Source organism: Methylophaga sp. UBA2513 (assembly GCF_002341285.1).
Taxonomy (GTDB): domain Bacteria; phylum Pseudomonadota; class Gammaproteobacteria; order Nitrosococcales; family Methylophagaceae; genus Methylophaga; species Methylophaga marina.
On the sequence record NZ_DDNT01000010.1, the window covers coordinates 89,332 to 254,344 of the forward strand.

The window sequence follows — 165,013 nt, forward strand, 5'->3', positions numbered from 1 at the left end:
TTCGAACCCCCTAGGGGACGCCATCTTTAATCTGTCAGTTCATGACAGATTCTTCTGGCATTAATTCATTCGTTTTATCAACAGCCTATTTCACTCGCTTGTTCATCCACCATGCTAAACCGGCAAATAATAATGTTGGAAACGATGCGGCCAGCCAAGGCAATAACCCAAAAACCAAACCGATATGCTGAAAACTTTGATTAAACAGGTAAAAACCTAAGCCAATCAAAACGCCAGCCAGAATTCTGCCGCCAATGGGTGATGAGCGTAATGGTCCAAAGATAAATGGCACAGCCAACAAGACCATAACTGCCGTACTGAGCGGCATCATTACTTTACTCCAGAAAGCCAATTCGTACTGAGCGACTGACTGATGGTTTGTCTCAAGGAAAGAGATATAATCCAATAAATTCCATACCGCCAAAAACTCAGGCGGCACCACCACCACATTTAACATGCCTGGGTTCAATTGTGACTTCCAGCGAGCATGTGTTGTCGAACTGACTTTTACACCATTCTCATCAATAGTACTTTGCACGACATCGTTTAATATCCACCCATCATCTTCGTACTTGGCACTACTGGCTTTAGTCAGTGCCCGTAATCTATTGGCCCCGTCAAACTCATAAATGGCAATATTGGTAAATGTTCCATCACTATTAATACGTTCTATATGATTAAAATGATTACCATCTCTTGTCCAGAAGCCATGCTCAGAACGCGTACCGACGGTGCCAGTCTGTGCCACAGACTGTAATTCTCTGGCATGTTCTTCTGTTACTGGTCTGATGACCTCACCAACGACAATCGCTATTAATACGAGAATAGCCGCTACGATCATCACAGACTTATTGATATCTTTGATTGATATACCCGCAGCTCGCATAGCCACCAGTTCACTCTGACTTGCCAAATTCCCTAAGCCAATCACACTACCCAATAACGCAACCACAGGTAGTAATTCATAGATACGTTTTGGCATGGTTAAGGCTAGATAGCTAAGAATATCGAGAAGTTGATATTGTCCTTTGCCAAGATCGTCTAGCTCAGTCACAAAATCCATAAAGGTATAAAGCCCAAGAAGCACCAATAACACAACAAAAGTGCTGGAGAGAATATGAGATGCGATATATCTGGAAAGAATTTTCATTATTGCTGACGTCTTCGTTTTTGTTGTGTGAGCAGTCGTTGGATTTTTTGTCTATACATCAAAAACAGCATGATCATCGCCATTAGTAGGTGAACCCAAACCATTCCGACACCGACACTAATACTGCCTTTTTCAATCCATGCCTGATTCACACCAAGCAAATTGCTATAGATAATGTAAAGCAATACGGCGGGGACAAAACCCGCATAGCGACCTTGTCTGGGGCCGGCATTAGATAATGGAATAGCTGATATACACAACACAAGCGTCATGATGGCAGCAGAAATTCGCCATTGAATTTCAGCAATATCTTCCAAACCGCCGCGTTGCCATAACACACTGGTCGGGAGCGCTTTATGGCGTTCTCTGACTTGTCCATCATCGCCTTTTTCTACCAACAAACTGTGTGACTCAAATTCTGCAATTGTGAAATCTTGTTGGCCTGCTTTTCCTTCGTAGCGATAACCCTCATTCAGTACCAGAAATTTATCGCCGGTATCGACATCTACTTCAAAATGGCCTGTATCAGAACGAAAAATCAGCGGCTTGTTCTTGCGGTGAATTTCGATAAATACGTTTTCCATTAACTGTTTATCGCTACTAAGTTTTTCAGAATAAAATGTCCAATCGCCATTTCGACTTTCTTTAAAACTCCCCGCAACCAAACCGGTCGTATTCGCTGACATCTTAGCTTTTTGCTCAAGTTCGTAGCGTTCAGCCAAGACACTAGGCACAATAGTTAGCGACAGATACGCAACTATGCCTGCCACAACACCGGAAAATATCAACACATTTCTAATGATTCGTTTACGCGAAATGCCACAGGCGGCCATCACTGTCAGCTCATTATCGGAACTCATTCTCCCGAGTGTGAGCATCACTCCCAGAAAGGCTGCTATGGGTAGCAAGATAGATAGAGCGCCAAGCGAACTGAAACCGAGCAGACTAAAAATAACATCGGCAGGCATATTGCCGACGGCTGCCTCAGCCAGGTAGCGCGCAAATCGTGTAGAGATATAAATTAACCAAAGAACTCCTGTAATTGCCGTCAGGTTAATCACAAATTCCTTGAGCATGTAGCGGTCTATGACCCATAGCCAGGAAAAAATCTGTTGTGGAACGTTGCGCATGAATTAAGAGTCTTGGTTAGAATAGATTGGTATTATCTGACACACTAAAATAACGAAGTCTAAACCAAATTGTCCTTACAGGAGAAATCCATGCAGTATTTTGTCACTAGTGATGCCCTTGCATCTCAGAAAACCGATTGTATTGCCGTTGGTATATACAACGAGGGTGAACTCAGCCCTTCCGCCCAGCAACTTGATAAAGCTTCACAAGGCCAAATCAAGCGTATCGTTGATAATGGTGACTTTAGCGGAAAACCAGGACAAACCTTATTCCTTCACAATCTAGCTGAGATAAACAGCCCTCGAGTATTACTAGTCGGCTTCGGCAAAAAAACAAAAACAACAGAAAATGATTTTAACACCGCCACATCTGCAGCGATTGTAGCGCTGAATGAAAGTGGCGCTGAGAAAGCCGTGTGTAGTTTTACTGATATCGAAGTGAATAATCGCAATACTGCGTGGAAAGCACGTCAAATTGCTTGCAATGCAGAAACAGCATTATATAAATATTCACAAACGAAATCTGAAACGAAATCGGTCGAAAAACCGCTGCTAGCATGCACTATTTCTGTTGAACAAGACGCTGCTGACATCCAAAAAGCAGCTGAACAAGGTGCAGCCATCGGCGCAGGGATGAATCTGGCTCGTGAACTTGGGAATCTTCCAGGCAACGTATGTACCCCAACTTACCTGGCAGAACAAGCAGTTGCCTTGGGTGAAAAATATGCTTCGATCAATACCACTGTATTAGAAGAAGCGGATATGGAAGCCCTAGGTATGGGTTCTCTGCTCTCCGTATCTCGCGGCAGCCGCCAGCCTGCCAAATTAATCACCATGGAATACAAAGGCGCGGGTGACAGCAAACCAGTCGTATTAGTGGGTAAAGGGCTCACCTTTGATGCCGGTGGTATTTCACTTAAACCATCTCAAGGCATGGATGAGATGAAATACGATATGTGTGGCTCAGCGAGCGTGCTTGGCACTCTGCAAGCAGTGGCAGAATTAAATCTGCCGATCAATGTAGTGGGCGTGGTGCCAAGTTCTGAAAACATGCCTGATGGTGATGCCAACAAACCTGGTGATATCGTCACTAGCATGGCTGGTAAAACCATCGAAATTCTCAATACTGATGCTGAAGGCCGCTTAATTTTGTGTGATGCACTCACCTACAGCGAGCGCTTCGATCCTGAAATCGTCATTGATATTGCCACACTGACTGGCGCTATCATTGTGGCTTTGGGCAGCACAACGACAGGTTTAATGGCGAATAATCAACAACTGGCTGATGACTTGTTAAAAGCCGGTAATGATAGTTTTGATCGTGCATGGCAATTGCCTTTGTGGGATGACTATCAACCCTTGCTGGACAGCAATTTTGCCGACATCGCCAATGTCGGTGGTAAAGAGGCTGGTAGTGTTACTGCCGCTTGTTTCTTATCAAGGTTCACTGAAAAATATACTTGGGCGCATCTTGATATTGCAGGTACCGCATGGAATAGCGGTAAAAACAAAGGCGCTACTGGTCGTCCCGTGCCGATGTTAGTTCAATATCTGCTGAATCGCATCGAGTCTAATCAGTAACCATGACTCGAATCAGCTTCTATATTCTCAAATCGAGTGAGTTAGACAAGCGGCAGGCATTTGCCTGCCGTCTTGCTGAAAAGGCGTATCATCAAGGTCATCAAATCTATATCCACACTGCATCTGAACAGGAAAGTCAGTCAATGGACACGGCCCTCTGGGCAATTCGACCAGACAGTTTTGTCCCTCACGAAGTGACTGATCAAACAGATAATCAAAGCCCTGTACTCATCGGCTATCAGGATAAACAGCCTCCAAGACTGATGGATGTGATGATTAACCTGACAGAAGAACAACCTCTATTTTTTAGTCAGTTTGAGCGTGTGGCAGAAATTATTGATGATAATGAATCCAGCAAACAGGCTGGTCGTCAACGGTTTCAGTTTTACAAACAACGTGGCTATGAAATCGAAACTTTCCACGTATAGACCACGCCACTACCGCTAGAAAAACTCAAAACAAACATTGCCCTGAACAGATGTTCTCACAGCAGGTATAATGCGTCGTTTATTTTGTATCGTATACAGACTACGTTCGTATATCCCGTACACCGACCAGACAGACAAGACATCACATGGAAAAAACATACAACCCTGACGCAATTGAGCAACGCTGGTACCAGAAATGGGAACAGGCTGGCGAGTTTAAGCCGACAGGTGAAGGTTCACCCTACGCCATTATGCTACCTCCACCCAATGTGACCGGTAGCCTGCATATGGGCCATGGCTTTAATAACACCATCATGGATACCTTGACTCGTTATCACCGAATGAAAGGTGACAATACCTTATGGCAACCCGGAACCGATCATGCCGGTATCGCCACGCAGATGGTGGTAGAGCGCCAACTTAACGCCGAAGGAAAAACACGTCACGATCTTGGTCGTGATGACTTCACCAAACGTATCTGGGAATGGAAAGAAGAATCCGGCGGTAACATCACGCGTCAATTACGTCGTCTTGGTTCCTCACTGGATTGGTCCCGTAATCGTTTCACCATGGATGACGATTTGTCTGAAGCGGTTAAACACGTCTTCGTGAATTTATACAAAGAAGGCCTCATCTATCGTGGAAAACGATTGGTTAACTGGGATCCCAAACTCCACACCGCCATCTCTGATCTGGAAGTAGAAAACCGCGAACAAAAAGGTCATATGTGGCATCTGCGCTACCCGCTTGCTGATGGATTGACCACCAGTGAAGGTAAGGATTACATCGTTGTCGCCACTACCCGTCCAGAAACCATGCTGGGTGATACAGGTGTCGCTGTGAATCCTGAAGATCCACGTTACAAGGATCTGATTGGCAAAGAGATTCTATTGCCGTTAGTTAATCGACGCATTCCGATTGTGGGTGATGAACATGCCGATATGGAAAAAGGCACGGGCGCGGTAAAAGTAACACCAGCCCATGACTTCAATGACTATGAAGTTGGCAAGCGTTGTGGTCTGCCCATGATCAATATCTTCACACTCAACGCTGATGTACGTGATGTTCCACAAATATTCCATACAGATGGCAGTGCCAATACTGACATTGAAGCCAGTATTCCGGAAGCCTATCGTGGATTAGAGCGCTTTGCCGCACGTAAAGCGATTGTCGCCGACTTCGATGCAGCAGGTCTGCTAGAAGAAATCAAAGATCATGACCTGACGGTACCTTATGGAGATCGTGGTGGCGTCGTCATTGAACCGATGCTGACAGATCAATGGTATGTCGATGCAAAAACACTGGCCAAACCAGCTATTGAAGCAGTCGAAACAGGCAAAGTGAAGTTTGTACCTAAGTCTTATGAAAACATGTATTTCAGCTGGATGCGTGATATCCAGGACTGGTGTATCTCGCGCCAACTCTGGTGGGGTCACCGCATTCCTGCCTGGTACGATAAGCAAGGCAATGTTTATGTAGGTCATGATGAAGAGGCTGTTCGAGCTGAGAATAACCTCGCTGCAGACATTCAATTAACTCAGGATGAAGACGTACTTGATACCTGGTTCTCCTCAGCACTTTGGCCCTTCTCAACTCTAGGTTGGCCTAAGGAGGATGACGCAGTAAAAACCTGGTATCCGGGTAATGTGTTGGTTACCGGTTTTGACATTATTTTCTTCTGGGTAGCCAGAATGATGATGATGGGCATTCATTTCATGGATGATGTGCCGTTCAAAGAAGTATACATTCACGGTCTGGTTCGTGATTCGCACGGCCATAAAATGTCAAAATCCAAAGGTAATGTGCTAGATCCAATCGATATCATCGACGGTATTGATTTAGAAACACTGGTACAAAAACGTACGTCGGGCATGATGCAGCCACAACTGGCTGAGAAAATTGAAAAAGCGACACGCAAAGAATTCCCGGAGGGCATCGAGCCCCATGGTACAGACGCACTGCGCTTTACCTTTGCTTCGCTGGCTTCTACCGGCCGTGATATCAACTTTGATATGAATCGTATCGCTGGCTACCGTAATTTCTGTAATAAATTATGGAATGCAGCGCGTTATGTTTTGATGAACACCGAAGGACAAGACACCGGTGTTGACAATGATGAAGTGGAACTCAGTCTGGCGGATCGCTGGATTATTTCGCAATTGCAAATCGCTGAAAAAGAAGTCAGTGCAGCGATTGAAGCTTATCGATTTGATCACGCTGCTCAAGGTATTTATGAATTTATCTGGAACAGCTACTGTGACTGGTACTTAGAACTATCCAAACCAGTATTAAATAGCGAATCCGCTTCTGATGCAGCCAAACGAGGTACACGTCGTACACTGGTGCGTGTGCTGGAAGCCACATTAAGAATGGCACATCCGTTTATGCCGTTTATTACAGAAGAAATCTGGCAGACCATTGCCCCGCTCGCTGGAGTAAACGGTAAGACGATTATGCGTCAGCCTTATCCTATAGCCGATGAGAATAAGGTTGATCATGCGGCAGTCACCGAGATGGAATGGGTCATGCAGTTCATTACGGGTATCCGTTCTATACGCTCGCAAATGAATATTGCACCGAAGAAAACATTGCCGGTCTTGCTCAAAGATGCTTCTGAATCAGATAGAGCCATTCTGAGCAGTAATCAGCAGTTCCTGAGCCGTCTGGCGAACCTTGAATCAATTGAAATTCTGGAAGGTGCTGCACCCGCAGCTGCAACAGCATTAGTGGGTAAAATGGAAATTCTGATTCCGCTGGAAGGTTTGATCGATAAAGAGGCTGAAATCAATCGCCTGAATAAAGAAATGGCGAAGCTGGATAAAGTCATCAAACAATCTTCAGGCAAGCTGTCGAATGAAAATTACGTCGCCAAAGCACCTGCTGAGGTCGTGGCAAAAGAAAAAGAGAAATTAGCAGAGCTCAAACAATCCTATGCCTTACTTGAACAACAACTTAAGGCTCTGAGCTAACCCACTCTCTGATTGTGAGCAAAAAAAAGCCGCTGATGAACAGCGGCTTTTTTTATTTCAGAATAAACTAACTTATTCTTTTTCCATACCAATTTCATACAGTTCGATATTGGCTTCTTCAATTTCACCAGTGGTTGCATCCACATCGACTTTGACTTCATAGCCATGAATGCTTTGAATATCAAATTCATACGTCGCATCTCCGTCAAAGCCCACTTCGTATTCAGAAGCAACGACTTCACCCGGGTGAACAGAAAGAGCGAACTCTTTCGCTTCCGCTTGTGAGATTTTAGCTAATTTTTTGAAAACAGGATCATTAGCATCCACTTCACGCTCAATCTCTGTAATGAAACCTTCTTCAGCGTTACATTCCACATTGTAAGTGTTGCCATCAGCTTTCGCTTCAATGTCGAATTCGTAGATAGGATCATCACCTTCCATTTTCATTTCGACTTTACGAGCATGACCAGGAATAGTGTCTAATGCCGCATCTAAACATGTTTCAATTTTGACGATATCCCAGCTACGGATATCATCTAAGTCGTAGTTGTCCGTATCAGCGAATGCTGTTGAACTGAGTGTTAAAGCGATGGCAGCGGGGATGGTCTTCAAGAACATTGAAGTCATAGTGTTGAGCTCCTTATTAGATTAGATCAAAAAGATCAGTCTCTACCCACAAGAGCAATGATCAAACTTGTAGGTAAATTATAACATCCATTGAACAGAACAGGAAAAATTCCTATTTCGTGAAATTTTATCAAATGGTAGGCAGGAAGTTTTTCCTAAATACTCACTCGCTTATATTCGCGGTAATCGGGACACCAAAAGATTTTCTCAATTTTTTGCTCTAGTTCTTGATCAGAAATAAAGGGAGCTAATTCTTGTTGTTGAGCCACTTTCACAATTTGTGATGCCATTTTCTTACTCAACTCAGCAATATTGTCTAATGCTGGCAATAAATCACTGCCCTTGCCATTCACAAACGGTGACGCTGAAGCAAGCACCTCACTGGCCACCATCATCATTTCGGGCGTAATGTGTTTTATCTGCCCAGCAATAACAGCTAAACCAATGCCTGGGAAAATATAACTGTTATTACATTGTGCTACAGGGTAAGTTTTATCCCGGTAGTGAACCGGCTCAAATGGACTCCCTGTCGCTATAATCGCTTGACCATCGGTCCAGCGAATCAATGATTCAGGTATGGCTTCAATTTGTTTAGAGGGATTACTCAAAGGAAAGATAATCGGTCTTTCACAGTGTGATAACAGATTTTTTATCAAACGCTCATTAAACAATCCAGCCTGTCCAGAAACACCAATCAACACGGTAGGTTGTACATGCTGAATGACATCATCCAATGCTAATGTGCTGTTATCAACACCCCACTGCTCTCGAATACGAGATTTCTGGCTTAGCCTACGTTGAAAATCAAACAGCCCAGCCATATCGTCAACAAGCAAACCAGCTTTATCAATCATAAACACGCGCTCACGTGCCTGTGCTTCATCCAATCCTTCCGCCATCATTTGACGAATGATTAGTTCAGCAATGCCGCAGCCGGCAGATCCAGCGCCAGCAAATACGATTTTTTGTTGTGACAATGTTTGATTTTTTACCTGACACGCCGCTAATAAGGTGCCAACCGTGACAGCAGCCGTACCCTGAATATCATCATTAAAACAACATAGTTGATGCTGATAATGCTCAAGAATTGGTAAAGCCTTGCTTTGCTCAAAATCTTCAAATTGCAGCAACACATCAGGCCAGCGTTTCTTTACAGCTTTGATAAATAACTCAATGAACTCATCATATTCTATGTCATTAATACGCTTGTGTTTCCAACCGATATAAAGCGGATTATTCAGCAAGGTCTGATTATTTGTGCCGATATCCAACATGATGGGTAGCGTATATGCCGGACTAATGCCAGCGCAGGCCGTATAGAGCGATAACTTACCTATGGGAATACCCATTCCCCCTACGCCCTGATCGCCTAAACCCAGAATTCGACTGCCATCGGTGACCACAATGACCTTAATTTTATCCTTGGTCACGTTATGCAAAATTTCATCAATACGATCTTTATCTGGATAAGAAATAAACACACCACGTGCTCGTCGATATATCTCAGAAAAGCGTTCACATGCTTCACCGACTGTTGGGGTATAAATAATCGGCATCATCTCTACCAGATGCGCCTTTAATAAATAGTAAAACAAGGTTTCATTGTTATCTTGAAGATAACGCAAGTAGATATGTTGGTTGATAGGCGTCTTGAATGTTTTGTATTGAAGATAAGCTCTCTCTGCCTGCTCTTCGATCGTTTCAAACCGATTTGGAATAAGTCCAGTCAGGTTAAAGTCATGACGCTCCTGCTCACTAAATGCTGTGCCTTTATTCAACAGCGGGGTGGCAAGTAAAGCAGGTCCTGCATGGGGAATATAGATCGGATCCTTCGGCTTGGTCACGGTCATCAACATACCTCATTTATGTTTTTCTAGAGCCAGTTAAACAGCAAAGCAACAACAGGTTCAAGTCATTGCTTTATCTCAACTGCTTCAAATTCGATATGTTTGTATCTGGCCTTCTGTCATCAAGGTTTGATAATGCCTAACACAACCGCAATATTAGCCAGGTCGGCTGCCGTGTTTACCCGTAACTTACTTTTAATCTGTGTGTTGTAGTTCGCTATGGTTTTATAGCCCAGATGCATATCAGCGGCGACTTCGTGGGCATTCATGCCTTTTGCTAAGCGACAAAACACATCAAACTCTCTTGGTGAAAGTAAATCCAGTACTTGTCGATAATGCTCAATATCGTTATGACGCACATCATCAATTTCAGGCATGAGTTGTTCTTCAATATAACGCTTGCCATCCGCCACGGTTTTGACCGCTTCAGCCAGCACTTCTGCCGCACTATTTTTACTCACATACCCCATGGCTCCTGCGTCGAGCGCGCGCTCTACATAGATCGCTTCATCATGAATGCTATAAACCAGCACGACTGCCTTGGGATCTTGCTTATGCAGACGACGAATCGCTTCCAGCCCCCCTATCCCTGGCATAGATAGATCCATCACCACCACATCAGGTTGAAGCCGCTCATATTCCTGAGAGACAAGCTCACCTTGATTCAAATCGGTGATATCGCCGATAAAGGGCTGAGAAGCCAGTAACATGCGAAACCCTGCCCGGACTACCGCATGGTCATCAACGAGTAGAACGCTGATTTTATGTTCATTTGTCATGTTTTTTCTCTAAAAAGGGCATCCACACACGAATTCTGACGCCGCGTCCTCTTGTCGATTCAAAAATAAATTCGCCACCCATGCTCTGCACTCTTTCACGCATGGCTAATAATCCAAAACCATCGCCTGTTGAGCCACCTCCCACGCCATTATCTTCAACCAGAATAGTAATGCGATGTTCATCTTTAATGCTGGTCGGCCTAACAATCACATTCACCCTGTCGGCTTTGGCATGGCGAACCACATTGGTCAGACATTCTTGTACGATTCGATACACATGAATGGATACTTCTTCGTCCAATTCGTCTACAGAAGGTTCACAGTTAAGGTCGATTTTTAAGATTGGCTGTCGACGTTTCCATTCATTCACTAAATCAGTCAATGTCGCGTATAGACCCAAGTCACTTAAACTTAAAGGGTGCAGTGTGCGCATCATGGATCTGACCACACCGGATAAGTGATTACATATTTCGATAATGGAATCCGCAACTTTATTCACCTCAGCATCAGGCTGTTTTGTAGCCACAGCCATCGCTTTGACCGCGGTTAATGATTGCCCCATTTCATCGTGTAATTCACGTGATAAATGACGACGTTCCGTTTCCTGAATTTGCATGGTGTGGCGAGCCAATGCCTGATTATTCCGACGAGCAACACTGAGCGCATCAGTTAAGTTATTCACCTCAGTTGCTATCGCATCAAACTCACTGATTCTGAAGCTCGGCAGATGCTCTTCGTAATTACCACTTTCTACATTTTTTAAGCCAGACAAAATAGTCTGAACGGCCTTCAGCATGGAATGAAACACCACATTTATGGCTAGGAAAATAATGCCAAGCATGAGGACAATCGACCAGAAATAGACAAGCGATTCTCCCCAGGCTTCATTGATTTCATCCAGTGGATCTGCGGTAATGACAATGCGCTGTATCGCATCATTAGGCAGTTTAATCTCATAGGTTGAGCTAATGGTATCTGTCATCACAGCCGAAACGAACCATTCTGGTGGACGCGCTCTCTGCACACCATCACCACGGCGAGAAAGAGTTGTTTCACGACCATTTTCGTCATAAACACTGATTTGCAAGTGGCGTGTCTCACGCAAGCGACTGATATGTTCTATCCACTCCCCCTCCGTATGCATGTTGCGAGTAAATTGGTTAAGTCCAAACTCCACCATTTGCAATGCCAAATTGTAAGAAGAACTGACCTCTTCCCTGACGGATTCGCGTGCTTGCCAGATAGTCATGCTTGCGCCGAGCAAGATGATGACAAAAACGGACATCACAATGCGCAGATTAATTAGTCCCCTCAAACTCATTGGCCAAAACTCCGCTCTAAATAATTTTTCATACTGAATCACACAGTTATTCCTTCCATCATCCTTGATATCGACTAAAGCTATAACATGAACTACATCACAAAAGCATTTCACAGCGACAAATATAGACCATGGCAAACGCCATTTTTAACAAAAGGAATTTTTCCTATCACGCAAGGATAAATTGCCTGTTTATTATTCGTTCCCGTCCCGACCAACAGAAATTGAATATCGCATGACTGAAAAAACAGACACCAACATTGACACAGTAAAAACCAAGCTACTGGAATTATTTGACGACATGCTTGGGCATGATGGTTTTGGTGATATCAAGGTCGAGATGAAAATTCTAAAACGCCAGCAGAAGGAAGTCATCCTTCACTGCGGGAAGCAGTATCGATTCGTTATCGACAATCCAAACCTGTCAGCGTAATTGAATCGAGAGCGAAGTGGGTTCGCCTCTAAAAATTAAATAAAAAAAGTCATACCAACAGACTGCTTGGGGCAGCTGCGGAGACTCACCCTGAAGAGAGCAATATATGAACATCAAACAAATGAAAAGCATGATCAGCAAATTCCGTTCTGCTGATGTGTCAATGATCAAAGATGCTGATATGCGTGCAAAAGCACAGAAACTGCAAAACAAACAAGGCGGTTTCACCCTGCTGGAATTATTAGTCGTTGTTGCCATTCTGGCTATCATCGCCGGTGCCGTTATTTCTTCTCTGGATGGTCAGGAAGAGTTAGCAGCACAGAAAACAACTGTTCACACTATGGCAGCTATGGAAGAAGCATTCCAAGTTTACCGTGTATCTGAAAAACGTCTAATTCCTGGTGATTTAGAATCTTTGATGTGTGTTGAAGGTATTGATGCAACTGATGGCGAATTCACATTAGTTGCTGCAGATATTGTTAACCCACAGCTCTTAGGTGATGCAGGTTCATTTTCTAACATCCCTAGAGTGAATGGTGGCTTAACTGCTGACCTTGCTGAATCATTAATTATCGCTGATATCACTGCTTCAGGAGCTATTAGCGCAATGGAAGATGCAGGATTTAATTCTATTCGCTACGCACATAATGGCGTTTGCGATAGTGCTGCTATGTTTGATACTACAGGTGGTTTCGATGCAAACGTTGACGCAGTTGCGACCGTGGAAATCGTCAAACCTTCATTGGTTTTCCGTAGCCCAGTTGTTGAAGACGACGAATGGGAATTTGGTGCAGGTGCCTCTGTCAACGTAACAGATCCTGGAGTAACAATTCCCGTAGCATTTTATTCTGAACCAGCTGAATTAGGCCTTGAAGAGGATGCGGTGGTGGCTGTGTTCGGCATTGGACCTGACTCAGGCATCATCGGTGATTACATTGCACGTGCACCATCTGACGGTAATACTGGTCCTGATAAATATGCTCATTTTTCAGTTGCTTATCAAATCGGCGAGTGTTCAACAGCTGATGATGAATTCGGCTCAACAACTTGTGACGAAGAGTCAGAGTGGGAAATTGAAGACATTAAAGTTGTAGCTATTCTTGATGCAGGCGGCGACGCTTATGATGATGAAATCGCCGAAGCACGTGGTAACCAAGAAGAGTAATTCATCCTTACTCCAATGACCTGATTAGCAGGTCTCCTGAGTTGCTGTGGGTGGGAGGTTGCCCACCCACAGCCTTTTTAAGTTGTAGTTCATGTGGATTGAATACTCAAATGTCGTTAACCATTTTTCTTATCGAAAAGTCTTTTTTACAAAACTGTTTTTTGCTGTTTAAAAACGTTTTTGTAAAACAGTAAAGTCTGTTGTGATGTCTGACTCAAGCCTGTCTCCATATACCACTCTATCCAAGCAATCAGGTTTCACTATGCTGGAACTGGTAATTGTGGTCGCGATTATGGCGATTGTGGCCGGTAGTGCCATTATGAGTTTTGGTAATACCGCCAGTGATGCCCAACTACAAACAACCCGCTATAGCATGAAACAAATAGCGCAAGCGGTTGAAGCCTTTTACTCGGATAATAAAAATATTTCTGTTGTGTTCCCCCCTAACCGTGTAACACCGGCTGATCTTGATTTTCTATTTAATAAAGTCGATGTAAGTGAAGCCGAATGGTCAGTAGATTACCGACAAGGCTGGCGCGGTCCCTATTTAAAACAAGCCCAGTATATGTATGTGGATATTGGTGATGACCTGAAGACAAACGGTTCAGGATACCCTCAAATTATCGATTCAAACCCACACGAAGCGATACTCGCGATTCCTGACAGTTATGAGCACTACCCTGTTGTTGATGGTGTTTCTAAAAGTTTCAATGACTGTCCTGTCATCAACACATCAGATTGTCTGTTTGAGTGGTATTCACAAGCAAGCAATGCCGATACAAGAATAAACAAAATGGGACGACCATTTTTGTTGTTTGACCTTGATTTTATGAACTCACGCATTCCTGGTGATGGCATTCCTCGCATAGTCAGCCTGGGCCCAAATGGTATCTATGAACCTATGAGCTGCGACCGTTCAATCGACGGTGATTGCACACGTGATAAATTGTGTGGCTCAAGCGGAGATGATCTAGTCTTATGTCTTCGCTAACCTCGCACCAAACGCATTCATCATTAAAGGCTAAACAAAGCGGCTTTACGTTGCTTGAGCTAGTGTTGGTTATGTTTATTATTGCCTTGGTTGCCAGCACGCCATTGCTATTTATTGATGAACAAGATCAACAGTTACGTTACGAAGAAACAAAAGAAAAGATACGCTTAATCAAAAATGCTTTATTGCATCAAAAAACTTATCGCGATATGCCTCTTTATTCAGGTTTTATTATTGATAATGGTGTGTTGCCGTCGGCGAGTACAGCTGATTTACTCTCGGATAGCGATAATTGGTCAAAAAATTGGCTAACTAATAACGTTATTCACCCATACTTTGAAATAACTAGTAAAAGTGGCCAGTTGAGCCTTTTTAGTATTAGAAAAGGTCACTTTGGCCCTTATATAAATAACTACATTGATTCAGATGGTGTCATAAAAGACAGTTGGGGTAATGAATTTAACCTTGTCGTTGGTAATTCAGAAGGCGGCTCCACTGCCAGCTTAGCCATAATGGCTTCCCCCCCTTCTACTTCAGCTTATCCTGAAATCACAACAAGCATTGATGCTAGAGAATGGCAAATCACCTTAGCTGATCTCAACATTAACATTCTGAGTGCAAATACCTCAGAAGCGAGTTCTCATGTCGTTGCTTTACTCGTATTTAGAAATCAAACTGCCTCAGCAGAATCTGATAACTGGAGTACCTATCACTTCACTGCTGACATACCCGCTGCCGTGACAGATGTATCAGGTGGCTTACTATCATTAGGTCGCTTCAGCTCAAAGTCTGCCGTGTGGTATAGAGATGGCGAAGAAAGTACTCCATTAACAGCCTCAACCACATATATTCCTGCTGGTGAGCACCTATTGATCGTGGATCCAGATGCCTCGCTCGCACCATCATCGGCAAGCTATGACTATATCAAAGTCATTCCAGGCGCCTCCCAACCCACCATTACACTGAAGGTAAATTGATGTTTGAATCATTACTCAAAAAACCCAGTGGTAAAGGATTACTCGTTCTTAAAACGGATTGTTTAGGTCTTCACGCCAGCATTGTAACAGGCAATAAACAGGAATTAAGCGTGACACATAGCGCTACGTCACGCGAGGTTGAGCCGTTGGCAGCCATGATGGATGTGATCACCCAGTTAAAAAATGCCTCTGGCAAAAATTTACCGCGAGATGCTGTTTTATTACATATCAATACCATTCCCAGCCGTGTGGAGATGACACAAAGTGCAGATGTGTCAGGTGATATGAATCTGGCTGAAATGATGCGATGGGAAATGGACAGTGTTGTCGCGGATCAATCCCCTTTATGGGATCTGGGCTGGATTTTATATCAGCGTCACTACATTAATCTCGCTCAGTACGAGCAGCTTCTATCTTTAGTCATCACCGAAAAAAGACTCTCTGTTAAACATGGCGGTCGGAGTGCCATGCGCGTTGGCGAGATAGCGGTAAGAGAGCATTTTGCTACACAAGATCAGATTGCTGAATGTTTGGCTATTCAGGAAAAACTGCAATTACCTGATCAGCGTTTATTGACACAATGGCGTCCCTTACCCGATGGCGGATTAGATAACGAGATGTTAGGGGAACCAGCCTCACAGGCTGCGTACCTGTGCTCTGCTATGCCTATCACTCAGCATTTACAGTGGGTCAATGCGTTTAAGAAACTCAGTCATCAGAAAGGGTTTGCCAAACTCGAACTGAAACATGTCTACAGCATGGCAGGTAGTACTTTACCTTTAATTGATGCAGATGATGAACGTGTATTAATCACTGAGTTTCACCCCGCTTATGCATTTTGTGCGGTGGTTGAGCATGGAGTTTTGCAAGATATCATGATGTTTAAGGCCTCCAGCCAACCACTGGATGCTGAAGTTATTATCGAGTCACTCAATGAGCATCAATTTACTCAAGTCGATAATTGGATTGTCGCCAATATTGATGGGGTGGATGTCGAGTTTATTGAAGTAGTGGAATCAGGTATCAACTTGCGTCCACAATTTTTACCCAAAGCCAGCCCAATCAAATTGTCGGCCCAACAAAACAGCAAATTCAGTCACCTTGCTGAACTAGGTTGTGCCGCACATATGCTTGGCTTAGCGCCATTGATGGTATCGCCTCTTCCAGGCATGCCACCACCGGAACCGATTTATAAACGTAAAGCGTTTCGTATCTCGATGGCTGCTGCCATGGTGCCTGTCATTGTTCTGGGTTACGAAGGTGTGCGTCAGTGGCAGATACAACAGTTGCAATCCACGCTTGCCGCCAAAGAGAAACAACTCGACGCCTATGGGGATGATCGGGGCGTTCAAGCGAGTGATGTCAAAAAAGCAGAAAAAAATATCGCACAGTACAAATCACTCGAACAAGAACTCAACAGCCTGAATTACAAAAAAGAGCTGGTGCAGTCAGTGATGATAAAACGTCAGAATGTGATTGAGAAGCTACTGCCAACTCTGGCCCACAGCGTGAATGATGGCGTGATCATCGATTCATTGAATGAAACGAATTGGTATCAGTTCACTTTAACCGGTCGTGCCGTTGATCAAAACAGTGTGGATGAATTCAATCGCGTTTTATCAATCAATCTTCAACCTCTGAATTTATACATTCTTAATAGCCCAAGCCGACTCGATGGTCAGGATAGCTATAACTACAGTGGTGTTTATATCTTTGAGTTCACCATTCAACAGCGAGCATCGTTATGAGTGAATCCTTAAAAAATACCAGTCAGCGTGAAAAAGTATTGATTGCGGTACTCAGTGCCGTGCTGATTGTGTTTGCCTATTTTTTCTTCCGTGGCGCGTCTCTGGATAGACAAGTGCTGATTATTGAAGACCAGCTTAGTTCCATTGATAAAAAGTTAGACCGGCAAATTAAACGGGCTCAAAAGCCGATCAAACTCCCCGAGTACAACGGCAAAAAAATTGAGACTTCTGATATTAAAAAGCTTGAAAAGACCATTGAAGCTGAGCAAACCAGCCTGGAGGGTTCGGGGCATGTATTTGTGGATCTGACCAATGCCAGCGCTCTCCCTCAATTGCAGTCGGATATTACTCGCACGGCTGAACGTAACGGGCTATTGGTGATATCCAAACGACCACATCAAGGTGATTTGATTCAGATGGTGACAGGCAAAATGGCTAAACAAAATACCTTGAGCCAAGCCCCCAGCGGAGAGTTAAAACGTCCTTTGTACGACCTATATGTGTCGGGCAATTTTTATGCCTTGCAAAGTTTTTTACAAGAAATCGGACAACTGAATTATTCCGTCGTTTTAACTCGTCTTCGTATTAACACGACTGATCGCACTGCCCTATCAGGCAACCGTATGCTCGATATTGAAATGACCTTGGCCTTGTAATGAAACATCTTTCTCATCTTGCCCAATTCGAAAGCTATCTGGCCTACATGATTCAACATCATGCTTCAGATATGCATTTATCAATGAATACTTCGCCCGTGATGCGTATACATGGTTTGACTGAAGAGCAGACCCAGTTTGAACGTCTGGAACAGTTTGATTTACAAGCTATCTCTGAAGCCATCATGTCATCAGAACAGTTGAATACGCTGCATAATAAACGTAGTTGTGATTTTGGTTACAGTAGCGAGCAACATGAGCGTTTCCGTATCAATGCTTATTTTGAGCGCGGTAACTTAGCCTTTGCTGTGCGTTGGTTGGATGGTCAGTTTCACTCTCTGGAAAAGCTGCATCTGCCACCACAAATTGCAGAATTGGTGAAATTGAAAGATGGTTTAGTGTTGGTCACCGGTGCAACGGGTAGTGGTAAGTCTACAACACTGGCCAGTTTGATTAATGAAATCAATAAAGATCGCCCCTGCCATATTCTTACCATCGAAGATCCCATTGAGTTTATTCATCACAACCAAAAAGCCGTCATTCACCAACGTGAAGTCGGTGTGGATGTGCCCTCTTTTGCCGAGGCGATTCGTAACGCCATGCGTGAAGATCCGGATGTCATCTTGCTGGGGGAAATGCGCGATCTTGATACCATGCATGCGGCTATCACCGCTGCGGAAACAGGCCATTTGGTCTTTGCCACATTACATACTAACGATGCAGTTGGGGTCATCGATCGCTTAATTGGTATGTTCCCAGGCGATGAACAAAACACCATTCGTCAACAGCTATCAATGTGTTTACGTGCCGTAGTGACACAGACATTAGCAAGACGATCCGACCAACAAGGCCGTATTCCTATCAATGAAATTTTGATGGTTAATGGCGCGGTATCGCATCTTATCCGCGAGCATAATCCTTCACAGATCCGCTCCATTATGGAAACAGGTCGTTCTCTCGGGAATCAGACCTTTGAATATGCTCTAGCAAAACGGGTGCATGAACGTGCTATCTCGCATGATTTTGCCAGCAGACTGACATCACGCAAAGATCAGTTTGAAGCAGCCTTAAGAACATTAAAGGCACGTTAATATGGCGATTAGAGATAAAGCATTGATCAGTGCCGCTTTAGAACAAGGCCTTATCACCAGTGAGCAATATGAAACGGCACGCAAGGAAGCACGTCGCTTGCAGCGTGAAGAACTCTCGACCTTGTGTTATCAGCTGCGTATTCCTCTAAACCGTTTTATCCATGCCTTTGCAGCATTAAATGACTACCCGTTTATCCGTCCCGCACAATGCCTGCTCGATGAAAAACGTTTACAACGCCTGTCACCAACACTATGCAGACAACTGCGTATTCTACCTATTCATCCCACTAACGATGACAAATCAGTACTCTCTGTTGTCACCGATAGCCCAGATAATCCGGTTTTAAAAAATCAGTTAGGCAGGATAGTAAAAGCGGACTATCAGCTGTGCGTCACAGATAAAGCCACCATGGATTATCAACTGCAGCAGTTATCCCACTCGCAAAACCTGCTGAGTTTTGATGCGGTATCAGAAGTATCTGAGCTACTGAATGAAGCCTATCTCAATCGTGCCTCAGATATTCATATCGAAGCGCTGGAAAACTACTACTTGGTCAGGCTTCGTATTGATGGCAGTTTACAAGAATATGGCCGCCGCTATTTACCTGAAGAAGGTGTGTCCCTGATTAGCCGTATCAAGGTCATGTCCAACCTCGATATCGCTGAAAATAGAATGCCACAAGATGGCGGCGCTAATCACCGAACACCTATGGGCAGTGACTTTGATCTCCGTATCGCTACTGCCCCGACTAAGTTTGGCGAACGCGTCACGATTCGATTACTTGGTACCGATAATCAATTATTTACCTTGCAACAGCTTGGTATGTCTGACAGTGCCTTGGAACAATTCAGTGAGATTATCCAACAACCACACGGCATTATTTTAATTACCGGTCCAACCGGTAGCGGTAAGTCCACCACTTTGTATGCCGCCCTGTCCCAACTTCAACGTGAGGAAATTAATATTCTCACCGCTGAAGATCCCGTAGAGATGGTGATTGATGGTATTTCACAAGTACAGATGAATGCCAAGGTGAATTTTGCCTCTGCCCTGCGTAGTTTTCTGCGTCATGATCCGGATGTGATTATGGTGGGTGAAATTCGTGATACCGAAACCGGTGAAGTCGCTCTTAAAGCCGCAACGACAGGCCATCTGGTGTTATCCACCTTGCACACCAACTCCGCGATATCGAGTGTGACTCGACTAAAAGATATTGGGCTGGAACCCTTTCTGATTGGTTCAAGCTTACTCGGCGTTATCGCTCAACGTCTGGCGCGTCGCTTGTGTCAGCATTGTAAAAAACCGGCCCTGGCTGATGCGGATCAATTAAAAGCGCTCAGCCTGCCTGAAGACAGTGAGGTCGAACTATGGTCTCCAGTGGGCTGCCCGATATGTGGTGGTAGTGGTTACCAAGGACGTATTGCCCTGTTTGAGACATTCTGGGTCGATGATGAAGTCGAAGCGTTAATTACAGAAAATGTAGACGAACTCACTTTACGTAAACGGGCTAAGCACTTCACCAGTCTTGCTGAAGATGGCAAAGAAAAAGTATTGGCAGGCCTAACCACATTTGATGAAATGCGTCGTCTGGGCTTGCTTACCCTCTTTTCTGAAGAGGATGCCGCATGAGAATAGGAGTCAAACCTCATGCGTTATGAATATCATGGCTTGACCAGTTCGGGTGATAGCAAGCATGGCTTTATTCAGGCGGCAGACCAAAACGCTGTCGTCAGTAAGCTCCAGAAGAAAGGCATTTTTGCCACGCAAATTCGGGTGGCTGCCGATGATAGTCAGGCTGTTTCTATTCAAGGCCTTAATCAAGTCTGGGATCAGGTACTTACCTATATTCCGGTAAAAACCTCTCAGAAGGTATTTTTCTTCAGGCAAATGGCATTAATGTTTCGCTCAGGACTCTCTGTGACGGAAGCATTAACTATTCTCAGCCATATCCAACGTGGCAAATTACGTCAGATTGTGAATGCGCTTAATGACGATATCAGTTCGGGTAAATCATTTTCACAGGCACTGGAACAATTTGAATCTATTTTTGGGCCAATGGCTTTGCATATGATTCGTAGTGCTGAAAATAGTGGTGAGCTGGAACCCGCCCTACTGCGTATTGCAGATTTTATGGAGCGCAAACACGAAATTAAAACACAGTTAATTTCTACCATGACCTACCCGATTGTGGTCTTGTTGATGACTATCGGTGTGTTCATTTTTATGATGATGACGGTTATTCCTAAGTTTGCTGGTTTTTTTGAACGCAGTGGCAGAACCCCGCCGCCGGAAATGCTTCAGTTGATGGGCATTGCCAACTTTCTTACCACACAATGGTATGTGTTACTGGTTGTTTTTATTGTGGTTATTGGTGGCATTATTTATACCTACTCCACTCGTGAAGGTCGCCTTTACATTGATATCTTTTTATTAAAAATCCCCTTGATTGGCTCAATGATATCGGCGAGTGCCATGTCTCAGATTACGTGGGGCTTATCCACCTTATTACAAAGTGGTGTTTCAGTGGTGAAGTCGTTGGAAATCATTGGTGACCTCATCCGTAACACAGCCATTTCTGGGAATATCATCGCGGCATCTGAAAGTATTTTGCGTGGAGATGATATGGGGAAAAGCTTTCATAAACCCTATATCGAAGAACTCATCCAACAAATGGTCTTAGTGGGTGAGCGTAGTGGCAGCATGATTCCCATCATGCGTGATGCTGGTCAGTTTTACGAAGAAAAGATTCGCAACATCACTAAAGCGATTGCTGCAGCAACAGAACCTGCCGCGATTCTGTTAATAGGTGGCATCGTGGGTTACGTCTATTACGCCTTTTTCAAATCTATGTTCTCCATGTCTGGATAAACGAATGAAAAGTTACTGTTTTATTTTTAGCTTGTTTTTGCTCAGCCACAGTGCTTCGGCGAACCCCAATTCGAGACCTGCGATGTCGGACTGGCAAAGTTTGACGGCGGTCGACACACAAGCAGCAATCTCTCGCCCATTGTTGAGAGACCCATTTAGCGATCCACAGACAAGTTATAGCGAACATGGCTCAGCCTTTCAGAAAAACAATGGCGCGTTTGGTTCTGGTTTTCAGCGTGGTCGAGGTGAGTTCACCGTCCCTGAATTAATCTTCAAAGGTTATATCGAGAGTGATGAAGGTGATAAACCCATGGCCTTGATTCAGATTGGTAAAGACAAAGTGCATATGGTGAAAGAAGGCGATGAAATCAATGTTGATCCGTCGCAACCACGCAATGCAATTCGTATTACAAATATTAACCGACTCAGCATCACTGTTGAGACAGGTATATTAGGCACAGTAAGAGTACTTAGATAATGATTAGGCTTAGATTTTGGGCAAGATTAACAACAGCCATTTTATTTTATTTTCTGTACATGAGTTTTGGACATGCAGCAGCCAAAATCAGTGAGATCGAATACAGTGATACGCAGTTAATTGATGTCATTCGTACCCTGTCTGAGCTGAGTGATAGCAATATCATTGCGACACCTGATGCGACTGAAAAACGGATTACGATTCATCTTAAAAATACAACCGTTCTCGATGCGGTCAAGTCCATATGCCGTATCAGTGATCTGTGGTATCGCTATGATGACGATACCAATACGTATCGGATTATGACGCGAGAAGAATACAGTCAGGATCTGATAGTCAGGGAAAGCGATCATATTGAAGTTTTTACCTTGCTTAATGCCAACGTACAAATCGTTGCAGAAGCCATTGAAGACTTATATGGTCAACGGGTTCTGCTCTCCTTGGGACGTGAGCCTGGTGAACGCACGATAAGTGGTGGTGGCAGTCGAAGCGGTCGCAGTGGCAGTAATAGCGTTCGAAATAGCCGAAGCCTGAGTGGTGGCGGCGGTCGCAATAACAACCTGATTGCTGCTGGTAGTCAGATTGGTCAGTCAGACCTAACGGTCGATCAACTCGCTCAATTGACGCAGCCGAATGCACAAGGCGTGATGTCAAATGTTCTGGATAACGAAACACTTCAACAAGTGACCGTTCAAGCTCAGCCTATCTATGTGACGGTCAATAACGAACACAATATGATCATCGTCAGAACCGATGATAAAAGAGTGATTCAGTCCATCACCAGTCTTGTTAAACGTATGGATATCCCCGTACCACAGGTCATGTTGGAAATGAAAATCCTCAATGTCCTGCTGGGTGAAGACTTTAACTCTATTTTCAATTTTGAATTACAACCTTCTGGCAGTAATCAATCTCAACAACCGGTGTTAATTGGTAATAATGCACTGCCAAACACAGGCACCTTTGTTTACGAGTTTTTAAACAGTCGTTTGCGTGCCAATATCGAATTTCTGGAACGTAATAACCGTCTTAAAGTGCTATCTAATCCCATGGTGGTGGCCTCTAACCATCGTGAGGCAGAACTCTTTATTGGCCAGGAAGCCGTATTAACGCGCGGATTTACCTTTCAGTCAGCCACCATTGCCAATGGCATTGTGGTTTCTCCAGCTTATGTCGAAACAGAGACGGAGCTCGAAGAGATTGGTATTACTCTCAGAATTACCCCTCGTATTAATTCTGATAAAACCGTTGAGTTGGAGATTGAGCAAGAAAGTTCATCTATTGTGAATGGAGGTGGGTCGATTCCTATTGTTGATGATAGCGGTAATGCCCTTGAACTACCCATCGATACCATTGACACATCACGCCTGACAGGCACGGTCATGGCCAAAGATAACTTAACCGTAGCCATCGGAGGGCTTATTCGCACTTCAAAAAATAACCAACAACGGCAAGTGCCTGTGCTGGGTGAAATTCCAGTTCTCGGTCGATTGTTCCGAAGCACAACTGAAAGTGAGGAAGAAAGTGAAACCGTTCTACTCATCACGCCTCGCATTATCAATACACCAGAACAAAGTGAAAATATTCGTCAGACCGATAATGCGTTTTATAAAGGTTACAACCGAGATTTTCCCGATCCACCGCCATTGCCTAACCAATTTATAGACAAAGATCCAAACTCGGAAATCACAGCGACTTCAGCTAGTCAGCAACGACAACAGCTCTACATGCAGATGAGTGAATATGCTGCTGAAAATATTCGTCGACCAGAGATTGAACGCGTAAGAAGTGATATTTACTCTCCGGTTGATGTGATTTCAGTCGCTGCAGGCATCTTTAAAGATCACAGAATCAAAACCGTGCCACTCGCTAGCTGGCAACGAGGTGGCATGTATGTAACGGCTATTGCTTTATATAACCGCTCTAACAATGTGCTCAACATCAATTATGACGATATTAACGGCAAGTGGCTTGCCTCTACTGTTGAAACCGAAGCGCTTGACCCAGCTGGCACAGCTGGTTCAACCACCTATATGTATTTAGTTTCAGCATTGCCGTTTAATGATGTTGTGACTGGTTTGATGAAATAAAGGGACTTTTAAAGTGATTCGAATCCAAAAAGCAGTCGTCATTTTGTACAGCATACCGATATGGATCAGCCTGCCTGCTCAGGCAGGCCCTAAACTTCATATGCATGTTTTTGAGGAAAAAACAGTATCAGACGTGTCGGCCCCTTCTCCACAGGAACGAAAACTGACTTTACATGTTTTTGATCCAACAACATCCACATCCTCAAAAGTTAATTCAAATGGTAATAAGATTATCAGCCAGAACACGTCTTTTAATGCTCCAAGTCCAGCACACTACAAAAGCGTGAATATGTATATTAAGACAGGCTATCAGCGAGATGATTTTGCTTGGAACATAGCTGGGCCAACTGGTGTACCCAATATTTTGTCTGAACTGACATGGAAAGATATCGAAATAGCTACCATTTCCATCGGTGGTGATGTTTTTTTAAAAGACCAGTGGTTAACCCAAGCTGAATTTAGTTATGGCAAAATTTGGGATGGTGAAAGTCAGGCATCAGTTTATTCAGCCAACAATCGCACTATGGAGACATTTAGGTCAAAAAATAGAGCTGATGAAGGATATATCTACGATATGTCGGCTAATCTTGCCTATAAATATCCCGCATATATACAACAGCAACATTCTCTATTTTTAGTCCCTAAACTGGGCTTCAGTTATCACAAACAACATCTAAAAATAGTGGATGGTAAACAAACCATTCCGTTTGAGGCGGGTATCGCCAATCTGGATAGTTCCTACGAAACAACCTGGTACGGCCCATGGTTTGGGCTTAGCAGTGAATATAGTCACAGTGATAAATATCAGTTTCAATTAGGTGTTGAATACCATTATGCCTTTTACGATGCAGAAGCTTCATGGGAAAGCTCTGGCCTACAAGGGAAATTTGAACACGAAGCACGAGGATCTGGCTGGATTTATAACGCCTCTGCTGATTATAAGCTTCAGTCCAACCTATCACTAGGCATAGAACTGATATACGAAGACTGGCTGGCTGATAAGAATGGTAAAGATAGCATCTATTCTGTTGATGGAAATGACATTGCGTTGGAATTTAATGAAGCCGAAAGAACCAGTTTTACCGCTAACCTAAAGCTCAATTATGAATTCTGATATAACTTCTAACTACAGGACATTTTTTGTTCTGTTCGCACTAACACTACTAGGCTCAATGTACTTTCATGCCAATATTGGTGGCAGTGGTATGCGAATCCCAAACAATATTCTGGTTTGGCTTTTTGGTAGTGTGATTGGCTTTTATGGTTTATATCGGTTTAGTCAGTCAGACAAAATCATTTTGCCGCGCTTTACATGGTTATTATTGGCTTTCCCAGTAATGGCGCTATTATCTGGTGTGGCCGCAGGCGTTGTTAACTCGACAGAGTGGTTTCTGAGGTTATTTTATACTTGGGGTGGTGTGTTATTTTTCTTTGCACTATTCCAGTTTAATTTCACACCTAAAAAAATCGATCAGATACTTTTGTGGATCATTCTTGCCAGCGTATTGCATGCCATTATTGGCATTGCTCAGATATTGTATGTGAATGACTTACCAGGCTGGCTTCCGGTGAATCAACAGGGTGAACCCACCGGTACGTTTCAGCAGATAAATAACCACGCCAGTTTTCAGGTCACCACTCTGATGCTGGTATTTTGGCTATTGACTCGACCTATTATGAAATATGCGCGCTGGCCAGTCATGACCTTATTATTCATCGCCATTTTCAGCTCAACCTTCATTGTTAGCTTTAGTGGCTCGAGAGTCGCTATTCTAGGTTTTTTACTGGCATTCCCTCTGTTTGTGCTAAGCCGTTGGAAATATATCCAGACCAATAAAAAACGTTGGGGATTAGTGATTTTAGTTATGAGTCTGGCTATCATTGCATCTCATCAAATTGACACAGATAAAGGGCTAAGCTCAATAGTCGAAAAAACCGCTGCAATGAACTCTGGTTATTCAGGTGATGCAAGGTTAGGTATTTATACAATCAGTTTTGACCTCGTCAAAGAGAGTCCAATTTATGGTCATGGTATCGGCAGTTTCGCTCGTGTATGGCAATTAGCAAAACCTGATTTTTATGAGCATCATCCTGATGCCACGTTGCCTAAACAACGTGTTTCACATCCACATAATGAAATCATCTACTGGCTGGTAGAAGGCGGCCTGTTAGCTGGTATCGGTTTGATACTTTTTGGTGTGGCATTATTAAAAATGCTGTGGCATTTACCCGTGAGACGACGTTACGCATATGCTGCTTTGTTATTGCCCATCATACTTCACACACAGGTTGAATTACCTTTTTATATTTCTTCCCTGCATTGGTTCATCATGCTTGTATTATTGTTTGTGGTGTTTTATCCATCACGTGTGAAATATGAAAAACAGTTATCAATAGCTGCGAATACCAGTCTCAAAGGCTTGTCAGTCATTAGTGGGGTTGTAGCAGTCGTATTCTTTACTCACAGTATGCTGGCGAACCTGGAATTTCGTGATTATTTATTAAAGCGTTCTGATCCAGAACAAGTGTTCGATATGGCTATGGAGAATCCGTATTTCCGAGACTTAGCGACACAAGTGACGATGTCGTTACTTTATGAACAAAGCCGACAGATCGGTATTCGCGACAATATTGAGATTTTCGCTGACTGGGTAGAAAATGAACTAAATCGAAACCCACACATTAACCTGTTTAGGTTAGCCATTCGATCGCGTCTTGATTTGAAAGATGAAAAAAAAGCTTGTGCTCTTAATGAGAGAGCACAAGCCATTTATCCTAGAGATAAGGGATTTAATACCATCAAAGATGAGTGTAGCGCGTTAGAACATGCCTAACTGTAACTGTGCCGCTTCCGTCATCATATCTTTCGTCCATTGTGGTTCCCAGACTAGTTCGACATGCGCTTTTTTGACACCCGGAACAGACATGACGCGAGATTCAACATCCCCTGGAAATGTTTGAGCAACTGGACAACCTGGTGCTGTTAACGTCATATCGATACTCACATTACCTGAGGTACTTATCTGAATATCGTAAATTAGGCCCAATTCGTAAATATTGATGGGGATTTCCGGATCATAGATAGTTTTTAATACCTCTATGACGTCTTCTTTTAACTGTTCCGGGCTGATTTGATATTGATCGTTCATAAACCTGCCCTTTTATTCTGTTGAAACTGAAATATCATGATCATTGTCTACGGCAGCGTGAACGGTATGCCATGACAATGTTGCACATTTAACGCGTGCAGGAAACTCTTTAACGCCAGCCAGTACTTGGAGTTTGCCGCTCAGTTCAGCCGCATCATCTTCTCCTGTTAATGCTTTATGCACGTTGTCATACAATACTTCTGCTTCAGCTAACGTTTTACCTTTCAGGCTCTCCGTCATCAGTGAAGCAGAGGCAACAGAGATAGCACAACCATTGCCCTGAAAGCTGACATCTTCAATCACGTCGCCATTCATTTTCACGTAAACAACCAAGGCATCACCACATAATGGGTTATTACCATGTGCCATGTGATTCGCGTCTGCAATTTCTCTGAAATTACGAGGCTTTTTTTTGTGATCCATGATCACTTGTTGATAAAGATCGCGTAAATCACTCATCAGGCAAATAACTCCTGTGTGGTATGGATAGCTTTAACCAGTGCATCAACTTCTTGCTCTGTATTGTAAAAAGCAAATGAAGCACGAGCAGTTGCTGCAATACCGTAATACTGCATAACAGGCTGAGCACAGTGATGACCTGCACGGATCGCCACCCCTTCCTGATCAAAGATAGTACCGACATCATGAGGATGAACATCTTCAATCATAAAGGACAAAACACTGGCTTTGTGTTCTGCGGTACCGATTATGCGGATACCTTCTATTGCAGATAATTTATCGGTCGCTAATTCAAGCAGAGCATGCTCATAAGCGGCGAGTTTATCCACCCCTATTGACTGCATATAATCAATTGCTGCACCTAACCCCACAGCACCAGCAATGTGAGGTGTACCCGCTTCGAATTTATAAGGCAATGAATTATATTCTGTATGCTCAAAACTGACCGACAGAATCATATCGCCACCACCCTGCCATGGTGGCATAGCTTCTAATAGAGCCTGTTTTCCATAGAGTGCACCAATACCTGTCGGTGCATACATTTTATGGCCTGAGAACACATAAAAATCACAATCCAGTTCCTGCACGTCCACCTGCATATGTGGCACGGCTTGGGCGCCGTCAATTAATACAGGAATACCTTTGGCTTTCGCTTTTTGTGTCATTTGCTTAACGGGATTCACCGTACCCAGCGCATTAGACACCTGACCTACCGCCATGATTTTTGTTTTATTCGTCAACAAAGCATCAAACTCTGATAAATCCAACTCACCAGACTCTGTCATGGGGATGACTTTTAGCTTAGCACCGGTTTGTTCACACACCATTTGCCAGGGCACGATATTAGCGTGATGCTCCAAATAGCTGATGAGAATTTCATCACCTGCTTGCAATTGTGGTCTGACAAAACTTTGAGCCACTAAATTGATCGCTTCTGTAGCACCTCTGACAAAGATAATTTCTTTATCTGATGACGCGTTCAAAAAGCCCCTAACTTTACTTCTAGCGCCTTCATAGGCATCTGTCGCACGTTGGCTCAATCGATGAACGCCACGATGGACATTGGCATTATCAAGACGGTAATACTGATCAACGGCTTCAATAACCTGTACGGGTTTTTGACTACTGGCCGCATTATCTAAATAAACAAGAGAATGACCATTGACCTGTTGATTTAGAATAGGAAAATCACGGCGAATAGCTGCAATATCGAAATCAGTCAGCATCGACTCAGCCAGATTGTATGTTGATTGTGTCATGAACTACACACCTCGCGGTAATCGGGTTTCAATGACATTGGATAAAGCTTGGCGAATGGGCAAATCAGCAATTCGCTGGAGCACTTCTACGGCAAACGCATAAGTGAGTAGACTTCTCGCACTCGTTTCATCAAGCCCACGTGAACGTAGGAAAAAGATTTGCTGTTCATCTAACTGTCCCACCGTACTACCATGGCCACACTTCACATCATCAGCGTATATTTCCATTTCTGGCTTGGTATCGATTTCACAGGTACGTGACAGTAATAAGTTACGGTTGCTTTGATTGGCATCTGTTTTTTGTGCATCTTTATGCACAATAACCTTACCGTTAAATACCGCATGGCTGTCGCCATCCAGCACACCTTTATAAATTTCTTCACTGGTGGTGTTCGGTACCGCGTGATCGATACGCGTGTGGTTATCGACATGTTGTTTACCGGTAACCAGATACATGCCATCCATAGTCACATGTGCCTGTTCTCCTAAGAGCTGACTATGAATGTCATTTCTCGCCAGTTTGGCACCGAGTGAAATGTTGTTGGTATGCCAGGTGCTCGTGCTCGCTTGCTTACCCGCCAAGGTGGCAATGTGATAATGAGATAAAGATTCATGCTGCAATTTGAAATGATTCAAACGCGCATTGTCTGCCAGATTCACTTCTGAGATGACATCTGTCAGTCCGACAGACTCATCATTCAGACTGGCATAATGCTCAACGATCGTTAAGTCTGCATCTTTAGCCAAATCAATAACATGACGAAGGTGTGTGGCCAACTTTTCAGTTTCACCTGTGTTAATCACTAACAGTTCAATGGGTTTAGTGATGTTACTGCCAGCTTTAACTTGAATATAAGCGCCTTCATTCATCAGCATCGTATTCAGTGCATTCAAACCTGGCTTTTCAATATCAATCTGCTGGTTCAGTACGGCTTCTGACATTGATAGGGCTTGTGATAGAGGAAGTAGCGTTAAACCTGGCTCAAGGTCATCAATACGAGATAACTCGGCATTGAATTGACCATCAACAATGACCAATCTATATGCTGATTCTAGCAAGGCAACTTCTGAGCATCGCGTTTCGTTTAACTGAGAGGCTTGAGCTTCGTGAGTAAACGTCTCTTGTGACAGCGCCCATAAAGAAGTGTACTTCCAGTCTTCAACCTTTTTAGAAGGTAAACCATGGCGTTGAAACTGAGCACGCGCCTGTTCACGCAGCGTCTTTAACCAATCGAGTTCTTGACCCGGTATTGTGTTATTGACTGCGATATCGCTAAATGGCGTGGTGATATCAGTTAACTGTTTCATGCAGTCTCACCTTCCGGTGCGTCGTGAATCCAGCTATAACCTGATTTCTCCAGTTCTTTTGCCAATTCTTTATCGCCTGATTTGACGATACGGCCTTCAGATAAGACATGTACAAAATCTGGAACGATATGATCCAATAAACGCTGATAGTGAGTAATCATCACGATAGAGCGATCTTCAGCACGGAGTGCATTCACGCCTTCTGACACAATGCGTAAGGCATCGATATCCAGTCCTGAGTCCGTTTCATCAAGAATCGCTAAAGCAGGTTCAAGTATGGCCATCTGGAGAATTTCATTACGCTTTTTCTCACCGCCAGAAAAACCTTCGTTGACATTACGATGAAGAAATTCTTCATTCATTTTGACCAGTTTCATTTTCTCGCGTACCAGTGTCAGAAAATCCATCGCATCGACTTCTTCCAGACCTTGATACTTGCGTACTGCGTTCAATGCAGATTTAAGTAAATACACATTGCTGACGCCAGGAATTTCAACCGGATATTGGAACGCCAAAAATACGCCTCGTTGAGCTCGCTCTTCAGGTTCAAGTTCTAATAGGTTTTCGCCTTTGTAAATGACTTCACCTTGAGTAATTTCATAGCCATCACGTCCGGCCAAAACATTGGACAGCGTACTTTTACCAGCACCATTAGGCCCCATGATGGCATGGACCTCACCTGGGTTCACTGTCATGTCTATACCGCGAAGAATTTCTTTGCCATCAACGCTGGCGTGTAAATTTTTAATTGTTAACATCTTCACTCTCTAAAATTTCTGAATATTGTTTCGCAGTTCTCTTATGGGTCTTAGCCCACGGAACCTTCTAATGACAAACCAAGTAAGTTTTGTGCTTCTACAGCGAATTCCATCGGTAATTCACGAATCACTTGTTTGCAAAAGCCATTCACAATCATTGACACCGCGTCCTCAGCGTCCAGACCACGCTGTTTACAATAAAACAACTGGTCTTCACTGATTTTTGAGGTAGACGCTTCATGCTCTACTTTTGCTGTCGGATTTTTCACTTCGATGTAAGGGAAAGTGTGGGCACCACAAGTGTCACTCATCAATAAAGAGTCACACTCGGTGTAGTTACGCGCATTTTCCGCATTAGGCCCGACTCTTACCAATCCACGATAGGCGTTCTGCGAACGACCGGCAGAAATACCTTTTGAAATAATCGTTGAGCTGGTGTTCTTACCCAGGTGGATCATTTTGGTACCGGTATCGGCTTGCTGCATGTTGTTCGTCACAGCTACAGAATAAAATTCACCGACCGAATTATCCCCTTGTAAAACTACACTTGGATATTTCCAGGTAATAGCGGAACCCGTTTCTACTTGTGTCCAGGAAACTTTCGACGATTCACCACGACAGGCAGCACGCTTAGTGACAAAGTTGTAAATGCCGCCTTTGCCATTTTCATCGCCCGGATACCAGTTTTGAACCGTAGAATATTTGATCTCAGCCCGGTCCATCGCCACCAATTCAACCACCGCGGCATGAAGCTGATTTTCATCACGCATTGGCGCGGTACAGCCTTCCAGATAACTGACATAAGCGTCATCATCGGCAATGATTAATGTACGTTCAAACTGACCCGTATTGGCGGCATTGATACGGAAATAAGTAGATAGCTCCATTGGGCAACGTACGCCTTTAGGAATATAGACAAACGAGCCATCGGTAAAAACGGCTGAGTTCAGTGCCGCATAAAAATTGTCTTTGTGTGGAACCACACTGCCAATATATTTTTTTACCAATTCAGGATGCTCTTGGATAGCTTCTGAAATTGGCATAAATAGAATGCCTTGCTCAGCTAATTTGTCTTTAAACGTGTTTGAAACAGAGACACTGTCAAATACTGCGTCGACAGCGACACCTGCCAGACGTCCTCGCTCATCCAGAGGCACACCCAGTTTTTCATAAGTTTTTAATAACTCGGGATCGACTTCATCCAGACTTTTTGGACCGTCTGTTTTTTTCTTGGGCGCTGAGTAATAACTGATGTCTTGATAGTCAATCTCAGGATAATGAACGTGTGCCCATTCCGGCGTATCCATGGTTAGCCAATGACCATAGGCTTTCAATCGCCACTCCAGCATCCATTCAGGTTCATTCTTGATAAAAGAGATTTGTCTGATTACATCTTCATTTAAGCCTGGTGGCAGACTATCTACTTCGATATCAGTAACAAATCCTGCTTTGTATTCTTTCTGCGTAATCGCTTCAAGTTGTTGACTTTGTTCAGTCATGGAACTCACCATCCTGTAAAGTTGTTTTATTCATCCCGTTATAAGATGAATAGAATCTAATCGGGCTGCCCGCGAGAGAAGACTGCGGGGCCAGCATGTCCGATAGTTTTACTTCGTCTAACGCATGGAAAACAGCGTCGTTAATTTTGGTCCAATTGGTTTGCACGGCACAGTGTGTTTCCTGATCACAGTGACTGTCTGTGCTTACGCATTCCGTCAACGCAATTGGCCCTTCTATCGCTGTGATGATTTCTGCAACGGTGATGTCATCGGGGTGACGACTTAGACTGTAGCCCCCCATAACGCCTCTTTCTGACTTTAATAAGCCTGAGTGAGACAATAACTTTAAAACTTTTCTAACCGTTGGCAGTGGTACTTTCACTGCTTCAGCAATAGCATGTGCACTATGTTGAACTTGCAGATTAGACGCAAAGTGACTCATCAGCACGATGCCATAATCTGTTAATTTTCCCATTCGCAACATTGGTGCACCTCCTAATTGGTACTATTATAGTATCAATTAGATTAATAACCAAGTGTTTTTCTCAGTTATTAGCTCATTGGGGTCGTGAAAATATTGTGGATTTAGCGTATGGTTATGAACTTTCGTTCACAAACATTGTACTAAAATCGGCACGCACCTTATAAATACATTGAGAGCATTATATGAAATTAAAAACACTCGCTATTTTACCTTTACTATTTGGAGCAAACGTAATGGCTGCTGACAACGCCACAACATTAGACACAGATAAACAAAAAATTAGTTACATCTTTGGTATTCAAGTTGGTCAAAATATGATGCAAGAAGGTGTGGAACTGGATATTGAAGCTTTCAAAGCAGGTGTTGCCGATATGATGGCTGGCCAGCAACCCCAACTTGACCAAGCCACTGCAGAACAAGTTGTTCAAGCTTACCAAGCCCAAAAAGCGCAAGAGCTAGCTAAAGTCATGAACGAGAAACAAGCTCAAGCTAAAGCATTTATGGAAGAGAACGCTAAGAAAGATGGCGTTGTCACAACAGATAGCGGTCTACAATACGAAGTCCTGAAAGAAGGTGATGGCGCGACGCCAACAGAAAATGACAAAGTCATTGCTAACTATAAAGGTACATTAATCGACGGTACCGTTTTCGATAGCTCATATGACCGTGGCGAGCCAGCTACATTCCCAGTCAATGGTGTTATTCAAGGCTGGCAAGAAGCATTGAAAATGATGAAAGAAGGGTCTAAATGGCGCATCGTTGTTCCAGCTAATCTGGCTTACGGTCCACGTGGTGCAGGAAACTTAATCGGTCCTAACGAAACCTTGATTTTTGAAATTGAGTTGATTGCTATCACAAAATAATTGATGATTAATTATAAAAAGAGCCGCCTAAAGGCGGCTTTTTTTATGTCTGTCATTCCAACATTTTTGTAAGCTTTTGCCAGTCAAAATAAGGACCTGGATCAGTTTTCCGCCCTGGGGCAATATGCTCATGTCCCGTTATTTTTTCATGAGTAAGCGTAGGGTAGGTCTTGCATAATGTCATTATGACTTCAGCAAGCACCTCATATTGCACGTGTTCAAATGGCATATCGTCACACCCCTCCAGTTCAATCCCTATTGTAAAGTCATTGCACCTCTCTCTGCCTTGCCAGTGAGAGACTCCCGCATGCCAAGCTCGCGCATGAAAAGGCACAAACTGGACAATATCCCCTGTCCTTCTAATCAGGAGATGGGATGAGACTTTTAAACCTTCTAGCTGCTGAAAATATGGGTGAGCCGAGCAATCAAGCTTGTTAAGAAAAAGATCATCAATAAATGTGTCGCCAAACTCACCAGGCGGCAGGCTGATGTTATGTATGACGATACCTGAAATATCGTTCTTATCCGGTCGCTCGTCATAATTTGGCGATGATGTCATTATTGCGCTATCAAGCAGCCCTGATTCTCTATTTATTTTCACTGATGTCACTCATGGCATGGATACGATAATTGGATTAATCAGGCAACACACGTTACCCTATCCTATTTAGCCTTTACCATATCGATATGACAATAGAAAATCCATTGCCCGCTGCATTTATCGCCTCTCAAGTTAAACTATCTTTACTTGAAGATATCGGACAAGAGGATTTAACGGCAAATCTTATTCCTGCTGACGCAGTCGCTTCTGCGACATTAATCACTCGGGAAGATGCCACACTTTGCGGAATGCAATGGTTCAACAGTGTGTTTGAACAGCTGGATGCGTCAATTTCAGTAAATTGGAAGGCACAGGATGGCGACAGAGTGAAAGCAAACTCAATCTTGTGTGAACTTCATGGACCAGCCAGAAGCCTACTAACTGGTGAACGCACTGCAATGAATTTTCTACAGACTTTATCAGCTACAGCAACGCTATCATCTGTCTATGCAGATGCTGTTTCCGGGTTGCCCGTAAAAATATTGGATACGCGTAAAACCATTCCGGGCTGGCGTGTCGCTCAAAAATATGCCGTCAAATGTGGCGGCTGCTTTAATCATAGAGTGGGCCTCTATGATGGTATTCTCATCAAAGAAAATCATATTATGGCCGCAGGCTCAATAGAGCGTGCCGTTCATCAGGCAAAAGCTTTATCTGCTAATGTACCTATTGAAGTCGAAGTAGAAAGTCTAGCAGAACTAAAGCAAGCGCTAGTGGCTGGCGCAGATATCATCTTATTAGATAACTTCACAATCGATGATTTAAAACAAGCTGTTACACTGAATAAAGGCCAATCAGAACTCGAGGCTTCTGGTGGTATCACATTGGGTAATATCAGAAGCATCGCTGAAACAGGCGTAGATAGGATATCAGTAGGTGCGTTAACTAAAGATATAAAGGCCGTTGATCTTTCTATGCGTTTTTCTTGAATAAAAAAACCGCAGTACCATTAAAGTGAATGGTGACTGCGGTTGAGAGTAAACCTTTATTCTAAGCCGACTTGCCAAAGCTCCAGATTTTGTTCAATAACTTTCCCTGAAGTAGCGTCAATCTCAATTTTCATTTCTTTACCATCACGAGTGGCAATATCGAATTCGTAGGTGGCTTTTCCGTCTTCTTCTATTTCATATTCCACTTCGACGATTTCACCCGGATACATATCTAAAGCAATGTCTCGTGCTTCCGCCTCACTCATTTTAGCGTGGGCTTTAAACTTAGGGTGGTTAGGATGATCAACCTCTTGCTCTACCTCTATCACCTCACCTGTTCTTACTGAGCATTCCACATCCCAGTCAGCACCATCAATGCCACGAATATCAAACTCGTATACATCTCTTTCATTTTCGACTTTTCTTTCCACTTTAATGACATGACCTGGCTTGAGGTCAGTCACGACAGTTAGACACCGTTCAAAGAATTGAGGTGAATCTTCAGCCAGGAGCGCACCAGAAAACAAAGACAAAATGAAGAACCCTAAAAATTTCATTCAATAATCCTAGATAAAAAAAGGGGCTGATTCTCAGCCCCTTTTACGTTACTACTACATGGTTAACTTAAAGCCAATCCATCCAGCTCTTGGAGAACTTGTTCCAACGAAACGTTCGTCACCTTCATAAGCATCCATTCCTGGAGCTTCATCAGGTTCACCATACAAACCAAAGGTGTTGTACTCACTGTCGAACAAGTTATCGACTTTAGCAAAGAACTGTAGATGCTCGTTCACTTTATAACGGCTATGCAGATTCACTATGCGATATCCAGCGATTTTCTTGTCCACGTTCGCTTCATCACCACGATAACGTTGGCTAGAATGATATGATGCAGTTAGACCTGCAGAAAACTGTTGGGTAAAGGCATAGTCAAGCCCTACTTTCAAGTTATGGGCAGGTATACTAGGTAGACGATCACCTTTAGAGACGTTATACAAATCCCCATCTCTCGAGTAGGTGAAGTTATCTTCAAACGTTGCACGAACATAACCATAGTTTGCTGACCAGCTTAACTTCTCGTATTGACCTGCCATACCCAGCTCAAGACCTGCTCGCGCTGTTTTATCAATATTTCTGAAGTTGCCTAAACCTAAACGTCCACTTACATCTTCTGACTGACTTTCATCTTCTGAAAAGAACAACAAGTCGTCTTTCAACTCTGTGTAATAGACGTTGGCATACCAATCAAACAGCTCTTGTTGACCACGCAGGCCTGTTTCGATCGTTCTTGCGACAACATCATCTAACGGAGGATCTGCTAGGAACGCATTAGGATAAGCACATGGTGACTCAGGTTCAGCACAAGTCAATTCGGTAGCTGTAGGCGCACGATTAGACTCGTTATAGCTGACATATGATGTCATGTTATCAGTCAGTTTATAGGTTAATCCCAATGAAGGATTTAAGCGCTTGAATGTATGAGAGTTACCTGATTCATTCAAATCTTGTTCACCACCTTCGCTGTAACCAGAAATATCAACTTCAATCCAGTTATAACGAGCACCTACAGTCATTGCTAAGCGATCTGTAAATGAATGTGTATTGGTGAAAAAGATGCTGTAAGTATCAGTTTTAATCTTACCATCAACTAACGTATCTTCGATCACGTAGCCAGTGCCTGAAGTACCTCGTGTGTTAGTGAACTGTGCAATTTCAGACTGCGAACTGTAATCCACATCAGAGCGATCGTAACCAACGCCCACGATTAACTGATTGTCACGACCAAAAAGATCTTGCAAAAACGTAGACTGGAATGCAAAGCCATAACTGTCTTGCTCTGTCTTACTTGTGTTGTTTAAAGCAACAAAATCACCATCAGCAAAGCCTAATGCAGCAGCACTTACTGGTAATACTTCATCATCACCGTCAAAAACTCCTTCTACACCATCTTCGTCTTCACCTATCTGACCACCAATCACTGAAAACTCAGAACCATCTCCATTAAATGATGTACGGTCACTCTTGCGATAGTATGTGTTTGCAGCAAGCATGGTGTTGTCATTTATCCAGTGGGTACCGTTCAATGTGAACATACGCAGTTTATTTTGCGTATTATCTGGATGTGTGAACACTGCTTCACGGTCAGCATCGACTAATAGTGTTGGTGAAGCACCATTACCATTCAAATCACTATCAACGGCGGTGATACCGAAGTCTAATGTGGAGTCTTCATCTGCATAGCTCAGGTTGGTAAAGAACTGCTCTACACGTGAAGGTGAAAAGTCACGCCAACCATCTTCTTTGGTAATTGAGCCAGTCACAAAGTAAGCAAAATTACCATCACTGCCACCACTTTCAATAGTGCCTGAATCACGGCCAAATGAGCCTGTGTAGGCTTCTAGACTATGTCCAGGATTGGTGAAACCGGTTTTTGTTTTGAGGGATAATGCACCACCCAGCGTATTCAAACCAAACAGTGGGTTCGAACCTGGAATTAAATTAGTGCTCGCAATCGCAGACTGAGGAATTAAGTCAAAATTCACTGCATCACCAAATGGTTCATTTACACGAATACCATCTATGTAGACAGATAAACCTTGTGAGTTACCGACTAATGGTGAAGCCGTAAAACCACGAAACTGTAGATCAGGTTGGAAAGGGTTATTTTGAGCTTGGTTTAAGCTAACACTACCCAGCGTTTTGTTCATGAAATCAGAAATATCTAATGACTGAACACGTTCGATATCTTCTTCAGTCGCTGTCTGAACATTAGCAGCTACTTGATCTTTTGGTAAGCCTACGCCATGTAGAGGGGTTGTCCCTACGACTTCTATGTCGCTTAATTTCACATCATCGTCAGCGGCAAAACTCGCACTGGAAAACAGTGCAGAGGTTAGCATGACGCAAATCAGCTTTCTCTTTTGCGGAAATTGCATTACCTATACTCTCCTGAGTTATTTTTATGGTTGTAAAAACTCAATAACAAGAGCATATATAGTGCCAAGTTTATAAATGTTTTTTTAACAAACACTTACAAATCTTAATAGCAGTGAAATCACCTATAAACGGCTACAATGAACCAACCAGGGTGGCTGATATCAACCAGATTTAAACCAAGACAATTTGTCGTGCAGTTTCGTTACTTCACCTATGATAAGTAAGGTGGGTGCAATGGGTTTTTCACGTTCAGCAAGCATAGGTAGCTCAGCAATGTTGCTTAACCAGACTTTTTGGTTTTCAGTTGTACCTTGTTGGACCAGTGCTGCAGGCATATCGGCCGGCATGCCATGCTGTTGCAATTGTTGACTCAATTGAGGTAAGCCAGCAAGTCCCATGTAGACCACCACTGTTTGTCTTGGTTTCACTAAGACAGGCCAATTTAAATTTAATTCCCCTTCTTTCAATTGACCAGTCACAAAAATACAACTTTGGGCATAATCGCGATGAGTCAATGGTATACCAGCATAGGATGCGCAGCCTGATGCGGCTGTGATTCCAGGCACCACCTGAAAAGGAATATTATGTTCAGCCAAGGTATCGATTTCTTCTCCACCCCGACCAAATATAAATGGGTCGCCGCCTTTTAAACGTAAAACACGTTTGCCTTGTTGGGCATGTTTAAGTAATAAATTATTGATTTCTTCCTGTCTAACGGCATGCCATGATCGTTGCTTACCGACATAGACGAGTTCAGCCTCCTTACGAACCAAAGCCAAAATTTCTTTACTGACCAAGCGGTCATAAAAAACAATATCGGCCTGTTGCATGAGTCTTAGTGCTTTAAATGTCAGTAATTCAGGATCGCCAGGACCAGCACCCACCAAGAACACTTCGCCGGTGTCAATCGTTTCCGCCTCATCAGCCAGCTGTTGTTGAAGAACCTGCTCAGCCAGAGCTTCTCGACCCGCTAAAACATGGTCAGCAACAGAACCAGATAAAACGTTATCCCAAAACTGTCTGCGTTGACGAAGTTCTCCAAACTTCTGTTTCACCGCATAACGATATTTTCCCATCAATTCGCCTAGCTTACTGTAGCCTGGTGGAATTAAGGTTTCTAAACGTGCACGCAAATTCCTAGCTAAAACCGGCGATTCACCACCACTGGATACCGCCACAATAATAGGAGAGCGATCTAATACCGAAGCAAAAATAAAGTCGCTGTCATCAGGGTTATCAGTGAGGTTGGTTAAGATATTTTTCTTTTGAGCAACCTCATGTACAGACTGATTAACCTTTTCGTCATCTGTTGCTGCAATTATCAAGCGTTGGTTGCTGATATGAGCTGGAGTGAACAATGATTGAGTCCAACTTACCTCGCCTTGCTGAACAAGCACATTTAATGCATCAGTCAGCTCAGGTGAGACAATAGTTACTTTGGCCTGAGCTTTTAAGAGTAGCTTCGTTTTTCGAGTGGCAACACTGCCTCCGCCCACAACCAGGCAAGTTTGTTGTTTTAAATCTAAAAATATCGGTAAATAATCCATGAATTAATCTTTTAAAGGTAAGGCCAGCCCTTGTAAGACATAACCATTTTCCATATTTTGAACAATAGCCACCAATGACATATCAACTAATTTCCAGTCTTTGTCGATAGGAATCTGTGTTTTTAGCTCAGTTGTACCATCTGTTTTTAACGGGTATGGTCCAAGCCAGGCTCTGACAAGATATTGATGATTAAACGTTGCACCAGCATTGTCGCCACCACGGATCTCACTGAGGACATTATTTTCAGTCAGCGCCAGATACACTTGGCTGTGCTCTCTGTTTTCCTGATCTTGCACTGTCACTGTTGTATCCACTGATAAGGTAGTACCAGCAAGCTGTGCGTGTAATGCGATATCGGCTTCAGGCTCAAAGTCACTCACAAAATCAATGGCTTCAAGGCCATGTGCTCGCCAATCATGTAACACCTCTCCACTGATGAAGAATTCAGGTGTATAGACAGTTTGAAATAGATTTAATCTGGCAAGCTGTTTTTGTCTTTCTGTAAAAATCGGACTAGCAAAACGATCTACCCAGCCTTTTTTTTCATCCAGATAATCGACGTGGAAATTTAATACCACGATATCTTCGTTTGTCACACCTTTATCAGGCAGCTGTTTCACCCATTTTTCCGCAGGTGGACATAAACCGCAGCCTTCAGCTGTGAACAATTCCATCACAACCAGGTGCTTATTGCTTGTTTCAGCTTGCCAGTCTGAGGCAAGCAAAACAGGAGATGTAAATAAGCTAAACAAGGTCAGGAGTCGGCAGGCTTGTTTAAACATAAAGACCTCCATTTTATTTCTGTTGTGACGGGCTAAGTGGCTGGCTAAATCTTTCACTGCCATCTTCAATAATAGCGAGCTCTCTCAACACAGACGTCGCAAAACAACCTGCTGGTAGAAAAAATGATACTTGCAGATGTGTATCAAACCATTGCCAGTTAAAGTCTGAAGGCAGTAGGCGTATAGCTCGACGTTCTTGCTTGAGCCCTTGTCGAGATAATGCCTGAAGCCAATCCTGCCAATCTGCCAAAATAACCGTTTCTAATTGCTGGCAGTCATCCTGACTCAACAGATCGCCTTGCCCGACAAGTGGCCCAGTTGGGTGAATATCAAAATGAGCAAGGCGATCATGCAGTTGCATGTCGTCGTTATCGGATTGAAAACAACTGTGACTGCCATTTAACTGCATCACATCACCTTTTAACCATTGATTCCAGTTACTATTTTTGACACGTTCACTCACTATTAAGTTGAACAACCATGAACGCGCAGCAGAGAGGTATAGACCTTTTTTGGTACGACTTTTAGGTTTTTTTCCTTGCTGGAACCATTGTTCAACAGCCTGTAAATTATTCATCTGGTGACCAAATCGCTGTTCACCAAAGTAATTGGGTACCCCGTCTTTTTGTACCTGACTAAGCGCCGATTCCCAACTTTGTTTATCACCATCAACAACGGTCAAGTTCAGGGTGAACCGATTACCAGATAACACACCACGTTTTAGTTTCTTATTATGGCGTTTGATTTGATTGATGGTTATCAAGTCAGACTCAAAGGCTGACCAATCTGGTTCAGTGACACCTTCAGTATTAACACTAAACCATTGCGTCGTGACAGCGTGTCGGTCTTTTAAACCAGCATAGCCAATCGCCACCTCTTCAACACCAGCAAACTGAGCCAGCTGTTTGGCTAACCAATCAGTATTCGTATCGGTTTTGGTAATTTGTAACATCACATGAGGCCCTTGACCAGCGGGTTCAAAAGGCAATTGCTCTTCGACTCGAAAATCTTCAGGCGTCTGACGAATAAGGCAACGATGGTTTAACGCTGCTGTATTGACTCTGGCTAAGGCGGCAAGATCAAATGATGACAAGGTTAGTCGTCCATCGGCTTAATCAAGGCGACAGCATGAGTGGCTATCCCCTCTTTGCGACCCGCAAAACCTAACTTTTCAGTGGTAGTCGCTTTGATATTAATGGCAGTGATATCGGTTTGCATGTCGGCGGCTAACAATTCGCGCATTTGAGGGATAAAAGGCGCCATTTTGGGTGCTTGTGCAATAATCGTGGCATCAACATTACTCACAGACCATCCCCGTTTTGCAAGATCGTCGATAACACGCCGCAATAAAATACGACTATCAATGCCTTTGAATGCCTCATCATTATCAGGAAAGTGATGGCCGATATCCCATAAACCGGCAGCACCCAATAAAGCATCACAGATAGCATGAATCAATACATCACCATCTGAATGCGCTTCAAGTCCATGCGTGTGTGGAATGGTCATACCGCCAATGATTAATGGGGTGTCCTCAATAAACCGATGAACATCATAGCCATGTCCGATACGCATTAATTTTCTCCTGCCTGCTGGCGTAAATAAAGTGCTGCAAGTGCCAAGTCTTGTGGAAGTGTGATCTTTAGATTATCACTATGCCCTTCCACCATACGTGGCTGATAGCCAGCAAGTTCCATTGCGCTGGCTTCATCAGTAACGGCGAAAGATTGGGCTGATGCTGACTGTAGTGCACGTGAAAGCATTGCTAAACGAAACATCTGTGGCGTCGCAGCACGCCAAAGACCTTGACGGCAAACAGTCTCTTTAATGACGTTATCGGCATCGACTCGTTTGACCGTATCTGACACGGGAATACCTAGAATGCCACCAACCGGATCTTGCGATAAGGTGGCTAGCATACGATCAATATCTTCATGTCGTAGACAAGGTCTGGCCGCATCGTGAACCAATACCCAAGGATCGTCAGCTAGCCGTTGCTGTAAAACCTTTAACGCATTTGTTACCGAATCAGAACGATCTTTACCACCTGTCACTGTCAGCAACTCACAAGGTAAGGTGAGTGATAAATCAGACCACCACGTATCATTTTCAGCTAAAGCAATCACAATGCCATCAATAGCCGGATGTGAAGCCAGACGCTCCAGTGTTAATTGCAATACTGGTTTATTATTAATCTCTAAATACTGCTTAGGAATATCAGCCTGCATACGACTGCCAATACCTGCAGCGGGCACAACAGCCCAAACAGCCTGTTTACTGCTCATCTGGTTTATCAATAATCTGGAAAAAGGTTTCGCCTGGTTTTACCATGCCCAGCTCACTACGAGCTCTTTCTTCGAGGGCATCAAGACCACTTTTTAAGTCTTGTACCTCAGCAGCAAGCACTTGATTTCGCTCTTTTAACTCAGCGTTATCAATGCGTTGCTTTTCTACAGATTGGTGGAGACGTAATAAGGAAGGAAGCCCGTCATGACTTAGCCATAATCGGTATTGAAGCAATACCAATATGATGGCTAACAAAATCATGACGGGTTTAGACATATCACCTAGGCTTGTTGGACGTTAAACGCCTTCATACCTGGGTAGCTGGCAGCATCACCTAATTCAGCTTCGATGCGAATCAATTGATTGTATTTCGCAACGCGGTCAGAGCGTGATAATGAGCCAGTTTTGATTTGGCCAGCATTGGTCGCTACCGCTAAGTCAGCAATTGTCGTATCTTCTGTTTCACCACTACGATGAGAAACAACAGCGGTATAACCGTTGGCTTTCGCTAAGTTAATCGCATCCAATGTTTCAGACAAAGTACCAATTTGATTCACTTTGATAAGAATCGAGTTGGCGACGCCTTTATCGATACCTTCTTGCAGAATTTTCGGGTTAGTGACAAACAGGTCATCACCGACCAACTGTACTTTATCGCCAATTTTATCGGTCAACAATTTCCAGCCTTCCCAGTCATTTTCATCCATACCGTCTTCAATACTGATGATCGGATATTTATTCGACCAGTCTGCCAATAAATCGGCAAATTCTGCTGACGTTAATGAGCGATTTTCAGAAGCCAGCACATACATGCCATCTTTATAAAATTCTGAGCTGGCTGCATCTAAAGCCAACATAATATCTTTACCCGCTTCATAACCGGCGTTTTTAATGGCTTCCAGTATCACTTCAATCGCTGACTCATTAGATGGCAGATCCGGTGCAAAACCACCTTCATCACCGACAGCTGTATTCAAGCCACGGCTGTTCAGCACTTTTTTCAATTCATGGAAGACTTCAGCACCATAACGCACAGCTTCTGTCAGGCTGGATGCGCCGACAGGCATGATCATAAATTCTTGTAAATCGACGCTGTTATCAGCGTGTGAACCACCGTTGATGATGTTCATCATCGGTACTGGCATCACGGCTTTTTCTTCGGTTGACAGGTATTTGTATAAGGTTTTCTTCGCATCGGCGGCAGCAGCGCGGGCAGATGCCATCGAGATAGCTAATAAGGCATTAGCACCTAAACGGCTTTTGTTTTCGGTGCCATCTGTGGCAATCAATTTATTGTCTAAAGCACGTTGGTCGTTAGCGTCCATTCCCAGTACCGCTTCACGTAACTCACCGTTGACGGCTTCAACTGCTTTTAAAACACCTTTACCTAAGTAACGGCCTTTATCGCCGTCACGTAATTCAACGGCTTCACGTTCACCTGTTGAGGCACCAGATGGCACTGCTGCACGTCCAAATGCACCACTTTCCAGAATAACGTCAGCTTCAACCGTCGGATTACCACGTGAATCGATGATTTCTCTTGCTTTTACATCAATGATTTTGCTCAATGCTCTGCTCCCGTAATGTTTTTTTTGATACCGACTTATCGACCAGCTAACAGCTCGTCTTCGATAAAGTCTTGTTGTTTTACTGTTGCATCTATTGCTTGCAGCATTTCTAACAATGCTGTCATTTTATGTAATGGCCAGGAATTAGGTCCATCACTTAAGGCTTTTTCAGGTTCGGGGTGTGTTTCCATAAACACACCGGCAATGCCGGTTGCGACCGCTGCACGTGCCAGTACAGGCACAAATTCACGTTGACCACCAGAGGCACCGCCTTGTCCACCGGGCTGCTGTACGGAGTGTGTTGCGTCATAAACTACAGGACAGTCCATATTTCGCATGGTAGGTAAACCACGCATATCGGAGATCAGGGTGTTGTAACCAAATGAGGTGCCACGTTCACACAACATAATCTGTTGGTTACCGGTTGATTTGGCTTTGTCTGCGACGTGTTGCATATCCCAAGGTGCGAGAAACTGACCTTTTTTGATATTAACTGGCAGCCCCTGACTAGCCACATTGACAATAAAATTCGTTTGGCGACATAAGAACGCTGGTGTCTGCAACACATCTACCACGCTGGCAACTTCGGCTAGTGGCGTATCTTCATGCACATCCGTCAGTACGGGCAAATTAAATTCTTTTTTAACTTTTTCCAGAATCGCTAAACCGGCTTCTAAACCTGGTCCACGATAACTCTTTGTCGAGGTACGATTGGCTTTATCAAAAGAAGACTTGTAGATAAATGGAATACCCAACTTGTCAGTGATTTCTTTCAACTGACCGGCTACATCCATGGTCATTTGCTCACTTTCAATAACGCAGGTACCGGCAATTAAAAATAAAGGCTGTCTACCACCCACTTCGTGACCACATAATTGCATGATATTACCCTCTATTCTTTTTGTTAGCTTTGGCAGCACTGATAAATCCTTCAAATAAAGGATGGCCATGACGCGGTGTCGATGTGAATTCTGGATGGAACTGACAAGCTACAAACCATTGATGTTCTGGAATTTCAATCATTTCAGCCAAGGTTTCATCTTTTGACATACCAGAGAACACTAAACCCGCTTGTTCCAGTTTCTCTTTATAGTTGCTATTGAACTCGTAACGGTGACGATGACGTTCAACAATTTCTTGCTCACCATAAATTTTTTGAGCCAGACTGCCAGGTTTCAGTACACATGGATAACCACCAAGGCGCATGGTACCGCCAAGGTCAGAATCATGATCGCGTTGCTCAACGCTGCCGTCTTCTTTTTGCCATTCAGTAATCAGACCAATCACAGGATCAACCGTGTTTAAGTCAAACTCAGTACTGTAAGCTTCGGGCATACCGGCTTTATGACGTGCATACTCAATGACGGCAACCTGCATACCTAAACAAATACCCAGGTATGGAACATTATTTTCGCGGGCAAACTGCGCGGTTTGGATCATGCCTTCAACACCGCGCTCACCGAAGCCGCCCGGTACCAGAATCGCATCCATATCCTTGATGCAATCCGGCCCTTGCTGTTCAACCAGTTCCGAATCGACATAGTGCACATGCACTTTGGTTCTGGTATGGATACCAGCATGAATTAATGATTCAGACAACGATTTATAAGCTTCGGTCAGTTCCATGTACTTACCGACCATAGCAATATTCACTTCGCCTTCCGGTTTAGTCAGGTTGTTATAAACCTGTTGCCATTGGCTTAAATCAGCCGGTTTAGCATCTAAACCTAATTGTTTCACGACAATGTCATCTAAGCCCTGACGATGTAATTCCATCGGAATTTTATAGATGCTGTCCACATCCACACAAGACACCACATTATTCACTGCCACATTGGTGAATAACGCAATTTTCTTACGTTCAGATTCTGGCAGAGGCCGATCCATCCGACATACCAACACATCCGGTTGAATACCTATGGTTCTGAGTTCTTTAACTGAATGTTGTGTGGGTTTGGTTTTGATTTCGCCTGCCGATGCAATATATGGCACCAGAGTTAAATGCAGGAATAATGCACGCTCATGGCCCAATTCGGAGCCCATCTGACGAATGGTTTCAAGGAAAGGTAAGGATTCAATATCCCCGACTGTGCCACCAATCTCTATCAACGCCACATCGGCATCACCAGCACCTTCGAAAATACAGCGCTTGATTTCATCAGTAATGTGCGGAATAACCTGTACGGTATTGCCTAAATACTCGCCACGACGTTCTTTACGAATCACGTTCTCATAAATCTGTCCGGTCGTGTAGTTATTGCTGCGGGTCATATCCGCATCAATGAAACGCTCATAGTGACCGAGGTCAAGGTCAGTTTCTGCACCGTCTTCTGTGACAAAAACCTCACCGTGTTGAAGCGGGCTCATCGTACCGGGATCAACGTTGATGTAAGGGTCAAGTTTTACCAACGTGACTTTCAGTCCACGTGCTTCAAGAATAGCAGCCAGTGACGCCGCGGCAATCCCCTTACCCAGGGAAGACACAACACCACCAGTGACGAAAATAAATTTAGTCATAATATGGAGAGTTCAATAAAAAACGACGCGGCCAGAATGGCTGCGCTCAAAATAGCGTATAAATTATCAGAATTGCCCTTCCCGCTCAATCTAAATCTGGTTGAAGATCACCAGCCAGATAAGGCAGCCAGCCTTTTTCACCAGTATCAGCCGCATAATGTTCAGCATAACCATATCCCACAACGGCGACTAACTCTGCTCCAACAAAAATCAGCGGAATAGTTGCGCGCTTCCAAGGTGGTACTGACCACTCCTGGAAAAGCTGTTTTAATGATTTGTGTTGCGGATGTCCCCTAAGCCGGATTTTTTCCCCGCCCTGACGATAACGCATCATGAGATCACCATTGAGCACAGATGTTTTCAAACCATCACCGGAAGTCAGCTGCCATTTGAGTGTGCAGTCGTCGGACAACTCAAGTTCTGCAGGGCCAGTGAAATTAATCTCTATTGGAGGGAGTTCTGAATCTGTAGAAGTCTGAACATATAAATCATCTCGATAACGCCTGACTTCAGCATCTGCCCATCTCACCAGCGGGGCTTTATCATCAGCGGCATTGATCACGTCTTCGATAATACGCTGTAAAATCGCTGTAGACGGTAATACATACCCTGCTGTTTCAATCATAAACCGCAACAGGTTTCGTTGCCGCTCCAAGGGTAGTTGTTTCACCGCTGCGATAGATAAATGTCCATCGTGTTTCAACTGACACTGTTCTCGATCCTGTTCCGCCAATTGAGCTAATAGCAGACTAGTCTCTTGGCAATGCTTCGCACTTCGACTAATAGCTTTTTCAATAGTGGGCCAACGCTGTTGCAAAAGCGGCCAAATTTCTTGGCGTAGATAATTGCGATTGATATCGATGTTTTGATTACTGGGATCATCAACCCACTGAAGCTGATGAAGTTCAGCGTAATCAAGAATATCCTGCTTGGGCACATCTAACAGTGGTCGGATAATGCTCATACCATGTGACTGACTTTCAGGCCACATAGCAGAAAGTCCTAATGGCCCTGCACCACGAAATAGCTGCAGTAAAAGCGTTTCAGCCTGATCATGCTGATGTTGGGCAGTGACCAGCACTTCATCTGGCAGTAATTCATCACTCAGAGCCTCATAGCGGGCTTTCCTGGCTGCGGCTTCCAAACCTAATTCATCGATATCCTGAACAGTGACATTAATATGACTAAATTCAATATCAAGTTTGCTGGCAACATCGGCACAATGCTTAGCCCACTGCTCCGCTGTTTTATGTAAACCGTGGTTAATATGTACAGCACGAACTTGAGCAAGCTGTGGGTGTTGTGTGGTTGCTAATAGATGCAATAAGACATGAGAATCGACACCACCACTGTAGGCAAGACAAACAGGTCGTCCTGCCGCCAGTGAAGTAATGTCAGTGATGATTTTTTGGGGATTTAATGACACCCCGTTTTTTATCCCTCAAAAGCGCCGTAATTCAGCAGTTTTTCCTGACGGCGTTTGATTAATTTATCAGCAGGGAGTTTTTCTAACTCTTTCAGTTTATTTTCAATGGCTTGTTTGACGCGTTTTGCCATTTCAGGCACGTTACGATGCGCACCGCCTAAAGGCTCAGCGACAACTTCATCGATCAGTTTCAATTCTTTCAGTCGTGAAGAAGTCACACCTAATGTGGCTGCGGCATCTGAGGCTTTTTCGGCACTCTTCCATAAAATAGATGCACAACCTTCAGGGGAAATCACCGAGTAAATACCGTATTCAAGCATCATCAGATGATCAGCAACACCTACAGCTAATGCGCCACCAGAACCACCTTCACCAATGACTGTACTGATAATGGGCGTTTTTAATTGTGCCATTTCAAACAGATTACGGGCAATCGCTTCACTTTGACCACGTTCTTCAGCACCGATGCCAGGATAAGCGCCAGGCGTGTCAATGAAGGTAATCACAGGCATGCCAAAGCGTTCTGCCATTTTCATCACACGCAATGCTTTACGATAACCTTCTGGTCTTGGCATACCAAAGTTTCTGGCGACTTTTTCTTTGGTGTCACGCCCTTTTTGATGGCCAATCGCCACAACAGGACGACCATTTAAACGACCAATCCCGGCGACCAAAGCCGCATCATCAGCATAGGTGCGATCACCATGCAGTTCTTCGAAGTCTGTCAGAAGTAATTTAATGTAATCAAGGGTGTATGGGCGTTGTGGATGACGCGCCATTTGTGTGATTTGCCAGGGCGTTAATGAGGCGAAAATCGATTTTGTCAGACTTTCACTTTTTTCCTTTAACTTTTGAATCTCTTCAGTGATATTTAAATCACTGTCATTACTCATGTAGCGCAACTCATCAATTTTCGCTTCCAGCTCAGCGATGGGTTGTTCGTAGTCAAGGAAATTTAACTGCATCAGGATTACCTTAGATATTCAAAAATGGGTGAATTATACACATTAAGCCAGTGAGACACTTAGCTGAGAATTAATTCATCTGGTGTGTCTGACCCGGCACTGTCGTCACCAAGACGAATAGCCAGACTCAAATCATTACGCGAATCGGCATTCATTAATGCGTCTTCTTCTGTGATCTTACCACTGCGATACAGACCGAGCAGCGCCTGATCAAATGTAATGGTACCTTTTTCATTACTGTCACGCATGGCATCTTTGATACTGCCAATTTCTCCTTTATTGATCAAATCTGAGATATATGGAGAATTCAGCATGACCTCAACGGCAGGTACACGCCCTGCATCCTTGGTTGGCAATAATCGTTGAGAAATAATGGCTCGCAAATTAAGCGATAAATCCATTAATAGCTGTCGGTGCAAAATTTCAGGGAAAAAGTTAATAATTCTATCGAGTGCCTGATTGGCGTTATTAGCGTGCAATGTCGCCAGACAGAGATGACCCGTTTCAGCATAGTTAATCGCGTGTTTCATTGTTTCCATATCACGGATTTCACCAATAAGAATGACGTCGGGCGCTTCACGCAAGGCATTTTTTAAGGCGTTTTCATAAGATAAAGTATCAATACCCACTTCACGCTGTTGCACGATTGAGCGTTCATGTTTGTGTACAAACTCCAGCGGGTCTTCAATTGTCAGAATATGTGAACTGGAATTACGGTTGCGATGACCTATCATCGATGCCAGCGTGGTTGACTTGCCTGAACCTGTTGCCCCCACCACCAGAATCAGTCCACGTTTTTCCATCACCACATCACCGAGCACATCAGGTAAGCCAATTTGCTCAAAGGTTGGAATGGAGGTTCTGATATAACGAATCACGATAGAACACTCGCCACGCTGACGGAAAATATTGACCCGGAAACGCCCCACGCCTTTCAGAGGAACAGCAAAGTTCATCTCAAGCGTGCTTTCAAATTCCTTTGCCTGCTCATCCGTCATCATCGAATAAGCCATTTCTTTCACATCACCGGGCGCTAATTTCTGGGTGCCAACCGGTCTGATGACGCCCTGAATTTTGATATGGGGTTCAGTACCAGTGCAGAAAAACATATCTGAGGCATCCTTGTCTGCCATCAGTCTGAAATAAGGTGTCATATCCACTTTGCGGGTCCTCTTGCAACAATGCTCAGATAGTGCGTTTATCCTACAACAATGCGAATGTGCATACTATTATGCGTTTCACGCTTTTCGAGTGCTCAATTTGTCATCGTAGCACGGTATCGAACGGTGACGTTTTGACTTTCCGGCAACATAGCTAACTGACTCATCAAAGTATCGCTGGGGATAACCTGCCAGTCATCACCTAACATAATTACCGTGCTTGCTTGTTCGTTCTGATATAACAACTCCAGTGATAAAGCACCACCCTTGAAAGGCGTCAGCGTATTTTTCATTTGTTCTATCCACTGACTGACCTTGTCTTTATTATCAATATTAATCTGGAGAGAATGACCAAACGCTTCGCGCGCTCCAGTGATATCAAACACTTTTTCTGCTGTCGCGGCTAGGCCCCCAGTGAAGTTGTCCTGTCCGATTTTGCCTTGAATCACTACAAGCTTGTCAGGCTGAATAAAGCTCTGATATTGGTCATAAACATCGGCAAACACTCGCACTTCCAGACGACCACTCTGATCATCCAATGTGATAAAAGCCATACGGCCGCCATTTTTTGACTTCATGGTGCGAATCGCCACCACCAAGCCAGCGGTTAACACTGGCTTTTCATTACGCTGATACCCTTTAGATTCAGGCGCATCCAGTTCATTTATGCGTTTGGGGATGAATTCAGCCAATTCTTGTTGATAACGATCAATCGGATGACCACTCAAGTATAAACCCAGGGTGTCTTTTTCAGCCTGTAATAAATGTTCTTCTGCCCACTCCGCGGCCTGTTCCAGAGGTTCATCCTGACCGCTATCAACTTCCGGACTGAGTCCAAACAGATCATTCTGACCACTGTCTTTATTACGCCGGTGTTGATCGGCGATCTGCATCGCTTTTGTCAGGCTGGCCTCAATACTGGCGCGGTGTCCACCGAGAGAGTCCATGGCACCCGCTTTCACAAGCGACTCCATCACCCGACGGTTAATCTTACGCATATCAACCCGGCGACAAAAATCATACAAAGAACTGAAGGTTTCGCCCTGTTCACGCTCAGACACAATACCGGCCAAGGCAGACTCACCCACGCCTTTAATTGCGCCTAAGCCATAACGAATCGTTCTTTCATCTTCCACGGTGAATTTGATTTTGCTGTGATTCACATCAGGTGGTAGCACCTTCAGTTTCATATCACGACACTCATCAATCAAGCCAACGACTTTATCCGTATTATCCATATCCGCAGATAAGACGGCTGCCATAAACGCGGCTGGATAATGGGCTTTTAACCAGGCGGTTTGATAAGCGACTAAGGCATAAGCCGCCGAGTGAGATTTGTTAAAACCATACTCAGCGAATTTTTCCATCAAGTCGAAAATCGGTCCGGCTTCTTTTTCCTCAATGCCCCGTTTAGCTGCCCCTTCGAGGAACAATAAACGTTGTTTGGCCATTTCTTCCGGTTTTTTCTTCCCCATCGCCCGGCGCAACATATCGGCGCCACCCAGGCTATAGTTCGCCAGGATCTGGGCGATTTGCATTACCTGTTCCTGATAGACAATGACTCCATAGGTTGGCTTCAATACAGGCTCAAGATCAGGATGAGGGTAATCAACTTTTGCTCGACCATGTTTACGGTTAACAAAGTCATCTACCATGCCCGATTGCAATGGACCAGGACGGAATAACGCCACCAAGGCCACGATATCCTCAAAATTATCAGGTTGTAAGCGTTTAACCAGCTCTTTCATCCCACGCGATTCAAGCTGGAATACGGCGGTTGTTTCACAACGCTTCAATAAAGCGTAGGTTGGTTTATCGTCCAATGGTAGATTGGCAATATCGATTTTATCGGCGTCTTCTTTCGGTAGCAGCGTGCGGACGTTTTTCATTGCCCAGTCAATCACTGTCAGCGTCTTCAGACCCAGAAAGTCAAACTTCACCAGACCGACACTTTCCACATCATCTTTATCAAACTGAGAGACAAGACCAGCACCATTGTGCTCACTGTAAATTGGCGTGTACTCGGTCAATACTTTTGGCGCGATAACCACACCACCGGCATGTTTACCGACGTTTCTGGTTAAGCCCTCCAGCTGTAAAGCGAGGTCAATCAGGGTTTTGACTTCTTCCTCATTGTCATAACGCTCTTTCAGCAATGGCTCTTGCTCCATCGCTTTGCTGAGTGTCATCTTTAATTCAAACGGGACTAATTTTGCGAGCTGATCAACAAAGCCATAGGGATGACCTAATACACGGCCGACATCACGCAATACCGCTTTGGCTGCCATGGTCCCGAAGGTAATAATCTGTGATACGTGATCCCGACCATAATGTTGTGACACATATTCAATAACCCGGTCACGACCATCCATACAAAAGTCGACGTCAAAGTCGGGCAAAGAAACACGCTCAGGGTTAAGAAAACGTTCAAACAGCAAGTCATATTGCAAGGGATCAAGGTCGGTGATTTTTAAGGCATAAGCCACCAGAGAACCTGCACCCGACCCCCGTCCTGGCCCAACCGGCACATCATTATTCTTCGCCCACTGGATGAAGTCAGCAACGATCAAGAAGTAGCCTGGGAAGCCCATTTGGTTGATAACATCCAGCTCAATCTGCAAACGCTCTTCATAGCGTGCTTTATTCGCTTCTCTGTCGGCTTCGTCGGGGAACAATACTTCTAAGCGTTCAGCAAGGCCTTTGAAAGATTCTTCACTGAAAAACTGCTCAATGGTCATGCCGTCTGGTACTGGGAAGTCAGGCAGATAATGCTCACCCAGTGTCAGTTGCAGATTACACCGTTTGGCAATTTCAACCGTATTTTCTATTGCTTCAGGAATGTCATCAAATAAGGCGGTCATCTCTTCAGCACTTCGAAGATATTGATGCTCCGAGTAATTCCGTGGACGACGTGGGTCATCCAGCTGACGACCTTCATGAATACAGACTTTGGCTTCATGCGCTTCAAATTGATCAGGGGTTAAGAAACGCACATCGTTGGTCGCGACCACCGGTAAGTCTTTTTCTGCTGCTAAAGCTGTAGCTGCCCGGATAAACCGCTCTTCATCTTCTCGTCCGGTACGAATCAACTCCATGTATAAACGGTCAGGAAACAATGTCTGCCAGAAGTTAAGCTGCTGCTCAATTTCATCTTTCTGATGATTGAGTAAGGCTTTACCCAAAATACCTTCACGACCGCCAGATAAACAAATCAGTCCATCAGTTTGGCCTTGCAACCACTCAGCTTCCAGCATCGGTACACCGAGGTGCTGGCCTTCCATATAGGCTTTTGATAACAGGCGTGACAGATTGTGAAACCCATCCAGGTTCATACACAGCAACACAAACCGCGTGCTTTGCTTGGCGTCATTCGGATCACGCAAACGCAGATCGGCACCTAATATCGGTTTCACACCAGCCTGCATCGCCGCATTAAATAATTTCACCGCCGCGAATAAATTATGATGATCGGTGATCGCAATAGCAGGCATGCCTGCATCGGCCACTTGCTTGACCAAGGGTTTGACTCTGACTAAACCATCAACCAGTGAATAATCAGTATGCAAATGAAGATGGACAAACGATTTTGGCATTAATGTATTAAACCTATTTTCTGTGATTAATTTAGCGAGGGAACTCAACAGGGCCTGGAATTCTATCGCCCAGTGTCTGCCCTACAATCGACTCAGCTTCTGCATGGCCTTTGGCAAAGGCTTCTTCCTGACTCATCGCAGGGGAATAAGGTGACGCTTTTGGTACCCCATTCTGACCTCGTTTTATATAAAGCGTTTGGGTTGGAAACGCAAACTCGATTTCCATTTGATGTGCCAATCTCAGAACATCCAGTAAAAAACGATGGCGTTCTCGAAGCTCGGTGTTCCAGTCCGGTGTCGCCCAAAACACATACAAGAGAATATCTAATGAAGCGGCACCATAATCGTTAAAGTAGACTTGGTAGAGGTCTTTACGCATATAGGGATGCAACTGAATAATGCGTCGAATACCCTCACAAAAACCTTCAATTTTTTCTGGTGGCGTATCGTAGGTGACTGCTAATTTTGTCAGCATACGACGATAACGACGCGCGCCCATATTATCAATTTTGGTGGTGGTTAATATGGAATTAGGCATGGTGACTAATGAGTTATAAAAGGTACGGATTCGTGTACTACGAAAACCAACTTCCTCCACCATTCCTTCGATATCACCAATGACAACCCAGTCACCGATATGAAAGGGACGATCCATCAGCACAGTTAAGGAACCAAAGAAATTACCCAATAAATCTTTAGCGGCCAATGCAAATGCTAAACCACCGAGACCGAGACCCGCTAATAAACTAGTGACATCAATATTCAGATTATCGGCGGCAAATACGATTCCCATCACGACCACAAATACTTTCATACTCTTCGTGATCATGGGTACTAATAAGTCATCGTACTTGGTCTGCGTTTTGCTCACGCGAGCCGTCCAATAGGCATTAAAAATATCGACCAGTCTGAACGCACTCCATATGCCCGAGATCGACACTAACAGTTTCACCGCCACCAACAAAATCAACAGTGCCGTATCAGGTAAACCCAGTAAATTCAGACCTGACCACCACATCAGAGCCATGGCCATTAAACCTAGGGGACGTAATACATCGTCATCTAATTCTGTGTATAAGGCATGTTTCTGTTTACGGCGTTTGATATGCAGTTTTAATAAAAATGCCAGAGATTTGTCTGCAATAGATCCGATAACAATAATCAGAAATAAGCCAATCCATTGCCAATATTCTAATAAGAAACCAGTCCTCAGAAATTCCGGTATATCTGATCGTAATCTGACACTGACGGGTAATGACACTTTTGCTGAAGACTTTTCAACCAGCTCTTTGTTGTGACTGAGTTCATTGAAAATATCAGGAATGGCTTCAATAGATTCTGGACTGAATAACCAATCACCTTGCTCATCAAGCTTAAGCACAATATTGCCATTATCTGTTCTTAGATAGGTATATTGCTTGCCTTTCGGATTTTCAGGAATCTCACTGACTTTTGGCGTCTTGGCGATCTGAATAATATTGTATAGCAGGCGTGCCGTTTCGCGACCACGCTCCGTTCGTATAAGCGGACTGACATTGGATAAATCAAAGGTCGAAACAGCGTGTTCGATCGCACTATTATCCCCTTCAGCCACTTTATCCATCGCTTTGATAAAGTGTTTTACCGTGATTCGGGGCTGAGTCAGATTAAGCTTCTCAACCGTGACATCAACAGGTTTTTCCTGGCTCGATGAACTCTGCATGCCGACAATAGCGGCAGGATTAATTCCGCCGCCAGCGTGGACTGACAAGCTCCATATCATCAAAAAGAAAAACAACGACCTCGTTATCATGTGAGATTTAACTCCATCTCAGGATCAGGTGCGTAATCCATCACGGTTTGCACAGCCTGTTTCCATTCGGCACTTTGTTGTAATTCATGACGAGGCGTCGAATGCCGACCATGCAGGCGCATCAAACGTGCGTTTCTCAACGGATCAGTCGCGTCTTTCAGGCCATCAATTACCTGCTCAACACTACCGGGATTATTGCATACCAGCACCATATCACAGCCGGCAGATAACGCTGCTTCGGCTCTTTCCAGAGGGCCTCCCATAATAGCAGCCCCTTCCATGCTCAGGTCATCGCTCAAAATGGCACCCTGAAACTGTAGTTTACCGCGTAGCATGTCCTGCAACCAAAACGGTGAAAAACAGGCCGGTAGTTTGTCATTATTTTCGTAAACAATATGTGCAGGCATAATGCCTGCCAGCTCAGTTTGACATAAACGGGTAAATGGCAACATATCGGCCTGCAGCATATCTTCCAGATGACGGCTATCAACAGGCAAGCCAAGATGTGAGTCGACTTCTACTGCGCCATGACCTGGAAAATGTTTTCCTACCGCCGACATCCAGGCGCGTTTCATACCCTGAATATAAGCACGAGCGATGTCCGTTACCGCTAACGGATCACGATGAAAGGCACGATCGCCAATCACCTGACTAACGCCATAATCTAAGTCCAGTACAGGTGCAAAACTGAAATCAACACCAACCGATCTTAATTCTGCAGCCATTAACCAGCCGGTTTGCTCTGCTCTTTCCAGCGTCAATTTTGGATGCTGATGATATGCCTTACCTATGGCAGCCACAGGTGGTAAACGACTAAAGCCCTTTCTGAAACGCTGGACACGACCGCCTTCGTGGTCGACAGAAATCAGCAGATGCGGTTGTCTCAGCTGATGGATGTCGTCACATAAACGGGTAATTTGCTCGACTGACTCAAAATTACGACTAAATAAAATTACCCCGCCGACCAGGGGATGTTTAAGCATTTCTTTTTCTGTTTCGCTCAGTTCAGTGCCGAGCAAATCGACCATCAAGGGGCCTAATGCCATAGTGATTTAACCTTATTCGTGGATCCAGACTTTAAGACCAGGGTGAACCTGATCAAACAACGTCACTACGTCCTGATTACGCATACGCACACACCCATGAGAGAGTGCCTCCCCCATCGGTAACTCATCAGGACAACCATGGATATAAATATAACGGCGCATTGTATCAACATTTCCCAGTCGGTTTTTACCGACTTCCATGCCGCTGAGCCAAAGAATTCGAGTCAGGATCCAGTCACGATTAGGAAATTGCGCTTTTAAGGCTGCATTGAAAATTTCAGCCGTAGGACGACGCCCGACAAAAACACTATTGATGGGCTGATTATGGCCAATTTTTGCACGGATCAGATGCCAGCCACGCGGTGTACAACCACTGCCATTCTGCTCACCGGGACCATTTAGCGCTGTAGAAACAGGCGCTTCAAACAAGACTTTATCAGCCTGACGCAGCCAGCAATGTTGCTGTGTCAGTGATATATCCAGCCAGGCTTCATTATCTTTAATCACATCCGAGTTCATCATTCTTTGGCAGAGACTGACTGTTCATTATGCGATAACAACTGGGGATCATCTTCTTCCTCTATGGCTTCAACAATCATGGTCAACGGTTCAGTTTCGTAATCACGTTCAATCGTTTCCAATTGTGGCAATGATTTGCTGACTTTCGTTGATAACTGACCAAAGCGATCCACTTTGCCGTATAAGCCCTGCTTCCCTGCCACACCTTTGATGACCTGATTATATTGATTACTAACTGTGCCCAAAGTATTGCCCAATTTTTGTAATCGTTCAGCGACAATCGCCACCTGATTGTAAATATCCCCTGCTTTTTCGCTGATTTCCCGAGCTTCAGCATTACTACGTTCCATCATCCACAAATTAGAGACCGTTCTCAGAATCGGTATTAACGTGGTGTGAGACACCAGTACAATGCTTTTTTTATAGCCATACTCAAACAAATCCTTGTTATTTTTTAATGCCTCAATATACGCAGGCTCAATTGGCATAAACATCAACACAAAGCTGGGACTTCGCATGCCGACCACATTGGTGTAATCCTTTGAAGCCAAATCATCAATATGTTTACGCACCGCTCTGACATGATCCGCCATCGCCAAGCTGTATGATTCTGGTGTGTCTGCTGACACCGCACGGTCATAAGCGTTAAGGGAGACCTTACTATCAATAATGATGTGTTTATTATCTGGCAGTTTAATCAAATAATCCGTTTGTTTCTGTTTGCCTTCAGCATCTTTAAATGCTGTCTGTACTTCAAAATGTGCATCTTCAATTAAGCCACTCATTTCCAGAGTCCGTCTTAGTTGCGCTTCACCCCAGGCACCACGTTGCTGAGAGTCGCCTTTTAAAGCGGAAGTCAGGTTGTGGGCGTCTTCACTCATTTTCAGGCCAATATCCAATACTTTTTTAATCTCAGCATTCAGATTAGTATTGCCCTTGATTGACGCATCATGCACTTCGTTAATCCGTTTCTGGAACCCTTCAATCTGCTCACGAAAAGGTTTCAAGAGCACATCAATGCTCGACTTACTGGTATCGGTGAATGTTTTGCCTTTTTCTTCAAAAATCTTGTTTGCCAGATTCTCAAACTCTTTAGTCATTGATTGTTTGGTATCTGCCAGCTGCGCCATTTGCTCTTTGAAATGTTCTTCCCTTCTCTCTAAAGTCGTTTTTAACTCGGTATGTTGATTGGATAGTGACTGATAAGCTTGCTGTAAGTCCTGAAACGCCTCTACTTGCTGTTGCAGCTCAGCTTTTTTATCCGTGAATTGCTGTTGTAAAGACAGGTAATTAGCCTGTGCTGTTTCCGATTGTTTTTCAGCCTGATGTAACTGCTGTTTTGTCTGTTCCAATGTTTGATTGAGTTGATGAATCTGTTGTTTCTGTTCATCCAAAGCAGTCGTTAATCGTGACTCAGTAGCCAATGCGGCTTGCAGTTGTTGTTCTTGTCCACTCTGACTCAGCTCTAAGGCGTGTATGTGGTTTTGTAGTTCGGCTGTTTTGCGGCTATGACGTAAAGCAAATACTAAATAAGCCAATGCAGCAGAAACCACAACAACAATTGCCAGTAAACCAATAAGTTGATCAGGCGACAGACTTTCTAACATAGTGATTCCTGCAATATAGAGATGGTGCTATCAGCCTGATACGTGCAGGCTGAACAAGCTCTACAAGATAACAAAGCCAGATAATAATTGCGATATTCGCTAGGGTTTATGTGTCGCTTGATACACGCCCAGCACAGTTAACCATCGGCTTAGTACCAATGGTAAAAAAGCGAGTAACGCTATCGACAAAAAAAGATCATGCTGAGATTGCTTCGGTACCCGCTCTTCCACAATTAGAGGCTGTGATTGCTGTTTGTGGATTTCATCAATGGCTTTAGAAAACTCATCCAGTGAGCCTGCTTCAAAAGCCTGGTAAGGTACGCCCAGTTTTTTAAAGGCTTTGTGTAATTTTCGTTCTGGCATATCAATCCAGAGCAGACTGTCATTATCGCTGGCGTCCAACGTCATGCCTTTCATTGATCGTAGGTAAATCCAATATAAATTCAGACGCATCTTTTTAAAAACATGGTGCAGGTATGCTGTCTGCTCGGCAGAAAAAACTTGGCCACCATCGGAAATGAGTAAAATATTTCGTGATCCACGGTAAGGCTCATCTTTGTACATATTCACAGCCAAACTCAGCGCTTTGAAAATATCCGTTTGAGATAAACCTTTACCGAGTCCACCGGCATTGATCGTCGCCAGAACGGCTTCTTTGTTGTAGGTAAGCTTCAATATTTCAGTTGATTTGGTGCTAAAAAAAACATAACCAAAACGGTCATCTGGACGGCGCCTCACAAACTCAGCAAGATAATCCCTTGAAACTTCGCGTTTGCTTCTACTAATCACAGTGTCCCTTCGAAGAGTATTCCATGGCGGCCTAGCAAATTGGTCATCCATACTGCGGCTACGGTCTAACAGAATGACAAACTCCGCTCCTTGGCGAGTGCGTTCAACCACTTGTTCAGGAATGTAAGGGTTCGCCAGAGCCAGAAGTAGAAAAATAATAGCAACGGATGCTGACAATTTGCTAAGCCATGACAGTATTAAAGACAATGAGTCTCTAGGAATAAACCCTTGCCAAACAACCGTTTTAGTCGTGTTCAGAAACAGCCAGGGTAACAAGGCCAGGGGGAGAAAGTAGAAAAAAACAGGATGAGCCCAATTGAACTCAGTCATAACATCCTGCCAGGCGCAGCCATACAAAAGATCTGAAAATCGTCAGACTAAAATGACAATCCCTGTCAAACATAACTCACTCCATGTATTAGTCGTCTGTTCGTACAAACCACCTATAGGGTAGAAACACCAACAAAATTAAAAACAAGGCTGCACCAGCAAACCAGGCATATAAATCATAATCGATGGTTTGCTCACGGGTGTTAGACTCATCTCGGATAGTATCGACTAGATCCACCGGGTCATTTGGTGATGAGACAAAGGCAAATCCTACCCGATTCGCTAAGGTAGCCAAGTGAGATTTTTTCTGTGAGGACAGGTGTTCACTTCTGGGTTTATTCACATTGACATCCCTATCAGCTCGCATTGAGGCAAACACATCTTCATGCATCACCTCATTGATTCCCCATACGCCTTCAATCACACCTTTGTCATTTGTTTTAGGAATAGGAAGAAGCTCCTCACCACCAATCCCGACTAAGATTCCGTGAATCTCACCTGGCTTACCAGCAAACTTAGGAAATAAGGTGGGATTAATCGGGGGAGATTCATGCCCGTCTGTCAACATCACAATGGTCGGTCTGGGATCAATCTCTTTAGCCTGACGAATAGCGGTATAGACCGCTTTTGAGACTTCACTGGAACGGGCCCAGGCCATATAAGGATTGACCTGCTCAAGCATCTGTATCAAATCATGATAAGACCCACAGACTTCAACTGGGTTCATCAAAATTAAACTTCTGGATTCGCTGAAAATAGCCAATCCCGCATGAGCACCACATGGCATTTCTAATAACGTTCTTCGCGTAAACTCTTTGGCCCACGCTAAGCGACTGACGTTCTCCCCGTCTAGTTCAGCATCTTTCACATTCATGCTGTCGGTGATATCGATGACAAAGATGGCATCCATGATTTTGACATCTCGCTTGACCAGCGGGAACCATAAAGCAGCCACAACAAATATAAACGCCGTCAGCATCACAATGGCTGTTAGCAATATACGTTTTTGGTAACTCACTCTCATGGAAGATCTACCTTGAACGCTTTACTCTCAATTGAACGCTGGCTGCTGATCACATTCTTTTCATAGTTAGGGTTAACAGCCGGATCTTCAGGTACCGCTCTCAATGCCACTTCCAGGTTATAGCGTGCATCCCAAAGGTTGGGATCTAACGCTAAAGCGCGTCTAAAATCCTGTTTGGCGAACTCGATTAAGGGTAACTGACGGGCATCAGCTTCCGTCATTTCCAGCGCTGCGCGTAAATTAATATTGCCGCGATTGTAAAAAACCAAAGGCATCAATTCACCCGAAGCCTTACCCAAAGCAATAGTGAGCTGATCCAAGGCCAATTCATGCTGTTCCTGCTTCTCAAAATCAGCCGCTTTAGCAAAATGTGCACGAGCATCGTCTGGTACATCATCACTCGCCGAGGGTGAAGTAATGTATTGCTCAACCTGTATTTCTTGCCACAATTGCATGGCTAAATAGATAACCGAAGCGGTGCTGGCCAAAATCAATACAATCAACGAAAAACGTAGTGTTTGTAATTTCTTATTCATGGGCTTTTTTTACTCCCCACCATGTATATAAATGTGAACTTGCCAATAACAACATGGCTAACATCGCCAACCAGAGAAAGACATCTTCTTTAGGTTCGTGTGGCAGTGTTTCTTCCACAATCAGTGTTTGATAATGCTGGCGGTCAATTTCAGATAAGGCATCTGCAAAGCTTTCTAATGAGCCAGCTTCAAATGCACGATAAGGCACACCTATCGATTTAAAGAACGTATGTAATTTCCGTTCAGGAATGTCGACCCACAACAAATTGTCATTGTCGCTGGCTTCGAGTGTCATTTCCTGCCTGGATTTAAGATATATCCAGTAAATCGTGAGATTCATCTCACGATAAGTGCTGGCAATCTCTTCTTTAGCTTCATCTGTTAATAATTGCCCACCATCAGACACCAACAAGACAATCCGGGAACCGCGATAAGGCTGGTCTTCAAACATTTTGGCACTGCTGATTAATGCCTCAGCCATATTGGTGTCTGATAAGCCTTTACCCAGAGCATTAGCATTAATCGTTGCTAAAACAGCTTCTTTGTCATAGGTCAACGGTAAAAGATTGATAGCTTTAGTACTGAAAAAGACGAAGCCAAATCGGTCATCAGGACGATTTTTGACAAACTCCGTTAAATACTCCCGAGCCACATTACGTTTTGAATTATCGCCCCCTACACTGACTGTTGCAGCTTGTGCTTTAACAGCAAAAGGATCATCCATACTTCGGCTGCGATCTAATAACAACACGATCTCCGCACCTTCACCAATTCGCTCTCTTTTCTGCTCAGGTAAACTGGGTGAGGCTAATGCCAGGATAAGGCAAGCTATGACGAGAGAAGCCAAGCTTTTCAGGGTGAGATTAATCACACGTGATAAAGGATCGACGGGAACCAGATTCACCCAGGCGACGGTTTTATCCAGATTGTGGTTAAACCAGGGTAATAATGCCAGCGGCAATAAAAATAAAAGCCAGGCATGATCCCATTCCAAACCGGCTAGCATCATGCCATTTTCTCCTTAGCACGACATTTTTTTGCCAGTTCAAAAGAGGCGGAGAATGGTGCTTGTTCCACTGGCTCACGGCTAAAGAAGTGGCTGGCTGACTGCTGGTAAAAGTGTTCAATCTCGTCGGCCAGCGGTTCCAACCAAGGGCATTTCTGCCACAGTACTGACAGATCATTTTTAACAAGCACACGACCTGCGCTGCGATTAAATGCATGGTGCAATTGACGACTGGCTTCATCGGCATTTTTGCGCCCCAGAAAACGCATTTTATTTAACTCAAATACGGCTGTCGCAAATGGCAAACGATGACGTGGCCGTAAACCAAAGTGCCAAGCCAACCAAATTAAGATAGCGACAAATAAAACAGCTATGGCAATCCACAACTCAGTCAGAAGCTGTTGATGGCTTTGTGGCAGTAACACAGCATCGGCACGTGGCTGATATTGACTACCATCCGCATTCGATAAAAATGAACCCAGCTCCAGTGTAGTCGCAGGCACCGTTAAGAACTCTCCTGCTTCTGTGCGAAGTTCTATTTCTGGTGTTTGCACTTCCCGAGTCTGTGCTGGCACATTAATTATCTGAAACGTTAATGTCATCACGGTCCCTTCTGACTGGCGCTTTAACAACTGCAGCCAGGGACCATAACGTTTTTCGACTTGTGGCAGTGAGTGGGCTTCTAACTGACTGCTATCTACGGGTAAATGGATGGTTGCCTGGATCTGGTCACCGACCAGTAATCCCCAGCTACGATCAAAACGAATAGTGACATCTTCCGCAAAGGCGTTTGCTGTCACCAGCGTAAATAAAAACAGAGCAAATAATCGCATTGTCTGTATTCCTATGAGTTTTTCATGGCGTAAAAATATTCGGTCAACTGTTGTGGCGTCACATCGCCCTCAACATAGAGTGGTCTTATGCGATAACGCATAAAACACGCTGAGAGTTGAGAAAAATGGTCGTCCATTTGTTGTTGCCAACGCTTTTTAATACTTGGCCGCATCCAGACGCTGTGCCGCTGACCTGTCTCAGCATCACGTGTTTCTGCCCATCCCGCATGCGAAGGAAAGTGATCGACATCGTCATGCCGCCATACAATCGGGATGACCGTATATTGCGACAATTTGCGTAAACTTTGCTCCAACAAGCTCAGATCAAAACAAAAATCGGAAGCCAAAAAGACCATGGCACGTTTACTGTTAATCAGATCGGTGGCATGTGTTAAGCCTGCCGCCCCAGGTGCTTTTGGTTTAGCCGCATCCATCAGACGCTCAGCAGCAAATGCCGGCATGCTACGTTGCGTGGTGGGCATAATCGTCATGTCTTGGCGCCATTCACTATCAAACGCCGTCATAGCAAACTTATCGCCAATACCAATTGCACTGTGTGCGATCATATGAGCCAGTTTTGCCAATCGTTGATGATTCACACTGGAAACCGTCATGGATTGACTGATATCAGACATTAACCACAACGTGATGGATGAACGTTGTTGATAACGTTTTACCAACCAGCGTTGTTGGCCTTGCTGAGTCACATCAGCGGCTTGATGACGCAAACTGGCACGTATATCCAGACGACGAGGGTCCGGATAATCAAACAAATCCGCAAATCCCGCAAACCGATCGCCACTGCCTAACGCTGTACCGCTATGCGCGCCAGGCACATGACTAAACACCTTATCGGGAAAACGATAAACAAACTCCTGCTGAGGCAGGTTTCTGATAGCCATACAGATTAAGGTGTCGCGATATGATCGCGAAGAGCTCGAACAAATTGCGGCATAATTTGTTCGCGTCGACCTTCATACACTGGAGAAAGGAAGACACGGTGTGTCATGGAAGGTAACAACACGGTATGAATATCATCTGGTAGTACATGATCACGACCATCCAACCAGGCTGCCACTTTTGCGGCTCTTACCATGGCTGACATACCACGAACACTGGCACCGGCCACCACCAGGTCTTCCACATAGATATCAGGCATTTCAATACCTAATTCATGCGGCGTCCAGCTGGCATCCCATAAACGAACCACGTAATTTTCAATTTCAGGTGATACAAAAATACTACGTTGAATATCATGATCCAGAGCATTTAATTGTTGATAGTCCAGTAAAGGTTCACCAATCGTGTTCAGCAGCTGATCCACATCATGAAACGCAGGATCGAAAATAAGTTGACGACGAATCGCGTCATCAGTCGGGCGGCTGATATTTATCTCAAATAAGAAACGGTCACGAGCGGCAGCACTGAGTTCAAATGTTTCTTCTTTTTCTACCGCATTGCGGTCGGCAAACACGACCATATGAGGGAAACGATATTCTTTACCAAATGCTTCAACACTGCGCTCAGCCATGGCACGAAGTAATAATGACTGCACCTGAGGTCTGGCACGGTTAATTTCGTTAAAGAAGAAAACGGCTGTTTCTGCACCGTGATTAATCAATGGGCCAGGATCAATGACCGGTTTACCTTCTGCATTTACCCAAGCACTATAGAGCAGGTCATTCGGCATTAAGTCGACGCTACCCTCAATACGCCCAAAAGCACCACCCAGCGCTTTTGAAAACGTACGTAGTAAAGTGGTTTTACCTACACCTACACCACCTTCCAGCAGCACATGCCCCCGTGCGTGTAAGGCAATCAAAATCAATCTAACTGCTTCTTTTTGACCAACGACAACTTGATTGACGACATTTTCTAACGCCAGCGCTTGTTCTCTCGCTGTCTGTAAAAGCTGAGATTCAGCCATTTTCTCTCCCCTTATTGGTTTTTTTATTTCATCACTCTAGCCAGTCCATTGACATAAAATCATATGTATCAACAAATAATCTTATGACGCTATCATTTCAGACCGCTTTATGAGTTTGCAATCCACACTGACCTACCGGATGAATAGTGCTCAGTTGATGAATCATATTAGAACTTTATCCTAATCTGCGTTCAGCCGAAATATGCCCAGTGTCATCGGGCAAATTTCCCGACACAATAAACAGCGCTTTGCAGATGTCTGGATTACTCCTAGACTAGCTTCATGTTTGTATCAGTGAAAAACGGATGAATCTACAACTCCAACTCTTCGTGCGAATTTTGATTATTGCGGTGATCTGCATCGTCGGCAGTGCATGGTATGTGTTGTATCAAACCAATCAACAAGCACTCAATGAAGCAGAGGCGACGGCGAGCAGGATTGAGCATCAAATCCGACAACAATTGCTACAAATGTTCCAACGTTATGACTTTACACAATCTTTTCCGGATATTGGGCTATGGAACAAAATTGATAGTGTTCCCGGTTCATGCACGCAATTTTTATCCCGCACACAAAGTCGGCAACGCAGTTTATGTAACGCCACTCAGGCATCAAATAAGGATTACCCGATTTGGTTCGGACATTTTTATACACAATTTTTTAACCCAGGCGTGGAAGTAAAACGGTCAGTCAATTTCAATGCAATAAAGTACGGGACGATACTGGTGACATTGAATGTCGATATTGAAACAGCACGCGCCTGGCATAACTTACAAGCTGCTCTTGGCGTACTTGTAGTCACCATCATGGCTCTATGTTGCCTGGTTTTTATCACCATTAATCGCATGCTAAAACCCGCGAAAGATATTGTCGCTGGCCTCGAAAAAATGCGAGCCGGAGACTTAGCAATACGTCTACCGGACTTTGACATCGCTGAATGGAAACGTACCAGTCATGCCATCAATGCCTTAGTCAGTACCCAACAAAATATCATGGCGGAAAACAAACAACTCTCGATCAAGATTATGAATACCCAGGAAGAAGAGCATCGCTACATTTCCAGAGAGTTACATGATGAGTTTGGTCAATGCCTGGCCGGTATCAATGCCGTCACCACATCGGCATCACAGTCGGCTAAAAATACTTGTCCGGAAATAGTGGAGGAGCTAAATTCCATTCGTCACATTACCGGGCATATGATGAGTGCGCTTCGCGATCTGTTGACGCGATTACGCCCCGCAGAGCTAGATGAACTCGGACTGGAAACTAGCTTGAAACAGTTGATAAAAAGCTGGAATCAACGCAGCTCAGGCAAAACGCATTACAGCTTATCTCTTGTCGGTAATATGGATGAACTCGCCGAGACCTTGGCGGTACATACCTACCGAATAGTGCAGGAATGTCTGACAAATATCGCGAAACATGCCAGTGCAGAGCACGCTGAGGTCAATATCAATATTCAGGAAGAGAACGCCCTATCACTCATCATAAAAGATGATGGTGTGGCTGATTTGAGTGCTTTTTCTAGCAGTAATGGCTTGGGACTACTCGGCATTCATGAACGGGTTGCAGCACTGGGTGGTGATCTCAGTCTGGACACACAAATTAATGGCGGACTGGTGGTAACCATCATTCTGCCGATGACTCAAAAAGCGGAAGCCTGACGATGAATAACTCTATACGAATCATGTTAGTGGATGACCATGCGATTGTCAGGGAAGGTTACCGGGCTTTATTGCAAAAACAAGTGAACTTTGAAGTTATTGCCGAAGCCTGTGATGGTGCAGAGGCATACACTCTCTATAAATCACATAAGCCAGATGTGGTGGTGATGGATATATCCCTTCCGGGCCAAAGTGGTCTAAAAGCCATTGAACGTATTCGCCAATTTGATAATCAGGCGAAAGTGCTTGTGTTTAGTATGCATCAAAATCCGAGTTTTGCGATTCAAGCCACACGAGCGGGAGCACTTGGCTACATTACTAAAAGCAGTGATCCTGAAGTACTGATTAGAGCGATCGCCCAGATAAGTGAGAACAAACATACCTTAAGCGCTGATATTGCACAGGCGCTGGCGATGGAGAAACTGGGCCAAGAACAGTCTGCCATTGATGAGTTGACGGTTAGAGAGTTTGAGATTTTACGCCTGTTGTTAGAAGCCAAATCGAGTCAAGACATTGCCGAACTGTTGAATATCAGTCCCAAAACCGTGGCTAATTCCCATTACATTATCAAAAAGAAACTCGGCGTGAATAGCGATATTGAGTTAACTCGATTGGCCATTAAAATGAACCTCGTCAACCTCTTGGATTTGGTTGACGAGGCCAAGTAATCAAGAACGACGTTTAGCGTTTCCGCACTAGCGTGTGTATTGATAAATAAAGGGCTCACTGCCATCAATGTAATACAGGCATTGAAAACTATCTTCTTTGATATTGATCATGTCGCAGACAAGTGTCTCTTTCTGACCATCCTGTTGCCACTCATCCTGACATGAATCACGATATTTTGGTGCTGACGTATCAGTTAGCGTTAAGGTTCTGCCCTTCCGCTGCCATTGATACTGGGTTTGATATAGATCACAACTCGCCTTCTGGCTGGTTTCTTTATAGCTACCTGTGCCATCTTCATTCCACTGTTCAGCACCATCCTCTACCCACTGACACATCTCATCTAGATAAGCCGTATGCCACTGGCCGGTAATATCAAAATTGTCGTTTGTTGCTTCGGGTTTATTCAGCGTAATTAAACTATCAATGCCTACGCCCTTGTCATTCACCATACTTCGATAACTCAATTGCATTTCCATTCGACGCAGTGTGTCTAATGCAGAATACACCTCCATACAGCTTTCCATATTTGTGCCGGGTATCGCACTAAAATCCGTATTTTCCATGAGGTCCACCAGCTTTATATAGTTGATGCTAGAGCTGAAACCTAAAGCGTTTGGCGTTAATTCTTCTGATTCAATAGCGCTTATGGCTTGTTGGCTTTTTTCTCCGCTATAGACAACGACATGCGATCCTTTGATGGCTGCAAAAGTTGGGATATCGATAGGTAAAGGGAGATTCAGCGGCACCTCGGTACCATCCGCCGGAATACGGATATTCGCTAGTTCTGGCACAAGCTGAAGCAGAGACAAAATGCCAGTTGGATTGCTTGTTTCCAAACTTAGTAAAAAGTCGATAGACAACGGCTTGGCTGCATCTGTATCAATATGCAAATCAAACAATGAAAGTCCTAAGCCTTTTATACCTTGAGCCATTCCAGTAACTGCGCCCAGTACCATCGGGCTCATTTGTTTTGATTTGACTTGCGCTTGTTGTAAATCTGGACAACTAAACTCGGCATTGGCAAATTCAGTCCATAATTTTGTCACGCCCGGCGTCAGTTGATCCATATCCAGCGCTACTGCCATGCTTGAAATTTTATCTTCTGCATCCACAACATGATCAGGGATGTGTCCTTGCATGCTTTGCAGAACATTAAGCACTAATGGATGACGTACTTCTAATAACGCACTGACTCTAGCCATGAGCTGATTGTCTTTGACTTCGATATCGTTATATCCCATCAACAGACGAGGTACCTGACTAATCAATTTTAAAGTATCTGCCTGACAGATTTGCATATCGGGATCATTCATCATTTTTTGAGCCAGAGGCGTATCTGAAAAATAGCGTTTGAAATCGTTTGATGCTCTGGAATTATCAGCGACGAAAAGCCCATTCATTAATTTTTCAATATCCAGCATGAAAACTAAATCATTGGTGTATTGCTGTTGCTCACGAATATTGGCTAGATTTTCCTCGAAAGACTCTGGAACAGGTGTTTGTGCAAGACGCTCAGCAGTATCTGTTTCTGTATCTTTATCTGTAATCAGGGTTAAGACAGCAGAAGATTCTGTTGTCGCCAAAACCAATTGCAGATTTTTTTTGTCTACCACCCAACTCAATACAGATTGTTTACCCAGCGTTTTTTCCTGGAAACTAATCCCAGCTTCTTCTGACAGGTTTTTAAACAATGTGACTAACTTTGGCTGATCGACGATGGGCACATTTATGACTGGCACTAGCCCATGTAAATAGGTTGCATAATCGCCTTCAGAAGCCAGACCAAAATAATCGACAAACGCTTGGTAGCTACCATCCGTTTTTTGGCTGTAGTCTGAGAATAAAGCGGTTAAAAATCTTGCGGCGGGTGTATTAGACACTGACAGTTCAGATTGAATGTCGTCCAATAAACGAGTTTCTGTGGGGGAAAAACCAAAAACAGGGGAATCGGCTAAAAAAACAGCGAGGGATTTATCAAGCGTTCCCCCCATGTAAAATGCCGTATCAGCAGGTACATACTGCAAAAGCGCTGATGTTTTTGTCTCCTCTTGTTTGTATTGCCATATGAGGAGCCCAGCAATAACGATAAGGACTAGTACTAAAACTGCTTTTTTCATCACACTTCCCTGTTCGGTTCAAATCAAGCTCCACATGGTGCTATAAAAAAATGACAAATAAAAATCGTTTTTGCAAAAACGTTAAGTACTTTGCAAAAAAAGACCTACTGACTTTCATCAGTAGGTCTTCATTCAGTTAATAATAAATGTGTGAGGGGTTAAGCCGCTTCACTTTTACCATCAAAATCATTACGAATCAGGTAATCAAAGGCTCCCAGTGCTGCACGAGCGCCATCTCCCATTGCCATAATAATTTGTTTATATGGGATAGTAGTGACATCACCTGCGGCAAATACACCCGGCAAAGATGTTTGGCCATGATTATCGATTTCTATCTCACCAAATTTACTCAGTTCGATAGTGCCTTTTAACCAATCGGTGTTTGGCAACAGACCAATCTGAACAAACACAGCATTCAATTCAACCGTGTGCTGTTGTTCAGTGGCTCTGTCCATGTAAATCAGCCCATTGACTTTGCCATCATCTCCTGTGATTTCAGTTGTTTGGGCACCAGTGATGACCTTAACATTATCCAAAGAGAACAGTTTTTTCTGTAACACCGCATCGGCACGTAACTCACCGTTAAATTCAATCAATGTCACATGACCGACAATACCCGCCAAATCAATCGCGGCTTCAACACCCGAGTTACCGCCACCAATGACCGCAACAGGTTTACCTTTAAATAAGGGCCCATCACAGTGAGGGCAATAAGCGACGCCATGACCACGGTATTCTTTTTCACCTGGCACACCCAGCTCACGCCAGCGAGCACCAGTAGCAAGGATCACCGTTTTACTTGAAAGCGTTGCACCACTCTCCAGTTCAACATCGATCATCTTGCCATTCTTTTTCAGACTGCTTGCACGTTGAAGATTCATCACGTCTACCTCATATTGTTTGACGTGTTCTTCTAATGCAGCAACCAATTTTGGTCCTTCTGTTTCTTTGACAGAAATAAAGTTTTCAATCGCCATGGTATCCATGACCTGACCACCAAAGCGTTCAGCCACAATACCTGTACGAATACCTTTACGTGAGGCATAGATAGAGGCAGAAGCACCCGCTGGACCACCACCAATAATCAACACATCAAAATCTTCTTTTGCGCTGATTTTTTCAGCTTCACGCTTCACTGCACCTGTATCCAGTTTGGCGATGATTTCAGGCAGGCTCATACGGCCTGAGCCAAAATTCTCACCATTCAGGTAGACCGTTGGCACCGCCATAATTTTTCGCTGGTCCACCTCTTCCTGATATAACGCACCATCAATCATGGTATGCGAAATATTCGGATTATGAACGGCCATTACGTTTAATGCCTGAACGACTTCTGGGCAGTTTTGGCATGAAAGTGAAATATACGTTTCAAAGTGGTATTCCCCTTCCAGCCCTTTAATCTGGTCGATCACTTCCTGATCGAGTTTGGTTGGATGCCCACCGACATGTAGCAGAGCCAACACCAGCGATGTAAATTCGTGCCCCATCGGAATACCGGCAAAACGAATTTTTTCTTGTCCATCGGGCTGTTTGATCTGAAATGACGGCTTACGAGAATCGCTGTCAGCATCATCAGCAAAAGTGATGTCACCTGACATATCAGCGATTTCTTGCAACAAATCGCGCATTTCAGTCGCTTTAGCACTGTCATCTAGAGCCGCAATCAATTCAATTGGGCGTTTGATGTTTTGCAGATAACCTTTCAGTTGTCCGGCGATATTTGCATCCAACATAATAATTTACCTTAATCAAAAATAATTTTAGTGACACTGCCCGGGCATTTGCCCGGACAGGTCGATATAGCCTGATTAGATTTTGCCAACCAAGTCTAATGATGGAGACAGAGTCTCTTCACCTGGCTGCCAAGAAGCAGGGCAGACTTCACCATCATGTGTTGCAACATATTGTGCTGCTTGCACACGGCGAACTAAGTCTTTAGCGTTACGACCAATACCCAGATCGTTAATTTCAGCAGCTTTAATCACACCTTCTGGGTTAACGATAAATGTACCGCGAAGTGCCAGACCTTCTTCTTCAATCATCACTTCAAAGTTGCGGCTGATAACACCAGTTGGATCACCAATCATTGGAAACTTAATTTTTTGGATGGTTTCTGATGCATCGTGCCATGCTTTGTGAGTGAAGTGTGTATCAGTTGATACTGAGTAAACTTCAACACCCATTTCTTGCAGTTGAGCATAGTGGTCTGCAACATCACCTAGTTCTGTTGGACAAACGAAAGTGAAGTCAGCTGGGTAAAAAACGAAAACAGACCATTTGCCTTTCAGATCATCGCTTGAAACTTCGATGAATTCGCCATTGTGATAAGCATTCGCCTTAAACGGTTTGATTTCTGTATTAATCAGTGTAGACATTATTTGCTCCTTAAATTTTGCATTAGTGTCGTAAGTGACAGTTCGCATTGTAGTCGAGGCACATAAATAGGTACAACGACTTAATTCTATTAGTATGATTGATAAAAACGATTAAACAATCGGAAAAATAAAAAAAGCCCTTGAAGTCAAACTCCAAGGGCTTTTTTATTATTATTTATCAATCTTAACGATTGCAAATATACATGGTTACTTCGAAGCCGAAACGCATATCTGAGTATTCTGGTTTAGTCCACATAATCAATTCCTCTTAATTTAAGACGTTGTTTCTAGGGAAAACAACGTAGGTATAGACTATCTAAACTGACAAAATGTCACATCAGGGTCTTGCTTGATTCATCTCAGGATTATTCTTATTAAAATAAACGGGATTATTCAGCGATACATGAAACTAGCGCTCAGTAGAATTCAACGCGTTTAATATATGAAAAATCGCATCGCACAACAATTGAAGGTCAGCAGTATCAATAATGTAAGGTGGCATGATATAAATCATGGTTCTGAACGGTCTGATCCACACACCCTGTTCGACAATAAAGCCTGGTAACCAGTCCATCGCATCATCAAGTGGTTTCTTTAGCTCAACGACACCAATGGCCCCTTTTACCCTGACATCCTTAACTAATTCATGATCACGATATTTAGTCAGCTCGGTATTCAAACTATTTTCAATGGTGGATACCTGCGTTTGCCAGTCACTCTCCAGTAACAAATCAATACTGGCAGCTGCCACGCGACAAGCCAGTGGATTCGCCATAAAAGTGGGACCATGCATCAATACACCCGAACCATCTGCAGCAATACCGTCAGCCACCTGCTGATTACACATCACCGCTGCCAGCGTCATATACCCACCGGTAAGGGCTTTACCCATGCAAATAATATCTGGCACGATGCCAGCCTGCTCGTAAGCAAACAGTGAACCGGTTCGCCCAAAACCAGTGGCAATTTCATCAAAAATCAATAGGATATGATATTCGTCACATAAGGCGCGTATTTGACGAAGGTACTCAGCGCAATAGATGCGCATACCGCCGGCCCCTTGAACCAAAGGCTCGACGATGACAGCAGCTAATTCGTGGTGATGTTTTTCCACCAAATGTTTGAAATCTTCGATGTAGCTATCCTGCCAATCAGCATCATCTCGACACTCAGGTGCAGCAGCAAATAAATGTGTCGGCAGCACTTTTTCAAACATTTTATGCATGCCATTAACAGGATCACAGACTGACATCGCACCAAACGTATCGCCGTGATAACCATTTCTGAATGTGAGCAAGCGATGTTTTTCAGGTTTATTCTGAGCAAACCAGTATTGAATAGCCATCTTAATAGCCACTTCAACAGAGACTGAACCTGAATCGGCTAAAAATACATACTGCAAACTGTCATCGGTTATCTCTACCAGCTTTCTGGCAAGATTGACTGCTGGTTCATGCGTTAAACCGCCAAACATGACATGCGACATCGTATCAATCTGCTGATGTGCAGCCTCATTAAGCTTTGGGTGATTATAACCATGAATAGCTGACCACCAAGATGACATACCATCAACCACTTCACGACCATCAGCCAGAGTTAATCTAACGCCTTTTGCTGATGTCACCTCATGTAATAACGGTGGGTTTGACACGCTGGTATAAGGGTGCCAGATGTGGGCGGCATCAAATTCAAGATTACTTAGTTTTGTCATGTCTGTTTTACATAGTCTTAGAGCTGGCTCACCGTTTTTAATTCAGAGAGCTAAAAACAAGAATGCCCGCATTGAGCGGGCACTTTTGAGAAATAGTGTTTCGTTTATTTAGTAACACTGAAGCTCTCACCACAGCCACATTCAGAAACCACATTAGGATTTCGGAATTTAAAACTCTGATTCAAGCCTTCGCGAACAAAGTCGAGTTCCATACCATCGAGGATTGGCATAGCGTCTTCGTTAATAACCACTTTGACATCACCATGCTCAACCACCACATCGTCAGCGGCCACTTCGTCTGCATAGTCAAGCGCATAGCTATAACCTGAACAACCACTTTTGACGACGCCAATTCTTAAGCCGACACCCGATGCACGTTTTGTCATCATATCTCTGACACGATTAATGGCAGATTCAGTCAATGTAATCATATTTTCACCTGTAACATTCAGTGATTAAGACCATAAATAATTGAGAACGTTTGATTCTGATTGAAGAATATCAAAGGCTTCTTAATTAGATTCACTCATTTAGATCTGTAAAAGTGATAAGTCGAAAGTTTGGGGCAAAGAGCAAACTAGAGCATATCAAATGCGATAACTTTTTCGCCGTTTCTACTCTTTTCAAAGTTAGACACGACTTGTGCCAGAGTGATGCCATCAAGATATACACGAATCTGATCACTTAAGCTTTGCCAAAGCTCATGGCTTAAACACTGCTCATGACCGTGACAATTTTGTCGACCTTCGCATTGTGTGCTATCGACCTTCTCATCAACTGCCGATATGACATCTAACACCGTTATGGTATCTGCTGCACGACTTAAACGATATCCGCCCCCCGGACCACGAGAGCTGCTCACAAGACCTTGCTTTCTCAACCTTGCGAATAACTGCTCCAGATAAGAGAGAGAAATACCTTGTCTTTCTGAAATATCTGCCAGAGTTATTGCGCCTACGCCATAGTTCAGACTGAGGTCAAGCATGGCGGTCACAGCATAGCGACCTTTAGTGGTTAAACGCATTCTTACAAATCCAGAATAAACTTAATCGTCTAAAGTTTACATGCCTGACTATTTTAGTCAACTTTTATTCTCTTCGTTGTCCTTGTAGATATCACACCCTTCTAAATCCGGCATTTCAACGTCAGGTAATTCACCACCCAGACGATGGATTGTTTTGCACATCACATCAACGCGCTTATCCATAGCGTGAACATGCTGAATCAGTCCATGAATGGCCGAAGCCACCGGGTCCATGGTTTTACTTGAGGTACCATAGGCATCAAAACCAACCGACTGAGCTAGTTTCTGACGTTGTTTTTCATCTTCACTCAAGTTGGTTTTCACTACCCTGCCCGGCACGCCCACAACGGTATCACCTGAGGCAACATCTTTAACAACTACGGCATTGGAACCAATACGGGCACCATCATGAAGCGTAATGGGACCAAGTACTTTTGCACCGGCACCAACAACAATATTATTTCCAAGCGTAGGATGGCGTTTCCCCTCTTTCCACGATGTGCCACCCAGGGTGACACCATGATAAAGCGTCACATCATCACCGATTTCTGCGGTCTCACCAATGACGACACCCATACCGTGATCAATAAAAAAACGGCGACCAATCTTAGCGCCGGGGTGAATTTCAATACCGGTGAACCAACGTGAAATGGAAGAAATGAACTTGGCGAGCCATTTCCAGTTTGAACGCCACAACCAATGACTTAGACGGTGAAACTGCAGCGCATGTACGCCGGGATAAGTGGTGACAATTTCAAATACATTCCGTGCTGCCGGATCGCGATCAAAGACACAAGAGATATCTTCTTTGATGCGTTCCCAACGGCTTATTTTTTCTGTCATTCTTTCCTCGCTTTGGTTTCTGCTGCACGCAAAATACCATGCATAATCTGTAATTCGTTTCGATCCATATCCGCTCTGTTAAATAGTCGGCGTATACGTCGTAACAGGTTACGTGGGTTTTCAGGGTCCAGAAAACCGATGGTCGTCAACGAACGTTCAAAATGATCATATAAATGAGCTAAATCTTCTGAAGTTATCGCCTCACGCTCTTCACCAATACGACCAAAATCAATATTAGGCTGGAAGCTCATTCTGAGTTCATAAGCGACGACCTGGACTGCCGCAGCCAGGTTTAGAGAACTATAATCTGGATTAGCAGGAATATTGACTAAATACTGACATCGATCGATTTCATCATTGGATAAGCCAGAATGTTCACGACCAAACACAATAGCTATATGTGTATCATCATCGAACTTTTCAAGTTGCGTCACTGCTTCACGCGGATTCATCACTGGCATATGCAAGTGACGTAAACGGGCACTCATCGCAAAAGTATAGTGACAGCCTGCCAATGCATCATCGAGACTATCATGTACCACCGCACGGTGTAAGACATCATCCGCACCGGATGCACGTGTTGTTGCTTCAGCACTTGGGTAAATTTTAGGCGAGACAAGATGTAGATTTGTGATCCCCATCGTTTTCATTGCCCTGGCTGCCGCACCGATATTACCGGGATGCGTTGTACCGACAAGCACAAAACGAACATTATCCAGCGACTTCATTAGAATTCCTTGTTATAAACATGGCATCACCATAACTAAAAAACCGGTAACGCTGTTGGATGGCATGTTGGTATGCCTCCAGAATGTGTTTTTTACCTGCAAAGGCTGAGACCAGCATTAACAGTGTGGATTCAGAAAGGTGAAAATTCGTTACCATGGCATCAACGCTTCTAAATTGATAACCCGGATAGATGAAAATATCCGTTTCTCCTTGATAAGCCGTAATCTCACCGTTAATGGATGCTGACTCTAACGCTCTGACACTGGTAGTGCCGACAGCGATAACCCGGCCACCACGTGCTCTGGTTGCTTTTACTTGTTCTGCCACTTTATCACTGACGGCAATGACTTCTTTATGCATCTGATGAGAACGCACATCATCCACTCTGACCGGCTGAAATGTACCAGCGCCAACATGTAACGTGAGCTCAGCTGTTTCAATTCCTGCTTCACGAATTTTATTCAATAAGGCTTCATCAAAATGTAGACCCGCTGTAGGTGCAGCCACGGCTCCAACATTCCTGGCATAAACCGTCTGATAACGATCTAAATCCGCTTTATCCACTTCCCTTTCAATATAAGGGGGTAATGGTAATCGTCCATACTGATCAAGCGCATCTATCACAGAATGAATATCGTGAAACTTCAACTCAAATAAAGCATCATGCCGCCCGAGAACTTCCGCATCAAGCACACCTTCAAGTTGCAAATGACGACCGGCTGCTGGCGATTTGCTACTTCTTATATGCGCCAGTACCCGAGTTTCATCAAGCACCCGCTCTATCAACACTTCAACTTTACCACCACTATCTTTGACGCCAAAAAGGCGAGCGGGAATCACTTTTGTATTGTTAAAAACCAATAAATCATCAGGCTTGAGTAGTGATAGCAGATCGGTAAATTGGAGATCCTGGCGCTGACCGCTATTCCCTTCCAGAAACAATAATCGACTGGCAGTTCGGTTCTCTGAGGGGTATTGGGCGATTAGCTCTTCGGGCAAATCAAATTGGAAGTCACTCGTTTTCATGGGCGCGATCATAGCAAAATGTCTATCAAAACAGCATTTAAATCATCCATGTCGTCCAGCTTCAGCGAGAATAACGTTCGCTTTAGCTATTACTATCAATTAGTTAGATTTTTCAGTTAAGAACAAATGAAAATCACCCTTCCAATACTCAGGGGTAGACGTTATAATTTCGCGCTTAGGTTGCCGGGGTGGCGGAACTGGTAGACGCGCCGGATTCAAAATCCGGTTTCTTCGGAAGTGCGAGTTCGATTCTCGCCCTCGGTACCAACCTAACTCTTCTCAGCATCAATCAACTATCCCTATAAATCTGTATACACCAATCCCTATAGAATGAACGTAAATTGTTGATTTATTTTCAGTGGCTCTATTAGCACAAGCCCGACTTCACTCTATATGCACTCCCAGGCTATTTGTATAAATTAATCTCCGTGTGGCTCGATGATGGGTGGCAAACACCCACTTGGATGACATCAGGGGTGTAATGTTTTTTGTAAGTGGGGATCTGCCATTGAAAAAAAGCGGGTATCCAAAAGCAACAATTGAAGCCGAGGAGAGTAAGAGAGAGGTGTAACTGATACCCGCGATTCAGAAAATATAGCAATGAATTATGACTATTTTATGAATCGAAAAGAATTATTACCCAGCGATGTGTGGCCCCATACTTTTTATAGTTCGGCGATTCTCTACTTTTATCACTTAACGTTAAGTGATGTAACCACCTCTCTCCCCTTTCAAATAATTCAGCCCATTTCCATCTGAAAAACTTTGTTCTAGATCCTAGGCAGTCTGTTTTTCGAGTAATCTTTTTATCAAAGCAAAAGACACCGGTTTTTCTTCTATCATCGCGCTAGCAGGTAGCGTGACTTCTTTGCCTAATGCTGATTTATCTTGTGTTGTCACGATAATGATTTTGGCGTGCTTGGTTTCTTTATTTTTACTTATGGCATCGACAAGATGTGCCACATTCATATCATCCATTTCCCAATCGACAATGATGAGGTTGGGTTTATAGCGGCCTGTCAAAATGAGGGCATCAAATCCATTGTCTGTCACATGAATATTGGTCGGCAGCCCTTCCTGCCACTGTAGTAATTGTGATTCGTATAACCTCAATAGTTCGCTGTCTTTATCAACAAGTAACACCGTTAATTCAGCATGACTATTCAGTGTTGATTTGCTGGGTATTGCTAATTCTTGAGGGATCGGTTTGCCTAGTTTTTCTGCCAGACGAATCACTTCATCTTCAGAAATTCGTCGGTGGCCACCCAGTGTTTTTACAACATTAATCAATCCTTGATTTGCCCATAGCTGGATTGTTCTTGCTGTCACGCCGAGTAACTTAGCGAGTTGAGTAGTAGTAAACAATCTTTTTTCCATATCAGTCACACCATATTATGTTGTGTACAATAGTTTACACTAATTTATTCTTTTTTTGATTTTACGCTTAGATGACAAGGATAAGTAAAATTAGTTATGAATTTGAACGCATTGACTCTTCTATTGTACTAATATGAAATAAATTAGACTTTGCTGAAGAGGATTCACTATGGATACAAGTTCTCATTCCTTAGAAAACTTATTTCTCCAATTAGGCTTGGATAATAGCCCGGCCGCGATGGATGAATTTATTGTTGAGCATAAACTGCCTCCAGAAAAAACGATTGAGGCTGCGGAATTCTGGACAGCCTCACAGAGGGCGTTCATCAAAGAATGTCTCTCAGAAGATTCTGACTGGGCAGAAGTTGTCGATCAGCTCAATGTGTTACTGCATGAATAACTAACGGATTGAGCGATAGGTTTCAGTACGATCACGTTTGGTGAGTACTATTTGCCAAAGTTGGCCTTGTCGTGATTTAAAAAATCCAGCGCAGCTCATCAAATAATATTTCCACATACGGTAGAAACGTTGGTCATATTTTTCAGACAGTATTGGCCAGGCGGCCTCAAACCTATCCCACCATGCCAGTAATGTCAGCGCGTAGTCTTGTCCAAAATTATGCCAATCTTCTATCACCATGCGTTTATTTAATACATCAGCAATCTGCTCAGCTGATGGCAGCTTGCCATTTCTAAAAATATATTTATCAATCCAGGGGTCAACCCGATGAATGGTTTTATATATACCGATAGTATGCAAAAGGAATAAACCGTCTTTTTTTAATAAACGATTCACGGTATCGAAATAGATCGGATAATTTTTTTCGCCCACATGTTCAAACATGCCAACCGAGACTATTTTGTCGAACTCACCCTCTAGATCACGATAATCTGTCAGACGAATTTCTACAGGTAATCCTTTACAGCGTTGCTGAGCGAGTTTTTGTTGCTCTTGAGATATCGTTATCCCCAATACTTCAACGCCATAATGTTCAGCCGCATGACTTGCAAGACCACCCCAGCCACAACCAATTTCCAATAACTTTTCGCCTGGTTTGAGTTGAAGTTTTTTGCAGATCAGATCTAATTTATCCAGCTGAGCTTGCTCCAGCGTATTGGCTTTTTGCCAGAAACCACATGAGTAACTCATCGTCGAGTCGAGCATGGCCTCAAATATATCATTACCGATATCGTAGTGTTGTTCACCCACCTGATAGGCACGTTTTTCAGTTTGTAGATTAAAGAAGCGGTGTCTAAGACTTTGAAGAATCAGAGCAAACTTACCCACGCCCACAAGGTTTTCTTCAATATTAGCGCGCATGATGCGATAAAAAAGCTCATCCATTCGCTCACAGTCCCAGAGACCATCCATGTAGCTTTCCCCGAAGCCTAATGAACCTTTCGTTAAAATCTGAGAGTAAACATCACGATGGTGAACTTGAATATCCCAAGGATTGCTGCCGTTAAAACGAACATCACACTGTTTGGCTAGCTCACGTAAAACTGCAGGCGGAGACAAAGAAGCCTGACTGGATGTTGATGAATTATAGATGTCATCACGATTATCATACTGCTCGAATCTAGCCATGCTTTTCCCTACCTCCAGAGAGTGAGCCTGAATAAATTAAAGAATTTGATTAACCTGTAAATTACTTGTTTAGACAATATATTACAATCCGTGTAATTACGTACAGACATAAAAAAGCCCGAACAGACCGCGTCATGTTCGGGCTCTCAGAAGCATGATTTTTATTCTGCTTCTTTTACAATTTGTGCTTGGTGGTAGTTTTGTAAGCCCATTTTTTCTATCAAGCCAAGTTGCGTTTCTAACCAATCAACATGCTCTTCTTCAGAGTTTAAAATATCCTGAAACAAGTCACGGGTGACATAGTCCCCGACAGATTCACAATATTTAATGCCTTCTTGTAAATCGGGGATGGCATCTAATTCGAGAGCTAAATCACTTTCGAGCATTTCTTTTGTATTTTCACCAATACGCAGTGCACCTAGATCTTGTAAATTTGGCAAACCTTCTAAGAATAAAACTCGCTCTGTTAATTTGTCTGCGTGTTTCATTTCATCAATAGATTCATGATATTCATGTTCGTATAGGTTGTGCAGACCCCAGTCTTTATACATTTTGGCGTGAAGGAAATATTGATTGATAGCAATTAGCTCATTCCCTAATACTTTATTTAAGTATTCGATAACTTTTTTATCGCCTTTCATAAACAACCCCTTAATTTCATGTAAAGTTGCCATGATTATCGTTTGTCTGAGTCAAAAGTCAAAGCTAAGCGACTGTTTTAAAAATAAAATCAGAATTATTATCATCTAGATTGGGATATATACGGCAGGGTTGTTTGGACGATGAAAGATGTCTAAAGACATGATAAACACAAAAAGACCTTTATGTTTATCAACTTAGCTAATTGAACAGAAACAGATACTCAGTTATTGAGCGGGAATAATAGTTACACACTGAACTGAGAGTGATAATGAGAATGACTTATAGTTAACTAAAATACTTTTTACTGTGCGGGGAATATTAGCCCTCTCCGGAACATGCACTGGGGATAACATCCGTTTGTTCAAATTCATTTAGCAAACGATTAACTTTGAACTGACACTTCCCACAACATGCAGACGCGCCGGTTTGTTCACGAATGTGATGCAGTGTATTTGCACCAGACTCCATGGCTTCGTTGATGGCGTCTGAGTTCACATTGTTACAGATACATACAATCATTGCAGTACTCACTTGAGGTTTGATGTTAATGATAATGATTGTTATTTAATGAGTCAATTATATTTTTAGATTATTCCTCAAAAAAATAATGACTTTTTCACAAAGCTCATACAGCAGTGCGTTATGCTTACACTGAAGGCAATCAAAAAGTAAGGACCGAGAGATGAAGATCAACCCAGCAACCGTTCTCATCGTCGAAGATCATCAAGATCTGGCGGCAAATGTAGGGGACTTTCTAGAAGAAGGTGGCATGACTGTCGACTTCGCTGCCGATGGACTGACAGCATTAAAACTATGTAGTCAGAACCATTATGATGCTGTTGTGTTAGACGTCATGATGCCAGGGATTGATGGCTTTGAAGTCTGTGAACGAATTCGTGGTGAGCTACAACTTGATATGCCTATCGTAATGCTCACAGCCAGAGATACACTCAATGACAAATTGAGCGGCTTTGAGTATGGGGCAGATGACTACCTCATTAAGCCTTTTGAGATGAAAGAATTAGAGGCAAGACTGACCTCACATATACGTCGTCATAGAGGAGAAATGGATACAAAATCATTGCAAATTGCCGATATGATTTTTGATCCTAAGACCATGCGTGTGACACGAGCTGGTGAAAATGTCCGCCTTTCACCCATCATGCTACAGATTTTGAAAATTCTTATGCGTGAATCACCAAAGTTAGTGACACGGGAAAAGCTGGAAACAGAGATATGGGGTGAAGATACCCCTGACAGTGATACGCTACGTAGCCATTTATACAATCTTAGAAAACTGATTGATAAACCTTTTCAGCAACATCTGCTACACACTATCCCTGGCGTAGGATATAAGCTCTGTGAAGAGAAAGATCTATAAGAGTTAGCTTTCAATCTGTGACTTAGGAAAATGGACGCTCACCTCTGTCCCTTTTCCAATTTCACTGGTGATGCGTAAATGCCAGAAGTAGCGATTGCATAAACGTTTAACAATGGTCATTCCTAAACCATAGCCCTTTTCATTATTATCACGCTCTCCGCGATAAAAAGGTTCAAACACATTTTTAACTTGTTGCTCACTCATCCCAACACCACTATCAGCAACAGAAAATCCCTGCTGCCAAATTTTGATAATCACATGGCCTTTGGGCGTGTAATTAAAGGCATTACGCAACAAGTTACTCATCAAAATAGACACTACCGCTTCGGGTGCCTTAACCACTAATTTAGCTTGTTCATCAATATCGACGGTTATCGACTTGTCTTGGAATAGTGTCTCCAGTGTGTCCAACTGTTTCAGGGCCATCGCATTAATATCAACATCCTGAACCGGTAGCACGGCTTTTTCTTCCCTCGCCAGTATGAGCAGTGTTTCAATCAATGCTTCCATGTCATATAAGGTGCGATAAACTCGGCGCATCGTTTTATCATTAGCTACATCGTAACGACGCTCAAGTAATTCCATGGCACTTCTTAATACAGCTATTGGGGTTCTCAGTTCGTGACTGGCATCTCGTGTGAAATGGCGCTCCCGATCAATAAAGAGCTCAAGACGCTGGGTAAACTGATCCAACGCGCCTACTAAGCTTGATACTTCATCGTCGGGGATATCACGTAGTTCTTGCAAATCCAAGTCCGGTAGACTGCCATCTTTGATTTCGGCTTGTCTCACCGACTTGGCTAACTTCACGATGGGCGACACCGCTTTATGCGATTGACGGTACGCTATCCAGGCCAGGATATATAACACCACTAACACGCCAGCGAGCGGCAAAATACCAAATAAAAGTGCCAGACGGGAGACTTTTACTTCATCAAAAATCAGATAAAGTCGGCTATTACCTTTGTCTTCTATGTAGAGAATGGGGGTTTCTTGATTTAATCCAGCTCGCTGATAACCAGGTGACAGAGGCACTAATTCTCTAGGTAAGGAAGAGTAGTCCCCATCTGTGACCAGATAGGTTTTTAAATTCATTGTATCTGGTGGTGGAAAATCAGGATCTTTGTCACGCATTTCCCAAAAGTGCTGAGCTTCACCTTCTAATGCCTGGCGCACCAGCACATCTTCAACCATGATTTTTGCAGCATAAATACCACCGACAGTGACAAGACTAATTAATAGAACCTGTATAAGAAAAACTTTAACTAACTTGGCTTGGAGGGTGGATTTATTTTTCAGCATTCACTACTCATCTTTTCTCGAATAAATAGTGTCCGACAAGCCATTGGTTTCCATTTTCATATCCAAACAACTCTGCACACGCCATAAAAAACAAACGCCAGCGCTGTAACCAGGTTTCCGCTTGGTCGCCATAAACATCTCGGAATAAACGTAGCACATTCGCTTCATTTTTATCTGTATTTTCCAGCCAGGCTTCTGCTGTTTTCTGATAATGACTACCATTAACTAACCAGTGTTGCTGTATGGATAATTGTGATTGAAAGTACAGCAAAGTATCGGCAGAAGGCATGAGACCACCCGTAAAGAAATAGCGCCCCATCCAGTTATCTTCACCTTCAGTTTCAAATGGATACACCACTTCCCGGTGACAGAAAATGTGCACAAATAACTTGCCTTGCAGCTTTAGCCAGTCTCCAATCTTGTCGAATAAACGCTGGTAATTACGCATATGCTCAAACATTTCAACTGACACCACACGGTCGAATTGTTGTTCCAGCTCTAAGTCATTCACATCACAGGTAATCACCTGAACATTACTCAAACCACGATCTAATAATTGCTGTTCGATATATTGGCGTTGTGAATGTGAGTTAGACACCGCTGTTATCTTGGCAAAGGGCAGTTTTTCTGCCATGTATAAGGTCAAAGAGCCCCAACCACACCCCAACTCAAGAATGTGTTGGCCATTGACTAACTCTGCCCTCTCCAGATAAATGCTCAGCATGGCTTCTTCTGCATCATCGAGGGTCAAACAACTGTTTGTCCAGTAACAACCACTATATTTAAAGTGCTTGCCTAGTACTTCTTTATAAAACTCAGCAGGCACTTCATAGTGCTGCTCATTCGCAGCATCTGTTTCTATGGCGATAGGACTTTGTTTTAGTTGCTCAATGCATTGCTGTTTACGTTGAGTTAATTTATCTGGCTCTGAAGCGTATTCCTCTTTTAGGCGTTGTTTCAGTAACTGCCTTATTCCGATTCGAATCAAGCTGTCAGGAAACCACTTCTTTTCTGCCAAATCAATCATACCCATCTTTCTTTCTCCACGGAATAAATGCACTGGTTGTTTTTTGATATTGTCGGTATGCGTCGCCACGACTTCGGATAGCTTGTTGCTCGGTGTAAGGAATCCCTGTGATGAAGTACAAAAAGGCAAACATCACAACAGGCATTATCCATAGCCACTCGCCACCAGAAATGCCTATGGCCATGATGGGGTAACTAAACCAGTGACACCATTCAAAAAAGTAATTCGGGTGACGTGAATAAAACCAAAGCCCTTTCTCACATACTTTGCCTTTGTTAGCGGGATTCTTTTTAAATTCGGCAAGTTGTTTATCCGCTACGTAGACCCCGACCCAAGCTCCAAACGCGAGGGCTAATGCAACAACAAGCCATACAAGTTGAAAAGTCTCTACCTGAGCTAACCACCAAATCGGCAAGGTAAAACCCCAGGCTAAAACAGCCTGAAATTGAAAAAAGAAAAAATGATTCCGATGTGCTTTGTCTCCCCAATACTCACGCAGATAACGATAGCGCCCGTCTTCCGGTTCTGAAAAAACACGTGTGCTGAGGTGAATAAACAAACGTAGATACCAAAAGCTCATTAATGCAGCACTGGCTACTCGTAACACGACATCACCCTGCATCTGCGTGGCATACAGAATGGGTAACCCCATCATCAATCCAGACCAGAGAACATCCACCACGCCAGCATTATTGGTTCTTCCTTCATATATCCAGCCAAACAGCATGGTAATACTCGCAATCAGCAGGCCGAGTTCAAGCATGTTCAGTCTCCTCTTTATGTCGCCAATGGTTTGCAATCTGCATCAACAAAGGAATCCACAAAGCCCAGCTGATTGATACCACAGCTAGTGCCAGAAAAGGTGTATTCAGACTGACTGCACCGGCTTCGCTACCAGCATAATAGGACAGTGGAGCAGCGACTATGCACAACAATCCCAATAAAACAGGCTTCCGTTGCAGCCAGCTTAATGAGTGATTCAAGGTCAACATAAAGTTGATCCACAAACATCCTATCCACCAGGGAGCAACATGAATAAACGTTTTATCGATGTAATTCATGAGATCCAAGTTGAGCCAGACAGTATCTAAGAGCATCCCAGCGGAAAGCCCGAGCAGAATCAATTTGATATCTGTTTTTTTCCATGGACTCAGGGCTAGCTGGAAAATGATAAACAGCGCTGTCGCTAGTAATGCGTAATGACTACTGTTGGCAGCAGCTGAGAAAATACTGATAAACCAAACTAGCTGGAAAGCAATAAAGTTGAATACATTAACCACGTTGTGGAACCCACTGTGCCTGTCGCGTATCCTGTTTACTAAACAGTAAATGAACATCACTGATACTGCGTTCAATAAAGCCACCTTCGCAGTAAGAAAGGTAAAACTCCCACATTCTTATAAAACGCTCGTCATACCCCATCGCTTTAACTTGCTCTTCCTTATCGAAGAACCGTTCACGCCATACCCGCAATGTTTGCGCGTAACTCGGCCCAATGTCTTCCAGATTAGTTAATCTCATCTGTGCTTTTGCAGCGGCATTGACCAAAACACTGACACAGGGAATAAAACTACCTGGAAAAATAAACCGTTTAATAAAATCGACTGATTTCAATGATTGTCGATAACGGTGATCTTCCAGCGTAATCGCCTGAATCACCGCAACGCCATTCGCTTTTAACAAGTCACTGCAACGTTGAAAGTACTCATTAATAAAATGATGCCCCACAGCCTCAACCATTTCGATGGAGACAAGCTTGTCATATTGGCCTTCCAGATCACGGTAATCTTCCAGCAACACGGTGACTTTATCTTGCAGGTTGTATTCTTGAACGCGACGAACAGCATAATCATATTGCTGTTGAGAAATCGTGGTGGTTGTTACCCGACAGCCATAGTGGAGTGCTGCAAACACCGCACAACCACCCCACCCGGTACCAATCTCCAGTAAGTGGTCATCTGGTTGCAAGTCTAACTTGTCACATAAGCGGGCTAATTTGTTAGTTTGAGCCTGCTCTAAACTTTCAGCAAAGTCATAATACAGTCCAGATGAATACATCATATGTTCACGATCCAAAAACAACTCAAACAAGTCGTTACCCAGATCATAATGTGCAGCAATATTTTTACGGCTGCCGTCACGCGTATTTTTCCTTAACCAATGCACGCCTTGCATGACAACACCAGTCAGCCTGGCCAGGCCCTTTTCCATACCATCTACCAGATGGCGGTTTCTGACTAACAATCGTATTAATCGTGTTAAGTCATCCGTTTGCCATTCACCATCCATATAAGATTCTGCTGCACCAACAGAACCACCCAGAACAGCTGCTTCAAAAAAATGTGGGTGTTGAACAAAGATATGACTTTTTAATTCGGCTTTTGGATCTCCAAATTCCAGACGACTATCAGCCATTTCGATGACTAAAAAACCTTCTTTGAAGCCATCCAATTGCTTGCAGAACAGAGTCATACAAAGACGATGAAACTTGCTGATTCTTAATTCACTTTGTCGAGTAGCATGAATGGGAGGTGTCATGATTTATCCTTCAAAGCTGGTTTGTCTGAGTATGTACGGTTATCAGATGAATTCTGCGGATGGCTATAGAAAGGCACTCTTCGAATCCACAACTTCAAAGCATGCCAATAGATCCGCCAGATAATCTTGAATGTTTGTAACGGGTAATCCCGTGGTAAGCGAGACATACTTTGTTGGTCAAGAGGCTGGCGCTTTAGCATCATATCTGCAGTGAATTGTTTTTCATTATTGCGAAATAAATGCATATCGATACTCAGCTCATCTTCACGCCAGAAAAATCGCCACTCATATTGAATATCCATGGGCATAAAAGGTGAAATGTGGAACTGTTTATCGAATGTCGATATCACAGATTGATCTTGACTACTCGGCTTCGCTTTTAATACATAACAATAGCGTTCATCCCAAGGTGTGTTGTTGATATCCGCCAGGACATACTCAAGTTGCCCCTGATGATTCACACAAAAATAAAAACTGACCGGATTAAACACAAACCCTAAGTAACGTGGATGGGTTAACAGATAAACTTGGCCGGAAAACTGCTCACCCGTCCGTTTAAAAATCAGCGACTCAACCGTCGTTTTTAAATCACCATTATGTCGGCCTAAATAATCCTTACGCTTAAAACTAATCAGATTAAAGCGTTCTAATGACCACCAACGGTGACGCTCAAAAACAGACGCTATTTCATCGACATCCAGCATTAACATGGCAATCGGATATTGAAACTGGTGGCGTTTAGGCTGAAAACGCGTGTGGTTCACCTCACCTTTCATCAACGCAGTAGAGAACATTTACAACACCTCGCCATTAAGCTGCTGAACCACTTTCAATGCACTTTTTACTCCATCCTCGTGAAAGCCCCAGTCCCAGTAAGCACCACAGAAATACGTATGCCGTTGGCCGGAAATATCGGCCCAGCGTTGTTGCGCGGCTAAAGTTTTTTCAGTGTAAACCGGATGTGAATAATGTCGCTCTACCAGCACTTTATCAGGAGAGATACGAGCGGCAGAGTTCAAGGAAACAATAAACTCGACCGGAGCATCTAATCTCTGCAAGGTGTTCATATGGTACGAAACGGTGCATTGCTCTTGCAGATCAGGGCTGACATGAACATTCCAGCTCGCCCATGCAGCTCTATTGCTTGGCAGTACAGATTCATCTGTATGCAACTGCATATGATTGCGCTGATAATCAATATTTCCTAAGACCGTTGCCTCATCATAGCTGGAGTCAGCAAGAAGTGATAAAGCCTGGTCAGAGTGACACGCCAAAACGACAGCATCAAACATCTGCTTTTCACCATTAACAGACAAGATAACGCCATCATCCGTGCGTTGAATATTTTCGACGGGAGAATTTTGATGAATCTTTCCACTAAAGTGATGAATAAATTGTTTTATGTACTGATTGGAGCCACCCTCGACGACACGCCACTGAGGTCTTTTCATTAACGACAGCATTTTATGATTTGCCATAAAAGACACCAGATAACGAACTGGCATATCTAACAAGCTAACGGATGGACCAGACCATAATGCACATGCCATGGGAATAAGGTGATCGTGAATGAACACATCACTATAACCATGCTTCTTAAGATACTCTCCTACAGTTTGTGTGTTACTAGGTTGCTTGAGAATATCCGGTGATGCTTTATAGAACTTGATAATGTCGGCAATCATCCGATAAAAAGCAGGATTGATCAGATTTTTTCGTTGGCAGAATAATGTATTCAGACTCGTCGCATTGTACTGCAGTCCAGTATCAGCATTATCAACACTGAAACTCATTTCAGTATCGATGGCCCTTACCTTGAGTTCGCTTAGTAGCTGGCTGAAGTTTGGATAGTTGTATTCATTAAAGACGATAAAACCGGTATCAACTGACCATGATGTGCCTTCGATATGGATCTGATGGGTATCGGTATGTCCACCAATGTAATCATTCGCCTCGAATAAGGTGACATTATGCTGCTTTGATAAATACCAAGCGGCAGTGACACCTGATATTCCGCCACCAACAATTGCAATATTCATTGGCTCACCTTGTTGAGTTGGTGGTCGCGCTTTTTGACTGGTATCGTTCTCGTATCCCATATCAAGCCAAATTTATTCATCAAGCAAAGCAGGTAAAAACTGATATCCACTTCCCACCAGTAAAACCCTTGTCTTGCCGACGATGCATGATAGTGATGGTTGTTATGCCAGCCTTCGCCCAGCGTTAAAAGTGCTAATAAAAAATTATTACGGCTATCATCGCCAGTGTTGTAGCGGCGCTTTCCCCATTTGTGAGCGAGAGAGTTAATCAGTAATGTTGCATGTAGCAGGATGACCGTCGAAATAAAATATCCCCAAACCACCATTTGCCAGCCATTCGTATTCAATCCCGGATTTAGCCAACTTAACCATTCACCCAGACCAAACAAACTCAGCGCCAGCAACAATGGAATTGCTATATCAAATCTGTCCAGCCAACGTAGTTCTGGATAACGAGACAAATCCTTTACAAGCCCATAATCAGCGTGGAAGTGGCGTTTGGTCAAAAACCACCCAACATGGCTCCATAGAAAACCCTCTCGTGGTGAATGAGGATCTTGATTGGTATCCGCATGACGGTGATGGTTGCGATGATGTGCCGCCCACCAGATTGGGCCTCGTTGAGTCGAGGCAGCACCGATAACTGCAAATACAAACTGCACTGGTCTGCTTGTTTTAAACGATTTGTGAGCAAAATATCGATGATAGAAAGCGGTAATAGCAAACATTCTGACAAGATAGAGAATCACCGCTGTGTATACGGCTACAGCTGATATCCCCACCAAAAAAACAGCAAGACAGGCTAGATGTAACACGATAAACGGTATGATTCTAAACCAATCAATCCTGTCATCAGCTGCGGCATATCGGATGCTACTATCACTATCAAACCAGTATCGTAACGATTTCATATCAGTCCTTCTAAGATAGTGGATAGCGTATTGAGCAATCTGTGAATTTGATGTGAAACAAGCTGTCATGCGGCTTCACCTTAAATTCACGCTGTGAAGATTGTAATGCCGTTGTGTTTAATAATTAACCACTGAGAGAGAAATGCTGAAATTTTTAGTCGCGATGATAACGATGTCTGTCTGCACCACGCTGTTAGCCGATGTTCGCTTCCAGGATACTGTCAAAACGACGTCATCTACATTACAAAAATGTAATGAAACATCCATCACAGTGATGGCATTTGTTGATGTAGCGGACGCTGCGTTTTACCTGCCAGATTGCAATTTTTTACCTGACATCGCAGGTGAAAAACAACTTTCTTTTTATTACCATCGCTCAATTACAGCTGATGATTTTATTGAAGCTTCAGAAACACTTCTCGAGCGTAATCTGACAAGCACTGAGTATTCCAAGATTGAGGATGAGTTAACCCGCTTTAATGCCAACTACCAGGATGTGGAAGATGGCGACGTATACGATATCAGGAAAACAAAGAGCGGTTTATATCTGCTAAAAAATGGCCAGCAAATTTCCCACAGCTCTTCAATTGAACTGGCAAACTTTTACTATCAGATCTGGTTTGGTCCCAAACCTTTTAACAAGGGCATGAAAGAAACGCTTCTCGAGCGATAGAAGCTGCATTACCCTACGTCAGAGTCAGCCACTAATCTATGTGCCGTGCCCACGGTCTTTTTCTTCCAGATGAGGCCGATTGTTAACACCAATAGACCACTCATAATACCCGGCAGTCCCTCATAGACAGCGTTATGCAGTTCAAAATAACGCCAGGACAATGCCACCATCAGACCGATTAACATGGCAACGATACTCAGGCGCTGGCTAGGCCTGAAGCCCAGACATAACGCGACAAGCAATGGGGCAAAAGCGCTAGCCAAACCAGACCAGGCAAATATCACTAAGCTGAACACACTCTCTGAACTGGTCAGCGCCCATAACAATGCGACCGTCACTATCCCAATCGTACTCAGCTTAAGGATCAAGGTATTTTCGATATTATGAGGCAGCAAATCGTGGGTGACCGCCGCTGAACAGTTAAGGACCAAGGAGTCTGCCGTTGACATGGTGGCGGCAAATACACCCGCTAACACCAACCCCACCAAAACTGGTGGCAATAACTCCATTGCCATAGTGGGTAGCGCCAGTTCAGCATCAAACGATGCCACATCACCGAGGTAAACACGAGACAGCATCCCTACGCCAGTCGCCAGGCAATAAAATGCTGTAAACCACAGGTAATACCAAAGGCGTGCACGCAGCATTTTATTATCATGACTTAATGCCATAAACCGAATCATGATATGTGGCTGTCCGATAACTGAGAACCCCGCAAACATCCAGCTTAGCGCAAATAAGACACCACCAGTTAATCCAGGAATCACTAAATCTTGAGGGAATAAATTGAGAAAGCCGTCCACTTGATCCATTTGTTCAATTGCCGCTGATGTGCCTCCTAATGAGGATACGGCGACGATTAGCATCAGAGTCATCGCCACAATCATGACGACGGATTGCGCAGCATCCGTCCAAATAGAGGCTCGTATACCGCCAGCAAAGCAATATAAGGTCACCATAATGGCACCAATAATCGCACCGGTGTATGACGGCCAACCGAATAAAACATGTAGCGCTTTGCTACCTGCAACCAATTGAGCGCCCGCATAAGCCAGCAATAACACAAGAGAAATTAAGGCGATTAACCTTTGTAGCACGATATCATTTTGCCCATACCAGTTACTTAACACACCAGCATAACTTGGTTCAGCACTGTCACTTGTAGCACGACGCAAACGTGAATGGACAAACGTGGACGCAATTAAATCACCCAATATCCAGCCAATCATTATCCAAATAGACGCCAATCCTGTTGCATATGTGTAACCACACCAATGAACATATAGCCACTGTTATTGGTTGCAACAGCAGATAAGCCGACAAGGCTGGGGGGAATATCACTACTGGCAAGATAATAATCTTTTTTAGTGCCACGGCTGAAAAAAACAGAACTTACGCCAATAGCAACAAAAATGGCAAGAAATCCTAAAAAGCTCCAAATCATGGCATTCTCCTTTTGCAAAAACCACCGCGCAAGGAGGCTTAGCTTTCAACTGTGACTTTCAGTAAATTTTCCAGTTCAGGGTGGTTCTGCAGCGGCTCAAGTGCAGGATCGTCTTTACATTGTTCACGATAAGTATCGCTACACTGAATCGCTTGCTTGAGATAACGGATGGCTTCATCAAACTGATTCAATGCGGTGTTAGCACACGCCAGTTGATAGAAGGCATGACCGTTTTCCGGATCAGACTCCAGAGCTTGATGACAAAGATTGGCAGCCCATTGAGGCTCGTCCAGCTCGAGCACCGCATCTGCTTTATAGGTTAAAGCTTCTACATCGTACGGCCTTATCGCCATGATTTGATCATAAACGGCGATTTTGTTGCTTGGACTGGTTTCCTGCCCCGCACGTAACCACAAGGATTGAACTTCTTGGGTATGTTCAATTTTCTCGCGGTTCTCTTCAATTTGCTGGGTTTCTTTGCTGAGTTGCTGCTCAATAGCATGAAGTCGTTTTTCATACTCATTGATTAAGCTGTTAATTTCCTGATCGGCCAGCGTATGCACCCGCTCTTTAATTTCACGAATCGATGACCACCCCACTAATACCAGTACGGATGAAGCTGCAGCAATAAGATAGAAAAAATAAGTGACAGTATCAGTGGCATATCCGACAGCTCTGTCTGCAGCTGACAGTTCTTTATCCACTGTCATCTGGATCATTTCAGCACGCTGTGCTGCCATATCGGTACGAAGCTGCTTCAACTCATCGAGCACATAACGCTCAATAAATGGGGTATATAAAGGCTCATTAAGGGCATCAACAGACTCACGCATCTGTTGTTCTGTAGGTGCCTGCTCAGCGGCAAACAGCTGAGCAGGTATAAGTAAGACAAGAAATAAGCTTATCGTTATGAAGCGAGGCATATGGCTCTACCATGGTCATGAATCTCTACCAGCACACTGTGCAGGCTCTTAATCGCATCGTCATAATCATCTTCGTTGATAATGAACTGCATATCAACCTGACGCATGGATTGATGCATCGCTAAGACACTGATGTTTTCTTTGGCCAGTGCCCCAACTGTTTTTGCCAGAATACCAGGAATTTTCATATCACTGCCGATCGCAGAAACAATGGCCACTTGTTGCTGATTGATTTCAGCATCCTCGAACCGCTCTTGCAGTGCATTTCGAATACGTTTAATCGTCTTCAAGTTTGCTGATAAATAATGCGTGATCGTGTTGGCATTAATATCTTTAGAGATGATATGTGCATTAAAGCGATGGATAGTTGCCAATATCTCACGATCATACACATCAATATTGCCCGCCATATCCTGGTCGAATAACTCAAACGCATACACGCCTTTACAGCCAGCAATGATTTCGACACATGGGGTGGCGCTGACATAATCGCCGGTAATTAATGTACCCGCATGCTCGGGTTCAAACGTGTTACGTACACGAAGAGCAATCTCGTTTCTACGCAGGCCTTTGGCTGCTTTAGGATGAATGGCTTCCATACCTAAATTAGCTAATTGGTCTGCGACATCATAATTCGTTCTGCCGATAGGTACGGCATTGTCTTCACCCACCAGTCTCGGGTCTGCACTGCTGAGATGAAATTCTTTATGAATGATCGCTTCGTTTGCTTCAGTCAGCACCGCAATACGACTGAAGCTCATTTCACTATAACCACGGTCAAACGTCGACATCAGACCATCATCACTGTGGGCGTAACCAGTGACTATAGGTAGTTGTTTTTTCAAGTCAATATCTTGAAAGGCGACTTTAATACGTTCGTCCAGCGGTAAATGTTTGTCTGTTTGCCAACCAGTTAAATCAACAAAAATGGCATCAATGCCATCACGTTTTAGTAGCTGGGTCATATTCCATGCACTGTGTGCTTCACCAATACTGGCCAGCATTTCACGGACTGTTTCAAGATGCATATCCAGCTCAAAGTGCCCATGCTGACAGAGTCTTTGCAAATCGGCTAAGCAACGTTCAGCATCATCTAAACGTTCACCAATGAACTGATTAGCACGCTCAAGATTGTCTGGTTTTTTGTAAAACGTTTCATTGATGGCAAAGATTTTTTGCTTCAGATCTTCGAGAGCTTGTTTCCAGCTGTCATCATGTAGTCCGTTTGCAAACAAGCCGAACACACCTGGTTGTCCGGTCTTTTTATGTTCCAGTAGCAGGTCGGTAATGCCGCCGTAAGCTGAAACAACAAATATACGATTGTAGAGCGAGTCGTTATGAACCGGTTTCAGAATAATGTTATCGCGCACAGCAACGTAGTCGCTCATAGAAGTGCCGCCGATTTTTTCTACCGTATGAAAACTCATTGTAATCTCTCTATTTCATCCTTCTGGGATTGGATATTGTTTACTGCCAAGGCGGCAGTTATGTAAGTCGATTGGCTTATTCGCCAGAGAAAGGCATCGGTTATGAGAAACCGATGCCTTGGCTCAATTTAGTCACTGATGGTGTCTGCTTCTAATTCGTAAGCACCATCTTTGTTATGAACTTCTGTGCCATGAAGCGGTGGATTAAACACGCATGCCAACTTCATTTCTTTAAAAGCACGAAGCATGTGTTTGTCGTGTTTGTCGAGGTTATATAACGTACCTGGCGTGATAGCGTATTTTTTACCATCATCCAGTGTTTCAACCTCACCTTCACCACTAATGCAATACACAGACTCCAGGTGATTTTGATAATGCATTCTGAAATCAGCACCTTCGTAGATAGTGGTGATATGGAAAGAAAATCCCATATTGTCATCTTTTAACAGCAAACGAGTACTGTCCCAGTTGCCATTAGGATCAACGATTTTACGATCCGTTTTTTCTGCTTCTTGAAGTTGTCTAACAAGCATTTCATATCCTCTGGTTCATTAATATTCGGAAGTAAAACGGGTGTCTGGGCACCCGTTTTATGTTCATAAGCTTATGATTGACGAGTCATTTTCTCGACTTCTTCACTCACTGAATAATCACCTTCGAAATAATCTTTTTCTTCTGGAATATTGTCAGCCTTGGCACATACTTCTTTGATTGATTGCTCAAGGATATCAATACCCTTCTCTAAGTTTTCTTGTGTGATCGTGAGCGGACATAAAAATTTGACCACATGATCATCAGTACCACTTGTTTCGATGATCAGACCTTTCTGGAAGGCGTTGTGGGTGATTTTTCCAGCAATTTCACCGCTCACACAATTAATACCACGGAACATGCCACGACCATGTGAGTTGAAGTTACCTTCACCATACAACTCAACGATCTTATCAACACGCTTAGCGATGTAATCACCTTTCGCTTGTACTTCTTTAGCGAAAGTATCGTCTTTCCAATAGTTATCCAGTGCCGCTTTTGCTGTAATGAAGGCAGGGTTATTGCCACGGAATGTACCGTTGTGCTCACCTGGTTTCCATTGATCTAACTCAGGCTTCATCAACACAATAGCGAAAGGTAAACCATAACCACTGAGTGATTTAGAGACAGTCACGATATCAGGGTAGATACCCGCTTCCTCAAAGCTGAAGAATGTGCCTGTTCTACCACAACCGGCTTGGATGTCATCAATAATTAGAAGTACGTCATGCTTCTTACATACTTCAGAAAGACTTTTTAACCAAGTCATTGAACACGCATTGATACCACCCTCACCCTGCACAGTTTCCACAATGACAGCAGCAGGTTTATCTACACCACTGCTTGAATCAGAGAGAACTTTGTCTAAGTAGTTAGTTGTATCAACATCATCACCCATATAACCATCATATGGCATACGAGTGGCACCACTGAGGCTCACGCCTGCACCACCACGGTGATGTCCATTACCTGTGATAGCTAAAGAACCCAATGTTTGACCATGCCAACCATTAGTAAAAGAAATGACATTTTCCCGCCCTGTATATTTACGAGCTGTTTTTAACGCAGCTTCTACAGCATTGGTACCCGTTGGACCTGTGAACATAACAATATAGTCAAGGTCACGTGGCTTAAGAATATTGTTGTTGAAACTCTCTAGAAACTCACCTTTGGCACGAGTGTGAAGATCAAGACCTTGAGTGATGCCATCGTTGTTGATGTACTCAAGCAATTTTTCTTTGAATAGATCGTTATTGTGACCGTAGTTCAGTGAACCTGCACCGGCTAAGAAGTCTAGATAGGCATTGCCTTCTTCATCATAAATAAACTCGTCTTTTGCACGGTTGAACATGCGAGGGAAAGAGCGGGCATAAGAACGTACTTCTGATTCAATTTCATCAAAGATTTTCATAGGTTATTTTTCTCCTAGTAATATTTTTTTCGTATCCTGATATCTGTATCTATTCTGCTATAGCTCGAATGGACCGACTCTGACCAACATTTCTGTCTCATGTTGACCTGCAAAATGTTGTTGGCGATCAAACATCACTGATCGGTTTAGCTCCGCATCAAGCTTATTGGCCAAACTTTCAAATAATGCCCACGATGCACGATTATCCGGTGTGATAGTGGTTTCGATAAATTTCACATTCTTACATTGCTCACGGATCAGTATGTGACGAAGCATTCGGCTTGCAAGCCCTTGTCCTCTTGCTTTCTCGCCCACAGCGACTTGCCATATAAACAAAGTGTCAGGTTTCTTAGGTAAAACATAACCAGAAATAAAACCGACCAGTGTTTCATTCATTTCAGCAGCTACAGATGTTTGGGAAAAATGACTGCTCTGCAGCAGATTGCAATACATAGAATTGGTGTCCAGAGGAGGACAGGCAGCAATTAATTCGAAGACAGAAGAACCGTCTTCTGCTGTAGGTTCTCGGAGGGTAATGGAAACATTCTCATCGTTATTATTTGTCATTTATAAATAGCTCTATTATTTATATCTCTATTATTTTTAAGTCACAATAAACCTGAAATTTATCTAATAAAACTGCATATTTCTTATTAAACAGCAATTTAAATAAAGTAAGTCAGGCTGTTAATGATTTGATATATATAGTACACTAAATAAATATATTGTCCAGCCCGAGATTATCAACGTATATTCAATAGATGACATTACAGTTACAAGACAACAAACAATGGCTCTGCTTCGCCATAGAAGATGAAACTTACGCTCATGCGGTAGATAAGGTGAGGGAAGTTCATGACTATATCACCCCCGTCCCTGTACCGGGCTCGCCGTCATATGTAGACGGGGTACTCAATATAAGAGGAGAGATTGTCACTATTGTATGCAGCAGAAAACTGCTTGGTATTGCTGATTCATATGATGCGCGCCACATCATTATTCTGGAGTCAGATAATGGCTTAGTCGGAATAAGCGTCGATGAGGTGATAAGGATTACCTTGCTGGATTTGCAAAATATGGTTCATGTTGAACAAAAAAATACATTGAGCCCTATATATGCAACCGTAAAACATAAACAACAGCTAATTATATTGGCCGACTTTGAGCGTTGTTTTAACCAATTGGAAAATTATGAGTAAAACTATCGGTTTAAATTTAGATGCAGTTTATAATCTTGATCTGACTGATAAGCAGAAGGATCACCTGTTGAACCAAATTGAAGAAGTTTTAATCGCTTTAAGGCGAGTTATTCGTGCAACTGATTTGCACTCTAAATATCTGGCAAAAACCACCAGCTTAACTGCACCACAAATTCTGCTTCTGCAAAGCCTCAGAGATAAAGGTCAGATAACCATTGGCGAACTGGCCAGTGAGATGAGTCTTAGTCAGGCAACGGTAACGACAATTGTTGATCGTCTGGAGAAGCGTGAACTGGTTTATCGAATGCGTTCAGAATCAGATAAGCGCAAAGTACATGTTCATCTGACTGATAAAGCATTGGAAATTCTGAAGAACGCACCGATTCCTCTCCAAGAACAGTTTACACGACAGTTTGGCGATCTCCAAGAGTGGGAACAAACCATGATCATTTCTGCTCTGAAACGGGTAGCCCAAATGATGGATGCTCAGCACATCGATGCCTCACCTGTGCTAGATATTGGTCTGTTAGATCGGCATGATGCTCTACTCGATAATCATGCCGCTTTTCTAGACGAAAAAAATAAGACTTAGTGGTCCAATAATAAACGTAATTGCTGTGCAGGCATTGGATGACTGAAAAAGAATCCCTGAAATTCTGCACAGCCTAACTTCCTTAAAACTTCCGCTTGCTCACTGGTTTCAACACCTTCAGCGATCGTACACAGTTGCAAATTATCCGCTAACTGTACAATTGTTTGTGCTATGGCACAGTCTTTTGTATTTGAGACAATTTCCTCTACAAAAGAACGATCGATTTTTAAAGTATCAATAGGAAAGTTCTTCAAATAACTCAGAGAAGAATAGCCTGTACCAAAATCATCAATTGCCAGCCGCACGCCCAACTTTTTTAACGAAAACAAAAGTGGAATAGTCTCAGCAGTATCTTTCAACATGGCTGTTTCCGTAATTTCTAATTCAAGCGTTTCTGGTGGTAGATCAGTGACATCCAAAGTATTTTTTATCGTATCTAACAGATAAGATTGCGTAAACTGAGACGCCGATAAGTTCACAGCAATACGGTAGGCACAGCCTGATGTTTTCTGCCACTCCCTCACTTGGAGGCAGGCTTGCATCAAGACCCAGTTCCCAATTGATAAAATGAGTCCAGTACTCTCGGCCACTTCAATAAATACATCCGGTGTTAATAAACCCTTTGTAGGGTGACGCCAACGAAGTAATGCTTCAACCCCCACAATAGTGATGCTCTGAGCATCATATTGCGGCTGATAAAACACCTCAAACTGCTGTTCAGCCAACGCTATTCTGAGATCATTCTCCATCTCTAAACGTAATTTAAGATAGTTGTTCATACTTTCAGAAAAGAACTGATAATTATTTCTTCCCTTTTCTTTAGCATGATACATAGCCACATCGGCATGTTGTAATAAGGTCTGAACATTGTGACCATCATCAGGAAACAAGGTAATGCCCATACTAATTGAGATATGTAAAAACTTATCACTAATCAGGAAAGGCTCAGAAAACGCTTGAATTAAACGCTGAGCAATTTCAGCAACCTGCTCGACCCGGCCTACATCATCCAATAAGACAGTAAATTCATCACCGGCCAAGCGAGCAACACGATTATCAGCATCATAATTTGCTTTAGCGACGACATCTGAGTCTCTGACACACTCTCGAATTCTGACGGCAGACTGACAGAGCACCTCATCCCCAATGTGATGACCATAGGTGTCATTGATATATTTGAAACGATCTAAATCAAGAAACATCAGAGCAAATTTATTCTGATGGCGTTTTGCACTGGCAATGGCCGTTTCTAACTGCTCAATGAAAAGACGTCGATTTGGTAAATCTGTCAGCGTGTCGTAGTAAGCATAATAAGTAATCTCCTGCTCTGACTGTTTTCTTGAGGTAATGTCATGCAAGGTACCTACCATACGCCATTGACCATATTCGAAACTAATATCGGTCCGCTCATTCACAAATAACACGCTACCATCGTTACGAATAATCCGGTATTCAATATCATATGACTGCTTTTCGTAAACGGCTTGTTTGAGCGCCATCATCAAACGTGGCCTGTCATCTGGATGCACTTTTTTTAGCGCGGTTCGAACTGTCAGATTGGTTTCTTTTGAAAAACCCAGCATGTCGAACATATCTGATGAGCATTCGAGAAACTCGGACTCAAAATCCCACTCCCAATACACCAGATTGGCGATTGACTGGGCCTTAGCCAATTTATTTTTATTCAGGCTCAGCTCTTGAAGGGTTTTGTTCGCCTTGAGAATATAACGAACCCGATGTTTAAATAGCGGCCACTTCAATGGTTTGGTGATAAAGTCGGTGGCGCCAGATTCAAAAGCCTGTTCAATATCTTCAACATCATCCAGTGCTGTCACCATCACAATGGCACACTCAGCACCTTTCGGCAGAGCACGCAGTTGTGCACAGCACTCAAAACCATTCATGCCGGGCATCGATACATCAAGTAATGTGATATCAGGTTTATGCGTCGTAAATTGAATGATCGCTTCTTCACCCGATGCAGCTTCGACAATCTGTAACTCACTCGAGGTCAATGACTGAGTCATGAGCATACGTGTGGCGGGATCATCATCCACTATCAAGACTACTTGCTTTTTGATGGTATTTGCCATCAAATCCCCCGCCACTATTCATCTAAGAAAGAAGTCAATTCAACATAATGCGTATCTAGTTTATCTATATATCCCCCGACCTGGTCAAGATTATTTTGTCTTGCCAACATTTCTATTTGTTTTGCTAACTCGGCAACAGCCGAAGCGCCAATATTGAGTGAACTGGATTTCAAGGCATGTGCAGATTTAAATAATTGCTCTGCGTTTTGATTTTTATAGGCCTGTTTGATTGCCTGGATGAGACTTGGAGTATGCTCCATATAGACCTGAAAGATTTGCTCAACCATCTGTTGCCCACTTTCCCCTGCCATAGCGCGAATATCATCCACAACACGCATATTAAGTATAGAGTTTGAGCCCTTGGCGTCATCAAGATTAGTTGATTCTGGCAACTTTTCTTTGGTATATCCTAAGAATTTAGTTAATAAATCCACCAGCTTATTGAAATTAACTGGTTTAATCAGAATATCGTTTACCCCGGCAGCATAGAAGTCAGATTTAACTTGTTCATCATCATCCGCAGTTAACGCAATAATGGGGACTGTCAGCTTCAACCCCTTTCTGATTTGTTGAGTCGCTTCGATACCACTCATCATCGGCATGTGATAATCCATTAAAATCATGTCATATTCACTCACACGACAAGCGTCTAATGCTTCTTTGCCATCGCTCGCTAAATCCACTTTACAATCAAGTTTTTCTAGCATGTTCAAAGCAACGGATTGATTGACTTCATTATCTTCTACGACAAGTATTGTTTTGAGTGCCTTTTCGGCAGATGTTTTTAGCGAAGATGGTTTTTCTTCTGGTAACACCGTTGACCGAGAAATGACTTCAATAGGTAGGGTGAACCACAAACGATTGCCTTTATTAGTCGCCTCCAGACCGTAATCACCCAACATCAAGCTGATCAATTGGCTTGAGATCGCTAAGCCCAAACCGACGCCTGCTGTCATCGCTTGTTCACTATTCGAAGCTTGTTGAAAAGGTTCAAAAATACGTTGTTGTTCGACCGTATCTATAATTGGTCCAGGGTCGCTGACTGAAAATGTCAGAAAAGGTTTTGTCTCGTCAGTGCTCACAACAAGGCTTAACTCAATATTCCCAGGCGAGGAGAACCGGATGGCATTATCAATTAAGTTATTGAGGATTTGCCTTAACTTATGAGGATCCAATATGGCTTCTCTGACATCACACTGGTAGCTTAATGTCAGTGTATGTTCATTTTGACTAGCCTTTGCTTGATTACTCTCCAGTACTGAATGAAGCAGTCGATATAAATCCGTCTGTTGTAGCTCGACTGGCAGTTGGTTGTCATTTAGTTTTGAATATATTTGTAATCGTTCAATAACATCTAATAACTCATGAACTGAATCATTCAGCTGACTGGCCTTTTCATGTACTTGTGATTCAGTGATGTGAACTTTCAGAAATTCGACATCATTAATCATTTTATGCACTAAAGCCTTTAACCCACCACCGCTGAGGTTAATAAGTGCTAATTTCGTGTTTTTTTCGTTCTCATATTGTGCTATCAAACGATTCGTTATTTCTAACGTTTCATCAGTTTGTTGCTTTAGCTTTAGCTCCAACTGTTTGCTGTGCTCAACCCAGTTCTGATTATCAGATTGTAAATCGACAATTGTGTGCTCTATATCTTGTAAACTTTGCTCACAGCTTAATAGCTGATCCTGCTTTGTTTCCAATACAGCGTCGACAAACCGTCTTACTGGAAGAATATATCGACGCATAAAAAACCAAACTGTAGCGACGATGGTTAGAAAAAAAATCACGAGTCCAGCATATCCGCCAAGCAAGATTGGATGAAAAGGCTTTTGCAATAGACGTTTATCAACCTCTAAATAAATACTCTCCACATTTTCATGCGCTCCATCAATTGGCTGAAGCGTATGGAGAACCTCTGAATCTGAATAATGATTTGTCTTAGTGAACGTTTGCCGCCATTGATTGGCATACTTATGCGTGACCTCTTGATTCGGTTTTTTATAATAAAAAAGCGTCTCCGCATTTTTACCAAAGACCACGGCCTGCTTAATATAAGGCACCGCATCTAACCAGGACAGTGCTTCCTTCTGTTCAGTAATATCATCAATACTGATATTTTTAGACTGTATTGATATCTGTTTTATGAGCGGCTCAAGCTGGTTCTGAGTGACTTTATCCACTAATAGGTTGAATACGGCCACAAAAATTATAGTGGAAACGGTGAGAAATACCACACTTCCCACCCATACAGATCGTGAAATACTCGTTTTTGATAGCGTCATGACTCACGCAACATGTGAGTGATTAACCAATAACACCGTCGCTGAAGGATTGAAAGAGGAGAGCCCATCAACAATTACAAGCTTGCAGCCCAAAAAAGTCATATTGCCTTTCCTCCTCTTATATTGCTCATTGATGCCATTTTTTATGTCATGCTTAGTCAGCGACTAAAATAAGGCCACTCTTATTGTTGTCGTCCCCATTTCATTTATATTTAATTTTTACAAATAAAAATTATTACTAGGGTGCAGGATTAGGAATACGTTGATGAATATTCGTTATTTCCGACAGTAATTCTTCTGACAATATCAGCTGCTCACTGGCGATATTATTTTTGAGCTGGGACATGTTAGTGGCGCCAATGATATTAGCTGTTAGGAATGGCCGTGAATTAACAAAAGCCAATGCCATCTGGGCCGGGTCAAGCTGAAAACGCTGAGCAAGCTCCACATAGGCACGTGTTGCCTCAACCGCCTGAGGGTTACTATAGCGACTATAATTCGGCCAGAGAGTTAATCGAGCATCAGTAGGTTGTGCATTAAGGTATTTTCCTGTCAGTACACCAAACCCCAACGGAGAATAGGCAAGCAGACCAACATTCTCCCGATGACTAATCTCTGCACACCCGACTTCATAGGTTCTGTTCAATAAACTATAAGGGTTTTGCACACTCACAACTAATGGCAGATTCATCGATTTAGCCACAGTGATAAATTGCATTATTCCCCATGGTGTTTCATTAGATAAACCAATATGGCGAATTTTTCCTGCCTGAACTTGTTTCTCCAATGCTTGTAAAGTCTCAATGATCGGTGTCAAACCTTGCTCATTCTCAGGCTGTTCGTATCCTAATCGACCGAAGTAGTTTGTATTACGCTCCGGCCAGTGTAATTGGTATAAATCAATATAGTCCGTTTTTAAACGTTTAAGACTGTTATTCAATGCTGTTTCTATGGTTTTCTCATCAAAGCGGGTTTGACCACCTCTGATATGAGAAACCCAATCACCGCCTGGTCCTGCGATTTTGCTCGCTAAGACAATGTCGTCTCTACGAGCTCTTTTTTGTAGCCACTGACCAATTATTGTTTCGGTTGCACCGTAAGTCTCAGCGCAGGGAGGGATGGCATAGAGCTCAGCAGTATCAATAAAGTTAACCCCTTCACCAAGAGCGTAGTCTAATTGCTGATGTCCCTCAGCTTGGGTGTTTTGCTCGCCAAAAGTCATCGTACCCAGACAAATTCGGCTGACTTTTAAATCTGTATTCCCAAGATAGCGATAGTGCATATAAATAATTACCTTTTAAAAATTCAAACCACAAATTCATCATACATTAGTCATGTTATATGCAGAGATAAGCATAAAAAAAGGGTGGTTACTAGAACCACCCTACTCCAAAAAAAGGAGATTTACGCAGATAGGATTACTGACGTACAGGTCAGTGAACGTCAGTACGATTATTGACTATACAAACGAAAGAAATATTCATTGGAATTAACGAATGAAAATCGATTAGTTATCTACTAAGCAAGAAAAAAGGCGGTAATGTAGACATCACCGCCTTCTCAAAACAAGGAGTAGAAATTACACCCATGACGATAGTCTCAGGTAAAACTATGACACGATAAAAAAATAATGGTTGCAGTGGGAATGTAAAGTTTTGAAAAAAATAAGCCAGCTTATCGGGAGTAAGCTGGCTAAGGGTGGTGAACTGCTAACAAGGATAGTTCGAGATTGATATTATCACCTGACTGCGAAATTTCTGTGAAAATCACTCTGTACCCAATCACCTCAATCATCATGACCAGATTATCGGTGCAGCATTTGCATCAAATGCCTTACAACGAGGTAAAGAACAGCAATGATGACTCTTAAACCTGCAGTTTATCGCTATATAGCATGTTTCTTCACTACCCTCACATAGATTAAGCATGTTTTTGGTGCACGACATTCCACAATAAGGTGCAGAAATACACAGGAGAACATATGCAATCCTTTGCATTATTAAAACCAATCCAATCTATTTTATGGAGTGTTGCCCTTTTATTGTTAGGCAATGGGCTGATTAGTACCCTACTTACATTGAGAGGTACAGATGAAGGTTTTTCTAGCGCGACAATGGGCTTCATTATGTCGAGCTATTTTATTGGCTTTATTTGTGGCACCTGGGTGAGCGGTAGACTCATACGCCGAATGGGACATATCCGGACATTTGCATTTTGTGCATCAATATGTGCGTCCTCGACTTTAATACACATTATTTTTATTGATGCATGGGTCTGGATTATCTTGCGATTTTTCTATGGGCTTGCCTATATCACCCTGATGACGGTCATTGAGAGCTGGCTCAACAGTCAAGCCGCCAGTCATGAGCGAGGCCGTGTATTTGCTTTTTATATGGTAGTTAACTTAGGTGCACTCACTATCGCGCAACAAATGTTACATATCGCGAAACCAGATAATTTCTTATTATTTGCTATCGTTTCTATTCTCATAAGCTGGGCGATACTCCCTTTAACATTAACACGACGAAATCAACCCACTATCAATTCAGAAAAACCTAAAAGCAGTTTAAAAAATTTATTAAAAATTGCGCCACTCTCTGTTGCCGGTTCAACCTTATCGGGTTTAGCGATGGGCGCATTCTGGGCAATGACGCCAATCTATGCGACACAACTTGGCTATGACATCAGTGGTATTGCTCTCATCATGAGTTTAACCATTTTAGGTGGTGCCGCTTTGCAGATTCCTATTGGTCGTTATTCAGATAAGCATGACAGACCAAAAGTGATTACATGGGTAGTGACATTAGCCGGTCTCGTCGCTTTATCCATGGCAATCATTCCCTCTCAGACGGTGTTACTTGTTGTCTTTTTTATCTGGGGTGGTCTGTCTTTCTCTATCTATCCACTGTCAGTGGCTCAACTTATCGACCAACTGCATCCTGACGAAATTGTTTCAGGCTCATCGGATATGTTGGTTCTTCATGGCCTAGGATGTGCCTTTGCACCTGTCGCAGCAGGCTCATTGATGACACTGATTGGGGCACAAGGTCTGCCACTTTACATTGGCGCAGTTTTATTAATATTGGCAGCTTATACAGTTTACCGTCGTCGCCGTGTAGTTGATCTTGTCAGTGGAAATAATGCTCACTTCGAACCGATGGTCCAAACCAGCTCCCAAGTACTCAGCATGATGTTTGATCAACCACAAAGAGACTTATTTGATGATCCAAGCTTTTATGGAGAAGAAGAACGAGAACGGATTATCAATGCTTTAAGACAAAGCGGCTCGTAATTGTGAGTTTATATATTGATGATATTAACAAGAGAAATTGGTCGGGACAGAAGGATTTGAACCTCTTCCCCACCTCAATTATTTTAATATTAATCATCAACTTAACTTGTGAGTCAAAAATATAGTGGCTGTAAAATGGCTGTATATTTTTTCATTTAGTATCTAGATACTTCATTTACTGAAGCGGTTTTAAGTCATTTTTTTATGTTTCAAGCCGAGAATTTAAGCCTGTTTAGATGTGATTGGCTGATTCACGATGTTTTTCAAAATTCAAAAAAATTTCAAAAAGCTCGCGGGTGAGGAGGAGTGTTTTTTGGGCTGGCTATCTTTAGTTATTATTGTGGTGGTTTATTCGCAATAACCTACTACTAAAAAGCCGTGAGGATGACTACAGAAAACTTCTTACGAGATTGACCAGGCTTATCACCAGAATCACCGAGCTAATAGTTACACCAATACAAAAACGTTTCTTCGCAACCTTACTATCTATCTGAGACGTTACTTCTTTATAGACGATATCCCATTGTATTTGCATAAATGATTTCGTATTTGGATCTGGTCTATTAGTAAGCAATGAATTCTTTATTGACTGAAGCTCACGAACTGACATCGTCTCGATGGCATGGCTTTTCACCTGCTCTTCTACCTTACGAAAATCATTCACATTAAATCCCATAAATTGATTCCCTAAACAGATTTCATACAATCGCTAAATTAATCAGTCTTTTAAATATATACAAGAAAAAAGGCCGACTAAAAAGCCGGCCCGTGCTGAGTGATGATTTATTCAGGTATCGAACGCTTATCAATGATTGTTTGAATGCCATCGGCCAGAGACTTTAGCAACTGATATGCCTGTTCACTGGTGATGGTTTCTTCATCCATCGATGCTGCAATTCCATGAGCGGCCCCACGTAACGCGATGACCTTCTCTTCCATTTCTCTTATTAATTGTTTCATACCACATCCTTAATAAATCAGAAGTGCATGCTGCTTGTATTGACTGCTGCAGGTAGTTGTCTGCCTACCAGGTTGCAACAATCACGCAGTTCTGCCACTAATACATCGCGGATATGCTCCGACCGGTTGCTTAATAGCTGCATTGTCAGGTCGGTGATGGTTTTGGAATATTCCAGTCTTAACGCTGGATTGAGTTCACCGAAAAAATCATGTTTTCTAAGTGTGGTTAGTACGTCCTGCACTATCCACTCAGCCAATGATACCGCCTGCTCAGACTGATAATGGAATATCAGTTTGAACACGGCCGGTTCGGTAATGAAGATAAAGTCGCTACCAGGTAACACCATTCGCCAGTCACCTGGTATTAACCGAACGGCATCCTCGAACATGACTTTATCCATACCGAGCACCTTGGCGATATCCTCAGCATGAAATAACACACCGCCCTGCTCGGTTACGGCCACACGCACATCATGGCCTTTGAAGGTGAATGGATTAGCTAATGTTTTTAGATTACTCATGACCATGCACCTCATCACCGATTAATAAGGTTTTGAATACGGGGAAAAGTGGCTTGCCTTGGATATCAAACCCACGATGATAAAACGCGACCTTTTGGCCAATGGCCCCTTGGGCTAGTGCCGATTGTTTTTGAATATGGCTGATGCCATAACAAGTGAAATGCACACCGGATGATAGCTTGATGACCAGCGGTGCTTCTGGACTGTCACACCAGCCCCAAACCGTGCCGGTGCTGACCTGGTAATTAGGCTCTGAATTATAGAATGAATCATTTTGAGAAATAGCCTGAACGAAACTCAGGCGGGAATAGTGCTGTTTCATAGCGAGATCTTCCTTAACTAAATTGAAAGACCATCACCGTTACTGCGAAATAAGGGCGATGGGCATACGCTGGGTTCGCAGACCGGTGGAAGACTCGCGTACAAGACCGGCGAGCACAAGGCTCCCCAACGTACACCCACCATAGAAATGATAGGCACAAAAAAAGCGCTACCGCGCTTTCACACGAATCTTACCATACAAGGCTGCGAAACCCTGACACTGGATTTTGCCAGTGCATAATCAAGATAGTATTTCCTGTTATCCCTGTCAACAGTGTTAACAAATGATGTGGCGTGCAATAATCAAATTATATAACAGTGGATGTAATGAGAGTGCCAAACAGATGGTGAAGAGAATTTTTGAAGGAATAATAATTACTGTTTTTGGTGGGCTATTTTTAGCTTTAATTGAATATTTTTCTGAATATACCCCACTTTCCTCCATTTGGAGGACTATCACTTTTGCATTTTATAAGACGTGGCAGTGTTTCACTGATTCTTATGCTGTCCCAGGATATATGTGGGTAGTGATAATAGCCCTTGTTACTTATGCTCTATCTCACTTAATAAGAAATTTCATTCCATATAAAAAACTAACTCGTAAAAATTACACGAAAGATACTATTAAGGGTGTTGTGTGGCGATGGAGTTGGTATTTTAAAGAGCCAATAAAACTTATCCCTTACTGTAAAACATGTGATCTTGAACTTGAGCGTTATACCTTCACAGAAAATCCTTCTAGATTTTCGCAATACACTGATAGCGTTGGGCTGGAATGCACTAGTTGTGACTTTTCGATAGAGTTTCCTGGACACGATAATGTCAGGTATCCAGCTGAATTAGCCAAAAAAGAAATTGAGCGTCGTGCCAGAGAAAAGTTTGGAGAGTAATAATGGGTTTTAATAAAGTTCTCACCTATACGATTATTGCTTGTGTTCTTCTTATCATATGTATCGTAGGCGTTTATGTTTTTAATTTCTGGGATAGAGATATCGGTGGACCAGGAGATTTTGCTGACTTTGCAACTTACGTTGGCAACCTTGTTATGCCCATCCTCACTATCGCTTCTGTCATTGCCCTTTTGTCGACCTTAAAACTTCAACGAGACCAACTCAATGAACAACGTGAACAGATAGAAAGACAAAGGAAAGCTGATTTATTCGAATCATACGTAAAGCGATTCGAGATGCAATATGACAGATTCAAAGAGCTTATAAAAATGAACTTTCCTTCAGTTCATGGAGACGATTACAAATATCATTTTAATTTAGCTGAATACAAGCTGCTGAACCATGATGGTATGAAGCATAGGCGTGCCAAAGAAATTATCGAGTCACTACCTCAGTTACGTGAAGTCTATAAAAATGCAACTCAATCAAAAAATACACTTCATGAAGCCACTCATAGAGTTAACGTATATCTTGATGAAATAACGATGGAAGTAAATGGTCTACACAATTGTTTAGTAGCCTCATACAAATTTACTGACAGTAATGACACCATGATATGTCTAGATATGCATAAAAGAGTTATAGCAATTTTCTTTGATCTCGAACAATGGAATATTATTACCAAAGCTGACCGTCAGAAACTTGTCGATCATATCTCTCCTCCCGCCCACCTAAAAGAATTTGAATTTGAATCACTATTGATTTATTAGTTCAGACAAGCGCTCACAACCTGGACGACATAATCAAATTAGAAAAATGTACTTTTGAGAGACAAGCCATGATCGATGACTGGATAAGATATGAAGACATTGAAGAAAAGCGAACAGGATACTATGTCAAATACTTACCTGTTTTTACTGGACAAGACTCAGCTGTACTCGATATTTATTTATACGATGATTCATTAATCAATGATGCAAAAAAAATTTGTGAAGAAGAGCTCAAGATTTGGGTACATCGATATCCAACTCCACTACAAGTACTTTTAATAAATCAAACAGATATTAAGTTTGATATTAATGAACTAGCCGGTGGTGAGTTTCTTTTAGGTTACCCGACTGAAAATGGAATCTACATGTGTTGGGGAGATTACCCTCCAGATAAAATACCTAAAATTGACTTAACAAAAGAAAGCTTGTCAAAGATTTATGCTGGATTCAAATTTAGGACATCTGAAGAAGCATTGAGTGACCTAAAAAAACAAGGTCGTTCTAACCGTATATTTCTAATTGTTCTTACCATCTGGTTCTGTTTAATTCCTGGACTAATTGCGTTTTATGGTTGGGCAAACCCTGTAGTGTCATTCATTGCACTTATTTATAGCCTATATATTGCAACCTCAAAAGCCTTAAAGCTATGGGGAATAAAACAAAAATCTGAAAGAGAAAAAGAAAAAGATCGAGAAGAATTAGAAAAGGCACATCATCACTATCACTGCAAGCTTAACCCTGAAGGGTTTAATAGACTCAAGCTTGAAAATTTAAAAAAAGAAATAAAAAACCGTGAGCAAAAGAAAATAGAAGAAATGAGGCCAGATTAGTAAATAAATCTGGCAAGCACTCACAACCTGGACGACATAATCAAATTAGAAAAATGTACTTTTGAGAGTACTTGCCGTGCATGAGTTTATAAGCCCTTCACCATCACCACAACCTGTCTCATTGAGCAATCGCAATGATGGACAGAAAAAAGCCTGTCTCCATCCAATCCACATATTAGATATTGTTATCGATGTTAACAGTGTTAACACGCGTTAACTTTATGCAATAATCTTATTTTGAATGTATCAAGTCTTCTAAATTTAGGAATGAAGAAACAAAATGGACTTTGATGCAGGAATTTCAACATATCTGCAATAATAAGGAGACGTGATGGCTGTTCTTACGATGACAGTTGATCATCAGATCTACTATTCCAACGAAAAACGCATCCCTATAAAAAATGTCATCAAGGGGCTACTCGCTGCTGAAACTTTAATTGATGAGTTAAAACCATCGATAAAAAAGATATTTGATGATGTCGACATCAAAGAAATCAATATATATCTGGATAAGTTAGAGTCAGGCTCTTTATCAGAAAATTTCATTATAGATCTGGTGTTTGGTGGCGAAGAAGAATACAAGAAATTTCGTGAAAAACTATGTAAAATTCGTAACGCAGTCTTTAGCAATAGCACGGATGACGAGGATAAAAAGACAATGCGCCAAGTGCTTGGATTACTATTAGCCGCTGGTATTGCTAGTGGCGCGACTTGGGCTATTCTTTCAGATAATGACCCTGTCCCGCAATCAATTAAAAACTATACAACCAACATCAATAATAGTGTCATCGGTGTTGGTGATGGTGCCTTAACGGGTCAACAAATCGTTGATATCGTATCTGCTACTGTTGATAAGAAAAAAATCGCAAAGGCTGCTGTAGATTTTGTTAAGCCTGCAAAAGATGACAGTAAGGCAAGTATTAGTCTGGATGATAATGATCAACTGACGCTGAAGCCTGAATTTGTAAAGGCAACACCTAGCAGTTACACACCTCCTCAACCCGAAGAGAAAATAGAAACCTACACAAATGTCGATGTGTATATTGCTGCAAGTGATGCACGCAAACGACGCCAAGGTTGGGCTGGTGTAGCAAAAGGTATTGTGGATACTGCAACTAAAATTACACTGACTGAAGACATAGATCCTAATAAGCTTCACGGCAATGTAAACATTAAAGCTGATATATCAATAATCAAGAAATACGACCCGACCCAAAAAGACTACGTAATTAAAGAAATTTTAATTAAAGACTGGACCTAATGAGTTGGTGAGACAAAAGGAATTGTCTTACTATATCCAACAACTCCCCAGCTGCATCTTGATTAATGGCACGATAACAAACAGATACAACATATTTATCAGTAGTTTCATGATAAGTAATTTTGAAATACTCCCAACATAAACTTCTTACTATTACTTCAGATATTTGAGGATATTCAATTCGAGTCCATTCGTTAAATCTTGTATCGATAGCGGATATGAATTTTTCATCCTGAGCTAATCTGTCATCTTTAAACGTAAACTCAACATAGCCCACAAATACTTCAGGCGAATCCTGACCAGCCTCACACCCTAAAGTAAGATATGGGGAGTCAGCTTTATTCAATTCAGATATAAAACCGAGCAGTGCCGGGAAGTTCTTTGCTTCTGTTATTTCGCTAATTGAGTCTGGGTTGTTGATAAGGTCTAGTCCTCCATTATTTGTCCTGCCATTTTGATAATCTTTCCTGTACGGAAAGTGTTTGTAATGATCATCAAATTTCGAATATTCCATATCAACCTCAACGTATATTACGTGACTCTTTTTTTGTATTTCTCATTGTGAAATATATGCAATGCTTAGAGTATTGTCTGAATTAAAAATAACTAATACGCCATTAACTAATCAACTAAAGTACAGATACACTTATTTCGGCTTTTTGGCCCTATTTCACCATGTTTAAGCATGGTGATTTCTGATAAATAACTAGGCAACTAAATAGTGATGATGTTCTATATATCAAACATAGAAAAACTATTGCACATATACGGGATATCCGTACAATATCCACTATGAGAACAGTGATTGAAACACCGACATTTTGTAAGCATGCCGATAAGATATGGGATGAATCTGAACGACTAGATTTCATCAGCTACATTGCTCAAAACCCTGAAGCTGGAGATGTTATACCTGAAGCAGAGGGTGCCAGAAAGGTTCGTTGGGCGATAAAAGGCAGTGGAAAACGTGGCGGTGCAAGAATCATCTATTTTAATGAAGATGCTGAGGGCACAATTTATTTAATCATGATTTATAAAAAATCAGATACTGAAAATATTACTAGCTCAGATATCAAAAAACTAAGTTAACCATTAATTGTCATAGCACATCCTAGGGAGGGAAACTATGAATATTGAAAAGATTGCTTCAGCAATTGAAGCAGATGCTGGTATTGAATTACCAGGATTAAAACATAGCCTTGCTGAAATGAATGCCGGCAAAGTTGGGCGTAAATACAGTGATGCTCAACGCCTAGTGAGAGAAGTCCGCATCAAATATGAATTTACTCAGCCAAAGTTTGCTCGCCTCATATCCACTTCCGTTGGTGCATTACGTGACTGGGAACAAGGTAGAGCTGAACCTACAGGCCCCGCTATTAAATTGATTGGAATGATTAATCGTCATCCTGATTTAATTCAAGAAATTGAACAGATGAGCGCATAATCACGCGCTCATCAAATTTAACCTCTTCACCGCCATATCAAATTCGCTTTCGCCTAATTCCGAGCCAACAAAGCCTCGTCCGGTTTTAATACACGCTGCCGGCGTACTGCCACCCCCAACAAATGCATCCAGGACCACATCACCAGGTAAGGAACTGGCGGTGATGATGTGTTCCATTAGGTCCATCGGTTTTTCACATGGATGTTTGCCAGTGTAAAACGGCACCGGCTTAAAGTCCCAAACATTGGTATAAGGCACATGCTTACTGACGTTAAACGTGCGTCTGGCCGCATTGCTTTCATCCAACAGTGATCGATATTCAGCATAAAGATCAGCATAGGGCTTCAGCTTTTTACCGATGAGCTTTTCAACGGTTTGATAGTGGTTTTCTGGAATCATGGACCATTGCGATTTACCAAACCAATGGCCGGACATTTTGCAGCCACAAGCATTGTCGACTTGTTTTTGTGTCACGCCGGCATCGATGATCGCCTGGTGAAGATAAGCTCGAATAGATTCAAAACTAAACGGCACCGGCTTCATGCTTTCAGCAAACATAATATGCTCGGTTTGGGGGAAATAACGCCGTAATGATTCTTTGCTGCAACCATTATGACGGCCTGAAGGCTTTCGCCAGATGATTTGATTGAGCATGTTGAAATGTTTTGCAACGGCTATTTCGACTTTGTTGGCCAGGTGTGGGCCTGCAAAAAAATAAAGCGATCCGGTAGGCTTTAACACTCTGGCCATCTGCTCAAGTACGCTATCTAACCAGGCAAAAAAGTCCGCTTCATTTTTCCATTGTCGGTCCCAGCTTTCGGCAACCACACGAAAATAAGGCGGATCGGTCGCGATTAAATCGATGCTGTTATCATCGAGTGTGATCAGGAGTTTTAAACAATCGGTGTTATGCAGTGATAGGTTTTCGGTTTGGTATTTTCTCACGAGTGTTCTCTTTTTCATGACACTCGTGGTGTGCTGGTTCGGGGTGCTTGACCCTCAGATGATTCATGGTTTTACAGCGTGCGCACTTTATCTGTAGCTCGATAAAAATGCCCTCACCTAATTTACGGCCACATGCCCCGCAGCGTATTTCTTTCATTGTTCTCGTTGCAGCCCTTCTAAATCTTCTCTATATTTTCTCGCATGTGCCAGGCAGTTACTTTTCAATTTAATGGTGAGCAATACACCGTCGATATCAGCCATCCTCGTCCGGCTTTGCCTGTGCTTATGCCTGATCAGTCGTCGAAAATGTTCCCCTGGGGCCGTCATTCCAATCAACCAGGAACGCTGCCTTTTGGGTTTACCGCTAAGCGTGATGCGGTGCTGGCTGGCCGTTGGGATAAATGGTTCCCGCGTCGGGTGTTGATACCCAATGATGCCTATATGCTGCTCAACTTTGAGGGCAAGCCAAAGTGGTATCCCAATGCGATGAAAACGCACCTGGTCGGGCTTATGGCCAAAAACCCTGAAACGAATGAACGCCGCGTGTATGTGGTGGTAGAAGAACCGGATATTGTGTTGGCTGATTACCATGACATCAGTCCTGTTTCTGCCGGTGTGTCGTATCGGTGATCATCATTCTGCTATGCCATCAATGCGGCCCTTAATGGCCGTGGTCAGTGTGGCAATGTTGGTCACCTGTGAAGACTGCGTAATTTGCCCTGTGCTGGGGTGTGTATGTTGGGCCAATATTTCAGCCAGCTCAATCACGAGCTGAGCTAAATCACTCATTAAACGCAAGCCGTTTTCCTCGCTGGTCCCTATCCAGCTTTTGGGGGCTTGGAAGTGGTTTTTTGTACCGGCTTCTAGCGTGTTGTCTTGGCCTGCTGTCACCTTATTACTTGTGCCAATGTTGCTTTGCATTTTGCCAATGGTTTTCACCAGGGCATCCGCTTTGGTCGTCAGCCTTAAGTGCTTAACAGCGGATAAATCCAATATCCCGCCCGACTGAACCACAATGGCGCCAAACGCTTTGATGGTTTTAATCGCGCCAATAATCTCGGTGTCATTGGTGGCCGTTTCTTTGCTGGCTACGTGATAGGTTTCAACAATCGACATCGCCTCAATGAATCGTTCGAGAGATTCTTCATTGATGGTTAAGTCTGTTTTACGCTCCCAATTGCCGTCCTTATCTACCCGCTGAAATGAAGCTGGGTTGTGCTGCCAGCGTTGTTCGCCACGCTCGACCGCTGGCATGGTGAGGCCGTTGGGTAACACACTGCGAATAAAGGGCCGCTGCGGTGAACCATAAGCAAAAGCGAGCTCCACCCAGGTGCCATCCTCTGGAAAAGCGAATTGTCCCATTTCATGACCGGCCACAGGTAACGACATGATTACATCGGTCAGGATGTCCCACTTGGGATCAGGCTCGCCATTTTCGGTTAACACCTGCACATCGACCGCATATTTAGGCCGAAACTCATCACAGATATCGGTCGTTTTTGGCGCTTCACGCACACCGACCACCTGGCCAAACATCGGCAAGTGATAACCAGCGAACAGCTCGGGGAAAAGCTTCATCAGGATGCGCTTCATTAGCTGTTCCATACCAGCTCCATGTGATTCGCTTTGAGGGTGATTTCACTCAGCCTGTTGCCATTGATACGCATACCAGGACGCAGCTGCGGCATGATGGCTACCCGAGCCGAGTTGGTCGCCTGCTGCTGATCAAACAACTTTTGTGGCAATGAGATATTTTTCATCTGCGCCCAGCGCGAATCGGCCCAACTGCCGACATAAATCACACCATTGCCCTGCTGCTGCCAGAGATAGTCGGGAATATTAAACACACGCCCCAACATGGCCATCATTTGATAGCCACTGCCTAAGTGGAAAAAGTGCGAGACTTTGGTATTCGCATAGGCGATATCGGGCGTTGAAAAGTTTAATCCGGTGAGTTTATTCACCTCGGTTAAGACCTCGCGCAATGTCACATGGCGAAGCTGCAGCGAGATATCATGAATTAATGCCGCTGATAGCTCACGGCAAAAGCATTTCACCCGCTTATCACCGATGGGGACCACGCTATCCACAAAGCCAATAAACCAGCGCTGCAGGGCGGGTTGTTGGCTATAGCCCACTTCATACGTAACCAGCTTGCCCTTTTGGATGGCATCATTAGCCACCAAGGTTAATATGGCTCGGCCTGGTGTGTTGAGTTCGGCACGCACCTGGTCCTCAACCAATTGCTGAAGCACGCCATTAACGGAGACTTGTTTGATTAAACGCATCAGGCCGTCTCGCTATCTGGTAAGTGTTTATCAATAAAGTTGAGAATATTTTCAAAGCTGGTTAGCTCAACTTGATCAGGCACGGCGGTGTCTTCCTGCAATACGGTATCGCCGGTCGCGACCTGGTCAGTGACCGTTTTGGCTTCCTGGCGTGATTCTTTTAATTCAGGCACCGAGCGTACTTCGGTCAGTTTGAATGACACGGACCATAAGTTGAGTGATTCATCTTCGCTGGCACTCAGATCCCCCTCAAATTTCACCTGGCGAATGCCCATGCCTTCAGCCGTGATATTCACAATCGTATAAACCATGCGGTTGCCAGATGTGTCTTTGGCTTCAGCCAGCCTGACGACTTGCTGCAAATGAGCCTTGTCTTTAAATGGGATCTTGTAACGCACAGAAAGTTGTTTAGGTTTGTCGCCCGTTTCAGCCGTATCGGTGTAGCTGGTTTGGCCACTTAAATCCGCGCCGGCCATGGTTAATGTGCTGGAGACTTTGAAGTCTTTGCCATTTAGCTTTTCACCACCTAGCCTTATGCTCATGCATCCTCCGGCATCATTTCACGTAAATAAGCGAGATCAGCTGGCTGACCGATGAACGCCATCAAGGCGGTATAGGCATATTCATAACCAGGGTGACCAATTTGTATCTGGTTTGCGATATCGCTATCAGCATAAAATCGCCACCCAGCACCACCAGTTAAGTCAGGCAAAGCGGCATCGATGGCACTATCAAACGCAGCCTTTTGACTTTCAAAACTAGTTAATGCCGCTAAGGGATCACTATTGGTTAAGCTGCTGGCCGCCGCTTTGGCCTGTTGGCTGAGTGCCTTTTTCATACGGGCTTTAATGGTGGGTACCGCATTCAGTTTTATGCCGGCGGTGACCACTTCCGCATCAACCAGCTGCATTTTGTCTTGCTGCAAGTTGGTCAGCTTTTCAGCGTGACGTTGCCATTGTTCAATTTGTTTTAGCGGGAACACACCGGCCATGCTTTGGCATTGGCTGGCCAGGTCTTTCACGCTGCCAGCGGTAAACGCCAAAACAAACACCGCCGGCACCGGTTGCGCGCTGAGTTTGTTCACCAAGGCCGTGACCGCGTTGGGAAACGCTAACCAAGTATTGGTCCCACTGCCCTCTTTCGCGCCCAGCGTCCATGGGGTGATGGTTTCCACCGTCACATTACCGCTTAAGCCACTGGCATCGGATATCGGTGTGTGAAGTACCACCGGTGACCAATTAGACATTGTCACGCTTCCATTGCTCATAGCCGGACACTAGATTGGTCGGCATGCTGTATTGCCCACGGCGATAAGGTGGCACGCACTCAAAATCACGATAAAAACCGCGATAAAACTCATCGATCGTGGTGAAGTTAAACACCGGTATTTTCACTTGCTTGTGTCCAACCACATCATAAATCGGGATTGTTTGAGTGACGGTTATTTTCACTATTCCGCCTCATAAATCATGGTTAAAGTGAGGTAAGGCCCATACTCAAACGCCAGCCAGCCAAACAAGCGCACTAGCAGATAAAACACCACGGCCACCACACTGGCCAGCCAGTGTTGATAGCTACTTAAGCGTTTAGCATCACGCAGCATGGCCTTGAAAAATCCCTTGTCGGCGGCTTTTCTGTCACTAGGTGAACCACCACGACTATAAGCAAAGTCATGCCGGCGGCATGAAGCCTCAAAAAACCAGCCAAACAGTAAATTGACCAACCAATCAGGAAACCAGGCAGGGCCGCAACCATTACCAAAGGTGTGTTTTTCTGACTCGCTTAGCTCAGCCCATCGAACAGGCGTGAATTGGCAGTTCATCAGCTAAAGTCCACGATAATGGCGTCAATATCGGCCTGAGTAACATCGGGTTGTTCGCTGTCTTCATGCTGAATTTGCAAGGCATAAAGCTCGTCTTCATACGCCTGCTTTTTACCCATAGCAGGAAACACGATGTCTTTGTATGTAGTGGCATTGGTGATGATGCGGCCCACTAATGTGGCTTTATCCACCGAGGGGCGATTGGCCACAATGTAATCAATGCCAGGCGTTAAAGCGGTGTTATCCGCTTGCCAGGCTAAGGCCTCATTTTCTTGGGTGAGAAAAGTCGATATTTCCTCTTGTGTGTAGGTGGTGGTGATGGCCTGCACTGCTGCCTGAAAGCCGTTTTTAATCTCAGTGTTTTTAAGTTGAGCGGCATCAGTAAATACAAAAGGTGGCTCTGGTTTGGTTAATGTCCATGACTCGTCAGGCTCAATACCTAGCTCAGATATTTCTTGCTCATTGCCATTTGCGTCATAGCCAAAGTAGCCACGATGATCAGCAACAATTTTCCATTCGCCCTCTTTATGTGAGCGTGGCACCGTGCCATTTTCATCGGTAAACACGGCGCATTGATTTTCTTCAACTTCAGGAACTGTGTCCGGTGTGGCATAGGCTGGGATTAGAAATTGACCGTCGTTCTTTGGATCAGCATCAGCCTTTCCTGGATTTAAAGGCTCGCCCGTTTTTCGTGAGTAATGTGTGATATCCATTATTAACCTCTGATTAATATGCGCGTACTAAAGCCATACCCGAAATACTTCGGGGTCTGTTTTGGTCAGCAGTGGGGACAGTCAGTGATGCATCAAAAGCGAGTATGTCTGGGCTATTACCGCTGCCATTCACACCGCCATCGATATTTCCTCCAGACGTAAACGCACCTTCGAAATCCAGCAATCTTGATTGTGTTAATACACTAGCCGTAATGTTCCTAATTGCATCGCCTTGGAATGAACCAATAGCCCTCCCCACATCGACACCACGACCATCATCCCAGGCACGCCAAAATTCACCACGCCAATCAGGTATCGTGAAGGTGGTGGAACCATCCCCATCACCGTAGTAACCGGCATAAGCTTCAGGGTCGCTATCCTTAGTGGCTTGTGTCACAAAGTTGCTAACTGTCTGAGCATAGGCCCACAACAGTGGGTATGAGGCACGTACTAGTTCTGCCCCGTTACGTTTTAAAAATCCCGTTGGTACCACATCACCATCCATGATCAGCAAAGCACCAATCGGGTAATCGATGGCCGTTTTTGCTTTATATAAAGCGTTGGCTTCGGCTTCGGTGAGGTATTGAGGGTGTGGGTCTTCATCCAACAAATGCTGAGAAAGGCCGTCACCATCTACCCGTACATCGGTCACATCGCCATTGGCTGCAATATCACTGATTTTGGTCAGGTAATGATTAAAGCCATTGCCATCGGTGTAATCGTTATGACTAACCGCATCAATCACAAAGTCGACCACCGCCGTCATATCGGATATATCACCCTGCAGTGACACATCAAGCCAGACTGATTTTGGCCCCGTGGCGGTGACTTGTTGTGTCAGTGTTTCAGCAATGCGAATGCCGCCGACATAGCCCACGCCTGGTAACACGTTATACGTGGATGACGTGCCAACTCGTTCAACTTTCCAGCCATCACTAAGAAAACCTTCATGGCCATAAATGTCATAGTTGGATAAGCGCTCACGCTCATCGATGCCGTGCAGGCGTGCATTAAAATCAATCTGCCATGTTTCAGCCGGTACCGCGATGGCCGTGGTGGCCTGAATGCCCGAAAAGGCGATCAGAAAATTACGCGTCAGGTTATTGCCTGGCACCGCCCCCGCTGTTTTTCGCTTTTGGATAAGCGGCGTATAGGTCACGGCAACCAGTACGCCTTCATCATCAATCAGCCCAACCCAGTTAAAGTCATAGTCACCTATGGCGCTATCCATCACCAGGGAATACACAACCTGATTGGTATTGACATAGCCCTGTTTGGTCACCGGTAGCGTGTCCCGAATGTTTCCCGCTGCCGGCATAGCTTCTACCCGATTAACCGGCTCGTTATTTACGTCAAGGCCATCAATGTTGGCCAGTACAAAGTGGGTGATGTTGAGCGTTTCGCTGTTGCCTTGTTTATTGGCAATTTGGTTTTCGCCGCTGATGGTTATAAAGCCCATTTCAAGCCCCTTATAGTTTTGCAATGTCGAGCGACCAGGCGTTGCCTGTCGCGTTGTTTTCAATGGTGTTATCTGCCCACCATGGCGCGATGGTTTGTATCGCGGTATCAAACCACCAGGTATGACCGGTGGCTTTGACGCTAATACCCGTTTGAATAGGTGTAATCACAGTGAGCTGATAACGTCGGCAGGTACGTCCGTACTTTTGAATAATGCGGTTTAAAAGCTCGGTATTCTCGGAAAGCTGGCTATCGGATAAATGCACCAAAATCACGTCCCAATCCACCGGATCGACGCGTTCTTCTATTTCCACATACCCAATGCCAAGGCGTTCAAAAATACGGATAAAACCGGCTTTGCTGCCAGCATCCTGGGCATTAATCAGGGCGAATTTCACCCGCTTTCGGTAAAGGTCTAATGGCTCGGTGGTGAAGCGTTCAATGTCACGCTGCCAGGCCAACAAATCGAGCATGCCAGGTGTGCAGGTGAGCGGGTCCATTTGGTCCAGTGGCCAGCGCAGCCAGGCTTCAATTTTTGACCAGTAGTTAGTGGCTGCTTTGGTGAGTGCTTCGGTTTGCTCGGCACTAATCCAGAATGGCAGCTTAATATTCAGCATTATTCTGTCTCCTGGATGTTAACGATTAAGCTGGTTAAACGTGGTATCCAAAGCTCGGTCACAATGTCGTCGAGTGAATAATCCACGCTATGAATACCCGTAAACTGGTTGTGCAATTCGCGGTCGAGATTGGAAAAGCTGAACCGGCTGAAAGGTAAGGTCAGCGTCGGTGAAAACTCGCTGTTTTCACGAAAGGCCGCATTCACAAAATCACGCACATTCGCTTGCAGTGTGGTCACCGCATCACAGCCCAGCCCTTTTTTGTGCCACACAGTCACCACCAATGACACGGTTTGCTCGGGCATTTGAAACACTTGCAAATCATCACCATGGCCGTGATTGCCGTCATCAGTGATATAGGTATTAATGTCTTCCAGGTATTGCGCTACCGGTGCAGCAAAGTCGAACAGCACAAACGCGTTGGCTGTGCCTGGTCCTCGTGGTGCGTCATGTTCAAACCAGATGGCATCGACCGTTACCCCTGGAAACTCTGAAATTAACGCCCGATACACACTATCGGTATGAAAATCTGAGGCGGTACCAAACTGATTTCGGGCTCGGTTTTTTAAATCGAGGTTACTTTCACGGTCTGCACCTGGTGAGGTGATCCAATCTGCCTCATTTCTCACCTGCACAATGTTGGCCATTGGCACCGGTAAAATGGAGTAATAACCAGCGGCCAGGTTAAATGCAGAACCTGCCTCCACGGCTTTAACGGGTACACGCACCGTACTTAAACCCGATAAAAAGCTGGTCGCCTGGGTGACTTTGACCTGATACACCTTGCCATTTAAGGTCGGCGTTTGAACGATGGTGTCTTTCGGTATAGTGACGCTCGTGCCAATTTCGCCACGGGTAAAGGTGATTTCACCTGTGGTGAAGGTTTCATCTTTTCTGGTCAGGTTGACCGCATCAGCCAGTAGCTCGACCGCCCAATCAAATACCGCTGTTTTTAAAAAGGCATTCGGCAATACCGTTTCAATTAAAAAGTTAATCAGCCATAACACGGGCTTAGTCACTAAGGCCGTGATAACACGCCAGAACGGGCTATAGTCACTATCATTGCTGATGGTGCTGCCGGCGTTGGTGACTTCTTCTTTCCAGGCCGCATTCAATTCCGCTTCGGTCGTCGGTATGCCGGCATCAGAAACGATTTGTTTAAAATCCACATCGGCCATTAGCTTGTTACCTCAAGGCTGGTGCTGCCATATTTGTAAGTAGTGGCAGTGATAAAAAAGGTTTCGGTGTCGGTGCGGGTGATAGCGACGGTGCCAGGAATCAATCGCTCGTCCGTTTCGATAAACAGCACGAGTTTCAGCATTTTTTCCTGAATCTTGCTGCTGCTACGCTCGCCAATCATTTCCACAAGCAAGCCCGAATCACGCACCATGTGCTTGATATCCTGAGTGATGCAGGCTTTGTCATAAATAAGCTGCGGCTCGCCGGCAGCATCCAGGACCACATCATCATCAACAATCAATAAATCGACGTAATCCGCCATATCAGCCACCCATAAACGCGAGTTCGTCACGCAGCGTGTTGCCGTTGACGCTTGGGCCGTAGTTATTGACCACCACATCACCGATACTGCGTGTTTGCGAGTTGTTGGCATTGGTAATACGTTGCATCACCCCGCCCTGGCTGCTGAGTGATTTATTGACATCCAGGCTTGGCGGTGGCGCGATGGGTTTTGGTGCTTTGGGTCCGTCACCAATGTTGATGCCTGGGATCATATTTACCTTGTCGATAATCCAGTCCATGCTTTCACCGACAAAAGCCATCGGGTCGAGCGTGCCTAGCCAGTTTTTAAAGTTGCCCCACCACTGTGGCAGTGCATCCCATGCCGCTAATACACCATCGACCATGCCGAAAACGTTCAACGTGTCCATAAACTGGCCAGCCCATTTACCGAGCGCCCCGGTCCATTCATCCCAATAGATAATGGCAGCGGCCACAATGGCCACCAGTGCGGTGATGCCCAGCACAATCCAAGTGATCGGGTTCGCGAATAACGCCGCAGTAAAGCCCCAAACAGCCGGAATGAGCTGTAAAAAGGCAAACTTCGTCATCAATAACAGTGTTTTGATTAATGTCAGGCCAGCACCCCAGCCGACCATTAAAAAGCTATTAATGCCCACCACAATCGATAAGGCTGAAACTGTGGCAATCAGGCCAAAAATGACCAGGCCGGCGCCGCCCATATATTTCGTGAGTGTGGGGAACATTTCAGACCAGCGCAGCATGCGGTTAGCTACATCACCCAACAAACCAAGAACGGGCGTCAGCATGGGAATCATAGCCCTACCCAGTACCGTTTTCATGGCGTTCATGGCCTGCGTACCCATTTCAAACGGATCGCGAATTTCTTGTGCCATTTGAATGGCTTTTTCCATGCCTTTTTGCTGGCCTAGCTCCTGGATATTTTTATTGAGGCCATCCACATCGCTAGCCAGTAACTTGATAAGTGAGACGGCCTCTTTAGTACCAAAGGCTTTTTGCAGCATGTCGGATTCGGCGACCGTATCAATCTCGCCAAACTGGCCTTTAATCGCGTTGAGAATATCGACCATCGGCAGCATTCGCCCCTGGCTATCGGTAAACTGTAGCCCCAATGCCTCTTGGGCTTTACCCACGCCCGATAAAAACGCGCGATATTTAGTGGCCGACTCCGAACCGGACATGGTGGACTGCAACTGGCCGAGTATGGCCATCTGTTCATTCATGGCCACGCCATTACTGGTCGCTTCAGCGCCTAAACGACCAAACGCCGCCGACATTTCGCCACCGGTGGTTTTGAATATCTGCACGGCTGCCGCTGTTTGGCCTGCCAGCATTTCTACCCACTGGCCTTTGCCCATTTCATCCGCACCATTTTTAAAAATGCCATACATGGTGCCAACGTAATCGGTGATGGTGGCCGCGTCGGCCTTGGTGCCTTTGGCTAGAATGTTACTGGCATTAGTAAAGGTGGCTAACTCATTCCCCACCAGACCGCTAATAGCCGATTGAATGTCATACGAGCTACGCACAAAGTCAGCGGCTGACTCGCCATATTGCATGCTAAATTTCAGCGAGGTGGATGTGAGTTGTTTTAATGTTTTATCAGCAACATCAAGCGATTTCACTTCACCTAATGCCCGATCCATTTCTTTGGCAGGTGTTAGCAAATTATCCAGGGCCGCACCGGCCCCCCATATTCCCGCCGCGCCATAGCCGATTTTTTTATAACCGTCTTGCACTTTGGTGGTCATGGTATCCATTTGCGTCATGATCTTGCCGGCAGGGCCAGAGGCCATGTCGGTCAGTTTCACAATAAAATCGAGGTGTTGTAATGCGTTCACGTTGCTATAAAGCCTTTTGGATGCCTGCTGCGACGGCGTTGCTCATGTTTTCCCAATAGCGTTTTTCCAGATATATCGCTTCGCCCATGGTGTCTTCATTAATCGGTTGCCCTGGCAACCAGTGATGCACCAGGCATGTCACCTGGTGCAATCCGTTTTGTTCTATTTGCTTTGCGAGTTGGTCGGCTTTCCCAGCGTGACTTTCACCGCGCTCGAAAACTGTTTATTGAGTTCACCTGCGATTTGTATGCACAAAAAGCCGTTCGGCTTACCATCAATCAACACAACCTCTTTCAGCTCATCTTTTTGCTCCGGCTTGATGGTTTGCATAAGCAAGTTATAGCTAGGCGCCACTTTGTCTTGTGCATCAATTGAGTTGATATAACGGTTGGCATCATCCACGCCAAAATCAAAATCAAAGTTCTGATCGTTTAGTGAAAGTGTGGTTAAAGGCATGGTTTAGTCCTCGTTTTTAGTTTTAGAAAGTTGTTTTTTGAAAACGTATTTTTCGTACCACTTCTGCAGGCCTTCTTCGAGCATGAAAATCAGCCTGGACCCCATGTGGCCAGAAACGGCAATCATGGCCGCAGCCAACATCGGTGGAATCTTTGCCGCTTCACATAAAAAGAAGGTGATAAGCCCTGCAAATGCCGCGGTTACAATCTCCCCGACCAATTCTGTAATCGAAAAGCGGGCAATCTTGCCCATACGACGCTTGCGGATATAACTCACTACACCGCCCATAATCGAAAGTAGAAACACCCAGGAATACGTTATTAATGGGTAAGCCGTTGGGTCTTTCTCAATCATTCGCTCTGTTCCTTGTTGTTCACTGAGTTCCACCAATCGATTAAGGCGTTGCATTGGTTTTTGGCCTTGTTGTACTGGTTGACGGTGCCGAGCCCGTAGTCGATGAGCTCGGCTTCTGTAACGGTGGAAGGTCGGGTATCGGTATCAGCATCGATATCGGTGGTTTCGGGCATGTCGTCACGGGCGGCACTGTTGAACAGCCGCACAGTGCCATTAGACAGATTGCAATCACTGTCTTTTTGCTGAATAACCGGCACATACTTCGGCACCTCTTTGGTAATGGTTTTGTAAACAATCTCGGTCTTTTTTTGCTTTTCAATCAGCTCCAGTTCCTGCTGACGGTCCTTTTCGTATTGTTCGTCGGCATCTTCCAGGGCTTTGGATATCGCTTTTGCCATTTCAGCCTGAACGCCCCTATCGCGGTAGTCGTAGCCCACAAAAAAGCTGGCAGAACAGCTTGCTGCAAATACCGCGATAATCAGCCAGTTCATAGCTGTTCTTCCGTGAGCAGCGTGTAGCTAAACGATGGTCCATACATCGATGCTGATTTCTTGGCCAGAGCCATTAACAAATCAAAATCACATGGATCAGCTAACACCTGGCAGCCGGCAGACCATTTATCCACCTGCAGCGAGATGTTATTCACGCCGGCACGGTGCAAGTTAATGCCGAATAAGCCCTCATCAATGCTGGTTTCGGCCATATCCAAAGCCGTATCGCTATCATTGTCTCGATAGACCTTCATCGGTTTACGTTGAACCAGGGCGTTGTATTTCGCCTGGTGAGGACCAATCTGCCACACCCCCCGATAATGACCAGGCACCACAATCGCCGTGCCATCTAAATTAAGCGGGTTTTCACGGTAAAACAGACCAGGATCGGTCGTGGCTGGAAACACATGCATCACTTGCTTTTTGTCCAGCTCGTACAGCACCACAATCACATCATTAAACGTGTTGGCATCCGTATCATGGCTACGCACACCGATAATGTTGAGGTTGTAATCACCCTTAAAAAACGGGTAATCGTGCTTTTTCAAGGCATCAGTGATGGTCTTTGTATTGAAGCTGTTCATGCTTCTTCCTCAGACTCGATGCTGCTGACTTCAACCAACTGCACATCACGGCCTAATAGCTTGCTGATGCGTTGCTGTTCCAGTTTTTTGGCAAGTTCTTCCTGTGCAACGATGGCATCAAGGCGAATCAATTGGCGCTGTATGGTCAATACCTGGATATGTTTTTCCAGCTCTTTGATGCTCATGTCTTTTATTGCTTTGGCCATGTCGTCACCTATAGTTTGAAAATTTTATTCACGCCGGCATCCCAATTCAGGTTGATGTCGCCGCCATTGGGTGGAATCGGTAAATCCGCACTTTCATCGTTGTAAGCAATCAAACGCGAGGTGGCTTCGTTTCCTGTGTCCTGGTACAAAGCAATCGCTTCAATATCTGCACCGGTGACTTCCTGAAACACCACGTTCGCTGCACCGGCCACGCCTAATGCTTTGGTTTTACTGGTTAACGCATCACTTATCGATACACGCGCTGCAGCGGGAATATCAGCCAGAAATTCATCTGCATCTATGCTCACGCTGTAATTAGCCGTATCAATGGCCACCACTTTGATGATGTCGGCATCCCAATCGATGTCGCCGCCTAGAAAACCTTCACGGCCTTTGCCGTATAAACTTGCTGTCATAACGTTTACCGCCTAACTTTTGCTTGAATTAACTGTTCCCAAGTGGCGGTGAGTCCTTCGCCCTGGGCCACGATGTGTAATTTGTAACGCTTGCCTTCTTCTAAGGGTGTGTCCGGTGCTAATAACGCCCGATAGCAGCCGTCTGATTCCTCAACGTAATGCAGCGTGATGGCATCCGGTGTCACCACAGATACGCCTTTTGATGTGTGCAACGTCGCCACCACATTCGCTGTGTTGATGTATTCATCTGTAAAGACGTTACGCAGCCCACGAAGCTCAATCGTGTTGGAATTTGCCAGCAGGAAAACATTCTCAGTGGCCAACGTTCACCTCCACCACGCCTAAAATTGGCGGACCAGTGAAAATGTCGGCGTTCATGTAGCCTGTGATTCTAGATCCACCTTTTATGCTGATAGCACCGAACGTTTCAGCCGTTTCTATGCTGTTTAGCCTTAAAACATGGTTCACATTTTCAATATTGAACGGCTGCACCTGTTCGCCAGGTGTAATGCCTGGCACGCTGAAATTGACTAGACCAGTTGAGAAGTGAATATCACCCAGCGATGACGACTCGTTGATAAAGGCAGCCGAGAAGCTAACAGCGCCAGGTGATAACACCGGTAAACCCACAAACTCTTGAGAAGGAATGGACACAAGAGAGACATTCGAGCCGCCAACAGAGAAAGTGGGGTTCGGCACCACGGCATCCCCCTCGATGCCAGGCACAGAAAACGAAACCGCACCAGGTAATAATTCAATATCACCCAAGGCTGATTGACTCAGGATGGATGACAACGCCAGAGAAACGGGACCAGGTGAAAGCGTGATCACCCCCGCTGACTCAGACGAACCGATACTATCCACATTGAATGATTGAGTCGGTGCCGGTGTGTTGGTTTGTCTAATCCAGATAGGCGATAACATTACGCGGCCTCCAGGAATTGGTATGGGTTTATGTGGAAGTCATTCAAAGACAAATTGCCATCAGAGAAAATGATGCATCTATCTAATTCCGTGATAGTGCTGACATCCTGACTTAACGAACCACCTGCCTGATGAGGATTTCCGCATAAATAGAAGTCAGGCGTAGATATGTTTACTAGTCCACTTGCAGGGATAGAAACTTCATTGTTTGAGTACAGTTCTTTTAATGTAACTTTCGCCCCGTTATAACTTGCTAAAAATGCAAACCTGTCACCCTCAGAGAGCAAAACTACAGGTGATGTCGTGTAAGCGTTTCCACCTGCTACAACCTGCAATCTAATGCTTCCTGGAGAACCACTACTTTGTAGCAAAATTCCTCTTAATGATGAAAGATTACCTGCAACCCCATAGCTGATTATGCAGCCATAGCTACCAGAGCTTTTATATATGCCTGATACGAAAATAGTGAACGCTTTCGAAATAGAAGGAATATCAGCATAAATATAAGAACCTAGAGAATATGCACGAATGTTCCCCTGTTCAGTGAAAGAAATATCACCCACAAATGAGATAGGCGTATTCCTCAATAGCTCACGTCTATGTGCTGAACTTGGGAAGAAGTCAGCAATAATGCTTTTGTTTTTAGCTTTTTGGTTCAATCTCACAGGCACAGTCGGCTTACGCCCTGGATACCAAAGCTCAGGCGCTGTGATTCTGTTATCGGGTAGATAAACGCTCACGCTATGCCTTCCCGTTCCATGTCCATGGCGTTAACGTCAGCACGGTCGTGCCACTTGTGGCCACACCAGAATCATTCTTGATGTAGAACTCACAGTCATCGCTGATGGTAATGCCAGGCAATGAAATAAATTGCTGGGTACCGACCGCATTTAATGGGAATGAACCAATATAAATATGCGGAAAATTATCACCTGGCACCGGCGCGTGATTGGTGCCTTTGATGTTTTTATCACGACGGTACAGATGCACTGATTTGCCACTGGTGGCCAGCGTTGGCAATGTAATATCCAAAACGGCATCCGCGAACCGGACCTTGTCGGTTAAAACTAAGGCGGTAGCTTGTGCTTCTGTGCTGTAGGCAGCATTGGCTATCGATGTCGCTGCACTAATGGCCGTATGCTCGGCTTGCTTTTCAACAATGGCTGCAGAGGTATTAATCGTCATGATTCACCCTCACAAAAGCCACGTTTTGAGCAGTAATAACAGGTAAACCAACTGACTCGGCAGGGCTGACCAGGTATTCACCTATCGCTTTAATAGCGTTAGCTTCTTGCTCAGTAATTACGTTGTTCAGAGCCAGATCATCCAGTTGAAAACGCACGCTGTCCAAAGCCACATCAATACCACCCTGGGCTGGGCTCATCATTTCCAATGTTTTCGCCAGTAAAGATGAACCTGCAGCGGCTGTTTCAAGCTTGGTTAAAATATCCGTCGCTGCTTGTGGTCCGAGCTTGTCCATCAATGTGCGTGTAGTGATAAACGTTTGCTTCAGCTGGGTGACTGATGGTGAGTTGCACCAATCAGCCACAACCTGATCATCTGTTTCACTGCCAGGCATCAACGCTATCACGGCTTTGAGTAGTGAAAAATCCATGCGTTAGTCCTGCAAATCCCGTGTATCGTCTTCACTCAGATATGGCACGCCGTTAATGCGTACAAAGTCTGAGCTGGTGACATCAAACGGCACTTTGTGCTTGGTTTTCTCGCCACCTTTTGGATCAACGTTGAGCAAATCAGAGATTTTCACTCGGCAGCCAAACAGCTCGAACTTTTGAGATTCATCCAGGGCTTTACCTGTTGAAATAATGTCGAAGGTGTCCATACCTCTCCAGCTGCCTGCTGATTTGGCGGTTTCCACCATCAAATTAAAGTTACGGCTATCAAGCTCAATTTCACCAGAGCAAGACACATCACCATCGACATAACCATCAGGCACACCATGGGTATAGGTTGCGGCACTGTTATCAGTAATCGTCGCCGTGAAGTTTTCAGCGTGGATCAATAAATCGCTGAACATAAAGTCAAAGTTTTGACCGGATAAACGTTTAGACACGGTTTAATCTCCTATGCAGTTGGATTATTTAAATCCAACACAATGTTGGCGGTGAGTTCTTTCGGAATTTCAAAAGGCCGTGCTTTCATGAACGCCTCAACCTTTTCGCGAGTAACCCAGGTGATGACAATGTCACCCTCAACTGGCGGCTTTAATTCAGCAGGAAAAGGAATGCCCTGGAACACCGTCGACTTACTCATTTCACGCAGTGGTCGCATAAGCTTATTACTCGCCCAGGCTTCACCATTTGGTGTCGAGTTAAAACGACGGTTACCGGTCAAACCAATTAACACCAGGCGAACAGCCCGAGCCGCTTTATCGACTACACGCAGGTTTTCCAGCACTTGATAATCACCCGCTGGTGCATCCAGCGTTTGAGCATCCGACCAGAACACGCCAGGATAATCAGGGAAAAACGATGGTACTGAGAAGCGTTGGTCATTCAACGCTTTGGCATGGGCCATGTTGTATCGCACACCGTCTTTATCAACGGGTAAGGTGGTTTGATCCTGCCCCACTAATGGGCCAGTTTCGACGCGCATTGGCGTGTCAGCCACGCTGACACCAGAGTTACACAAACGGCCAGCGATAATGCCAACGGCATCGTCATAGATATACGGCACAGGTGAAACCCGATGCGCTGAGAGCGTGTCGGTTAGGTTGTTCACCGCAGTGATGTATTCTGACCAGGATTCATTTTCGCTATCGATACCGCGCACAGCACCAATAAAGAAAAGACGACGGCCATATTGAGCTTCGATATTAACTGCTTTAGTTTGCATGGCAGTAAAATCAGATGCCTGAGTGACCGGTGTACAAATCACCGCCCCTTCAACTCGGACATTTTCATTCATGGCCATGTCAACCGCTGGATCCCAAAGCGCACCATTAGCCACCGGCACAGCCACAGCCGCCCAGTTTTCACCGGCATTTTGTCTGGCTGCAATGAGCTGTTGCTTTAGCTCTGAATCGGCTTCGCCAAGTTCAGCATCTAAATCGCTATCAGTATTTAGGAATAACAATTGATCAACATTGGTCGCTGCCACACCGATAAACAACAAATATTTCTCGACCGTTGGGAATGGGCCTTGCTGTAAATTGAGCGCATTGACCGTAATTTTAGGTAACGCCACGGGCTATCTCCTGCTTAATTTGTTTTAAAATGGCATCAAAGTGCTGCGTAATGTCGGCCTTGGTTGCCCCTAAAAATGAGCGTGCCGGCAGCGTGGTTTTCCATGATGTTTTTGGACTTTCGCCCGCTTGCTCACGTAACTGACGTAACAACGAACCAGCCTGGCCAATGGTGAGGTTTTGCGTTACCCACTTAAGGCTTGGCTTTTTGCCGTTCTTTGATTTGCGTTTATTGATGGTGAAGCCGGCCTCACGTAAGGCGCGTGCCTGGTCGCGTGTGGCTGGGCTGTCTTGATTTTTTGCACTGTTTCTTTTCAGTGAGCGCGTGGTCACGCGCTGTGTGTAACCATGCTGTTGCTTAGCCGCTATACGAGCTGATGAACGCTTATAAAAACCGACCACGGCCTCAGTGCCATCTGCGCGGATGACTTTGAGCTGTCGAGCGAGTTTCAGTAGCATTTTGCTGCCACCACGTTTCTTTTTGGCACGGGCTGGATATGCCTGGCCAGAGAGGTCCGTTTGCGTGCGAACTCGGCGTTTGCTGTCAGATATGGCTTTTTTACCCACTCGTGCAAGTAATCGACGGCGAAGCTTTGTTGGCAGGCCGAGTATTTCAATCTGCTGTTTAAGCGTCATCAGGCCGGTGACCTGAATACTTAATGTGGGATTCATGTTCTCACCTCACCTTCCAGGGCATAATCAATACGCACCGGTGCCAAGCGATAACGTTCACCGTTTAACCGTAGTGGTCCAGCAGGGTCTTGGATGATTTCCACGTCTTCAACAAAATCGATGTTGATTTCTAAATCGGCCGTTTGGTTATCCAGGATGTCGATATCGGTTTCAGGTGGATCGAGCTCCAACTGTTCGCGTAATTCGTCGTTATCGATTAACCAGGCAATGACATGGCCGAATAACAGCTCGGCGGGATGCTCCTGGTGCGGGAAACGCTCAATGACGATGGCTGCTGTGTAATGCAGGCGAAACAGCACCATGCCATCGTTGCCCATATCTTTGGCCACACCAACGAAACGGGCATTTTCTGCCCAAGCATCGATGTTTTCAGCCGCGACCATGTTCAGCTTCAGCACGGATTCAGTGATGGCTTGTAACATCTTCATTACAGCAGCACCGCGTGAAAACCATGCGTTTTCATTTTTGGGTTATCAGGAAAAAATGTATTCCAGAGCGATGCAATGGATGACTGGCTTTCATCGAGCCAGAATTTTTCTGTTTGCTCAGATTCTTTGGCCTGATTTTCAGCTACTTCTCGGCGGTTCATGCTGATGAACTGTTGCAACAGGAACGCTTTGGCACGGCTATAGACCGCCGCTTCATAGTGAACCAGTAATAGTTCACTGCTCACGACGGGTGATGAGTTTGCAGCCAGGTAACTTTCAAAGTCAGCATAACCGAGCGTTAAAAGGTGTTGCTTTACAGGGTCCAGCGTTTCATTCACACGCACGACGGCCAGGCTTAAGCCTGTGCTGATCGTGTCGTCTGCAATATCTGAAGGCACACGGTATTTGCTCATCAAATCAGCCGTGGACACATCAGGCCACCACCCATCATTGGTGATAGGTGATGCGCTTGCTAGTGATGGTTTTCCCGTTAAACTCATGCGAACCCTGTGTTATGTAAGGTGCCGGAACAAAACACGAACCACTTCTAATACAGCGTTGGAGTGCTTCGTTTTTTGCCCTGCCCCGGCGGTGGAGCCTGTAAAGCGGCTGAATTACTCTTTATCAGCCTGGGCTTGTTCTAACTTCTCAATTTCTTTGAGTGCTTTACTCATTAGTGTTTTGGTGCCATGCCCTTCTGGATTAACCTTTTGAGTCGCTTCACACCAGGACACGCAGGCTTTAAATTCCCCCTTCAGGAAGGCATTCTTTGCCATCATGTTCAGCATTTTGCTTTTCACTGGCATCGCCAGTTCCCACTTCGCATCCAGTAGCACTTTCACCAAGTTATCCAGGTACGGGCTGGCTGTTTTCTCTTCCTTAATTTGTGCACTAGCCCAGTCATAGGTGTAATCACAAATGAACGTTTCCATCGTGCTGCTAAAGCCATGCGGCATGGTTTGCTTTGGCGTTTTCACCAGGTAAAACCCCAGGTGTAAGCCTTGCTCGATATCACCGATATCGAATAACCAGACCATCATCATCACGGCCACGCTGTTCGGGTAGTCGTGGCCATTGGCCATGTAATCTTCAACAAACGGCATATAGTTCGGCAGCAGCTCTTTTTTCATCGCTGCTTTATCTTCTATGGTGTCTTTGGTGCTTAAACGCTGAACATCGGTCTGTAACGCAGCTTGGTATTGTTCAAGCAGTTGTTTGAATGGCTTACCATCACCAGGCGTTTGAAAATGTTGATTAGCGTCCAAAGTCTCCTGATTTAGATCAGGTTGATGTTTCAACTGAATCGCCTTCAATTTACTAATCGGTTGCTCAGTCTTTGGCTGGCTCAGTTGCTTTTCACCACCCGGCTCTGCTCGCTTTTGTTTTAACTGTCTTAATTTGCTCATTTCGGCTCCTGTTTATCCCTGACCGGCACCCCGGTCAGGGAACAGTGGGTTGCATTGCTTCAGGGTGTTATTCGGCTGTTAACTGAATACCTTCGATAAAGGCGGTCAATTCCTCATCCTCAACCACATAACCTTGGTTCGCTGAGTTAAAGTCCTGCACTTCGTCTTTCTCTGGTTTGTCTTTTTGCAGGCGACGAACCGAGCTGTCTTGAACGTAAATGGATAAGTTTTTTAGTGGTGTGACGAGCACTTTTCCTTCTGGGAAGAAAGGCGCATACATCGTCGGCATGTTGCCGTAAGCCTTAGTAATACGACCGGACAGCATGGCTTTTTCCGTCGGTGTATTACCATTGGTTTCGTAATAGGTACCTTCTTGAGAAGACAAAATGTCTGAGCCAACAATAAAGACCAAATCATCACGGTTACGGTGATAAATAGGCAGCATCTGTCTGGCTTCATGAGCCAACACATCCAGATTTTTAAAATCAGCACTACCCAAAACCACTTCATTAGTTGCAGCGGCTAAATGCTGCGAACCACCATTGAAATCACGAATCTTTTGCAGCCAACCAATATTCATATCTTCAAGATTAGGGTTAGCATTGATGTCACTATTTGTGGAAACTGATGTGCCATGCCAACCGATAGTCAGCATGTCGTTACCAATGGCTTGGCGAACAAGCTGCATATAACGAGAAGCAAAATCAGGGAATTTCGCCCAGGCATCAATCAAGGCATATTTAATGGCCACATCGAATTCTGTTTTAAAGCATTCGTAGCCTTTTGAATCCGTATCGGCCAAGTGTTTTGGGACACGTTCACCGGATCCGGTGGTATCTGTTCTACTCGCCACACGGCCAGATAAGAACATGCCAACCTTTTCGCCTTTTAGCTCAGCAACAGGCACAGCCCCATTAATCTGACGAAGGAAAGGATTACCATCTTCAATGATCTTGTTATAAATGGTTTGCGCCACTGTTGGCGTAGCAGCGTAATGTTGACCGGCCGAAGGATTACCCGGTTGCAGCCCGAAACCACGAGCGGTATTAACAAAGTGGAGGTCTAATGCTTGGCGACCTTGTTGAGATAAATTCATGTCTGATTCCTTACTGATAAAACGGAGTTAGATGTAGTCGTCAGCTTTGAAGGAATCACCTTCATGCTCACCGGCATTGGTGCCAGGTTGTTCTTCCAGCGCGGCTTTGAACTGTTTGGTCAGCTCATCAAACTTGGTTTGCAGTTTGTTAAAGGCTTCAGCATCAACCGTTGAAGCTTGCTCACCACCTTTATGGCTGGCTTTGGCATCCTTCAGTTCTTTGATTTCCGCTTCTAGTGCAGCAAAGCGTTCAGCGGTGATTTCCAGTTTTTCAGGTTCACCGCTTGGCTTACCTTCACCTTCTGGCTTGCCATCTAGCTGTTCTTTAAATGCAGCTAATGACTCACTTAAAGCTGTCATTGAAGCCGTCAGTTGTTCTGCGGTTTTCTTATCCATGTCGCCCTCGTCGGATTTGTCTTTGGAAAATAAACGTGTAAACCAACGCGGGGGCTGGTCGTCGTTGTGTGAATCGTTGAAGTTGTGAGTCTCGTTTTCGACGAACTCACCTAAGATGATGGTTTGGTCTTTGTTAGCGGTGAATCGCATTTCAGACGTCGCTACTGAAGCCGGTGTGTCTGTGGCAGCAAGACCAGATAGATAAAACTTGCCGGTGTCTCTGAAGTTAGGCATTAACTCCATTGAGGTGTGGAGACGCTGCCCTGATCTAGCTGTTGATTGATAAATCTCATTCGGGGCAATTTGAGCGTAAAGGTCGACGCCACCTTCTGAGTTCTCTTCAGCTCTGACGGCAACAACGCTGCCCATGCTGTACATGCGAATGTGATCCGGCCAGATTTTCGCCTGGTATAACTCTGGGTCATACGTTTCAGCGGCATCTCGTAACCATTGCGGATCTATGTCACGACCATCGATGGTTTTGCCACTGCGGCCGATGCGTTTCCACTCTGTTTTTAACTTAGCCATTCATCACCTGGTAACCTTAAATTTTCAGCTTCGTGCTGGTTTTGTGAAAATATTAGGTCTTAAAAAACCGTGATTCAACGCTTTTGCTTTGGCTAGATTCCTATAACAAATTACTAGGAAAGTTAAGGACTTACTTCGCTTTTTTTGTGTGCTTTGGCACCTAAAATAAGGTCAAAAACACAGAGGCATCATGGCGAAGTATTCAGCAGAGATAAAAGAAACGGCGAAAAAGCTCTTTATTAAGGGCTGGTCTATCACTGAGATATCAGCTCAGACCGGCGTGAATGAGCGAACGCTGTATAACTGGCGTGATGCTGACGAGTGGGAATCCTTTGCTGCACCGGACACAGTTGAGCAAGCCATTACCAGGCGAATCAATGCACTGATTGAGATTGATAACAAAACAGAGTCACAGCAGCGAGAGCTGGATTCACTGGTGGCTAACTTTGGCAACCTTCGCATCAACATCGCCCAGGCTCAAAAACTACAAGCTGAAGCGGTGGCCATATCCAAAGGTAACTACATACCGCATGAGTTTCGTGACTCAGCCCCTACCGAAGAAGAGCTAAAGCAAGAGAAAAAGCCCCGGCGTAAACGCAAAGAAAAACCGCCCAAGAACGATATCTCCAACATCACTCAAGAACAGCTGGATGAGTTTAGACAATCCCACTTCTTCGAATACCAGTTGCTATGGCATGAAAAGAAACGCCAGAGAACACGCTTCATCCTTAAATCGCGTCAGATTGGTGCCACCTATTACTTTGCTTATGAAGCATTTGAGGATGCCGTACTCACCGGTGACAATCAGATATTCCTATCTGCATCACGCGACCAGGCCGAAGTGTTTAAGGCTTACATCATCGCTATTGCTAAAGAACATTTTGATGTTGAGCTAAAAGGCCAAGGCGTCATCATTCTCTCTAATGGTGCTGAGATTCGCTTTCTCTCAACCAACAGCCGAACGGCTCAGTCTTACCACGGCCATTTATATGTGGATGAGGTGTTTTGGATACCGGACTTTGAGAAGTTATGGAAAGTCGCCTCGGGTATGTCTGCTCATAAAAAATGGCGTCGTACCCTCTTCTCTACACCATCAGCACAATCACACCAGGCTTACCCGATGTGGTCGGGTGAACGGTTTAATAAGGCGAGAAAAGAAGACGACAAAGTCGAGTTTGATATCAGCCATGCAGCCTTAAAAGATGGCGTATTGGGCATTGATAAAATCTGGCGTCACATGGTCACGGTGAAAGATGCTGAAGCCAATGGCTGTGATTTATTTGATATTGAAGAACTACAAATTGAATACACACCGGATGACTTTAATAACCTATTCATGTGTGTGTTTATTGATGATGCCAAGTCCGTTTTCGCACTCCACAAACTCATGGCCTGCATGGTGGATACCGATGCCTGGTCAGACTATCACCCCGAAGCGGCCCGGCCATTTGGTAACCGCCCTGTCGCCTTGGGTTATGACCCATCACGCACGCGAGACAATGCCACACTGGCGATATTAGCCATACCGCTTAACCCACAAGAGAAATGGCGCGTACTCAAACACATCAGCTATAACGGCCAGAACTTCCAGTACCAAGCCAACCGCATCAAAGAAATTGTGGAAACGCACAATGTGAAGCACATCGGCATTGATATCACTGGCATCGGTTATGGCGTATTTGAGCATGTGGAAAACTTCTTCCCACGTGCCACGCCGATTAACTACAGCGTACAAACCAAAACCGAGCTGGTGTTAAAAGCCCTGGGCGAAGTCGAGTCCCAACGCCTGCAATACTCCGCTGGTGATAAACAAATTACCCAAGCATTCATGATGGTCACCAAAACCGTCACCCCAGGCAGCAGCCAGATTACCTATGGTGCCAACCGTTCCAACACCACTGGCCATGCCGATGTGGCCTGGTCCATCATGCACGCCCTTAACTATGAGCCATTAGTCCCACGCCGTAAGTCCACGATGAAGATGGCCGCTTAACAGGAAACCACCATGTCAGACACCAAAATTCAATTTACCTTTGGCGATCCCGAGCCAGTACTTAATAACAAGATGACCGATTATCTCGGTGTGTTTACTGACCTGGGCGGTAAATACTGGGTACCACCTGTGAGCCTCAATGGCCTGGCCCAAACCCGTGGGGCAAATTCGCATCACAACAGCATTCTCCATTTTAAGAAAAACATGATTTTAAAATGGTTTGAACCATCCAAAATGCTGAGCTACAGCACACTAAAACAAATCGCGTTAGATTTTGAAGTGTTTGGCATGTTCTATGTGCAAATATTCACCAATGGCTTTGGCCGCCCTGTTCGGCTGGGCCACTTACCCTCCATTGCTATGCGTCGGGGTAAAAAGCCTGGTGTATTTTTCAAGCTGTTATCCGATGGCAGCGAAATAGAATTCGCCCCCGATGAAGTCATTCAAATCAATGAATATGACGTGATGCAAAGCATCTATGGCATACCGGAATATATGGGCGGCATACAGTCCGTTTTACTCAGTGAAGACGCTGGCCTGTTTCGCCGTAAGTACTATAAAAACGGGGCTCACATGGGCTATATCTTCTTAACCTCCGATACAGGCCTGGAAGAAGATGATCTACAGATACTCTCTGACCAGGTATCGCAATCTAAAGGCCCCGGTAACTTCCGATCGATGCACCTCAATATCGAAAGAACCAACGCCAAAGAACCGGTGAAGATCATCCCCGTGGGTGATATTGGTACCAAGGATGAGTTTGAACGCATCAAAAACATTACCCGTGGTGAAATCCTTTCCATGCACCGGATGTATCCAGGTTTATCTGGTGTGATACCAGAAAGTAATAGCGGCTTTGGGGATATGGAAAAGATTATGCGGGTATATCACGAGCTAGAAGTCGGAGCAATGCAGCAGCCGTTTTTAGAATTGAATGAATTATTGGGTAAACAGGTGGTGAATTTTAGAGAGCCGGATTGGAAGTTTGAGCTGTGAATAAAATCCCAATAACTATATTGTAGAACTACATGACTAGCTACAATCCCAAGTAATATAGATTATCCTGCACACTAACTCACTGTATAAAAAGAATTAATTAAACATGAATTAAATGTCATACTATAGTTAACACAACTACCTTATGCAATTTCTTGTGAATGACAATTTTTTACTCCCGAAGAATGGAATCTCTTATGAACACTTCGCAAAAAAACAAACTAAGAAACGCCTTTGATTCAATACTTCGTGCTGACTACATTACACTAGACAACATTGATGAACTTGGAGATCTTGAAGAATACTTCATTGATTTTTTTGGTATTTTACAGAGCTTGCTTCAAAAACAAGACAGTTTCATTAGTGGAAGAAGAGGCACTGGAAAGACAACTAACTTACTCAGAGGGTACTTCGAGTGTCTAAAATCTATAGCACCAAAATTAAAATCAGATAGTCACATTCTCGGAAATAGAAAAGTACTTCCTATCTACGTCGACCTTAGCACATGTAATGATCTTTTTGACAACGATAACGAAATTACATCAGTCGAAACACATTTCATAAGACAACTGATTGATTCTCTAAAGAAACAGTTATATCTGATGTTCGATGATAAATACCTGGCTTTTTTTCAACGTGAAAATCCTACATTAAATGATTTGGAACTTATTGAAAAAGTTTTAATAGAGGGTGAAACAATTGCCTCCTCAAAAATCTATGATGAAAAAACCAGCCATAAACAAGAGAGTGATATAGATCTTGGTGTCGAGCTTTCCAATAAGCCCAAACTAAAAAGTAACCTCTCAGATAAAGAATCTGTTGAACAGTCTAGAACAATACAAAAAATAAAAGGGTTAAATGCCCAAGAATTTCTAAATAGAATTAACACGATCAAGAAAAAAGCAAATATTGACTCAATTTATGTTTTTATCGATGAATATTCTGATCTTAACGCTGCGGCACAATTACGATTTAGCACTTTACTTAAATCTTTTCTAGGTTCAAAAATTGGTATGTTTTTCAAGCTAGGAGTAATTACTGATAGATATGATTTTGGTGAAAAAGTTATTATTGGTAGAGACATATATCCTATACCTCTGGATTTCAATGAATATGCAGATCGATATAATGGTGCCATTGCTGCGATTAATAAAACACAATCATTCGTCGAAAATTTAATAGAGAAAAGAATAGAGAAATTCTGTCCAGATTTATCTCTTTCTGACATTTTCAAGGCAGATTTTAACGATATTCTATACAGAATCACCAGAGAGACATTAGGGGTATCACGCACCATAGGAATGATACTCCAAAATGCATTTTCTCAAGCAATGTCTTCATCTGATGGCCGGATAGGCTTATCTGAGATCAACTACGGGATCAGTACAGCAAGAAAAACATATCAAAAACAGTTTACTGGAAGCATCAAGAAAAAACTGGTGCCTGGCTACAATATTGATATTTGGAACAAAATTCTCGAAAAGGCCAAAGCAGAAAAAAATAAGTATCCTGATCGTGCCGCGAGCCATTTCATGTTGGATCCAATTCGTAAAGAATATCTAAACGTACTTTGTGAAAATTTTATGATTCACTTTATTTCTGACAATGTAGTTTCCAAACACGGAGGAAGTTATAACCTTTACTCAATTGACTATGATGTTTGCTTAGAATTTGGGATCAAATATGCCGATAAGAAAGATGAATATACTCCAATCAGATTTATATATGATCCAGTAATTTCTGAGTTTGATGGTTACTTCCTAGGAACAAAACAAAAAAGTTATAAATGCTCCGAATGTGGTCGCATTTATTCTGAAACTGAAGTACAGCAATTCAAAATCAAACGTTGCTTTGAGGATGACACAAAACTAGATGAGATAATTCATCAAGAAGCACCAGTCAGTAGTGGTAATTTTGCTGAGGTAGAAATTAGAATATTAGGATTGATATCTCAACTACAAAAAGATGAAGCAATGACAGCTAGAGAAGTTGCGGATTCAGTAGGTTGCACAATACAAAAGGTTTCTGCTTGGGCAGGTAGGGTATTAGAAAGGACTGGAGAGATAAATGTTAATAAATCAGAAAAGCCTAATAAATATTACTCTAACGAGTTTTGTGATGATTGATGAGCTAGATCTAAAAAAATAATCTATGCGAGTTGAATGCCCACACTGCCATCAAAAAGCCATTATTAGTTCGACTAATGCGTTGTCTCATACGGTGAAAGATCTGTATTGCCAGTGCACGAATCTTGAGGGCGGTTGTGGTGCTTCATTTGTGATGAAACTAGGCTATTCTCACGACTTAAACCCGCCGATTAATAACACTCGTCAAATGGCGATCAGTTTATTAAAAAACCTGACTCTGAGCGAAAGACAAGCTTTGCTTCAGGGAGATTTATTCAATAACTAGTCTAAAAAGCGGTAAGACTAAGAACCATAAAGTCAAAAATGAGAGCGTACCCATTTGAACTAAAGAGACTTCAAACTGGGACATCGGTATTTTATGTTTTATGTCATGTGCAAATGCATAAATTAAACTAATACTGCACACTGATAAAATAATGATAATGAAAGCCGGCAAAGCTGGAATTAAAAGATCCACGGGTTAGCTCCTTATTTTTATTTTTGTACTACCCATCTATACAAATATATGAGAACACAATTGAGCGTCAACAACACATAAATCAAAAACGCGAAACACCTCACATATTTATAAAACAAACTCAAATATCTTTTATCCTTTTACATTCATGATATGTGTACTGCTGTTTCGATAGATAATTGAGAAAAAGTGAAGAAGCCTGCCAAACAATTGATTGGCAGGCTTTTTTATTTAATCGGTTAGGCCGATTGTGCGGATGAGTTTACGTTGGGTGTTTAGCAGGCTGTACTCGATGCATTTGAGTAGGTGGCCGAGTTGTTCGCCTTCGATGAGGTCGTTATCCATGGCGTCGGGGACGATTTTGCTGATGCAGTCCAGGGCGTCGATGCCGATGGTCATCATGTAAATTTGGCGTTGAAGTTCGGGCTTGATGTCTGCACTGATGAATTGGGTGATTTGGTCTTGTGTATTTTGCATAACGGGATCCTTTTCTTTCGAATAAAATCCATCACACACATTGTCAGTTGTGGGTGATGGGCGTGCGCAGGGCTGACAAACCGGTGGACCCGTTACCGAAAAAGACCGGCAGGCACAAGGCCTCCCCACGCACACCCACCATAGATCAGCAGGCATAAAAAAACGCGTCTCCGCGTTTCAGCGGTACAAGTCACACTCGCAGTTGTCAGGCTGCGGCACTGGATTTTGCCAGTGCGTTTTTTAAATTACGCCGCTCGTGGTGGGTTGTCAATTTGTTGTTTCTGGTTCATGAGATTAAAGCCAACCTATCTCTGTAAAGACTTGATTAATCAAAATCGACAAAGCCAAAGCTCCGAGCAGTAAAGGCAACCATCCCTCCAAGATGGAAACTCGTATTTTTTGGCTGTGAATACATTGCCAAAAATGGCGACCGAAGTGTTCCATAGCTTTATCGACCCGTTCTTGATAAGGGTTGTGTTCCGTAATTCTTCTAAGGCTATCTTGGACAGTACCAACTTTGTATTTCAAATCATCAAGCCTAGAACCTAGAGTGCTAGAGCTTTCATTTACTTTTTTTAACTGTTCTTCAGCTAGAGATTTTGAGAACTTGCTTACTTCAGATGCAGCAGTAATAAACACTTCATTATTATATTTAACTATTTGTTCCATCTGTTTCCACCAAGGATATATCGAGTAGTTCTCATTCAAATCTGGGACTTCTACATCAGTACCAATAGGCACACTCACCTTGTTTATGAACTTAATACCCTTAGTAGTCAGAATTAACTGCGTGTCATAAAAGTCAGTATATTTCCATGAAAAAGAAACCCAAAGGTAACTGATAATAAATAGTGCAGCCAAGTTGATATGAAAAACGGCATTAGCATCATCAGCGAAATAATATTTCAAACGTTCGGGGTTAATTTCCAAACCAGTGAAATAGCTAAATATCACTATCGAAGAAATTAACAGCAAATTACGGCGGGTATGCAGCAAATCTGTTGGTTGATCACCAATAAAAGGTTCTTGAGAAACCTTTCTTAATTTCTCTCGTTTGGATTCTGATTTATTAACATCCCCTTGGCCAGTTTGCTTTGTTTCACCTTCTTCCATTTTCCGACTTTCCTTGTGAGTGACATACCGTGATTGTATGCCCTCTCCTAGTCTGGATCATCCTTATCTTTCTCTGCATGAATGCGGTTGTAGATTTCTTCTCTATGCACTTCGATATCTTCGGGTGCATCAATGCCAATACGGATTTGGTTGCCTTTGACACCTAAAACGTGAACTTTAACATCGTCATCAATGATGAGGCTTTCGCCGATTCTTCTTGTGAGTATGAGCATAACTAACGTCTCCTTGTTGGGTTATTGGCGCTCGAAAATCCAACAGCGTATCGATTTTCTGAGCAGTTTTGAGTGCGTTGTTTCATTCTTTTTGTATTTTGGTTTTTTGCTGCCGGGTAATTTACGGCGAAGTTCTTTGTTATCTATGATGGGCAGGTCGTGCAGCTTGCATTGTTGGTGAAAGTGTTCGAGGTTAACGGCGATTGATGTGTCTGGTGTGACACTGTGATTGAGCTGGTGTTCTTCATCGATGTGTTTTCCTTCGGGTAGTTCACGGACGCGGGTGTCCATGTAGTCAAACTGCGCCCAGAATTGCTGGACGATGGGGTGGTCTTCATTAAGTGAGTCTTGTCTGGTTTCGGCCATGGTTTCTATCAGGGTTTTGGCTTCTTCCATGACGGTGGTTGGGATGTCGGGTAAGACGGCTTTTAAGCAGTCGAGTAAAGCGAGTAGCTTGGCGTGGTTTTCAACGATACGTTGTAGCTTTACTTTGTCGTTGGCCATGAGTTTGTCACGGTAAAAGCTGAGCTTGGTTTTAAAGGTGTCTAGCACGTTGGCTTCTTGCTTTAAGGCGTGAATGAGAAAGGCGCTGCATTCGTTGGGCGACATCATGTTGAGTTTGTCTGAAGATTGTCTACCCGCCGGTGAGTGGTGGCTGCGGTCAAACTCTAAGTGCACAATACGGCTGGTGATGGCTTCTGAGGCATTAACGGGGATGTTTTGCACTATCATGAGGCCCGCTTTAAAACGTGGCTTTTTGGTGCTGTTGTCTTGCGACTTGATGCCGGTGACTCGGCCAAACTCGCCGTCGAACAGGTCTTTTTGTTCATCCCAGTTGAAGCGTTTTAGGTGGTGGTCTGCAGCGACTTGTTCGTTGTCTGTTTCATTAAACACAACGGGAAGGTTGCTGACTTCGGCCATTTTACGGGTACGGCCGGGTAAAGTACTGGCATTGGGGTTGAATGATTCGCCTTCTTTGCCGAGCAGCTTCCAGAGAAAGTCGACCATGTCGGATTTACCACTGCCCGCTTCACCGACGACTTCCATAAAGGGATAGGAACGGGAGAGTTGGCGGATTTGTTCTACATATAAACAACCGAACCACCATGATAAGGCGACGACGCCTTTAACACTAAAGGCTTGAATGTAGTCGTCTAGCCATTTGGGGTTGTATGTTGTGTTAATGGTTTGTTTGATATCGACCATCGTTTTCACACCTATTTTTTTGAGTTGGAAGAAGGATTCATCATTCAGCTCGATGAGCTTGCCTTGATACACGGCGTAGTCATTAAACACGTAGGCTTTGGTTTCTTTGTCGTAACCAATAAAGTCGAGCGTGCGGACGACTTTGGGGATGTGGGTCATCCAGGCGCGATAGAGTTTGTCCATGTCTGATTGGTTGCCGACAAACTGAGCGCCGGGGGCTTTGTGCATGGCGGCTTTTTTAAAGTCACCTGCAGTGGATAGCGTTTTGCCTGTGAATGGGAGCTGTTGTTCATCTGAGCCATTACCGAAACGCAGGCGAAGGAAGTATTGGCCGTCTTCGCCATTGTCTGGCTGCTGGAAGTAGAGAAAGTGCATGGTAAAGGTGGCGATTTCTCGTATTTTGGCGGCTTGGTTAAAGGCATGGCTATCGGCTTCTGAAAGTTGGTGTTGGTTGGCCTGTTCCCTACTTTCTTTGATTTGTTCTTCTGTCATGTGGTCGTTATCCAGCTTGGCCATGCCGGACCAGTACATGGATTGGCCTTTTTTATAGACAGTTTGGTCTACGTTGGCGGCATAGGTGCGGTTTCGGTAGGTGAAGATGAAGTAATCCTGCGACCGGTGCTGATAGATAAGCTGAGCTTTTTCGCGGTAGGTAGTCGCCATTTCTAAACTACCGAGATAGCGATATTCGTCCATGTCTTTGTCGGTGAGACGGTTGGCTTTGTAGAGGTCGTTCCAGTCTTTTTTTGACTCGCCGGCACTGGTCATAACGGCGCTGACTTTTTCGCCCATGTCTCGCAGGCGTTCGGCGTGTTTGGTGAGAAACTTTCGGCCTGTTTTGTCATTATCAAGGGCGATCACCCAGGTGATGTTTTTGCCCAGGTAAGGTTGAATGGCTTTTTCTGGGAACATGCCAGATGTCATGATGGCCACGGCTTTATGGCCAGCAACATTGAGTGACATGGCGTCGATAATGCCTTCACACCAGAAGACTTCGTCACCGGGCTCTATGGTGACACTTGACGGTTTCCACCATAGGCCTTTAAAGAAGCCTTTGAAGTGTTTGTTACGGGTGGTGGTTTCCCCTTCTTCATCGGTGATGTGGACGTTTTCTACAAAGCGTTCCCACATGATGGTTTTGTTGTTATCGAGAAAAAAACGGACGGTGGCAGTGCCTTTATCCGCCCCTTTGCACCAGAAGTTGCCTTGTTCGTACCAGCCTTTTATCTCATTAAGATTAAAACCACGTAGTAGCGACATGTAGGCGTCTGCTGTGGCGTTGGGGTTTTCTTGGGTGGCTTGGTATTTGTCGTTGAGCTTTTCAAATAGCTCGGGGAATAGTTCTTTTGTGGTGGCGGTGAAGTCACATTTATTTGAGCGGTTACATTGGATGCGGCCTGGTCGATCTAACCAGGTCCATAATTCTTTTTTCTGACACTCTGGGCAGCGGCCTCTGAGATATTGGCCGTCTTCTTTCATATCAAACTCGGCCTTTAATAGCTCGATAATTTGCGGATTGAGATCGTAATGCGGCATGGGTGAGATCCGTTCGGGGTGGTTCATGGGTATTGTCTGGCTGTGCGTAACACACGGCTGGTGACACGGACTGTTCTTACTGGTCTGGGTGCACGTGGGCCACGACGCATATCAATATGGCCGGCGGTGATGTTGGTCATCACTAATACCAGTAGTAGCTTTTTGAGCAGGCTATGTGGCTCTCTAAATTCGAGCCTGACCATATTGAGAGCGATGGCTGTGCTGACAATTTCAGCCTGATTTCTGGCTTCGAGCTTATAGGCGATGCTTTCAACTTGTCGGTTAATCGTACTGCGTGAACGGAAGCGTTTTTGTTCGGCTATTTCTATGCGGGTGTAGCCCTCACATAGGTAACCGAGCGTGATGGCTTCGGTTTTACTCAGTGGCCCTTTATCAATAACAACAGCGTGTAGCTTCTTCATTTTGGGTTTCAACACCAATTTTATGGTGTTAGCTTGCTTGAGATACTTTAGTCAGGCTGGGAATACGGCCTCTATCAACAATTTCATTGCCGACGATACGAGCGCCATATTTTTCTTGAAGGGCTGTATTTACTAGCTGTCTCATGACAAGCGTGAACTCACTATTTTCGGCTCTTACGATGTCGTCTATCAGGTTTCGGATGGGTGCATAGTGGCGAAAACCACACTGGGCTAAAGACTTTGATTTGGCGTCATTCATGATGAAACTCCTATATAATCCACGTTATCGGGGGATAACAAGCGATGACAGAGAAAACAGTAACGCCTGAAAAAGGGCTTGGCAACAAAAAGAGTGGTGAAATTTTAAGGCTCCAACTTGTAATGACCAAGTTAAACCTGAAACCAATTGATTTAGCTGAGAAAACTGGCGTCTCAGAAAGAACAATAAAACACAGTCTTTACGATGAGATTCCAATTGGCGCGAAACTTTTGCGCGAAATGAACCTTAAATTAGGCGTTTCTATCGATTGGTTAATTAATGGTATTGGCAGTATGTTCTGTGATACTTCAGCCATAGGTGTTTCTGAAATACCGGCGGTCTATAACAGCAATGATCCACGCATGAATAGAATCATGGATGCTATTGATAACTGGATGGCTCAGGCTTCAGAAGATGAAAAGACCTGGCTTGAATTAGATATACGACAACGACTCATTAAAAACTGGCCTCCCTTAGGAGAATGATATGGATATCAGAGATTCACTCTATGCGGCTTTCGAAAAAGTCCCAACCGACGATCGCATTTTACTTATAGATAGCTTCGCTATGGCGTGCTGGGTTCATCGACAAGGTGAAACAGAAGCTGCGGTGAAGTTAATTCGTACACTACTAAAACGTGTGGGTGAGCTTTCAAACGCCCCTCAAACAAAACTTATTTCTAAGGTATTAAGCGAACTACCAGGTAATGAAGAAATGCTGGCCAATTCGGTCTCTTCTCGCCTTGAGTTTAGAAAGATGTTTAAGAGCAAATAAGTCCAGATTTAGGAAAGGCCCTCGGAAAAGTGTATTTTGTGAAAGGCCTTTAGAAAACGCCTCTGAAAGCTAGCTATATCAACACTTTCCAAAATTACACAAAACGTAAGATTTGCGTAAGATTACCGTAAGGTCATTTTCAATAAAACACAGAAAAGTGTTGTGTATTTAATAAGTTACGCGTCTTTTAAAAACGTAATGAAAACGTAAGATTAGTGCAAGATTTCAGTGTAAGGGCCTTACGGTAATCTAACGCTAATCTTACGGTAAATTTTATCTAGATATTGTTTATATATTACTGATTTTAAAGCGCTAACAGTGCAAGGCAATCAAAACCTTTCACAAAATACACTTTTCCGATGGCCTTTCCAGATTTGAAGACATTCTTTGCCTAATCACCCCCTATTTTGCTAAATGGAATGATTAAGTGTCTGTAACAAAACAAAAAAATGGAAAATGGCTGTGCTTGGTAAACAGGAAAGGTCTGAAGCGAGTAAGAAAGCAGTTTAATACTGAGGCAGAGGCATTACAGTTTGAACGAGAATACATAGTCGGGATTAAGCAGCTACCGATAAAAATTACTGATCCAAGGACTCTGCTAGAGCTGATTAATATCTGGTATAAATATCACGGTATAACCCTGGCTCAGAAAGAAAAGCTGTTGAACCAACTGAAAACTGCAGCCGTTGAAATGGGCAATCCTATTGGCCACATGCTGACACCAGAAATGATGGTTAAATACAGATACAAACGTCTGTATGAAGATAACCCTCCACTCTCAGAGAAAACATTTAACAATATCCATAGTGCTATATCTGCTGTTTACAACACATTAAGAAAGCTGCGTGTCATTAATTATGAAAATCCTATAAAGGACCTGGATAAGCTTCGGCTTCAGGAACGACAGCTGACCTATTTATCAGAAAAACAGATCAAGGACCTGCTCGAATCAATAAAAACAGGCTGTCAAAATCCTTCAACCTGGTATGTGGCCAATATTTGCTTAAGAACGGGGGCTCGCTGGGGTGAAGCTATGTTTTTAACAAGAAAGCAGTTACACGGGAAAAACCTGATCACTTTTGAAAAAACAAAAGGGAAGAAAACTCGCAGCCTCCCGCTGGATGAAACTTTCTACAATGATCTACTAGATTTCTGCCGCCTGTGTGAGCCGTCAGAGCGAATTTTTACGAATTGCTACTCATCATTCAGGAAAGCAGTGAAAAGAGCTGATATCACCCTTCCCAAAGGTCAGCTATCGCATGTATTAAGACACAGCTTTGCAAGCCACTTCATGATTAACAATGGCAATATCATCACGCTGCAAAATATCCTTGGTCACACTGATATAAAAATGACAATGAGATATGCACACCTATCACCATCTCATTTCCGCGATGTCATCGAATTGAATCCATTAGCCAATTTATAGTGGCTGTAAAATGGCTGTAAAAAGTCCAAAAACAGCCAATTAATGAAAAATGGTTGTATTAATTAAGTGAGTAAAGCCAGAAACAAAAAAGCCTGTAAACTCTCATTTATAAAGGGTTTACAGGCTTTTTTATAGTGGAATAAATCGTTTTATTTACTGATTAAATTGGTCGGGACAGAAGGATTTGAACCTTCGACCCCTTGCACCCCATGCAAGTGCGCTACCAGGCTGCGCCATGCCCCGACGATTTTTGTGTCAACCTATAGATTGCTTGAGACAGCCAGATTGACGAGGTCGCTATATTAGCAAAGCCCGGCCTGAAAAAACAGGCCGGACACTCGCTTTTTTACTTTTAAACGTGCTTTTCAGCTAAAGCCTGCCATGTACTCACAACAGTATCCGGATTCAGAGAGATACTGCTAATGCCACGTTCTAATAACCACTCTGCAAGATCTTCATGATCTGAAGGTCCTTGACCACAAATACCGACGTATTTATCCGCTTTTTTACACGCGGTAATGGCCATATCCAGCATCTTCAATACAGCAGGATTACGTTCATCAAATGAACCCGCTACTAATGCTGAGTCACGATCCAAGCCCAGTGTTAACTGAGTCATATCATTTGAACCGATTGAGAAACCATCGAAGAACTCAAGGAATTCATCTGCCATCACAGCATTTGAAGGTAACTCACACATCATGATTAGACGCAGACCATTTTTGCCACGCTCCAGTCCGTTTTCTTTTAGTAAGTTAACGACTGACTCAGCTTCGTCTAATGTACGAACAAATGGAATCATCAATTCAACATTAGTTAAGCCCATTTCATCACGAACGCGCTTCATTGCTTCAATTTCAAGTTTGAAGCATTCAGCAAAATCGTCTGATGAATAACGCGATGCACCGCGGAAACCGATCATTGGGTTTTCTTCTTCAGGCTCAAATAATGTACCGCCAATCAGATTGGCGTATTCATTTGATTTGAAGTCTGACATACGCACGATGACTGTCTCAGGATAGAATGCAGCAGCAATGGTTGAGACACCCTCTGCAATACGGCTTATATAGAATTCTACTGGGTCGCCATAAGCAGTTGTACGTTCTTTAATCGCTTGTTTAACTTCACCTTCCATCTCATCTGCATTCATCAATGCTTTTGGATGAATACCGATCATATTGTTGATGATGAATTCCAAACGAGCCAGACCGACACCTTTGTTTGGTAATTGTGCAAAGCTAAATGCACGGTCAGGGTTACCAACGTTCATCATAATCTTGACTGGCAACTCAGGCATATTATCGAGTTCTTCTACGCGATGTTCGAATTCGAGCAAGCCAGCATAGATATTACCTTCATCACCCTCAGCACAAGAGACAGTGACTTCTGTGCCTTCTTTAATGGTTTCAGTCGCATCGCCACAGCCTACAACAGCAGGAATACCTAATTCGCGAGCGATGATAGCCGCGTGGCATGTACGACCACCACGGTTAGTGATAATCGCAGAAGCACGTTTCATGATAGGTTCCCAATCTGGATCTGTCATGTCTGTTAACAGAACGTCACCTTCTTGGAATTTATTCATTTGATCGAGACTGTTTAGTAAACGCACTTTGCCTTGACCAATTTTGCTGCCAATAGCGCGGCCAACAGAAAGTAATTCACCTTCTTGTTTCAGAACGAATGTTTCACGAACGTTTTTCTTGGTACGACTTTGCACTGTTTCAGGACGCGCCTGAACAATATAAATTCGGCCATCATTACCATCTTTAGCCCATTCCACATCCATAGGACGCTTATAATGTTTCTCAATGGTGACAACCATTTTCGCTAAAGACTCAACTTCTTTGTCAGTTAAGCAGAAATGTAAGCGTTCTTCTGCATCAACATCCACCGTTTTCACCGGAGATGAAGCATCCCCAGAGTAAATCATTTTAATGGCTTTATGACCGACTGTACGACGTAAAACTGATGGACGACCGGCTTCTAGAGTATTTTTATGAACATAGAACTCGTCAGGGTTGACAGCACCTTGCACCACCATTTCGCCCAGGCCATAACTACCAGTAACGAAGACAACATCACGGAAGCCACTTTCTGTATCAAGAGAAAACGCAACACCGGCACTTGCAATATCAGAACGCACCATTTTTTGGATGCCAGCAGATAAAGCGACTTCACTATGATCAAAGCCTTGGTGGTCACGATACGCAATAGCACGATCATTAAATAATGATGCAAACACTTCACGAATCGCTTTTTTGATGTTTGCTAAGCCTGAAACGTTAAGAAATGTTTCTTGTTGTCCCGCGAAAGAAGCATCAGGTAAATCTTCTGCCGTTGCTGATGAACGCACAGCAAAGCTTGCTTCAGGACCGTATTCTTTTTCCAGCGCGGCATAAGCTTCGTCTATCGCTTTTTCCATCGCTTCTGGATAAGGAATAGTCATAATCCAATCACGGATTTCCTGACCTGTTTTTTGCAAAGCAGTGACGTCATCGACATCCAGCTCACGCAAGCGTTCATTGATTTTACTCTGGAGTCCATCGTGCAGAAGAAACTCCCGGTAAGCATCCGCTGTTGTGGCAAAGCCACCTGGGACATCGACTCCTAGAGGGGCGAGATTTTGCAGCATTTCACCTAATGAGGCGTTTTTACCACCTACTCTGCCGACATCCTCCATGCATAGCTTATCCAGAGAGATAACATATTCCGACATAGTTATAACTACCTTGCTTTTATAGATTTATTAAACATTAAAACCGACTCTCTTACTCGCTCCCGGCCCAAGCCCAGTGCACGTACTACACGGCTTGAGATTTCTTCGATTGAAGTATCGGTTGTTTCGAAAACGGCAATTCCCGCTTTATCGAACATAGATTGTGCTTGTGTCAATTCTGCCTGACAAATTTCCAGAGAGGCGTATTCACTCCCGGGCCGGCGTTGGCGTCTGATACGACTTAATGGTACGGGCTTAATTGTTAGCCCGACCAGTTTATCAATATTATCCAATAAACACTGAGGTAATTCATCTGAAGACAAGTCTTCTGGCGTCAAAGGATAGTTCGCCACTTTGAGTGAAAAGTTCATTGCCAGATAAAGACTTGTAGGGGTCTTACCACAACGTGACACACCAGCAAGAATCACATCGGCATCATTATAATGATCGGGTCTGACACCATCATCATGCGTCAGAGCGAAGTCAATGGCGTCTAATCTGCGCTGGTATGTGGTATCGCTAAATGCAATTCGCGAGACACCTTGTTTATGTGATGACTCAACACCAAAGAAACTTTCCAATGAGCCAATATAACTGTGAAACAAACTAATAACACAAGCGTTGGCGCTCTCGATAATGTATTGCTCATCATCATGCACTAAAGTGCTAAAAACAACGGGTTTGAGATTAGACTCTAAGCTGGTTTCGTTTATTTTCTCTCTGGCCTGTAATGCTTTTTCTGGGGTGTCTACAAAGGCCAGTGTGATGGTTTCGAACTCGAGATCAGGAAATTGAGCCAACAAGCACTTTCCATAAGATTCGGCAGTAAGTCCGGTGCGGTCTGATACAAAGAACACTTTCCGTATTTGTTCAGAATATTGTAGTTCTGTTTCTGTCATGTGTTAATCATGTGCCGAAATACAGGAATTGATCAACAAAAATTTTGCGTTAAGACAAAACACTGTTTACTCAATTCAGACCATACCGTATTTACTCGTCATATCAAAAAGACCTGTGGGATCATTTTCAAAACGAAAATACGGCAACCAAAACCGTGAATAATCGCATCTTTTTAAACTAAAAACCAGACTTAATCGATATATTATACTTTTGACAATCAGACACTTTATGATAACTGGCCCGAGGGAAAGGGCCTATCTAGGATAGATATATAAATGAGTACCTTGATTCATCCCAATGATGCGCTTGTCAATGAAGAGGCACCACTTCCAGTGATACCGGTATGTGAACACTTTGCAGGTAACCGTCACACACTACTCAAAGCCTTTGCGATTCAAGCTGAGTATGGCCCTGTTTTCGACATAACTTGTGATTGCGAAGATGGTGCAGCAACGGGGACAGAAATTTCCCACGCCAATATGATTGTTGAGCTTCTCAATAGCGAACATAACATCCATAAAATGGCAGGTGTGCGTATCCATGGGTTCAATGAGCCTGTCTGGAAACAGGAAGTCGATATTTTATTATCTGGGGCAAGAGATCTCATTCGTTACATAACACTTCCCAAGGCGCAGGATGCGACTCAAGTTGAGATGATGCTTGAATACATCCAGCTAGCCTCACAGAAATATAGCCTTCAGCAACCGCTGCCAATACATGTTTTGATTGAAACCCATGGCGCCTTAGGTGATGTCAACAAGATTGCCATGATGGAGCCAGTTGAAGTGCTCGACTTTGGCATTATGGACTACATCAGTGCTCATCAGAGTGTGATAACGGATGAAGCGATGCGGAGCCCTCTACAGTTCGAACATGCGTTAATCGTAAAAGCAAAAACTGAGATTATCAGTGCAGCGATAACCTCTGGTTGTATTGCCTCACATAATGTCACCTTAGCGATTAAAGATTATCAACAAACCTACAATGATGCCTATCGAGCCCGCCATCAGTTCGGCTTTATGAGGATGTGGAGTGTTCACCCTGCTCAGATCAAACCTATTATAGGGGCTATGAGTCCTAACCCACAGCAGCTCCAACTAGCCAGTGAGGTTTTACTATCAGCGCAACAACACAACTGGGCACCTATTCAGCTGAACGGAAAACTGTATGACAAAGCTTCGTATCGTTATTACTGGCAACAAATTCAACAGGCCTATTTAGCTGGTATTCCTCTCGAAAAACCTGTGCAACAACAGTTTTTTAGTCAGAATAATTGCACACCATGAGGACTACATTAGATAGCTAGATATGAAATTAACCATACATTATTCTTGTCATGCTATTAACAAGTTAAATACCCACAATACAGACTAGCCAAAAATCATTCAGTTAAATAAAAAAGCCCGTACAAGAACTTTGTACGGGCTTTTTTATTTGAAAAGAATGAATGAGAAATTAGTTTAAAAACGTTCTTAAATCTTCAAGTTCTTTCAGCAACTCTTTTACGAGCTGTTTTTGATCAGTTTGATTATCAGCAGATGCACTCGCTTTTGCATCGGTTCCCAATTGCTGTCTGGCACCACCGATGGTGAAGCCTTGCTCATATAACAAGCCACGAATCTCACGAATCAACACAACATCATGACGCTGGTAATAACGACGATTACCTCGACGTTTAACCGGTTTAAGTTGTGAAAATTCTTGTTCCCAGTACCGAAGAACGTGAGGTTTTACACCACACAACTCACTGACCTCACCAATCGTAAAATAGCGTTTCGCCGGTATTACAGGGAGTTCGTTGTTGTTACTTGCTTCCAGCATAATTGTCCACCCTTGCCTTCAGTTTTTGTCCGGGTCTGAACGTGACCACGCGACGGGCTGTTATTGGGATTTCTTCACCAGTTTTTGGGTTACGACCTGGTCTTTCACTTTTATCTCTTAATTCAAAATTACCGAACCCAGATAACTTTACTTGTTCACCTTTTTCTAATGCCGTACGAATTTCTTCAAAAAACATTTCAACTAATTCTTTTGCTTCACGTTTGTTGAAACCTAATTCATCGTACAACTGTTCTGTCATATCGGCCTTAGTCAGTGCCATGTCTACCTCAAATTAATTCTTATTGTTTATTAAGCGATGTTAAGATCTTATCGTTGCATTAAGCTTTTGCGACAGGGTTTCTGTCACAGTTTTAAGCAATGAGTCGACTTCATCGTCTGTTAATGTTCGCTCTTTGTGCTGGAGTGTAAAGGCCACTGCCAAGCTTTTCTTGCCAAGCTCGACTCCTTCTCCACTATACACGTCAAATAATTGAAATGACTTAAGAATATCAGAATCGATCTCACTCAAGCAATCTTCAATTTGACCAGCATTGACAGCATCATCCACCAAAAGAGCCAAATCACGACGCAATGCTGGGAATTTTGACAGTGTCTCAAACTCGGGAACGACAGAATCAACGACATCATTCAGGCTTAACTCGAAAACGTAGACCTTCCCATCAATATCCAGTGATTTGTTTAGTTTTGGATGGATAGCGCCTAGCCAACCAATAGCTTCATCGTTCTTATAGACACGTGCAGATTGGCCTGGATGTAATGCTGGATGAGATTCTTTCTCGAATCTTACTTGACCACCACCCAGAGCAAGCAATGCTTCCACATCAGCTTTGATGTCGAAAAAGTCCACTTCACGTGGTTTCTGCGACCACTGTTCGGCATAATTACTGCCGTATATTAAACCACCAATTTGACGCGGTTGTGCAATATCATTCAAAGTACCTTTGAAGACACGTCCTACCTCAAATAGACGAATCCGATCATGCTGTCGATTAGCATTATAAACCATTGCCTGTACCAGGCCGGGCCAGAGTGATGTTCTCATCACAGAAAGATCAGACGAAATGGGGTTGGCCAATTTTATCGGTGCTGAGTCGTCTTGTGCGAGTAACTGCTGGATTTTAGGCTCAACGAAACTATAGGTCACAGCTTCATGATAACCACGGTCAACCATGAGGTTTTGCAACCGCTCAACCGGTGTCAATGTCTCCGTAATATTAGTTGTTAAAACGGTTCCCTGCGGACGAGTATTAGGCAAATTATCGTAGCCATACAAGCGGCCTAACTCTTCGATTAAATCCACTTCGATTGAGAGATCAAAACGAAAAGAAGGGACTGATACCTGCCAGCCATCGTCAACGACATCAACAGCCAAACCTAATCTTGTTAATTGTTCAGCCACTGTTTTACCGTCCAGTTCAAGGCCAAGCACTCGTTTGATTCTGTCAGAACGAAGATGAATCGTTGCTGTTTTCGGTAAATCTTTCTCGCTAGATGCTTCAACAACAGGGCCAGCTTCACCACCCACAATTTCAAGCAATAAAGATGTTGCACGATTCATAGCCTTGCTAGCTAATTCTGGATCCACCCCTCGTTCAAAGCGATGTGATGAATCTGTATGCAAACCATAGCTTCGCGCTTTACCAGCAATAGCTTCTGGTGCAAAGAAAGCTGACTCTAGGAACAGAGAGGTGGTGAGTGAACTCACTGAAGAGTCTTGCCCACCCATAACACCAGCTAAGGCTATTGGCTTTTCAGCATCACAAATCAATAAGGTATCTGCTTGCGTATCGATTGTTTGGCCGTCTAACAGGGTCAGCTTTTCACTCTGTTTAGATAAACGCACATTAATTGATTGTTCAATCTTACCCAAATCAAAGGCATGCATAGGCTGCCCTAATTCGAGCATGACATAGTTGGTCACATCAACCACAGGTCCCAAACTTCTTAACCCACTGCGGCGGAGCTTCTCTTGCATCCACACAGGTGTTTCTGCTGCTGGATTAATATTTTCGATGATGCGTCCCAGATATCGTGGGCAGGCAGTAGTAGCTTCAACTTTAACATCCAAAATTTTGGAAGAGGTTGCGCTGACAGGCTCAGATGCGACAGCGTTGATATCTTCTGAAGTCAGTACACCGACTTCACGTGCTACACCCGCGACACTTAAGCAATCACTACGATTGGGTGTGAGATCAATATCGATTGCCTTATCATCTAAATCCAAATAAACACGAAAATCTTCACCAACAGGTGCATCATCAGCAAGCTCCATCAAACCATCAGCAGATTCCGCCAAGCCTAATTCTTTTGATGAACACAACATACCAAACGATGGCACACCACGCAGTTTGGCTTGTTTAATTTTAAAGTTACCAGGTAAAACAGCACCGATGACCGCAACAGGTATTTTCAATCCTTCGCGAACATTACTTGCACCACAAACAATATCCAGTAACGCTTCACCACCCACATTAACTTTTGTGAGACGTAACTTATCGGCATCCGGATGCGGTGTGACAGAGGTCACTTGCCCCACAACGACGCCTGAAAACTCGCCTGCCACAGCTTCTACGGCATCAACTTCGAGACCAGCACCAGTGAGTTTATCAACTAATGCATCTGTATCAAGTGCAGGGTTTACCCACTCTCTTAACCATTTTTCACTAAACTTCATTGTCTTATCTCGTCGCTTAACTGAATTGTTTCAGGAAACGTAAATCGTTTTCGAAGAACATACGTAAGTCATTGACGCCGTATCGCAGCATCGCCATACGTTCGACACCGAGACCAAACGCAAAGCCAAGATACTTTTCACTATCAATGTTGACGTGTTTGAATACATTCGGATGAACCATGCCGCAGCCAAGTATTTCAATCCAACCGGTATGACTACATACGCGACAACCTTCTCCACCGCAGATTACGCACTCGATATCTGCTTCAGCTGAAGGTTCGGTGAACGGAAAATACGAAGGACGAAAACGTACTTTTAATGGTTTTTCAAAGAATGCTTGCAGAAAGTCTGACAAGATACCTTTCAGATCAGTAAAACTGATATTTTCATCCACCATCAACCCTTCAATCTGATGAAACATCGGTGTGTGGGTTAAGTCTGAGTCGCAACGATACACTCTGCCCGGGGCAATCAGACGTAAAGGTGGCTGTTCTTCTTCCATCACACGGATTTGCACCGGTGAGGTATGTGTTCTTAATAATTTATCTGCGTCAAAATAAAATGTGTCATGCATAGCACGAGCAGGGTGATGCTCAGGAATATTAAGCGCAGTAAAGTTATGATGACCATCTTCGATTTCGGGGCCTTCCGCCACATCAAAACCAATATTCTTAAAGTAACGTTCTATACGCTGTAGTGTACGAGTGACGGGATGTAAACCACCCACCTCGCTGTTGCGACCAGGTAAAGTCACATCAACAGTTTCTGCTGCTAAAGCAGCTTCCATTGCAATTTCAGCTAGTGCTTTATTTCTGGCATCGATGAGCGCTGACACATCTTGTTTAGCTATATTTACCGACTTACCAATAATAGGTCGCTCTTCAACGCCCACATTGGCTAATCCTTTCAGATAAGCCGTGATTTTGCCTTTCTTACCCAAAAACTCAACGCGAACGTTATCCAAAGCCCGATTATCATTCGCTTCTGCAATTGCTGCTTTCGCAGACTCAACAATGTCGTTTAAAGCTTCTAACTGTGTGTCCAGTTCAGCCATTATTACCCCCACCTGAGGAACAATATTCAGAAACAAAAAAGGGCCGTTTTGGCGGCCCTTTTCTACTTACATGCAAACACGTAGGTTTAATCAATAAACCGACGATATTAGTTTGCCAGTGCAGCTTTCGCTTTTTCTGCAAGTGCAGCAAATGCAGCTTCATCATGTACAGCGATATCGGCCAACACTTTACGATCGATTTCGATAGAAGCTTTTTTCAGACCATCGATCATTCTGCTGTAAGACAATCCACACTCACGTGCAGCAGCATTGATACGTGCAATCCATAAAGTACGGAAATTACGTTTTTTCTGACGACGGTCACGATAAGCATATTGACCTGCTTTGGTGACTGCTTGGACAGCTACGCGGTATACGTTCTTACGACGACCGTAATACCCTTTTGCTTGGTCAAGAACTTTTTTATGGCGAGCACGTGCTGTGACGCCGCGTTTTACTCTAGGCATTAGAAAACTCCCTCAATTACAGGTTTGGCAACATTTTACGAACTGACATGTGATCTGCTTTACAGATTGTCAGAGTAGAACGTAATTGACGTTTACGCTTAGTGCTTTTTTTGGTCAGGATATGACTAGTGAAAGCTTGTGAGCGCTTGAATTTTCCACTACCAGTGCGTTTAAAACGCTTAGCAGCACCACTATGGTTTTTTAATTTAGGCATTGAATTAACAACTCCGCATTGAAAGTTTATATAGTTATTTTTTACTGTTTGGAGCCAAAACCATAATCATTTGACGCCCTTCTTTCTTAGGTCGTTGTTCAACGCTAGACAGTTCTTTAAGATCTTCTGCAACTCGTTCAAGTAGTTTAAGACCCAAGTCCTGATGCGCCATTTCACGTCCACGAAATCGGAGGCTGACTTTAGTTTTGTTCCCGCTTTCTAGGAAACGTATCAGGTTGCGTAGTTTTACCTGATAATCCCCTTCTTCTGTTCCAGGTCGGAATTTAACTTCCTTCACCTGAATTTGTTTTTGTTTTTTCTTAGCTAGCGCTTTCTGCTTGCCTTCTTCAAACAAAAACTTGCCGTAATCCATGATACGGCATACTGGTGGACTCGCTTGTGGCGCGATTTCCACCAAATCCAGATCAGCTTGTTCGGCTCGTTCTAACGCGTCTTTCAGCGTAACGATGCCCACTTGCTCACCATTAGAATCTGTTAATCGTACTTCTTTGGCTGTGATTTCTCCATTCAGCCTTTTTTGATCTGTAGCGATGTTCTAATCCTCTATAATTATTCGACCGCGACTCGCAACATCTTTCTGTAGCAAGCCAACAAAGTCCTCAAGTTGCATTGCACCTAGGTCTTCGCCTTTTCGAGTGCGTACTGCCACGGCATTATTTTCTGCTTCACGCTCACCCACCACAATCAAGTAGGGGACGCGACGTAAAGTGTGCTCGCGTATTTTAAAGCCAATCTTCTCGTTTCTCAAGTCCGAATCGACTCTAAATCCTTGTTTCTGCAAATTGTTGGTGATATTTCTGACATATTCAGATTGTTTATCACTGATTCCCATCACCACCACTTGCTTAGGTGCAAGCCATGTTGGGAAGGCGCCAGCATACTCTTCTATTAAGATACCGATGAATCTTTCTAAAGAACCAAGTATTGCCCTGTGCAGCATAACTGGCACTTGTTTACTGCCATCATCTGCGACATATGTCGCATCCAGACGACCAGGCATTGAGAAGTCAACCTGAATAGTACCGCACTGCCACACACGGCCAAGACAATCTTTTAATGAGAATTCAATCTTTGGTCCGTAGAATGCGCCTTCACCTGGCTGTAGGTCCCAGTCTAATTCTGCGGCATTTAATGCCTGTTCTAGGGCATGTTCAGCCTTGTCCCATACCTCATCGCTCCCTACTCTACTTTCAGGACGAGTCGATAATTTAACGATGATTTCATTGAACCCGAAGTCGGCATAAACCTCGTGTAATAAATCAATAAAAGTGGCGACCTCTGACTGAATTTGATCTTCAGTACAGAAAATATGCGCATCATCTTGGGTAAATCCGCGTAAACGCATCAGGCCATGTAAAGTACCTGACGGTTCGTTGCGATGACATGAACCAAATTCAGCCATACGTAGTGGCAAATCTCTGTAGCTTTTCAGACCTTGATTAAAAATCTGAATATGACAAGGACAGTTCATTGGTTTGACGGCATAGTCACGATTTTCTGAATGGGTACTGAAAATCATATCGCCAAATTTATCCCAGTGACCTGATTTTTCCCACAAAGTGCGATCGACAACCTGAGGTGTGCGCACTTCCTGATAACCATTATTGCGTAACACGTCACGAATATAGTTTTCGACAACACGATAAATCTGCCAACCATTATCGTGCCAGAAGATCATGCCTGTGGCTTCTTCCTGCAAATGGAATAGATCAAGATTCTTAGCGATTTTACGATGGTCACGCTTTTCAGCTTCTTCCAGACGATGTAAATAAGCCTTAAGGGCTTTTTTATCTTGCCAGGCAGTACCGTATACCCGTTGTAACATTTCGTTATCAGAGTTACCACGCCAGTATGCACCCGCCAATTTCATCAATTTGAAGGCTTTTAACTTACCTGTGCTTGGTACGTGAGGACCACGACATAAATCGACAAAATCACCTTGGCGATAGATAGATAAAGTCTCGCCTTGCGGAATATCTTCCAGGATTTCAGCTTTATAGATTTCACCCATATCACGGAATAACTCGATACCCGCATCACGAGAGATTTCTTCACGAACCACTGGAAGATCTTGCTTCACGATCTCTTCCATACGCTTCTGGATCTTAGCTAAATCATCCGGCGTAAACGCTTCTTTATATGAGAAATCATAATAGAAGCCATCTTCAATCACCGGACCGATGGTGACTTGTGCTTCAGGATAGAGCTGTTTTACAGCCTGAGCCATTAGATGTGATGTAGAGTGACGGATGACATCCAGACCATCTTCATCACGCTCAGTAATGATGGCTACCTCAGCATCCTGTTCAATGACGAATGACGTATCAACCAGCTTGCCATCAACTTTACCGGCTAATGCAGCACGGGCTAAGCCAGTACCAATATCAGCGGCAACATCATGGATAGACACGGGATGATCGAATTGGCGTTGAGAGCCGTCGGGAAGTGTTACTGAAATCATATGAAGTCCTGGTTGTGGCCGATACAAAGGGCCTTAAAAACCAAAAAAGCGCCTAAGCGCTTTTGAATATCTGGTAGGCACGAGTGGATTCGAACCACCGACCCCCACCATGTCAAGGTGGTGCTCTAACCAACTGAGCTACGTGCCTGCCGTGAAGCTGCGAAATTATACGCAGCTACTGACAGATTGCAAGCCCTTTAAACAGCGGCCGGACCCAAGGCTATCTTCCTTAGATGTTCCAAGTCATCACGTAGCTTGGCAGCCTCTTCAAATTCAAGGTTTTGCGCATGTTTGTACATGGCGTTTTCTATCTGCTGAATTCGTTTAGCCAGTTGCTGTGGCGTGAGTGAGACATACTTGGCCTGCTCTTCAGCGACTTCTGCGGCATATTTATCATTGGCTGGTTTGGACATAGCCTCATCCATGCCCATTCGAATCGCTTTTTTTATGCCCTGTGGCGTAATGCCATGTTCTTCGTTAAAGGCAATCTGTTTTTCCCGACGACGATCAGTCTCATCAATCGCGCGCTTCATAGAGCCCGTGATTTCATCGGCATATAAAATAGCTCGACCATTCAGGTTTCTTGCTGCACGACCTATTGTTTGAATAAGAGAGCGATCACTGCGAAGGAAACCTTCTTTATCAGCGTCCAGTATTGCTACTAATGAGACTTCCGGTATATCCAAACCTTCTCGTAGTAGGTTAATACCGATTAGCACATCAAATTCACCCAGCCGTAAGTCACGAATAATTTCTACCCGCTCTACGGTATCGATATCAGAATGTAAGTAACGCACTTTTACATTGTGCTCACGTAGATACTCGGTCAGATCTTCTGCCATGCGTTTGGTTAACGTGGTAATTAATACGCGCTCTCCAATAGCAGCACGCTTGTTAATTTCAGATAAGACATCATCGACTTGTGTCCCAACAGGCCGAATTTCGACTTGTGGATCGACCAGTCCTGTTGGCCTAACCACTTGTTCGACGATGGTGCTGGAGTGTTCATTTTCGTATTTACCCGGTGTCGCCGAAACAAAAATCGTTTGTGGGGCTAACTTCTCCCATTCTTCAAACATCAAAGGCCGATTATCCAATGCAGAAGGAAGTCGAAAACCGTAGTTGACCAAGGTCTCTTTTCTAGAGCGGTCGCCTTTATACATCGCACCTATCTGCGGCACCATCACGTGACTTTCATCGATCACCAGAATCGCATCGTCAGGCAAGTAATCAAATAAGGTTGGCGGTGCTTCCCCCGGCCCACGTCCAGATAAATGGCGGGAATAGTTTTCAATGCCGTTGCAATATCCCAGCTCCAGCAACATCTCGATATCAAAGCGGGTGCGTTGTTCTAAACGTTGTGCTTCGACCAGCTTATTGTCAGCATTGAGATGTTCGAGTCGTTCTTTTAACTCTTCTTTGATGGCATCGACGGCTTTTAAGAGGTTATCGCGTGGTGTGACATAGTGCGTTTTCGGGTAAATGGTAATGCGGTTCACCCGCTGTAGAATTTCACCTGTCAGAGGATCGAAGTAGCTGATTTGTTCGACTTCATCATCGAATAACTCAACTCTTACTGCATCACGCTCAGATTCTGCCGGGAAGATATCAATGACCTCCCCTCTCACCCGATAAGTACCTCGATGCAATTCGACATCGTTACGGCTGTATTGCAACTCGGTCAAACGTCGCAGAATATCCCGCTGACTGATGACATCACCCTGAACCAGATGTAACACCATCTCAAGATATGCATCTTTTTCACCCAAACCATAGATACAGGACACACTTGATACGATAATCGCATCACGTCTTTCCAACATAGCTTTGGTTGCCGACAAGCGCATCTGTTCGATCTGCTCGTTGACCGACGCATCCTTATCAATAAAAGTATCTGAGGATGGTACGTACGCTTCCGGCTGGTAATAATCGTAATAAGAGACAAAATATTCCACCGCATTATTGGGGAAGAAATCTTTCATCTCACTGTATAATTGCGCGGCCAGGGTCTTATTAGGGGCCAGAACCATCATCGGCCGCCCCAGAGCTTGCGCAACATTGGCAATGGTAAACGTTTTACCAGAACCTGTTACCCCAAGCAGGGTTTGCCACATTTCACCGTTTTCCAAGCCTTCAATCAAAGTCTTGATTGCAGTTGGTTGATCCCCGGCAGGAGAAAATTCGCTGACTAGCTGAAAATGTTTACTCATACGTCTTTAGCATCGATTATGTTTGGCGTATATTATTGAGATATTTATCAATTTACCGTGTTAAATGAAGGAAAGATTTTGACTATCAAGCTCTCCCAACGTGTTCAAAACATCAAACCGTCTCCGACTTTGGCAATCACAGCACGCGCTGCGGCGCTGAGAGCCGAGGGCAAAGATGTTATTGGTCTGGGTGCAGGCGAACCCGACTTCGATACTCCTGAACACATCAAACAAGCTGCCATTGAAGCTATCCACAGCGGCAAAACAAAATACACGCCCGTAGATGGCACAGCAGATTTGAAAGATGCCATCATCAAAAAGTTCTCAAGAGATAATGGGCTCGAGTATGCCGCGAATCAAGTCCTAGTTTCCGTCGGTGGTAAACAAAGCTTTTTCAACTTGGCTCAAGCCTTCATTGAAGCAGGTGATGAGGTCATCATCCCCGCACCATACTGGGTATCATACCCGGATATGACACTGCTTGCTGACGGCGTACCCGTAATTATCAAAGCCGGTCAGGAAAATCAGTTCAAAATCACACCAGAACAATTAGAAGCGGCGATCACAGATAAAACCAAACTGTTCGTTATCAATAGCCCATCTAACCCAACTGGCATGGCTTACAGTCTGAAAGAGCTGGAAGCACTAGGTGAAGTGTTACGCAAACATCCAAACATTTTTATCGCCACTGATGATATGTATGAACATATCTACTGGGCTGACGAACCGTTCTGCAATATTTTGAATGCCTGCCCAGATCTACATGATAGAACACTGGTTATGAATGGCGTTTCCAAAGCGTATTCAATGACTGGCTGGCGTATTGGTTATGCAGCTGGCCCAGCACCATTAATTGCTGCAATGAAAAAAGTACAGTCGCAAAGCACATCCAACCCAGCATCTATCTCACAAGCAGCAGCCGTAGAAGCATTGAACGGTGATCAGTCATGCATTAAAACCATGTTAGCTGAGTTCAAAAAACGTCATGACTATGTCGTTTCTGAATTAAACAAAATGCCTGGCGTGGATTCATTAGAAACAGACGGTACGTTTTATGTTTTCCCAAGCATCGCCGGTGTATTGGAAAACAAAACTGAACTGAAGGACGATATGGATTTTGCCGAAGCCCTATTAGTAGAAAAAGGCGTAGCTGTTGTGCCTGGTTCTGCGTTCGGATTGAAAAACCACATTCGTCTTTCAATCGCGACCAGCGAAGAAAACCTTCGTAACGCACTGATTCGTATTGCTGAATTTATTGCATAAAAAATTATTCAAATTTAGGCTTGACCTATACAGGTCAAGCCACTAGAATAGCCATCTTTCTGTTCCCCGATAGCTCAGTTGGTAGAGCAAATTACTGTTAATCATTGGGTCGCAGG

Annotated in this window: 170 protein-coding genes and 3 tRNA genes; 43 read left to right on the forward strand and 130 right to left on the reverse strand. The window is 43.8% G+C overall.

The annotated features are described in order from the left end of the window. Window positions 1-85 precede the first annotated feature (85 nt). Together lptG and lptF are read right to left on the reverse strand one after the other, a co-directional pair. Window positions 86-1,150, reverse strand: a complete 1,065-nt coding sequence (gene lptG, locus B3V56_RS06265) for an LPS export ABC transporter permease LptG (RefSeq protein ID WP_286304990.1) — start codon at window positions 1,148-1,150, stop codon at window positions 86-88. Continuing rightward, window positions 1,150-2,280, reverse strand: coding sequence for an LPS export ABC transporter permease LptF (lptF, locus tag B3V56_RS06270; RefSeq protein WP_286304991.1), 1,131 nt, complete (start codon window positions 2,278-2,280; stop codon window positions 1,150-1,152). Before lptF ends, lptG begins: the two co-directional genes overlap by 1 nt. Window positions 2,281-2,370: 90 nt before the next feature. Between lptF and B3V56_RS06275 the strand changes: the two genes are divergently transcribed. The 3 genes from B3V56_RS06275 to B3V56_RS06285 all read left to right on the forward strand — a co-directional run bounded on the left by B3V56_RS06275 (window position 2,371) and on the right by B3V56_RS06285 (window position 7,258). Continuing rightward, the gene (locus B3V56_RS06275) at window positions 2,371-3,861 is read left to right on the forward strand and encodes a leucyl aminopeptidase (protein ID WP_289284068.1); all 1,491 of its coding nucleotides are present in this window, start codon (window positions 2,371-2,373) and stop codon (window positions 3,859-3,861) included. Between the two features lie 2 nt (window positions 3,862-3,863). Beyond that, complete coding sequence (locus B3V56_RS06280; RefSeq protein ID WP_289284069.1) at window positions 3,864-4,289, forward strand: DNA polymerase III subunit chi; 426 nt, start codon at window positions 3,864-3,866, stop codon at window positions 4,287-4,289. A gap of 146 nt (window positions 4,290-4,435) precedes the next feature. Further along, window positions 4,436-7,258, forward strand: coding sequence for a valine--tRNA ligase (locus B3V56_RS06285; RefSeq protein ID WP_289281444.1), 2,823 nt, complete (start codon window positions 4,436-4,438; stop codon window positions 7,256-7,258). A gap of 72 nt (window positions 7,259-7,330) precedes the next feature. On the opposite strand, the gene B3V56_RS06290 is transcribed toward B3V56_RS06285, so the two are convergent. The 4 genes from B3V56_RS06290 to B3V56_RS06305 all read right to left on the reverse strand — a co-directional run bounded on the left by B3V56_RS06290 (window position 7,331) and on the right by B3V56_RS06305 (window position 11,832). Further along, entirely contained in the window at window positions 7,331-7,885 is a 555-nt protein-coding gene (locus tag B3V56_RS06290; RefSeq protein WP_286304995.1) for a PepSY domain-containing protein, read from the reverse strand. A gap of 155 nt (window positions 7,886-8,040) precedes the next feature. After that, window positions 8,041-9,735: an NAD-dependent malic enzyme gene (locus tag B3V56_RS06295; RefSeq protein ID WP_289284070.1), complete on the reverse strand. Its 1,695-nt coding sequence runs from the start codon at window positions 9,733-9,735 to the stop codon at window positions 8,041-8,043. A gap of 119 nt (window positions 9,736-9,854) precedes the next feature. Beyond that, the gene (locus B3V56_RS06300) at window positions 9,855-10,511 is read right to left on the reverse strand and encodes a response regulator (protein ID WP_289281441.1); all 657 of its coding nucleotides are present in this window, start codon (window positions 10,509-10,511) and stop codon (window positions 9,855-9,857) included. Continuing rightward, window positions 10,501-11,832 (reverse strand): sensor histidine kinase, encoded by a 1,332-nt coding sequence (locus B3V56_RS06305; RefSeq protein ID WP_289284071.1) that lies wholly within the window; start codon window positions 11,830-11,832, stop codon window positions 10,501-10,503. The genes B3V56_RS06300 and B3V56_RS06305 overlap by 11 nt, the downstream gene beginning before the upstream one ends. Window positions 11,833-12,067: 235 nt before the next feature. On the opposite strand from B3V56_RS06305, the gene B3V56_RS06310 reads away from it, so the two are divergent. From B3V56_RS06310 to B3V56_RS06370, 13 genes are all read left to right on the forward strand, one after another. Beyond that, entirely contained in the window at window positions 12,068-12,265 is a 198-nt protein-coding gene (locus B3V56_RS06310; RefSeq protein ID WP_286305000.1) for a hypothetical protein, read from the forward strand. A 106-nt stretch (window positions 12,266-12,371) separates the two neighbouring features. Further along, entirely contained in the window at window positions 12,372-13,430 is a 1,059-nt protein-coding gene (locus tag B3V56_RS06315; protein ID WP_289284072.1) for a type II secretion system protein, read from the forward strand. A 205-nt stretch (window positions 13,431-13,635) separates the two neighbouring features. Continuing rightward, the gene (locus B3V56_RS06320; protein WP_289284073.1) at window positions 13,636-14,421 is read left to right on the forward strand and encodes a type II secretion system protein; all 786 of its coding nucleotides are present in this window, start codon (window positions 13,636-13,638) and stop codon (window positions 14,419-14,421) included. Further along, a complete protein-coding gene (locus tag B3V56_RS06325) occupies window positions 14,409-15,398 on the forward strand; it encodes a type II secretion system protein (protein ID WP_289281436.1) in 990 nt (329 codons plus the stop codon). The genes B3V56_RS06320 and B3V56_RS06325 overlap by 13 nt, the downstream gene beginning before the upstream one ends. Then, on the forward strand, window positions 15,398-17,146 hold the full coding sequence (locus B3V56_RS06330; RefSeq protein WP_289281435.1) for a PilN domain-containing protein: 1,749 nt from the start codon (window positions 15,398-15,400) through the stop codon (window positions 17,144-17,146). Before B3V56_RS06325 ends, B3V56_RS06330 begins: the two co-directional genes overlap by 1 nt. Beyond that, window positions 17,143-17,802: a hypothetical protein gene (locus B3V56_RS06335; protein ID WP_289281434.1), complete on the forward strand. Its 660-nt coding sequence runs from the start codon at window positions 17,143-17,145 to the stop codon at window positions 17,800-17,802. Before B3V56_RS06330 ends, B3V56_RS06335 begins: the two co-directional genes overlap by 4 nt. Then, window positions 17,802-18,893 (forward strand): type IV pilus twitching motility protein PilT, encoded by a 1,092-nt coding sequence (locus tag B3V56_RS06340; RefSeq protein ID WP_289281433.1) that lies wholly within the window; start codon window positions 17,802-17,804, stop codon window positions 18,891-18,893. The genes B3V56_RS06335 and B3V56_RS06340 overlap by 1 nt, the downstream gene beginning before the upstream one ends. A 1-nt stretch (window position 18,894) precedes the next feature. After that, a complete protein-coding gene (locus B3V56_RS06345; RefSeq protein ID WP_289284074.1) occupies window positions 18,895-20,523 on the forward strand; it encodes a GspE/PulE family protein in 1,629 nt (542 codons plus the stop codon). Window positions 20,524-20,541: 18 nt separating this feature from the next. Beyond that, window positions 20,542-21,762 (forward strand): type II secretion system F family protein, encoded by a 1,221-nt coding sequence (locus B3V56_RS06350; RefSeq protein WP_289284075.1) that lies wholly within the window; start codon window positions 20,542-20,544, stop codon window positions 21,760-21,762. A gap of 4 nt (window positions 21,763-21,766) precedes the next feature. Next, entirely contained in the window at window positions 21,767-22,240 is a 474-nt protein-coding gene (locus B3V56_RS06355; RefSeq protein WP_289284076.1) for a hypothetical protein, read from the forward strand. After that, window positions 22,240-24,330 (forward strand): DUF3438 family protein, encoded by a 2,091-nt coding sequence (locus tag B3V56_RS06360; protein WP_289284077.1) that lies wholly within the window; start codon window positions 22,240-22,242, stop codon window positions 24,328-24,330. Before B3V56_RS06355 ends, B3V56_RS06360 begins: the two co-directional genes overlap by 1 nt. Window positions 24,331-24,343: 13 nt before the next feature. Continuing rightward, window positions 24,344-25,444: a TonB-dependent receptor gene (locus B3V56_RS06365; RefSeq protein WP_289282748.1), complete on the forward strand. Its 1,101-nt coding sequence runs from the start codon at window positions 24,344-24,346 to the stop codon at window positions 25,442-25,444. After that, entirely contained in the window at window positions 25,434-27,164 is a 1,731-nt protein-coding gene (locus B3V56_RS06370; protein ID WP_289282747.1) for a PglL family O-oligosaccharyltransferase, read from the forward strand. The genes B3V56_RS06365 and B3V56_RS06370 overlap by 11 nt, the downstream gene beginning before the upstream one ends. On the opposite strand, the gene B3V56_RS06375 is transcribed toward B3V56_RS06370, so the two are convergent. The 7 genes from B3V56_RS06375 to B3V56_RS06405 are packed head-to-tail and all read right to left on the reverse strand — an operon-like array spanning window position 27,150 to window position 33,246. Further along, the gene (locus tag B3V56_RS06375; protein WP_286305013.1) at window positions 27,150-27,479 is read right to left on the reverse strand and encodes an SUF system Fe-S cluster assembly protein; all 330 of its coding nucleotides are present in this window, start codon (window positions 27,477-27,479) and stop codon (window positions 27,150-27,152) included. The two genes, B3V56_RS06370 and B3V56_RS06375, sit on opposite strands and share 15 nt — an antisense overlap. A 12-nt stretch (window positions 27,480-27,491) precedes the next feature. After that, the gene (gene sufU, locus B3V56_RS06380; protein ID WP_289282746.1) at window positions 27,492-27,938 is read right to left on the reverse strand and encodes a Fe-S cluster assembly sulfur transfer protein SufU; all 447 of its coding nucleotides are present in this window, start codon (window positions 27,936-27,938) and stop codon (window positions 27,492-27,494) included. Then, window positions 27,938-29,197: a cysteine desulfurase gene (locus B3V56_RS06385; protein ID WP_286305015.1), complete on the reverse strand. Its 1,260-nt coding sequence runs from the start codon at window positions 29,195-29,197 to the stop codon at window positions 27,938-27,940. Before B3V56_RS06385 ends, sufU begins: the two co-directional genes overlap by 1 nt. 3 nt (window positions 29,198-29,200) lie before the next feature. Beyond that, window positions 29,201-30,505 (reverse strand): Fe-S cluster assembly protein SufD, encoded by a 1,305-nt coding sequence (gene sufD, locus B3V56_RS06390; protein WP_289282745.1) that lies wholly within the window; start codon window positions 30,503-30,505, stop codon window positions 29,201-29,203. Further along, window positions 30,502-31,263, reverse strand: a complete 762-nt coding sequence (sufC, locus tag B3V56_RS06395; protein WP_286305017.1) for a Fe-S cluster assembly ATPase SufC — start codon at window positions 31,261-31,263, stop codon at window positions 30,502-30,504. The genes sufD and sufC overlap by 4 nt, the downstream gene beginning before the upstream one ends. A 50-nt stretch (window positions 31,264-31,313) precedes the next feature. Next, entirely contained in the window at window positions 31,314-32,762 is a 1,449-nt protein-coding gene (gene sufB, locus B3V56_RS06400) for a Fe-S cluster assembly protein SufB (protein WP_289282958.1), read from the reverse strand. Next, window positions 32,755-33,246, reverse strand: coding sequence for an SUF system Fe-S cluster assembly regulator (locus B3V56_RS06405; RefSeq protein WP_289244930.1), 492 nt, complete (start codon window positions 33,244-33,246; stop codon window positions 32,755-32,757). The genes sufB and B3V56_RS06405 overlap by 8 nt, the downstream gene beginning before the upstream one ends. Window positions 33,247-33,428: 182 nt before the next feature. Here B3V56_RS06405 and B3V56_RS06410 point away from each other — a divergent pair, with 182 nt between their 5' ends. After that, on the forward strand, window positions 33,429-34,109 hold the full coding sequence (locus B3V56_RS06410; RefSeq protein WP_289282960.1) for an FKBP-type peptidyl-prolyl cis-trans isomerase: 681 nt from the start codon (window positions 33,429-33,431) through the stop codon (window positions 34,107-34,109). A gap of 52 nt (window positions 34,110-34,161) precedes the next feature. Here B3V56_RS06410 and ampD read toward each other — a convergent pair whose 3' ends face one another. After that, window positions 34,162-34,710, reverse strand: a complete 549-nt coding sequence (gene ampD / locus B3V56_RS06415) for a 1,6-anhydro-N-acetylmuramyl-L-alanine amidase AmpD (RefSeq protein ID WP_286305021.1) — start codon at window positions 34,708-34,710, stop codon at window positions 34,162-34,164. 86 nt (window positions 34,711-34,796) lie between these two features. Between ampD and nadC the strand changes: the two genes are divergently transcribed. Continuing rightward, the gene (gene nadC, locus B3V56_RS06420) at window positions 34,797-35,639 is read left to right on the forward strand and encodes a carboxylating nicotinate-nucleotide diphosphorylase (protein ID WP_286305022.1); all 843 of its coding nucleotides are present in this window, start codon (window positions 34,797-34,799) and stop codon (window positions 35,637-35,639) included. 56 nt (window positions 35,640-35,695) lie between these two features. Here nadC and B3V56_RS06425 read toward each other — a convergent pair whose 3' ends face one another. From B3V56_RS06425 to B3V56_RS06550, 26 genes are all read right to left on the reverse strand, one after another. After that, complete coding sequence (locus B3V56_RS06425) at window positions 35,696-36,196, reverse strand: PepSY domain-containing protein (RefSeq protein ID WP_286305023.1); 501 nt, start codon at window positions 36,194-36,196, stop codon at window positions 35,696-35,698. A gap of 54 nt (window positions 36,197-36,250) precedes the next feature. Next, on the reverse strand, window positions 36,251-38,575 hold the full coding sequence (locus tag B3V56_RS06430; RefSeq protein WP_286305024.1) for a TonB-dependent receptor: 2,325 nt from the start codon (window positions 38,573-38,575) through the stop codon (window positions 36,251-36,253). A 162-nt stretch (window positions 38,576-38,737) separates the two neighbouring features. After that, on the reverse strand, window positions 38,738-40,123 hold the full coding sequence (cysG, locus tag B3V56_RS06435) for a siroheme synthase CysG (protein WP_289284078.1): 1,386 nt from the start codon (window positions 40,121-40,123) through the stop codon (window positions 38,738-38,740). A 3-nt stretch (window positions 40,124-40,126) separates the two neighbouring features. Continuing rightward, window positions 40,127-40,906, reverse strand: a complete 780-nt coding sequence (locus B3V56_RS06440; protein ID WP_289284079.1) for a DUF1223 domain-containing protein — start codon at window positions 40,904-40,906, stop codon at window positions 40,127-40,129. Between the two features lie 13 nt (window positions 40,907-40,919). Then, window positions 40,920-41,999: a tRNA pseudouridine(13) synthase TruD gene (gene truD, locus B3V56_RS06445; RefSeq protein ID WP_289282491.1), complete on the reverse strand. Its 1,080-nt coding sequence runs from the start codon at window positions 41,997-41,999 to the stop codon at window positions 40,920-40,922. Between the two features lie 2 nt (window positions 42,000-42,001). Further along, window positions 42,002-42,481, reverse strand: coding sequence for a 2-C-methyl-D-erythritol 2,4-cyclodiphosphate synthase (gene ispF, locus B3V56_RS06450; RefSeq protein ID WP_289282492.1), 480 nt, complete (start codon window positions 42,479-42,481; stop codon window positions 42,002-42,004). Beyond that, a complete protein-coding gene (ispD, locus tag B3V56_RS06455) occupies window positions 42,481-43,191 on the reverse strand; it encodes a 2-C-methyl-D-erythritol 4-phosphate cytidylyltransferase (protein WP_289282493.1) in 711 nt (236 codons plus the stop codon). Before ispD ends, ispF begins: the two co-directional genes overlap by 1 nt. Beyond that, window positions 43,181-43,468, reverse strand: a complete 288-nt coding sequence (gene ftsB / locus B3V56_RS06460) for a cell division protein FtsB (RefSeq protein WP_289282494.1) — start codon at window positions 43,466-43,468, stop codon at window positions 43,181-43,183. The genes ispD and ftsB overlap by 11 nt, the downstream gene beginning before the upstream one ends. 5 nt (window positions 43,469-43,473) lie before the next feature. Beyond that, window positions 43,474-44,760 (reverse strand): phosphopyruvate hydratase, encoded by a 1,287-nt coding sequence (gene eno / locus B3V56_RS06465; RefSeq protein WP_286305031.1) that lies wholly within the window; start codon window positions 44,758-44,760, stop codon window positions 43,474-43,476. A 35-nt stretch (window positions 44,761-44,795) separates the two neighbouring features. After that, on the reverse strand, window positions 44,796-45,641 hold the full coding sequence (gene kdsA, locus B3V56_RS06470) for a 3-deoxy-8-phosphooctulonate synthase (RefSeq protein ID WP_091711720.1): 846 nt from the start codon (window positions 45,639-45,641) through the stop codon (window positions 44,796-44,798). 4 nt (window positions 45,642-45,645) lie between these two features. Beyond that, on the reverse strand, window positions 45,646-47,277 hold the full coding sequence (locus tag B3V56_RS06475) for a CTP synthase (RefSeq protein WP_289284080.1): 1,632 nt from the start codon (window positions 47,275-47,277) through the stop codon (window positions 45,646-45,648). 85 nt (window positions 47,278-47,362) lie between these two features. Next, on the reverse strand, window positions 47,363-48,703 hold the full coding sequence (gene tilS, locus B3V56_RS06480; protein ID WP_289282496.1) for a tRNA lysidine(34) synthetase TilS: 1,341 nt from the start codon (window positions 48,701-48,703) through the stop codon (window positions 47,363-47,365). An 8-nt stretch (window positions 48,704-48,711) separates the two neighbouring features. After that, window positions 48,712-49,668: an acetyl-CoA carboxylase carboxyltransferase subunit alpha gene (locus B3V56_RS06485; RefSeq protein WP_289244942.1), complete on the reverse strand. Its 957-nt coding sequence runs from the start codon at window positions 49,666-49,668 to the stop codon at window positions 48,712-48,714. Between the two features lie 59 nt (window positions 49,669-49,727). Beyond that, a complete protein-coding gene (locus B3V56_RS06490) occupies window positions 49,728-50,828 on the reverse strand; it encodes a PilT/PilU family type 4a pilus ATPase (protein WP_414673349.1) in 1,101 nt (366 codons plus the stop codon). A 95-nt stretch (window positions 50,829-50,923) separates the two neighbouring features. Next, a complete protein-coding gene (gene dnaE, locus B3V56_RS06495; RefSeq protein ID WP_289284081.1) occupies window positions 50,924-54,421 on the reverse strand; it encodes a DNA polymerase III subunit alpha in 3,498 nt (1,165 codons plus the stop codon). Between the two features lie 31 nt (window positions 54,422-54,452). Continuing rightward, entirely contained in the window at window positions 54,453-56,213 is a 1,761-nt protein-coding gene (locus tag B3V56_RS06500) for a mechanosensitive ion channel family protein (protein ID WP_289282500.1), read from the reverse strand. Continuing rightward, window positions 56,210-57,259, reverse strand: a complete 1,050-nt coding sequence (nagZ, locus tag B3V56_RS06505) for a beta-N-acetylhexosaminidase (protein WP_289282501.1) — start codon at window positions 57,257-57,259, stop codon at window positions 56,210-56,212. Before nagZ ends, B3V56_RS06500 begins: the two co-directional genes overlap by 4 nt. A 12-nt stretch (window positions 57,260-57,271) precedes the next feature. Next, the gene (locus B3V56_RS06510; protein ID WP_289282502.1) at window positions 57,272-57,781 is read right to left on the reverse strand and encodes a L,D-transpeptidase; all 510 of its coding nucleotides are present in this window, start codon (window positions 57,779-57,781) and stop codon (window positions 57,272-57,274) included. Next, window positions 57,778-59,385 (reverse strand): DNA recombination protein RmuC, encoded by a 1,608-nt coding sequence (gene rmuC / locus B3V56_RS06515; RefSeq protein WP_289284082.1) that lies wholly within the window; start codon window positions 59,383-59,385, stop codon window positions 57,778-57,780. The genes B3V56_RS06510 and rmuC overlap by 4 nt, the downstream gene beginning before the upstream one ends. Before the next feature lie 99 nt (window positions 59,386-59,484). Further along, complete coding sequence (locus tag B3V56_RS06520) at window positions 59,485-60,504, reverse strand: vWA domain-containing protein (protein ID WP_289284083.1); 1,020 nt, start codon at window positions 60,502-60,504, stop codon at window positions 59,485-59,487. An 88-nt stretch (window positions 60,505-60,592) separates the two neighbouring features. Continuing rightward, window positions 60,593-61,528, reverse strand: coding sequence for a VWA domain-containing protein (locus B3V56_RS06525; protein ID WP_289244949.1), 936 nt, complete (start codon window positions 61,526-61,528; stop codon window positions 60,593-60,595). Continuing rightward, window positions 61,525-62,064, reverse strand: coding sequence for an MxaK protein (locus B3V56_RS06530; RefSeq protein WP_286305041.1), 540 nt, complete (start codon window positions 62,062-62,064; stop codon window positions 61,525-61,527). Before B3V56_RS06530 ends, B3V56_RS06525 begins: the two co-directional genes overlap by 4 nt. Then, a complete protein-coding gene (locus B3V56_RS06535) occupies window positions 62,057-63,073 on the reverse strand; it encodes a vWA domain-containing protein (protein ID WP_286305042.1) in 1,017 nt (338 codons plus the stop codon). Before B3V56_RS06535 ends, B3V56_RS06530 begins: the two co-directional genes overlap by 8 nt. Further along, window positions 63,070-63,903, reverse strand: a complete 834-nt coding sequence (locus B3V56_RS06540) for a hypothetical protein (RefSeq protein ID WP_289282506.1) — start codon at window positions 63,901-63,903, stop codon at window positions 63,070-63,072. Before B3V56_RS06540 ends, B3V56_RS06535 begins: the two co-directional genes overlap by 4 nt. A gap of 11 nt (window positions 63,904-63,914) precedes the next feature. Continuing rightward, window positions 63,915-64,805 carry an MxaS protein gene (locus B3V56_RS06545; RefSeq protein ID WP_286305044.1) on the reverse strand — a complete coding sequence of 297 codons (891 nt, stop codon included), beginning with the start codon at window positions 64,803-64,805 and terminating at the stop codon, window positions 63,915-63,917. Window positions 64,806-64,810: 5 nt separating this feature from the next. Continuing rightward, entirely contained in the window at window positions 64,811-65,830 is a 1,020-nt protein-coding gene (locus B3V56_RS06550; RefSeq protein ID WP_286305045.1) for an AAA family ATPase, read from the reverse strand. A 305-nt stretch (window positions 65,831-66,135) separates the two neighbouring features. Between B3V56_RS06550 and B3V56_RS06555 the strand changes: the two genes are divergently transcribed. Next, complete coding sequence (locus B3V56_RS06555) at window positions 66,136-67,494, forward strand: sensor histidine kinase (RefSeq protein WP_289282508.1); 1,359 nt, start codon at window positions 66,136-66,138, stop codon at window positions 67,492-67,494. 2 nt (window positions 67,495-67,496) lie between these two features. Beyond that, window positions 67,497-68,162 (forward strand): response regulator, encoded by a 666-nt coding sequence (locus tag B3V56_RS06560; RefSeq protein WP_289282509.1) that lies wholly within the window; start codon window positions 67,497-67,499, stop codon window positions 68,160-68,162. 27 nt (window positions 68,163-68,189) lie between these two features. On the opposite strand, the gene B3V56_RS06565 is transcribed toward B3V56_RS06560, so the two are convergent. The 10 genes from B3V56_RS06565 to queA form a co-directional block, all read right to left on the reverse strand. Then, window positions 68,190-70,280, reverse strand: coding sequence for a hypothetical protein (locus B3V56_RS06565; RefSeq protein ID WP_289284084.1), 2,091 nt, complete (start codon window positions 70,278-70,280; stop codon window positions 68,190-68,192). Between the two features lie 158 nt (window positions 70,281-70,438). Further along, the gene (gene ahpF / locus B3V56_RS06570) at window positions 70,439-72,013 is read right to left on the reverse strand and encodes an alkyl hydroperoxide reductase subunit F (protein WP_286305050.1); all 1,575 of its coding nucleotides are present in this window, start codon (window positions 72,011-72,013) and stop codon (window positions 70,439-70,441) included. Window positions 72,014-72,088: 75 nt separating this feature from the next. Continuing rightward, the gene (ahpC, locus tag B3V56_RS06575; protein ID WP_286305051.1) at window positions 72,089-72,655 is read right to left on the reverse strand and encodes an alkyl hydroperoxide reductase subunit C; all 567 of its coding nucleotides are present in this window, start codon (window positions 72,653-72,655) and stop codon (window positions 72,089-72,091) included. A 184-nt stretch (window positions 72,656-72,839) separates the two neighbouring features. Beyond that, a complete protein-coding gene (gene pqqA / locus B3V56_RS06580; protein ID WP_081443609.1) occupies window positions 72,840-72,911 on the reverse strand; it encodes a pyrroloquinoline quinone precursor peptide PqqA in 72 nt (23 codons plus the stop codon). A 153-nt stretch (window positions 72,912-73,064) separates the two neighbouring features. Continuing rightward, entirely contained in the window at window positions 73,065-74,366 is a 1,302-nt protein-coding gene (gene bioA / locus B3V56_RS06585; RefSeq protein ID WP_286305052.1) for an adenosylmethionine--8-amino-7-oxononanoate transaminase, read from the reverse strand. Window positions 74,367-74,470: 104 nt separating this feature from the next. Continuing rightward, entirely contained in the window at window positions 74,471-74,797 is a 327-nt protein-coding gene (locus B3V56_RS06590; protein ID WP_286305053.1) for a HesB/IscA family protein, read from the reverse strand. Window positions 74,798-74,943: 146 nt separating this feature from the next. Beyond that, window positions 74,944-75,390 carry an Rrf2 family transcriptional regulator gene (locus tag B3V56_RS06595; RefSeq protein WP_289244958.1) on the reverse strand — a complete coding sequence of 149 codons (447 nt, stop codon included), beginning with the start codon at window positions 75,388-75,390 and terminating at the stop codon, window positions 74,944-74,946. A 57-nt stretch (window positions 75,391-75,447) separates the two neighbouring features. Next, window positions 75,448-76,233, reverse strand: a complete 786-nt coding sequence (cysE, locus tag B3V56_RS06600; RefSeq protein ID WP_289244959.1) for a serine O-acetyltransferase — start codon at window positions 76,231-76,233, stop codon at window positions 75,448-75,450. Continuing rightward, a complete protein-coding gene (locus B3V56_RS06605) occupies window positions 76,230-76,961 on the reverse strand; it encodes an RNA methyltransferase (RefSeq protein ID WP_289282513.1) in 732 nt (243 codons plus the stop codon). The genes cysE and B3V56_RS06605 overlap by 4 nt, the downstream gene beginning before the upstream one ends. Next, on the reverse strand, window positions 76,945-77,988 hold the full coding sequence (queA, locus tag B3V56_RS06610) for a tRNA preQ1(34) S-adenosylmethionine ribosyltransferase-isomerase QueA (RefSeq protein WP_286305056.1): 1,044 nt from the start codon (window positions 77,986-77,988) through the stop codon (window positions 76,945-76,947). The genes B3V56_RS06605 and queA overlap by 17 nt, the downstream gene beginning before the upstream one ends. Before the next feature lie 182 nt (window positions 77,989-78,170). Between queA and B3V56_RS06615 the strand changes: the two genes are divergently transcribed. After that, window positions 78,171-78,255 (forward strand) — tRNA-Leu (locus B3V56_RS06615). Window positions 78,256-78,765: 510 nt separating this feature from the next. On the opposite strand, the gene B3V56_RS06620 is transcribed toward B3V56_RS06615, so the two are convergent. After that, on the reverse strand, window positions 78,766-79,365 hold the full coding sequence (locus B3V56_RS06620; protein ID WP_286305057.1) for a helix-turn-helix domain-containing protein: 600 nt from the start codon (window positions 79,363-79,365) through the stop codon (window positions 78,766-78,768). A 169-nt stretch (window positions 79,366-79,534) separates the two neighbouring features. Here B3V56_RS06620 and B3V56_RS06625 point away from each other — a divergent pair, with 169 nt between their 5' ends. Then, window positions 79,535-79,765 (forward strand): DUF2789 domain-containing protein, encoded by a 231-nt coding sequence (locus B3V56_RS06625; RefSeq protein ID WP_289282514.1) that lies wholly within the window; start codon window positions 79,535-79,537, stop codon window positions 79,763-79,765. Here B3V56_RS06625 and cfa read toward each other — a convergent pair whose 3' ends face one another. The 3 genes from cfa to B3V56_RS06640 form a co-directional block, all read right to left on the reverse strand. Continuing rightward, entirely contained in the window at window positions 79,766-80,953 is a 1,188-nt protein-coding gene (gene cfa, locus B3V56_RS06630) for a cyclopropane fatty acyl phospholipid synthase (RefSeq protein ID WP_289282515.1), read from the reverse strand. It lies immediately after the preceding gene. 161 nt (window positions 80,954-81,114) lie between these two features. Further along, a complete protein-coding gene (bfr, locus tag B3V56_RS06635) occupies window positions 81,115-81,594 on the reverse strand; it encodes a bacterioferritin (RefSeq protein ID WP_286305060.1) in 480 nt (159 codons plus the stop codon). Between the two features lie 319 nt (window positions 81,595-81,913). Further along, a complete protein-coding gene (locus B3V56_RS06640; RefSeq protein WP_289244964.1) occupies window positions 81,914-82,114 on the reverse strand; it encodes a (2Fe-2S)-binding protein in 201 nt (66 codons plus the stop codon). A 163-nt stretch (window positions 82,115-82,277) separates the two neighbouring features. On the opposite strand from B3V56_RS06640, the gene B3V56_RS06645 reads away from it, so the two are divergent. Further along, window positions 82,278-82,976: a response regulator transcription factor gene (locus tag B3V56_RS06645; RefSeq protein WP_286305062.1), complete on the forward strand. Its 699-nt coding sequence runs from the start codon at window positions 82,278-82,280 to the stop codon at window positions 82,974-82,976. A gap of 3 nt (window positions 82,977-82,979) precedes the next feature. Here the strand turns inward: B3V56_RS06645 and B3V56_RS06650 are convergent, their stop codons facing one another. Genes B3V56_RS06650 through B3V56_RS06685 form a run of 8 tightly spaced genes read right to left on the reverse strand, consistent with a single transcriptional unit; the run spans window position 82,980 to window position 90,793 of the window. Continuing rightward, window positions 82,980-84,278 carry a sensor histidine kinase gene (locus B3V56_RS06650; protein ID WP_289282516.1) on the reverse strand — a complete coding sequence of 433 codons (1,299 nt, stop codon included), beginning with the start codon at window positions 84,276-84,278 and terminating at the stop codon, window positions 82,980-82,982. 7 nt (window positions 84,279-84,285) lie between these two features. Next, on the reverse strand, window positions 84,286-85,311 hold the full coding sequence (locus B3V56_RS06655; protein ID WP_289282517.1) for an SAM-dependent methyltransferase: 1,026 nt from the start codon (window positions 85,309-85,311) through the stop codon (window positions 84,286-84,288). Beyond that, the gene (locus tag B3V56_RS06660; protein WP_289282518.1) at window positions 85,298-86,068 is read right to left on the reverse strand and encodes a DUF1295 domain-containing protein; all 771 of its coding nucleotides are present in this window, start codon (window positions 86,066-86,068) and stop codon (window positions 85,298-85,300) included. Before B3V56_RS06660 ends, B3V56_RS06655 begins: the two co-directional genes overlap by 14 nt. Further along, window positions 86,061-86,585, reverse strand: a complete 525-nt coding sequence (locus tag B3V56_RS06665) for a DUF2878 domain-containing protein (protein WP_286305066.1) — start codon at window positions 86,583-86,585, stop codon at window positions 86,061-86,063. Before B3V56_RS06665 ends, B3V56_RS06660 begins: the two co-directional genes overlap by 8 nt. Beyond that, window positions 86,578-87,843 carry an SAM-dependent methyltransferase gene (locus tag B3V56_RS06670; protein WP_289284085.1) on the reverse strand — a complete coding sequence of 422 codons (1,266 nt, stop codon included), beginning with the start codon at window positions 87,841-87,843 and terminating at the stop codon, window positions 86,578-86,580. The genes B3V56_RS06665 and B3V56_RS06670 overlap by 8 nt, the downstream gene beginning before the upstream one ends. Continuing rightward, window positions 87,840-88,637, reverse strand: a complete 798-nt coding sequence (locus B3V56_RS06675; RefSeq protein ID WP_286305068.1) for a DUF1365 domain-containing protein — start codon at window positions 88,635-88,637, stop codon at window positions 87,840-87,842. Before B3V56_RS06675 ends, B3V56_RS06670 begins: the two co-directional genes overlap by 4 nt. Further along, window positions 88,638-89,882 (reverse strand): NAD(P)/FAD-dependent oxidoreductase, encoded by a 1,245-nt coding sequence (locus tag B3V56_RS06680; protein ID WP_289283517.1) that lies wholly within the window; start codon window positions 89,880-89,882, stop codon window positions 88,638-88,640. Further along, window positions 89,879-90,793, reverse strand: coding sequence for an acyl-CoA desaturase (locus B3V56_RS06685; RefSeq protein ID WP_289283518.1), 915 nt, complete (start codon window positions 90,791-90,793; stop codon window positions 89,879-89,881). Before B3V56_RS06685 ends, B3V56_RS06680 begins: the two co-directional genes overlap by 4 nt. Window positions 90,794-90,935: 142 nt before the next feature. On the opposite strand from B3V56_RS06685, the gene B3V56_RS06690 reads away from it, so the two are divergent. Next, window positions 90,936-91,466, forward strand: a complete 531-nt coding sequence (locus tag B3V56_RS06690; RefSeq protein ID WP_289244972.1) for a chalcone isomerase family protein — start codon at window positions 90,936-90,938, stop codon at window positions 91,464-91,466. Window positions 91,467-91,474: 8 nt separating this feature from the next. On the opposite strand, the gene B3V56_RS06695 is transcribed toward B3V56_RS06690, so the two are convergent. The 7 genes from B3V56_RS06695 to ectA all read right to left on the reverse strand — a co-directional run bounded on the left by B3V56_RS06695 (window position 91,475) and on the right by ectA (window position 97,769). Beyond that, a complete protein-coding gene (locus B3V56_RS06695; RefSeq protein WP_289283520.1) occupies window positions 91,475-92,695 on the reverse strand; it encodes a sodium/proline symporter in 1,221 nt (406 codons plus the stop codon). After that, the gene (locus B3V56_RS06700) at window positions 92,695-92,910 is read right to left on the reverse strand and encodes a hypothetical protein (protein ID WP_289283521.1); all 216 of its coding nucleotides are present in this window, start codon (window positions 92,908-92,910) and stop codon (window positions 92,695-92,697) included. Before B3V56_RS06700 ends, B3V56_RS06695 begins: the two co-directional genes overlap by 1 nt. A gap of 38 nt (window positions 92,911-92,948) precedes the next feature. Continuing rightward, the gene (locus tag B3V56_RS06705) at window positions 92,949-93,833 is read right to left on the reverse strand and encodes a TPR end-of-group domain-containing protein (protein WP_286305074.1); all 885 of its coding nucleotides are present in this window, start codon (window positions 93,831-93,833) and stop codon (window positions 92,949-92,951) included. Beyond that, complete coding sequence (locus tag B3V56_RS06710; RefSeq protein WP_286305075.1) at window positions 93,818-95,260, reverse strand: aspartate kinase; 1,443 nt, start codon at window positions 95,258-95,260, stop codon at window positions 93,818-93,820. The genes B3V56_RS06705 and B3V56_RS06710 overlap by 16 nt, the downstream gene beginning before the upstream one ends. 128 nt (window positions 95,261-95,388) lie before the next feature. Beyond that, window positions 95,389-95,793, reverse strand: a complete 405-nt coding sequence (locus tag B3V56_RS06715) for an ectoine synthase (RefSeq protein ID WP_007145567.1) — start codon at window positions 95,791-95,793, stop codon at window positions 95,389-95,391. 71 nt (window positions 95,794-95,864) lie between these two features. Next, window positions 95,865-97,202 (reverse strand): diaminobutyrate--2-oxoglutarate transaminase, encoded by a 1,338-nt coding sequence (ectB, locus tag B3V56_RS06720; RefSeq protein WP_286305076.1) that lies wholly within the window; start codon window positions 97,200-97,202, stop codon window positions 95,865-95,867. Window positions 97,203-97,259: 57 nt separating this feature from the next. Further along, entirely contained in the window at window positions 97,260-97,769 is a 510-nt protein-coding gene (ectA, locus tag B3V56_RS06725; protein WP_289283523.1) for a diaminobutyrate acetyltransferase, read from the reverse strand. A 194-nt stretch (window positions 97,770-97,963) separates the two neighbouring features. Between ectA and B3V56_RS06730 the strand changes: the two genes are divergently transcribed. Continuing rightward, window positions 97,964-98,401 carry a chemotaxis protein CheW gene (locus tag B3V56_RS06730; RefSeq protein ID WP_289284086.1) on the forward strand — a complete coding sequence of 146 codons (438 nt, stop codon included), beginning with the start codon at window positions 97,964-97,966 and terminating at the stop codon, window positions 98,399-98,401. Continuing rightward, window positions 98,394-98,993, forward strand: coding sequence for a MarR family winged helix-turn-helix transcriptional regulator (locus B3V56_RS06735; RefSeq protein WP_286305079.1), 600 nt, complete (start codon window positions 98,394-98,396; stop codon window positions 98,991-98,993). Before B3V56_RS06730 ends, B3V56_RS06735 begins: the two co-directional genes overlap by 8 nt. Here B3V56_RS06735 and B3V56_RS06740 read toward each other — a convergent pair. The 3 genes from B3V56_RS06740 to B3V56_RS06750 form a co-directional block, all read right to left on the reverse strand. After that, complete coding sequence (locus B3V56_RS06740; protein WP_289283526.1) at window positions 98,990-101,086, reverse strand: two-component system response regulator; 2,097 nt, start codon at window positions 101,084-101,086, stop codon at window positions 98,990-98,992. The genes B3V56_RS06735 and B3V56_RS06740 overlap by 4 nt on opposite strands. A gap of 14 nt (window positions 101,087-101,100) precedes the next feature. Further along, complete coding sequence (locus B3V56_RS06745) at window positions 101,101-103,374, reverse strand: hybrid sensor histidine kinase/response regulator (protein WP_289284087.1); 2,274 nt, start codon at window positions 103,372-103,374, stop codon at window positions 101,101-101,103. A 238-nt stretch (window positions 103,375-103,612) separates the two neighbouring features. Beyond that, a complete protein-coding gene (locus tag B3V56_RS06750; RefSeq protein WP_289284088.1) occupies window positions 103,613-104,656 on the reverse strand; it encodes an NADP(H)-dependent aldo-keto reductase in 1,044 nt (347 codons plus the stop codon). Window positions 104,657-105,355: 699 nt separating this feature from the next. Here B3V56_RS06750 and B3V56_RS06755 point away from each other — a divergent pair. Further along, complete coding sequence (locus B3V56_RS06755) at window positions 105,356-106,666, forward strand: MFS transporter (protein ID WP_289244981.1); 1,311 nt, start codon at window positions 105,356-105,358, stop codon at window positions 106,664-106,666. Window positions 106,667-107,054: 388 nt separating this feature from the next. On the opposite strand, the gene B3V56_RS06760 is transcribed toward B3V56_RS06755, so the two are convergent. From B3V56_RS06760 to B3V56_RS06775, 4 genes are all read right to left on the reverse strand, one after another. Next, window positions 107,055-107,342, reverse strand: coding sequence for a hypothetical protein (locus tag B3V56_RS06760; protein ID WP_289283273.1), 288 nt, complete (start codon window positions 107,340-107,342; stop codon window positions 107,055-107,057). A gap of 107 nt (window positions 107,343-107,449) precedes the next feature. Beyond that, window positions 107,450-107,626 (reverse strand): hypothetical protein, encoded by a 177-nt coding sequence (locus B3V56_RS06765; protein ID WP_289283274.1) that lies wholly within the window; start codon window positions 107,624-107,626, stop codon window positions 107,450-107,452. A 17-nt stretch (window positions 107,627-107,643) separates the two neighbouring features. Continuing rightward, window positions 107,644-108,147: a BRO-N domain-containing protein gene (locus tag B3V56_RS06770; RefSeq protein WP_289283275.1), complete on the reverse strand. Its 504-nt coding sequence runs from the start codon at window positions 108,145-108,147 to the stop codon at window positions 107,644-107,646. Next, entirely contained in the window at window positions 108,140-108,469 is a 330-nt protein-coding gene (locus B3V56_RS06775) for a hypothetical protein (RefSeq protein WP_289283276.1), read from the reverse strand. The genes B3V56_RS06770 and B3V56_RS06775 overlap by 8 nt, the downstream gene beginning before the upstream one ends. A gap of 283 nt (window positions 108,470-108,752) precedes the next feature. Here B3V56_RS06775 and B3V56_RS06780 point away from each other — a divergent pair, with 283 nt between their 5' ends. The 4 genes from B3V56_RS06780 to B3V56_RS06795 all read left to right on the forward strand — a co-directional run bounded on the left by B3V56_RS06780 (window position 108,753) and on the right by B3V56_RS06795 (window position 112,219). Then, window positions 108,753-109,358, forward strand: a complete 606-nt coding sequence (locus tag B3V56_RS06780; protein WP_289283277.1) for a hypothetical protein — start codon at window positions 108,753-108,755, stop codon at window positions 109,356-109,358. A 2-nt stretch (window positions 109,359-109,360) separates the two neighbouring features. Further along, window positions 109,361-110,128 (forward strand): hypothetical protein, encoded by a 768-nt coding sequence (locus B3V56_RS06785; protein WP_289283278.1) that lies wholly within the window; start codon window positions 109,361-109,363, stop codon window positions 110,126-110,128. A gap of 68 nt (window positions 110,129-110,196) precedes the next feature. Next, a complete protein-coding gene (locus B3V56_RS06790) occupies window positions 110,197-110,958 on the forward strand; it encodes a hypothetical protein (protein ID WP_289284089.1) in 762 nt (253 codons plus the stop codon). A gap of 331 nt (window positions 110,959-111,289) precedes the next feature. Continuing rightward, complete coding sequence (locus B3V56_RS06795; protein WP_289283280.1) at window positions 111,290-112,219, forward strand: hypothetical protein; 930 nt, start codon at window positions 111,290-111,292, stop codon at window positions 112,217-112,219. On the opposite strand, the gene B3V56_RS06800 is transcribed toward B3V56_RS06795, so the two are convergent. Continuing rightward, window positions 112,203-112,733, reverse strand: coding sequence for a hypothetical protein (locus B3V56_RS06800; RefSeq protein ID WP_289284090.1), 531 nt, complete (start codon window positions 112,731-112,733; stop codon window positions 112,203-112,205). The two genes, B3V56_RS06795 and B3V56_RS06800, sit on opposite strands and share 17 nt — an antisense overlap. 278 nt (window positions 112,734-113,011) lie before the next feature. On the opposite strand from B3V56_RS06800, the gene B3V56_RS06805 reads away from it, so the two are divergent. Together B3V56_RS06805 and B3V56_RS06810 are read left to right on the forward strand one after the other, a co-directional pair. Further along, window positions 113,012-113,308, forward strand: coding sequence for a transcriptional regulator (locus B3V56_RS06805; protein WP_289283282.1), 297 nt, complete (start codon window positions 113,012-113,014; stop codon window positions 113,306-113,308). 37 nt (window positions 113,309-113,345) lie between these two features. Then, on the forward strand, window positions 113,346-113,663 hold the full coding sequence (locus B3V56_RS06810; protein ID WP_289283283.1) for a helix-turn-helix domain-containing protein: 318 nt from the start codon (window positions 113,346-113,348) through the stop codon (window positions 113,661-113,663). On the opposite strand, the gene B3V56_RS06815 is transcribed toward B3V56_RS06810, so the two are convergent. Both B3V56_RS06815 and B3V56_RS14730 read right to left on the reverse strand, forming a co-directional pair. Next, window positions 113,664-114,608: a DNA-methyltransferase gene (locus B3V56_RS06815; protein ID WP_289283284.1), complete on the reverse strand. Its 945-nt coding sequence runs from the start codon at window positions 114,606-114,608 to the stop codon at window positions 113,664-113,666. Beyond that, window positions 114,571-114,765 (reverse strand): Com family DNA-binding transcriptional regulator, encoded by a 195-nt coding sequence (locus B3V56_RS14730; RefSeq protein WP_379007972.1) that lies wholly within the window; start codon window positions 114,763-114,765, stop codon window positions 114,571-114,573. The genes B3V56_RS06815 and B3V56_RS14730 overlap by 38 nt, the downstream gene beginning before the upstream one ends. 44 nt (window positions 114,766-114,809) lie before the next feature. On the opposite strand from B3V56_RS14730, the gene B3V56_RS06820 reads away from it, so the two are divergent. Continuing rightward, window positions 114,810-115,238, forward strand: coding sequence for a hypothetical protein (locus B3V56_RS06820; protein WP_289284091.1), 429 nt, complete (start codon window positions 114,810-114,812; stop codon window positions 115,236-115,238). A gap of 3 nt (window positions 115,239-115,241) precedes the next feature. Here B3V56_RS06820 and B3V56_RS06825 read toward each other — a convergent pair whose 3' ends face one another. The 32 genes from B3V56_RS06825 to B3V56_RS06980 form a co-directional block, all read right to left on the reverse strand. Further along, window positions 115,242-116,213 (reverse strand): hypothetical protein, encoded by a 972-nt coding sequence (locus tag B3V56_RS06825; protein WP_289283286.1) that lies wholly within the window; start codon window positions 116,211-116,213, stop codon window positions 115,242-115,244. Further along, the gene (locus B3V56_RS06830; RefSeq protein WP_289283287.1) at window positions 116,201-116,896 is read right to left on the reverse strand and encodes a hypothetical protein; all 696 of its coding nucleotides are present in this window, start codon (window positions 116,894-116,896) and stop codon (window positions 116,201-116,203) included. The genes B3V56_RS06825 and B3V56_RS06830 overlap by 13 nt, the downstream gene beginning before the upstream one ends. After that, window positions 116,896-117,438, reverse strand: coding sequence for a hypothetical protein (locus tag B3V56_RS06835; protein WP_289284092.1), 543 nt, complete (start codon window positions 117,436-117,438; stop codon window positions 116,896-116,898). The genes B3V56_RS06830 and B3V56_RS06835 overlap by 1 nt, the downstream gene beginning before the upstream one ends. Then, complete coding sequence (locus B3V56_RS06840) at window positions 117,435-118,142, reverse strand: hypothetical protein (RefSeq protein WP_289283289.1); 708 nt, start codon at window positions 118,140-118,142, stop codon at window positions 117,435-117,437. The genes B3V56_RS06835 and B3V56_RS06840 overlap by 4 nt, the downstream gene beginning before the upstream one ends. Next, the gene (locus B3V56_RS06845) at window positions 118,135-118,347 is read right to left on the reverse strand and encodes a hypothetical protein (RefSeq protein WP_289283290.1); all 213 of its coding nucleotides are present in this window, start codon (window positions 118,345-118,347) and stop codon (window positions 118,135-118,137) included. Before B3V56_RS06845 ends, B3V56_RS06840 begins: the two co-directional genes overlap by 8 nt. Beyond that, window positions 118,347-118,718 (reverse strand): hypothetical protein, encoded by a 372-nt coding sequence (locus B3V56_RS06850; RefSeq protein WP_289283291.1) that lies wholly within the window; start codon window positions 118,716-118,718, stop codon window positions 118,347-118,349. The genes B3V56_RS06845 and B3V56_RS06850 overlap by 1 nt, the downstream gene beginning before the upstream one ends. Then, on the reverse strand, window positions 118,718-119,431 hold the full coding sequence (locus B3V56_RS06855) for a hypothetical protein (protein WP_289283292.1): 714 nt from the start codon (window positions 119,429-119,431) through the stop codon (window positions 118,718-118,720). Before B3V56_RS06855 ends, B3V56_RS06850 begins: the two co-directional genes overlap by 1 nt. Window positions 119,432-119,444: 13 nt before the next feature. Next, a complete protein-coding gene (locus tag B3V56_RS06860; RefSeq protein ID WP_289283293.1) occupies window positions 119,445-120,953 on the reverse strand; it encodes a phage tail protein in 1,509 nt (502 codons plus the stop codon). Then, the gene (locus tag B3V56_RS06865; RefSeq protein ID WP_289283294.1) at window positions 120,901-121,506 is read right to left on the reverse strand and encodes a phage tail protein; all 606 of its coding nucleotides are present in this window, start codon (window positions 121,504-121,506) and stop codon (window positions 120,901-120,903) included. Before B3V56_RS06865 ends, B3V56_RS06860 begins: the two co-directional genes overlap by 53 nt. Then, on the reverse strand, window positions 121,506-122,684 hold the full coding sequence (locus B3V56_RS06870) for a baseplate J/gp47 family protein (protein WP_289284093.1): 1,179 nt from the start codon (window positions 122,682-122,684) through the stop codon (window positions 121,506-121,508). Before B3V56_RS06870 ends, B3V56_RS06865 begins: the two co-directional genes overlap by 1 nt. Beyond that, window positions 122,684-123,007, reverse strand: a complete 324-nt coding sequence (locus tag B3V56_RS06875; protein WP_289283322.1) for a DUF2590 family protein — start codon at window positions 123,005-123,007, stop codon at window positions 122,684-122,686. The genes B3V56_RS06870 and B3V56_RS06875 overlap by 1 nt, the downstream gene beginning before the upstream one ends. Before the next feature lies 1 nt (window position 123,008). Then, window positions 123,009-124,847, reverse strand: coding sequence for a phage tail tape measure protein (locus tag B3V56_RS06880; protein WP_289284094.1), 1,839 nt, complete (start codon window positions 124,845-124,847; stop codon window positions 123,009-123,011). Window positions 124,848-124,851: 4 nt separating this feature from the next. Beyond that, window positions 124,852-124,977 (reverse strand): DUF6890 family protein, encoded by a 126-nt coding sequence (locus B3V56_RS06885; protein WP_289284095.1) that lies wholly within the window; start codon window positions 124,975-124,977, stop codon window positions 124,852-124,854. A 32-nt stretch (window positions 124,978-125,009) separates the two neighbouring features. After that, a complete protein-coding gene (locus tag B3V56_RS06890) occupies window positions 125,010-125,303 on the reverse strand; it encodes a putative phage tail assembly chaperone (RefSeq protein WP_289283298.1) in 294 nt (97 codons plus the stop codon). 3 nt (window positions 125,304-125,306) lie between these two features. After that, complete coding sequence (locus tag B3V56_RS06895; protein WP_289283299.1) at window positions 125,307-125,657, reverse strand: phage holin family protein; 351 nt, start codon at window positions 125,655-125,657, stop codon at window positions 125,307-125,309. Continuing rightward, a complete protein-coding gene (locus B3V56_RS06900) occupies window positions 125,654-126,148 on the reverse strand; it encodes a hypothetical protein (protein WP_289283300.1) in 495 nt (164 codons plus the stop codon). The genes B3V56_RS06895 and B3V56_RS06900 overlap by 4 nt, the downstream gene beginning before the upstream one ends. Continuing rightward, the gene (locus B3V56_RS06905) at window positions 126,145-126,732 is read right to left on the reverse strand and encodes a hypothetical protein (RefSeq protein WP_289283301.1); all 588 of its coding nucleotides are present in this window, start codon (window positions 126,730-126,732) and stop codon (window positions 126,145-126,147) included. Before B3V56_RS06905 ends, B3V56_RS06900 begins: the two co-directional genes overlap by 4 nt. Then, on the reverse strand, window positions 126,729-126,938 hold the full coding sequence (locus B3V56_RS06910; protein WP_289283302.1) for a hypothetical protein: 210 nt from the start codon (window positions 126,936-126,938) through the stop codon (window positions 126,729-126,731). The genes B3V56_RS06905 and B3V56_RS06910 overlap by 4 nt, the downstream gene beginning before the upstream one ends. 8 nt (window positions 126,939-126,946) lie before the next feature. Then, window positions 126,947-127,354 carry a hypothetical protein gene (locus B3V56_RS06915; protein ID WP_289283303.1) on the reverse strand — a complete coding sequence of 136 codons (408 nt, stop codon included), beginning with the start codon at window positions 127,352-127,354 and terminating at the stop codon, window positions 126,947-126,949. A gap of 5 nt (window positions 127,355-127,359) precedes the next feature. Next, entirely contained in the window at window positions 127,360-127,677 is a 318-nt protein-coding gene (locus B3V56_RS06920) for a hypothetical protein (protein ID WP_289283304.1), read from the reverse strand. After that, window positions 127,667-128,278 (reverse strand): hypothetical protein, encoded by a 612-nt coding sequence (locus tag B3V56_RS06925; protein ID WP_289283305.1) that lies wholly within the window; start codon window positions 128,276-128,278, stop codon window positions 127,667-127,669. Before B3V56_RS06925 ends, B3V56_RS06920 begins: the two co-directional genes overlap by 11 nt. Continuing rightward, complete coding sequence (locus tag B3V56_RS06930) at window positions 128,278-129,018, reverse strand: hypothetical protein (protein WP_289284096.1); 741 nt, start codon at window positions 129,016-129,018, stop codon at window positions 128,278-128,280. Before B3V56_RS06930 ends, B3V56_RS06925 begins: the two co-directional genes overlap by 1 nt. A gap of 1 nt (window position 129,019) precedes the next feature. Continuing rightward, a complete protein-coding gene (locus B3V56_RS06935) occupies window positions 129,020-129,463 on the reverse strand; it encodes a hypothetical protein (RefSeq protein ID WP_289283307.1) in 444 nt (147 codons plus the stop codon). Then, entirely contained in the window at window positions 129,453-129,893 is a 441-nt protein-coding gene (locus B3V56_RS06940; protein WP_289283308.1) for a hypothetical protein, read from the reverse strand. Before B3V56_RS06940 ends, B3V56_RS06935 begins: the two co-directional genes overlap by 11 nt. A 3-nt stretch (window positions 129,894-129,896) precedes the next feature. Then, window positions 129,897-130,352 carry a phage protein gene (locus B3V56_RS06945; RefSeq protein ID WP_289283309.1) on the reverse strand — a complete coding sequence of 152 codons (456 nt, stop codon included), beginning with the start codon at window positions 130,350-130,352 and terminating at the stop codon, window positions 129,897-129,899. 11 nt (window positions 130,353-130,363) lie between these two features. Further along, window positions 130,364-131,485: a DUF2586 domain-containing protein gene (locus B3V56_RS06950; RefSeq protein WP_289284097.1), complete on the reverse strand. Its 1,122-nt coding sequence runs from the start codon at window positions 131,483-131,485 to the stop codon at window positions 130,364-130,366. Beyond that, window positions 131,472-132,155, reverse strand: a complete 684-nt coding sequence (locus B3V56_RS06955; RefSeq protein WP_289283313.1) for a phage virion morphogenesis protein — start codon at window positions 132,153-132,155, stop codon at window positions 131,472-131,474. The genes B3V56_RS06950 and B3V56_RS06955 overlap by 14 nt, the downstream gene beginning before the upstream one ends. Further along, on the reverse strand, window positions 132,152-132,604 hold the full coding sequence (locus B3V56_RS06960; RefSeq protein ID WP_289283314.1) for a phage tail protein: 453 nt from the start codon (window positions 132,602-132,604) through the stop codon (window positions 132,152-132,154). Before B3V56_RS06960 ends, B3V56_RS06955 begins: the two co-directional genes overlap by 4 nt. Then, complete coding sequence (locus tag B3V56_RS06965) at window positions 132,604-133,104, reverse strand: head completion/stabilization protein (protein WP_289283315.1); 501 nt, start codon at window positions 133,102-133,104, stop codon at window positions 132,604-132,606. Before B3V56_RS06965 ends, B3V56_RS06960 begins: the two co-directional genes overlap by 1 nt. 114 nt (window positions 133,105-133,218) lie before the next feature. Then, window positions 133,219-134,010, reverse strand: a complete 792-nt coding sequence (gpM, locus tag B3V56_RS06970; protein ID WP_289283316.1) for a phage terminase small subunit — start codon at window positions 134,008-134,010, stop codon at window positions 133,219-133,221. 67 nt (window positions 134,011-134,077) lie between these two features. Next, window positions 134,078-135,106: a phage major capsid protein, P2 family gene (locus tag B3V56_RS06975; RefSeq protein ID WP_289283317.1), complete on the reverse strand. Its 1,029-nt coding sequence runs from the start codon at window positions 135,104-135,106 to the stop codon at window positions 134,078-134,080. A gap of 27 nt (window positions 135,107-135,133) precedes the next feature. Beyond that, window positions 135,134-136,030, reverse strand: coding sequence for a GPO family capsid scaffolding protein (locus B3V56_RS06980; RefSeq protein WP_289283318.1), 897 nt, complete (start codon window positions 136,028-136,030; stop codon window positions 135,134-135,136). Window positions 136,031-136,220: 190 nt separating this feature from the next. Here B3V56_RS06980 and B3V56_RS06985 point away from each other — a divergent pair, with 190 nt between their 5' ends. The 4 genes from B3V56_RS06985 (at window position 136,221) to B3V56_RS14735 (ending at window position 141,431) form a co-directional block, all read left to right on the forward strand. Beyond that, a complete protein-coding gene (locus B3V56_RS06985) occupies window positions 136,221-138,023 on the forward strand; it encodes a terminase large subunit domain-containing protein (protein WP_289283319.1) in 1,803 nt (600 codons plus the stop codon). A 12-nt stretch (window positions 138,024-138,035) separates the two neighbouring features. Beyond that, a complete protein-coding gene (locus B3V56_RS06990) occupies window positions 138,036-139,019 on the forward strand; it encodes a phage portal protein (protein ID WP_289283320.1) in 984 nt (327 codons plus the stop codon). A 197-nt stretch (window positions 139,020-139,216) separates the two neighbouring features. Continuing rightward, complete coding sequence (locus B3V56_RS06995; protein WP_289284098.1) at window positions 139,217-141,145, forward strand: hypothetical protein; 1,929 nt, start codon at window positions 139,217-139,219, stop codon at window positions 141,143-141,145. Between the two features lie 25 nt (window positions 141,146-141,170). Continuing rightward, the gene (locus tag B3V56_RS14735; RefSeq protein ID WP_414673348.1) at window positions 141,171-141,431 is read left to right on the forward strand and encodes an ogr/Delta-like zinc finger family protein; all 261 of its coding nucleotides are present in this window, start codon (window positions 141,171-141,173) and stop codon (window positions 141,429-141,431) included. A 423-nt stretch (window positions 141,432-141,854) separates the two neighbouring features. Here the strand turns inward: B3V56_RS14735 and B3V56_RS07000 are convergent, their stop codons facing one another. The 6 genes from B3V56_RS07000 to B3V56_RS07025 all read right to left on the reverse strand — a co-directional run bounded on the left by B3V56_RS07000 (window position 141,855) and on the right by B3V56_RS07025 (window position 146,869). Further along, window positions 141,855-142,100, reverse strand: a complete 246-nt coding sequence (locus B3V56_RS07000) for a hypothetical protein (RefSeq protein WP_289284099.1) — start codon at window positions 142,098-142,100, stop codon at window positions 141,855-141,857. Window positions 142,101-142,394: 294 nt separating this feature from the next. Next, on the reverse strand, window positions 142,395-143,213 hold the full coding sequence (locus B3V56_RS07005) for a hypothetical protein (protein WP_289284100.1): 819 nt from the start codon (window positions 143,211-143,213) through the stop codon (window positions 142,395-142,397). Window positions 143,214-143,260: 47 nt separating this feature from the next. Further along, entirely contained in the window at window positions 143,261-143,446 is a 186-nt protein-coding gene (gene csrA / locus B3V56_RS07010; protein WP_289284101.1) for a carbon storage regulator CsrA, read from the reverse strand. 21 nt (window positions 143,447-143,467) lie between these two features. Further along, window positions 143,468-146,188, reverse strand: a complete 2,721-nt coding sequence (locus tag B3V56_RS07015; protein WP_289284102.1) for a toprim domain-containing protein — start codon at window positions 146,186-146,188, stop codon at window positions 143,468-143,470. 23 nt (window positions 146,189-146,211) lie between these two features. Next, complete coding sequence (locus tag B3V56_RS07020) at window positions 146,212-146,610, reverse strand: LuxR C-terminal-related transcriptional regulator (RefSeq protein ID WP_289284103.1); 399 nt, start codon at window positions 146,608-146,610, stop codon at window positions 146,212-146,214. Window positions 146,611-146,638: 28 nt separating this feature from the next. After that, window positions 146,639-146,869, reverse strand: coding sequence for a hypothetical protein (locus B3V56_RS07025; RefSeq protein ID WP_289284104.1), 231 nt, complete (start codon window positions 146,867-146,869; stop codon window positions 146,639-146,641). A gap of 44 nt (window positions 146,870-146,913) precedes the next feature. Between B3V56_RS07025 and B3V56_RS07030 the strand changes: the two genes are divergently transcribed. From B3V56_RS07030 to B3V56_RS07040, 3 genes are all read left to right on the forward strand, one after another. Beyond that, window positions 146,914-147,354, forward strand: coding sequence for a helix-turn-helix domain-containing protein (locus tag B3V56_RS07030; protein ID WP_289284105.1), 441 nt, complete (start codon window positions 146,914-146,916; stop codon window positions 147,352-147,354). 1 nt (window position 147,355) lies between these two features. Beyond that, window positions 147,356-147,643, forward strand: coding sequence for a hypothetical protein (locus tag B3V56_RS07035; protein WP_289284106.1), 288 nt, complete (start codon window positions 147,356-147,358; stop codon window positions 147,641-147,643). A gap of 427 nt (window positions 147,644-148,070) precedes the next feature. Further along, the gene (locus B3V56_RS07040) at window positions 148,071-149,072 is read left to right on the forward strand and encodes a phage integrase (RefSeq protein ID WP_289285068.1); all 1,002 of its coding nucleotides are present in this window, start codon (window positions 148,071-148,073) and stop codon (window positions 149,070-149,072) included. Window positions 149,073-149,238: 166 nt separating this feature from the next. On the opposite strand, the gene B3V56_RS07045 is transcribed toward B3V56_RS07040, so the two are convergent. The 3 genes from B3V56_RS07045 to B3V56_RS07055 all read right to left on the reverse strand — a co-directional run bounded on the left by B3V56_RS07045 (window position 149,239) and on the right by B3V56_RS07055 (window position 152,690). Next, a tRNA-Pro gene (locus B3V56_RS07045) sits at window positions 149,239-149,315 on the reverse strand. Between the two features lie 109 nt (window positions 149,316-149,424). Continuing rightward, a complete protein-coding gene (ppsA, locus tag B3V56_RS07050; protein WP_289282961.1) occupies window positions 149,425-151,791 on the reverse strand; it encodes a phosphoenolpyruvate synthase in 2,367 nt (788 codons plus the stop codon). 8 nt (window positions 151,792-151,799) lie between these two features. After that, complete coding sequence (locus B3V56_RS07055; RefSeq protein ID WP_286305086.1) at window positions 151,800-152,690, reverse strand: pyruvate, water dikinase regulatory protein; 891 nt, start codon at window positions 152,688-152,690, stop codon at window positions 151,800-151,802. Between the two features lie 276 nt (window positions 152,691-152,966). Here B3V56_RS07055 and B3V56_RS07060 point away from each other — a divergent pair, with 276 nt between their 5' ends. Further along, window positions 152,967-153,977 carry an HpcH/HpaI aldolase/citrate lyase family protein gene (locus B3V56_RS07060; RefSeq protein WP_289284108.1) on the forward strand — a complete coding sequence of 337 codons (1,011 nt, stop codon included), beginning with the start codon at window positions 152,967-152,969 and terminating at the stop codon, window positions 153,975-153,977. Window positions 153,978-154,146: 169 nt separating this feature from the next. On the opposite strand, the gene B3V56_RS07065 is transcribed toward B3V56_RS07060, so the two are convergent. The 10 genes from B3V56_RS07065 to uvrB form a co-directional block, all read right to left on the reverse strand. Continuing rightward, entirely contained in the window at window positions 154,147-154,512 is a 366-nt protein-coding gene (locus B3V56_RS07065) for a MerR family transcriptional regulator (protein ID WP_286305088.1), read from the reverse strand. Beyond that, complete coding sequence (gene ihfA / locus B3V56_RS07070; protein WP_091711658.1) at window positions 154,496-154,792, reverse strand: integration host factor subunit alpha; 297 nt, start codon at window positions 154,790-154,792, stop codon at window positions 154,496-154,498. The genes B3V56_RS07065 and ihfA overlap by 17 nt, the downstream gene beginning before the upstream one ends. Window positions 154,793-154,831: 39 nt before the next feature. Further along, the gene (gene pheT, locus B3V56_RS07075; protein WP_289284109.1) at window positions 154,832-157,207 is read right to left on the reverse strand and encodes a phenylalanine--tRNA ligase subunit beta; all 2,376 of its coding nucleotides are present in this window, start codon (window positions 157,205-157,207) and stop codon (window positions 154,832-154,834) included. 16 nt (window positions 157,208-157,223) lie between these two features. After that, entirely contained in the window at window positions 157,224-158,261 is a 1,038-nt protein-coding gene (gene pheS, locus B3V56_RS07080; protein WP_286305090.1) for a phenylalanine--tRNA ligase subunit alpha, read from the reverse strand. A 107-nt stretch (window positions 158,262-158,368) separates the two neighbouring features. Then, window positions 158,369-158,728, reverse strand: coding sequence for a 50S ribosomal protein L20 (rplT, locus tag B3V56_RS07085; protein WP_286305091.1), 360 nt, complete (start codon window positions 158,726-158,728; stop codon window positions 158,369-158,371). A 16-nt stretch (window positions 158,729-158,744) separates the two neighbouring features. Then, window positions 158,745-158,942: a 50S ribosomal protein L35 gene (gene rpmI / locus B3V56_RS07090; RefSeq protein WP_007145589.1), complete on the reverse strand. Its 198-nt coding sequence runs from the start codon at window positions 158,940-158,942 to the stop codon at window positions 158,745-158,747. A gap of 34 nt (window positions 158,943-158,976) precedes the next feature. After that, a complete protein-coding gene (gene infC / locus B3V56_RS07095; RefSeq protein WP_289245000.1) occupies window positions 158,977-159,495 on the reverse strand; it encodes a translation initiation factor IF-3 in 519 nt (172 codons plus the stop codon). Between the two features lie 3 nt (window positions 159,496-159,498). Further along, on the reverse strand, window positions 159,499-161,424 hold the full coding sequence (gene thrS, locus B3V56_RS07100) for a threonine--tRNA ligase (protein WP_286305092.1): 1,926 nt from the start codon (window positions 161,422-161,424) through the stop codon (window positions 159,499-159,501). A gap of 71 nt (window positions 161,425-161,495) precedes the next feature. Beyond that, window positions 161,496-161,572: transfer RNA gene (locus tag B3V56_RS07105), tRNA-Val, on the reverse strand. Between the two features lie 49 nt (window positions 161,573-161,621). Then, window positions 161,622-163,634, reverse strand: coding sequence for an excinuclease ABC subunit UvrB (gene uvrB, locus B3V56_RS07110; protein WP_289284110.1), 2,013 nt, complete (start codon window positions 163,632-163,634; stop codon window positions 161,622-161,624). A gap of 78 nt (window positions 163,635-163,712) precedes the next feature. On the opposite strand from uvrB, the gene B3V56_RS07115 reads away from it, so the two are divergent. Continuing rightward, window positions 163,713-164,897, forward strand: a complete 1,185-nt coding sequence (locus B3V56_RS07115) for a pyridoxal phosphate-dependent aminotransferase (RefSeq protein ID WP_289281818.1) — start codon at window positions 163,713-163,715, stop codon at window positions 164,895-164,897. Window positions 164,898-165,013: the final 116 nt, after the last annotated feature.

Coding starts and splice junctions, on each gene's coding strand:
- lptG (WP_286304990.1), bottom strand. CDS start 1,150: ATGAAAATTCTTTCCAGATATATCGCATCTCATATTCTCTCCAGCACT.
- lptF (WP_286304991.1), bottom strand. CDS start 2,280: ATGCGCAACGTTCCACAACAGATTTTTTCCTGGCTATGGGTCATAGAC.
- B3V56_RS06275 (WP_289284068.1), top strand. CDS start 2,371: ATGCAGTATTTTGTCACTAGTGATGCCCTTGCATCTCAGAAAACCGAT.
- B3V56_RS06280 (WP_289284069.1), top strand. CDS start 3,864: ATGACTCGAATCAGCTTCTATATTCTCAAATCGAGTGAGTTAGACAAG.
- B3V56_RS06285 (WP_289281444.1), top strand. CDS start 4,436: ATGGAAAAAACATACAACCCTGACGCAATTGAGCAACGCTGGTACCAG.
- B3V56_RS06290 (WP_286304995.1), bottom strand. CDS start 7,885: ATGACTTCAATGTTCTTGAAGACCATCCCCGCTGCCATCGCTTTAACA.
- B3V56_RS06295 (WP_289284070.1), bottom strand. CDS start 9,735: ATGACCGTGACCAAGCCGAAGGATCCGATCTATATTCCCCATGCAGGA.
- B3V56_RS06300 (WP_289281441.1), bottom strand. CDS start 10,511: ATGACAAATGAACATAAAATCAGCGTTCTACTCGTTGATGACCATGCG.
- B3V56_RS06305 (WP_289284071.1), bottom strand. CDS start 11,832: ATGAGTTTGAGGGGACTAATTAATCTGCGCATTGTGATGTCCGTTTTT.
- B3V56_RS06310 (WP_286305000.1), top strand. CDS start 12,068: ATGACTGAAAAAACAGACACCAACATTGACACAGTAAAAACCAAGCTA.
- B3V56_RS06315 (WP_289284072.1), top strand. CDS start 12,372: ATGAACATCAAACAAATGAAAAGCATGATCAGCAAATTCCGTTCTGCT.
- B3V56_RS06320 (WP_289284073.1), top strand. CDS start 13,636: ATGTCTGACTCAAGCCTGTCTCCATATACCACTCTATCCAAGCAATCA.
- B3V56_RS06325 (WP_289281436.1), top strand. CDS start 14,409: ATGTCTTCGCTAACCTCGCACCAAACGCATTCATCATTAAAGGCTAAA.
- B3V56_RS06330 (WP_289281435.1), top strand. CDS start 15,398: ATGTTTGAATCATTACTCAAAAAACCCAGTGGTAAAGGATTACTCGTT.
- B3V56_RS06335 (WP_289281434.1), top strand. CDS start 17,143: ATGAGTGAATCCTTAAAAAATACCAGTCAGCGTGAAAAAGTATTGATT.
- B3V56_RS06340 (WP_289281433.1), top strand. CDS start 17,802: ATGAAACATCTTTCTCATCTTGCCCAATTCGAAAGCTATCTGGCCTAC.
- B3V56_RS06345 (WP_289284074.1), top strand. CDS start 18,895: ATGGCGATTAGAGATAAAGCATTGATCAGTGCCGCTTTAGAACAAGGC.
- B3V56_RS06350 (WP_289284075.1), top strand. CDS start 20,542: ATGCGTTATGAATATCATGGCTTGACCAGTTCGGGTGATAGCAAGCAT.
- B3V56_RS06355 (WP_289284076.1), top strand. CDS start 21,767: ATGAAAAGTTACTGTTTTATTTTTAGCTTGTTTTTGCTCAGCCACAGT.
- B3V56_RS06360 (WP_289284077.1), top strand. CDS start 22,240: ATGATTAGGCTTAGATTTTGGGCAAGATTAACAACAGCCATTTTATTT.
- B3V56_RS06370 (WP_289282747.1), top strand. CDS start 25,434: ATGAATTCTGATATAACTTCTAACTACAGGACATTTTTTGTTCTGTTC.
- B3V56_RS06375 (WP_286305013.1), bottom strand. CDS start 27,479: ATGAACGATCAATATCAAATCAGCCCGGAACAGTTAAAAGAAGACGTC.
- sufU (WP_289282746.1), bottom strand. CDS start 27,938: ATGAGTGATTTACGCGATCTTTATCAACAAGTGATCATGGATCACAAA.
- B3V56_RS06385 (WP_286305015.1), bottom strand. CDS start 29,197: ATGACACAATCAACATACAATCTGGCTGAGTCGATGCTGACTGATTTC.
- sufD (WP_289282745.1), bottom strand. CDS start 30,505: ATGAAACAGTTAACTGATATCACCACGCCATTTAGCGATATCGCAGTC.
- sufC (WP_286305017.1), bottom strand. CDS start 31,263: ATGTTAACAATTAAAAATTTACACGCCAGCGTTGATGGCAAAGAAATT.
- sufB (WP_289282958.1), bottom strand. CDS start 32,762: ATGACTGAACAAAGTCAACAACTTGAAGCGATTACGCAGAAAGAATAC.
- B3V56_RS06405 (WP_289244930.1), bottom strand. CDS start 33,246: ATGTTGCGAATGGGAAAATTAACAGATTATGGCATCGTGCTGATGAGT.
- B3V56_RS06410 (WP_289282960.1), top strand. CDS start 33,429: ATGAAATTAAAAACACTCGCTATTTTACCTTTACTATTTGGAGCAAAC.
- nadC (WP_286305022.1), top strand. CDS start 34,797: ATGACAATAGAAAATCCATTGCCCGCTGCATTTATCGCCTCTCAAGTT.
- B3V56_RS06425 (WP_286305023.1), bottom strand. CDS start 36,196: ATGAAATTTTTAGGGTTCTTCATTTTGTCTTTGTTTTCTGGTGCGCTC.
- B3V56_RS06430 (WP_286305024.1), bottom strand. CDS start 38,575: ATGCAATTTCCGCAAAAGAGAAAGCTGATTTGCGTCATGCTAACCTCT.
- cysG (WP_289284078.1), bottom strand. CDS start 40,123: ATGGATTATTTACCGATATTTTTAGATTTAAAACAACAAACTTGCCTG.
- B3V56_RS06440 (WP_289284079.1), bottom strand. CDS start 40,906: ATGTTTAAACAAGCCTGCCGACTCCTGACCTTGTTTAGCTTATTTACA.
- ispF (WP_289282492.1), bottom strand. CDS start 42,481: ATGCGTATCGGACATGGCTATGATGTTCATCGGTTTATTGAGGACACC.
- ispD (WP_289282493.1), bottom strand. CDS start 43,191: ATGAGCAGTAAACAGGCTGTTTGGGCTGTTGTGCCCGCTGCAGGTATT.
- ftsB (WP_289282494.1), bottom strand. CDS start 43,468: ATGTCTAAACCCGTCATGATTTTGTTAGCCATCATATTGGTATTGCTT.
- kdsA (WP_091711720.1), bottom strand. CDS start 45,641: ATGCAATTATGTGGTCACGAAGTGGGTGGTAGACAGCCTTTATTTTTA.
- B3V56_RS06475 (WP_289284080.1), bottom strand. CDS start 47,277: ATGACTAAATTTATTTTCGTCACTGGTGGTGTTGTGTCTTCCCTGGGT.
- B3V56_RS06485 (WP_289244942.1), bottom strand. CDS start 49,668: ATGCAGTTAAATTTCCTTGACTACGAACAACCCATCGCTGAGCTGGAA.
- dnaE (WP_289284081.1), bottom strand. CDS start 54,421: ATGCCAAAATCGTTTGTCCATCTTCATTTGCATACTGATTATTCACTG.
- B3V56_RS06500 (WP_289282500.1), bottom strand. CDS start 56,213: ATGATAACGAGGTCGTTGTTTTTCTTTTTGATGATATGGAGCTTGTCA.
- nagZ (WP_289282501.1), bottom strand. CDS start 57,259: ATGGCATTAGGCCCCTTGATGGTCGATTTGCTCGGCACTGAACTGAGC.
- B3V56_RS06510 (WP_289282502.1), bottom strand. CDS start 57,781: ATGATGAACTCGGATGTGATTAAAGATAATGAAGCCTGGCTGGATATA.
- rmuC (WP_289284082.1), bottom strand. CDS start 59,385: ATGTTAGAAAGTCTGTCGCCTGATCAACTTATTGGTTTACTGGCAATT.
- B3V56_RS06520 (WP_289284083.1), bottom strand. CDS start 60,504: ATGACTGAGTTCAATTGGGCTCATCCTGTTTTTTTCTACTTTCTCCCC.
- B3V56_RS06525 (WP_289244949.1), bottom strand. CDS start 61,528: ATGAGAGTGAGTTACCAAAAACGTATATTGCTAACAGCCATTGTGATG.
- B3V56_RS06530 (WP_286305041.1), bottom strand. CDS start 62,064: ATGAATAAGAAATTACAAACACTACGTTTTTCGTTGATTGTATTGATT.
- B3V56_RS06535 (WP_286305042.1), bottom strand. CDS start 63,073: ATGATGCTAGCCGGTTTGGAATGGGATCATGCCTGGCTTTTATTTTTA.
- B3V56_RS06540 (WP_289282506.1), bottom strand. CDS start 63,903: ATGCGATTATTTGCTCTGTTTTTATTTACGCTGGTGACAGCAAACGCC.
- B3V56_RS06545 (WP_286305044.1), bottom strand. CDS start 64,805: ATGGCTATCAGAAACCTGCCTCAGCAGGAGTTTGTTTATCGTTTTCCC.
- B3V56_RS06550 (WP_286305045.1), bottom strand. CDS start 65,830: ATGGCTGAATCTCAGCTTTTACAGACAGCGAGAGAACAAGCGCTGGCG.
- B3V56_RS06555 (WP_289282508.1), top strand. CDS start 66,136: ATGAATCTACAACTCCAACTCTTCGTGCGAATTTTGATTATTGCGGTG.
- B3V56_RS06560 (WP_289282509.1), top strand. CDS start 67,497: ATGAATAACTCTATACGAATCATGTTAGTGGATGACCATGCGATTGTC.
- B3V56_RS06565 (WP_289284084.1), bottom strand. CDS start 70,280: ATGAAAAAAGCAGTTTTAGTACTAGTCCTTATCGTTATTGCTGGGCTC.
- ahpF (WP_286305050.1), bottom strand. CDS start 72,013: ATGTTGGATGCAAATATCGCCGGACAACTGAAAGGTTATCTGCAAAAC.
- ahpC (WP_286305051.1), bottom strand. CDS start 72,655: ATGTCTACACTGATTAATACAGAAATCAAACCGTTTAAGGCGAATGCT.
- bioA (WP_286305052.1), bottom strand. CDS start 74,366: ATGACAAAACTAAGTAATCTTGAATTTGATGCCGCCCACATCTGGCAC.
- B3V56_RS06590 (WP_286305053.1), bottom strand. CDS start 74,797: ATGATTACATTGACTGAATCTGCCATTAATCGTGTCAGAGATATGATG.
- B3V56_RS06595 (WP_289244958.1), bottom strand. CDS start 75,390: ATGCGTTTAACCACTAAAGGTCGCTATGCTGTGACCGCCATGCTTGAC.
- cysE (WP_289244959.1), bottom strand. CDS start 76,233: ATGACAGAAAAAATAAGCCGTTGGGAACGCATCAAAGAAGATATCTCT.
- B3V56_RS06605 (WP_289282513.1), bottom strand. CDS start 76,961: ATGAAGTCGCTGGATAATGTTCGTTTTGTGCTTGTCGGTACAACGCAT.
- queA (WP_286305056.1), bottom strand. CDS start 77,988: ATGAAAACGAGTGACTTCCAATTTGATTTGCCCGAAGAGCTAATCGCC.
- B3V56_RS06620 (WP_286305057.1), bottom strand. CDS start 79,365: ATGGAAAAAAGATTGTTTACTACTACTCAACTCGCTAAGTTACTCGGC.
- B3V56_RS06625 (WP_289282514.1), top strand. CDS start 79,535: ATGGATACAAGTTCTCATTCCTTAGAAAACTTATTTCTCCAATTAGGC.
- cfa (WP_289282515.1), bottom strand. CDS start 80,953: ATGGCTAGATTCGAGCAGTATGATAATCGTGATGACATCTATAATTCA.
- bfr (WP_286305060.1), bottom strand. CDS start 81,594: ATGAAAGGCGATAAAAAAGTTATCGAATACTTAAATAAAGTATTAGGG.
- B3V56_RS06640 (WP_289244964.1), bottom strand. CDS start 82,114: ATGATTGTATGTATCTGTAACAATGTGAACTCAGACGCCATCAACGAA.
- B3V56_RS06645 (WP_286305062.1), top strand. CDS start 82,278: ATGAAGATCAACCCAGCAACCGTTCTCATCGTCGAAGATCATCAAGAT.
- B3V56_RS06650 (WP_289282516.1), bottom strand. CDS start 84,278: ATGCTGAAAAATAAATCCACCCTCCAAGCCAAGTTAGTTAAAGTTTTT.
- B3V56_RS06655 (WP_289282517.1), bottom strand. CDS start 85,311: ATGGGTATGATTGATTTGGCAGAAAAGAAGTGGTTTCCTGACAGCTTG.
- B3V56_RS06660 (WP_289282518.1), bottom strand. CDS start 86,068: ATGCTTGAACTCGGCCTGCTGATTGCGAGTATTACCATGCTGTTTGGC.
- B3V56_RS06670 (WP_289284085.1), bottom strand. CDS start 87,843: ATGACACCTCCCATTCATGCTACTCGACAAAGTGAATTAAGAATCAGC.
- B3V56_RS06675 (WP_286305068.1), bottom strand. CDS start 88,637: ATGTTCTCTACTGCGTTGATGAAAGGTGAGGTGAACCACACGCGTTTT.
- B3V56_RS06680 (WP_289283517.1), bottom strand. CDS start 89,882: ATGAATATTGCAATTGTTGGTGGCGGAATATCAGGTGTCACTGCCGCT.
- B3V56_RS06685 (WP_289283518.1), bottom strand. CDS start 90,793: ATGAAATCGTTACGATACTGGTTTGATAGTGATAGTAGCATCCGATAT.
- B3V56_RS06690 (WP_289244972.1), top strand. CDS start 90,936: ATGCTGAAATTTTTAGTCGCGATGATAACGATGTCTGTCTGCACCACG.
- B3V56_RS06695 (WP_289283520.1), bottom strand. CDS start 92,695: ATGATTGGCTGGATATTGGGTGATTTAATTGCGTCCACGTTTGTCCAT.
- B3V56_RS06700 (WP_289283521.1), bottom strand. CDS start 92,910: ATGATTTGGAGCTTTTTAGGATTTCTTGCCATTTTTGTTGCTATTGGC.
- B3V56_RS06705 (WP_286305074.1), bottom strand. CDS start 93,833: ATGCCTCGCTTCATAACGATAAGCTTATTTCTTGTCTTACTTATACCT.
- B3V56_RS06710 (WP_286305075.1), bottom strand. CDS start 95,260: ATGAGTTTTCATACGGTAGAAAAAATCGGCGGCACTTCTATGAGCGAC.
- B3V56_RS06715 (WP_007145567.1), bottom strand. CDS start 95,793: ATGCTTGTTAGACAACTTCAAGAAGCAGAAAAAACGGATCGTAAAATC.
- ectB (WP_286305076.1), bottom strand. CDS start 97,202: ATGAAAATCTTTGATGAAATTGAATCAGAAGTACGTTCTTATGCCCGC.
- ectA (WP_289283523.1), bottom strand. CDS start 97,769: ATGACAAATAATAACGATGAGAATGTTTCCATTACCCTCCGAGAACCT.
- B3V56_RS06730 (WP_289284086.1), top strand. CDS start 97,964: ATGACATTACAGTTACAAGACAACAAACAATGGCTCTGCTTCGCCATA.
- B3V56_RS06735 (WP_286305079.1), top strand. CDS start 98,394: ATGAGTAAAACTATCGGTTTAAATTTAGATGCAGTTTATAATCTTGAT.
- B3V56_RS06740 (WP_289283526.1), bottom strand. CDS start 101,086: ATGGCAAATACCATCAAAAAGCAAGTAGTCTTGATAGTGGATGATGAT.
- B3V56_RS06745 (WP_289284087.1), bottom strand. CDS start 103,374: ATGACGCTATCAAAAACGAGTATTTCACGATCTGTATGGGTGGGAAGT.
- B3V56_RS06750 (WP_289284088.1), bottom strand. CDS start 104,656: ATGCACTATCGCTATCTTGGGAATACAGATTTAAAAGTCAGCCGAATT.
- B3V56_RS06755 (WP_289244981.1), top strand. CDS start 105,356: ATGCAATCCTTTGCATTATTAAAACCAATCCAATCTATTTTATGGAGT.
- B3V56_RS06760 (WP_289283273.1), bottom strand. CDS start 107,342: ATGGGATTTAATGTGAATGATTTTCGTAAGGTAGAAGAGCAGGTGAAA.
- B3V56_RS06765 (WP_289283274.1), bottom strand. CDS start 107,626: ATGAAACAATTAATAAGAGAAATGGAAGAGAAGGTCATCGCGTTACGT.
- B3V56_RS06770 (WP_289283275.1), bottom strand. CDS start 108,147: ATGAGTAATCTAAAAACATTAGCTAATCCATTCACCTTCAAAGGCCAT.
- B3V56_RS06775 (WP_289283276.1), bottom strand. CDS start 108,469: ATGAAACAGCACTATTCCCGCCTGAGTTTCGTTCAGGCTATTTCTCAA.
- B3V56_RS06780 (WP_289283277.1), top strand. CDS start 108,753: ATGATGTGGCGTGCAATAATCAAATTATATAACAGTGGATGTAATGAG.
- B3V56_RS06785 (WP_289283278.1), top strand. CDS start 109,361: ATGGGTTTTAATAAAGTTCTCACCTATACGATTATTGCTTGTGTTCTT.
- B3V56_RS06790 (WP_289284089.1), top strand. CDS start 110,197: ATGATCGATGACTGGATAAGATATGAAGACATTGAAGAAAAGCGAACA.
- B3V56_RS06795 (WP_289283280.1), top strand. CDS start 111,290: ATGGCTGTTCTTACGATGACAGTTGATCATCAGATCTACTATTCCAAC.
- B3V56_RS06800 (WP_289284090.1), bottom strand. CDS start 112,733: ATGGAATATTCGAAATTTGATGATCATTACAAACACTTTCCGTACAGG.
- B3V56_RS06805 (WP_289283282.1), top strand. CDS start 113,012: ATGAGAACAGTGATTGAAACACCGACATTTTGTAAGCATGCCGATAAG.
- B3V56_RS06810 (WP_289283283.1), top strand. CDS start 113,346: ATGAATATTGAAAAGATTGCTTCAGCAATTGAAGCAGATGCTGGTATT.
- B3V56_RS14730 (WP_379007972.1), bottom strand. CDS start 114,765: ATGAAAGAAATACGCTGCGGGGCATGTGGCCGTAAATTAGGTGAGGGC.
- B3V56_RS06820 (WP_289284091.1), top strand. CDS start 114,810: ATGTGCCAGGCAGTTACTTTTCAATTTAATGGTGAGCAATACACCGTC.
- B3V56_RS06825 (WP_289283286.1), bottom strand. CDS start 116,213: ATGGAACAGCTAATGAAGCGCATCCTGATGAAGCTTTTCCCCGAGCTG.
- B3V56_RS06830 (WP_289283287.1), bottom strand. CDS start 116,896: ATGCGTTTAATCAAACAAGTCTCCGTTAATGGCGTGCTTCAGCAATTG.
- B3V56_RS06835 (WP_289284092.1), bottom strand. CDS start 117,438: ATGAGCATAAGGCTAGGTGGTGAAAAGCTAAATGGCAAAGACTTCAAA.
- B3V56_RS06840 (WP_289283289.1), bottom strand. CDS start 118,142: ATGTCTAATTGGTCACCGGTGGTACTTCACACACCGATATCCGATGCC.
- B3V56_RS06850 (WP_289283291.1), bottom strand. CDS start 118,718: ATGAACTGCCAATTCACGCCTGTTCGATGGGCTGAGCTAAGCGAGTCA.
- B3V56_RS06855 (WP_289283292.1), bottom strand. CDS start 119,431: ATGGATATCACACATTACTCACGAAAAACGGGCGAGCCTTTAAATCCA.
- B3V56_RS06865 (WP_289283294.1), bottom strand. CDS start 121,506: ATGCTGAATATTAAGCTGCCATTCTGGATTAGTGCCGAGCAAACCGAA.
- B3V56_RS06870 (WP_289284093.1), bottom strand. CDS start 122,684: ATGGCCGATGTGGATTTTAAACAAATCGTTTCTGATGCCGGCATACCG.
- B3V56_RS06875 (WP_289283322.1), bottom strand. CDS start 123,007: ATGGCGGATTACGTCGATTTATTGATTGTTGATGATGATGTGGTCCTG.
- B3V56_RS06890 (WP_289283298.1), bottom strand. CDS start 125,303: ATGCCTTTAACCACACTTTCACTAAACGATCAGAACTTTGATTTTGAT.
- B3V56_RS06895 (WP_289283299.1), bottom strand. CDS start 125,657: ATGATTGAGAAAGACCCAACGGCTTACCCATTAATAACGTATTCCTGG.
- B3V56_RS06900 (WP_289283300.1), bottom strand. CDS start 126,148: ATGAACTGGCTGATTATCGCGGTATTTGCAGCAAGCTGTTCTGCCAGC.
- B3V56_RS06905 (WP_289283301.1), bottom strand. CDS start 126,732: ATGAACAGCTTCAATACAAAGACCATCACTGATGCCTTGAAAAAGCAC.
- B3V56_RS06910 (WP_289283302.1), bottom strand. CDS start 126,938: ATGGCCAAAGCAATAAAAGACATGAGCATCAAAGAGCTGGAAAAACAT.
- B3V56_RS06915 (WP_289283303.1), bottom strand. CDS start 127,354: ATGACAGCAAGTTTATACGGCAAAGGCCGTGAAGGTTTTCTAGGCGGC.
- B3V56_RS06925 (WP_289283305.1), bottom strand. CDS start 128,278: ATGTTATCGCCTATCTGGATTAGACAAACCAACACACCGGCACCGACT.
- B3V56_RS06935 (WP_289283307.1), bottom strand. CDS start 129,463: ATGACGATTAATACCTCTGCAGCCATTGTTGAAAAGCAAGCCGAGCAT.
- B3V56_RS06940 (WP_289283308.1), bottom strand. CDS start 129,893: ATGGATTTTTCACTACTCAAAGCCGTGATAGCGTTGATGCCTGGCAGT.
- B3V56_RS06955 (WP_289283313.1), bottom strand. CDS start 132,155: ATGAATCCCACATTAAGTATTCAGGTCACCGGCCTGATGACGCTTAAA.
- B3V56_RS06960 (WP_289283314.1), bottom strand. CDS start 132,604: ATGAAGATGTTACAAGCCATCACTGAATCCGTGCTGAAGCTGAACATG.
- B3V56_RS06965 (WP_289283315.1), bottom strand. CDS start 133,104: ATGAGTTTAACGGGAAAACCATCACTAGCAAGCGCATCACCTATCACC.
- gpM (WP_289283316.1), bottom strand. CDS start 134,010: ATGAGCAAATTAAGACAGTTAAAACAAAAGCGAGCAGAGCCGGGTGGT.
- B3V56_RS06975 (WP_289283317.1), bottom strand. CDS start 135,106: ATGAATTTATCTCAACAAGGTCGCCAAGCATTAGACCTCCACTTTGTT.
- B3V56_RS06980 (WP_289283318.1), bottom strand. CDS start 136,030: ATGGCTAAGTTAAAAACAGAGTGGAAACGCATCGGCCGCAGTGGCAAA.
- B3V56_RS06985 (WP_289283319.1), top strand. CDS start 136,221: ATGGCGAAGTATTCAGCAGAGATAAAAGAAACGGCGAAAAAGCTCTTT.
- B3V56_RS06990 (WP_289283320.1), top strand. CDS start 138,036: ATGTCAGACACCAAAATTCAATTTACCTTTGGCGATCCCGAGCCAGTA.
- B3V56_RS06995 (WP_289284098.1), top strand. CDS start 139,217: ATGAACACTTCGCAAAAAAACAAACTAAGAAACGCCTTTGATTCAATA.
- B3V56_RS14735 (WP_414673348.1), top strand. CDS start 141,171: ATGCGAGTTGAATGCCCACACTGCCATCAAAAAGCCATTATTAGTTCG.
- B3V56_RS07000 (WP_289284099.1), bottom strand. CDS start 142,100: ATGCAAAATACACAAGACCAAATCACCCAATTCATCAGTGCAGACATC.
- B3V56_RS07005 (WP_289284100.1), bottom strand. CDS start 143,213: ATGGAAGAAGGTGAAACAAAGCAAACTGGCCAAGGGGATGTTAATAAA.
- csrA (WP_289284101.1), bottom strand. CDS start 143,446: ATGCTCATACTCACAAGAAGAATCGGCGAAAGCCTCATCATTGATGAC.
- B3V56_RS07015 (WP_289284102.1), bottom strand. CDS start 146,188: ATGCCGCATTACGATCTCAATCCGCAAATTATCGAGCTATTAAAGGCC.
- B3V56_RS07020 (WP_289284103.1), bottom strand. CDS start 146,610: ATGAAGAAGCTACACGCTGTTGTTATTGATAAAGGGCCACTGAGTAAA.
- B3V56_RS07025 (WP_289284104.1), bottom strand. CDS start 146,869: ATGAATGACGCCAAATCAAAGTCTTTAGCCCAGTGTGGTTTTCGCCAC.
- B3V56_RS07030 (WP_289284105.1), top strand. CDS start 146,914: ATGACAGAGAAAACAGTAACGCCTGAAAAAGGGCTTGGCAACAAAAAG.
- B3V56_RS07035 (WP_289284106.1), top strand. CDS start 147,356: ATGGATATCAGAGATTCACTCTATGCGGCTTTCGAAAAAGTCCCAACC.
- ppsA (WP_289282961.1), bottom strand. CDS start 151,791: ATGTCGGAATATGTTATCTCTCTGGATAAGCTATGCATGGAGGATGTC.
- B3V56_RS07055 (WP_286305086.1), bottom strand. CDS start 152,690: ATGACAGAAACAGAACTACAATATTCTGAACAAATACGGAAAGTGTTC.
- B3V56_RS07060 (WP_289284108.1), top strand. CDS start 152,967: ATGAGTACCTTGATTCATCCCAATGATGCGCTTGTCAATGAAGAGGCA.
- B3V56_RS07065 (WP_286305088.1), bottom strand. CDS start 154,512: ATGCTGGAAGCAAGTAACAACAACGAACTCCCTGTAATACCGGCGAAA.
- ihfA (WP_091711658.1), bottom strand. CDS start 154,792: ATGGCACTGACTAAGGCCGATATGACAGAACAGTTGTACGATGAATTA.
- pheT (WP_289284109.1), bottom strand. CDS start 157,207: ATGAAGTTTAGTGAAAAATGGTTAAGAGAGTGGGTAAACCCTGCACTT.
- pheS (WP_286305090.1), bottom strand. CDS start 158,261: ATGGCTGAACTGGACACACAGTTAGAAGCTTTAAACGACATTGTTGAG.
- rplT (WP_286305091.1), bottom strand. CDS start 158,728: ATGCCTAGAGTAAAACGCGGCGTCACAGCACGTGCTCGCCATAAAAAA.
- rpmI (WP_007145589.1), bottom strand. CDS start 158,942: ATGCCTAAATTAAAAAACCATAGTGGTGCTGCTAAGCGTTTTAAACGC.
- thrS (WP_286305092.1), bottom strand. CDS start 161,424: ATGATTTCAGTAACACTTCCCGACGGCTCTCAACGCCAATTCGATCAT.
- uvrB (WP_289284110.1), bottom strand. CDS start 163,634: ATGAGTAAACATTTTCAGCTAGTCAGCGAATTTTCTCCTGCCGGGGAT.